Origin of the sequence: Caldanaerobacter subterraneus subsp. tengcongensis MB4, assembly GCF_000007085.1 — a bacterium.
Lineage (GTDB): Bacteria > Bacillota > Thermoanaerobacteria > Thermoanaerobacterales > Thermoanaerobacteraceae > Thermoanaerobacter > Thermoanaerobacter subterraneus.
The window spans coordinates 1,836,030-2,066,715 of sequence record NC_003869.1 but is presented as its reverse complement, the minus strand read 5'-3'; the positions used below and the strand labels follow the sequence as shown (position 1 = coordinate 2,066,715).

At 37.1% G+C, this 230,686-nt stretch carries 234 protein-coding genes, 1 tRNA gene, 2 pseudogenes and 4 riboswitches (2 of these 241 only partly in view); of the genes and pseudogenes, 216 read left to right on the top strand and 21 right to left on the bottom strand.

Going from position 1 to position 230,686, the window contains the following annotated elements; translation table 11 throughout:
- The 5 genes from TTE_RS10250 to TTE_RS10230 all read left to right on the top strand — a co-directional run.
- On the top strand, positions 1-5,254 hold the 3' portion of the coding sequence (locus tag TTE_RS10250; protein WP_011026241.1) for a GH36-type glycosyl hydrolase domain-containing protein. The gene continues 3,335 nt to the left of window position 1, outside the view; the window shows 5,254 of its 8,589 coding nt (coding positions 3,336-8,589); its start codon lies off the left edge, out of view; its stop codon occupies positions 5,252-5,254.
- A gap of 153 nt (positions 5,255-5,407) precedes the next feature.
- A complete protein-coding gene (locus TTE_RS10245; RefSeq protein ID WP_011026240.1) occupies positions 5,408-6,385 on the top strand; it encodes an ABC transporter ATP-binding protein in 978 nt (325 codons plus the stop codon).
- Positions 6,351-7,058, top strand: coding sequence for an ABC transporter permease (locus tag TTE_RS10240; protein ID WP_011026239.1), 708 nt, complete (start codon positions 6,351-6,353; stop codon positions 7,056-7,058). Before TTE_RS10245 ends, TTE_RS10240 begins: the two co-directional genes overlap by 35 nt.
- Positions 7,059-7,069: 11 nt before the next feature.
- Positions 7,070-8,458, top strand: a complete 1,389-nt coding sequence (locus TTE_RS10235; RefSeq protein WP_011026238.1) for a GldG family protein — start codon at positions 7,070-7,072, stop codon at positions 8,456-8,458.
- Positions 8,455-9,360: a DUF4340 domain-containing protein gene (locus TTE_RS10230; protein ID WP_011026237.1), complete on the top strand. Its 906-nt coding sequence runs from the start codon at positions 8,455-8,457 to the stop codon at positions 9,358-9,360. Before TTE_RS10235 ends, TTE_RS10230 begins: the two co-directional genes overlap by 4 nt.
- On the opposite strand, the gene TTE_RS10225 is transcribed toward TTE_RS10230, so the two are convergent.
- Positions 9,353-9,619: a nucleotidyltransferase domain-containing protein gene (locus tag TTE_RS10225; protein WP_043883999.1), complete on the bottom strand. Its 267-nt coding sequence runs from the start codon at positions 9,617-9,619 to the stop codon at positions 9,353-9,355. The two genes, TTE_RS10230 and TTE_RS10225, sit on opposite strands and share 8 nt — an antisense overlap.
- A 166-nt stretch (positions 9,620-9,785) precedes the next feature.
- On the opposite strand from TTE_RS10225, the gene hisZ reads away from it, so the two are divergent.
- Genes hisZ through hisIE form a run of 9 tightly spaced genes read left to right on the top strand, consistent with a single transcriptional unit; the run spans position 9,786 to position 17,223 of the window.
- Entirely contained in the window at positions 9,786-10,925 is a 1,140-nt protein-coding gene (gene hisZ, locus TTE_RS10220; protein ID WP_009610404.1) for an ATP phosphoribosyltransferase regulatory subunit, read from the top strand.
- Between the two features lies 1 nt (position 10,926).
- Positions 10,927-11,559: an ATP phosphoribosyltransferase gene (hisG, locus tag TTE_RS10215; RefSeq protein WP_009610411.1), complete on the top strand. Its 633-nt coding sequence runs from the start codon at positions 10,927-10,929 to the stop codon at positions 11,557-11,559.
- 2 nt (positions 11,560-11,561) lie between these two features.
- Positions 11,562-12,854: a histidinol dehydrogenase gene (hisD, locus tag TTE_RS10210; RefSeq protein WP_009610407.1), complete on the top strand. Its 1,293-nt coding sequence runs from the start codon at positions 11,562-11,564 to the stop codon at positions 12,852-12,854.
- Positions 12,847-13,902, top strand: a complete 1,056-nt coding sequence (hisC, locus tag TTE_RS10205) for a histidinol-phosphate transaminase (RefSeq protein WP_009610408.1) — start codon at positions 12,847-12,849, stop codon at positions 13,900-13,902. The genes hisD and hisC overlap by 8 nt, the downstream gene beginning before the upstream one ends.
- Positions 13,899-14,483: an imidazoleglycerol-phosphate dehydratase HisB gene (hisB, locus tag TTE_RS10200; RefSeq protein WP_009610409.1), complete on the top strand. Its 585-nt coding sequence runs from the start codon at positions 13,899-13,901 to the stop codon at positions 14,481-14,483. The genes hisC and hisB overlap by 4 nt, the downstream gene beginning before the upstream one ends.
- A gap of 18 nt (positions 14,484-14,501) precedes the next feature.
- Positions 14,502-15,113, top strand: a complete 612-nt coding sequence (gene hisH, locus TTE_RS10195) for an imidazole glycerol phosphate synthase subunit HisH (protein WP_009610410.1) — start codon at positions 14,502-14,504, stop codon at positions 15,111-15,113.
- Positions 15,104-15,826, top strand: coding sequence for a 1-(5-phosphoribosyl)-5-[(5-phosphoribosylamino)methylideneamino]imidazole-4-carboxamide isomerase (hisA, locus tag TTE_RS10190; RefSeq protein ID WP_011026235.1), 723 nt, complete (start codon positions 15,104-15,106; stop codon positions 15,824-15,826). The genes hisH and hisA overlap by 10 nt, the downstream gene beginning before the upstream one ends.
- Positions 15,827-16,588, top strand: a complete 762-nt coding sequence (gene hisF / locus TTE_RS10185) for an imidazole glycerol phosphate synthase subunit HisF (protein WP_011026234.1) — start codon at positions 15,827-15,829, stop codon at positions 16,586-16,588.
- A gap of 17 nt (positions 16,589-16,605) precedes the next feature.
- Positions 16,606-17,223 (top strand): bifunctional phosphoribosyl-AMP cyclohydrolase/phosphoribosyl-ATP diphosphatase HisIE, encoded by a 618-nt coding sequence (hisIE, locus tag TTE_RS10180; RefSeq protein WP_011026233.1) that lies wholly within the window; start codon positions 16,606-16,608, stop codon positions 17,221-17,223.
- A gap of 197 nt (positions 17,224-17,420) precedes the next feature.
- Here hisIE and TTE_RS10175 read toward each other — a convergent pair whose 3' ends face one another.
- From TTE_RS10175 to TTE_RS10165, 3 genes are all read right to left on the bottom strand, one after another.
- Positions 17,421-19,364 carry an FAD-dependent oxidoreductase gene (locus TTE_RS10175; RefSeq protein WP_011026232.1) on the bottom strand — a complete coding sequence of 648 codons (1,944 nt, stop codon included), beginning with the start codon at positions 19,362-19,364 and terminating at the stop codon, positions 17,421-17,423.
- 289 nt (positions 19,365-19,653) lie between these two features.
- Positions 19,654-20,895 carry a serine hydroxymethyltransferase gene (gene glyA / locus TTE_RS10170; protein ID WP_009610753.1) on the bottom strand — a complete coding sequence of 414 codons (1,242 nt, stop codon included), beginning with the start codon at positions 20,893-20,895 and terminating at the stop codon, positions 19,654-19,656.
- A gap of 273 nt (positions 20,896-21,168) precedes the next feature.
- Positions 21,169-22,101 carry a dipeptidase gene (locus TTE_RS10165; RefSeq protein WP_009610763.1) on the bottom strand — a complete coding sequence of 311 codons (933 nt, stop codon included), beginning with the start codon at positions 22,099-22,101 and terminating at the stop codon, positions 21,169-21,171.
- Positions 22,102-22,253: 152 nt separating this feature from the next.
- On the opposite strand from TTE_RS10165, the gene TTE_RS10160 reads away from it, so the two are divergent.
- A complete protein-coding gene (locus tag TTE_RS10160) occupies positions 22,254-23,663 on the top strand; it encodes a PIG-L deacetylase family protein (protein ID WP_011026231.1) in 1,410 nt (469 codons plus the stop codon).
- A 140-nt stretch (positions 23,664-23,803) separates the two neighbouring features.
- Here TTE_RS10160 and TTE_RS10155 read toward each other — a convergent pair whose 3' ends face one another.
- The 3 genes from TTE_RS10155 to TTE_RS10145 are packed head-to-tail and all read right to left on the bottom strand — an operon-like array spanning position 23,804 to position 25,909.
- Positions 23,804-24,979, bottom strand: coding sequence for a tyrosine-type recombinase/integrase (locus TTE_RS10155; RefSeq protein ID WP_011026230.1), 1,176 nt, complete (start codon positions 24,977-24,979; stop codon positions 23,804-23,806).
- Between the two features lie 26 nt (positions 24,980-25,005).
- Positions 25,006-25,461 carry an ImmA/IrrE family metallo-endopeptidase gene (locus TTE_RS10150; RefSeq protein WP_011026229.1) on the bottom strand — a complete coding sequence of 152 codons (456 nt, stop codon included), beginning with the start codon at positions 25,459-25,461 and terminating at the stop codon, positions 25,006-25,008.
- Between the two features lie 13 nt (positions 25,462-25,474).
- Positions 25,475-25,909, bottom strand: coding sequence for a helix-turn-helix domain-containing protein (locus tag TTE_RS10145; RefSeq protein WP_011026228.1), 435 nt, complete (start codon positions 25,907-25,909; stop codon positions 25,475-25,477).
- Positions 25,910-26,098: 189 nt separating this feature from the next.
- On the opposite strand from TTE_RS10145, the gene TTE_RS10140 reads away from it, so the two are divergent.
- From TTE_RS10140 to TTE_RS10115, 5 genes are all read left to right on the top strand, one after another.
- Positions 26,099-26,332: a helix-turn-helix transcriptional regulator gene (locus TTE_RS10140; RefSeq protein ID WP_011026227.1), complete on the top strand. Its 234-nt coding sequence runs from the start codon at positions 26,099-26,101 to the stop codon at positions 26,330-26,332.
- A gap of 28 nt (positions 26,333-26,360) precedes the next feature.
- Positions 26,361-26,648: an excisionase gene (locus TTE_RS10135; protein WP_011026226.1), complete on the top strand. Its 288-nt coding sequence runs from the start codon at positions 26,361-26,363 to the stop codon at positions 26,646-26,648.
- A gap of 101 nt (positions 26,649-26,749) precedes the next feature.
- Positions 26,750-27,265: a hypothetical protein gene (locus TTE_RS10130; protein ID WP_011026225.1), complete on the top strand. Its 516-nt coding sequence runs from the start codon at positions 26,750-26,752 to the stop codon at positions 27,263-27,265.
- Between the two features lie 284 nt (positions 27,266-27,549).
- Positions 27,550-27,843, top strand: coding sequence for a hypothetical protein (locus TTE_RS10125; RefSeq protein WP_011026224.1), 294 nt, complete (start codon positions 27,550-27,552; stop codon positions 27,841-27,843).
- Positions 27,844-28,814: 971 nt separating this feature from the next.
- On the top strand, positions 28,815-29,228 hold the full coding sequence (locus tag TTE_RS10115; RefSeq protein WP_011026222.1) for a hypothetical protein: 414 nt from the start codon (positions 28,815-28,817) through the stop codon (positions 29,226-29,228).
- A gap of 29 nt (positions 29,229-29,257) precedes the next feature.
- On the opposite strand, the gene TTE_RS10110 is transcribed toward TTE_RS10115, so the two are convergent.
- A complete protein-coding gene (locus TTE_RS10110) occupies positions 29,258-29,836 on the bottom strand; it encodes a hypothetical protein (protein WP_011026221.1) in 579 nt (192 codons plus the stop codon).
- A gap of 70 nt (positions 29,837-29,906) precedes the next feature.
- Here TTE_RS10110 and TTE_RS13350 point away from each other — a divergent pair, with 70 nt between their 5' ends.
- The 18 genes from TTE_RS13350 (at position 29,907) to TTE_RS10025 (ending at position 44,920) form a co-directional block, all read left to right on the top strand.
- A complete protein-coding gene (locus tag TTE_RS13350; protein ID WP_011026220.1) occupies positions 29,907-30,461 on the top strand; it encodes a metal-dependent hydrolase in 555 nt (184 codons plus the stop codon).
- A 304-nt stretch (positions 30,462-30,765) separates the two neighbouring features.
- Positions 30,766-33,036, top strand: coding sequence for a hypothetical protein (locus TTE_RS13345; protein WP_011026219.1), 2,271 nt, complete (start codon positions 30,766-30,768; stop codon positions 33,034-33,036).
- A 52-nt stretch (positions 33,037-33,088) separates the two neighbouring features.
- Entirely contained in the window at positions 33,089-33,307 is a 219-nt protein-coding gene (locus TTE_RS10090; RefSeq protein ID WP_011026218.1) for a hypothetical protein, read from the top strand.
- Positions 33,308-33,385: 78 nt separating this feature from the next.
- Positions 33,386-33,925 carry a transcription termination/antitermination protein NusG gene (locus tag TTE_RS10085; RefSeq protein ID WP_011026217.1) on the top strand — a complete coding sequence of 180 codons (540 nt, stop codon included), beginning with the start codon at positions 33,386-33,388 and terminating at the stop codon, positions 33,923-33,925.
- Between the two features lie 19 nt (positions 33,926-33,944).
- Positions 33,945-36,116, top strand: a complete 2,172-nt coding sequence (locus tag TTE_RS10080; protein WP_011026216.1) for an SF1B family DNA helicase RecD2 — start codon at positions 33,945-33,947, stop codon at positions 36,114-36,116.
- A complete protein-coding gene (locus TTE_RS10075; RefSeq protein ID WP_011026215.1) occupies positions 36,100-37,575 on the top strand; it encodes a single-stranded-DNA-specific exonuclease RecJ in 1,476 nt (491 codons plus the stop codon). The genes TTE_RS10080 and TTE_RS10075 overlap by 17 nt, the downstream gene beginning before the upstream one ends.
- A gap of 97 nt (positions 37,576-37,672) precedes the next feature.
- Positions 37,673-38,149 (top strand): hypothetical protein, encoded by a 477-nt coding sequence (locus tag TTE_RS10070; RefSeq protein ID WP_041587205.1) that lies wholly within the window; start codon positions 37,673-37,675, stop codon positions 38,147-38,149.
- 44 nt (positions 38,150-38,193) lie between these two features.
- Positions 38,194-38,307 carry an RDD family protein gene (locus tag TTE_RS14100; RefSeq protein ID WP_193328909.1) on the top strand — a complete coding sequence of 38 codons (114 nt, stop codon included), beginning with the start codon at positions 38,194-38,196 and terminating at the stop codon, positions 38,305-38,307.
- Positions 38,271-38,609 (top strand): RDD family protein, encoded by a 339-nt coding sequence (locus TTE_RS13580; protein ID WP_081427426.1) that lies wholly within the window; start codon positions 38,271-38,273, stop codon positions 38,607-38,609. Before TTE_RS14100 ends, TTE_RS13580 begins: the two co-directional genes overlap by 37 nt.
- Before the next feature lie 81 nt (positions 38,610-38,690).
- Entirely contained in the window at positions 38,691-39,143 is a 453-nt protein-coding gene (locus TTE_RS10060) for a Holliday junction resolvase RecU (RefSeq protein ID WP_011026213.1), read from the top strand.
- Between the two features lie 52 nt (positions 39,144-39,195).
- Positions 39,196-39,993: a sigma-70 family RNA polymerase sigma factor gene (locus tag TTE_RS10055; protein WP_011026212.1), complete on the top strand. Its 798-nt coding sequence runs from the start codon at positions 39,196-39,198 to the stop codon at positions 39,991-39,993.
- 151 nt (positions 39,994-40,144) lie between these two features.
- A complete protein-coding gene (locus TTE_RS13955) occupies positions 40,145-40,312 on the top strand; it encodes a hypothetical protein (RefSeq protein WP_011026211.1) in 168 nt (55 codons plus the stop codon).
- A 65-nt stretch (positions 40,313-40,377) separates the two neighbouring features.
- The gene (locus tag TTE_RS10050) at positions 40,378-40,680 is read left to right on the top strand and encodes a hypothetical protein (protein ID WP_011026210.1); all 303 of its coding nucleotides are present in this window, start codon (positions 40,378-40,380) and stop codon (positions 40,678-40,680) included.
- A 27-nt stretch (positions 40,681-40,707) separates the two neighbouring features.
- The gene (locus tag TTE_RS10045; RefSeq protein WP_011026209.1) at positions 40,708-41,046 is read left to right on the top strand and encodes a pilin; all 339 of its coding nucleotides are present in this window, start codon (positions 40,708-40,710) and stop codon (positions 41,044-41,046) included.
- A 160-nt stretch (positions 41,047-41,206) separates the two neighbouring features.
- Positions 41,207-41,524, top strand: a complete 318-nt coding sequence (locus tag TTE_RS10040) for a PrgI family protein (protein WP_011026208.1) — start codon at positions 41,207-41,209, stop codon at positions 41,522-41,524.
- Positions 41,508-42,107 carry a hypothetical protein gene (locus TTE_RS10035; protein ID WP_050724081.1) on the top strand — a complete coding sequence of 200 codons (600 nt, stop codon included), beginning with the start codon at positions 41,508-41,510 and terminating at the stop codon, positions 42,105-42,107. Before TTE_RS10040 ends, TTE_RS10035 begins: the two co-directional genes overlap by 17 nt.
- Positions 42,088-44,010: a VirB4 family type IV secretion system protein gene (locus tag TTE_RS10030; protein WP_011026206.1), complete on the top strand. Its 1,923-nt coding sequence runs from the start codon at positions 42,088-42,090 to the stop codon at positions 44,008-44,010. The genes TTE_RS10035 and TTE_RS10030 overlap by 20 nt, the downstream gene beginning before the upstream one ends.
- A complete protein-coding gene (locus tag TTE_RS10025) occupies positions 43,967-44,920 on the top strand; it encodes a hypothetical protein (RefSeq protein WP_011026205.1) in 954 nt (317 codons plus the stop codon). The genes TTE_RS10030 and TTE_RS10025 overlap by 44 nt, the downstream gene beginning before the upstream one ends.
- A 14-nt stretch (positions 44,921-44,934) precedes the next feature.
- Here TTE_RS10025 and TTE_RS10020 read toward each other — a convergent pair whose 3' ends face one another.
- Complete coding sequence (locus TTE_RS10020) at positions 44,935-46,632, bottom strand: IS1634 family transposase (RefSeq protein ID WP_011026204.1); 1,698 nt, start codon at positions 46,630-46,632, stop codon at positions 44,935-44,937.
- 244 nt (positions 46,633-46,876) lie between these two features.
- Here TTE_RS10020 and TTE_RS10015 point away from each other — a divergent pair, with 244 nt between their 5' ends.
- The 10 genes from TTE_RS10015 (at position 46,877) to TTE_RS09970 (ending at position 56,332) form a co-directional block, all read left to right on the top strand.
- Entirely contained in the window at positions 46,877-47,947 is a 1,071-nt protein-coding gene (locus TTE_RS10015; RefSeq protein WP_011026203.1) for a sunset domain-containing protein, read from the top strand.
- Between the two features lie 42 nt (positions 47,948-47,989).
- Positions 47,990-49,696, top strand: a complete 1,707-nt coding sequence (locus TTE_RS10010; RefSeq protein WP_050724080.1) for a peptidoglycan DD-metalloendopeptidase family protein — start codon at positions 47,990-47,992, stop codon at positions 49,694-49,696.
- 56 nt (positions 49,697-49,752) lie between these two features.
- Complete coding sequence (locus TTE_RS10005) at positions 49,753-50,352, top strand: hypothetical protein (RefSeq protein WP_157858522.1); 600 nt, start codon at positions 49,753-49,755, stop codon at positions 50,350-50,352.
- A gap of 11 nt (positions 50,353-50,363) precedes the next feature.
- Positions 50,364-50,570, top strand: coding sequence for a hypothetical protein (locus tag TTE_RS10000; RefSeq protein ID WP_011026200.1), 207 nt, complete (start codon positions 50,364-50,366; stop codon positions 50,568-50,570).
- A 122-nt stretch (positions 50,571-50,692) separates the two neighbouring features.
- Entirely contained in the window at positions 50,693-51,274 is a 582-nt protein-coding gene (locus tag TTE_RS09995; RefSeq protein ID WP_011026199.1) for a hypothetical protein, read from the top strand.
- A gap of 40 nt (positions 51,275-51,314) precedes the next feature.
- Entirely contained in the window at positions 51,315-52,739 is a 1,425-nt protein-coding gene (locus TTE_RS09990; protein WP_011026198.1) for an S-layer homology domain-containing protein, read from the top strand.
- A gap of 62 nt (positions 52,740-52,801) precedes the next feature.
- Entirely contained in the window at positions 52,802-53,644 is an 843-nt protein-coding gene (locus TTE_RS09985) for an Rpn family recombination-promoting nuclease/putative transposase (protein ID WP_193328922.1), read from the top strand.
- Between the two features lie 13 nt (positions 53,645-53,657).
- Positions 53,658-53,837, top strand: coding sequence for a hypothetical protein (locus TTE_RS09980; RefSeq protein ID WP_102008947.1), 180 nt, complete (start codon positions 53,658-53,660; stop codon positions 53,835-53,837).
- Between the two features lie 142 nt (positions 53,838-53,979).
- Positions 53,980-55,707: a hypothetical protein gene (locus tag TTE_RS09975; RefSeq protein ID WP_157858521.1), complete on the top strand. Its 1,728-nt coding sequence runs from the start codon at positions 53,980-53,982 to the stop codon at positions 55,705-55,707.
- Between the two features lie 97 nt (positions 55,708-55,804).
- On the top strand, positions 55,805-56,332 hold the full coding sequence (locus TTE_RS09970) for a stalk domain-containing protein (RefSeq protein WP_011026194.1): 528 nt from the start codon (positions 55,805-55,807) through the stop codon (positions 56,330-56,332).
- 12 nt (positions 56,333-56,344) lie between these two features.
- Here TTE_RS09970 and TTE_RS09965 read toward each other — a convergent pair whose 3' ends face one another.
- The gene (locus TTE_RS09965) at positions 56,345-56,992 is read right to left on the bottom strand and encodes a hypothetical protein (protein WP_011026193.1); all 648 of its coding nucleotides are present in this window, start codon (positions 56,990-56,992) and stop codon (positions 56,345-56,347) included.
- A 154-nt stretch (positions 56,993-57,146) separates the two neighbouring features.
- Here TTE_RS09965 and TTE_RS13335 point away from each other — a divergent pair, with 154 nt between their 5' ends.
- The 60 genes from TTE_RS13335 to TTE_RS09675 all read left to right on the top strand — a co-directional run bounded on the left by TTE_RS13335 (position 57,147) and on the right by TTE_RS09675 (position 99,957).
- On the top strand, positions 57,147-58,424 hold the full coding sequence (locus TTE_RS13335; protein ID WP_011026192.1) for a ParB/RepB/Spo0J family partition protein: 1,278 nt from the start codon (positions 57,147-57,149) through the stop codon (positions 58,422-58,424).
- 2 nt (positions 58,425-58,426) lie between these two features.
- On the top strand, positions 58,427-58,984 hold the full coding sequence (locus TTE_RS09955; RefSeq protein ID WP_011026191.1) for a hypothetical protein: 558 nt from the start codon (positions 58,427-58,429) through the stop codon (positions 58,982-58,984).
- A 62-nt stretch (positions 58,985-59,046) separates the two neighbouring features.
- Positions 59,047-59,301, top strand: coding sequence for a hypothetical protein (locus TTE_RS09950; RefSeq protein ID WP_011026190.1), 255 nt, complete (start codon positions 59,047-59,049; stop codon positions 59,299-59,301).
- 5 nt (positions 59,302-59,306) lie between these two features.
- Entirely contained in the window at positions 59,307-60,101 is a 795-nt protein-coding gene (locus TTE_RS09945) for a SurA N-terminal domain-containing protein (protein ID WP_011026189.1), read from the top strand.
- Entirely contained in the window at positions 60,098-60,661 is a 564-nt protein-coding gene (locus TTE_RS09940) for an SAF domain-containing protein (RefSeq protein ID WP_011026188.1), read from the top strand. Before TTE_RS09945 ends, TTE_RS09940 begins: the two co-directional genes overlap by 4 nt.
- A gap of 7 nt (positions 60,662-60,668) precedes the next feature.
- Positions 60,669-62,153: an AAA family ATPase gene (locus TTE_RS13330; protein ID WP_011026187.1), complete on the top strand. Its 1,485-nt coding sequence runs from the start codon at positions 60,669-60,671 to the stop codon at positions 62,151-62,153.
- 15 nt (positions 62,154-62,168) lie between these two features.
- Positions 62,169-63,398, top strand: a complete 1,230-nt coding sequence (locus TTE_RS09930) for a CpaF family protein (RefSeq protein WP_011026186.1) — start codon at positions 62,169-62,171, stop codon at positions 63,396-63,398.
- Between the two features lie 65 nt (positions 63,399-63,463).
- Positions 63,464-63,697 (top strand): hypothetical protein, encoded by a 234-nt coding sequence (locus tag TTE_RS09925; protein WP_011026185.1) that lies wholly within the window; start codon positions 63,464-63,466, stop codon positions 63,695-63,697.
- 471 nt (positions 63,698-64,168) lie between these two features.
- On the top strand, positions 64,169-64,816 hold the full coding sequence (locus TTE_RS13950; RefSeq protein WP_074665258.1) for a hypothetical protein: 648 nt from the start codon (positions 64,169-64,171) through the stop codon (positions 64,814-64,816).
- Positions 64,817-64,912: 96 nt separating this feature from the next.
- Positions 64,913-65,086: a hypothetical protein gene (locus TTE_RS13945; protein WP_011026182.1), complete on the top strand. Its 174-nt coding sequence runs from the start codon at positions 64,913-64,915 to the stop codon at positions 65,084-65,086.
- 29 nt (positions 65,087-65,115) lie between these two features.
- The gene (locus TTE_RS09915; RefSeq protein WP_011026181.1) at positions 65,116-66,414 is read left to right on the top strand and encodes a ParB N-terminal domain-containing protein; all 1,299 of its coding nucleotides are present in this window, start codon (positions 65,116-65,118) and stop codon (positions 66,412-66,414) included.
- On the top strand, positions 66,380-67,231 hold the full coding sequence (locus TTE_RS09910; RefSeq protein WP_011026180.1) for a hypothetical protein: 852 nt from the start codon (positions 66,380-66,382) through the stop codon (positions 67,229-67,231). The genes TTE_RS09915 and TTE_RS09910 overlap by 35 nt, the downstream gene beginning before the upstream one ends.
- Complete coding sequence (locus tag TTE_RS09905; protein WP_157858520.1) at positions 67,228-68,148, top strand: type II secretion system F family protein; 921 nt, start codon at positions 67,228-67,230, stop codon at positions 68,146-68,148. Before TTE_RS09910 ends, TTE_RS09905 begins: the two co-directional genes overlap by 4 nt.
- A gap of 15 nt (positions 68,149-68,163) precedes the next feature.
- The gene (locus tag TTE_RS09900; RefSeq protein ID WP_011026178.1) at positions 68,164-68,910 is read left to right on the top strand and encodes a type II secretion system F family protein; all 747 of its coding nucleotides are present in this window, start codon (positions 68,164-68,166) and stop codon (positions 68,908-68,910) included.
- Between the two features lie 66 nt (positions 68,911-68,976).
- Positions 68,977-69,210 (top strand): hypothetical protein, encoded by a 234-nt coding sequence (locus TTE_RS09895; RefSeq protein WP_041587197.1) that lies wholly within the window; start codon positions 68,977-68,979, stop codon positions 69,208-69,210.
- 60 nt (positions 69,211-69,270) lie between these two features.
- Positions 69,271-69,678, top strand: coding sequence for a hypothetical protein (locus TTE_RS09890; protein ID WP_011026176.1), 408 nt, complete (start codon positions 69,271-69,273; stop codon positions 69,676-69,678).
- Positions 69,675-70,721 carry a hypothetical protein gene (locus TTE_RS09885; protein ID WP_041587196.1) on the top strand — a complete coding sequence of 349 codons (1,047 nt, stop codon included), beginning with the start codon at positions 69,675-69,677 and terminating at the stop codon, positions 70,719-70,721. The genes TTE_RS09890 and TTE_RS09885 overlap by 4 nt, the downstream gene beginning before the upstream one ends.
- 20 nt (positions 70,722-70,741) lie before the next feature.
- Complete coding sequence (locus TTE_RS09880; RefSeq protein WP_011026174.1) at positions 70,742-71,236, top strand: hypothetical protein; 495 nt, start codon at positions 70,742-70,744, stop codon at positions 71,234-71,236.
- Between the two features lie 42 nt (positions 71,237-71,278).
- Positions 71,279-72,103 (top strand): YXWGXW repeat-containing protein, encoded by an 825-nt coding sequence (locus TTE_RS09875; protein ID WP_011026173.1) that lies wholly within the window; start codon positions 71,279-71,281, stop codon positions 72,101-72,103.
- A gap of 136 nt (positions 72,104-72,239) precedes the next feature.
- Positions 72,240-73,046 carry an AAA family ATPase gene (locus TTE_RS09870; RefSeq protein ID WP_041587348.1) on the top strand — a complete coding sequence of 269 codons (807 nt, stop codon included), beginning with the start codon at positions 72,240-72,242 and terminating at the stop codon, positions 73,044-73,046.
- 10 nt (positions 73,047-73,056) lie between these two features.
- Entirely contained in the window at positions 73,057-73,488 is a 432-nt protein-coding gene (locus TTE_RS13325) for a prepilin peptidase (RefSeq protein WP_011026171.1), read from the top strand.
- Between the two features lie 25 nt (positions 73,489-73,513).
- Entirely contained in the window at positions 73,514-73,762 is a 249-nt protein-coding gene (locus TTE_RS09860; RefSeq protein ID WP_011026170.1) for a SpoVG family protein, read from the top strand.
- 43 nt (positions 73,763-73,805) lie between these two features.
- On the top strand, positions 73,806-73,991 hold the full coding sequence (locus TTE_RS09855) for a hypothetical protein (RefSeq protein WP_011026169.1): 186 nt from the start codon (positions 73,806-73,808) through the stop codon (positions 73,989-73,991).
- 188 nt (positions 73,992-74,179) lie between these two features.
- On the top strand, positions 74,180-74,620 hold the full coding sequence (locus TTE_RS09850; RefSeq protein WP_011026168.1) for a hypothetical protein: 441 nt from the start codon (positions 74,180-74,182) through the stop codon (positions 74,618-74,620).
- 90 nt (positions 74,621-74,710) lie between these two features.
- Positions 74,711-75,262 (top strand): HD-GYP domain-containing protein, encoded by a 552-nt coding sequence (locus TTE_RS09845; RefSeq protein ID WP_011026167.1) that lies wholly within the window; start codon positions 74,711-74,713, stop codon positions 75,260-75,262.
- A 39-nt stretch (positions 75,263-75,301) separates the two neighbouring features.
- The gene (locus TTE_RS09840) at positions 75,302-76,072 is read left to right on the top strand and encodes a helix-turn-helix domain-containing protein (RefSeq protein WP_011026166.1); all 771 of its coding nucleotides are present in this window, start codon (positions 75,302-75,304) and stop codon (positions 76,070-76,072) included.
- Between the two features lie 81 nt (positions 76,073-76,153).
- Positions 76,154-76,615 carry a single-stranded DNA-binding protein gene (locus tag TTE_RS09835; RefSeq protein ID WP_011026165.1) on the top strand — a complete coding sequence of 154 codons (462 nt, stop codon included), beginning with the start codon at positions 76,154-76,156 and terminating at the stop codon, positions 76,613-76,615.
- A gap of 29 nt (positions 76,616-76,644) precedes the next feature.
- The gene (locus TTE_RS09830) at positions 76,645-77,649 is read left to right on the top strand and encodes a ParM/StbA family protein (RefSeq protein ID WP_011026164.1); all 1,005 of its coding nucleotides are present in this window, start codon (positions 76,645-76,647) and stop codon (positions 77,647-77,649) included.
- Between the two features lie 22 nt (positions 77,650-77,671).
- Positions 77,672-78,067, top strand: coding sequence for a hypothetical protein (locus tag TTE_RS09825; RefSeq protein ID WP_011026163.1), 396 nt, complete (start codon positions 77,672-77,674; stop codon positions 78,065-78,067).
- A 297-nt stretch (positions 78,068-78,364) separates the two neighbouring features.
- Positions 78,365-78,709: a hypothetical protein gene (locus TTE_RS09820; protein ID WP_011026162.1), complete on the top strand. Its 345-nt coding sequence runs from the start codon at positions 78,365-78,367 to the stop codon at positions 78,707-78,709.
- A gap of 89 nt (positions 78,710-78,798) precedes the next feature.
- Complete coding sequence (locus tag TTE_RS09815) at positions 78,799-79,023, top strand: hypothetical protein (protein ID WP_011026161.1); 225 nt, start codon at positions 78,799-78,801, stop codon at positions 79,021-79,023.
- A complete protein-coding gene (locus TTE_RS09810) occupies positions 79,001-79,549 on the top strand; it encodes a hypothetical protein (protein ID WP_011026160.1) in 549 nt (182 codons plus the stop codon). Before TTE_RS09815 ends, TTE_RS09810 begins: the two co-directional genes overlap by 23 nt.
- 879 nt (positions 79,550-80,428) lie before the next feature.
- The gene (locus tag TTE_RS09805) at positions 80,429-80,812 is read left to right on the top strand and encodes a helix-turn-helix domain-containing protein (protein ID WP_011026159.1); all 384 of its coding nucleotides are present in this window, start codon (positions 80,429-80,431) and stop codon (positions 80,810-80,812) included.
- A 148-nt stretch (positions 80,813-80,960) separates the two neighbouring features.
- On the top strand, positions 80,961-81,866 hold the full coding sequence (locus TTE_RS13320) for a hypothetical protein (protein WP_011026158.1): 906 nt from the start codon (positions 80,961-80,963) through the stop codon (positions 81,864-81,866).
- Positions 81,867-81,921: 55 nt separating this feature from the next.
- Positions 81,922-82,242 carry a hypothetical protein gene (locus tag TTE_RS09795; protein WP_011026157.1) on the top strand — a complete coding sequence of 107 codons (321 nt, stop codon included), beginning with the start codon at positions 81,922-81,924 and terminating at the stop codon, positions 82,240-82,242.
- Positions 82,239-84,317: a VirD4-like conjugal transfer protein, CD1115 family gene (locus TTE_RS09790; protein ID WP_081427421.1), complete on the top strand. Its 2,079-nt coding sequence runs from the start codon at positions 82,239-82,241 to the stop codon at positions 84,315-84,317. Before TTE_RS09795 ends, TTE_RS09790 begins: the two co-directional genes overlap by 4 nt.
- Before the next feature lie 23 nt (positions 84,318-84,340).
- Positions 84,341-85,534, top strand: coding sequence for a ParB/RepB/Spo0J family partition protein (locus tag TTE_RS09785; RefSeq protein WP_226990201.1), 1,194 nt, complete (start codon positions 84,341-84,343; stop codon positions 85,532-85,534).
- Positions 85,535-85,570: 36 nt separating this feature from the next.
- Entirely contained in the window at positions 85,571-86,344 is a 774-nt protein-coding gene (locus TTE_RS09780) for a S1 RNA-binding domain-containing protein (protein WP_011026154.1), read from the top strand.
- 455 nt (positions 86,345-86,799) lie between these two features.
- A complete protein-coding gene (locus TTE_RS09775; protein ID WP_081427420.1) occupies positions 86,800-87,039 on the top strand; it encodes a DUF2281 domain-containing protein in 240 nt (79 codons plus the stop codon).
- A complete protein-coding gene (locus TTE_RS09770) occupies positions 87,032-87,442 on the top strand; it encodes a putative toxin-antitoxin system toxin component, PIN family (RefSeq protein WP_011026152.1) in 411 nt (136 codons plus the stop codon). The genes TTE_RS09775 and TTE_RS09770 overlap by 8 nt, the downstream gene beginning before the upstream one ends.
- Before the next feature lie 366 nt (positions 87,443-87,808).
- A complete protein-coding gene (locus tag TTE_RS09765; RefSeq protein WP_011026150.1) occupies positions 87,809-88,822 on the top strand; it encodes a hypothetical protein in 1,014 nt (337 codons plus the stop codon).
- A 54-nt stretch (positions 88,823-88,876) separates the two neighbouring features.
- Entirely contained in the window at positions 88,877-89,269 is a 393-nt protein-coding gene (locus tag TTE_RS09760; protein ID WP_011026149.1) for a hypothetical protein, read from the top strand.
- A 4-nt stretch (positions 89,270-89,273) separates the two neighbouring features.
- Positions 89,274-89,735: a hypothetical protein gene (locus TTE_RS09755; protein WP_011026148.1), complete on the top strand. Its 462-nt coding sequence runs from the start codon at positions 89,274-89,276 to the stop codon at positions 89,733-89,735.
- 73 nt (positions 89,736-89,808) lie between these two features.
- Positions 89,809-90,033 (top strand): hypothetical protein, encoded by a 225-nt coding sequence (locus tag TTE_RS09750; protein ID WP_011026147.1) that lies wholly within the window; start codon positions 89,809-89,811, stop codon positions 90,031-90,033.
- Positions 90,030-91,679 (top strand): AAA family ATPase, encoded by a 1,650-nt coding sequence (locus tag TTE_RS09745; RefSeq protein ID WP_011026146.1) that lies wholly within the window; start codon positions 90,030-90,032, stop codon positions 91,677-91,679. Before TTE_RS09750 ends, TTE_RS09745 begins: the two co-directional genes overlap by 4 nt.
- Positions 91,680-91,758: 79 nt before the next feature.
- On the top strand, positions 91,759-91,998 hold the full coding sequence (locus tag TTE_RS09740; RefSeq protein WP_011026145.1) for a hypothetical protein: 240 nt from the start codon (positions 91,759-91,761) through the stop codon (positions 91,996-91,998).
- The gene (locus TTE_RS09735; RefSeq protein WP_041587195.1) at positions 91,991-92,251 is read left to right on the top strand and encodes a type II toxin-antitoxin system RelE family toxin; all 261 of its coding nucleotides are present in this window, start codon (positions 91,991-91,993) and stop codon (positions 92,249-92,251) included. Before TTE_RS09740 ends, TTE_RS09735 begins: the two co-directional genes overlap by 8 nt.
- Before the next feature lie 284 nt (positions 92,252-92,535).
- The gene (locus tag TTE_RS09730) at positions 92,536-92,763 is read left to right on the top strand and encodes a hypothetical protein (RefSeq protein WP_041587194.1); all 228 of its coding nucleotides are present in this window, start codon (positions 92,536-92,538) and stop codon (positions 92,761-92,763) included.
- Positions 92,760-93,611: an ArdC family protein gene (locus tag TTE_RS09725; protein WP_011026142.1), complete on the top strand. Its 852-nt coding sequence runs from the start codon at positions 92,760-92,762 to the stop codon at positions 93,609-93,611. Before TTE_RS09730 ends, TTE_RS09725 begins: the two co-directional genes overlap by 4 nt.
- Before the next feature lie 355 nt (positions 93,612-93,966).
- Entirely contained in the window at positions 93,967-94,194 is a 228-nt protein-coding gene (locus TTE_RS09720; RefSeq protein ID WP_011026140.1) for a hypothetical protein, read from the top strand.
- A 19-nt stretch (positions 94,195-94,213) separates the two neighbouring features.
- Positions 94,214-94,354 carry a hypothetical protein gene (locus TTE_RS14045; protein ID WP_162828798.1) on the top strand — a complete coding sequence of 47 codons (141 nt, stop codon included), beginning with the start codon at positions 94,214-94,216 and terminating at the stop codon, positions 94,352-94,354.
- Positions 94,355-94,388: 34 nt separating this feature from the next.
- Positions 94,389-94,733, top strand: coding sequence for a hypothetical protein (locus TTE_RS09715; RefSeq protein WP_011026138.1), 345 nt, complete (start codon positions 94,389-94,391; stop codon positions 94,731-94,733).
- Entirely contained in the window at positions 94,717-94,950 is a 234-nt protein-coding gene (locus tag TTE_RS09710) for a hypothetical protein (RefSeq protein ID WP_011026137.1), read from the top strand. Before TTE_RS09715 ends, TTE_RS09710 begins: the two co-directional genes overlap by 17 nt.
- Positions 94,951-94,987: 37 nt before the next feature.
- The gene (locus TTE_RS09705) at positions 94,988-95,170 is read left to right on the top strand and encodes a hypothetical protein (protein ID WP_041587193.1); all 183 of its coding nucleotides are present in this window, start codon (positions 94,988-94,990) and stop codon (positions 95,168-95,170) included.
- A 58-nt stretch (positions 95,171-95,228) separates the two neighbouring features.
- A complete protein-coding gene (locus TTE_RS09700; RefSeq protein WP_041587192.1) occupies positions 95,229-95,576 on the top strand; it encodes a hypothetical protein in 348 nt (115 codons plus the stop codon).
- A 35-nt stretch (positions 95,577-95,611) separates the two neighbouring features.
- Positions 95,612-96,148 carry a 5' nucleotidase, NT5C type gene (locus TTE_RS09695; protein ID WP_011026135.1) on the top strand — a complete coding sequence of 179 codons (537 nt, stop codon included), beginning with the start codon at positions 95,612-95,614 and terminating at the stop codon, positions 96,146-96,148.
- 17 nt (positions 96,149-96,165) lie between these two features.
- Positions 96,166-97,242 carry a DUF3854 domain-containing protein gene (locus tag TTE_RS09690; protein ID WP_011026134.1) on the top strand — a complete coding sequence of 359 codons (1,077 nt, stop codon included), beginning with the start codon at positions 96,166-96,168 and terminating at the stop codon, positions 97,240-97,242.
- Positions 97,243-97,292: 50 nt separating this feature from the next.
- Positions 97,293-97,601, top strand: coding sequence for a hypothetical protein (locus tag TTE_RS09685; RefSeq protein WP_011026133.1), 309 nt, complete (start codon positions 97,293-97,295; stop codon positions 97,599-97,601).
- A 255-nt stretch (positions 97,602-97,856) separates the two neighbouring features.
- Positions 97,857-99,140: an IS110 family transposase gene (locus tag TTE_RS09680; RefSeq protein WP_011024548.1), complete on the top strand. Its 1,284-nt coding sequence runs from the start codon at positions 97,857-97,859 to the stop codon at positions 99,138-99,140.
- A 523-nt stretch (positions 99,141-99,663) separates the two neighbouring features.
- Positions 99,664-99,957 carry a hypothetical protein gene (locus TTE_RS09675; RefSeq protein ID WP_011026132.1) on the top strand — a complete coding sequence of 98 codons (294 nt, stop codon included), beginning with the start codon at positions 99,664-99,666 and terminating at the stop codon, positions 99,955-99,957.
- 182 nt (positions 99,958-100,139) lie between these two features.
- On the opposite strand, the gene TTE_RS09670 is transcribed toward TTE_RS09675, so the two are convergent.
- Complete coding sequence (locus tag TTE_RS09670) at positions 100,140-101,081, bottom strand: Na/Pi cotransporter family protein (RefSeq protein ID WP_031314080.1); 942 nt, start codon at positions 101,079-101,081, stop codon at positions 100,140-100,142.
- Between the two features lie 128 nt (positions 101,082-101,209).
- Here TTE_RS09670 and TTE_RS09665 point away from each other — a divergent pair, with 128 nt between their 5' ends.
- From TTE_RS09665 to TTE_RS09565, 22 genes are all read left to right on the top strand, one after another.
- Positions 101,210-103,546 (top strand): sugar phosphate nucleotidyltransferase, encoded by a 2,337-nt coding sequence (locus TTE_RS09665; RefSeq protein WP_011026131.1) that lies wholly within the window; start codon positions 101,210-101,212, stop codon positions 103,544-103,546.
- Positions 103,547-103,934: 388 nt separating this feature from the next.
- On the top strand, positions 103,935-104,033 hold the full coding sequence (gene kdpF / locus TTE_RS14655) for a K(+)-transporting ATPase subunit F (RefSeq protein ID WP_081427419.1): 99 nt from the start codon (positions 103,935-103,937) through the stop codon (positions 104,031-104,033).
- Positions 104,034-104,046: 13 nt separating this feature from the next.
- On the top strand, positions 104,047-105,732 hold the full coding sequence (kdpA, locus tag TTE_RS09660; protein ID WP_011026130.1) for a potassium-transporting ATPase subunit KdpA: 1,686 nt from the start codon (positions 104,047-104,049) through the stop codon (positions 105,730-105,732).
- A 15-nt stretch (positions 105,733-105,747) separates the two neighbouring features.
- Positions 105,748-107,793 carry a potassium-transporting ATPase subunit KdpB gene (gene kdpB, locus TTE_RS09655; protein ID WP_009610761.1) on the top strand — a complete coding sequence of 682 codons (2,046 nt, stop codon included), beginning with the start codon at positions 105,748-105,750 and terminating at the stop codon, positions 107,791-107,793.
- Between the two features lie 11 nt (positions 107,794-107,804).
- A complete protein-coding gene (kdpC, locus tag TTE_RS09650; RefSeq protein WP_009610759.1) occupies positions 107,805-108,386 on the top strand; it encodes a potassium-transporting ATPase subunit KdpC in 582 nt (193 codons plus the stop codon).
- Positions 108,387-108,391: 5 nt separating this feature from the next.
- On the top strand, positions 108,392-109,519 hold the full coding sequence (kdpDN, locus tag TTE_RS09645; RefSeq protein ID WP_009610762.1) for a KdpD-like non-kinase potassium sensor: 1,128 nt from the start codon (positions 108,392-108,394) through the stop codon (positions 109,517-109,519).
- A gap of 38 nt (positions 109,520-109,557) precedes the next feature.
- Positions 109,558-109,845, top strand: a complete 288-nt coding sequence (locus TTE_RS09640; RefSeq protein WP_011026128.1) for a hypothetical protein — start codon at positions 109,558-109,560, stop codon at positions 109,843-109,845.
- Positions 109,842-110,402: a CRISPR-associated protein Cas4 gene (gene cas4, locus TTE_RS09635; RefSeq protein WP_009610751.1), complete on the top strand. Its 561-nt coding sequence runs from the start codon at positions 109,842-109,844 to the stop codon at positions 110,400-110,402. The genes TTE_RS09640 and cas4 overlap by 4 nt, the downstream gene beginning before the upstream one ends.
- Positions 110,403-110,473: 71 nt before the next feature.
- Positions 110,474-111,355 carry a delta-lactam-biosynthetic de-N-acetylase gene (pdaA, locus tag TTE_RS09630; RefSeq protein WP_009610765.1) on the top strand — a complete coding sequence of 294 codons (882 nt, stop codon included), beginning with the start codon at positions 110,474-110,476 and terminating at the stop codon, positions 111,353-111,355.
- 15 nt (positions 111,356-111,370) lie between these two features.
- Positions 111,371-112,411 carry a lysylphosphatidylglycerol synthase transmembrane domain-containing protein gene (locus TTE_RS09625; RefSeq protein ID WP_009610754.1) on the top strand — a complete coding sequence of 347 codons (1,041 nt, stop codon included), beginning with the start codon at positions 111,371-111,373 and terminating at the stop codon, positions 112,409-112,411.
- Positions 112,412-112,542: 131 nt separating this feature from the next.
- A complete protein-coding gene (locus tag TTE_RS09620; RefSeq protein ID WP_009610755.1) occupies positions 112,543-113,112 on the top strand; it encodes a glycerol-3-phosphate responsive antiterminator in 570 nt (189 codons plus the stop codon).
- A 70-nt stretch (positions 113,113-113,182) separates the two neighbouring features.
- Entirely contained in the window at positions 113,183-113,911 is a 729-nt protein-coding gene (locus TTE_RS09615; protein ID WP_009610760.1) for an MIP/aquaporin family protein, read from the top strand.
- Between the two features lie 75 nt (positions 113,912-113,986).
- Positions 113,987-115,480, top strand: coding sequence for a glycerol kinase GlpK (gene glpK, locus TTE_RS09610; protein WP_009610750.1), 1,494 nt, complete (start codon positions 113,987-113,989; stop codon positions 115,478-115,480).
- Positions 115,481-115,644: 164 nt separating this feature from the next.
- On the top strand, positions 115,645-117,141 hold the full coding sequence (locus tag TTE_RS09605) for an NAD(P)/FAD-dependent oxidoreductase (protein WP_011026127.1): 1,497 nt from the start codon (positions 115,645-115,647) through the stop codon (positions 117,139-117,141).
- Positions 117,134-118,393 (top strand): NAD(P)/FAD-dependent oxidoreductase, encoded by a 1,260-nt coding sequence (locus tag TTE_RS09600; protein WP_011026126.1) that lies wholly within the window; start codon positions 117,134-117,136, stop codon positions 118,391-118,393. Before TTE_RS09605 ends, TTE_RS09600 begins: the two co-directional genes overlap by 8 nt.
- Before the next feature lies 1 nt (position 118,394).
- On the top strand, positions 118,395-118,769 hold the full coding sequence (locus TTE_RS09595; RefSeq protein ID WP_011026125.1) for a DUF1667 domain-containing protein: 375 nt from the start codon (positions 118,395-118,397) through the stop codon (positions 118,767-118,769).
- 14 nt (positions 118,770-118,783) lie between these two features.
- A complete protein-coding gene (locus tag TTE_RS09590) occupies positions 118,784-120,418 on the top strand; it encodes a sigma 54-interacting transcriptional regulator (RefSeq protein ID WP_041587339.1) in 1,635 nt (544 codons plus the stop codon).
- Between the two features lie 154 nt (positions 120,419-120,572).
- Positions 120,573-121,571, top strand: a complete 999-nt coding sequence (dhaK, locus tag TTE_RS09585) for a dihydroxyacetone kinase subunit DhaK (RefSeq protein ID WP_009610950.1) — start codon at positions 120,573-120,575, stop codon at positions 121,569-121,571.
- Positions 121,572-121,594: 23 nt separating this feature from the next.
- On the top strand, positions 121,595-122,233 hold the full coding sequence (gene dhaL, locus TTE_RS09580; protein WP_009610955.1) for a dihydroxyacetone kinase subunit DhaL: 639 nt from the start codon (positions 121,595-121,597) through the stop codon (positions 122,231-122,233).
- A 14-nt stretch (positions 122,234-122,247) separates the two neighbouring features.
- A complete protein-coding gene (gene dhaM, locus TTE_RS09575) occupies positions 122,248-122,640 on the top strand; it encodes a dihydroxyacetone kinase phosphoryl donor subunit DhaM (protein ID WP_031314078.1) in 393 nt (130 codons plus the stop codon).
- A 93-nt stretch (positions 122,641-122,733) separates the two neighbouring features.
- Entirely contained in the window at positions 122,734-124,233 is a 1,500-nt protein-coding gene (locus TTE_RS09570; protein ID WP_009610944.1) for a hypothetical protein, read from the top strand.
- A gap of 2 nt (positions 124,234-124,235) precedes the next feature.
- Positions 124,236-124,928 (top strand): TIGR01906 family membrane protein, encoded by a 693-nt coding sequence (locus TTE_RS09565; RefSeq protein WP_009610945.1) that lies wholly within the window; start codon positions 124,236-124,238, stop codon positions 124,926-124,928.
- A gap of 9 nt (positions 124,929-124,937) precedes the next feature.
- On the opposite strand, the gene TTE_RS09560 is transcribed toward TTE_RS09565, so the two are convergent.
- The gene (locus TTE_RS09560; RefSeq protein ID WP_009610946.1) at positions 124,938-126,470 is read right to left on the bottom strand and encodes an ATP-dependent metallopeptidase FtsH/Yme1/Tma family protein; all 1,533 of its coding nucleotides are present in this window, start codon (positions 126,468-126,470) and stop codon (positions 124,938-124,940) included.
- A gap of 133 nt (positions 126,471-126,603) precedes the next feature.
- Here TTE_RS09560 and TTE_RS09555 point away from each other — a divergent pair, with 133 nt between their 5' ends.
- Positions 126,604-127,587, top strand: coding sequence for an acyl-CoA dehydratase activase (locus TTE_RS09555; RefSeq protein ID WP_009610948.1), 984 nt, complete (start codon positions 126,604-126,606; stop codon positions 127,585-127,587).
- Between the two features lie 29 nt (positions 127,588-127,616).
- On the opposite strand, the gene TTE_RS09550 is transcribed toward TTE_RS09555, so the two are convergent.
- Positions 127,617-129,368, bottom strand: a complete 1,752-nt coding sequence (locus tag TTE_RS09550) for a cell division protein FtsA (RefSeq protein ID WP_041587191.1) — start codon at positions 129,366-129,368, stop codon at positions 127,617-127,619.
- A 143-nt stretch (positions 129,369-129,511) separates the two neighbouring features.
- Between TTE_RS09550 and TTE_RS09545 the strand changes: the two genes are divergently transcribed.
- From TTE_RS09545 to TTE_RS09515, 7 genes and pseudogenes are all read left to right on the top strand, one after another.
- On the top strand, positions 129,512-130,018 hold the full coding sequence (locus tag TTE_RS09545) for a hypothetical protein (protein ID WP_011026121.1): 507 nt from the start codon (positions 129,512-129,514) through the stop codon (positions 130,016-130,018).
- Between the two features lie 19 nt (positions 130,019-130,037).
- Positions 130,038-130,394 carry a nucleotidyltransferase domain-containing protein gene (locus TTE_RS09540; protein ID WP_011026120.1) on the top strand — a complete coding sequence of 119 codons (357 nt, stop codon included), beginning with the start codon at positions 130,038-130,040 and terminating at the stop codon, positions 130,392-130,394.
- Positions 130,363-130,770, top strand: coding sequence for a nucleotidyltransferase substrate binding protein (locus TTE_RS09535; protein ID WP_011026119.1), 408 nt, complete (start codon positions 130,363-130,365; stop codon positions 130,768-130,770). Before TTE_RS09540 ends, TTE_RS09535 begins: the two co-directional genes overlap by 32 nt.
- Positions 130,771-130,791: 21 nt before the next feature.
- A complete protein-coding gene (locus TTE_RS09530; RefSeq protein ID WP_022587908.1) occupies positions 130,792-131,097 on the top strand; it encodes a hypothetical protein in 306 nt (101 codons plus the stop codon).
- A gap of 58 nt (positions 131,098-131,155) precedes the next feature.
- Positions 131,156-131,428, top strand: a pseudogene (locus tag TTE_RS09525) (MerR family DNA-binding transcriptional regulator); the annotation flags it as partial.
- Positions 131,429-131,553: 125 nt separating this feature from the next.
- On the top strand, positions 131,554-132,990 hold the full coding sequence (locus tag TTE_RS09520; RefSeq protein WP_011026117.1) for an IS200/IS605 family accessory protein TnpB-related protein: 1,437 nt from the start codon (positions 131,554-131,556) through the stop codon (positions 132,988-132,990).
- A gap of 147 nt (positions 132,991-133,137) precedes the next feature.
- Complete coding sequence (locus tag TTE_RS09515; protein WP_009610953.1) at positions 133,138-133,812, top strand: HAD family hydrolase; 675 nt, start codon at positions 133,138-133,140, stop codon at positions 133,810-133,812.
- A gap of 5 nt (positions 133,813-133,817) precedes the next feature.
- Here TTE_RS09515 and TTE_RS09510 read toward each other — a convergent pair.
- Positions 133,818-133,893 (bottom strand) — tRNA-Arg (locus TTE_RS09510).
- A gap of 114 nt (positions 133,894-134,007) precedes the next feature.
- Here TTE_RS09510 and TTE_RS09505 point away from each other — a divergent pair.
- A complete protein-coding gene (locus tag TTE_RS09505) occupies positions 134,008-134,607 on the top strand; it encodes a 50S ribosomal protein L25/general stress protein Ctc (RefSeq protein WP_011026116.1) in 600 nt (199 codons plus the stop codon).
- A gap of 31 nt (positions 134,608-134,638) precedes the next feature.
- Here TTE_RS09505 and lysA read toward each other — a convergent pair whose 3' ends face one another.
- Complete coding sequence (gene lysA, locus TTE_RS09500) at positions 134,639-135,976, bottom strand: diaminopimelate decarboxylase (RefSeq protein WP_011026115.1); 1,338 nt, start codon at positions 135,974-135,976, stop codon at positions 134,639-134,641.
- Between the two features lie 123 nt (positions 135,977-136,099).
- A riboswitch (Lysine riboswitch) is annotated at positions 136,100-136,289 on the bottom strand.
- A 114-nt stretch (positions 136,290-136,403) separates the two neighbouring features.
- Here lysA and TTE_RS09495 point away from each other — a divergent pair.
- The 15 genes from TTE_RS09495 to uvrC all read left to right on the top strand — a co-directional run bounded on the left by TTE_RS09495 (position 136,404) and on the right by uvrC (position 155,179).
- On the top strand, positions 136,404-136,868 hold the full coding sequence (locus TTE_RS09495; protein ID WP_011026114.1) for a CBO0543 family protein: 465 nt from the start codon (positions 136,404-136,406) through the stop codon (positions 136,866-136,868).
- Positions 136,869-137,068: 200 nt separating this feature from the next.
- Entirely contained in the window at positions 137,069-138,232 is a 1,164-nt protein-coding gene (locus TTE_RS09490) for an ABC transporter ATP-binding protein (protein WP_011026113.1), read from the top strand.
- A 131-nt stretch (positions 138,233-138,363) separates the two neighbouring features.
- Complete coding sequence (locus TTE_RS09485) at positions 138,364-139,422, top strand: PucR family transcriptional regulator (RefSeq protein ID WP_226990133.1); 1,059 nt, start codon at positions 138,364-138,366, stop codon at positions 139,420-139,422.
- A 6-nt stretch (positions 139,423-139,428) separates the two neighbouring features.
- Positions 139,429-140,115: a cell division ATP-binding protein FtsE gene (ftsE, locus tag TTE_RS09480; protein ID WP_009611204.1), complete on the top strand. Its 687-nt coding sequence runs from the start codon at positions 139,429-139,431 to the stop codon at positions 140,113-140,115.
- Positions 140,105-140,992, top strand: coding sequence for a permease-like cell division protein FtsX (gene ftsX / locus TTE_RS09475; RefSeq protein WP_011026111.1), 888 nt, complete (start codon positions 140,105-140,107; stop codon positions 140,990-140,992). Before ftsE ends, ftsX begins: the two co-directional genes overlap by 11 nt.
- Positions 140,985-142,154: a murein hydrolase activator EnvC family protein gene (locus TTE_RS09470; RefSeq protein ID WP_011026110.1), complete on the top strand. Its 1,170-nt coding sequence runs from the start codon at positions 140,985-140,987 to the stop codon at positions 142,152-142,154. Before ftsX ends, TTE_RS09470 begins: the two co-directional genes overlap by 8 nt.
- Before the next feature lie 67 nt (positions 142,155-142,221).
- Positions 142,222-143,418 (top strand): S41 family peptidase, encoded by a 1,197-nt coding sequence (locus TTE_RS09465; RefSeq protein WP_011026109.1) that lies wholly within the window; start codon positions 142,222-142,224, stop codon positions 143,416-143,418.
- Positions 143,419-143,427: 9 nt separating this feature from the next.
- The gene (locus TTE_RS09460; RefSeq protein WP_011026108.1) at positions 143,428-144,672 is read left to right on the top strand and encodes a PDZ domain-containing protein; all 1,245 of its coding nucleotides are present in this window, start codon (positions 143,428-143,430) and stop codon (positions 144,670-144,672) included.
- Positions 144,673-144,685: 13 nt separating this feature from the next.
- Positions 144,686-145,411, top strand: coding sequence for a 2-phosphosulfolactate phosphatase family protein (locus tag TTE_RS09455; RefSeq protein ID WP_011026107.1), 726 nt, complete (start codon positions 144,686-144,688; stop codon positions 145,409-145,411).
- Between the two features lie 67 nt (positions 145,412-145,478).
- The gene (uvrB, locus tag TTE_RS09450) at positions 145,479-147,467 is read left to right on the top strand and encodes an excinuclease ABC subunit UvrB (RefSeq protein ID WP_011026106.1); all 1,989 of its coding nucleotides are present in this window, start codon (positions 145,479-145,481) and stop codon (positions 147,465-147,467) included.
- Positions 147,468-147,473: 6 nt separating this feature from the next.
- Positions 147,474-150,257, top strand: a complete 2,784-nt coding sequence (uvrA, locus tag TTE_RS09445; RefSeq protein ID WP_011026105.1) for an excinuclease ABC subunit UvrA — start codon at positions 147,474-147,476, stop codon at positions 150,255-150,257.
- Positions 150,258-150,266: 9 nt separating this feature from the next.
- Positions 150,267-150,665: an FHA domain-containing protein gene (locus TTE_RS09440; RefSeq protein WP_011026104.1), complete on the top strand. Its 399-nt coding sequence runs from the start codon at positions 150,267-150,269 to the stop codon at positions 150,663-150,665.
- 11 nt (positions 150,666-150,676) lie between these two features.
- Positions 150,677-151,921 carry an FtsW/RodA/SpoVE family cell cycle protein gene (locus tag TTE_RS09435; RefSeq protein WP_011026103.1) on the top strand — a complete coding sequence of 415 codons (1,245 nt, stop codon included), beginning with the start codon at positions 150,677-150,679 and terminating at the stop codon, positions 151,919-151,921.
- On the top strand, positions 151,896-153,320 hold the full coding sequence (locus TTE_RS09430) for a peptidoglycan D,D-transpeptidase FtsI family protein (RefSeq protein WP_011026102.1): 1,425 nt from the start codon (positions 151,896-151,898) through the stop codon (positions 153,318-153,320). Before TTE_RS09435 ends, TTE_RS09430 begins: the two co-directional genes overlap by 26 nt.
- A gap of 5 nt (positions 153,321-153,325) precedes the next feature.
- Positions 153,326-155,179 carry an excinuclease ABC subunit UvrC gene (gene uvrC, locus TTE_RS09425; RefSeq protein ID WP_011026101.1) on the top strand — a complete coding sequence of 618 codons (1,854 nt, stop codon included), beginning with the start codon at positions 153,326-153,328 and terminating at the stop codon, positions 155,177-155,179.
- On the opposite strand, the gene TTE_RS09420 is transcribed toward uvrC, so the two are convergent.
- The gene (locus tag TTE_RS09420) at positions 155,176-156,156 is read right to left on the bottom strand and encodes a biotin--[acetyl-CoA-carboxylase] ligase (protein ID WP_011026100.1); all 981 of its coding nucleotides are present in this window, start codon (positions 156,154-156,156) and stop codon (positions 155,176-155,178) included. The genes uvrC and TTE_RS09420 overlap by 4 nt on opposite strands.
- Positions 156,157-156,266: 110 nt before the next feature.
- Between TTE_RS09420 and hprK the strand changes: the two genes are divergently transcribed.
- From hprK to TTE_RS09220, 41 genes and pseudogenes are all read left to right on the top strand, one after another.
- Entirely contained in the window at positions 156,267-157,184 is a 918-nt protein-coding gene (gene hprK / locus TTE_RS09415; protein ID WP_009609945.1) for an HPr(Ser) kinase/phosphatase, read from the top strand.
- Between the two features lie 14 nt (positions 157,185-157,198).
- Positions 157,199-157,945, top strand: coding sequence for a phosphatase (locus tag TTE_RS09410; RefSeq protein WP_041587190.1), 747 nt, complete (start codon positions 157,199-157,201; stop codon positions 157,943-157,945).
- Between the two features lie 31 nt (positions 157,946-157,976).
- Positions 157,977-158,098 (top strand): annotated as a pseudogene (locus tag TTE_RS14315) (IS607 family transposase); the annotation flags it as partial.
- A gap of 62 nt (positions 158,099-158,160) precedes the next feature.
- A complete protein-coding gene (locus TTE_RS09405; protein ID WP_009609976.1) occupies positions 158,161-159,612 on the top strand; it encodes an IS200/IS605 family accessory protein TnpB-related protein in 1,452 nt (483 codons plus the stop codon).
- A 146-nt stretch (positions 159,613-159,758) separates the two neighbouring features.
- Positions 159,759-160,697 carry an ROK family protein gene (locus tag TTE_RS09400; RefSeq protein WP_009609975.1) on the top strand — a complete coding sequence of 313 codons (939 nt, stop codon included), beginning with the start codon at positions 159,759-159,761 and terminating at the stop codon, positions 160,695-160,697.
- A 16-nt stretch (positions 160,698-160,713) separates the two neighbouring features.
- The gene (locus tag TTE_RS09395) at positions 160,714-162,201 is read left to right on the top strand and encodes a long-chain-fatty-acid--CoA ligase (protein ID WP_009609962.1); all 1,488 of its coding nucleotides are present in this window, start codon (positions 160,714-160,716) and stop codon (positions 162,199-162,201) included.
- An 11-nt stretch (positions 162,202-162,212) separates the two neighbouring features.
- Complete coding sequence (locus TTE_RS09390) at positions 162,213-162,806, top strand: YesL family protein (protein ID WP_009609963.1); 594 nt, start codon at positions 162,213-162,215, stop codon at positions 162,804-162,806.
- 124 nt (positions 162,807-162,930) lie between these two features.
- Positions 162,931-163,332: a HEPN domain-containing protein gene (locus TTE_RS09385; protein ID WP_011026098.1), complete on the top strand. Its 402-nt coding sequence runs from the start codon at positions 162,931-162,933 to the stop codon at positions 163,330-163,332.
- Positions 163,305-163,625, top strand: a complete 321-nt coding sequence (locus tag TTE_RS09380; RefSeq protein ID WP_011026097.1) for a nucleotidyltransferase domain-containing protein — start codon at positions 163,305-163,307, stop codon at positions 163,623-163,625. The genes TTE_RS09385 and TTE_RS09380 overlap by 28 nt, the downstream gene beginning before the upstream one ends.
- Before the next feature lie 87 nt (positions 163,626-163,712).
- Positions 163,713-165,101: an AmmeMemoRadiSam system protein A gene (gene amrA / locus TTE_RS09375; RefSeq protein WP_009609940.1), complete on the top strand. Its 1,389-nt coding sequence runs from the start codon at positions 163,713-163,715 to the stop codon at positions 165,099-165,101.
- Positions 165,102-166,088, top strand: a complete 987-nt coding sequence (gene amrS, locus TTE_RS09370; RefSeq protein ID WP_011026095.1) for an AmmeMemoRadiSam system radical SAM enzyme — start codon at positions 165,102-165,104, stop codon at positions 166,086-166,088.
- 103 nt (positions 166,089-166,191) lie between these two features.
- Positions 166,192-166,419, top strand: coding sequence for a hypothetical protein (locus TTE_RS09365; RefSeq protein ID WP_011026094.1), 228 nt, complete (start codon positions 166,192-166,194; stop codon positions 166,417-166,419).
- 67 nt (positions 166,420-166,486) lie between these two features.
- A complete protein-coding gene (locus TTE_RS09360; protein ID WP_011026093.1) occupies positions 166,487-166,822 on the top strand; it encodes a hypothetical protein in 336 nt (111 codons plus the stop codon).
- Positions 166,823-166,973: 151 nt separating this feature from the next.
- Positions 166,974-167,969 carry a LacI family DNA-binding transcriptional regulator gene (locus TTE_RS09355; protein WP_011026092.1) on the top strand — a complete coding sequence of 332 codons (996 nt, stop codon included), beginning with the start codon at positions 166,974-166,976 and terminating at the stop codon, positions 167,967-167,969.
- Between the two features lie 52 nt (positions 167,970-168,021).
- The gene (locus TTE_RS09350) at positions 168,022-169,110 is read left to right on the top strand and encodes a Gfo/Idh/MocA family protein (protein ID WP_011026091.1); all 1,089 of its coding nucleotides are present in this window, start codon (positions 168,022-168,024) and stop codon (positions 169,108-169,110) included.
- A 13-nt stretch (positions 169,111-169,123) separates the two neighbouring features.
- Entirely contained in the window at positions 169,124-170,170 is a 1,047-nt protein-coding gene (locus tag TTE_RS09345) for a Gfo/Idh/MocA family protein (RefSeq protein ID WP_011026090.1), read from the top strand.
- A gap of 13 nt (positions 170,171-170,183) precedes the next feature.
- Positions 170,184-170,930 (top strand): sugar phosphate isomerase/epimerase family protein, encoded by a 747-nt coding sequence (locus TTE_RS09340; RefSeq protein ID WP_009609947.1) that lies wholly within the window; start codon positions 170,184-170,186, stop codon positions 170,928-170,930.
- Positions 170,931-170,932: 2 nt separating this feature from the next.
- Positions 170,933-171,847: a sugar phosphate isomerase/epimerase family protein gene (locus TTE_RS09335; protein WP_011026089.1), complete on the top strand. Its 915-nt coding sequence runs from the start codon at positions 170,933-170,935 to the stop codon at positions 171,845-171,847.
- Between the two features lie 80 nt (positions 171,848-171,927).
- Positions 171,928-172,848, top strand: coding sequence for an AEC family transporter (locus TTE_RS09330; protein WP_011026088.1), 921 nt, complete (start codon positions 171,928-171,930; stop codon positions 172,846-172,848).
- Positions 172,849-172,868: 20 nt separating this feature from the next.
- Entirely contained in the window at positions 172,869-173,843 is a 975-nt protein-coding gene (gene gyaR / locus TTE_RS09325) for a glyoxylate reductase (protein WP_011026087.1), read from the top strand.
- Positions 173,844-174,022: 179 nt separating this feature from the next.
- Positions 174,023-174,778, top strand: a complete 756-nt coding sequence (locus TTE_RS09320; protein ID WP_009609941.1) for a DeoR/GlpR family DNA-binding transcription regulator — start codon at positions 174,023-174,025, stop codon at positions 174,776-174,778.
- A gap of 23 nt (positions 174,779-174,801) precedes the next feature.
- Positions 174,802-176,253, top strand: coding sequence for a tagaturonate epimerase family protein (locus tag TTE_RS09315; protein ID WP_011026086.1), 1,452 nt, complete (start codon positions 174,802-174,804; stop codon positions 176,251-176,253).
- A 16-nt stretch (positions 176,254-176,269) separates the two neighbouring features.
- Positions 176,270-177,280, top strand: a complete 1,011-nt coding sequence (locus tag TTE_RS09310; protein WP_041587337.1) for a D-isomer specific 2-hydroxyacid dehydrogenase family protein — start codon at positions 176,270-176,272, stop codon at positions 177,278-177,280.
- Positions 177,265-178,749: a gluconokinase gene (locus tag TTE_RS09305; protein ID WP_011026084.1), complete on the top strand. Its 1,485-nt coding sequence runs from the start codon at positions 177,265-177,267 to the stop codon at positions 178,747-178,749. The genes TTE_RS09310 and TTE_RS09305 overlap by 16 nt, the downstream gene beginning before the upstream one ends.
- 17 nt (positions 178,750-178,766) lie before the next feature.
- Complete coding sequence (gene gndA, locus TTE_RS09300; RefSeq protein ID WP_011026083.1) at positions 178,767-180,176, top strand: NADP-dependent phosphogluconate dehydrogenase; 1,410 nt, start codon at positions 178,767-178,769, stop codon at positions 180,174-180,176.
- A gap of 196 nt (positions 180,177-180,372) precedes the next feature.
- Complete coding sequence (locus TTE_RS09295) at positions 180,373-181,992, top strand: mannitol dehydrogenase family protein (protein ID WP_009609968.1); 1,620 nt, start codon at positions 180,373-180,375, stop codon at positions 181,990-181,992.
- A gap of 5 nt (positions 181,993-181,997) precedes the next feature.
- Positions 181,998-183,398 carry a glucuronate isomerase gene (gene uxaC / locus TTE_RS09290; protein ID WP_011026082.1) on the top strand — a complete coding sequence of 467 codons (1,401 nt, stop codon included), beginning with the start codon at positions 181,998-182,000 and terminating at the stop codon, positions 183,396-183,398.
- Positions 183,399-183,529: 131 nt separating this feature from the next.
- A complete protein-coding gene (locus TTE_RS09285) occupies positions 183,530-184,846 on the top strand; it encodes an ABC transporter substrate-binding protein (RefSeq protein ID WP_009609950.1) in 1,317 nt (438 codons plus the stop codon).
- An 87-nt stretch (positions 184,847-184,933) separates the two neighbouring features.
- Complete coding sequence (locus TTE_RS09280) at positions 184,934-185,818, top strand: carbohydrate ABC transporter permease (RefSeq protein WP_009609967.1); 885 nt, start codon at positions 184,934-184,936, stop codon at positions 185,816-185,818.
- Complete coding sequence (locus tag TTE_RS09275) at positions 185,819-186,646, top strand: carbohydrate ABC transporter permease (protein WP_011026081.1); 828 nt, start codon at positions 185,819-185,821, stop codon at positions 186,644-186,646. It begins immediately after the preceding gene.
- A 28-nt stretch (positions 186,647-186,674) separates the two neighbouring features.
- On the top strand, positions 186,675-188,744 hold the full coding sequence (locus TTE_RS09270) for an amylo-alpha-1,6-glucosidase (protein WP_009609977.1): 2,070 nt from the start codon (positions 186,675-186,677) through the stop codon (positions 188,742-188,744).
- On the top strand, positions 188,737-191,154 hold the full coding sequence (locus TTE_RS09265) for a TIM-barrel domain-containing protein (protein ID WP_011026080.1): 2,418 nt from the start codon (positions 188,737-188,739) through the stop codon (positions 191,152-191,154). The genes TTE_RS09270 and TTE_RS09265 overlap by 8 nt, the downstream gene beginning before the upstream one ends.
- Before the next feature lie 11 nt (positions 191,155-191,165).
- Entirely contained in the window at positions 191,166-191,948 is a 783-nt protein-coding gene (locus TTE_RS09260; protein ID WP_009609969.1) for a PIG-L deacetylase family protein, read from the top strand.
- Positions 191,949-191,970: 22 nt separating this feature from the next.
- Entirely contained in the window at positions 191,971-193,236 is a 1,266-nt protein-coding gene (locus TTE_RS09255) for an MFS transporter (RefSeq protein ID WP_157858519.1), read from the top strand.
- Between the two features lie 14 nt (positions 193,237-193,250).
- Positions 193,251-195,878, top strand: coding sequence for a glycosyl hydrolase family 57 (locus TTE_RS09250; RefSeq protein ID WP_009609955.1), 2,628 nt, complete (start codon positions 193,251-193,253; stop codon positions 195,876-195,878).
- 107 nt (positions 195,879-195,985) lie between these two features.
- Entirely contained in the window at positions 195,986-197,710 is a 1,725-nt protein-coding gene (locus tag TTE_RS09245) for a beta-N-acetylhexosaminidase (protein WP_011026078.1), read from the top strand.
- Positions 197,711-197,937: 227 nt separating this feature from the next.
- Complete coding sequence (gene galT / locus TTE_RS09240; protein WP_009609960.1) at positions 197,938-199,497, top strand: UDP-glucose--hexose-1-phosphate uridylyltransferase; 1,560 nt, start codon at positions 197,938-197,940, stop codon at positions 199,495-199,497.
- Between the two features lie 13 nt (positions 199,498-199,510).
- Positions 199,511-200,683, top strand: a complete 1,173-nt coding sequence (locus tag TTE_RS09235; protein WP_011026077.1) for a galactokinase — start codon at positions 199,511-199,513, stop codon at positions 200,681-200,683.
- Between the two features lie 4 nt (positions 200,684-200,687).
- Complete coding sequence (gene galE / locus TTE_RS09230) at positions 200,688-201,677, top strand: UDP-glucose 4-epimerase GalE (protein WP_011026076.1); 990 nt, start codon at positions 200,688-200,690, stop codon at positions 201,675-201,677.
- A 14-nt stretch (positions 201,678-201,691) separates the two neighbouring features.
- Positions 201,692-202,882 carry an ROK family transcriptional regulator gene (locus TTE_RS09225; RefSeq protein ID WP_011026075.1) on the top strand — a complete coding sequence of 397 codons (1,191 nt, stop codon included), beginning with the start codon at positions 201,692-201,694 and terminating at the stop codon, positions 202,880-202,882.
- Positions 202,883-202,910: 28 nt separating this feature from the next.
- Positions 202,911-203,816 (top strand): hypothetical protein, encoded by a 906-nt coding sequence (locus tag TTE_RS09220; RefSeq protein WP_011026074.1) that lies wholly within the window; start codon positions 202,911-202,913, stop codon positions 203,814-203,816.
- A 77-nt stretch (positions 203,817-203,893) separates the two neighbouring features.
- On the opposite strand, the gene TTE_RS09215 is transcribed toward TTE_RS09220, so the two are convergent.
- Complete coding sequence (locus TTE_RS09215) at positions 203,894-205,207, bottom strand: APC family permease (RefSeq protein WP_011026073.1); 1,314 nt, start codon at positions 205,205-205,207, stop codon at positions 203,894-203,896.
- Between the two features lie 380 nt (positions 205,208-205,587).
- On the opposite strand from TTE_RS09215, the gene TTE_RS09210 reads away from it, so the two are divergent.
- Entirely contained in the window at positions 205,588-207,027 is a 1,440-nt protein-coding gene (locus tag TTE_RS09210; RefSeq protein WP_011026072.1) for an amino acid permease, read from the top strand.
- A gap of 36 nt (positions 207,028-207,063) precedes the next feature.
- Here the strand turns inward: TTE_RS09210 and TTE_RS09205 are convergent, their stop codons facing one another.
- From TTE_RS09205 to TTE_RS09195, 3 genes are read right to left on the bottom strand one after another with little or no spacing between them, the layout of a single operon-like run.
- Entirely contained in the window at positions 207,064-207,729 is a 666-nt protein-coding gene (locus TTE_RS09205; RefSeq protein ID WP_041587188.1) for a hypothetical protein, read from the bottom strand.
- Positions 207,730-207,748: 19 nt separating this feature from the next.
- Complete coding sequence (locus TTE_RS09200) at positions 207,749-208,441, bottom strand: ATP-binding cassette domain-containing protein (RefSeq protein ID WP_011026070.1); 693 nt, start codon at positions 208,439-208,441, stop codon at positions 207,749-207,751.
- A gap of 13 nt (positions 208,442-208,454) precedes the next feature.
- Complete coding sequence (locus tag TTE_RS09195; RefSeq protein WP_011026069.1) at positions 208,455-209,354, bottom strand: acetamidase/formamidase family protein; 900 nt, start codon at positions 209,352-209,354, stop codon at positions 208,455-208,457.
- 156 nt (positions 209,355-209,510) lie between these two features.
- Between TTE_RS09195 and fsa the strand changes: the two genes are divergently transcribed.
- Together fsa and TTE_RS09185 are read left to right on the top strand one after the other, a co-directional pair.
- Positions 209,511-210,161, top strand: a complete 651-nt coding sequence (fsa, locus tag TTE_RS09190) for a fructose-6-phosphate aldolase (protein WP_009610592.1) — start codon at positions 209,511-209,513, stop codon at positions 210,159-210,161.
- Between the two features lie 85 nt (positions 210,162-210,246).
- Positions 210,247-211,533, top strand: coding sequence for an ABC transporter substrate-binding protein (locus TTE_RS09185; RefSeq protein WP_009610590.1), 1,287 nt, complete (start codon positions 210,247-210,249; stop codon positions 211,531-211,533).
- Position 211,534: 1 nt separating this feature from the next.
- Here TTE_RS09185 and TTE_RS09180 read toward each other — a convergent pair whose 3' ends face one another.
- Positions 211,535-213,196, bottom strand: coding sequence for a peptidoglycan D,D-transpeptidase FtsI family protein (locus tag TTE_RS09180; protein ID WP_009610584.1), 1,662 nt, complete (start codon positions 213,194-213,196; stop codon positions 211,535-211,537).
- Between the two features lie 115 nt (positions 213,197-213,311).
- A riboswitch (cyclic di-AMP (ydaO/yuaA leader) is annotated at positions 213,312-213,446 on the top strand.
- A gap of 83 nt (positions 213,447-213,529) precedes the next feature.
- On the opposite strand from TTE_RS09180, the gene TTE_RS09175 reads away from it, so the two are divergent.
- The 18 genes from TTE_RS09175 to TTE_RS09100 form a co-directional block, all read left to right on the top strand.
- On the top strand, positions 213,530-215,086 hold the full coding sequence (locus tag TTE_RS09175) for an ABC transporter substrate-binding protein (RefSeq protein ID WP_009610594.1): 1,557 nt from the start codon (positions 213,530-213,532) through the stop codon (positions 215,084-215,086).
- A 48-nt stretch (positions 215,087-215,134) separates the two neighbouring features.
- Complete coding sequence (locus tag TTE_RS09170; protein ID WP_009610585.1) at positions 215,135-216,145, top strand: ABC transporter permease; 1,011 nt, start codon at positions 215,135-215,137, stop codon at positions 216,143-216,145.
- Between the two features lie 11 nt (positions 216,146-216,156).
- Positions 216,157-217,089, top strand: coding sequence for an ABC transporter permease (locus tag TTE_RS09165; protein WP_011026067.1), 933 nt, complete (start codon positions 216,157-216,159; stop codon positions 217,087-217,089).
- A complete protein-coding gene (locus TTE_RS09160) occupies positions 217,090-218,091 on the top strand; it encodes an ABC transporter ATP-binding protein (RefSeq protein WP_011026066.1) in 1,002 nt (333 codons plus the stop codon). It abuts the gene before it with no gap.
- A 17-nt stretch (positions 218,092-218,108) separates the two neighbouring features.
- The gene (locus tag TTE_RS09155) at positions 218,109-219,095 is read left to right on the top strand and encodes an ABC transporter ATP-binding protein (RefSeq protein ID WP_011026065.1); all 987 of its coding nucleotides are present in this window, start codon (positions 218,109-218,111) and stop codon (positions 219,093-219,095) included.
- Between the two features lie 63 nt (positions 219,096-219,158).
- Positions 219,159-219,219: riboswitch (Fluoride riboswitch) on the top strand.
- A 62-nt stretch (positions 219,220-219,281) separates the two neighbouring features.
- On the top strand, positions 219,282-219,941 hold the full coding sequence (locus TTE_RS09150) for a DUF6062 family protein (RefSeq protein WP_011026064.1): 660 nt from the start codon (positions 219,282-219,284) through the stop codon (positions 219,939-219,941).
- Complete coding sequence (locus TTE_RS09145; RefSeq protein ID WP_011026063.1) at positions 219,934-220,266, top strand: hypothetical protein; 333 nt, start codon at positions 219,934-219,936, stop codon at positions 220,264-220,266. The genes TTE_RS09150 and TTE_RS09145 overlap by 8 nt, the downstream gene beginning before the upstream one ends.
- Complete coding sequence (locus TTE_RS09140; RefSeq protein ID WP_011026062.1) at positions 220,263-220,688, top strand: HEAT repeat domain-containing protein; 426 nt, start codon at positions 220,263-220,265, stop codon at positions 220,686-220,688. The genes TTE_RS09145 and TTE_RS09140 overlap by 4 nt, the downstream gene beginning before the upstream one ends.
- Entirely contained in the window at positions 220,678-221,865 is a 1,188-nt protein-coding gene (locus TTE_RS09135) for an MFS transporter (RefSeq protein WP_011026061.1), read from the top strand. Before TTE_RS09140 ends, TTE_RS09135 begins: the two co-directional genes overlap by 11 nt.
- A gap of 180 nt (positions 221,866-222,045) precedes the next feature.
- Positions 222,046-223,428, top strand: a complete 1,383-nt coding sequence (locus TTE_RS09130) for a MutS-related protein (protein ID WP_157858518.1) — start codon at positions 222,046-222,048, stop codon at positions 223,426-223,428.
- On the top strand, positions 223,425-223,583 hold the full coding sequence (locus tag TTE_RS14310; protein ID WP_162009307.1) for a hypothetical protein: 159 nt from the start codon (positions 223,425-223,427) through the stop codon (positions 223,581-223,583). Before TTE_RS09130 ends, TTE_RS14310 begins: the two co-directional genes overlap by 4 nt.
- Positions 223,537-224,298 (top strand): hypothetical protein, encoded by a 762-nt coding sequence (locus TTE_RS14305; RefSeq protein WP_226990131.1) that lies wholly within the window; start codon positions 223,537-223,539, stop codon positions 224,296-224,298. The genes TTE_RS14310 and TTE_RS14305 overlap by 47 nt, the downstream gene beginning before the upstream one ends.
- Positions 224,299-224,338: 40 nt before the next feature.
- Positions 224,339-224,977: a MutS-related protein gene (locus tag TTE_RS14300; RefSeq protein WP_226990130.1), complete on the top strand. Its 639-nt coding sequence runs from the start codon at positions 224,339-224,341 to the stop codon at positions 224,975-224,977.
- Positions 224,978-225,001: 24 nt separating this feature from the next.
- The gene (locus TTE_RS09120; protein WP_011026059.1) at positions 225,002-225,874 is read left to right on the top strand and encodes a hypothetical protein; all 873 of its coding nucleotides are present in this window, start codon (positions 225,002-225,004) and stop codon (positions 225,872-225,874) included.
- A gap of 80 nt (positions 225,875-225,954) precedes the next feature.
- Positions 225,955-226,014: riboswitch (Fluoride riboswitch) on the top strand.
- 166 nt (positions 226,015-226,180) lie between these two features.
- Entirely contained in the window at positions 226,181-227,293 is a 1,113-nt protein-coding gene (locus TTE_RS09115; RefSeq protein ID WP_011026058.1) for a cation:proton antiporter, read from the top strand.
- 24 nt (positions 227,294-227,317) lie between these two features.
- Positions 227,318-227,737, top strand: a complete 420-nt coding sequence (locus tag TTE_RS09110; RefSeq protein WP_011026057.1) for a universal stress protein — start codon at positions 227,318-227,320, stop codon at positions 227,735-227,737.
- Positions 227,738-227,818: 81 nt separating this feature from the next.
- Positions 227,819-229,576, top strand: a complete 1,758-nt coding sequence (locus TTE_RS09105) for a dynamin family protein (RefSeq protein WP_011026056.1) — start codon at positions 227,819-227,821, stop codon at positions 229,574-229,576.
- Positions 229,577-229,728: 152 nt separating this feature from the next.
- Positions 229,729-230,686: the 5' portion of a bis-aminopropyl spermidine synthase family protein gene (locus tag TTE_RS09100; RefSeq protein ID WP_011026055.1), read on the top strand. Its footprint extends 119 nt past the window's final position; the window shows 958 of its 1,077 coding nt (coding positions 1-958); its start codon is at positions 229,729-229,731; its stop codon lies off the right edge, out of view.

Here is a 230,686-nt window from a genome sequence, read left to right as displayed (position 1 = left end):
TAAACCCTTAAGACCTTATTATGTGTCTACGGTGGACAGCGGTAATTTGGTTGGATATTTGATTACCGTTAAAGAGGCTTTGGAAGAGTTTTTAGATAAGCCTGTTATTGACTTGGAGTTTTTAAGAGGTTTAAAAGATACTGTCAGAATGCTGAAGATTGAAAGAATTGATAAGAGTCTCTTTGAGGAGTTTCTCAAAAAAGGGGATATAGACCCTCTTGCATGGAAAAAAATTCTAGATGATTTAGAAGAGGTAGAGGAGGAAAGACTAAGAGATATTGTAAAAAAATTTAAAAATGAGATTAGAGAATTTATGCCGTGGCTGGAATTTGAAGATGCTGAGGGAGGTTATGGAGAAATTTTTAATGAATGCAATTCTTTTGAAGAGCTGAAAAAAGTGTATGAGAAATATCTGGAGGAAACTTTTAGAGCAAAGAAGGAAGGACTGCCTGAATTTAAGATAAAACAGATACAGAGAGCTGTTGAAAAAATTGAGGAGTTAAAAGAGAGGATATTGAAATTAAAACAGGAAATTGAAGATATAATTGAAAAGACAGAGTTCAAGCATTTGTACGATGAAAAGAGGCAACTTTTCTCTATTGGATACAATGTAGAGGAAGAAAAGCTTACTAAGTCCTATTATGACTTGCTTGCTTCTGAAGCAAGACAGGCAAGCTTTATTGCCATTGCCAAAAGAGAAGTTGACAAGAAACACTGGTTTAAATTAGGAAGGATGCTTACAAGGGCGAATAGGTCTAAAGGACTGGTTTCATGGTCAGGGACGATGTTTGAGTATTTTATGCCCCTTTTGATAATGAAAAATTATGAAAATACTTTATTGGATGAGACTTATTCTTTTGCGGCAAAAGTGCAAAAAGAGTATGGAGTTAAATTGGGTATTCCATGGGGTATTTCTGAGTCAGGATTTTATGCCTTTGATATGAGCCTTAACTATCAATACAAGGCTTTTGGTGTTCCAATTTTGGGACTGAAAAGAGGACTTTCCCATGACAAGGTAGTAGCTCCTTACGGGTCTATTTTGGCAATTTCTGTTGACCCAGAAGGAGTTATGAAAAATATAGAGTTTTTAAAAAAGGAAGGAGCAGAAGGAGAGTACGGATTGTATGAGGCAATTGATTACACTCCGGAGAGGGTGCCTTTTGGGAAAAAGAATGCCATTGTCAAAAGTTTTATGGCCCATCATCAAGGCATGATTTTTGTGGCGATAGATAATTTTATACATGAAAATATAATGCAAAAAAGATTTCACAGAGATCCGAGAGTGAAAGCTACACAAATTTTGTTGCAAGAAAAAGCTCCTATCTATCTGGATATGACTAGAGAAGAAAGAGAAGAACCAAGGAAAATTCAAAAAATACGAAAAGAAGATTTAGACTTTGTGAGAGTTCTGGGAGAATCGAGAAGCTGGATTCCAGAGGTGCACATTGTTTCTAGCGGCAAATATTTTGTGATGCTTACAGAGAAAGGTACAGGATACAGCAAGAATATTAAAGGTATTTTCCTAAACAGGTGGAGAAAAGACATTGCTCAAGATTACGGCACATTTATCTTTATACGCAACGTGGATTCAAACGAGGTGTGGTCAGCCACTTTTGCGCCTTTTTATCAAAAAGGGCAGCATTACAGGGTGGTTTTCTCTGCCGACAAAGCTGAGTACTTTAAGAGAGTAGGCGGCATAGATAGTTATTTGGAGATTACTGTGTCGCCTGAAGATGATGTGGAGATAAGAAGGCTTACTTTGAAAAACCACAGCAAATACCCCCAGATACTTGAGATTACCAGTTTTTCTGAGATAAGTTTGATGGATTTGCCTTCAGATGTAGCACACCCTGCTTTTAACAAGCTATTTGTAAAGACGGAGTTTTTGAAGGATGAGGATGCGATTATAGTGTGCAGAAGGCCAAGAGATCCAGAAAAGTCTAGATTGTGGGCTTTACATAAAGTCGTGGTTTTAAGTGGGGAGGCGATGGGAGACACCCAGTTTGAGACGGATAGGCTTAAGTTTATAGGTAGAGGGAGAAGCGTGAGAAAACCTTTGGCTCTTGAGCCAGATCAGCCTCTTTCTAACACAGAAGGAGCTGTTTTAGACCCAATTGTAAGTCTGAGAAAGAGAATAAGAATAATGCCGGGGGGCGTTGCGAAAATAGCGTATATTTCGGCCATCACAGAGACAAAAGAAGAAGCAGTAAAAATCGTTTCAAAGTATAAAGAGGAAAATGCTATAGAAAGAGCTTTTGAGATGTCATGGACTAGAAGCAGAGTAGAACTGGAGTATATAAACTTAAAGCCAAGAGAATTGGGATTATTTCAAAGAATGCTCCCCTATCTCATTTTTGCAAGCCCTCAAAGAAAAATGAGAGAAGAAATGATACTGAAAAACACAAAAGGGCAATCGGGATTGTGGGCTCATGGAATTTCGGGAGATTTGCCAATTGTGCTTTTAGAAGTGGAAAAGATGGAAGAGATAGAGTTGGTAAAATGGTTTTTGAAAGCTTATGAATACTGGAGGATGAAGGGCATAAACATTGACCTTGTGATAGTGAACAAGGACAAAAGCGGATACTTGCAACCTTTAAACGACAAAATAAAAGAGGTTATAAATACCACCTTTGCTTACGATGTATTTGGAAAATATGGAGGAGTATATTTGCTTCAAGAAAATAACTTAAAAGAAGATGATTTCTACCTTTTAAACGCTGTAGCAGCTCTCAAATTTGACGGCAAAAATGAATCTATTTATGACCAAATAATGGTTAAAGTTCACAAAAAGGCATTAAAACCTAGAAGCTTCCAAGAAAAAGTTTCAAGCTGTAGGGATGATGGGCTGGAAGAAATAGAACTTCAGTATTACAATGGGTTTGGAGGTTTTACCCCTGATGGAAAAGAATATGTAATAAAATGGGAAGGGAAAAGCAGTCCGGCGCCATGGATAAACATAATTTCCAACCCCAATTTTGGTTTTCAGGTTTCTGAGGTGGGGGCAGGTTATACATGGGCAGAAAATAGCAGGGAATACAAGCTTACTCCCTGGTACAATGACCCTGTTTTAGACCCTCATGGAGAAGTGATATATCTAATAGACGAAATTACAGGAGAGAAATGGACAATTACTCCGCATCCAGCAGGAAATTCAGGTATTTACTATATAAGACATGGTTTTGGATATTCTACTTTTGAAAGTGCAAGTTGCGAATTAAAAAGCAGGCTCACAATGTTTGTTCCTAAGGAAGATTCTGTAAAGATAAATTTGATTAAATTAAAAAACACATCTAAAAATAGCAGAAAAATCCAGATAGTTTATTACATTAGGCCAGTTCTAGGGGTCACGGATGAGGCTACGTCGCAGTATATTGCTTCTGAATTTGATAAGGAAGAAAGGATTTTGTATATAAGAAATGTGTACAATGAAGATTTTGTTAATAGAATAGCATTTCTAGCCACATCAGAGGGGATAAACTCTTATGAAAGCGAAAGAGGGGAGTTTATAGGGGTAGGTTTTGACTTAAGTAGCCCTCAAGCTCTTTCCTATGAAACTCTTTCTAATTCAGAAGGACTGGCGGTTGATCCTTGCAGTGCAATTGAGTTTTCTGTAGAAATAGGACCTGGTGAAGAGAAAGAGATATCAATCCTGTTAGGACATGCTAAAGAGAAGAAAGAGGCAAAAGATTTGGTTTTGAAATATTTAAAAGTAGAAAACTGTAAAAAAGAACTAGAAAAGGTAAAGGGATTTTGGGGGGAAATTTTGGGTAAACTCACGGTAAATACGCCTGATAAATCTCTTGATTTGCTTGTAAATGGGTGGTTACCCTATCAGACGATAGCCTGTAGATTGTGGGCGCGCTCAGCATTTTATCAGTCAGGGGGTGCATATGGATTTAGGGACCAATTGCAGGATGCCATGAATATGGTACTTTTGAATCCAGAGTTTACAAAAAGGCAAATAATAAATGCTTGTGAGCATCAATTTATAGAAGGAGATGTGCAGCATTGGTGGCATCCTGTTTTAAACAAGGGAATAAGAACGAAATTTTCAGATGACCTTCTATGGCTTCCTTATGTAGTAGCTGACTATTTAGAGAAGACAGAAGATTGGGCAATATTAGAAGAAAAAGCGGGATATTTAGAAGACCTTCCTCTCAAGGAAGAGGAAGAGGAGAGATATTCTGTTCCCTCTATCTCTTCACATAAAGGAACAGTGTACGAGCACTGTGTCAAAGCCATAGATTATGCTTTGAAATTTGGGGAACACGGTCTTCCTCTAATTGGAACAGGTGACTGGAACGATGGAATGAACAAGGTGGGGCATAGAGGGAAGGGTGAGAGTGTATGGCTGGGATGGTTTTTATACACTGTCCTAAAGAAGTTTGCTTCTATCTCTGAAAAAATGGGAGATATTGAAAGAAAAGAAAAATACATTAAGGAAGCAGAGAGGCTTTTAAAGTCAATAGAGGAAAATGCTTGGGATGGCAGTTGGTACAAAAGAGCATATTTTGACGACGGCACTCCACTCGGGTCCATTAACAACTTGGAGTGCAAGATCGACTCTATATCACAGTCGTGGGCTTTAATTTCTAAAGGCGGAAGAATAGAAAGAGCAAAAGAAGCCATGAAAGCGGTCGTGAATTATCTGGTGAATGAAGAAGAAGGGATAATCAAGCTTTTGACGCCGCCTTTTGATTCTGGGGATTTAAATCCGGGGTATATAAAAGGTTATGTGCCCGGAGTGAGGGAAAACGGCGGGCAGTATACCCATGCAGCTGCCTGGGTAATACTTGCCTTTACAGAGCTAGGAGATGGAGATACAGCCTGGAAGCTTTACAACATGATAAACCCAATAAACCACACCAGGACCCCTATAGAATGCATGAAATACAAAGTAGAACCATATGTGATGGCTGCAGATGTGTACGCAGTTGACCCTCATGCGGGAAGAGGAGGGTGGACTTGGTACACAGGGGCAGCAGGCTGGATGTACAGGGTGGCAGTTGAACATATTCTGGGGTTAAAAAAATATGGAGATAAATTTACAGTAGACCCCTGCGTTCCTCGAAACTGGGAAAGTTTTGTGATAGAATATGCCCATGGCCACAGCAAATACGTAATAAAGGTGATAAATCCAGATAGAGTGAACAAAGGCGTAAGAGAGATTTATTTAGATGGGGAACCTGTGGATAAATTTGTACCACTTAAAGATGAAAATAAAGTCTTTAGAGTGCTTGTCGTGATGGGTTAATTAAAGAGGCATTTTGTGTCTTCTTTTTGTCAGCACAAAATGCCTCTTTAATGACTTTTCGGTCTTAACTAAGTCTTAACAGTTTGTACACAGATTTTTAAAAATTTCATGATATAATTTCCATACTATGTAAAATGGAGGACTGAGACAAGGATGATGGTAGAACTAAAAAATGTGACAAAAGTATACGGCACGCGAAAAGCAGTGGATAATATAAGTTTTTCTGTTGATAAAGGTGAAATAGTAGGTTTTTTAGGGCCCAACGGTGCCGGCAAGACGACTACTATGAAGATGATAACGGGCTACATACCTCCTACAAGCGGTACCATAAAAATTGCAGGGTATGACATAGTTGAACAGCCAATTGAAGCGAAGAAGCATATAGGATATTTGCCTGAAACACCACCTCTGTATCTGGATATGACGGTGGAGGCGTACCTTCACTTTGTAGGGGGAATAAAAGGGGTTCCGCCTAAAAAGAGAAAAGAAGATGTAGAAAAAATAATGTATGAAATGGGATTGATGGAAGTTAGAAAAAGGCTTATCAAAAACTTATCTCGCGGTTACAAGCAGAGAGTGGGCCTTGCGCAAGCTATAATAGGTGACCCAGAAGTCCTCGTTTTAGATGAACCGACTGTTGGACTTGACCCCAAGCAGATTAAAGAAATAAGGGATATAATAAAAAAATTGGGGGGAAAGCACACTATTATTTTGAGTACCCATATACTGCCAGAGGTTAGCATGGTGTGCGACAGAGTGATAATAATAAACAAAGGGAAAATTGTGGCAATGGATAAGACAGAAAACCTGTCGATAGCTTTGCAAAATGTTCTAAGATATTTTATAAAAGCAGAAGGTCCCTATGATAAAGTGGTAAAGACTGTAGAAAACATTGACGGAGTTATCAATGTGGAAGCGGAAATTGAAGAAGATATGATGGTAAAACTTACAGTGGAGTCTTCTAATGATAGAGATATAAGAAAAGATGTATTTTTTGCCTTTGCCAAAGAAGGGCTCCCAATATTGGAACTAAGACCATTGGGATACAGCTTGGAAGAGGTCTTTCTTGAACTTACAACAGAGGAGGAAAGTTACGATGAAGATGTTAGAAATATTAAAGAAGGAGCTTAAGAGCTATTTCTTTTCTCCTGCCGCGTATGTGCTTATGGGCTTTTACCTGCTGATTTCAGGATACTTCTTTTCAACTTTTGTGCTAAGCACTCATTATGCTGAATTAGGCCCTGTTTTAGGAAGTATGGTGACAGTTTTTATGTTTGTTGCTCCTATTTTGACGATGAGGCTAATTTCTGAAGATATGAAAATGGGGACAGATCAGCTTTTGCTTACTTCTCCTGTTACAGTCTTTGACATTGTGGTTGGCAAATTTTTATCTGCAGTTTTTGTGTACTTGGCAACACTTGTAATAACATTTATTTATCCTCTCTATCTTAAAATGTACTCTTCGCCTGACATGGGGCCCATAATTTCTGGGTATATTGGGCTTTTTCTAGCAGGTATTGCTTTTATTTCAATAGGGATTTTCGCCTCTTCTCTTACAGAGAATCAAATGGTGGCAGGGGTAATCGGATTTGCCTTGATACTTGTATTTTGGGTAATAAGCTGGCTGGGAGATGTTTTTACCGGCAGCGCAAAAAGTATTTTGAAAAGTCTTTCATTTTTTGATAAAGTAGCTAATTTCCAGAGCGGAATTATCAATTTGAGCGATGTAGTATTTTTCTTGAGCGTGGTTATTTTCTTTGTATTTGCCACCATAAGAGTTATAGATAGAAAACGCTGGAGTTAGGAGGTATTAAGGTGAACAGTACTAGGCTGAAGTATGGGACAAATGCATTTTTAATGACAGCTATTCTATTGGCTATTTTGATACTTGCAAATGTGATAGTGGCACAAAAACCTGTAAAATGGGATTTAACCAAAAATAAGCAGTACACCCTTTCGGATCAGACAAAACAAGTGCTTAGAAATCTTAAAACCGATGTCACGGTTTACGCTTTTTTCAAAGATGGAACCGATTCAAAGGAGATGGTCAAAAATTTGCTCGACCAGTATAGAAGCGTGTCTAAGGAGATAAGTGTTCACTTCGTAGACCCTGACAAAGAACCAGCAATTGCGCAAAAATACGGCATCACCGATTACGATACAGTCCTTTTTATCTCTGGGAGTGGACCTTCTGAAAAAAGGCAGGTAGTGAATTCCTATGATATTTTCGGATTTGGAAATGAACCTAATACTGCCACATTTAATGGAGAGCAGCAGTTTACTCAGGCTATTATTGATGTGACTCAGACAAAAAAGCTAAAAGCTTATATTCTTCAAGGGCACGATGAATTAAATAGTATTGACTACTTGGTCACCTTTAAAAATGCTTTAAAGGGAGAAGGATACAATGTGGAAGACCTCAATATAGGACAGGCAGGAGGTATACCGGAGGATACAGCTTTGCTTGTCATTGTAAACCCGCGCAGAGATTTTTCCGATAAAGAAATGCAGGCTCTAAAAGCTTATTTTGAAAAAGGTGGCAAAGCAATCATTGCAATGGGAGCAGAATACGGTCCTTTAACAGAAAAATCTGTAAATGAACTTTTATCTACCTGGGGTGTGAAATTTGACAATGACGCAGTTGTAGACCCTGCTAGAAATTATTTTATGGATCCATTGTCACCAGTTCCGCAGTATAAATTTCACACAATTACGAACAAACTAGACCTTTCAAATTTATATGTAGTAATGCCAATGGCAAGGAGTATATCTTATGCGGAAAAGCCAGCTGAGAATATTAAAATTGAACAATTGCTGTCAACTAGTGACAAAGCCTGGGGCAAGACGAATTTTAGTTCAAAGACAATGAAGTTTGAAAATGGAGACATTAAAGGGCCTTTAAGTTTGGCTGTTGCGGTATCTGATTCAAAGACAGGTATGAAAATGGTACTTGTTGGCAGCAGCATGATGTTTACGGACAAAATAATAACATTGGAGGCTGACAGGGATTTTCTTATGAATACCGCTAACTGGCTGGCTAATAAGACTACTCAGATTTCCATAAGACCTAAATCTTTGGAGTTCAATCAGATTTTTTTGACAGGAAAACAGGCAGTTATGCTCTTTTATACTACAGTTGTCATCATCCCATTGGCAGTGTGGATAGTGGGAGGATACATGTGGTATAGGAGGAAAACAGCATGAAAATTTTTAAAACTACTGTCATATTGTTGCTCATATTAGTCCTTCTTGGAGGGTACTATTTTTACGAGTTAAAAACAAGCAAGCCTGTCAAGGAAGATAATAAAATTTTTACTTTTAAAAAAGAAGATGTAGCTTCTTTGAAGATAGAAAAACAGGGTAAGGCTTTAATTTCCTTTCAAAAAGAAGGAAATGACTGGTATATAACAAGTCCTGTCAGTTACAAGGCTGACAGTATTTATGTAGATGAGCTTTTAGACAATTTGACTTCTCTCACTTTTGACAGAAAATTGGAAGGTGATTTGTTTACCTATGGACTTGAAAAACCTTCCTATGTTGTAGAAGGAAGATTAAAGAATGGATACACTTATTCCCTTATGATAGGGAATAAGTCCCCAGTCAAAGAGAACTATATGGAAGGGTATTACATTAGGACAGATAAGAGCAATGAAATATACAGGGTAAATGCTTCTTCTATAGAAAATTTCTTTCTAACCAATAACTATTTGTACAAGTACATGGAGAAATTTGTTGTAACTGTGCCTAAAAATGAAATAAAAAAATTAGTTTTTTATGAAAACGGTAAGGAATTTCAATTTAAAAAAGATGAGAAGGGCAATTGGCAGCTTGATGGGAAAACTCTTAAACAAGAAGAAATGGACAATCTTTTAGATAGCATAGTGTTACTGCAAATCAATGGACTGGACGAGGGGAAAAACGTCGTTTCTGCTGATCGGCCTTTTGCCTTTGATGTATATGGGAAAGATAAAGTAGAGAGGATAAGTTTTGCAAAAAAAGATGAAAATAACGAGTATGTATTAATTGATGGAAAAAGTATTGGACAGTATGTAAGTTTGAAGGATATAAACAGCATAAAAAACAATTTGGATAAACTTATTAAATAAAAAATAAGAGGCGGGGAGATAACTCCCTGCCACCAGGCAAATAACCGACAAAAGCACTATACAAAGCTCTATCCACAAATCTCAAATCTGTTTCCATTATTACAACTAGGTCAATATCACTCCACTCTTTGGCAGTTCCACTGGCCATTGAGCCAAAAAGTATTATTTTTTCTGGGTTGCACTTCTCAATGATTATATTTACTATTCTCTTTAATTCATCTTCTAATGAATATCTCAAAAGTTCTGTAGCTTCCCTCATAAGAAACGCCTCTTTGCATTGTGTAAATACATTATACCACAATATGAAGTACTTTTCTCCCATTCTTTGTCTCTTCTTGACATACATATAAAATTAATATACAATAAAAGAGATACAATTCATTACTTTATCACGTTACAAAGACATAGCGATGTGAGGGATTTAAATGATATATTTGCCGGATGGAGTGCAGGACTTCCTTCCTGAAGAATATGAATTCAAGAGAAATATAGAGGACAAATTTAGAGAGGTTTTCAAAAGTTTTGGCTATAAAGAGATAATGCCTCCCACTTTTGAGTACAGCGAAAATTTTTCTCATTTATTTGATGAAAACAGCATGTACAGGTTTTTTGATAAAAAGGGGAATATTTTAGCTTTAAGGCCTGATGTAACTGCTCAAATAGCCAGAATTGTTTCTACAAAGTTGGAAGGCAGATACCCACTTAAGTTATGCTATGTAGCTAATGTGTATAGGTATGAGGACACACAAGTAGGTAAAATGAGAGAATTTACACAGGCAGGAGTAGAGCTTATAGGTACAAATCACGAAGAATCAGATGCGGAGGTTATAGCTCTTTCTATAGAGGCATTAAAAAGTACAGGCTTAAAGGATTTTAAAATTGATATAGGACATGCTGAAGTATTTGGAAGTATTGTAAGAAATTTAAATCTAGGAAATGAAGATGTAAATCTATTGAGAGAACTTTTAGAGCAAAAAAACCAATCTGCTATAGAAGATTTCATAAAACAAAAAGAAATAAAAAGAGAAGAGGCTAAACTTCTAAGGGAACTTCCTCTTTTATTCGGTGGGGAGGAGATTTTAGAAAAGTTAAAAAAAGAAAATTTTAAAGAGACGGAGGGAGTGCTTGAGTATCTTGATAGAGTGTATAAGATACTTGAGGACTTTGGTATGAAGGAATATATAAGTTTTGATTTGGGGATGGTGCAAAATCTAAATTATTACACAGGAATTATATTTAGAGGTTTTGTAAAAGGGCTTGGCTATGCTATATGCACTGGAGGAAGGTATGACAAGCTCCTTAAGATTTACGGTAAAGACTTGCCTGCTACAGGCTTTGCAATAAGTGTAGAAAGAGTTATGCTTGCTTTGCAAAGGCAAAGCAAGGGAGAATGGGTAAAACCCCGCAGAGTGCTAGTAAGGTATAAAGAAGAAGAGAGAAGAAGAGCTTATGAAAAGGCTAATGTACTCAGAAAAGAAGGCAATGTCGTAGAGATGTACACTTTTAAGAGGTGTGAAAATATTGATTTAAAAAGTTTTGATGAAGTCGTAGATGTGGGGGAATGACATGGATATTGTTTCAATAGCTTTGCCAAAGGGCAGGATGACAGAGGATGCAGTAGTTTTATTTAAAAAAGCAGGTATTTCTAATGATGTGTTAAAAGATATATCGAGGAAGTTAATTTTAGAAGATAATAAAAATGCTATAAAGTTTATGCTTGTAAAACCTATGGATGTTCCAACTTATGTGGAGCACGGTGCAGCAGATTTAGGGGTTTGTGGAAAGGATATTTTGTTGGAGCAAAAAAAGGATTTATACGAAGTTTTAGATTTAAAATTTGGATTTTGCAGAATGGTAGTAGCTGGTCCTCCCAATGTTAAAGACAGCTTTCTCACAAATAAAAGAGTTGCTACTAAATTTCCAAACGTTGCAGAGGAATTTTTTAAGAAAAAAGGTGAAAATGTTGAGATAATCAAATTAAATGGCTCTGTGGAGCTTGCTCCAATTGTAGGATTATCAGAAGTGATTGTTGATATTGTGGAGACTGGAAGGACTTTAAGAGAGAATGGCCTTGTTGTTATAGAGGAGATTTTTCCTTCAACAGCGAGACTTATAGTTAACAAGGCAAGCATGAAGACAAAAAGCGAGAGAATAAAGGATATAATTTTAAAGCTGAGAGAAGTTATAAATGGGGGATAGAGATGATAGAAATGTTTGATTTTACTAAGGAAGTCGATATAGGGATTTTTAATAAAATACAGAATAGAAGTAAATTGGAGAATAAAGAGATTGCAAAAAGGGTTGAAGACATAATAGAAAATGTGAGAGAGAGGAAGGATAAAGCGTTATTTGAATACACCTATATGTATGATGGAATAAATCTCAATAGCGAGACAGTGAAGGTAAAAGAGGAAGAAATAAAAAGAGCTTATGAGGAAGTGAAAGAGGATTTTTTAAAAGCGTTAGATAAGGCCATAAAAAATATTACGGAGTTTCATGAGAAGCAAAAGGAAAAGACATGGATGGATTTTAAAGAAGGAATAGTTTACGGGCAAGTATTAAGGCCTCTTTCCTCTGTAGGCATTTATGTTCCTGGAGGAACTGCCTCATATCCTTCTTCAGTTTTGATGAATGGTATTCCTGCAAAGGTGGCAGGCGTTGAAAGAATAGTAATGGTATCTCCTGCTGGAAAAAAGGGGATAAGCCCTTATGTGCTTGTGGCGGCAGATAAAATTGGAATAAAAGAAATATATAAAATTGGCGGAGCACAGGCTGTTGCAGCACTGGCTTTTGGCACAGAATCAATACCTAAGGTGGACAAAATAGTTGGTCCAGGAAATATTTATGTAGCAATGGCAAAAAGAGCCCTATATGGCTATGTAGACATAGACATGGTGGCAGGACCTAGTGAAATTTTGGTAATTGCAGATGAGTCAGCAAGTCCAAAATATGTAGCAGCAGACCTTCTTTCACAGGCAGAACACGATGTAATGGCTTCTTCAATATTAGTGACAACCTCAAAAGAGTTAGCGGAAAAAGTAAAAAAAGAAATTGAAAGACAAATGGAATATCTTGAGCGAAAAGAAATAATTGCAGAGTCTTTAAAAAATTTTGGCGCGATAATTGTTATAGATAATTTAAAAGAAGCAATTGGTATTGCAAATGAAATAGCTCCAGAGCATTTAGAGCTTGTCATTGAAAATCCTTTTGAAATTTTAGGCGAAATTAAAAATGCAGGAGCAGTATTTTTAGGAGAATTTTCTCCAGAACCTTTGGGAGACTACCTTGCAGGTCCAAATCATGTTCTTCCTACAAGTGGTACAGCGAGATTTTTCTCTCCTCTTTCAGTTAGGGATTTTGTCAAAAAGATGAATGTACTTTATTACTCTAAGGAAGCTTTGAGCAGTGTAAAAGATGATGTCATAACCTTGGCAGAAGCTGAAGAGCTTACAGCCCATGCCAATTCTGTAAAAGTGAGGTTTTACAATGATTGAGAATTTGTTGAGGGAAGAAATTAAAGGATTTAAAAATTATGAAGTGGAAAATGTGCCTTATAAATATAAGATGGATGCAAACGAGACCCCTTTTGAACTTCCTGAAGAGGTAATGAAAAATATAGGGGATATTGTAAAGTCTATCCATGTAAATATATATCCAGACCCTACGGCAGAAAAATTGAGAGAAGAGTTAGCGAGATATTGCAGTGTCACTCCTAAAAATATTTTTGTAGGAAATGGTTCTGATGAAATAATACACCTTATAATGCTTGCCTTTGTAGATAAAGGGGATACAGTTTTGTACCCTCACCCATCTTTTGCAATGTACAGCATATACAGTAAAATTGCAGGAGCGAATGAAATAGCTGTGAATTTAAATGAGGACTATACTTATAATGTTGAAAGATTTGCAGAAGCAGTTGAAAGATATAAGCCTAAATTGGTGTTTTTGTGCAATCCAAACAATCCCACTGGAAGCGTAATAGATGAAGAGGATATAATCAGAATAATTGAAAAAGCAAGAGGGATTGTAATAGTTGATGAAGCTTATTTTGAATTTTATGGAAAAACTCTTGTGCCATATATAGATAGATTTGAAAATTTGATTGTGCTGCGAACATTGTCAAAAGCTTTTGGGATTGCAGGATTAAGAGTGGGATATGCTCTCTCAAATGGAGAAATAGTGAAATATTTAAATCTTGTAAAATCTCCTTATAATCTCAACTCTTTATCACAGAGAATAGCATTAGAAGTTTTAAAAAGTGGTGTTTTAAAGGAGAGGGTAAATTACATTATAAACGAAAGAGAAAAGCTGGTAAAGGAGTTAAATAAAATTAATGGGATAAAAGTGTATCCTTCTCATGCAAATTTTGTTCTTTGTAAATTTGAAAATGCCAATGATGTGCACAAAAGACTTGTTGAAAGGGGAATTTTGGTGAGAAATTTTTCTAATGTGAAGGGGTTGGAAGGGACTTTAAGGATAACTGTGAGTTCTTCTGATGCCAATGATTATTTAATAAACGCTTTAAGGGAGATATTGTCATGAGGAAAGCGGAAGTTAAAAGAAAAACGGCAGAGACTGACATATATGTCGAACTTAATATAGATGGCAAAGGCTCATATGATATAAAGACGGGAATAGGCTTTTTTGACCACATGCTTTCTCTTTTTGCAAAGCACGGCCTTTTTGATTTAAAAGTAATAGCAAAAGGAGATCTGGAAGTAGACACTCATCACACTGTAGAGGATGTAGGAATAGTCTTAGGTACTGCCTTTTTAAAAGCTTCAGGGGATAAAAAGTCAATAAAAAGATTTAGTACTTTTTATGTGCCTATGGATGAAGCTTTAGTTAGAGTTTCTCTTGATATAAGTGGAAGGCCTTATCTTTATTATGATTTGCCTTTGAAAGCTGAAAGAGTTGGGAATTTTGAAACAGAGACTGTGGAGGAGTTTTTTAGGGCTTTTGCTTATAATTTTGGTATAACACTCCACGTAGAACTTTTACATGGTGTAAACACTCATCACATTATAGAAGCATCTTTTAAAGCTTTGGGTAAAGCGTTGGATGAGGCACTTAAATTGGATGAGAGAATAGATGGCATACCTTCTACTAAAGGGATTTTGTAAACATAAAGGGGTGGAATTTTGATAGGCATTATAGATTATGGAATGGGAAATTTGAGAAGCGTTGAAAAAGCTTTAAAATACGTGGGATACGATGCGAAGATTACAAGTGATGCAAAAGAAATAAAAAATTTTGAGGCCTTGATACTTCCCGGAGTTGGAGCCTTTCCAGATGCCATCAGGGTTTTAATCAAAACAGGTATGGCTGAAGAGATAAAAATACACATTGAAAAGGGAAAGCCTTTTTTGGGAATATGCTTGGGAATGCAGCTTTTATTTGAGAAAAGTTTTGAGGGAGGCAAGACAGAGGGGCTTAAAATATTTAAAGGCAATGTTGTAGGACTTCCTAAAGGAAATAAAATCCCCCATGTAGGGTGGAACAGTTTGACCATAAAAAAAGACACACCATTTCTTAAAGGAATAAAAAATGGAGATTATGTGTATTTTGTCCATTCTTATTATGTAAATGGCAATGAAAAAGATTTTGAATACGCAGTTACTGAATATGGGATAGAAATTCCAGCTGTCATTATTAAAGACAATGTTTTTTCCTGTCAGTTTCATCCAGAAAAAAGCGGAGAGACAGGGCTTAAAATTTTAAAAAATTTTGGAGAGATGATAAAATGCTTGTAATACCTGCAATTGACATATTGGATGGGAAATGTGTAAGACTCACAAAAGGGAATTTTGATTCAAAAGAAGTATATTATGACAATCCTGCAGATATGGCTAAGATGTGGCAAGAGTGTGGTGCAAAGAGAATTCATGTAGTGGATCTGGATGGGGCAAGGCAAGGACATTTAGTAAATAGAAAAGTTATTGAGAAAATTGTAAATAGCTGTAGTGTTGATATTGAAGTAGGTGGAGGAATAAGGAATAAAGAGGCTTTAGATTATCTTTTTTCAATTGGAGTATCGTACATTATTTTAGGTTCTGCTGCAATATATGATAAAGACCTTCTTCTTTATTCTGTCTCACATTATGGAGAAAAGACTATAGTGGGAATTGATTCAAAAAAAAGAGAAGTTGCTGTAAGTGGATGGCTTGAAAGGACTAAAATAAAGGATACTGAGTTGGCTGAGAAGATAAAAGAGATAGGGATAAAGACAATAATTTTTACTGATATTTCAAAAGATGGCACACTTCATGGGCCAAATTTTGAAGCTTTAAAGGATATGCTAAAGGTAGGAGTAGAAATAATAGCTTCAGGAGGCATATCTTCAATTGAAGATTTAAAAAGGCTTAAAGATATGGGAGTTACTGGTGCTATTATTGGGAAGGCCTTGTACACTGGTATGATAGACTTAAAAGCTGCATTGCTGGAATTAGAAAGAGAGGGAATTTAAATGCTTGCAAAGAGAATAATACCATGTCTGGATGTTAAAGATGGAAGAGTAGTAAAAGGAATAAATTTTGTAAATTTAAAGGATGCTGGAGACCCTGTTGAAATAGCTGAAAGGTACAATGAATTAGGAGCCGATGAGCTTGTATTTCTGGATATTACAGCTTCCTATGAAAAAAGAAAAATTATGATAGATGTTGTAAAGAGAACATCAGAAAAGGTGTTTATCCCTTTGACTGTAGGGGGAGGAATTTCTGATATTGATGACATAAGAGAAGTTTTAAAAGCAGGAGCTGATAAGGTTTCTATAAATACACAGGCGGTAAAACAGCCAACACTTATTCGTCAGGCGGCTTTGAGGTTTGGGAGCCAGTGTGTTGTTGTGGCAATTGACGCTAAAAAGAGACCAGATGGCACAGGCTACAATGTGTATATAAATGGAGGGAGAATAAACACAGGACTTGATGCTGTTGAGTGGGCTAAAAAGGTGAAAGATTTGGGTGCAGGAGAAATACTTTTAACAAGTATGGATAAAGACGGGACAAAGGATGGATATGATATTGAACTTACAAGGCTTATAAGTGAAGCTGTGAGTATTCCAGTTATAGCATCAGGAGGAGCAGGGAAACCCGAGCATTTTAAAGAGGTGTTTACACAAGGAAAAGCTGATGCAGCTTTGGCTGCTTCTGTATTTCACTATGGAGAGCTTGATATAAAAGAGTTGAAAAGATATTTAAAGGATGAGGGTATACCGGTAAGATTGTAGGAGAAAGGATGTAGAGGATGATTGACATAAAAGAGCTTAAGTTTGACGAAAAGGGTCTTATACCGGCAATTGTGCAAGATTATTACACAAAGCAGGTTTTAATGCTTGCATATATGAATGAGGAGAGTTTGAAGCTTACATTAGAAAAAGGAGAGACATATTTTTTTAGTAGAAGCAGAGGCAAGATATGGCACAAGGGGGAAACCTCAGGGAATACGCAGAAGGTAAAAAAGATATTTTATGACTGCGATGAAGATGCTCTTTTAATTCAAGTAGAAGCAAAAGGCCCTGCCTGTCATACAGGCAATATAAGCTGTTTTTATAGAAGTTTCGATGAAGAAACTGAAGATGGCATAGAGATTCTAAATAAGCTTTATGAAAGGATAAAAGGCAGAAAAATAAACCCTGTAGAAGGATCCTATACAAACTATCTCTTTGAAAAAGGCATAGACAAAATATTAAAAAAAGTTGGAGAGGAAGCTACAGAAGTGGTTATCGCTTCGAAAAATGATTCAAAAGATGAGATAGTGTATGAAGTATCTGACCTAATTTATCATTTGATGGTGCTTTTGGTTGAGAAAAATATTACATTAAATGACATATACAATGAACTTGAAAGGCGATATAAAAAATAATCAGACAAAAGGAACCGTCCCTTTTGTCTGTCACCATGTACGGAGTGGAGAGTAACTATTTGAAAAAGGTCTACGCGTTTATTGGCAATGAAGAAGTGGTTATTATAATGAGCTATAAGCACAATTAAATTTGGAGTAATAATAAAAGGGGTATCCATCTATATTTTGGGATACCCCTTTTTTGTAAAGACTTAAAATTACAAGCTGTAAGCATAACGGAAACCTTCATGAATAGCGTCCATAAACTTTCTAGCTTTGACGCAATCCCCAATAGCATAAACAGGTATACCTTCTTTTTCAATTAACTTCAATAAATCGTTCTTGGGTTTAGACCCAACTGCTATTACGATAGTGTCTATACCACTTAATTCTTGGTTTCCATTTACTGTTTCTATAGTTACTTTATCTCCTGATATTTCTTTAACTTTGCTCTTTGTCAATACTTTAATCTTCTTCTCAGCCATACGATTTAGTAATAGAGCTCTTACCAAACTTCCAACATCTATTGCTATATCATCCAACATCTCTATTACTGTTACTTCTTTACCTTGATCAGCCAAGAATTCTGCAGTTTCACAACCTACTAACCCACCACCAATGACAGCTACTTTTTTACCAACAGTAACTGTCCCTTTTAAAACATCATGGGCCGTAACAACATTTTTTTGATTGATTCCAGGAATTTCAGGAATTATTGGTTCAGACCCTGTTGCTAATATAACCACATCGGGTTTAATTTCATGAATTGTGTTTAAATCTGCTTCTTTGCCTTTTACAATCGTAATACCAGATTTTTCTACTTGATTGATGAGGTAATCAGCCAGATCATTTATTTCCCCTTTATGAGGCGGTACAGCAGCAATTCGCATTTGTCCACCTAATTCTGGTTGCTTTTCATAAAGAATTACTTCATGGCCACGCAAAGCTGCTACTCTAGCTGCTTCTAACCCGCCAGGGCCACCACCGATTATAAATACTTTCTTTCTTGTCTTTGCTAGGCTTTCCATGTCAAATTCTGTTTCATGTCCAGTTAATGCATTGGCTATGCAACCAATATCAATATCTTGGAACAGACGATCAATACAACCCTGATTACACCCAATGCATTTTCTTATTTCTTCAATCTTGCCCTCAGAAACTTTCCTGGGCAATTCTGGGTCTGCTAGTAGGGCTCTTCCCATTGATACTAGATCAGCTTTGCCCTCACGGATGATTTGCTCTGCCATAATAGGATCTTTGATTCGACCAACAACAATTACAGGTACTTTGCTATTAATTGCTTTCTTTATAGCAGCTGCGTTTTCTACAAAACAACCCTGAGGTATAGCTGCAGGCTGGATAATCATTGCTGAAGATTCATATACTCCACCCGAAATATGCAAAGCATCGATTCCTTCTTCTACTAACTTTTGAGCAAATATCTTAGTATCTTCAATCGTAAGTCCTCCAGGAACATACTCTTCAGCACTCATGCGATATATAATAGGAAAATCTGGCCCAACTTCTTCTCTTACTCTCCTGACAACTTCCAATGGGAATCTCATTCTGTTTTCAAAACTTCCACCGTATTCATCGGTTCGCTTATTGCTATATGGTGATAAGAATTGATTAATTAAATAACCGTGAGCACCATGGATTTCGACAGCATCAAACCCTGCTTCTTTAGCACGTCTCGCAGCTTGTCCAAATGCTTCTATTAACTCTTTTATTTCGTCTACTGATAATTCTTTGGGCTTTTCTTGCTTAACTGGGCAAGGAATAGGTGACGGAGCAACTACTTGCATTCCAGTAACTTTCAAAGTTGTTTGCCTACCGGCATGATAAAGTTGCACAGCAATTTTCGCTCCATACTTATGAACTGCCTCTGTTAATTCTTTCAAACCAGATATTAATTCATCTTTGTAAATACCAAGTTGGTTTTGAAAGCCTTTACCACCTGGATGAATGTATGTTGCTTCAACAATAATTAAGCCTACTCCACCTTTTGCTCTGGTTTGGTGATAAGCTTTAAAACGTTCGGTGACGGCACCATCCTCAGCAGCGTAATTTGTAACCATAGGAGGCATAATAATCCTATTTCTTAGTTTCATTGACCCAATTTGAATTGGTTCTAGAAGCTTTTCAAACTTGAATTCACTCATCTTAAATCCTCCTCATATTGTTAATTTATTAACAGTTATCAAGTAATATGCTAACTTTATTTTTTCATTATGTCAAGAGCAATTATGCATATTGAGGGTGTAAAATTTTTATAGAATGTCTCTATTAAAAGCTTTAGTGAGTGGTTGGTTTATTTTGAAACACAAAAAGCAAAGAGCCTCACACTGATTCTTACCAAGAAGGAGGCTCTTTTAACCGGACAAGGGGACGGTTTCTTTGTCCGATTTTTTTGTGAGAAACCGGACGGAAGAACCGTCCCCTTGTCTGGGGTTATAAGAGGTCTGGGTAGAGAGGGTATTTTTCAAGTAGTTTTGCTACCCTTTCTTTCGCTTTTTCTTTGTAATTTTCATCTTTTATCATATTAGCTATTATATCTGCTATTTCTACCATGTCTTCCGGTTTCATTCCTCTGGTGGTAACTGCAGGTGTACCTAATCTTACGCCAGAGGTTACATTTGGTCCTAATGGATCAAAAGGTATAGCGTTTTTATTGCAAGTTATGTTTACTTCATCTAATCTAGTTTCCAATTCCTTTCCTGTTATTCCTGTGTTTCGCAAATCTAATAGCATTAAGTGGTTGTCAGTACCGCCGGATACCAAATTTATTCCTCTTTCCATTAATGCATTTGCTAAAGCTTTTGCGTTTTCTACAATCCTTTTTTGATATTCTTTAAACTCATCTGAAAGGGCTTCTTTAAAACATACAGCTTTTGCTGCTATAATATGCATTAAGGGTCCACCTTGTGTTCCAGGGAAAAGGGCTTTGTCGATGGCTTTTGCGTGTTCTTGTTTACAGAGTATAGCTCCTCCTCTAGGTCCTCTTAAAGTCTTATGAGTAGTAGTTGTCACTACGTCTGCATAAGGAACAGGATTTGGGTGTAAACCTGCTGCGACAAGCCCGGCAATGTGAGCCATGTCTACCATCAGATATGCTCCTACCTTGTCTGCAATTTCTCTAAATTTCTTAAAGTCAATTATTCTTGGATAAGCACTAGCGCCAGCTACAATTAGTTTTGGTTTATGCTTTTTTGCTAGGTCTTCTACTTGGTCATAGTCTATGTATCCTGTATCTTCTCTTACGCCATAGGATACAAAGTTATATATTTGCCCAGAAAAATTGACTTTGCTTCCATGGGTTAAATGTCCGCCGTGAGCTAAATCCATTCCTAGTACAGTATCTCCAGGTTTTAGAAGTGCAAAATAAGCTGCCATATTTGCCTGAGCTCCCGAGTGAGGCTGCACATTTGCGTGTTCCGCTCCGAAAAGCTTTTTAAGCCTTTCCCTTGCAAGTTCCTCTGCCATATCTACATATTCACAGCCACCGTAATAACGCCTTCCGGGATACCCTTCTGCGTATTTATTTGTGAGAGGGGTACCCATTGCTTCCATTACGGCCCTGCTCACAAAGTTTTCAGAGGCTATAAGCTCTATTTTGTTTCTCTGTCTGTTGAGTTCTTTTAATATGACTTCTGCGATTTCTGGGTCTGTTTTTCTTATTATTTCAATATCCATTGTTTTACCCCCTCATTTTTGTGTTTCTACCTCTATTATACAACAATTTATTTTTTACACAAAGTTAATAAAAATTTAACACTCTTTTAATTTAAAATCAGTGAAAACTGGGTATAATATATCTAGACGAGCTCCCTAAAACCCCCTATCCCTCTTAAAATATTTTGATAAGGTCTTGCTTTTTTTAAAAAACCTATGTATAATGTATACTTGGTTAAACCAATGACTCCCCCTTTAACATATAAAGCCCCGGTGATCGGGGCACTTTTTGTTTTATAAAATCTTTTTTATGAGGTTTTCAAAATTTTTGTGAGTGATTTTATCAATTTGTTCCTGTGTATATCCTCTTTTTATAAGCCCTTCTACAATTTTCGGGAATTTTGATATATCTTCTAACCCCTCTGGTGTGGAACTTATGCCATCAAAGTCAGATCCAAATCCTACGTAGTCTTCTCCAACTAAGTCCACCATGTAATCTATGTGATTTAATACATCTTCTATCGTTGCTCTTTTGTCATCTTTTAAAAATTGAGGAGCGAAATTTATACCAATTACTCCTCCCTTTTGAGCGATTGCTTTTATCTGCTCATCTGTCAGATTTCTCCTGTGGGAGCACAAAGCTTTAGCGTTTGAATGGGAAGCTATTACTGGTTTTTCGCTTATTTCTATAACATCCCAAAAGCCTTTTTCATTGAGATGGGATACGTCTACTATCATACCAAGCCGGTTCATTTCTTTTACTACTTGCTTTCCAAAAGATGTGAGCCCAGCATCAGGAACTCCCTCGACTCCATCCCCTAAGTCATTTCTTAAACTCCAGGTCAAAGTGATAGCTCTTACTCCCAATTTGTAAAATATTCTTAGTAAAGCGATTTCTCCTTCTAAGGCTTCTCCCCCTTCAATTGAGAGCAAAGCTCCAATTTTTCCTTCGCTTTTTATTCTGTCAATATCCTCTCCTCTTAGTACCAATTCAATTTCGCTGCTTTTATCTATTATTTCATGCATTTTATCAATTAGTTTTAAAGCCATTGTAGCTGCATTCTTTCTCATAAATTTAGGGTCTACAAACACTGCAAAAACTTGAAGATGCACTTTTCCCTCCTTCATTCTGGGGAAATCTACATGCCTCTCTTCTGTCCTTTCAAAGAAATCAGTTCCTTTATCTACCAGCCTGTACAGGGTATCGCAGTGAAAATCTACAAACATTTTTATCCCCTCCTCAAATTCTTCTCAATATGATTGTATCACACTGAGAAAGATTTTCAGAATTTGAGTTCATTAATTAAAAATTAATTATCCTGTAATAATTTGTTCATAAATCTATGGTAAAATAATAAGCAAGAATGGAGGCAAAGAGTATGATTACAAGGCGAACTATATATTTTTCTTTATTTACTGCTTTGCTTATCGGAGTTTCCTATATAATGAACTGGGGAATGGCTATTGCAAATTTCACAGAAAAAGCTACCGTGCCTACTTTTGACGACCCAGGGCAGAGAATACTTATTATAGTTCCTCATCCGGACGATGAAACTCTGGGTATGGCAGGTGTTATCCAAAGAGCGGTTGAATTAAAAAGGCCTGTAAAAGTGGTGGTTGTCACAAGTGGTGAAAGCTATAAAAAAGCTGCAATGGTTTTTTGCGGAAAAAAGAATCCTACTCCTAGAGATTTTTACAAACTGGGATTGGCTCGCCAGCAGGAAAGCATTGCTGCAATGAGAATTCTCGGGCTTCCCAGAAAAGATTTAATTTTTTTGGGATTTGCGGATGGAAGCACGAGGTTTTTGTGGAGCCAATATTGGGATAATAACAGGCCCCGCGTAAGTGGCGGTACTCGTGTGGCCTATGCTCCTTACGATACGGTTTATAAGCCAAGAGCTCCTTATACCGGTCAGACATTGGTAGATGAGCTTACCGAGATAATAAAAGATTTTAAGCCTACTGATATATACTACCCTCTTGCGGATGACATTCATCCTGACCACTGGGCAGTGAGCAATTTTGTAAGATATACAATTACTGCTATGAATTTAAATGTCAGAGAACACATGTTTTTAGTTCACCACCCTCAATGGCCTGTTCCTTGGATGGCAGAAAAAAATAGGCCTATGTTGCCTCCAGTAGACATGAAAAACAGCAACACAGAATGGCAGGCTTTTGAGCTTACTCCTAAAGAAGTGAATATGAAACAGGCTGCAATAAAACAGTATAGAACCCAGACAGAAGTTATGGAGCCATTTTTGATGGGATTTGTCAGAAAGACTGAGTTGTTTGCTACCAAGCCTGTGATAAGTATACCAGTTGTGTCTTCAAAGCCTGATTTGAGAGATGCTGATCTGCCTCATACCCTTCTTAAAGTGTATACGGGGGGTATGTTAAACGAAGAAATTTACAGGAGTGCTGCTTTGACTAAACTTGCAGCTTTTTACCATGACAACAAGCTGTACGTTGGTTTAGAATCGGCAAAGCCAATTTCTAAAAAAGTGATATACCATATTGAAATGAGGCTGTTTTACAAGGACCCAGGTGACATAAAGAGGATAGATTTAGGGGTAGTAAATGGGGAACTGTACGAGTACAAGAGAGCAGAGAATTCCCTGACAAACGTGATAGCGTCAAAACCTTTTATAGAGAGAAATAGAATATGGATTGAAGTGAACATTCCTCATGTTGACAATTTGAGGTATATATTTATGGGAGCAGATTCTATTTACAGGAATCGCCTTATAGATAAGATACCTTGGAATATGTATGTCATTTCCAAGTAATTTATAATTCCCTATATTGCCCCGTAACTCGCATAAATACTGCTTTTTTGTACTTTAACGTACTAAAACATTCTATAACTTTCTAAAACTTTTGTGGGAAAAGTGTGGGAATAAAACAAAGCCTTTAAAAAGCTGTTTTTCTAAATAAAAAGGTCATTTAGTGTTTCTACTGCGTTAGTTTTTTGTTTAGGTATTACATGAGTATAAATATTTGCTGTGATAGAGATGTTGGAGTGCCCTAATAATTCTGATACTGTTTTGAGTGGTACGCCCCTTTCAAATAGTTTTGTTGCATACGTGTGTCGTATGGCATGAAATTTTCTATAAGGTACTCCTGCTCTATTTAAAATTTTTTTATATGTCTTTAAAAGGTTACTTGCATCTATAGTATTGCCCAATTCTGTTGTAAACACATATCCTTTTTCAACATCATTGAGGTAGACTGAGCCTGCCTTTAATTTTTCTTCCCTTTGCCTATTTCTGTGCTCCTTTAGCATTGGTATAAGTGATGATGGAATTGGAACTGTCCTTATGCTGTTTTTTGTTTTTGGTATTTGTTCAATAGTTTTATATTTTCTATTTCCTTTTTCATCAATAATAGTAACTTGTTTAATCATACGCTGAACCCTTAATTCCTTTTTTTCAAAGTCAATATCTGTCCATTTCAATCCCAACAATTCTCCCTGCCTTAGACCTGTTCCAAAAGCCAGCAAAAACAGTGCCTTCAGACGATGCCCTTTTAATGCTTCTTTAATTTTCTTTATTTCCTCATCAGAAAAAGTTTCAATTTCTGTTTCAATTTTTTCTTCTGGAGTACCGGGTATAACTATTTTCTTCCCTGTGCATGGATTTTTAGCTAAATATCCTTCATCTACTGCATAATTAAAAAACGTCTTCAAAAAATTGTTCAAAGCTTTTATTGTTTTACTGCTTTTCCCTTGCTGATATAGCTTGTTGTAATACCTCTGTATTTGTATCGACTTTATGATACTGATTTTCATTCCATATAGTTCACTATTTTTTATGTAATTTCTATAATGTCCTTCATATTTCACAAACGTAGCAGGCTTTCTTGACATTCTCACTACTTCAAAAAGCCATGTATGCATTAAATCTCCCAAAGTAACATCTTGAAAATCAACATTCAATCCGTTTCTTATTCCGTTTAAATATTCTTCTTTCTTTGCTTCAGCTTCCTTTTTTGTTTTTCCATAAAATTCTTTACGTATTAGCTTTCCATTTTCATCTCTCCCAATAGTAACTGTTACACGGTAATACTCTTTTCCGTTTTTAACATAATTCGTCTTCTTAGCCATAACATCTCCTCCTGCGTAAAATTTTTTTATAAAAACTTTAAAAGTTTATATTTTACAAGTCCTTCACTAACACCCAGAACAGCAGCAATGTGGGATACTGAAAGATACTTTAACTCTTCTATATCACTATCATCAATCAATAATTCCGCAGCAAATATATTTGCTTCTTCTTCATACGTTCCAACTGGGAAAAGTGTATACTCTCTGATGAAAGAAATAGGCTTAGCAGAATGAAGCACGGCATGTCCCAGCTCATGTGCCAGGACGATTTTCTTTTCGTTTTCATCCAGCTCATCATTAACAATAATAAATTTATTGCGCAGGGTTTTTATAAAATAACCTTTTGTATATAGAGAATAACTTTTGTATACTACATGAATTCCTAAATATTCTGCAATTTTCTGAGGATCTCTTGTTTCATGTTCTTTTACAAGGTGCTTCACTTTTTTGTAAATCTTTCTAATGTACCTCTCCTCCTGCATGTGAAGCACCTCTCTAATCAGTTTTTTCTTTCTTCTTTTTTCTTCCATATTTTTCTTTATTTATTTCTTTGGCTTTCCAGAAAAGTTCAGATATATCTCTAAAAAGTTTTTCCTTGTCTTCCTCTGCAACTTTGTCATCCATAAAAAAAGCGTTGACATGCTGAATAAAATTTTCGTATTGAAGCATATCTCTTTTTGTAATTTTATACTTTTCTTTGTAGTTTTCAGGGATAAATGGTTTGCGTACATCAGTTAGTCCCATTAACCAATCCATGGAGACATTAAAGTATTCGGCAATCTTTTTTTTTATTTCATCACTGGGTGATGTTTTATTGCTTTCGTATAAAGAGATAGAATATTTTGTTACACCAAATAATTTACCAAATTCCTCTTGTGTCATCCCATGTTCTAACCTTAATTGTTTTATTCTTTCTCCTAATGTACTCACGTTTATTCCTCCTCAATTAATATGTTGAATATATTTCAACTATTTTTAATTATAACCCTCCATTCGAAATATGTAAATATCGTTTAATAAAAATCAACTTTTTAACGTAAAAAAATATTGACAGTTTAATATTTCTCTATTATAATAAAGATGTAGTAGAGATATATTCAACCAAAGAGGTGAACATACATGGGGGTTGAAAAATTAAAAATTCTCAGAAAAGCGAGGGGTTTAACCCAAGAGCAAATGGCAAAAGCTCTTGGATATAAGGATAGAAGTGGATATTGGTATTTAGAGAATGGGCGTGTATCAATCACTATTGATAAAGCAATGGAAATAAGCAAAATATTAGGTGTAAATGTAAATGAAATTTTTTTTGAAAATAATATTGAGCAAAACTCAACTAAAAAAGTCAATAATTAAAAATAGTAATACCAAGGGGGTATTTCATGTGCCTTCAGAAAAATTAAAAGAAAAGAATGTTAAAGAAAATATACTTGAGCAACTTAAAGAGATTATTAGAGATGCAATCAGAGAAGCAACTTATGAATATAAACTTACCCTCACAATCGAAGAAGCAGCTAGATACACTGGAATTGGCAGAGATAAAATACTGGAACTGGCACATAACAATGAATCAGGCTTCCCTGCTTTTAGAGTTGGAACAAAATTTCTAATCAACAGAGAACTTCTCAAAGAATGGCTCAAAAAAGTTGCAGAAGAAAGAAAAGTTTTATAACAAACCTTTTGAAAAAGGGCATATACCCTTATATAGGATACGTGTGTCCAAAAATCCGTACCCAAAAAGTCAACCAAGCATAACAAAGGGGAAGGTATAGAATGTGTGATAAAAATAAAATTTATCACATGTATATAATAGAAAAGAAAACTATCATAGAAATAGCAAAAGAAGAAAATGTTAGTAAACAAATGATCTCAAAAATTTTAAAAGAATTTCCTGAATACGAAATAGAAAAAGAAAGGCGCAAAGCGGAAAATGACTTAAAACGTAAAGAAAAAAAACGTGAATATATCAAACACAAAAGAGAACTAGAAAGAAAAGAGCAAGAAGAGGAAGAAAGGCTCTGGTGGGGCATGATAGAGCAGCAAAGGATACATGCTCAGATGATTTCAAAAAAACGAAGAATATCTACTGCACAATTAGTAGAGCTTTCACTGAGTCAATATATAGAAGTAGACGAAAAACTTAAATACATTGACCCTTCACATAAGCCAGCAGACTTGCCTAGAACTTACAATGTACATAACATTATTCTTCCTCAATTTAGAGATTATGCAAATGAAATAGAATCCGAAAAATGGAATTCTAAAGTAGAAGAAGAAGCACTGAAATAAACAGTGCAGTTTTTTTTATCGAGCAGCAGCATGGTGGGAACAGCCAGATACTGCGTGTCAGATAAGAGGCGTTACCTAGGGGCTGTCTAGGGTGAACCCAGCCGGCAGGCACGCAGTTGCGCAGCAAAGCAGGTTCAAATCCTGCCTGCCCGTGTAAAGAATTAAGCTCACCTACCGTAGGTAGAAGGAGCAGAGGGGCGGTGACTTCGCCTCTCTAGGCATTGATAGGCGTTAGGGCGCCTTTTATTTTTTTTTAAAATAAATTGAAATTGGAGTGAGTAAATATGAATAACGGGAAGAAGATGAGTGGGGTATTTTTTGTAGTGACGTTTGCTATTTATTGGCTTAACACTATTTCAATTTTATCTTTGGCAAATGTAAAAAATGAACTAATAAATTATCACATATATATTGCACCAGAAAATAATTTGCAAAGCTATATAGGATGGTCAGCGTTTCTTCTTTTTACAAATATTTTATTAACAGCCTATGCAATAAGCAAAGAAAGCGAAAATGTGTTAACTAAAATTTTTTGGTATATATTACCTACTATTGTCATACTAAGTATTGCTATTTGAACAATTTAAAAACTTTTAATATAACGCCGAAAATAGATGCCAAATTAATTATAACAATAGATAACCAAAAAACAACTTTATGTATGGAAATTTCTTTATTGGTTAAGTATGTAAAGGTTATGCAGATATTAATAAACCAGGATATGATTAGTAAAATAACGGAAAATATATAATTTATACTCTGAGGTAGATTAGTTAGAAAGGTACTGTTATATTTTTCAGTTGTGAAAAAATAGAAGCTTTGCGGTAGATATATTTGGTTATAATGTTTAAGTAATATAATAAATAAAACAAACCATATAAAAGATACAAAAAAAATCACTAAATCCAACTATCTGCTTTAAGAAGAATTTTTTAGTAGTATTTAACAGTACCACCATTATAACCACTAAAGACGATATTGCTATTAAATTAAAAATATAAAAATATGCTTTTAGTAAAGAAAAATATACTGCGTAAATAATAGCAATCATTATTATAATAAAAGCAATGGGATTGTTAGATAGGTCTACAAAAAACGAATCTATTGCTTTTAAAACTTCTTCAGCTATACTTGTGAATATATTATTTTTAGATAATTTGCTAGTTTGTGTAATATTGTGAACGACATTAGTTGATGTGTGTTTTTTACTTTTTTGAGATAAAAAACTTATGATTGTAATTAGCGAAGAAATTATCGATAATAAATTGCCTAAAAGAGTAACAATATACATTGTATATTCACCTGCACTTGAATAAGATTTTCTAACATAATAATCGTTAATTTTTAATATTTATTTTAGTTAACATAGACGCTACTACTAACCTGGTCCCTGCAATTCTATTTTTTCAATAATTTCACTTAGGTAGAGATAACTTATCTACAGTATTACCTGCCTGCATCAAAGCAGACACTGATAGGCGTTAGGACGCTTTTTATTTTTCTTAGCAAACCTGTTGTAAAGTCTAAGAATAAAAAGGATGTGAGCATAATGACAAATAATATTTCTATAACAACAGCAAGCATATTTAACAATCTGATACATGCCATAACATATTTTTCAATTCTTTTTGCTGAGTTTATTATAATAGCAGGGAGTTTTGTTATAGTTATAATTATTATCTTAGGTCTTCCGTCCATAACAGACAAAGAAAAAGAACTTGAAAATTTATCTGAAAAAGAAAAAGAAGTTGTAATTGAAAAAGTTAAGACTAGATGGGCTTTTTCAGTTTTTTTTGGAGCAATACTATCTAATGCCTTATTCTTATACACAAAAAACCTATTATGCTGCACGCTGACTAGCATAGCAATAAGCGCCTTGACTTTTTTGTGCTGGTTATACATGAACTTTAAGGATTATAAAAAAATACATTTTTTATTAAGTAGAGTTTTTATTAAGGAATAATTGTAAATAAAAATATTTTGTTACTCATGTTAAGGCAAGAAAAAAGATTTTATAAAGTAAGGTATATACCCTACCAAAAACATAACAACAGAAATAGGTATAAAAACCCATGTAAAAAGAAAAGACATTTTAAATGTAATTATGTTGAAAAATTCTTTTATCAAGTCAACATAATTATTGTTTAATAACAAAATATATCCAAAACCAATCCAAGCACAACTGTATGCAAAAGTAAGCTTATCTACTGCAATTGTGATATATGAATCTTTTATAAGGTCATCCCAACATTCTTTGTATGTATTATAATGGTTAAATCTGTTAACATAATAAAATAGGGCTTTTAAAGATACTACCAAAACATAAAAAAGCAGAAAAACAGTTTCAATATTACCATATGTAAAAAACGCTAATGTAAGAAATTTTATGAACAATACTATCGTTTTTTTGTACTCCTTAAATTGATTTAAAAATAGAAAAAATATATTAGGATAAAAATACTTAAAAGTAAATGATATTATCAGAATTGTGAAAAACCTATATGTTGTTTTGTAAGAATTTCTTGAAATATTTTTGAATAAGGAAAAAATGGCAGATAATAACGTATCCATAATTCACTCTCCTTTACAAAAAAGTTACAAAATATTTCTCTATAAATACTATCGGATGGAGTTGATTAAAATGTTAGGGCGCACACACATGGCAGTAGCACTTGCAGCAACAGCTCTCCTCACAAAAGATCCTTCACAGCTGCCGATTAATTTAGCTGTTGCTGCTGCAAGCTCACTTTTACCTGACATAGATACACCGGGTAGCATGTTGAGACACAAGTTAAACAAATATACAGGAGCATTAACTTTCCCTGCACTGATAGCTGCAGGGTATTTTTTATTTAAATACAAATACTTTTTACTGCTAAGTCTAATATTGTACTTAACCTATATAGGGCTTGCTTTTATAGGCCCTCACAGAGGTTTTACACACTCTCTTGCAGGCTTTTTATTTTTTACATTTATTTTATTTATGTCAGATAGGACTATTCTACCGCCTGCACTAATAGGTTATACTACACACCTTGCAACAGATCTGTTCACTCCATCAGGTATTCCTGTGCTTTATCCCTATAACAAAAGTTTTAAAATACCTCTGGTACGTACAGGTTCAATACTAGACATTTTAATTGGACTTGCGTTCGGCCTTATGTTTATAGCTGTACTTTTTCAAAAGTTCATATAAGACTTTTCAGGGGCGTAACAAAACGTCCCTTTTTTATTGAGGGAGGGCGCACTGCACGGGCTGTTCGTCCCCCTTGGGCCTGTGTATTCGTCCTCCTGCGGATTAAGGCATTCCCCCTTTAAAAATTTTCTCCTCTCCTGTTTTTTTATTTTTGCAGCCGGCTGGCTGCCTTTTTTTGTTTTTCAGGGGCCTTCCTTGCGCACTACATAACTCTCCCCTCCGAGCAGGGCAGCTTTTCGGCTGCCCTGCCCTATTTTTTAGAAGCTGCCTCTGTAAAAAATAAGCCAAAAAGGAGTGAAATTTTATGTCAGACAGAGAGGTTATTAACCCTGAAGTTCTGAAAATGGCAAAGATAAACCTTGAGGGGAATATTATACCCCAGCAGTGGTACAGGCATATAACATATCCATCCGGGAAACCCAACCCGATTGCTGTCACTTTGTTAGCGGAAATTGTGTACTGGTACAGACCGGTAATCGAAAGAGATCCCATCACGGGTGAAGTAATTGGATACAGAAAAAAGTTTAAAGGTGACAAACTTCAAAGGTCATACCAGAGTTTTGCAGACCAGTTTGGATTTTCTAAAAGACAGGTTCAGGATGCAATGAAGCGCCTTGTTGAATTAGGACTCATCAGAATAGAGTTCAGAAACATAAAAACTGAGACGGGATTAACTTTAACAAACGTGATGTATGTGGAACCAGTAACTGAAGAAATAGAAAGAATCACATATGATGGAATTAACAAAATTTATGAAAAAGAAGCTGATGAGGAGACAGAAGAAAGTGAACACCATGAAGAGATAACTGCCAATGATATTGACACCAATTCCTGCAGCGCCTCCCACGATAAAATGAAAGAGATACCACACTCTAACGTAATACCTATCACTTTTGAACGTAGGACCTCCCACGATAAAACGGAGGAGGTATCACGTTCTAACGTAATACCTCCCTCGGCCCACCGTGGGACATATACGGAGAATACTACACAGACTACAACGGAGAATACTACGGAAAAGCAAAAAAAACACCTGCAAGGAACAACTGCAGGAATAACTCTCTCTAGAGAAAGAAAATCTTCTAGAGAGAGTATATACCTACTTAGCAAGAAAGTAAATACTAAATTAGCAAAATTAATAAAAGCCAGTAAGCTTATGCATTATTACTGCCTAGTAAATAAAATCACTATAAAACCAAGTAAATACAAAATACTAAGATATAGGGATGATAACGTTTACTCTAGAATAAAAAATAATAAAAATCTTAGTTTAGAGACGTACACTAACTCTAAAGATCTACACTCTGTACCAGGGCAGTATCCTAACACCGAAAGAAATACTGCTACCTGCAGCAGTAATAAAAACATTTCTCCTGGTAGAGATAGTATCTCTCATGTAAGAGATTACACTAACAGGAAAGATACAAAACCAGTTAGTGACAGTTATGAAGAAGGCAGTATATACGCACTTACTAGAATTAATACCGGGGTTAATAATTTAAATTTAGGCACTGGTGAAAAAATTTTAGAATCCGACCACGACAGCCAAAATAAAGAACTAAGCTGCAGTGAAGATATTAGCCTTTCTGAAAACAAAGACGCAGCTCTATGCAAAGTTACTTCCGTTTTTGCTGAAAAAGGCATAACTACAGCACAGCAGGCAGAAGAAGAGTCTGACAGCTGGGAGAAAGTTAGCAGCGATGAAGGAATCAGGTACAGCTACGGAGACTGGGATGATTACAGCATTGAGGAGTTTGACGACGGCATAATACACACTTCACCGAAAGCTCCGCAGGAAATCTTTAATGCCGGTACGGCTTTTGTTATCTGCAGCAATGAGGCTGAAGTCAGCAGCAGTGCAGAAACAGCTGTTTTTGAAGAAGGCAGAGATTCAGCGGTTGAAAGTGAAGCCTTTCACAGCAGCGAAAGAGTTATTACAAAGCTGCTGGCAGCAAACTGCCCTGCAGTAACAGGACGACAGGTTTCAGAGGCAGTTAAGTCTAAGGCAGTAAAGCATAACAGCAGAGTTCAGCCTCCGGTCTGCCTGTTAAACCGGCAGCAAAGAAATTCACAGCTGGCTTTTAACACTGGCACATCCAAAAAGGCCTCTGCAGAAAACTCAGCAGGAGCTTGTTTTGAAATAATAGAACAGCAGATTCCGGAGATAGAATTTCGCAAAGACGAAACAGTAAAGCCCGAAAGCAGGGTTTTGTACGTGGTTTACCTGATAAACCTGCAGCAAAGCACATTAACACCTGAAGCAAGTGCTGAACATGCTTTCTACGGAGCTGACAGCAGCAGTGAACATGCAGTCAGTTGCAGTACAGAAAACACTGCTGGTTGCAGGAAAAAGACAGTTTTCTGTCTGGGGAAAAAGTTTAAAGCAGGCAGCAGGAGACTCAATACAAAACCTGCAGCAGGAACCTGCTTTGAAGTGATAAACCGACAGACTCCAGAATTGGTCAGAACCAGAACAGCTGTGCGTGGATGTCAACTGCTGAACCGATATCAAAGCATATTAATTCCTTCAGCAGCGAGTGATAAACACGTTTTTCCCAGAGATGGGCCTTTTTGAAACGAAATTCACATGGCCTGTCAAATTTAAGTGAGAAGGGAGTGCTTTTAAAATGCGGGAAGTTCACAAAATAGCCCTTTCAAGAACTCCAAAGGAGTGGGAGAGGCTTGCAAAAAGCACATCGGACTTAGACAGAGCATTTTACTACAACGCCTTAAAAAGGCTTGCAGAAGCTCTGCAGAAGGGAAATAAGAGTGAAATAGAGACGTGGACTTTCAATGCAGAGGAGTTGAAGAAACACCTCGAAGCAAAGGGACTGTTCAAAATTTGAGTGCATCAAAAAGCTGTTACACTCAAATATTGACAAAACTAACTAATAGGTGTATAATTAAGCTGAGGGGTGATAAAGATGAGTGAAGTACAAGAGTTAACAAAAACGAAAGAAAAACCATTATGGTATGTGGTTTTCACATACCATAATGCCGAAAAAAGAGTCGAAGAACATATAAACAGCCTGGCGAAGACAGAAAAATACGACGGGCTGATTATAAAAGCAGAGGTGCCAGTACAAAAGAGAACAGTATCCAGGAGAGGAAAAATAAAGGAGATTGAAGAGAAGATTTTTCCAGGATACGTTTTTGTAAAAGCTGTCATGACTCCAGAGGTCATGGCAGCAATTAGAAGAATAAACGGTGTTGCACACTTTGTAGGAGGCGGGAATGAGCCTGTTCCCATAACACCGGAAGAGGTAAAAAGAGCAAGAATACAGGACGACTTAAGTGAAGAATTCAAAGCCGGTGATACTGTCATGATAACAGATGGTCCATTTGAGAACTTCATTGGAAAAATTATCAAAATTGAGGGCAGAAAGATAAACATTGCTCTCAGTTTATTTGATAGAGAGATGGGGATAGATTTTTCACCTGAACAGATCATGAAAATACAATAACTGCAAGGAAGTGGTTAACATGATAGAAAACCTGCAGGAAATCAAAAACTGCACAATTGAAAAAATTATTTTCACATCAAACGACGGTTATACAGTTGCAGCTGTCCGAACAGAAGACAATAACTTTGTTGCAACCTTTCAGGGCAGTTACAAACAGGGACAGAAGCTGGATTTGATAGGAGAATGGTACGTCCATTCGAAATACGGCAGACAGTTCAGAGTTGTATTCGCAGAAATATCAAAAGACGCAGATGAGGACGATATAGAAATTTTTCTCCAAAGCATAAAAGGCATAGGCCCGGTAAGGGCAAGGAAAATAGTCGCAGCATTTAAAAAACATACCATACAGGTTATTGAAAAAAACCCCGAAAAGCTCAGAGAAATTGGGATACCACAGAAGGTAGTTGATTCAGTAAATGCTGAAATTACGCAGAACAAAGAGTTCAACGAAATAAAGCTTGAGCTTCTGCTTTTAGGATTTTCGCTGAACATGATAAAAAAGCTTTATGACCGCTACGGCAGTAATACACTCCTGCAGGTAAAAGCGAATCCCTACAAAATTGCAGAAGAAGTTGACGGAATAGGCTTTATTAAAGCCGATGAAATAGCCAGAAAATTTGGCATAGAGCAGGATAATGCCTACAGGATTCAGTCAGGCTTAAAATATACGCTGTACCTTGCCGAAACAGAAGGACACTTATACCTGCCGATTACAACACTGTGCAAAGCAGCATCGGAGAAGATTTTAAAAGTAGGGTACACAAAAGTTTTAGATCAGGCTCTGTATTTAACAGCTGCACAGGAGCTTTATGACGATGAAGGGAAAGTGTACCTGCCTAAAAATTTTTACAACGAAAAGTACATTGCTGAGAAAATTGCTAAGATGCTCAATGAAAAGCCCTGGAGAATAAACAACATTGATGAGCTTATCAAAGAAGCAGAGGCTGCAAAAAACATCAGATACAGTCCAAAACAGAAAGAAGCCATAAAAAAGGCGGTTGAAAACAACATATCCATCATAACTGGAGGGCCGGGCACAGGAAAAACGACGATTGTCAGCGCTCTTCTATATATTTTCCAAAAACAAGATAAGCTTGTGGCTTTAGCATCTCCAACAGGCAAAGCAGCAAAAAGGCTTGAAGAAGTAACAATCTACCCGGCAAAAACGATCCACAGACTGCTGGAGGCAAGGTTTGATAAAGAATTTAGGAGTGTAAGATTTTTTAGAAACGAAAATAATCCTCTTGATGAGGATGTTGTTATTATTGATGAATTCTCAATGGTTGACAATGAACTTGCTGCAAGTTTATTTAAAGCCTTGAGGAAAGATACAAAGCTTGTCATAATAGGAGACATGGATCAGCTTCCATCAGTAGGCGCAGGAAACGTCTTAAGAGACTTAATTGAGTCGGGTATAATACCTGTAACAAAACTTGACGTTATTTTCAGGCAGGGAGAAACGTCAGGGATAATCCTCAACTCGAAACTCATAAGAGAAGGGAAAATGGTGCGATTTAATAACAAAGATTTTATCTTTCATGAACTTGTAAAGCCTGAGCAGGTTGTAGATGAGTTTATAAAAGAACTTGAAAAAGGCAAAACACTTGATGATGTGCAGATTTTAACACCAATGAAAAAGACAGACATAGGGACGCTGGAGTTGAACAGGCTGATACAGGAACGAATAAATCCACCACATCCCCAGAAAGAGGAAATAGCATACGGCAGCAAAATATTCAGAGTTGGAGATAAAGTCATGCAGACTCAAAACAACTACGAAAAAGAAATCTTCAATGGCGACACGGGCTATGTAAAAAGAGCTTACAGAGACGAAGAAGGTCTAAGGCATGTTGTGATAGATTTTGATGGGCGAATAGTCGATCTGGTAGAGGAAGAGTTAAAAGAAATAATTCCTGCCTATGCAATCACAATCCATAAGTCGCAGGGCAGTGAGTACGATACTGTAATCGTGGTACTTGCAATGAACCACTACATCATGCTTAAAAGAAACCTTCTGTACACTGCTGTCACAAGAGCTAAAAACGTTGTTAAAATCTTTGGAGACATGCAGGCTATAAAAATAGCTATAAACACAATTGACAGCTCAAAGAGGTATACGGCTCTAAAGGAGAGATTGAAAAACGTGAAGGAGTATGCTGAAAGGGGAATTTTATATGCTCTGGAGATATAATCCAAATACAAAAATTGAACTGCGGAGGAAGTATCCTGTAACTCCCAGCGACTTCCCCCTTTCTGACATTGTAAAAACTATTTTTGAAAGCAAAAGCATTGCCATTTTTGGAGATTATGACGTTGATGGAATTTCATCTTCACTTATACTCAAAAATGCTTTAGATGTTCTGGGAATCCAGAACAAAATATTTTTACCGGAAAGAGAAGAGGGATACGGAATAAAACCTGAACACGTACAACAAATAAAAGCTGAAGGTTTTGATGCGGTTATTACTGTTGACAACGGTATAACAGCTTTTGAAGCAGCAAAAGCAGCCAGAGAAGCAGGGATTAAGCTGATTATAACAGATCACCACGAACCTCTAGCACATCTTCCTGATGCATATAAAATTTTTAATCCCAAGCTTTATAAAGACAAATATCAGGACTATGCAGGAGCAGGAGTGGCTTATCTAATTGCAAGGGAACTTTTGAGACAGAGAAATTTTTCAGTAACTCCTGCTATGATACAGCTTGCAGGTCTTGCTACTGTTGCCGATGTTGTACCTCTTGATGGCAACAACTGGTACATTGCAAGAAAAGGCCTTGAACTTATGAGGAAACAGCCCATAAAAGGCATAAAAGAAATATTAAGGACTGCAGGAAGAAATCACGAAAATCTTACAGGCTTTGATATAGGATGGATAATAGCTCCTCGAATTAATGCCACAGGGCGCTTAAAAAGCCCTAAAATGGGTTTGGAGCTTCTTCTTTACGGTACAAATGCTGAAGAAGTTGAACAATTGAACAGAAAGCGTTTAGAGCTTGTAAACCAGTATTTAAGTCGTATTGAAGACAGCGAAAACAAATTTTTAATATATGCCTTTAAAAACTGCCCCAGAGGTATAACAGGACTTATCGCAGGGCGTGCTGCTGAGAAATTTCAGAAGCCTGTAATGGTGAGCAGTATAGACAGCAGTGGTAAAGCAGTATCTTCAGCAAGAACTTACGGAGATTTTGATTTAATGGAGGCTTTTAAGTACGTATCTGAACATGTAGATATAACTTTTGGAGGACATAAATCAGCAGCAGGTGTTTCATACAGCATTAGAGATTTAAAAAGGATCCAAAACTTATTGAACAAATACACGGAAGAAAATCCGCCTAAAGAAGAGATAAGAGACCTGGATGGTGTTTTAACGAAAGTACCAGATTTAGAAGAGGTTATGGCTTTTGACAGCTTTGAGCCCTTTGGTTACAAAAATCCAGAGCCTGCTTTTTTACTGGAAGGCACAGTTACCGATGTGAGAGCAGATCAGGACTGGCAGCTGGTGATTGTAAACGGAGAATTTGGATTCTTTCTGGATAATACTTATAGAAAGGGCGATAAAATAAAATTCATTGTAAGTCCGTATATAAAAAACGGTTATGTTAAGCTTTGGGTGCTGGATGAGAAGCCTACAATTATAGATGAATAAAAACGAGAAAATCATCTTTGCTTTTACATTTATCAGAAACTATCAGTTACTGTCGTTGATGAAGAAAGGAGTATTTAATATAAAAGGAGCGTTCAATATGTATATTTTTAGAAAACTCATAAAAGATGAAAGAGGAGTAGCAGAAGCAGCAATGGCAATGGCAACTCTTATAATAGTACTTCTTATAATAATGCTATACAGTTCATATATGGACAATAAAATGTTTGGAAATGATAGATATTACACGATAAAAAGATATATAATTTCTTTGGAAGACAATTTAGCTCTTTCAGATTCAACGTTTGTATTAGGAATAGGTAACATAGATCAAAATATGTACTACTTTGTCAGAGTAATTAAGTCTGAAAATCCATTAACAACCGTTGTTTATAAACTTGATGCTTCAGAATGGGACTTGATTGAAAAAGACAATCTTGATAGACCTTATTTATACCAAAAAATAGAGAAACATTACGATCTGCTTGCCGGAGGAATAGTAGAAAAACCAATAGAACAGTATATTGTGGTTCCTAAAGGAACAATCAAAAAGACTTTTAACAGCGATTTAAATTAGCAAGAAGAAAATATTTTTAAAAAATTTAAGAAGGGGAGATTTTTATGGAATATGCAGGATTCTGGAGAAGAGCAGCTGCTTTTCTACTTGATAATGTGGTGTTGTTTCTTCTAGGTATAGTATTAGGCGCTACTGCATATCTTTTTTTGACGGTGTAGATGAAAATATTTTAGATATCTTTTTAAGTATTCTTGGTATAGTTATATCATGGCTTTACTTTACAATTTTGGAATCATCTGAACTCCAGGCAACAATAGGGAAAAGAATTATGAAGACAAAAGTTGTAGATATGAATGGTAACAGAATTTCTTTTGGTAAAGCAAATATAAGGTACTGGAGTAAATTAATATCTGCTGTTGTATTATTGATTGGCTACATTATGATTGCTTTCACACCCAAAAAACAAGGTCTTCATGACATGATTGCCGGCACTCTAGTTATAAAAGACACACAAATTTGAGAGAAGAATAAAAAAGGTATAATATAGTTTTTAATTTGTTTGTAGTAAAACAAGACAAAAATACAAAAGGAGCGTGAGCATGTGCAGAAGGGCGGGGCACTGGAAGAACTTGTAGAAAATCTTGCAGTACAGTTAAGATTGTCTGGGCAGGGAATTCTCTTAAAGCAGAACGTTCTTTGGGTCAATCATGGAGGCAGAGTCTTCCCCAAGAAAGGTGCTCCCGTAGATTTTTTAGGGGTCATAAAAGGCATCCCTATTGCAATAGAATGCAAAGAAACAGCTTCAGACAGGATACAATTTACAGAATCTCACTTCTCTGAAAAAGAGAAAGCTTTTCTTTCGGACTTTGAAAAAGCCGGCGGAAGGGCTTTTTTAATTTTTGCTTTTTGGAAGCATAACTCTATTTATATTATTCCATACAGAAAGTTTATTCAGTACGATAAAAAAACTATAACTAATGAAACAGCTAGAAAACTGGGAAAGAAGGTTGGTATGGGAACTATGGAATTTGTCAAAATAGTTGTAGGGCAATAGATAGGAACAGGCGTTAAGCCTGTTTTTTTTATTTCAAGCGGGGTGATGATATGTGAACAGCGTACTAACCAAAGAAAAAACCGATGAATTTGAACTTTTTGAACGGCTCAGAAATGGAGACAAAAAGGCCAGAGATGAAATAGTTGAAAAAAACATAGGACTTGTTGTAAGTATTGCTGCTAATTTTTCAAAGGCTTATGGAGTAGAGCTGGATGATTTAATACAGGAAGGATTTATAGGCCTGCTTGCAGCGATAGAAGGTTTCGACCATACAAAGGGTTATAGATTTTCTACTTATGCAGTTTTTTACATAAAGCAGAAAATCCAGCGCTATATATGGGGACGTTCCAGAACAATACATTTGCCTGTAAAAACCTATCAAAAGCTTAATCAGGTGTTGTCGGCTCAGCTAAAGCTTGAGCAGGTTAAAGGAGAAGCTTTTCCGGAAGAAATTGCTGAAGAAACAGGGATAAAAACAGAAGAAGTCGTAAATCTATTAAGCTTAAAAAATCCTACAGTAAGTTTAAATCAGCAGCTGTATGAAAATGATAATACGGAACTGATAGATGTTATTCTGGATGAGCAAAGCGAAAATGAAATTGATAGAAATTATTCGTTAGAAGAGTTAAGAAAAATCTTAAAGGAATGTTTGGAGGTCCTACCTGAAAAAGAGCGCAGCGTTCTGGAAATGCGTTACGGCTTAAACGGAACACCTATGACACTAAAACAAATAGCAGAAATTCTCAACATTTCCAAACAGCGTGCAGGACAGATCGAAAAAAGAGCTCTGCAGAGGTTGAGAAATAGCAGAAAAATTAGAAATGCCTTACTGGATTTTTTATATAACTAAAATTCAAAAAGGGAGATGATAGATATGTATCAGTTTGCAGCAGGACTTGGAACAGGCCTTTTCATCGGTCTAATGTTCGGGATAGGTTTTATGTGGTATCTTAACTATTACAGTAATCTCAAAGAAAAATAAAATTAAATGGAGGATTTTTATGGAAAAAGCTGCGCTTTATATTGCTGTTCTGTTAACATTTTTCGCTGTTCGTTTTGGAACTGATGTATTTTATTCCCCGTATATTCCCCACAAATTGATTCTTATTTCACTTTATATTTGGATAATAGTTGTCGGATGGCTTTTTTATTTTATGATAAGGAAATAAGCTTAAAAAATATTTTTGAAACAGGCCAAAAGCCTGCATTTTTATTTTTAAGGAGGTGATGGAAAATGCCACAACCCCCCATTCAACCTGCAAACATTCGTCCGGTAACACCTCAGGAATTTGCTGTAAAAGTTGCACATGCGCTTTCTGTACTGACACAGGTAATCGGCAGTATTATTATGCCTCTTGCAGGATTTATATTTACAGTGTCAATCATAATGTTCATACTTGGTAGCATATTTCATGCATCCACTTTAAGACGTGCAGGTGCAGGAGGCATGATAGGCACTGCTGTGGGAGTGCTTTTGTATTATGCAATTCCAACAATATTTGGCGTGCTTCAGGTTGTAAGTCAGTCATTTAAATAATACTTTCAGGAAGGAGTGAGAATATCTATGCATAAAAAAATAAAAGCATTTTTTGCTTCTGTTACTGCTTTTATGTACTCTCTGATGGCTGCTGCATATGCAGGTTCTGGTAATAATATTACAGCTGTGGATACAAGCGGAATAAAAAACTTCATCTGGAACATTGTTAATGCACTTATGGATGTTGCAGTAGTTGTCGCAGTAGGGTTTATTGCATGGAACGGTTACAAGATAATGGCAAGCTCCACAAACCCTGCAAGGCGGTCTGAGGCCATGACAGGACTTCTCTGGTCTATTCTTGGAGCTATTGTTGCGCTTGGGGCAAAGTGGTTTGTAGGAGTTGCTTTAGGATTTAAACCGCAGTAATATAGTAACAAAAACGCAAAACCTGAAACAAATACAAGATAATAGCAAATTCCACCAAAAAACAAGGGCTGTTGCAGAAGCAGCCCTTATTTTTTTATAGAAAGGGAAGAAAAGAAAATAACAAATTAATTAAACTACATTTGATAGAGGAGTGATGCAAATGAGAATGTACCCGGTACCTTTAGACTTAATGAAGGAAGATAAAATTTTTGGCGGAAAGCTCTCATTAAGGCAGTTTATTATTCTCATAATAGGCATAGGTTTAGGAATAGCTGTATTTATAGAGATGTACAGATACTTCAATATAAGAATTGCAGCAATTCCGGGAGTTTTATTTGCACTTTTAGGCTTTTTTGGAGCAAACTTTGATAAAGACGGCATGACGCTTGATAAGTACATTTCTTACAGTATTCAATTTTACCTTCAGGAAAAAAAGTATGCATGGAAAGGAAGTGCAGAAATTGAAGAGAACCAGTGAATTTCTGGACATAGAAGACATAAAAGATGACCTTATCATTTTAAAAGGCCACAGGTACAGAGCAGTAATTACATCCGATCCGGTAAACTTTGCTCTGCTTACTCCTGCAGAGCAGAACGCTTTAGAAGACGCTTTTGGTTCAATGCTTCTTTCTATAACCTTTCCTATACAGATACTTTCTTTAACACAAAGAGTTAACTTAAAAGACTCAATCCAGGCCTTTAGAGCCAACAGGCACAGAATGCCTGAATCAATGCTGAGGTACGAATATGAGCTTGAAAGGTTTTTATCCTACTATGCAGAAAACACAATGATAAACCAGAATTATCTCATAATAACCTACGATGACAAAGAAAATAACTATGCAAAAGCGAGAGGGGAAATGTCAAGAAGAATACAGATAGTTATGGACGGCTTAATGAAGTGTGGTTTAAATCCAAGGCTTTTAAACACAAATGAGCTTATAGACTTAATACATGAAGTTTTAAATCCCGGAACAAAAATTACTGCTTCTACTCTTATTGAAAACGGCGCACTAAGCTTTATGAAAGAGGGTGTTGAGCTTGAAATTCAGCCTGTTTAAGAAAAGAGATACTGAAAAAGCTGATGAACAAGCTTTACAAAAAGATAATAATCTAAAAAAGAAAAAACAAAAAACTGAAAAGCAAAAAGAAAATAATTTCCATGATCCTTTCAATCATGTTTCAGATATAAAGCAGATAATAGCTTCAGACGGAATATATGTAGATAGAAACTACATGCAAATTAACGACAAATACGTTAGAATTTACTATTTTACGGACTATCCTGCATCGGTAAATATCGGCTGGCTTGAGGACTTAAAACTGTTTTCAAATGCAAACATTTCAATACATGTTTACCCCGAAACCAACGCAAATGCAGTGAAAAGGCTGACAACCAAAATAACCCAGCTTCAATCACAGCTCATGCTTGACGAAGAGGAAGGGAATATTGCAGAGCTGGGAATACTCCAGAGAGCATCAGAAAGCCTTGAGGCACTGCGTGAAAATATCCAGATGAATCGGGATAAGCTTTTTTATGTAACAATTGTCATAGCAGTATACGGAGACAGTCTGGCAGAGCTTGAGCACAATTCAAAAACTCTTGAAGAAGTTCTGGCAAGCAAATCCATAAAAGCACGTTCAGCAATATTCAGGCAGGAACAGGGCTTTAAAAGCCTTGTACCGACAGCCGAAAACTACCTAGCAGACTCATCAAGGAACTTCAATGTAGGAGCAGCTATTTCCCTATTTCCATTTGCATCACCGGAATATTCGCACAGGCAGGGTATACCTGTTGGGATAAATCTTTTTACAGGATCTCCAGTTATATTTGATCCATTTATAGGGCCTCCTGTACTGCCCAATGCAAACATAGCCGTATTCGCACAGGCAGGTGCAGGCAAATCCTTTATGATGAAACTGCTGGCTTTAAGAAGCGCTCTTTTAGGAGTCAGAACGGTTTTTATAGATCCGGAGGGAGAGTATAAACCTGTTGTAGACAGAGTTGGGGGTGTTCATATAAAACTTGAACCTAACTGCAAGCACATTATAAATCCTTTTGATATAGAAGTAGATGTTGACGATGAAGGCATAGAATTTATAGATCTTCTGCAGAAGGCAAACGAAATAAAAGGGCTTGTAAGCATGATAATAGAGAAAATCAGCAAAACCCCGCTTACTGCCTATGAGCTTTCACTAATAGAAGAAACAATACTTGAAGAGTACAGAGCACGTGGAATAACAAGGAATCCAGAGAGCCTGTACGAACAGAGCACTCAAGAAATAGATGGGAAATACTATATAGGTACACGTCAAAAGCAGATGCCGACTCTTTCATCCTTTACAAAGAGGCTCAGCGAAAAGCCGGGTGGTGAAAAACTTGCACAGATTCTAAAACCTTACCTAAAAGGCGGTACAATGGGGCTTTTTGACGGGCAGTCCAATGTTGACTTAAAGGATGCTTTATTAATCTCTTTTGACGTATCGGGAATTATGGATGAATTTTTAAAGACGTATGCATTGTATGTAGTAACCAACTGGGTATGGGAGAAATTTGTAAAAAAGAACATAAAGCAGAAAAAATTTGTCATAGTTGATGAAGCCTGGATGTTCATGAAGTATGAGCATACTGCAAATTTCCTTGAGAACCTTGCAAGGAGAGCAAGAAAAAGAAATACGTCTCTTACAATTGCCTCACAAAGCTTTATGGAGTTTGCAAACTCACAGCAGGGACGTGCTGTTTTAACAAACGCAGCAACAGTTTTTCTCTTAAGACAGTCTCCAACAGATATAGACGCAGTGCAGGAAGTATTTCACCTCTCAAAAGGAGAAAGAGAATTTCTTTTATCTTCGGGCATAGGTGAAGCTCTATTGAAGGCAGGAAGAAACAGTACTGTTATAAAGGTGGTGGCATCTGATTATGAAAAAGAATTTATATCAACGAATCCGAACGAACAAACCTAAAATATTCTGGATTCTGCTTTTTGCTTTTTTAATTATTCCTGCTTTTGCTTTTGCCAATACTTTTATTGAGCGCATACTGGCAGCACCTTTTAACGGTCTTGTGGGTGCAGCAAAAATGTTGGGCTTCAAAACTATAGATGAGCTGGTTTTTTACCTGCCAAACACCACAACAGCGCCTTTCACTCAGAACGAATGGGACATTGCCATGAAATGGTATCATGTAGTTGAAATTGCAACAGGCGGGCTTGCAGTAGTGTCAATGATCGTAGCAGGAATGAGGCTTATGGCAGCAGGAGCTAATCCTTCAAAGAGAGCCGATGCAATGCAGAAAATGGGCTTAACTGTTTTGGCATATGCTGTCATATGGTTTCTGCCTCTGCTCTCTCAGCTTGTCTTTATGGGTAATGCCTATCTGACAGAGCTTTTTAAGAACCTCCTATCAGCATACGGCGGAGGGAAATTTGCTCAAACCGGATGGGATTTTATTGAAAGCATACAGACAAACAGCATACTGACAACGGCACTTGTAAAAGCTGCTTTTGTAGGGCTTATGATATACTTTAACATCCTGTACACAATAAGAAAATTCGTATTAATTTCCATGTTTGTTGTTGTTCCCATAGCTGTGTGGGGCTGGGGCATATCAGGCTACAGCGGTGGTTTAAGTTTGGTTGTCAGTGAAATAGTTTCAAATGCCTTCATGCAGTCTTCTCACGCTTTGGTTTTGTCTCTTTACGCTGTTTTAGTTTCACCCGGCATATCTTCAGATTTTTCTACCTGGTGGGCACAGCTTTTTGGCTTAATTGCACTTATACCAACAGCAGCAGTTTTGAGACAGCTTTTTCTTGACTTTGTCAGTTTGAAACCCAAAAGGCTTGGGAATACAGGTATTGACAAAAAATGGGCCTGAAATTTGTCACTACATTACTTTCTCATGCTAATTAATTCCATGCCTTCCTCATATGTAATGAAATTTTTTGGTGCTTTTATTTTCATCACCTTCAATATGTCTTCAGCTTCCTCCTCTATCTTTTGTTTAATTAAATATTTCTTCCCATTTATCTCTATCTCCACAAAATTCATTGAACCTATCGCTTCTTTTATTCTATCACTGCTTAATTCTTTCCACTTAGCCCTCAAGCTGTATTCTAAAGTTCTTTCCAGTAAAAATGCTAAATAGCACACAACAAAATGCCCTCTTATCCTTTTTTCCGTCCAGTGAAATATTGGTCTTACCTTAAGACAACTTTTCATTACTCTGAAAGACTGCTCTATCTTCCATAAATCATGATATGCATTCAAAACTTCTGTCACACTCATTTCTTTCTTGCTGGTCTGAATTGCATAAAAACCGTCAAATTTCTCATCTCTCTTTATTGCTTCTTCATCCAGTACATATTCTTCTGATTCGGAAATGCGTCTTAAATATTTCCTTCCTCCTCTCTTTTCTGCTGCCCTTACATTGCCGGGCCTTTCTAAAAGTTCTTTCGCTTTTTCTACTAGCCTTTGCCTGTCTTCTTTATCTTTTTTGGCCCTCTTGCTTGAATAGGTTATTATTAGATTCTCAGGTATCTTGAATATTTCCCCTTCTCCCGTTTTGATAATATTCTCTCTTTCTATGACCTTGAATCTAAACTCTTCACCAAATATTTCTCTGTCAAATCTCCACTTTTTCTCCTCAAGAACTTGATACCCCTCTTCATCAAATACTCTATCTAAAATCTCTTTACTCATGTTTTTCAGTCTGCTTGCCACAATGTAGTCGTATCCCGCTTCTTTTATCAGCTTTAAATTAAGTTTACTGTTAAGACCTTTGTCCGCTACTATTATTACCTGGTCTATGCAAAATTTATCTTTCAGTTTCCTTAAAACCTCTATCATGGTCTTGCTGTCAACAGTGTCTCCAGGAAATAGTTCATATCCAACTGGTCTTCCTTCTTTATCTACAAGCATGCCCATTACCACTTGTACCTCATTTACCTTGTTATCCTTGCTAAATCCAAAATCCCTTAAATCATCTTGCTTAATACTTTCAAAGTAAAATGTTGTCACATCATAAAAAACAACATCAACTACCATGTTAAATAAATCTCTATTCTTGTGATAAAGGTATAGCTCTAAATCCTCTTTTATCTGGGCCAGAATATCTAATCCCCTGTACAGCTGATTTAAATCAATATCTTCTTCAAATCCAAAGTATCTGTTTTTGCGGTAGTACGTCTGAAGTTTGCTTACTGGCTGAATTAATCTTTGTACTGTCATCAAAAATGCTACTTTATCAATGTCAAACTTTATCCTGGAATTTTGAGAAATATACTGTTTGAGAAATCTATCTATTTCAAGCTCTTCCCAAAGTTTTCTATACACAATATATCCCCAGTTTTTAATAATCCCTTCTGAAACATCTTCTGGAAAAAGCTTGATGGAACCTGTTTCTTCACTGGAGCTTAAAAATATTTTTTGCAATTTATCTACAAGATTAATGAAAGAGGGATCATTTTTGAGTTCATCAATTCTACCGAGATTAAACAAGACTTTTTGCTTTATTTTACCATTTTCGCGATAATTATGGACAATTTTGGCATACTCATAGCCACCAGCTTTAGTTATTTTGAGAAACATACGGCATCACCTTTATGTTAGTTTATTACATTATACTACAAAAAGTGAATATAGTCAAGTATTATGGCAATAATTAGGAGTAAAATTGTCCCTACAGTTTTGAAAAATTTTTTAACCCTAAAAACAAAAAACCCTTGAAAATCAAGGGTCTGATATTTTTTACCAGCCTAAAAATGACCTCCAACTGACAAAGTCAAGGGCACAGCTTTTTGGCTTAATTGCACTTATACCAACAGCAGCAGTTTTGAGACAGCTTTTTATGGGCTTTTTGAGATGGCTTGGTGTCAATGAAGAGTTTTACGCCGGACTTGCTATGAGCGGACTGGCAGGCATGGCGTCCATTGTTTCCCTTGCAGGGAAAGGATTCGCAAGGAGAAGAAGTGCAGGTTTTCAAAGCACTGCAAGAGAAAGAAGAAGTGACAGCACAGGGACCGGTGGAAGTGGAGGAAGCAGCGGAGGTGGCAGCAGCCCGTTTGGAGGTCAGGAGGCAGAAGCTGAAAATTCCGCACTTTTCAGCTTAAGAAGAAGTTCAGAGAGCACTGTTCCTCCTCCTGCAGAAGGAGATGTGTCAAACACAGGTGTGTATCCTACATCTCAGACAACAGTACCGCAGTATTCTTCTTATAGAAAGAGTGCCCCAATCATTAGAAAACTGGCCCAAAGAGATGTTCCAGGTGAAAGGTATCAAAAAGTGCTTTCTGCTGCACAAAAGACAGGGGGTGTCTTTGGTGGAATTGGATATGCAGCAGGCTCAATAGTAGGAGGGGCTATGGGTCTTGCACTGGGCGGAAGTGCAGTCAGGGACTTTGGGACAATAGGAGGAGGAATAGCAGGAGCTTTAGGCAGAGCAGGTGGAAGCTTTTTGGGCACAGTAGGAGGACTGGGATATCAAACTGCAAGCTACAGATATGCAACGGATGATCCCAATAAGCTGTATGTTGATGAAAAAGGCAATGGACTAATAAAAGGAGTGAAACTTGAAGATGGAACTTTAAAGTACTACATGCCTGATGATGAAGGATATGACAGTATTGAACCTGTTCAAACCTTTAGAACAGAAGTTGAAGCACAGGAGCACGGATATACTCCGTACAGAAGGGCAGGCTTTGGAGACAGAATAAAAAACATAACAGGGAGTGAGCATAAAGCGGATGCGGTAGGGAAAATAGCCGGTACGGTTGTGCTTTCTCCTTTTGGAGCAAAAGCAGCAGAAGCAGGAGGAAAAGCCGGAGAAGTGACTGTAAAAGGTATAAGAAAAGGTTATGAATGGATTAAAAATGTGTCAAAAAACCCTGATGAATTCAGATGGAAGTAGCAGGGGAATATTTCCTCTGCTATTTTTGTTGGGGTGATTGTGTTGGGTGAGTATTTAAAGAATTATCTAAAAAGAGCTGCAAAAAGACGTATACTTCATTTTCTTGTAAGAAACCCTTATTTTTGGATGGTAGCAGGCTTTTTAATTCTTATTTCTTTCGGCGTAATTATCACTTTGGGGATTTTTGGTGCTGCATATGGAGATGATACTATTTCAGCCAATACCCAAACAGCCAAAAATATAGTATCTTCTTTAAATCCCCCTGTTATATCTTCTGATAAAATGGAAGAGCAGTTTTTTCTTCCATGGGCAGTACCTTATGCTCTTCAGCTTTATGCAAGGGACTGGGATGACACTCTTGATAAGGACATGGTAGCGAACATAACCAAAGACCTTAATCCTGTTTTTACGTACTTTGATTATGATGAAGTAACTCAGGTTTGGGAAAGTGTTAAGGATAAAGATGGGAACTGGCAGACAAAGTATTACGAAATAAGAACACCAAGAAAGTATATCTCTCAAGTGAATACCTATGCAGGAATATATGTAATACATTACAAAGAATTTACCAGTGAAAACTTTACAAAAGGAACAGATTACAGTAAACACACAATAACTCATTATATAGCAAAAACAGGAATAGATTTCTACCCCGACTGGACAAGGCTGGATGCTGCAATTACAAAATATGCTTATGTTAACACCACAACAAACAACTTCAATGTACAGGAATTTCCTGTTAAGGGCGGAAAGATAATAAAGCCTTTTGATGGGAACTATCCTGTAACATCACCTTTTGGCATGAGAGAGAATCCTGAAAATCCTGGCAGCAGGGAATTTCATCCGGGAATAGACTTTGGACTTCCTTCCGGAACACCTGTAAAAGCAGCAGCTGATGGTGTTGTCGTTCTTGCCGGAGAATACGGAGGATACGGAAAAGCAGTTATCATAAAGCATACAGACGGCCTGTCAACGGTTTATGGGCATCTTTCCGAAATAAAAGTGGGAGAAGGGAAAGAAGTGAAGCAGGGAGAAGTTATAGGCTTGTCTGGAAATACGGGACGCTCAACAGGTTCACACCTTCATTTTGAAATAAGGAAAGACAGCCAGCCTGTTGATCCACTACAGTACCTTTCCGGTACTCTGGTGCTGTCAGATGGAACAGTTTACTATGTTTCAGAAATTGACAGAAAAATGCTTTTAGAAACTGCAGCTTCGTTTATGGAAAACAAAGAAAGCATTGATTGGCTGCTTGATAGTTCAGACTACTCAATGGGGGAAGGGGTACCTCCATGGCAGAAATATGATGTAAAGCCGGGTGAAATACCAAACGAACTGATTCCTGTGTTTAAAACAGCCGGAGAAAAATACGGAATACCATGGACTGTACTTGCAGCAGTAGCTTACAGAGAATCAAGCTTTAATCCAAACGCTGTTGGACCTTATCTGCCTGACTACAATACATCTGCTGTTGGAATGATGCAGTTTTTACCCGAAACGTTCAGTGAGTATGGTGTTGACGGCAATGGTGACGGCATAATAAGCCCTTTTGATCCTTCCGATGCAGTTTACACCGCTGCACACTACTTAAGTGCAAATTACAACCTGTACAAGAAAAAAGGCTACAGTGATATAGACGCATTAAGAAAGGCTGTATGGCACTACAACCACGCATGGTGGTACGTGGATCAGGTAATGTCAATTGCTGAAAAGTACAAAGAAAGATATATTGACAATATTAATAAATAGGTGTATAATCTATGTAAGAAGTTAGAAAAAATTTTGCAAGAAAGCCGGTGTTTTGTATGAGGAGAACCAATTTGTTTGATAATTTGATGTTTATAGTAACCATTTTATCTTTTCCTTTTTTGTTCGTATATGTTGCAGGGAAAGAGCTTTTTAAAAAAGCTGCTTATGTTATAGCAGGTTTTTTCGGTGCTTTACTTGGTATACTCCTCTTAACTACAAGTTTCATAGCTTTGTTTGGAGACACAAAAGAAGCTTTAAAACTGATGACTGATTTTGTAGTAAACCTAAAAGGATTTATCCTTATTGAGCTGCCTCAGGACATACCGGTGTGGGCAAATAAGTTCATAAACTACCTGCACATGCATCCTTTTGCAAAGAGTTTGCTGATAATGTGGCTGATAGGCTTTTTAATTCAGACCTTTTTCAACCTGTTAGGCCGGTATGGACAGTCCTTTTACGTAAGAAAAGCAAGGGATATAAGTGCAAATCAGCAGCAGAACAATGTACCACCTCAGGAATACGATCCAACAGGAGGTTTTACAAAGGCTCATTTTGATGCATACTTTCCTGAAGGCTGGCAGGAAAGGCGCCAGAGCTTTTTCAATCAGGTAAGAGAAGCAAAAGAAGCCGTGCAAAAAAGAGTAAAAAAGAAGTAGAGGTGGTTAAAATGGATGACATAGAAGCTGCTTTTTTCTATAAACTGCTTGAAAGAATAAAACAGCTTGAACCCTCCGGTAAGAAGGAAAAGCTCCTGATAAAAGCTCTTGTTATATCCGAAATGGCAGGACTGGGGTACTCTAAAGAAATAGTAGATAAACTTGTAGAAAACAGAAAAGAAATGGAGAAAAGATTCACATACAACAGAGCTGTATAAAAACCACAAGCCTTTAAAAGCCCTACAATCAAAGTTATTTCCTCAAAGCATAATTTAATATGTTATTACACTCTAAAAAAGCTTTAAAAGCCTTTTAAAGCCGTCTGCGGGAGTGTTCAAAAATGGTGTTCATATGCACAGGTATAGAAAAACTTGATGAACTGCTAAAACACAAATTAAAAGAAAACGGAATAGAATCAGAGATAGTCTTTTATGCAGACTACCTTTTGGAAGAAAAGAGCAGGAATTTGTACGATACGGTTATTCTGGCGCCTCATGAAGACATAAAACTTCCTTTCAAGGACTTCCTCTTTGCTTTGAGGCAGAAAGATAAAAGAGTAATACTTCTTGCAGGAGAGAAAGAAAACAACAAACATCTTGGTTATGCGCTGGCCCTCGGCATATACGATATTGTATTTGATCCGGTAACCCCTGAAAAAGTTGTAAATGCCGTAAAAAATCCTGCAAAATTTTCAGATGTGCAGCAGTATTTTCTCGGCTTAAAAGAAAAGGTAAGCTTTTCTGGAGAAGCTGTAAAAGAACCTGCTGTAACTTCAGCAGCAGAATCTGACAGAACAAAAGAAGAGGCTGCCTTAAATCAAATAAAGGGCATAATGAAACTTCTGGGGCAGAAAGTAACAAAAGATGACATAAATGAAGCTCTTGTTGAGCTTGAAGATGCTGTAATAAGGTTACTTTTTTGAGAAAAATGTGATAAAATTTCTAGTGGAGGTGTTATTTTAAATGAAAAAATTTTTATCTTTTATGCTGGTTTTAGCTCTTATACTAGGAGCTTCAGTGCCTGCACTTGCAGCAGACTTTTACGGGGTGCTTGATTTTTACAAGTACACAGAGCCTGACGGGCCTTTTTACTGGGCAATGCCCGATTTAGAGCTAGCCGTAGCAGCAGAAATAGTGAGAGGCTATCCTGCAGATCCTCCAACTGCAATAAGAGATTACCAAATGACAGGTAAAGTTGTTTGTAAAGTATTAGGTCCGTTAATGCCTGAAAATACATTAACAAGAGCAGAATTTGCAGCAATGCTTTCAAGGGCACTGGGACTTGATCAAACAGCGCCTCAGAATCCGTTTAAAGATGTAAAAAGTGATGCATGGTACTATAAACCCATAATGCAGCTTGTAAATAAAAATATAATCCCTCTGGATTATTACAATGGTACTTTTAATCCGAACGGAAACATAACAAGGAAAGAAATAGCAATATGGCTTTCAAATGCAGCAGTATCATATCAAATACCTTTAGCAAACGTGCCGTTGAATTTCAAAGATTATTCAAATAATGATCCGTATTCAGCAGCAATTTCCAACGCAGTAGGATTGAAAATACTGAGAGGTTATGATGACGGCACGTTCAGGCCAAACGCATATGCAAACAGAGCAGAAGCGGTTGTAATGCTTATGAGGCTTATGAGGCTTTTACCAAGCGACCTGACAGAGCAGGAAGCAATAAATGTAATATCACATGCGGAGCAGGCTTTTGCAAAGCTTTCACAGGCATGGATACCAACAAATTTTTATAAACTGCCTGATGGGACGTATGCCGATGTAGGACCTAAACCAAATCCAATTTTTGCACAGGCACTGCAGGAGTACCAGCAGGAAGCCCAAGATTACGTAACAGAATATAATTTATATCCATGGACAGAGCCAACGGTTATAAAAGACGGTATACATTATAACGAATATGGTGGGCTTGTTACAAAAGACGGCTTTTTACCGAACATGGATAAGTACTTCTACAAAGGAACCAAAATGGGCGTATGGGACACAGACGGACATAAAGGACCCACTATTGGCGGAGCTTTTGGAAATAGAAACGAATACGGCGTAGTAGACAGTATTTTGTTAAGAGGCGGTAATCTCTCAGATGGAACTTATGTATATCCTTTAGGTGCCATCTGGATAAAACCTGATTCATATAAAGTCATAAAAATATCAACAATGGGTAATATTGCAAGTGTATATTATTCTGTAACTCAAAAAACTGACAGACCTAATGATCCCGGAACATGGGGAACAGTTTATGCTCATGCATTACTTGTCAAACAGGGTGGAAAATGGAAACTCGCAGCATACGATGGTGTATACAACCCTGTAACGCAGAAATGGGATTTAGAGTGGATAGACACAATAAGGGACAGGCTTTAAAAATGTCTGTCCCTTTCTTTTTAAGTGTGGTATAATTGTGGTAAGAGATAATGGAGGGAGAAATTGTGGGAAAATACGATATAACGTTAAAAGATATGTTTTCTGATTTAACAGACGATATATTAAGCTATTTTTTGGGGATACAGCACACTAAAATAGAGGAACTTAACGTGGAGTTTCCAAGGGTTGAAATGAGAGAAAGCGATATGATCTTTAAGTGTATTACAAAAGAGGGAAACACCATTGCCGTACATATAGAATTCCAGTCAGATAATGACAGAGAAATGCCTTACAGAATGTTAAGGTACGCTGTTGAAATAATGGAGAAACATGAATTAGTTCCCTATCAGGTTGTTGTGTACATAGGTGAAAACAACTTAAATATGGCCGATGGAGTGAATTTTGACTTTGGAGAGGAAAATTTTTTGAAGTACAGGTACAAGATAATAGATGTGGGGGAAATAAAATTTAATGAGATAACACAAACTAACTATTATGAACTGTTCACGCTGCTTCCTTTGATGGACAAAGAAAGGAGAAAAAAAGAAAAAGAACTTTATCTGAAAGAATGCGTAGAGATGATAAAAAAGATTCCTCTGGAACAGGAAAGAAAGAGAGAAGTGGCTGCAAGAGCCAGAATACTTGCAGAGCTGGTGTATGAAGAGGAAATTATTGATAAGACGTTTGCGGAGGTGATAAAAATGCTAAATTTAGAGAAGTCAGCAACTTTTAGAAGGTTGATAGAAGAAGGAAGAAAAGAAGGGATAGAAGAAGGGAGAAAAGAAGGGGAAAAAGAAGCTAAAATAACAATAGCGAAAGAGCTTTTAAAAGAAGGTATGGACATTGCTAAAGTAGCTAAAGTTACAGGGCTTTCTATTGATGAGATAAAGAAGCTGTTAAATTAAAGTGGTGATAAAGATGTTAAATTTAGAGAAGTCAGCAACTTTTAGAAGGTTGATAGAAGAAGGGAGAAAAGAAGGAGAGAAAGAAGCAAAACTAGCTATAGCTAAGAATTTATTAAAAGAAGGAATGGATATCGACGAAATTGCAGAAATAACTAAACTTCCCAAAGAAGAAATAGAAAAATTGTTAAATTAAATAAAAATTGGCAAGAAGGGGATAGGTAACAAAAACCTATCCTTTTTTTATTTAATAAAAAGTTTTTTATGGGAGGTGAGCTTTTTTGAAGAAAATTGCAGCAGCAGTTTTAATTATTTTCCTGCTTTCCTGTGTTGTGCCGGTGTACGCTGACTATGTAATGGATGACGGTACAAAAGTGCACTGGCTGGGAGGCAATCAGATAGAGGTTACCAATCCGGATGGAACAAAATATGTAACAACAGGAATAATGACAGATAACGGTCATCTTATACCACCGGAGAAGGTAGCTTCAAGCGGTGGAAAACTAAGTGCATCAATTACAACCGATACCGGGCAGAGAGATACAATTTCAGTATCTCCGGGCTATTCGGTGAACGGTACCAACTACTACTATAACGGCACTTCCAACTCTCTGATAGCAGTATCAAACGGTCAGGTATCTACAGTTGATGCTGTGCGCATGGGTGACAGAGTTGTTGCAACATCTCTCTTAAATGACAGCAACACGAAGCAGGCTCTTTTAGATGCAATAAATGCAACAGGCGGATTTTTTAACTACAGCGGAAGCACCTACAGCGGATATAACAGCAGTGGAAGCGGCGGACAAAATGGAGGTAGTCGAACTAATGCGGACAACTCCACAATGTTAGGCAATGCAGCCATAATAGGTGACATGCGCACAGTAAGAATAGTAAAACCGGATGGTTCAGAAATGCTTGTAAACGGGGTAGAATTTCAGGGAGGCTGGGCAGGCGATGGAGCGTATGTAGTGCCGTACAAAAGTTTAACTCAAGATCAGATTGACTACTTAAAGCAGGCAGGTTTCATGTATGATGAAAAGACAGGGGTATTTATTTTGCAGTTTACCAAAAAGACAGCTCAGTACGCAAACAACTGGGACTGGAAGCCCAGAACAGGGAAGGTTATAACAGGGGATCCGGCAATAGATGAAGCAATAGCTGCAATTTTAGAAGAACATGGTATCAATGTGCCGGATAAGGTAGTAGGAACTTTAGACAAAAACGCTCCTGTAATGGTAACATTAAAAAAATACTATGAGCAGTTGGCTAATTACTTTGGTTCAGACGCTTTTAAAAGTCCAGGAGATGCAGCTATTTTCCTTGATCAATTCACTAACTACCAAGATTTTGTAAATGAAGTTTTAAACTACGCAACACATTCAGGTATAGCAACATTCAGAATACCTGGTGACAATCCTGATGGAACATCTCCAACACCTCCGGCACAAAACAACAATCCGCCTGCAGTAAGCACACAGCCTTCCGGCAGCAGTACAGCAGCTTCCAATAATACACCTCCGGTAAGGCAGGCTACTGCTGATTGTGTACATGCAACCATAACAATAAACAAGACACCCAATTTTGTATTTACAAAATGGCATACAGATGAAAAAGGTTATCCTGCGTACATGGATATAACAATTAAGTGGAAGAACGTAGAAATAGGTTCAATTATAGACACCCCGACAGGGCCAAGGGAGTTCAGGACGCCAGCATATGTAACAAAAGTTGTGGCTTTTCACAACATACACAGATACACAAACTACCTTTTGGAAGACGACAACTGGGAAACAGAGTATCCGGTTATGCAGAACATAGACTTAGCAAATCAGGAAGCAACGTTCAGGTTCATGTACAGGAAAGCAGGGCAGGAAGACTCAACATTGTATTTTAAACTGTACCTCAATGGAACTGATAAGTACTTCTGTGTATATGTTCACATACCTGTAAACGGCTTTAATGCAACGTTCTTCCAGGACAATCAAGACCACAGTAATCCAGGCTTTAAGACGTCTAATCCAAACTGGCAGCAGACGAATATACAAACAGAGACAATTACGTTTTAAGAGAAGAGCAGGGATGCTTATATAAGCGTTCCTGCTCTTTTTGTAAAAAACTGTTTTGCTTATTTTAGGAAAAATTAAAAAACAGAGGGTGTTTTTCATGTTTAAACTCAAAATTTTAATCAAAAACATAAAAAATATTTTTAAAGACGCTCCTGAATTAAGAACGATACTGTTTTTTACTTTTATTTTTGCTCTTACAGCATATCCTTTTCTATATCAACCTCCAAGTTATGCCTGGATAGGCTTAACCAGAGCTGAACTAGGAGAACTTCCTGTTAAAGGGTCACAACATGTTACGGTAGAGCTCAAAACTGCACCCGTCATCATTTATAACAAACTTTATCTTCCTGCAGATTTTGTGGCAATGGCATCGGGTATATCTCAAGACAAAATTTACAGCGATCCTGAGAATTTTCTTCTGGTTATTTATGATATTCAACACAGCAGAATAATCGCAATAGATGCTAAAAACAAAAAAGTTCTAATAAATAAGAGAGAGTATAACCTGCTGGATGAGATAGTTATAAAAAATGACACAATATTGGTATCTAATATATGGCTTAGTAAGTTGTTTTATGTAGATATTTCTGTAAATGGCAGAAAAATTACAATAAGTCCTCGTTAATTTGATAGTTTATTACAGAAAAGTTAATAAATATTCTATATATGAAATTTTGTACTCATGCATTTCAATTTCATATGTAATTGAATATAGGAATATTTCTATGTAAAAATATATTACCGTAATAATTGCAAAGAAGAAGATTATTAGAAAAAGTGTAAAATTTGTATCGTTAGATTTTAAAAATAATCCTCCTAAAAAACCTAAGAGCAAGTTTATGTAATTGACATAAGAATAATCATGGAGCTTAAGTTCCAATGATTTTTTGTAGATTTTACTTTTGAACATCATTTCGGAAAGTTTTTTATATTTTTTATGTTTATTTTTTATGCTGAAAGCTACTTTATCGACTTGATTTTTTATTATTTTTTTATCATTTTCTTTGGAATAAATATTGAACTTTTTGAACCAACGATAAAACGCAAGTAAAGAAACATTTAGTATAAGCAACACTATAAGAGGAATACTGCTTTCGCATTTAACGGCCGCAAGCTCAAGGATAAAAATTAGCAAAGAAAATATAAACAGCAAATACATAGTTTTGATGTAAAACTTTTGGTGTAAAGAAGTAAAAGATGAAGCACTAAAGTTGTAATTTTTCTTCCATAGTTTGTAATCACGTAAAATTGTAAAGGTATTTACTTTTGAACATTGTTGGTTCATAATCTCACCTTCTTTTGATTTTCTATGTATATATTAATCGGAAACACTTCTAAAAAAATTAAACTATTGGAAATATTTTGTGTTAGATGAGTTACAACAGGATTCTTTCCTGTTTATTTTATTTTAGAAGAATACTGTGTAAGGAGGAATTTATATGCAAATGGTAGACATCAACCTTTTAAAAGAACATCCTCGAAATAAAGAGTTTTTTGACGACATACAAGGTGAGCGCTGGCAGGAATTTGTTGAAAGCATAAAAACGAGCGGGATAATAGTACCTCTTATAATAACACAGGACTATATAGTTATTTCAGGAAACCAGAGATTAAAGGCAGCAAAAGAAATCGGCTTAAAAGAAGTACCATGTGAAGTAAGAACTTATGAAGATAAAGATGGACTATCAAAAGAAGACTGGATGCTGAAAGATTTAATTGAGACAAATTTAAGGCAGAGAGGTATAGGAAACTTGAATCCTATGAAGCTGGCAAGATGTATTTTGGAGCTGGAAAGAATATACGGTATCAAAAAAGGAAATAACCAATATTTAGGAAGTGGATCGGCAACGGTTGCCGAAGCATCTCCTAGAATTTCCCAAAAAGATCTTGCCGAAGTAGTAGGATTAAAAGAAAGACAGTTGCGTGGAATTAAAAAACTAAACGATTTAATTCCGGAACTTCAATCTTTAGTCGAACAGGGCAAACTATCATCATCAGCTGGAGAGCAGCTTGCCTATCTTGAACCTGAGCAGCAAAAAGAACTTTTTAACATTCTTGGAGAAACTATAGCTGAACTTAAAAGAAGTGAAATAGAGAGCTTAAGAAAGCAAATGGAAGAGTACAGAAAGCAGTATATAGACATGCAGAACAAAATCACAGCACTTGAGAAGCAGAAAAAAGAAGCAGAAGAAATAAAAAAAGAGCTTGAAAAGAAAATTGCTGAAATAAAGCCTGAAATAATTGAAAAAGAACCTGATGACTATCAAGAATTAAAAAGCACCTTAAAAACAATTAAGGAGCAGTCAGAGCAGTTAACAAAGCGTCTTAATGAACTTGAGCAGGAAAAAAACAGACTTGATGAACTGCGCAGAAAAGCTCTTGAAGAAAAAAGACAGGCATTAGAAGAAAAAGCAAGAGCAGAAGCAGAAATTAAAAACATAAAATATGAACTGGAGCAGCTTAAGCAGCAGTACGGAATTGAGGCAAAAAAGCAGTGTGAGCTTGCTGATAAGCTTATTGAAGAAATCAAAAAAGTTATTGCAACTGCAACAGGCATATTGGAGCTTATGGACATAGAGAAACTACCTGACTACAAATACAACGACTTTTCGACTACTTTAATAATCTTTATTGATAAACTTGAAAAACTTTATCAAAGCGCAGAGCAAAAAGCCAAAAGCGGTAAAGTAGTATTTTTTAAAAGAAAGGAGGATTAAAATTGTTTTCTTTACAAGCTGTAAAAAAACAGGTAACAGAACTCAGCAGCCTGCTTGAAAAAGAAGCAAATTTGGAGTACCAGGCAGCCTTAAGATTTGCCGAATACCGGTACAGAAATTATGTCCCTCTGCCACCAAATCTCATACCGGCATTGTCTAAAATTGTAAAAAATGTACTGGCAGAGAGCGACGACATAATCTTTCTTAACAAATTTGAATTTGCAAACAGTGTTATTGAAAATATTAACAGCATGAGCAAAAATTCCAAATTAAAGCAGGAATTAAAAAACAATCCGGACAGCATCATGCAGAGCATAGATTTGCTGCTGGAAAGGCAGATTGCAGTAATTAAAGTAAAACAGGGTCAGGCAGAAACAAAAGAACTCCAGAAGGCAGTAGCGCTGTTTTTAATAACCACCTATTCGGAAAAGGCGGTGTACGTACTTGGACGTGAAAATAACCTTGAGCTCACACCAAAAGAAATAGCAGAAAAAGTGTTAGAACTTCTCAAATGTGAAGAAAACATTCCTGATGATGAACTGAAAAAGATAGCATTGTAGAATTGAACAGGTTTAACACCTGTTTTTTTTACATGATTTTTAAAAAGTGAGGTGAAAATACAATGACTCTAAAAGAAGAGCTGGCATTTCTGAGAGGTTTTACAGCTGCCTCTCAGCTTTCCGGTGAGGAAAGAGAGATTTTTAAAAAATTTTTTGACTTTTTAGAGGCAGTTGCAGACAGCATAGAAAAGCTGAATGAAAGAGTAGATGATCTTGATGTAACATGTGACTATCTTGAAGACAGAATGGAAACTATTCAAGATGAACTCTACAGCGGGCCGGAATATCAAGACTGTAACGAAGAAGAGGAGGTGTAAAACAGTTGAAGAAAATAGTTTTACTGCTCATACTGCCTGTATTTGCACTTTCAATCCTGTCAGGGTGCGGTTCAAAGCAGATAGCAAGTGTTCATGGAATACCAATAACACAGGCTGAACTAGAAAGAGAAAAAGCGTTTTTAAAAAATGATTTTGCAAAAATGAGTGATGAAGAACTGACAAAAACAGCTTTAGAAAACCTAAAAGCCAAAAAAGCAGTTGAATATGAGGCACAGAAAGAAGGAATAGCGGTAACTGACGAAGAGCTGAACAAAGCATGGCAGAACATTAAGGACAAAACAAAGCTTACAAAAGAGGACCTGAAAGATATTCTTTTATCAGATAAGCTCTTCAACAAATACACAAAAGACATTACAGTAAATCCCGAAGAAGTAGAACAATTTTATGAAACACACAAAGACTACTATACCACAGTAAAAGTGTATGAAATATCAGTTAGAGACAAAGATACGGCAGACATGGTATATCAAAAGCTTAAAAGTGGAGAAGACTTCAGCAAGCTTTTTGAGCAGTATTCAATAGACAGAATAAGCGGAAACGGAGGCTTTATGGGAGAGATCCCTGTAAGCCAGAAATTTTTTGGAGTATCTTTAAAGCCAGATACAATTTATGAACCAATACCCGTAAACAATGAAGGGTATATAATTTTAAAAACTACAGAGCAGATAATTAAACCTTTTGATGAAGTAAAAGACGGGATTGAGCTTTATCTTTTAAACCAAAAGAAGCTTGATTTTTATCACAAAAAAATAAAGGAATGGGAAGGTGAAGGAAATTGAGCAAGATAATCAAAATAGGCATTATTACTGCTGTGTTTGTATTTCTTGCAGCTTTTTTAATACTTAACAGTGTTCAGGGGACAGTAAATGTTGTTGCAGCAGCAAAACCGATAAACGCAGGCACAGTAATAACTCAGGACATGCTTACCACAAAAAGCATTCCTGCAAGCCTTGCAGCAGATCTAGTGAAGAATCCTCAGGAGATTGTAGGCAAAAGCCTTAATACTTCACGTGTGAAAGGCGATTTCATACCGCACAGCATAGTTATGCAGAAGGGACTTGAAGTAGCTCCAGGCGATGTTTTAATAAGCATAAACGTTCCTTATGAAGACGCAAAGCTTATTTCCGTCGGAGACACAATAAGTCTTGTACTTTTATCAAATATTGCTGGAGGTGCAAATCAGACAGTAAGCGGGCTGAAGGTTTACTCAATAGAGCAAACAACGTCAGCGGTTAACGGTACTGTAAGCACAATTGCGGTACTTGAAACAACTCCCGACAAAGCTTCACTGATAGCCCCTTATGTCAAGTCAAACAGTTTCAAAATTTTCAAGGAGTGATGTAAAAATGATAATTTCAATCTTCTCCCCTAAAGGGGGTGTCGGCAAAACAACCATAGCTCTTGCCCTTTCAAAAACAGCAAGTAAAAAATTAAAAACATGCACAATTGAATTTGACTTTTCACCCGGTGATTTTGTCTCAATACTGGATTTAGACCGCAAGAAAAATATTCTTGAAGCTGTCAATGGAAATATTGACTGGGCAGTGCAGAGGCCATTAAAGCAGAATTTTGACGTAATAGTCGGAGGGTATCCTGATGCCTATGAAATGATAAAGCCTGACAAATTAAGAAAAATGATGGAGGAACTGAATAGTCGGTACGAGCTTGTCATAGTAGACATACAGCCTGCATTTGTGGAAGGCTGTATCGATATTTTTGACATGTCAAAAGACATACTTTTTATCGTAGAAGATGATGTTTCTGTCAGCAGCCGTGCAGTAGGGAATATCGACTGGGCAAGAGCAAACGGCTTTATCGACTTAAGCAAGGTAAAGATGATAGTAAACAAACTAAAAACAAAGGAGTTAAAATATGTAAACATAACAGAGCTTAAACTTCCGGTTATTTACAGAATTCCATACATTAAGAATTTGGGCAGTTTTGAAAATCCCAAAATGCTGAAACATGCTGAAAATATTTTAAATGTTTTGTATCCAAATATCTTTCATGAAGAAAAAAGAGGCTTTTTATTTTTCAGGAAAAAGCAGGCAGAGCAAATTCCTGCTGAACTTTCAAATACCGGAGAGATTCCGGAAGAAGCCGAATTATCACCTGCTGTTGGAAATGTGCCCGTAACAGTTTTTACAGAAGAAAATCATGAACCGGAAACTGCTGAAGAAGTAAAGAAAGGGCAAGAAAGAATACTTGAAGGGAGAGGTGAGCTTTATCATATGAAAGTTTATGTCAACACCGGTTATAAAGAGCTTGATGACATTTTTAAAACAAAATTTGAAACAGCGGACAGCCTTGCAGGATGCGATGCAGCGATAATTTCATATATTTCAAACAAAGATTACATCAGAAGCTTAATTTCTGCAGGGAAAAAGATAATCCTTCTTGCAGGAGATTCAGACTACAGCCTTGTGGAAACTGCTAAAGAAATCGGGATTAAGGACATATATAGAAGTCCTATAGATCCCGGAGAGATAATTGATAGTTTAATTAATGCTGAAGGAGGCAGAGATATGTTTGAAGAAGAAAAAGCGGAATTAGAAAGAGAATCTGCAGTACCGGAACAAAATCAGCCGGAAGTTTTTGAAATTTCGCAGAAGCAGGAATCAGAAAGTGAAATTGATGCAATTCTTAATGAAATTAAAAATATACTTGCCAGAAACAAAGAAATATATGAAAGAAGAATTTCAATGCAGGAAGAGATAATAAGACAGAAAGAAGAAGAAATAAAAGAACTTCAAAAGACGATTGAAGAATACAAAGAAAAAGAAGAAAAGAGGAAGAAAGTACTTATGGAACTTCAAAATCTTTTGCAGTAAAGGCGGTGATGATTTATGAGCCTTTCAGAGCGCTCCAAGCTGATAAACACTGCACGAAAAATAGATATAGACTTAATAGTGAATGCAGTAAGGCCTCAGATGTTAAACTATCAGATACAGAATGCAGGCGATTTAAAAGGACTGCTGAGGCTGGAAGTAAAGAAATATCTTGAGCAGAACTTTCCACACTACCTTGATAATCTCTATACTGTTACCGAAGAAGTATACAATAAAATGTACATGCTTGGGCCTTTTGAAAAGTACCTTAAAATGGACGGAGTAACGGATATAATAAGCTTTGGGACAAGACTTATGTATGTAAAAAACGGAGTAAAGTACGATGACGAAAGAGGCTTTGCAAGCATGGAAGAAGTCAGAGTAATATACGAAAGAATAATAGCAAACTCCGGGCAGAACATTTCCTATGCAGAGCCGTCAAAAGACGCTGAGCTTTATGACGGCTCCCGTGTAAAAGTAATAATTCCGCCAGAAGCTCTGGAACCCTATATAATCATACGAAAACACACAAGCTTGAATAAAAATCTTGATGAGCTTATATATGGACTGCGGGGATTGAATGACAGCATAGGTACAATAGAAATGGTAAAAAAGCGCACAAAAGAAGAAGAAAACTTTAATGGCACTCTATCAGAGTATTTCAAGATGTGTGTCAGGAACAGAAGAAACATTGTGGTTATAGGCGAAACGGGAGCGGGCAAAACAACATTTGTAAATGCTCTTACGTATTACATCCAGCCCAAACACATAGTAGCAGTGCTTGAAGACACAAGAGAAATGGAACTGCCTCTTCCTTACGTTTTTTACCTGAAAACAAGGGAAGAAAAAGAAGGAGCAAAAGCAATAACATATGAAGACATACTTTATGACTGTTTAAGGGCAAATCCGGACAGAATCATACTGACAGAGATAAGAACACCAATATCAGCATATACCTTTATAAATGTCCTTAACTCAGGACACAAAGGCTCTTTTACAACCATACATGCTGACAATGTTGAAATGGCTCTGGATAAACTCGAAATGCTCATAAAGGAATTTAAAAATATAGATGACAGAACAATAAGAAGGCTTATTGCAAAAGCAATTGATGTGCTCGTGTTTATAGGTCTTGAAGAAGATGAAAAAGGTGATGTAATAGGACGTGCAGTAAAAGAGGTTGCAGAGCTCAGAGGTATTGATGAAAAAGGAAATTACATTCTCGATTATAAATACATTAAGTGGTGAAGGGGCATACTTCAAAGGTATGTCCCTTTTTTATTGAAGTCAAATTTTACAGGAGGTGTTTTTACATGTACAATGCACTCACATTTAACATTTACAAAAAAGTAATGGCAGCGCTGGCAGGATTAAAGAAAGACAAGAGGGGATTAAATGAGTACGTCGCAGTAGCATCACTCTTAGCACTTGTAGCAGGGATAGCAGTGCTTGCAATACCTAATGCAAGAACCACAATATCCAACTTGTGGAATAACACGCTCAGCGCTATGTCATCCATGTTTTCAAACATTGCAGCAGGTAAATAAAGACTTTCTTTTTTCTTTTGAGGCAGGCAACTGCCTCTTTTTTTTATGCAAACTATGAATAAACATCAAAATTTTAATAAGGCAAAAATATTCTTCTTACTGTTTAATCCATGTAAGACAGTACCATTTATGACAAACAATTTTTCTAATAGAACTTTTTATACGTATTTTATAATAATTACTTCGGACTAAGTTACTTATGAAAGCTGCAAAAATAACTGTACACAAAATAATAAAAGATGGGTTATAAGAATCTATTTTATCCGGCCTGGGAATATGTTCTGGCCACCTCTTCAGCATATTCTCAGTAAAAAGATGAGTTTTTACAATTATTTTGTCACCTGGGTTTACCTTTTTTAATGCATTTGTCAAAGCTATAAAAAAGTCGTCAGAAAGTATTTTAAGGGCATCAGTAGGAGTATTTTGGGAAAACAATATTATAGATTTGGTTGTTTTTTGAAGGTGGTATGTATGGTTTCCTTTATTAACAAGGATAAAATAAGAGCTTTTTTTGTTAATTTTAATAAAAACGTAAGTGGGAATAGTAGCAATCAAAGAAAACAGAATAATATTAGCAATTACATTTTGCGAGAAAATTACAAGAAGAAAGATGCAAAGAATAATACCAATTGCGTAAAAAGTTATAAAATTTTTAAAAGGCATTTTAAAAATCCCCTTTCTTTATTAGAAAATTGTAGAGCTGATATATTTTTGACGCTTTATGGCTTGGGATTTTTGATTCCTGTATTCATTATTTGTCATTTTATTTTTTCTATGAAAATTGCCGAAATCCTTCTTTTGTTTTTGTATCCCTTAAAAGTCAGTTACATAAGTCTGAGTGTTAAATATCTTGCGATATTATCTTTATGCTTTTGGGTTGGTTTCCCCTCATTTATATCAGGAATCGGTTATTTTTTACTTTTTAACAGAAATATTCCGTTTTTTAATGTTGTTATCAATACAGTACAGATATTTATCACTGTGCTTGTACTATATATGCCTGTAGTATGGACTATAAAATTTTGGAATTATTCCGGATATAATAAAATGTATTTGATAATACAAAGCATATTCTATATTTTTTGGTATTTTATTTTCTTTTTGCAGCTTGTTATATAACAGAAATCTTTCTTTTTCTTTGAGGCAGGTTAACTGCCTCTTTTTTTATGCAAATTAACATTTTCACCAGTTTGCAGGAAAGGGGAATGCAAAGATATGTCTGAGATTACTTTTCAAAAAGTACTGGATGCCCTTGACAGAGAAATTAAGTGGGCATTTGAAACAAGAGCGCAGGCGGAATTGCAGTCAGCAGTCAACTACTGGTCCGGCTACTATTCGGGTCTTAAAAGGGCTTTAGAGCTTTTATTAAAACTTCAGCATTTAAAATAAAAGAAAATTTTTAAAGGAGCGTGCATTTTATGGGAATGATAAAAATTGAACTATTAAAAGAGCATCCCCGCAACAAAGAATTTTTTGATGACATAGAAGGAGATCGCTGGCAGGAATTTGTAGAAAGCATAAGGACTAGTGGGATAATAGTGCCTCTCATAGTGACACAGGACTATGTAGTTATTTCAGGGAATCAGAGACTAAAAGCTGCAAAAGAACTAGGTTTAAAAGAAGTGCCATGCGAAGTGCGAACCTATGAGGACAGAGATGGACTTACAAAAGAAGACTGGATGTTAAAAGATTTGATTGAAACAAACCTGAGGCAGAGAGGTATAGGGAATCTAAATCCTATGAAACTGGCAAGATGTATTCTAGAACTTGAAAGAATATATGGAATAAAAGTAGGTAAGCCACAAAACCAATTACAAATTATGGATGATAATTCGGCAACAGTTGCCGAATTACAAACCATTATTTCCCAAAAAGAGCTTGCTGAAATAGTAGGATTAAAAGAAAGGCAGCTGCGTGGTATTAAAAAACTAAACGATTTAATTCCTGAACTTCAAATTTTAGTAGAACAGGGCAAACTGTCGTCATCTGCTGGAGAACAGCTTGCATACCTTGAACCTGAACAGCAGAAAGAACTTTTCGACGTGCTGGGAGAGTCAATAGCAGAGCTCAAAAGAAATGAAGTACATGAGGTAAAAAAGCAGCTGGAAGAGTATAAAAGAACATCTTACAGCCTGCAGGAAACTGTAGAATGGCTTAAAAAAGAAAAAGAGAAATTAGAACACTCCAAAAGAGAGCTTGAAGAAAAGCTTAAAAACATAAAACCCAAAATTATAGAGAAAGAGCCGGATGACTACAGACAGCTGAAAGAGGCCTTAAAAGCAATAACAGAGCAGTCAAATCACATTACTGAAAAACTTAATCAGGTATTAAAAGAAAAAGAAGAACTAGAAAAGAAAAATCAAGAGTATTTGGAAGGCTTGAAAAAGCTTGAAGAAATGAATAAAACACTGAAAAAAGAAAGAGACAAATTTATAGAGCTCTCACGTGAATATGAAAGATCATTTGAAGAAGAAAAATGGGGCTTTGAGCTCACACATGCTCTCTCAAATCTTTCTCAGGAAGTAGCAGGTAGGATTGCAGCCGTAGAAGTGCTTTTAGAAAAGAGAAATCCCGTTAATGAGAAGAATACACAAATGCTTTTAGAAAGAGCAATAAGAACTCTAGAAGAAGGCATAAGAAAGCTTTCAAAATGGAGAGTAAGAAAAGATGAGGTGATAGAAGTTGAGTACACAACATACTCCGGCAGTGATTTATAAAGAACCGGAGTTATTTTATGAGGCAAAAATAAGGGAAGAAATACTTAAAAGATACAACATTGCATTTGAAGTTTTTATGGCAGAGCAGTATTCGAGAATACACTACTCAGAACTCATGGATGACAGTACAGATGAATCCTTTGCCTCCAAACAGAGGTTGATAAGCTGGATAAACGACAATACTAAGGGGAAAGAAGTAAGAGCAGGGATACTCACGAGGTATAAGATTGAACATCCTGAACACTTTGAGAATGGCATCTGGCAGGCAAGATATTTCAGCTACTTTGTTCACTATGCAAAAGGCCTTCTGACAGATGAAACATTTGTGAAGAAAAAAGAAATAGCTGATGAATTTGCTAAATCCTTTAAAAATGAGCAGTGGTACTGGCAGGCAGTTGCAGTATTAGGAGCAAAACTTTTAGAGTACCTCTATGACATGAATGCCCTTCAAACAGACATAGCAAAAGCTTACGTAAGGCAGATAAAACTTTCAAGACAGCTTCTTAAAAGTATTGGCAGAATAATGGGAAGAGTCGCAAAAAATTATGGAGAAAACTATGGATATGACAACATAGAAGAAGTTAAAGAGGCAATTCTAGAAATTAGACAAAATATAGAAGAAGCTTTTAAACAGCAGATGAGAATGTCCTATGAAATTTTTAAATCTCAAAAAGAGTACCAGATCTATCTTGCGTACAGAAAAATAATAAAAAATGATATTTTGGAAATTTACAGAGAAAATTTAAAACTACCTAAACCTTCTTTTTCTGTTCAGGAAAATAAATTAAATCAGCTGGAAGCGGGGTGCTTAAATTGATACTGCTGTTTTCACTGATAACTGCTTTGAGTGCTTTTTCCATCATAATGTTTTTGTACCTGCTGAAAGAGTATAAAAAACAGGAAATAATAAGAAGAATGGAGAGGCAGCTCATAGCACCAAAGGAAAGAAAATTTAACACTTTAGAAGTCTTAGGTTTTGGGAAAGTGCTGAAAAACTTTGACATTCTTCTTAAAAGAACAGGAATAAAAAAAGTTGATGCTGAAAATCTCATTTTGTTTTTGTCTGTTCTAAACACATTTATATTTGCTCTCTTCATTATCAAAAATGAAGTTTTCTGGGCATTTTTAGCTCCTGCCTTGATTTTTGTATCCGTACCGCTTGTCCTTGAAAAAATTGCCCAGAAAAGATACGTTAAATTTAATCTGCAATTTGCTGAAGCAGTTCAGGACATAGCAGACTACCTAAAAATATCCGGAAACATCGTAAACGCTCTGGAAAAGGTGATAGACACTACAGAAAATCCCCTGAAAGACGAGATCAAAAAGATTGTAGCTAAGGTTGATGCAGGGATAAGCCTTTATGAAGCACTGAAAGATTTTGCAAAAGAATCTGGAAGCCCTCTTGTGGAGGCATGGGTGGACTCAATGGTATTTGCAGGGCAGATGAAGGCAAATACGGCAGATATATGTCAGAAAATGTCTGCCAAGATAAAAGAAAGAATAAGGCAGAATAATAAAATAAGCTCATTTATGAAAAGCACAAAAAGCACTGTAATAATGATAATTGCAATTACAATTCTTTTAATGCTTTCAACCTACACATCGGGTCCAATGTACGCAGAAGCATTTACTACTACAGCAGGAAAACTGGTACTGCTTTATATAATCATAAGCTATGTAGTAACTACAGTTTTTGTGTTTAGAGCAATTGATAAACAAATAAGTTCCATTTAAAGGAAGGTGCGGAAAATGAAAATTTTTAAGGAAAACACAATCAAAAAAATAACCGGAGAAGACGTGTTTACAAGAATAGACAGAGAAATAAAAGCCGTAGGACAGATTAATGTGCTTTTTATGAAAGTTACTTCTGCTGCTGAGCTGCTTTCTACTTTTTCGCTTGTTCTCGGCTTTTCATTAATTCTTCTTTTGTTCTCTTTTATTTTTGTTCCTGTTTTGATGAAGCCTTTTTTAGTTCTTGCGCTTGGCATTCCTGTTATAATGTACTTAAGCTATAAGGACACTGTAAGCAAGTATAAAAAAAGGCTTATGGCAGACAATGAACTTCCTGCCATTCTTGAAACGTTTATATCAGGCCTTTCTGTAGGAATGCCTGTGGAGAACATAATGAGGTACATTGTAGAGAATAAAAAGGGGTACATGAAAGAAATAATACAGGAAGCACTGCACAAAGCCGATGCCGGCATACCTCTTTCTTTAAGCCTTGAAGAAGCAGCAGAAAAAAGCCTGAATAAGTATTTTCAGCGTGCCGTAAAAATACTCATAAAGACTTCAGAAACGTCTCAGGGGCTTGCAGAGCAGCTTGATGAACTTTTGAGAGACATTGAAGAAGACAGAATAAACGAAAAGACAGCAAAAGCATCCGTGCTTGACAATGTAATAGCAATTCCGGTGCTTATAGGTTTTTTCATTCCTCTTATTGTATTTGTAATTTTCCCGTTTATAGTAAGCTTTTCAAATATATTTGGAACTCATTAAAGGTATACCTTTCAAAAAGGTATGCCTTTTTTTTATTGAACGCCATTTTTAAGGAGGTGTTTTTATATGTACAATGAACCCACATTCAACATTTATAGGAAAGTGATGACAGTATTAACAAATTTAAAGAAAGACAGAAAGGGATTAAACGAGTACGTCGCAGTTGCATCACTCTTAGCACTCGTAGCAGGAATAGCAGTGCTTGTAATACCTAATGCAAGAACCACAATATCCAACCTCTGGAACAACACATTAAGCAGCATGTCGTCCTTGTTCCAGAGCGTTGCATCCGGGAAGTAAAACAAAGGATAGGGTGGGGGTATTCTTTCCCACTCTATTTTTATCAGGAGGTGATAAATTTTGCTTGTGCAGGCTAAAAGGCTTTTAAAAGACAGAAGAGGAATTTCTGAATACGTTGCAGCTGCCTCTTTAATACCAGTTCTTATGCTTTTATTTGCAATGGCCATCCAGCTCGTTGTCCTTGGAGTTTTGCAGCTTGCTGTAAATGAGGCAGCATTTGAAGCAGCCAGGTCAGCAGCAAGAAGTCCTACTCCCTATGCAACAGCAGTGCAGGCTGCCCAAAACTTTGCAAACGGGTTTATTCTGGGATGGAAAAGCAAGGTTCAGGTTACCATGGTGCAGACACCTAACAATCCCGGAGATCCGGTAACAGTTCAGGTTTCATTCCCTGTACCGCAGTTTTTCTCTGCACTTCAGGCCAAAACAGTTTATGGTTCAAGCACTCAAATATGGGAGGAAAGACCATGAAGAGTTTTTTAAAAGATAAAAGAGGCAATGGAATGCTTGTATTTTTCTTCCTTGTTTTCGTAATAGCATTGATGCTTTATATGTACCAGACCAATACTACCCGCCTTATTTTAGAACGAAGCTATTTGTACACAATTGCAGACGAGGCAGCAAATAAAGCAGCCTGGGAAATATATCAGTACCAGTCTCAAAATTTAAATACAACAGGACAAATAGATGTTAACCTGCTTCAGGCAGCAGCAAACAAAGCTGTAGAATTTTTTAAATCAAAAGGCTACACACTTCAGAATGCCTCTGCACATCTTGAAGGTAAATATTTAGTAATTACAGGAGACGTGGTAACAAAGTACAAAGAGCCTGTTTTGCCGGGAAAAAGGCAGGTTTTAGTAAGGTCAGGGTACTACACAAACAACTATTTACCTCAAACAGGCTACAATCAGTCGGTTAATGTATACGGAACGGGTCCCTGGGGAGTAATACAAAACTGGAAAGACAGTAACGCAAAATGGATCTGGGGTGTTGAAAATGTTGGTGCTTACTGGTTTAAGCAGAGCTTTACCCTTTCTAAACCTCAAACAGTAACTATAACTGCCACTGCGGATGACGTTTTTACCTTGTACGTTGATGGTAAACAGGTTCTAAGTGGTAACAACTGGCGAACAGGTTATTCTACAAGTATTTTTCTGCCAGCAGGTACTCATGAAGTGAAAGCATACGTGCAAAATCTATATCAGGGACAACCTGCTGCCAGTTTTTCTTTTACAACAAGCAGTAGAAAAGACAATCCCGGTGCATTTATAGCTTCAATAGCAGATTCAAACGGGAACGTGATTCTTCACACTGATGAAACGTGGCAGCTTTCTCAAGATGGGCAGGACTGGCAGGATGTCGGGATGATTGCTCCAAAGAATATGCCTCTTAACTATTCTTCTCTTCAGTGGGTTGACACGTCGCATTATGAACTGCGGGATGCCCAGCCGGGAAATAACTATGTAGTGTTTTCTATAGAAGGAAGAGCAGCGCTTAGAAAAATAAATAAATAGAAAGGAAGGGTGATGATAAAATGAAAAAATACGTAATTTATGCTTTAATAACAGTTCTGGCTTTGAGTCTAATAGGCTGCGGACAGACAAAAAAGATTGAGACACAAAAGTTGCAGGAAATAAAAGAGGTAAAAGGCAGTGAAGTAACAGTAGGCAGCCAAAAAGTAAATCTTAGTGATGTAGTTGTTGCAGTAGGTAATTCTTCAGATATTAAAAAAGGAAATAAAGCGTACGTTATCTCAGCAGGCGATAAAAAATATCTTGTAGTTTATACGGGCCACAAAGAAACAAAAGAAAAAGAAGGAACTGAAATAATAGATACTGTAAAAGAAGCAGGCAATGACGGAATTACATTGAGCAACGGTAAATTTTATTCTGCAACACCAAACACAACGGAGCAAACCATTGAAGACTTGAAAAGTATTAAAAAATACAATCCTGATGATTTTAAAGCAGGTGATGTTGTAAGAATGCTTGTAAAAGATGACAAAATAATCGCTGTTGTAAGATATTAACATCCTGCAGAGTGCTACCTTTTTGTAAGGAGGTGAGCTTTTTTGAAAAGGACAACTGCAGTAGCAATGATTGTTTTCCTGCTTTTATTCCCTGCAGCAGCTTTTGCAGATGCAAATCCTCCACCTGTACCTGACTCAAGCATTCAGAGTCCGAACTGGGCTAATTATATTCCTGCGAAAGGCAGTGGAATATCAGGTGCAGCGATTTTGCAGGACAATCCGACAAATCAAAGCCTAACAAGAGAATGGGTGCATGAAGGTGGATATGTTCCAGTAACAAAGCAGGTAGCGGTACCAAAAACAGTGTGGGTTCAGTCTCAGGAGTGGGTTCCGCCAAAGACACATCAGGAGTGGGTACCACCTGTAACCCGTCAGGTATGGGTGCCGGAAAAAGGGCACTGGGAGACACGTCAGGTGTGGCATGATGGGTATTGGAGCACAGAATCGGTTTGGGTGCCAGGACACTGGGAATATGAGACCTGGTGGGTACCCGGCATGTGGTACCATCCAGGTGGCTGGTATTATACTGACACTCCAGAAGGAGACCCCAGCGCTTATTACGTACCGGGCCATTGGCAGACTACAGGATACTGGATAGAAGGACACTGGGAAACACAGCAAGTATGGCATCCCGGATATTACACAACAGAGCAGGTATGGGTTGTAGATCAGCCGGGGCACTGGGAAACAGTTGTGGTACAGCCGGGTTACTGGAAAACAGTTGTAGACCAACCGGGATACTGGAAAGATACTTCACACTGGGAAACAACAGTAACGTATGAAACAGTTCAGGATGTACAATATACGGATTCACCACACTGGACAGATTATGAAAAGATAATACAGCAGTATCAGTTAAAAGATTAAGACTATGTTAATAACTTTATACTTATCCACAGGTTTATTAACAGCTTATTCACATGCAGCTAAAAGGAGTATAACGTTGGAACACGTTATACTCCTTTTTTGTATGCCTTTTACAAAAGAGAAAAGAAAGGAGATGATGCCTTTGAACCTTCTTATATCAAACAATCCAAAAACAATTGAGGCAGTAAAAAATAAGGAGTCCTGCGATGTTGCTTTATCTTTAGAATCTGCCTTAATAAGAGTAAAGCAGAAAAAATATGACGTAATAATAAATGACGGATTTAATGTTTCAGGAATTTTTGATAATGCAGTTAATGTTAAAGATTATTTAAAAAACACAACAAACGACAAAAAAATAAAAGTATTCAGGCAGGAAATAATTTCTGTCTGGAGCGTAAAAGGTGGAGTAGGCAGGACTACTACTGTTAAAAGGCTGATGGAAATGTTTGATAAAAACATAAAAATTCTTGTAATAGATTTCAATTTTCAGGATGGAGGCTCTGATTTAAGCTTTTTATTGGATTTGCCTGTTATTCCTCATATAGGAATGTATTTAAAAGAAAGGACAAAAGAAAGCTTTTTTAAGAATCTCATTGAATACAGCCCAAATATTTCAATCCTGCAGGCTCCTCCCGGATTGAGTTTTATAAAAGATATGACTCCTGAGGATGTAGAAAACATTATAAGATTTGCAAGAACTGCTTTTGACGTTATAATCTTCGACTTACCTAATAAAGTTGACGAAATTGTTAATACTGTTTTAGAAAACTCGACCAAGAAGATTATAGTATCATCCGGGCTTGTAAGTGAAGCAAGGCGAATAAAAGAACTGGATGAAGACTTTCTTGTCGTAATAAACTCTCCAAACAGGCAGTGGAAGCTTTACTACAAAGACTTTAACTGCATTACCATAAAAGAGCTTGAAAAAATCTTGGAAAGGTAGGCGAAGCAAAATGCATTCAATTACTCTAAGCCTTCCAGTAGTTGTACTGACAGCCTATGCAGCATGGACGGACTGCAAAAGAAAAGAAATAGACAACTGGGTTCCAGCTGCAATATTAACTTACGGAATAATTCTAAATGCTTTTTTAAATCCAGTAGGGTTTATAGAAAGTATTGTGTACATGCTTACTGCGTTTGCAATACTTTTTACAATATATATCATCACAAATGGGCAATTGGGAGGAGGTGATGTGAAGCTACTCACTGCACTAGCCTTCTTTTTTGGAAGCGATATTATGGTTTTACTTCTTATTGCTGGAATAACGGCAACTGCATATGGAGTATTTAAAGGAATTAAGGACAAAACCTATTTTAGGACAGAGGTAATTTTTGCGCCTTCAATTTTTGTTGCTGCTGTTTTAACTTCAATTTTAGCATCTTAAAAAAGTGAAAGGAGCTGATATTTGAATGAAGGTAACAAAAACTACGTTCAAAAAGTATGAAAGTGGCAGGTTAAAGGGCTTTGCGAGAGTAGTGTTTGATGATTCTTTCGCAATAGTTACTCGTGTGATACAGAGTAAAAACGGGTTAATTGTGGCACTTCCGGATCATGTTAACAAAGAGGGCAGGCGCTCTCTTGTGGCTTTCCCTTTAACTAGAGAGTTAAGACAGGAAATAGTAGAGAGTGTTATAAAAGCGTACAAAGAGGCGGAATAACCCGCCTCTTTATTATTGGAACAGATTTAAAGAGGGTGAGAAAATGTTAAAGAAATACAAAAACGGGGATAAAATGTACGTTCAGGGTATCCGTACATGGAAAGAGCTTGTCGCTGTTGTTATGAAAGCTAAGGAACAGGGGTACAGCTATATGGGCTATGACAATGTCAAAGGAATTGGGTTTGCTGCAGTGTTTAAGAAACAGACAAAAAGACAAATCAAAAACTAATACAACCTTCGGTTACTTCATGCGGAGTAATTTCCTCTCTTTTTTATCAATAAAAACTAGAAAGGAGAATGAACATGACAGATGCTATAAAACGTGAAAAGGATGCCAGACAGTTAATGTACATGTGTGAGGGTTAAAATCAAAAAATCACCGTAATACGGGTTATTTTTTTAAGGAAGGGGTTTTACATGGCAGATATGTATATTTGGATATACTTTTTGACACTAGCAGGATACATTACTGCAGGCTTTGTAAAAGGATGGGACACAGCTTATCTTACTGCAGGAATTATGTTTTTTGGGCTGCCATTGGTACTGCTGGCAGTTTTAATTATTTTTTTCTATCTTGGAAAGGCCATTGCAAAGAAAAGAGCAAAAAAGCTTTTAAAAAATCTCCAAATCAATATTGAGAAAATATACACACCAGAAAAGAGCTGGTACAGAGTTTATCACTGCAGGGTGATAAGTGAAAAAATTAATACAAGATGTTCAATAACATGCTGTACAGACTCAGATGAAGTTCATTCTGTTCGGCTATCGCCTGAATGGAGAAAGAAAAATGAAGATATTTACCAAAAATACGGCTGGGCAGTAGAAGAAATAATTGCTGATGCATTTAAGAAAGTCTAAGCAAGGGAAAGCGCAGTAAATAAGCTGAGAGGCAGGATAATACCTGCCTCTTTTTCATATAAAAACCCTTTAAAAGAAAGGAGGAGCTGTTTGAAGCTGTATACCGCAGTAACAAACACAACAAGTATCGAAGAACAACTAAGACAGCATCAAATGCGTGTTTCAAAAATATGTGAAAAAATTGCAAGAGTCCTAAACATGCCGTACAGCAGTCTACTGGAACTGCTGCTGGCAGCGCAGCTGCATGACATAGGAAAGCTGTGGATTCCCCAACAAATTCTTGATAAACCTGAAAAACTGAATGGAGAAGAAATGAAAATCGTCAAAAAACATGTCTTTTACGGGTATGAGTATATCAAAAGCAAAAAAATGAGCAGCAGCATTGCTGAAGCAGTCCTTTATCATCATGAACGTTTTGACGGGCAGGGTTACATAGGTTTAAGTGGCGAAAAAATCCCCTTATTTTCACGCATCATAACAGTGGCAGATGCTTTTGATGCAATGACAAATGACAGGCCTTATAGAAAGGCTTTGAGCTTTGAAGAAGCTTTGGAAGAAATAAAGAAAAATTCCGGAACACAATTTGATCCAGAAATTACAGACATTTTCATAGAATTGGAGGTATACAAAATCAACAAATGAGTATATAATCTTTATAGAACCGGAAAGAAGGTGCAAAAAATGACTCGTCCAACTAAATGTCCAAAATGCGGAGGAGAACTTGTAACTATATACAAAACATTTGAAGTAGACGGGCACAGAGCTGAAAATGTACCCGTCCTTACGTGCCCAAGATGCAGCATTTTTCTTCTGGATACACAGCTTTTTATAGACATAACAGAAAGGGCAGAAGACTTCAAAGACAAGGATCAGCTTCTGGAAGAGCTGAGAGAAATAAAAGAAGATGAAGAAATAAGGGACATACTAAAACAGTACACATTTCAGAACCATATAAAAGAGGTTTTAAATGAAAGAGGTATATCTTTGAGGCGCCTTGCAAACATGCTTGATGTATCCCCAAACTACATCCATATACTTACAAAAAATCAGTCAACAAGCATAAGAACAGCTTTAAAGATGGCCTACGCACTGGGAGTAGATGTAAACAGGCTTTATACTTTAAGAAGAATTGATGAGGAGTATAAAGAGCCCAGCAAAACTCTTTACACCAGAATTTCCAAAGAGGAAAGAGAACAGGATGAAAAAATAAAAGAAGAACTAAAGAAAATGAATGTAAAGCTGTATGTAGATGAGGTTTTGAAGAAAAAAGGTTTAAGAAGAACTCAGCTTGCTGCAAGGCTTGATATTAGCCCACAGGAAATGTACAACATAGTAAAAATAAGAAAAGGGAGTACAGGCATAGAAACTGCACTAAAAATGGCTTACGCTATTGGCGTTGATGTAAATGAACTATTTAGGTTGGAAGAGGTAGAAAAAGAGGTAGGAGAGTAAATCCTGCCTCTTTTAATTTTATTTATTGACGGTAGCAATAAATAAATGTATAATATTAAGTGAAGAAAGGGGATGTATAAAATGAGCCTTAACAAAGTCATGCTGGTAGGAAGGACAACAAAAGACTTGAAAAAACTTATAACTCCTTCCGGGCATCCTGTCGTTCATTTTTCACTTGCAGTAGACAGAAACTATACCAATAAGGAAGGTAATCGTGAAACAGACTTTATACCAGTTGTCGCATGGAACAGGCTTGCAGAAATACTGGAGCAGTATGCAGTAAAGGGTACTTTAGTCGCAGTTGTGGGCAGGTTGCAGACAAGAAGATATACAGATGGTAGTGGGAAAAATGTACGTATACTGGAGGTTGTTGCGGAGGAAATATCTTTGCTTGCAAGACCTAGAAATACAAGGCAGGAAGAACCTGCACCAGAACTGGAAGCTGCTGAAGAAAAAGCTGAGCCTGCAGAAGAAACAAACTTTGTTGATGAAGACTTTGAAGAAATCACAATAGAAGATCTGGAAAATCTTTTTACTGTTTAAAATTTTTTCATTTGAGGAGGGTTTTACACATGAACATTGGACTTGACTTGGGCTTTGGGTACGTAAAAGGAGTAAACAGCCAGAATAAAAGAATTATATTCCCTTCAATAGTGTCCATAGGCTTTGACAGACCGCTGGCAGGAATTTTTAACACAAATGACATAATAGAAAACCTGCACGTAAAAATAGTTGATAAAGACGGTGAAAATTCCTATTACGTAGGCAATCTTGCCAGGAGAGAAGGTTTTTCCAACTCGTTTGCGCTGGACATAGATAAATACACTGAACCGGAAGCTAAAGCACTGCTCTCAACAGCGATATTTCTTTTAACAATGAATGAAAATGAACCAATAAACCTTGTAACCGGTTTGCCTTTAAAGCAGTTTCAGGCATACAAAAAAGCTTTTGAAGAAGAGCTCAAAAACTACAAAGCACTGGTATCACTGCCGGAATACAGGCTGATGAAAACAGTAGAATTTGAGAAGGTTACTGTTTTCCCGCAGGCAGCGGGTGCAGTATATTACGCTCTGCTGGAGGATTTAGACAAATATCTTTTAAGCGATTCCTATATAGTGCTGATTGACATAGGTTTTAAAACTACAGATTATATTGTCTTTTTTGTAGAAGACAGGCCTTACTTCCTTGCAGACTTGTCAGGAACCATTGATGCAGGAATTTCAAAAATATTTACTGCAATGGAGCAAATATATACCGCAAAAACCGGATCCAACCTTGATACAGGAGATTTTATAACAATTTTAAACAAAGGAAGCATCTATTTTAAAGGTAAATACATTGATTTTACTGAAGAAATAACTGCATTAAAAAAAGAACTTGCAAAGCTGATAGAAAAGAGAATATATACAAGCTTAAAAGGAATACTTGACAAGGTAATGGTTATATTTGTTGCAGGTGGAGGAGGCGCTGATTTGTATCCCTACTTAAAAGATGTTCATACAAGTGTAGAATTAGTAAAAGATGCTCAATTTGCAAATGCGCTGGGCTTTTTAAAGGTAGCGGAGATACAAAAATAAAATCATAGGAAGGTGATAAAAAATGAATAAGTGGTTAGTGGATGATTGGGTAAACGAATGTGCTTTAAAACCAATAAAATATTTTACACCAACTGCAATAGAGAAAGATACAGGAATAAGCCTTGAAGAGGTATTCGAAAGATTGATGGAATTAGTTAATGATAATAAATTAGAATTGTATTGGCGCATTGTTTGTCCTGTTTGTTTTAGACAACTATATATATACAAAAGTACGGATCGAATTCCTCGTTATATAGATTGTGTGGAATGTGGAAAACAGCAAGTAACAGAGGATATGATTTTCCCTTTGTTTTCAATAAGCAATGAATATAGAGAACATATAAAATCTCTAAAAAAAACTTTCAATACGCTTGTTTATGCTCGTCTTCTTCAATGTTCAAAAACTAACCAATCATAATCTTTTAAATATATAATATTTCTGACGTCACCTGTAAGCCACATGTAATAAGGGTTTAAGCATATTTTTTTTAAAACTGACGTCAGTCCACTCACAAAAATGACGTCAGCCTTAAATACTTGCAATATCTATGTTTTAAATGAGCATTTTTAAAAAGTGACGTCAGTTTAATATTTTGCTACATCTGTACTGACGTCACTTTTGATGTTTTTATCCTTCAAAGCCTTTAATACTGCTGCTTGCGGGCGACGTCACTTGTTAAAAATTCTATGCCATACTGCAAGGGGTTGAAATTTTATGAACAAATATACCTTCCGTGTCAAAAACAGTGATTCAGAAATTCTTGCAGCACTCTCATCCCTGCAGGGAAAAGAGAGAGGAGATTTTATAAGAGAAGCTCTGCGGTTTTATATAAACAATAAAGATATGGTACAGCAGATACTGAACAGCATAAAAGAAATTCAAGAAGCAGTAAAGAGGCAGTCAGCAGACATTGCAGAAATAAAAGAAATGATTAAGACCCAGCCGGTAGTCGCAGGTTTGAATAAAAATACCGTACTGTTAGAATCTGATAAAAACAATAAAAAGAAAAACAATGAAGAAATCCTGAGAGGACTGGTGAATGACTTCCTCAATATGTGAGCATTCATCAGTCTTTTTTTATTGGGTATTGCAACTTTTAACAGAACAAAGCCAATACATTATGTGAAATAAAAGAGAGGTGTAATACGATGGTAAAAAGAAAGGAACAGAAAAGAAGACTGAACGTTCGTGTAGACGTTGACTCACCTATCTGGAATGAAAGAAACATGAGCGAAACCACAAGAAAAGCACTGGATTTTTACTACACATTCTGGGGCAGAACTGTTTTTGCTTTAAACAAAATAGAATTTTTGTTAGATAAAATTGAAAAGATGGAAAGGAGTGGTTTTTATGGAGAAAGAGATGGCAGGTAAAGTAGAAGTCGAAGCAAAACATCTTCTAAACGCATACGGTGCCATTGAAAAAGCAAGAAGAGAGCTTTACTGGGCACTGAACTACCAGATAAGAGCAGGAGAAAAACCCAACAATCTTCTGTCTTCAGACAACGTAGAAGTGGAAATTCTGGATAATGGTAAAGTCGTGAAGTTAACTGTGATGGACTACCCTGCAAGACTGCAATCAACAAAAAATGAAGAAAAAGAAAGATGGATAAACAATGTGATGTTTGCTTTGAAAAACGTAAAGGACAAAATCTCATTTGACCGCATTTTTGTTTTTGTCAAATTTTATTTCCCTGTTTCAAATGTGGATGTAGATAACCGTGATATAAAACCCATAATAGACGGAATAAAATACAGCAGAATAGTTGCAGATGATAATTACAGATATGTTTCTTATGGGTTTAACGCTAACTTCAGTGACAGCCCAAGAACAGAAATCTATATCATTGATTATAAAGTTTTTCCAAAAAAATTGCATGAAATTCTCAATGAGACGTAAGTTTTACCTGTCCTTTTTTGAACCCAAAAATACCCTTAAAAACTCCTATTTTTATATCTCAAAAATAACTATAAAAAGACAGGTATGCCAAAAGACAGGTATTAAAACATGTAAATTTACTGTAAAATTAGCGCTTTAAAAAAACAGTATGAGGGCAGAAAATAATCAATGGAACTTTTTAAAATCGTTTTTCATCCAACCCCCTAATACTTCAATTATTTTTTTTATTAAGATTAGCATTAGGTAGCCGTCCGAAGGACGGCTACCAAAGTTTAGTGCAGTAAAAGGACAGCACTAAATAGAAAGAACTGTACTAACAGGATAGAACAGCACAATCTAAAAGGCTCTGCAGGTTTAGTGCAGTAGGAAAAAGTTATAATGTAAAGGGGCAGTTTATAAAAGGTTATCTGCACCGCCATGGTTAGAACCGCAGGGCAGGAGAAAGCAGTATCAATGTTGCAGTGGCAAAAGCTCTGGTTACGCAAGACGGCATTGCAGGAAGGTTTTGCAGGTTTAAGGCAGTAAGAGAGAAAGGCAAAATGGAGAGCACTTTTCCATCCCACAGTTAAAGCAAAGGAGAAGGCACATAAATGTTTTTGGCAGAGGGAAAGAGACACAATCATAGAAGTTTTTGCTAACACGGCAGAAAGAACACAAACAGGAAGGTTCAGCAGGTTTTAGGCAGTGGCAGGAAGTTTTCACCGAAGGAGAAGGTGCAAAAACACAGCACATGAATATTCAGTAAAGTACAGCAGAAGAAAGACAGGCTTTTCAAAGGCCTTATAAGGCTTTGATTCAGCTTTTTGGCTTTTTGCTTTCTTTTTTTAGACGTGCCTGGAATGTATTTGCAATAGTTCATAAAACCTTGAGGTGATGTTTATGAAGGAAGAAGTGTACAGGGAAATAGGCAGGCGGTTGTGGGAATTACGCAGACAGAGAGGTTTTACTCGAGAACAGGCTGCAAGGTATCTGGGAATCAGTCAAAAGCAGCTCGCACGTTATGAAAAAGGCAGAGAAAAAATCAGTACGGACGTTTTAGAACGACTGGCCGGATTATATGGTTGTGATTATAAGTATTTGCTGGATGATAATGAAAGTTCAAGTGAACAGATTGCAGTAAACTTTGGAACATATAAAATCTCTGATGAGGATTTAGAAGTTATTGCATTTGCCAATCAATTTGTCATGAATTTAAATACAATGTATAACATGGATGAAGAGCTTAAAATGAACCACAATTTAACAAATATATCAAGCATTTAACACAAGTTTTATAGAACTTTTTCAAAAAAAATAAGCAAAATTACACAACTCACAAAAAAGTTGTTTGCATTTTAAAAAAAAAGTACCGTCACAAGACTTTGTTAAAAATTTAACGAAACTTATTTAAAACCGGAAAGGAGAGTGCCAAATGCCTGTAAATGTAGAATTAACAGAACGTGACAAAAAGCTTTTAGAGATGCTTGCGGAATTGAGCATGATAAAGGTAGAAAACCTGTCGCACATATACGAAACAAAGGCATACTACTTAAAAAGGATAGCCCTATTAAGAAAAGCCCACTACGTAAGGAGACTGAAAGGGTACGTAATGCTGGGCTCAAAAGGAATAGAGTACGTGAGAAGCATAGGCTTAAAGAGGAAAGGGATTCCTACAGCACATGGGCAGAAAGAACGTGTACAGAGAATAAGCGACCTTTACTTTGACTTTTTAGGAACGGACTGGACTTTTGTGGACAGCCGTAAAATAAAAGAGCAGAAGCCTTCAATATACAGGAGCAGCATTTTTCTAGGCTTTTTAATAGGACGTACAGAGTACGCAGTGTACAGCATAGGGAAAGAACCCAGTAAAGAGAAAATAGACGCTGTAAAAAGCGAACAGGAAAAACTGCACAAGTTGGGCATATACAGGAGCATAGTGTTTTACGAAAGTCCAGAAGCAAGGAAAAGATACGGCGTAGAAGGACTGGGATTAAAGGAGCAGCTGTTACTGCCGTATCCGTACGGAGTAGAGCTTTTAAAAGAGCATGGACGCAGGAACTTGATAGAAGAAGCAGCCGTAAAGGTTTACGGAAGCAGCCTAAAAGAGCCGAACTGGAAAGAAGCAGACTTTAGTATAGGGGATAAAGAGGTTGTGGTATTAATCTTAAACGACATAGAAAAAGCAGCAAAAATAAAGAACTATCTAATACTTGCACAGTACAGATATACAAAAATGACAGAAATAGAAATATTATGCCTGGAGGGACAGGAAGAAATGTTCAAAGAAATGTTCCCGGAGTGCAGTATAAGGACAATAAAAGCAGAAGAGATATTATAATGTTAAGTAAATTTTCAGAAAAGTCGTACAGTATTATAAAAAAGGAGTGATAGGAATGACAAAACTGAACTTTTTAAATAAAGAAAGTGAAGCGTTTAAGGCCGTAAGAAAAATAGTAAATAAATATGATCCTTTAGGCATATTAAGCGCAAATGCTGATATAGAAGAAGACGACGAATATGACAGCGAAGTAGTAGAAATAATAAACCGGTGCTGGTATCTGGATGAAGATAAAACAGAGCTGGCGTATAAAGCAATAAAAAGTGTTTTTGAATACTGGTTCTGGGACGGCTGCTGCAAAGGAGCAGAATTGATGGACGTGGCGGTAGAAATAGTAGACGTGCTAAAAAGGCTCAGAAGGGAGCTGATAAAATGAACTTTAAAGACTTTTCTTTTTCCAATGAAGGCCCACAAAGTACCACAGCCAAGATTTTACTGGGCACAGCAGTGTTCCTTTTATACGCTTTTCTTACAGCATGGCTTTTTGTACCTCTAATCAAAACGTTCCAGCTTTTATCACAGCTAAACCCACAAACCAGCTCAAAAATAGACTTCACTCCCATAAAACAGATGTACACAAACCCACTGCTGAGCTTAAAAGAGCTCACAAACCCGGCAACATTAAAGGCCTATCTTATCTTCCTGTTAATCTCCATACCAGCAATAGCAGTATTAGTAATACTTGCCAGAGCAACAGACTACAGAACACAGGGTGTAAAATACCTGAGAGATGACGGAACACACGGAACAGCAAACTGGATGACAGTGCAAGAAGCGAAAAAAATACTGGGCATAGGCACAAACAAAGGATTAATACTGGGCAGGATAGGCAGTAAAGTAGTTACACTTCCACCTGACAGCTTTTTAAACAGAAATGTGGCAATATTCGGATCCCCTGGCTCAATGAAATCAAGAGCATATATAAGAACAAACATACTGCAGCTGGCAAAGGAAGGACAGAGCATGGTAATAACGGATCCCAAAGGAGAAATATTCAGAGACATGGCAGAGTTTCTAAAAAACAGAGGATATACTATAAAAGTCTTCAACCTTGTAAACATGAAGCACTCTGACAGATGGAACCCAATTGAAACCATACAGGACGACATAGACGCACAGCTCTTTGTAGAAGTAATCATAAGCAACACAAAAGTAGCGACAACAAAATCGGGCGATCCCTTCTGGGACAGGGCAGAGCAGAACCTGTTAAAAGCACTTGCCTTATACGTAGCAATGGAATATCCGGAGCATGAAAGAAACCTTGCAAGCGTATACTCACTTCTGGCAAGTGCAGAGCCAAGGGCAGTGGACTCCGTCTTTAAAACTTTACCTAACAGCCACCCGGCAAAAATGCCTTACAACATTTATGCGCAGGCAAACGAAACAGTCAGAACAGGTATTATAATAGGTCTGGGTACAAGACTCCAGGTATTCCAGAACAAGATGGTACAGAAAATCACAGAAACAAGCGACATAGATTTAGAACTTCCAGGCAGAGAAAAATGCGCATACTTCTGCATATCAAGCGACACAGACTCAACATTTGACTTTTTGGCAGGCCTGTTTTTCTCATTCCTCTTCATAAAGCTCACAAGATACGCAGATATGAACGGAGGAACACTGAACCCAAACGTATACTTCCTGCTGGACGAATTCCCCAACATAGGCGCTGTACCTGACTTCACCAAAAAGATAAGCACAATGCGCTCAAGAGGGATACACTCAAGCGTAGTATTTCAAAACATATCGCAGCTCAAAAACAGGTATCCGAATGATGCCTGGCAGGAAATCATAGGCAACTGCGACACGAGGCTGTTTTTAGGCTGCACGGACGTTGCAACAGCTCAGTTTGTATCAGATTTACTTGGACAGGCTACAGTCGAAGCAAGAACGTTCAGAAAACACGCAGGCTTAGAAGGCCTTTTTGATTTTGGGGACATATCACTGAACACGCAGAAAAGGCCTCTTCTTACTCCGGACGAAATACTGAGGCTCGACCACAGAAACGCAATAGTGATATTGAGAGGCCAGAAACCTCTAATGGTAGAAAAGATGGATTATATAAAGCATCCGCTGTCAAAAGAAATCAGGCCTGTACCAATTACTGAATATATACCTGAATGGGCAAAAGAAGAAACAAGAGAACCTGAACCCAAACCTGTAGATGAACTTAAAAATGAGCTTAAAAAAGAACACAAAAATGAATCTGCAAGCAAACCTATAAGTGAGCCTGCAGAAACAGTTGAAAATAACAGGAAACCTGCTGGCAGTATAAAAGACAGAGAAGAGCCTTCTGAAAATATTGCTGCGGAAGAAGTATTCTTCATATCAAGCACATTCAGTACATCAGAGAACGGGCAGTTAAAAATAAATGAGACAGACAATATCAAAGAGCCCAGTGCTGAAAAAGAAAAAACAAAAGGCGAAAAGAATAAAAAACAATTCTGGTAAAAGGAGGTTTTTTAACATTGAAAATGATAAGTACCAATCTTTTAAGAGAGCACCCAAGGAACAAAGAATTCTTTGACGACATACAGGGACAGGCATGGCAGGATTTTTTAGAAAGCATAAAGACAAGCGGAATAATAACCCCTCTAATTGTAACCAGAAATGAAGACGAGACCTATACAGTAATATCAGGCTCACAAAGGCTAAGAGCTGCAAAAGAGCTGGGAATCGAAGAAGTGCCGTGTGAAGTAAGAACGTACAAAGACAGAGACGGGATAACAAAAGAAGACTGGATATTGAAAGACTTGATAGAAACAAACTTGAGGCAGAGGGGTAAGGGCAATCTGAATGATTTAAAACTTGCAAGGTGTCTCGTAGAACTTATGAGAATATACGGTATCAGAAGAGGTGGGGATAGGAAAAGTGAATTGGTAAATTCTTCATATCAAACGGACAAAATGTCCGATTCGACTGTAGAATTTTCTCAATCATACCTAGCCGAATTAATAGGTATTTCTGAAAGGCAGTTAAGACGTATTACCAGGCTAAATAATTTAATCCCCGAAATACAGCAGCTGATAGATGAAGGAAAGCTTTCAACAACAGAAGGTGTGCAGCTTGCAGCACTTGACGAAGAGGTGCAAAGAAAGCTCTATTACGCTTTAGGTGAAGACATAAACAAAATGACAGCACAGCAGATAAGAAAAATCAAAGAAGAATCAGAAGAAAGCATAAAAGAGCTTGTAGACGAAATAAACAGCCTGCGCAGAGAACTTCAATCCAGAGAGTATACGCTGAAGCTGAAAGAAGAAGAAATTTCAAAGAAAGAAAGCTTAATAAAGCAGTACGAAACAGCAATAAAGTTCAATGACGAAAAAATAAAAAGACTGGAAAACGGAGTGATAAAGACGGTAGAAGTAATCCCTGATAACATAAAAAAGGAGTTAGAGAAGCTGAAAAAAGAGCAGGTAGAAGCTGAAGAAAAGCTAAACCTATTGCAGCAGGAGCTTGAAAGAACAAAAAGAGAATACGAAGAGCTGAAACTGCAAGCCACATCTGATGAAAAAGCAAAAAAAATTATAGACGAAATCAACAGGCTGAATGACAGAATATCCACTTTCAGAGAAATAGCATCCTGCAGCAGTGAAGTAAGGGAACAGCTTAAAAATTCCATATTAAGCCTTAAAAAGAGCCTGGAAAATGCACTGGGCTCTTTTTAAAATAAAAAAAAACTAAAATGAAAGGAGAAGGTAAAAATGACAGAAGCATGGCAGGACATTTATGCCTCAAGGCAGTCAAACAAAATTCTAACAGGTACCTTAAGCGCAATAGAAAGCCAGGAAGATAAAAACTTTGCAGTCATATTCTACGACGGAGTAAAAGTAATAATACCTTTTGAAGAAATGGGAATCGAAAACATAAACAAAACAATTGTACGCTCAATGATAGGCGCTGAAATAGACTTTGTAGTACGTGGAATAGACACAGAAAAAGAAATAGCAATTGCCTCAAGAAAATTCGCAATGAACTTAAGGAAAAAATACGAACTTCCAAAGCATGAAGAAGGAGACGTAATACTTGCCCGCATCGTTGCAATAGGCAAAAACCATGCCATTGCAGAAGTATATGGAATAGAAACCAAGGTACCAAAAGAAGAGATAGGATACGGCTATATAGACAGAATAAACGACCTTCTGCAGGTTGGAGACAGAGTACCGGCCAAAATAACAAAACTGGACATAGAAAACAGCGTAGTAGAAATCTCAATAAAGCAGACAAAGCCAAATCCATTTGAGCAGGTAGATACAAAATACAAAAAAGGAGGAGAATATTTAGGCACTGTAACAGGCTCACAGCCCTATGGATACTTCGTCAACCTTGAACCCGGAATAGATGTATTATGTCCCAATCCTTACTGGAAAACAAAAATAGAAAAAGGCGACAAAGTTACAGTGCGCATAACAAGAATAGACCACAAAAAGCAAAGAATAACAGGCGTTTTAAAAAGGCTTGTCAGAAAAGCGCAGTAGACAGGGCAGGAAGGGTTTATCCTGCCCCTGTTATTCGGCTGTTTGTGGTAAACGTTTAAAGGAATATCAAAAGAGCTGTTTACAGAACAATATTTTTGAACTTGTTTAAAAAAGAGTTTACTTTTTTAAAAAAGAAGATATACTATATACCGAACAGGCAGTACCTCAGCATAAAATATTTCTAATAAGAGCCGTTCTTCTCCCCTTTTGCGGGTAAAGGAGAAGTTGCTGAAAGATCTGCCCGGCATGGCGCTCAAGGCCGTAAAAAGCAGCGCCAAAAATTACAAAACACCTGCAGCGATTTTTGGCTATAAAAAATGATATTAAAAAGCACAAAAAATGTGAATAAAAGATTTGTCAATATTTTTGAAAGTATGTATACATCTTTTTATATTTCCGTAACAATGTTATAATTAAAAGAAAAGAAGGAATAATAAAAATTGGTGGTGATAGAAATGTCAAAAGCGCTTAATGACAGGCTGGATGATATTATATATGAAAAAGTAAAAATGATGCCAAAAGATGAACAAAAAGAAGTCCTGGATTTTGTAGAATATTTGATACAAAAAAGGCTAAAGATTGTAAAAGATATGTTTGAAATAACAAAAGAAACTAAGCGGGTATTAGAATCACACGGCTACTCAGAAGATAATATTTCTGAACTTGTAAAAGAAATAAGGGAAACTAATGATTAGGGCTGTAATTGATACAAATGTATTTGTATCAATTTTGTTTGGCAGTCCTATCATGAAAGAACTTCTTGAGTACTGTGCAATGTATAAATTTACATGGGTTATATCCGAAGATATATATTCTGAATATAAAAGAGTTATAGAGTATAAAAAGTTCAATTTCCGCAAAGAAATTAAACAAAAACTGCTTTATTTTATCGAAGAACTTGCAGAATTTGTTCATGTTTCAAGTAATGTAACAGTATCAAGAGACAAGGATGATAATAAATTCATTAATTGTGCAATAGATGGAAATTGTAATTTTATAGTATCTGGTGACAAAGATTTGTTAGAAATCAAAGAATACGGTGGAATACGTATTGTAACAGTAAAAGAATTTTTGGAAATTATTAAAAATAAAAATTGAAAAACAATTAAAATGTGGAATTAAGGTATATTCAAAGCTTTTAAAAAGCCTTTGAATATACCTTTTTTATTTTTACAAAGCAGAACAAACGGAACAAAAATACAGGCAGACAGAAGAATCCTGAGCAGGAGCTTTTCCCTTCTGTTTTTTGTACATAGGGTTTCATCTCAGCGTAAAACACCTCTCCTGCAGAATCCGTACCCCTTCCGTCTGCGGTGCAGGAGAGAGTAAAGAAGGGGTTGCTGGGAGAGACTCACGGCACAATACCCTCTGCCGTAAAAAGCGGTATTAAAAAATGTCTGAAACGTACAGAGCCTTTCTCTGTACGTTTTTTTAATATAAAAATCAAAAAAAGGAGGAATATGTATGCCAATTAAAGGATTAACAGAAAAAAGAAGCCTGGCCCGGATAGGGAAAATTCATCTGGGCATAAAGCAGAAAGGGAAAGGAGGGAATCTCTATCCTACAGCAACAGACTATTTTGTGGTCTATGAGGATGGGAATACGGCTCCGGAGATTGTAGCAAAATTCAAAGCGCTTTATGGAGAAAAACCGAAAGAGATTGACATCATATTCCCTGTAAACGACCCGGAAGTATTTTTCCCGCAGTGGCTTAAAAGATATGGAAACAACAGGCTTTTATGCAAAGGCGACGGAGAAACAGCTCTCGAAACCAACACACAAACAGGGGAAATAAGGCAGATTGAGTGCAAATACAGAAACTGCCCGTACTACCAGAAAGGGCAGTGCAGGGAAGTAGGGAATTTACTATTCTACGTACAGGGAATACCAGAGGGAGTTTTCCAGATTGATACTAGCTCCATAAACAGCATTAAAAAGATAAACACAGCTATAGACATAATAAAATCTGCAAACGGAGGCAAAATAGCCGGAATACCACTTAAGCTGGCACTTGTCCCTATGAAAGTGCTGGCAGACGGCAAATATAACAAAACAGTATATATATTACATCTCTACCAGCCAAACGCAGCGGTAAACCCGCCAGCAGCCGATGAAGAAAAAGACATAGAAGACATAATAAATGAAGCAATGGACGAAGTAGAAAACGAGGATTTTACATTCCCTCCAGAAGAGGAAATAGACGACGTACCGGAAGACCTATTCCCTGAGGAAGTGCAAAACGACAACAGCAAGTATGGACCTCTGGAAGTTACTGCTGTCAAAGGCTTTTTCGACAAGACAGGCAAGACTATATACGTTGCATCTTTGAGTGATACAAAAGGTAACCAGCATACAATGGTTGTTCCAGAGGAGTTCAAAGAGATGAAAAACGCAATAATAAAGAACTACACACTTAAAGAAACAAAAGTAGGAAATAAACAGCTGGAAGAAGTTATAGACTACGAAATGGTAATGTAAAAAAGAGGGGAGCAGTTCCCCTCTTTTAATTAAAAAAATGAAGGAGGAAGTCTTATGAGTCTAAAAGAAATAGAAAGCAAGCTCAGACGTGCCTATTCACTTCCCATAGAAGAACAACGGAAGTATCATGAACAGATCTGGAATCTTGAGAAGGAGAAATTTTACTCATTGGTTCCAGACTGGGATGACGAGGCTGTAATGCAGTACCTACAAAACTTTAGAGACAAATTAACCCGAATTTTTAAAGGAGAGAAAGTAGGCCTGCTCTGGGCCGTAGAAAACGCTCCAGAGCTTGATAAAAAATATCAGGACTGCATGATAGACATAGATGAAGCCATTAAGATACGCAGCAGAGGTGCGCTCTTCATGGCACTAAAAAATTATGAAGCAGTCCTGAAAGACATTTATTTAGCCTATAAAGAAAGCCAAAAAGTAAAGGAGGGATAAATTTATGCATGGGACAATTATCCAGTTAGAAGAGAAACCTTTGAGATTTGAAGAAGACTTTATCTGCGAAGAAGATTTTTATGACGATTTTGTAGGGGTTATAGCAGATTACGTGAGCGATGACGTAGACAGAGCCGAAGAAATTCAATATTTTGTCGAAGAATTAAAGGAATTTGGGATAGTATACAACGAAAAAGAACAGTCTATTACTTTCCTTGAAGGCTTTAAGGATAAGTATTTTGCAGCAAAATTTTTTAAATTAAAAGAAGCTGTAGAAAATCTTAGTTTTGAAGACTTTGTAAAAGACACTTACAAGGTATGGGAAATACAAAACCTGATCAATAAGAAATATGGAACATATATTCACATTAAAGGAGAATGGATGACGTTAGACACATTTGTCCGCTATGTTTTAAAGGAAGGAATAAAATACTACATTGGTTCTGTCCTGGATTACCATTTTTAAGGAGAAAGCACGCCTTTGAGGTATCAGGGGCGTGCTTTTAACTTCCAAAAAATAAAGGAGGAGGAAGGACAAAATGATTAAAAGGAAAATCACGTTAACTTTAGAAGTAAATTTTGACAAAAGGGACATTAAAGATTTTGGTTATAATCCTGAAAATGAAGAAAATATTGATCGTTTTTGTAAAGACAGCATAAGGGCTATCTACTTTGACAGAGATCTAATACTTTTTGACTTATTCATGTCAAAAGCAAATTTAGAAGATATAAAAATCGAAAAAAGAAGGGGGAAAACAAGATGATAATAAAATCGATAACCTTAAAAAACTTCAAGAGTCATAAAAATACAATTATTAATTTCAATGATAAAAACACCGTAATCTATGGAGACAACGGAACTGGGAAAACTTCAATAGGAGAAGCAATAGCATGGTGCCTGACAGGGGCAAACCTGTTTGGTACAGAAAATGTAACAAACAAATTAGTAACTATAGGGAAAAATGAAATGTCCGTAACCTTAGTTATAGAAAAAGATGGAAAAGAATACGAAATAACCCGTTCAAAAAAGAAGAACGAAATAGAAATAACCATAAACGGTGTTAAGTCTACACAAATTGATCTGTATACTCAGTTCGTACAGGACAAGGACATATTCTTCACTGTATTCAACCCTCTATACTTTACAACTCTTGCTCCAAGAGATGCCAAGGCCATTCTCTACAAAGTTTTGCCGGAGGTTTCCAACGAAGAAGTTTTCGAAAAACTTTCTCCAGAAGTAGCAGAAACTTTAAAGAAAAACGGATTTAATAATGCAAACACCTTCATTGAAAAGCAGCGGGAAATTCTAAAAGACTGGGAAGACGGGCTTTTAAAATCTGAAGGGAATATAGAGATATTGAGACAGATAATAAATGCAAAGATTCCCGAAATGAAAAGCTTTGATGAAACACAGTTAAAAGAGCTGGAAAAGAAACTAATGGAGTTCCAGAAAAATCAAAACATAGAAATAGAAAAGGAGCTTGCAATACTGAAAGAACAATACAAAAACCCACCGATAGAGAAACCTCAGTTAAAAGACACAAGCATCCTGCAGAAAACCAGAGAAGAACTGCTGCAGGAATACAAACAAATTCAAGAGCAAATCAAAAACCTTAAACCACAGTACATCACCTGTAATAAATGTGGCAATAAAATAGATGTTACTGCAAAAGAAAAGCAGCTTTTACTGGCAAAGCTGCAGGAGATAAAAGAAAAAGGCACAAAAACTGCTGCAGAGTTGAAGGCTGTTATCGAAGAAAACGAAAAGGCAGAAAAAGAGTTTAAAGAAAAAGTAAACAAATACAGAAAAGCCCTTGAGATAAAAATCAAGAGACTAGAAAATGCACTAAATACAAATGCAAACAAAGAACAAATACAGCAAATAATGCAGCAAATAGAAAGGCTCAGATTTGAAGAAAGAGAAGTAATAAGCCACAACGAAAGTGTCAAAGCATTGCTCAGACAGAAAGAAGAAGCAAAAAAGAAGCTGAAAGAAGTAGAAGAAGATATAAAACTGGCCGAACAGCAAATAAACGAAGTAAAAACTTTGATAGAATATGCAAAAGCATTCAATGCCAAAAAATTAGAACTAGAAGCAACAGAGATAAATAAATACCTGAACAAAGTATCACTTCAGCTCTGGAAAATTGTTCAGAGCACAGGAGAAATTAAAGACGACTTCAAAATTCTCTACGATGGAAAAGAATTTAACATACTTTCCTACTCTGAACGAATTAAGGCAGGCCTTGAAATTGCAAACCTGATAATGGGTCTAACAAAAATAAAATTCCCAATTTTTATAGACAATGCAGAAAGCATTACAGAATATACTGCACCAAACACACAAATACTTGAGTCCATAGTAAAAAAAGGAACAAAAAAACTAGAAATAAAAACTGGCAGGAGTTAATCTCCTGCTGGTTTATTTTTAAAATATAGATGTTGTTTTGCAAAAAAAAAGAGTTATAATAAAAGGAGGAGAACAAAAAATGGTGGTGAGAATCATGGATAACTTACTCAAAAATAAAGTAAAAGAAATTATTGAGAACCTTCAAGAAGAAGAACTTGCAGAGGTTATTGATTTTATAGAATATTTAAGGTTTAAAGAAGAAAAAGAAGAAAATGAAATCCTTAATGATGTAGAATTAATAGAATCGATAAAAAGAGGTCTTAAAGACATAGAAAATGGCGATGTATACGACTTTGAGGACGTGTTCAAAAATGTATAAGGTTAAACTTGCAAAAGAAGCTGTTAAGTTTACAGAAAAGTGTAACAGCAATACAAAAGAGAAAATTAAAGAGGCAATTGAAAAAATTGCCCAATCTCCTTATGTTGGTAAAAATATCAAAAAACTTAAAGATAAGTTTCCACCTCTGTATAGATATAGGGTTGGAAATATAAGGATTATCTATCAAATTCAAAAAGGAGAAAAGATCATTTTTATTGTTACTATCGGATATCGTGGAGATGTATATAAATAGAAACAGGGCTTAAGGCGGGAAGTTAAAAACTCCCGCCTTTTTATTTTTTAAATTAAAAACGATAAAAGATAAAAAAACATTTTACCTTTTCCTTTTGTACATAGAGCCCAGCCTAACATAAAAGCACAATAAACTGTTCCCTCTCCGTTATGCGTTAAGAGAGGGTTGTTAGGCAGGCTCACGACATGGCGTCCTCTGTCGATAAAAACGGCGCTAAAAAAATACGAACAGGGACAATTAAAAGCTCCTGTTTTTTTAATTTTAAAAATTTAAGGAGGGATCTTATGAGACTTTACGAGAACAGTAAAGCAGAAAAAATTTTCTTAGTGCTTCTAAAATGGGGTCCTTTTAGAGAAACATTCCAGATAATGTATGATTTTAGAAAAACACTTACAGTACTTACAGACCAAGATGAAAGCAGTAAACCTAAGGAGGATTTTTTAGAAGACTTCTGGGACTTTGTTGCTGAAAACTTAAAAACCTATAAAAGTAAAGGAGGAACAGGAGCATGAGCAAAGTCCACGAAATCGTACTTGAAAAAATTCTTCAACAGTTAGAAAGAGGAGAAATACCATGGAAAAAGGGTTGGACAGAAAATCCTCCCATAAATTATATCACCAGGAAACCTTACACAGGAATAAACGTACTGCTGTTAAAAGGTGGAGAATATCTCACCTTCAAGCAGATACAGCAGCTTGGGGGCAAAATAAAGAAAGGAGCAAAATCCGAAATAGTAGTATTTTTTAAGCCTTACACCAAAATAGTCGAAGAAGTAGATTCAGAAACAGGCGAAGTTGTAGAGAAAGAAAAAGAATTGCTCGTTTTAAGGTATTATCACGTATTTCACATAAACGATACAGAAGGAATTCCTTCCAAACTAAAAAAGGTAGAACATAATCCACTGCAGGAAGCTGAAAAAATTATAGCAGGATACAAAAATGCCCCCAAAATAACCCATGATAACCCAAATGAAGCATACTACAACGCAGCAAAAGATCTAATCAACATACCAGATAAAGGTTTTTTTTACAGCATACACGAATACTATTCTACGTTGTTCCATGAACTTATTCACTCCACCGGCCATCCAAAGCGCTTAAACAGGTTCAAAGAAAATGAAAAAAGTGCTTTTGATGCAAATTCTTACTCCTTAGAGGAACTGGTTGCAGAAATAGGCGCAGCAATGCTCTCTCAATATGCAGGGATTATGGAAAAAACAGTGGAAAACAATGCAGCATACATTCAGTCATGGTTAAAGCAGCTGCAGAACAATAAAATGATGATCTTTAAAGCAGCTGCGAAAGCACAGCAGGCAGTAGACTACATCACTTTAAAAAAAGAGGAGTTATTATGCTATTAAATTTTCCCCAAGACAAATATAAATTTTACAAAGACAAAAGTTAAAAAGATTACGTGGAGAAGGCTAGTTGCGCCTTCTCTTTTTGTACATAGAGCTTTATCCTGACGTAAAAGAGCTCCTGCAGACACCGTACCTCTCCCACTATGCGGGGCAGGAGAAAAATAAAGGAGAGGTTGTCAGGAAAAGCTCACGGCACTGTACCCTCTGCCGTAAAAAGCGGTACAAAAAGGACTTAAAAGTGTACCTTCGACTCAACCACAGGTACACGAAAACAAAAAAGCTGAAAAGCATATGTCTGTCATAAAAACAGATATATGCTTTTTAATAAAAATTTTAAAGGGAAGGGGAAATGGAAATGAGCAAAATTAATTTCCAGAAAGAAATCTGGGAAGGGTGGACGGTGGGAGATTTCGTCAGGGAACTGGAGCCTCAGCTGGACGCAATTCAATCAGGTACAAGCTGGCATCCACCCATAACCACCAAGAAAGAATTAAAAGAGTGGTGCAGACAGAATCAGCCTTACTACAAAAGGGCAATACCGGAAGTTGTACAATATTTTTCACAAAAATATAACCTCAAATAAAAAGAAAAGGGGGATTTTTATGAAAGAAAAAGAGGAAAAGAAAAGCATTAAGCTTGCACAGGCAGTTCAGGAACTCTACTGTCCTGACTGCGGAGCGAAATTAATTCCTGCAGAAGGATGCCTTTACTGTCCGTTCTGTGGGTGGAGCAAATGCAGGTAAAAACAAAAACAAAATTTAGAAGGAGGGACCTTTTGTGGAAAAGGTAAGACTAGAGAGTGTTTTAAGAAAACTTGATAACGCCCTTGACCCCTATCAGAAACTTACTAAATTTTATGAACTCCTCGGCTGGAACAGAGAAAACAACATAGACCCCACAAAAATAAGACTCAACGAAGAAGACCTTGAAGCACTAATAAAAAACGAAATGGAAAATGCTAAAAGGTTCGGGCTCACAGCCATAGATGTAGGGTTTTTATGGCTGAACAAGGGGCCGGGGGGAGACAAAGACATAGAAAAGGGCACAATACTTCTCCAAAGACGGCTGGCAAATTTAAAAATAAAAATGAAAGGAGAGAATGGGGATGCTGTATCTAATTAATTTCACTGACCCTAACGATAAGGACATTCAAATGGACCTAATAATTGAGACTCCTCTCAGTAAAAAAGTTGTAGAACAAACCATAGAAAGAATTTTAGAAAAATCAAAAGAAATCTGGAATAAAGATGCTTATGCAACTCTGGATGAAATACTTGCAGAAGAAATAGCTAAAGAATTTAAAATGCTAGACTACGAGTTTATAACCTTTCCCTGGTAAATTCAAAAAAAGACAAAAAAGAAGGAGGAAAAACGAAATGGAATTTAAAGAATATAAACCCAAAGGTTTTACTATAAAAGCAGGAAATTGGTGTAAGAAATACGAAGACTTCATTAAAGACCATGTTATTAAAAAGTGTAAGGAAGAGGGCAACGTGCATCCAAAAGGATGCACTCATTGCATCTACTACAGTTACAAAGTTATTAGTGAAGAAATATAAAGTAAAGGAGCAGCCTAAAAAAGGTTGCTCCCTATCTCGTAAAGGGAGGACTAGAAAAATGAGCAAAAGGAGGGAGTACACAGTTTTCTTGTGGGGCAGTTATATAAGAATTATTTTTTCTCCACATGCACTAAAACGGTTAAAAGGTAGGACATCACTTACTCCAGAAAACATCATACAATCCATAAAAGCATCTGAAGCAAAAATAGAGAAACTGCGAAATCATCCTAAAACAAGGTTTGTAGTACTTGACCACGTACTAAAAACAGCCTACATGGCCGTATTCGACAACCCAAACAGCATAGGAATTATAACAGTTTATAAAAACACTGATACGTGGATTGAAGGCGGGCCGGACATAATAATGCGAACGAAAAAGGAGCTGCGGAGATACGTCTCCGTATAGCTCCTTTTTAAATTTATCAAAAGGAGGAATTAAGGATGAAGCAGGTGGTGTACTTTTCAGGGAAGGCTAAAGATCTTCCCAAATTTTTGAACCTTTTATACAACGTGGAAGGCAAAATAGTCGCATTTGATATTGATAACACACTTATCAACGTTAATAAAAGATTGGAGGAAATTGGGTATAGTACAGTTTTATACCCCAATCCGGAGCTAACAGACGACTTCTGGACGACAGTAGAAGGAACCAGCATTTTACTTGGTGCAGAGCCAATTTCCAGTTCATTAAAACTTCTAACAACCTTTTTAAATCTTAACGCAGAAGTTGTTTTTGTAACAAGTCGCAGCAGGGAATTAAAGTCTTTAACTGAAAGGTGGGCAGAAAAATATTTCCCCGGAATTGAAGTTTACTTCACAAAAGAAAAACACCAGCTGGATGCAGACGTTTATGTGGAAGACGATCCGGTACAGATAAAACAAATACTTACCACAAACAAACTGGTACTAATTCCAAGATGGCCTTACAATCTAGACTTATTTGAAACCTTTGAAAATGCTGTCTATTACAACATTTAAAAGGAGGAGGACTTAAAATGCACAGAGATTTGGACATTTTGGACGTTGCAAAAAGGTTGGGGATAAGAATTCTAAGAAGAGCATCAAATGAAGAATACATTGCGAGGTGTCCGTTCTGCGGAGATTCAAAAAAGGACCCTGAACACGGACACCTTTATTTAAATGTATCAAAAAATGTCTACTACTGTGTACGCTGCGGGGAAGGCGGGGATGCAGTAGACCTGTATGCGAAACTTGAAAATATAAGTAGAAAAGAGGCATACAAAAGAATAAAAGAAGAAAATTACCCTACAAATCCTGCTGCCAAGGAAAGAGCTGACAAAAGGATAAAATATAACTCAGTCGCACCTATAGAAACCAGAGATAAAGTATACAGGGCCTTTTTAGATAAACTTGTCTTGGAACCAGAACACCGAAAAAAACTTCTTAAAAGGGGCCTATCCTGGGAAGAAACAGTCAAAAACCTTTATAAGTCCCTACCGGAAGAACCGCAGCAACGGTGGGAAATATGTAAGGAACTTATCAAAGAAGGGTATAACCTAAAAGGCATTCCGGGCTTTTACCAGAGAGAAAAGGATGGGGAAAGGTACTGGGACTTTGTAGATTATAAAGGATTTTTAATCCCTGTAAAAGACGTACAGGGACGAATACAGGGCTTTCAAATAAGACTGGACGAAGAAGAGTTCGGAAAATATGTCTGGTTCTCGTCCAGAAATAAATTAAACGGCACACCTGCTCATGCGTGGCAGGGCGTACATGGAGAGCCTTCTAAAGTTGTTATTGTTACTGAAGGCCCTTTAAAAGCTGATGTGGCGCATTATCTGTCACGTTTTACGTTTGTGTCCGTACCCGGAGTTACAGCGATAAAAGGTATAGAGGTTGTGCTAAAGCAGTTGGGAGCAGAAAAAATCTACATTGCATTTGACATGGACAGTTTAACAAACAAAGCAGTGCAAAAGGCAAAAGAAAAGCTGGAAAAGAAGCTTACTGAAGCAGGCTTTGTAGTTAAAACAAAAACATGGGACAGCAGGTATAAAGGTATTGATGACTACCTTCTAGCGCAGAGAAAGCAAAAACAAAAGGAAGTTGTGTGAGAGAGGCTTTTGGCCTCTCTCTTTTTAAATTTTGAAGGAGGGGAATTAAGTTGGACAAAAACATAAAATTAATAGAGTTATGGGGAAATGAAATCTGGATTATTTTTTCTCCACATTCATTAGATCGAATTAAGGATAGAAACATTATCAAGGGATTAGTAATTGATACAATAAAAAGTGCCCAGGAAGAACTTGGAGAAATAAAAGTTAATCAAGATTTCGTTATTATAAATACTTTTGCTGATATTACTGTAGCAGGTATATTTACAAGTCCAAATGAAATTCTTATAAAAACTGTTGTTAACAAAGGAGAAAATTTCCATCCTAGAAAAACTGACATAATCATAAAATTATCTTGACAAAATAAACAAAAACAATTATAATAAAAATGAAAATGTAAGAAAAGGGCTACACTGGGTCAAAGAGAGTGTATGCCCTTTTTATATTTTTATTAAAACACTCTCTTTGACGAAATTCAAGTAAAGGAGCATTCCTGTAATGAATAAAAAATAAGGGAGAATGGACTTTGAAAAAATAAGTACCTCCTGATAAAATACAGAGTGTAAGTTTAAGAACTTACCTCGAATTATCAAAATAAACAGGAGGTACCTAAAATGAAGTATAAACAAAATGAAAAGATTTTGCAAGTAACGGGAGACACATTAATTGCGGGAGTAGACATAGCAAAAGAAAGCCATTATGCCAGAGCATTTGACTACAGAGGAGTAGAATATGGGAAATACCTGAGATTTGAAAACAATAGAGAAGGTATGACAAAATTTCTTAACTGGGCAAAAGACTTGATGGAGAGACATAAGAAAAACAAACTAATAGTAGGGATAGAACCGACAGGGCAATATTGGCTGTGTTTTGCCCAATACCTTAAAGACAATAACATAAAGGTAGTATTGGTTAATCCATTTCATGTAAAGATGAGCAAAGAATTAGATGACAATTCTCCCACAAAAAGCGATAAGAAAGACCCAAAAACAATAGCAATGCTAGTAAAAGACGGGAGATATGTAGAGCCGATAATACCTGAAGGAGTATATGCAGAATTAAGGGTAGCGATGGGCATAAAAGACAGGTTGAACAAACAAATAGGGATGACAAAAAATCAAATAACAAGATGGTTGGACATATACTTTCCAGAGTTTAACACCGTATTTTCAGACTGGGAAGGGAAAGCAGCACTTATCACATTAAGAGAATTTCCAACGCCTGAGAAGATAGCAAAAAAGAGTGCTGAAGAAATAATATCGATATGGAAGAAAGAAGTACAAAGAGGGGTAGGAGAAAAAAGGGCTATAAAGCTGATAGAAACTGCTAAGGAGAGCATAGGGAAGAAGCAGGGCATAAAGATGGCGGAATACGAGATAAAGACTCTCATTGAACAATACGAATTTTTAAAAAAACAAATTGAAGAAATAGAGAAGAAGATGGAAGAATTAATAGTTGAGATACCAGGGGTTAAAGAACTACTAGAAATCAAAGGGATAGGAGTAAACACAGTAGCAGGTTTTATTGCAGAAGTAGGAGATATTGAAAAATATGAACATCCAAAACAGATACAAAAACTAGGGGGATTAAACCTAATAGAAAATAGCTCTGGTAAGCATAAAGGAGAAACGACAATAAGTAAAAGAGGGAGGAAGCGATTGAGGAGTGTGCTATTTAATGCAGTAATGGCCTTGGTCGCAAAAAACGAAGAATTTCGTGAACTACACAAATATTACACCACCAGAGCGCAAAACCCGCTAAAAAAGAAGCAATCACTAATAGTATTGTGCAACAAACTGATAAGGATATTTTATGTCATATTAAAGAAAGGAGTAAAATATGACCCAATCAAGATGATGAAGGACATAAAGAGGCCAGGCTTACAGGAAGCTGCATAAAAAGTGCCAACATACTATCAAATCAATTAAGGGTTAATCATCTTCTCTTCAGCTTTAACTTAGTCACATCTAAAGAGCTGACCCTTAAGAAGAAATTGATTTTTATGAAAAGCGAAAGTGTGAACGATGTGACATAAAAGGTAAAAGAAGGAATAAGACAAAAACAACCAATCAAGAGATGGGATATTGACAACAAGAGCGGGAATTGTCATAAAAATAATCACCATACGGGCAAAGACCCTGCAATGGAGCAGAAATGACATCCACCTCATGGCAGGTAGAACGAAGGAATTAAGGACTAAGATCCAGTGAGACATGGGAGGGTAAACCCCATGAGATAAGTGGAGCTATCCCGCCATAATATGGAAATAGGATATGAGGTTTATTAAGCTTACCCATTTAATGGTTAGATAAGTAAGAAATGGTAATATAAGCCATGAGATGCTCTTGTTGTGATGAGAAAATTAAAGAAAAACTAAGATATTAAGAGAAAATAAAAGATAATAGAGGGAGAGTGTTTTTTATGAAATTAATACTTAGCAATGACGTAAAAAACTTTTTAAAAAATAGCATTTTAACTGAACAAGACTTAATAAACAAAATGAATGAATTATTTACTGAATATCCCAAAGTTTACACATTTATAAGCGCTGAAATTGTTAAAGATAACAAAGTTTTTGGTATAGACTATGCAACAAGCGATAACATGAAAGACATAGAATGTATATATGTGCACGAAATAAACACAGATCCAAATGCCATGACTATAAGAGAATATATTGAAAAAATGAAAAAAGAAAAAGCAGAAACAAGATAAGTGCAGCGTGTTTTTGCTGCACCTTTTGTATTTTTTTAGGTAAAATTTTACTGTGGGAAAAGTGTGGGAATAAGGAAAGAATAAAAATTATATATTGCCTAAAATTCAGTATTTTTAAGCATTACAAGCATCAAATAAAACTTAAACCTTGGAATATGTATAAAATTGGTGATTAAAAGCCCTCAGGGCTTTTTTCTTTTACTTATGTTTACTATTTTATCCAGTAAGTTAAATATGATTTTAAGGAAAGGGATTATTGCGATGGCAGAAAAAATGTTAAAAAACGTGTGAGCATTGGCCACCTGCCTTAAGGGATTGCTAGGAGAGGTGTGTCGTAATAATTCTGCAAAAAAGTTTGTGAAAGGCAAAAACACTAAAGTGCCCCATAGGTTGAGGAAAATATTGAATAAAGCTATTTTTTTTCCTTCTCTGCTGGAGGCAAAGCTTAAAATGAATGCTTCAGAGCAGGTTCCTATGTTTAGACCGTAGATTATGGGCAAGGCCTGTTCTAAACTCAAAATGTGGGAAGTGACTAAGACTTGAAGGGTTGCTATTCCTATGTTGCTCGACTGAAGTATGAGAGCTGATACTACCCCAATAAATATTCCGATTAAGGGGTTGGACAAATTTGAATTGGTAAGGTTGACACCTGAGTTTTTGAAAGGGGCTGTAGCTAATTCCATTATTTTTAGGCCGTAAAATACAAGTCCAAATCCTAGTGACACATCTCCCAAAAGTTTTAATTTGCTGTGCCAATTTTGAAAGTGAAGCAAGGATCCGATAAACACTAAAAAAGGTGCCAGTTTAAAAAGGTTAAAAGCGTAAAGCTGCACTGCAATAGTTGTTCCGATATTAGAACCCATTATTATACCTGCTGCGCTTTTAAGCGTTAAAAGTCGAGCGTTTGCCATAGTTACAGCGATTACTGTCACCATGCTGCTACTTTGTAAAATTAAAGTCACGATAAAACCTATTGTTATAGATTTAAAAAGGCTGTTTGCGAAATGGTTTATAAAATATGAAAGCTTTTCTTTGGATATAGATTTTAACCCGCTGGTTATGGTAAAAATTCCCCATATAAATATTCCAATTCCTACAGAAAAGTACAGCAAAGATAAAAAAATTAGCATTCTATCCTCCACCTGCTTAACTTTTCATTTCAATTTTATGTAGCTTCAAGTTTGAAATGAATAATTTTTGCACAAATAAAGAAAATAAAAATTAGGGTCAATAAATTTTTTGGGGTGGTTGGATGAAAGGGATAATAATGGCAGGTGGAGAGGGAAGCAGATTAAGGCCTTTAACTTTTGATATTCCAAAGCCTTTGGTGCCTGTGGCAAATAAACCTGCGATAAAGCATATTGTAGAGCATTTGCACAAGTACGGAGTGGGGGAATTAGCAGTCACTCTTTTTTATTTACCTCACAAGATAAAAGATTACTTGCTTGAAGAGTATGGAAATGAAATAAAGTTTTACACAGAAGAAAAGCCTCTGGGGACTGCAGGAAGTGTGAAAAACGCGAAAGATTTCCTGAAGGAAACTTTTATTGTCATGAGCGGAGATGTAATTACAGATGTAAACATAAAGGAAGTATATGACTTTCACAGGAAAAAGGGTTCGAAAGTGACTTTAGTTTTAAAAAAAGTAGAAATTCCTTTAGAGTATGGAGTTGTAATAGTCGATGAAACAGGGAAAATAGTAAAGTTTTTAGAGAAACCGTCGTGGGGAGAGGTTTTTAGCGATACTGTCAACACAGGGATTTACATAATTGAACCGGAAATACTTGAATTTATACCTGAAGATAGACCTTTTGATTTTAGTAAAGACTTGTTTCCGCTTCTTTTGAAGGAAAACATTCCTATGTATGGGTACATTACAGAAGGCTACTGGTGTGACATAGGAAATACAGCGCAGTACCTTTCAAGCCATTTTGATGTGTTGGAAGGTAAGCTGGATTTGGGTTACAGAAAAATCCTCCTTGAAGAAGGAAAAGTTATTGGCAAGAAGGTTTTAATGTCTTCGGGAGCAAAGTTGATTCTTCCTTTGATTATAGGAAATGAGGTGGTTATTGAGGAAAATGCTGTAGTAGGGCCTAATGTGGTCATAGGAAGAGGTACGATTATAAAGAAAGGAAGTCATGTAAAAAATTCTGTACTGTGGGAAGATGTATATGTAGGGGAAAACAGCGAATTGAATGGAGCAGTGGTGTGCAATAAGGTCAGAATAGATTCTAACGCAAGGATATTGGAAAATGCTGTAATAGGAGAAGGGGTTAGAATAAAGGCTTTTGCAGAGATAAGACCGGATGTAAAAGTTTGGCCTTTTAAGGTTATAGAGGAAGAGGCAGTAGTCTCAAAGGATGTAGTTTGGGGAAATGGCAGGAAAAACCTATCTTTTGGTTACAGAGGGATAAGGGGCATTTTTAATGAAGAGATAGGTCCTTATCAGGCTGTAGAAATTGGGGAGGCCTTTGGGGATTTAATGAAAGGGAAAGTCATTGTGGGAAGTGATGAGGAACTAGCTTCCTCTCTCATTGCCGATTTGATTGCTTACGGGCTTGCTTTTTCCGGGTGTGAAGTGTTAAAAAGCAATAGCTTTCTGCTGCCGGCTTTAAGAGTGGGAATCAGGTTAAGAAGTGCAAAAGGAGGGGTGTATGTAGAAAGGATAGGGGAGGAAATTAGAATTTTATTTTTGGATGGAGAGGGAATGGATATAGATAGAAATTTGGAGAAGAAGATAGAGAATAAATTAAAAATTCACGACATATCAAGAAGAAAAATAGAAGACATAAAGCCAATAAAAGAGGTGGATGTAGAGGGAGATTATAAGGATTATCTTGTCAAAAATAGAGCAGATTCTTTCAAGATAAAGGTTAAGCCTCATGATGAATGGACTAAAAAAGTGCTTCTGCAGATAAAAGGAGAGCAAATTTTAGATGACCAAAACTATCACTTGAAAGTGAAATTGAAAAAGAATGGGGAAGAGATAGAACTTTATGACGAAAAAGATAGGAAATTTGATGAAGATGAAGTGAATTATCTAAAGATGTTGATTGCCAGGGAAAAAGGTCTAAAGAAAGTTGTACTGCCTTTTAACAGTTCCAAGTATTTGGCAGAGTTTGCAGAAGAACTTGCAGTAGAGACAGTTGTAGGAAAGATTTCACCAAGGGACCTTATGAGGTCGATGACTAATTTAGAAGAGGGAAGGCAGGTGTATTTTGACCTTTCTTTTGACGGGATAAACTTTTTGTTAGAAGTGATTGAATACGTAAGGTTAAAGAATAAAAGGCTTTCGGAGATAAAAGATAGTTTTCCTCTTAGGTATAAAACAGTCAAGAGAATAAGATGTGATTGGAAGGATAAGGGGAGAATAATAAGAGAACTGTTTGAAACCCGTAAAAATAATGTTACATTTTTGGATGGGCTAAGGTTTGAAGAGGATGAAGGATGGGTTCTAGTGGTTCCCGATAGCGAACTTCCTTTTTGCAATGTGTATGTGGAGGCATTGACACCGGAGAAAGCTGAAAGGCTTTTTACAATTTATGAAAAAAAGATACAGGATATTTTATTGAAAAATGATGGAAAGTGATGTAAAGTGATAAATTAAAGAGGATGAGTAAGTTGTAACGCTTTACATCCTCTTTTTTTGTTTTAAAGGGCATTTAAGAAGGCGGGATTTCTTTTGATGTTTATAGGCTTGAATAATATAATATTTATGGTACAATAATTAGTAAATAAATTAACAAAAATGTCTGGAAGACATGGCAATATGTAAACATGTTGCCATGTAGTCCGCCTCCTGTAACAAGTGAGGAGGCTTTTATGTTTTTGAATTTATAATATTCTGTCACAAAAACGATAATAATAAGAGGTGAAGGAGAAAATGGATTTTATAATTCTAGCAGGTTTTGCCACATTGTACTCCATTGTAAAGGGAATAGTTAAATGGTGCCGCAATTTGCTAGAAGCCAATACCTATGAAACAGAGGTGTATTAAAGTGGTTCTTTTGTACGTGGTCTTTTTTCTTTTGCTGATCTATCTGTTTTACGCTTTGATACATCCTGAAGAATTTTAAGGGAGGAGACCCTATGTACTCAAATATAGAGCTTTTTACCATGATAGCCATCATAGTCTTACTGACCAAGCCTTTAGGAACTTACATGTACAATATTTTTGAATATAAGCCCATGAGGTCAGATAAGATTTTTTTGCCTGTGGAAAATTTTATATACAAAATTACGGGAATCAATCCAGAAGAGGAAATGGATTGGAAAAAGTATGCGCTAACTTTTCTGCTGGTGAATATGGTGATGATGATAATCACCTATTTTATTTTAAGGGTTCAACAGTTCCTGCCTCTAAATCCTACCGGTGCAAAAAATATGGAATCTTCTCTGGCTTTTAACACTGTTATAAGCTTTATGACAAATACCAATCTTCAGCACTATGCTGGAGAAGATGGTATTACATTTTTAAGTCAGATGATTGTAATTGTATTTTTGATGTTTACTTCTGCGGCATCAGGACTTGTCACTGCAGCTGCTATAATGAGAGGGTTGAGCAAAAAGACCACTAATTTAGGCAATTTTTATGCTGATTTTGTGAGAATAACTGTAAGGCTTTTACTGCCAATCTCTATGTTGGCAACCCTCATATTGGTGTGGCAGGGAGTACCTCAAACTTTTGCTGGAAAAGTGGTTGTGGATACGCTGGAGGGTGGGAAGCAAACTATTATAACAGGTCCCGTAGCTGTATTAGAGTCAATTAAACACTTAGGAACAAATGGCGGTGGATTTTTTGGGGCGAATTCTTCTCACCCCTTTGAAAATCCTACTTGGCTTACCAATATGATTGAGATGCTTCTTATGATGCTTTTGCCTACATCTTTAATTTACACTTATGGATTAATGATAAACAATAAAAAACACGCTTTGGTATTATACATTTCCTTGTTTGTGATTTTTATTCTTTTGGCTGTTGGAGCAGTTTATGCGGAAAATCATCCAGGAGTGGCTTATTCGAAATTACATATTTATGGTAAGCCTTATGGAAATTATGAAGGAAAAGAAGTTCGCTTTGGAGTCTCCCAATCTCCACTATTTGCGACTGTGACTACTGCTTTTACAACAGGTTCTGTTGACAGCATGCACGATTCTTATACACCTTTAGGAGGAGCAGTGCCGCTTATCCTCATGATGCTAAATACCATTTTTGGAGGAGATGGAGCAGGACTTCAGAATATAATAATGTATACAATATTGACGGTATTTTTGACGGGGCTTATGGTAGGAAGAACTCCAGAATATTTAGGAAGAAAAATTGAAACTAAAGAAATAAAACTTATAGCCCTTGCAATATTGGTTCACCCTTTTTTGATACTTTTTTCATCTGCTTTGACAGTGATGCTAAAAGTGGGAGCTTCTTCTGTAACAAATCCACTATATCATGGACTTACACAAGTTTTGTATGAGTTTTCTTCTGCAGCGGCAAATAATGGTTCTGAATTTGCAGGATTTATAGGAAATACTGTGTTTATGAATATAATGACAGGCTTGGTTATGTTTTTTGGAAGATATATAACCATTATTCTTATGTTAGCTGTTGCAGGTTCTATGGCGGAGAAAATTCCTGCGCCCCCATCGCCTGGAACTTTTAGAACGGATAATGCGATTTTTGGCGCCATATTTATAGCTGTGGTGCTAATTGTTGGAGCACTTACCTTCTTCCCTGCGGTGATACTAGGGCCTATTTCTGAGTTTTTGAGCATGACGTAATGGAGGTAAAAGGATATGAAGAGAAAGAGAGAAATAAAGACCTGGAGCAGAGAGATAGTAGTAGGGGCTATTAAGAATTCTTTCATAAAATTAAATCCTTTGTACATGTACAAAAACCCTGTGATGTTTGTGGTGGAAGTGGGAACCTTTATCACCCTTTTGGCTACTATATTTCCTACCTATTTTGGCAGTACTCCTGATGAGGTAGGATATAACGCTTTAGTGACTTTCATACTTTTTGTCACAGTTTTATTTGCTAACTTTGCAGAATCCTTGGCAGAGGGGCGAGGTAAAGCTCAGGCAGAGACTCTGAGAAAGACTAAAAAAGAGACAATGGCTAAACTTGTACAGAGCGATGGGAGCATTAAGATAGTCAAGTCTTCTGAGCTTAAAAAAGGGGACATAGTTATCTGTGAGGCAGGGGATATAATTCCAGCAGATGGTGAGATAATTGAAGGGCTTGCTGCGATTGACGAATCTGCCATAACTGGAGAATCTGCTCCTGTCATAAAAGAGGCAGGAGGAGACTTTAGTTCTGTCACGGGAGGAACTAAAGTAATAAGCGATCGCATCAAAATTCGGGTAACAGTTGATGAAGGAGAGTCTTTCCTAGATAGAATGATCAAACTAGTAGAAGGAGCAAAGAGGCAAAAGTCTCCAAATGAGATTGCTCTTACTACGGTACTGGTCAGTTTGACAATAATTTTTATAGTCGTAGTTATGACGCTTTATCCGATGGCCAAGTTTGTACACGTCAGGATAAGCGCTGCTACCATGATAGCATTGCTCGTATGTCTGATACCGACTACCATTGGAGGACTTTTGTCTGCAATAGGTATTGCAGGAATGGACAGGGTCACTCGCTTTAATGTGATTGCGATGTCTGGAAAAGCGGTGGAAGCTGCGGGAGATATAGATACAATACTTTTGGATAAGACAGGCACCATAACTTTTGGAAATAGATTAGCTGCTGATTTTATACCGGTGGGAGGCCACTCAAAGGAAGAAGTCACTTATTATGCACTTATTTCTTCTTTAAAGGACCTCACTCCAGAGGGAAGGTCAATAGTGGATTTAGCTAGAAAAATGGGTGCAAAGGCTCCTGATGATATTTTAGAAGGAGCAGAAGTTGTTGAATTCAGCGCGGAGACAAGAATGAGTGGCCTTAACTTAAAAGATGGCACTATTGTGAGAAAAGGGTCCTATGATAAAGTGAAGGAATACATAGGGGAAAAAGGCGGAAGTATTCCAGATGACTTAGATAAAGAAGTGGAGAAAATATCCCTATTAGGCGGTACCCCTCTTGTGGTGGTAAAGGATAATGAGGTACTGGGAGTAATATATCTAAAGGATACAATAAAGCCTGGAATGAAGGAAAGATTTAAACAATTGAGAGCTATGGGAATTAAGACCATCATGATAACTGGAGACAATCCATTAACTGCCAAAACGATAGCGGAAGAAGCCGGTGTCGATGAGTTTATTGCGGAAAGCAAGCCTGAAGATAAGATAAACGTCATAAAGAGAGAACAAGCTCAGGGAAGGCTTGTCGCAATGACAGGGGATGGCACAAATGATGCTCCAGCTTTGGCACAGGCAGATGTGGGACTTGCAATGAACAGCGGTACTATGGCGGCTAAAGAAGCTGCCAATATGGTAGACTTGGATTCTGACCCGACAAAAATTATAGAGGTTGTAGGAATAGGGAAACAGCTTCTCATGACAAGAGGAGCTCTTACTACTTTTAGCATTGCAAATGACGTGGCAAAATATTTTGCCATTCTCCCTGCCATTATTTCTGAAACTTTGCCGGCAATAAAAGTTTTAGACGTGATGAAACTTTCATCTCCAACAAATGCTATACTGTCAGCCTTGATATATAATGCGATTATAATACCTATACTCATTCCTATAGCTATGAGAGGAGTAAAGTATAGACCCATGAGCGCCAATGCCTTGCTTATGAGGAACTTGCTCATTTATGGATTAGGTGGTTTGATTGCTCCATTTGTGGGTATAAAGCTTATTGACATGATAATATCTTCTATTTTTGGGATGTGAGGGATTTTAATATGGGCGAAGAGATTAAAAGGACGATAAAATTTACACTGGTTTTTATGGTTTTGCTGGGATTGGTGTATCCTTTTGTAATGACTGGGATTGCAAATTTATTATTTCCTTATCAGGCAAAAGGTAGTATAATTAAAGTAGATGGTAAACCTGTTGGTTCAGAACTTATAGGGCAGAAGTTTACTGACCCTCGCTGGTTCATGGGAAGGCCTTCTGCTGTGGACTACGATGCTACTTCCTCGGGTGGCACAAACTACGCTCTGTCTAATCCCAAATTTCACGAAGAGCTAGAGAAAAACATTGAAGAATTTTTAAAGAAGAATCCGGGAGTTAAAAGGAGTGAAATTCCTGCAGATATCGTGACCTCTTCTGGTTCCGGTTTGGATCCTCATATTTCTCCTAAAGCTGCTTACCTTCAGGTCAAAAGAGTTGCCAAGGTTAATGGTTTGCCTGAAGAGGTTGTAAAAAAATTAGTAGATAAAAACATAGAAGGGAGATTCTTAGGCCTTTTTGGTGAACCGAGGGTTAATGTATTGAAACTGAATTTGAGCTTATTGGAAGAAATTAAAAAGCATAAAAAGTGAGGTAAATGGCAGTGAAGAGGTCCCCAGACTACTTCATGAGAGAAATTGAAAGGGCAAATAAAGGAAGGCTCAAGATTTACCTTGGTGCTGCTCCTGGTGTCGGAAAGACCTACCACATGTTACAGGATGCCAATGAGATGAAGAAAAGAGGCATAGACGTAGTTATTGGTTTTGTAGAAACCTATGGGAGAAAAGACACAGAGGAGCAGATAGGGGACCTTGAGATTATTCCTTTGAAGGAAATAAATTACAAAGGTGTAATTCTTAAGGAGATGGATTTGGAGGCAATTATTAAGAGAAAACCTCAGGTAGTCGTTGTAGATGAATTGGCTCACACAAATGCTCCTGGTTCAAAAAATGAGAAAAGGTATCAGGACGTGTTAGAACTCATAGACAACGGCATAAGCGTTATGACGGCTGTAAACATACAGCATTTTGAAAGCTTGAATGACTATGTAAACAGGATGACGAATGTGAAAGTTAGAGAGACCATCCCCGATAAAATTCTTGAACTGGCTGATGAGATTGAAGTGGTGGACGTATCTCCAGAGACCTTAATTGAGAGGTTGAAAAACGGCAAAATTTATAGTCCTGATAAGATTGAGACAGCTCTTAATAATTTCTTCAGAGTAGGGAATTTAGCGGCTTTAAGAGAGCTGACATTGAGGGAAGTGGCCAATGAGGTTGACGATAGGCTTTTAGAGTACAGGAATAAGAAGAAAGTCGTGGGATTAAAGGGAGCGCAGGAAAAGATACTGGTGTGTGTAAATTTGAGGTTTAATGCGGAATATTTGATAAGGCGTGGATATAGGCTAGCTAAAATGCTTAAGGCTGACCTGTTTGTGCTTCATGTCTACAACGACGATGAGCTCAAAGACCATAAAAATTTGAAAAAGTTAGATGAGATTACTATGCTGTGCAATAAATTAGAAGCCAAGTTTTACATGGTGAAATCAAATGACCCGGCAAAGGCTATAATAAAATTTGCTGAGGAGAATGCCATTACTCAGATTGTGGTAGGACAGTCTGTAAGAAGAAGGATAGACGAAATAATAAGAGGCTCAATTGTGAGAAGGATAATGAAGGGGACCAAATTTATAGATGTGCTTGTAGTTGCTGATCCGAGGGGTTAATCCCCCTTTTTTTATAAAGTTTTAAGAAGGGTTGCGATATGAAAAAAGAGGAGAAAAAGGGGTATATATCGGCTACTGAAGTAAATCAGTTTCTTTACTGTCCTTATCAGTGGTATTACATAAAAAAGTACGGACTCGAATATATCAACAATTTGAGAGAGCCTTCAGAGAGGGAAGAGCAGTTTGTAAATTTTAAGAGGGGAATAGACTATCATGAAAAGTACTATAAAGACATCGTAAAACTTAGATACAAAAGGTATGCTATCGCTTTTGGAATTGTATTTTTGATTTTACTGATTTTATTTGTGATGAGGTATGTGAGATGATTCTAAATATAGTTTTTCTCCTTATTGTGCTTTATCTTTTGATTTATTCGATAATTGAACAAAGGCCTTTTTACAGAAGGATGAGAAGGAGTATAGGCTTTAGGGGAGGCAAATTGATATACGTAGATAAGCCGCAGCAAGTCAAAGGAAAAGGGGTAGTTTACGGGAAGCTGCTAAAGTCAGAGAAATATGGTTTGACCGGAAAACCTGATTACATCTATCAGGTTGGAGACGAGCTTGTCCCAATAGAGCTAAAAAGCAGTGATGCAGAAGATTCGCCCTATTTTAAAGATGTGATGCAGCTTGTAGCATATTTTGTGATAATAGAAGAGGAGTATCAAAAGAGAGTAAAAAGAGGACGGATAGTTTATAGAAATGCCATGTTTGAAGTTTATAACAGGAAATATTTAAGAAAAGAACTTTTAAAAATTTTAGAACAAATGAGGAAGATGGAAAAAGGGGTGTACATGCCTTCTGTGACTCCTTCTTTTTCTCTTTGCCGCTTCTGCCCTTGTCGAGGGACAGTGTGCGAGATATACGAGGGCAATTCCAGATAAATACAGAATATTGAAGGGCTTAAAAGAAAAAAATAAAGATGTAAATTAGGAAGAGAAATGGGGTAGAAAAAATGGCAAAGAAAATTATCTCTTTGGCAATAGGAGTTGCCCTCTGTTTTTCACTTGTGTCCTGTGGTATAATCAAAAAAAACAGCAATGAAAATGATAAGGCAAAAATTCAAGAGGAAGCTCTACATGAGCCGTTTAACTCGCCTAAAGAAGAGATTTCAAACGTTGTAAATCATGTGGTTCAAAAGACAGAAAATCTTGACAACACTCCTTATGGATGGGGCTTAAGAGTTTTGCCCAATCACCAAACGCCGGAGATTACGCCTTATGCCATGGAACTTGTCAAAAAGTACAATGCGATTTTTGTTGGAGATACGACGAAAAAAGTGGTGTACTTGACTTTTGATGAAGGATATGAAGCAGGATATACTCCTCGGATATTGGATGTACTCAAAGAAAACGGAGTAAAGGCAGCTTTTTTTGTTACAGGACCTTATGTTAAACAGCAGGCGGACCTTGTGAAGAGAATGGTAGAGGAAGGACACATTGTTGGAAATCACACAGTCAACCATCCCAGTCTTCCTACCTTGCCTGATGAAAAAGTGAAAGAGGAGATACTTGGATTGGAAAAGATGTTTGAAGATTTAACGGGGCAAAAGATGAAATACTTCAGACCTCCAAGAGGAGAATACAGTGAAAGAACGCTCTATATTACTAAATCTTTGGGATACAGAACGGTTTTCTGGAGTTTGGCTATGGCTGACTGGCAGCCTCTTCCTGGAGGACCTGAAGAAAGCTATAGTACTGTTATGAAAAGGCTTCACCCTGGAGCTGTTATACTTCTGCACGCTGTTTCAAAAGATAATGCACAGGCACTTGACAGGATAATTAAAAGCATCAAAGAGGAAGGATATGAATTTAAGACATTAGATGATATTCCGTAAAAGAGGGGAATTGCTTTGGATGCGATTTTAGAAAAAAAGAACTTGTACATTTTGGGATTGGCTATTGGAATCAGCTTGATATCAATTGTATTGGTTTTGAAATTTACAGGGATAACTAATATAGAAAAAGCCTTTGATATTCCGCTTTTTTACATTATAACGATTTTTGCTGTGATAATAGCAAGCCTTGTGGTGGATACTTTGCGAGTAAAAGATTTGTTGAAGAAGTTAGGAGAAGACCTCTGTTTTAGTTACCTTTTTAAGTTTAATCTTGCTACTTTTTTCATAAGCTATGTAACTCCTTTTGGGTCAGGAGTACTACCTTTAATGATCTATTTGCTTAACAAAAAGGGAGTGTCAGCTAATAAGGCTTTAATCGTATTTACGGCAAAACTTTTGTTTTCGGGGATATTTTTTGTTACTATCCCTCCCTTTCTTCTAATTTTTTTTGGAAGGTATTTAGAATTAGGAAGTTTTTTGATGAGATTAGCTATTTTTGTAACTTTCTTTTTAATAGGGCTTTTGATTTTGCTCCTTTACATCATTTTAAGACCTCATTTTCTTATTGAAATTGTTGAAAGATTGGAAAGAATCTCTTTTGCCAAAAGATACATAAAGGAAGATTACTTTAAAAAGACTAAGGAAGAAATTTTGCTTTATCACAAGAACTTTCGCAATTTATTTGCTTCTTTTTCAGGGTACAGGGTATTTATTTGGCAGTTTTTATATGCTGTTATATACTGGATGCTTTTTTACAGCATTGCTCCTCTTTTGCTTATGGCCATGAAAATTCCATTTGACTTTTTGGCGGTTGTAGGAAGGCAAATCATCTTTTATGATGTACTGGCTTATAGCTTTATTCCAAGCGGTTCTGGCACAGTAGAGTTGGGATTTGCAGCGATTTTTTCAAATATCTTGCCGACTTCATATGTGGGTGTTTTTATTGGCATGTGGAGATTTTTTACCTATTACGTATATCTGGGCCTTTCTGCTTTAGGATTTTTTGCAGCAGTGAGGGATGCCAAAAAGGAGATTGTCAATCAAATAACAAATTGATATTAATTATCATGTGAATAGACAACCCTTGGTATTTTTTATCAAGGGTTTATTTTTTTATGGGCTTTTTCCTTGATTTCTTTTTGGCACAGTTTTTGCAATATATACTAAAGTGAGCGGAGGTATAAAGGATGAAAGATAAAATTTTAGAGACAATGACAGAATTTCCGATAATTGCGGCTGTCCGGGAGATAAAGGATGTAAAAGAAGCTGTCTCTTCCAATACACAAGTGATTTTTTTGCTGTCAGGAGATATAATGAATATTTGCGATTTAGTCGATTTTATCAAAAAAAACGGTAAAATTGCCTTTGTCCACTTTGACCTTATAGAAGGTTTGGGTAAGGACACAAAGGCTGTTGAGTACATAGCTGAAAGGATAAAGCCTCACGGTATAATTTCTACCCGGAATAATATTTTAGACCATGCCAAAGATTTTGGGCTCTTCTCTATACAGAGGCTTTTCATGTTGGATTCCCAGGCTTTAAAGACAGGGCTTTCTTCTGCAAAACAGATAAGGCCAGATGCTGTGGAGATTCTCCCCGGAATAATGCCTTCAATAATCAAGGAAGTGGCGAATGATGTCTTAATGCCCGTTATTGCAGGAGGCCTTGTGAGGACAAAGGAAGAAGTTATAAATGCGATAAAAGCAGGGGCGATCGCTGTTTCAACCAGCGAAAAAAGCCTCTGGTTTATAGAGTGAAAGGGGGGATATATGAAAAACAAAAAATTTTATTAAAAGTTAAATTTTGGAATTATGGAGGGGATATTTTATGAGTGACTTTGCAAAGTATTTGGCTGAATTTTTTGGTACTATGATACTTATTTGGCTAGGTGACGGTGTAGTTGCAAACGTTGTCTTAAATAAATCTAAAGGTCAAAATAGCGGCTGGATTGTAATCACCGCAGGATGGGGATTTGCAGTTATGGTAGGAGCGTATACAGTTGGCTGGCTAAGTGGTGCTCACTTAAATCCAGCTGTGACAATTGGCTTAGCAACGATAGGCAAGTTTTCGTGGAGTTTAGTGCCAGGCTACATTATAGCACAAGTTTTAGGAGCTTTTGTGGGAGCTATAATTGTTTATTTGATGTATATAGATCATTTTGCAGCAACTGAAGATCCCACAGCTAAGCTTGGTACTTTTGCAACTATTCCAGCTATAAGAAATTTAGGTAAGAATTTTATAACTGAGGCTTTTGGTACTGCCATGCTTTTAATAGGTATACTTGGCATTACAAATAGTAATAACCCTATAGGGGGAATGGGACCCCTTTTAGTAGGACTTCTCGTATGGGCAATAGGTTTAAGCTTGGGTGGTCCTACAGGGTATGCTATTAATCCAGCCAGAGACTTCGGACCGAGACTTGCCCACGCTATACTCCCAATTCCGGGCAAGAGAGATTCTGACTGGGGGTATGGTTTGATAGTTCCGATATTTGGACCAATAGTTGGAGGAATAATTGGAGCCTGGATTTATCAGCTTATCATGAGCGTACATTAAAGAGAATTATATCGGCGAGAAGTTCCTCTCGCCGATATGGCATTATAATAAAAACTCAAGTGAGGAGGAAGGGAAATGGCGAAATATGTAATGGCTTTGGACCAGGGGACGACGAGTTCCCGCGCTATAATTTTTGACCACAGCGGTAAAATGATTGCTTCTTTAAACAAAGAGTTTAGGCAGATTTATCCTAAACCCGGTTGGGTTGAGCATGACCCAATGGAAATATGGGAATCCCAGATAGAAGTTGCAAAAGGAGTAATAGAGAAGGCAGGGATTAAACCAGAGGATATTGCGGCAATAGGAATTACAAACCAGAGGGAGACAACAGTCGTATGGGACAAAAACACAGGGAAACCTATTTACAATGCAATAGTGTGGCAGTGCAGGAGGACAGCTCCTATATGCGATGACCTTAAGAACAAAGGCTTTGATAAGAAAATAAGAGAAAAGACTGGCCTTGTTGTAGATGCTTATTTCTCGGGTACCAAAGTGAAGTGGATTTTGGACAATGTTGAAGGAGCTCGTGAAAAAGCAGAAAGAGGAGAATTGCTTTTTGGAAATATTGACACATGGCTTATCTGGAATTTGACAAGGGGCAAAGTGCATGTGACTGACTATTCAAATGCTTCAAGGACAATGCTTTTCAACATACACGAATTGAAGTGGGATAAGGAGATATTAGAAGAGCTCAATGTGCCAGAGAACATGCTTCCAGAAGTAAAGCCATCAAGCCATGTCTATGGCTATACGGATAAATCGATCTTTGGAGTAGAAATACCTATTGCAGGAGATGCAGGAGACCAGCAGGCTGCTTTATTTGGCCAGGCTTGCTTTAAACCCGGAATGGCAAAGAACACTTACGGTACAGGGTGCTTTATGCTGATGAACACAGGCGAAAAAGCTGTTCCCTCCAAGACCGGGCTTTTGACCACAATAGCTTGGGGTATTGATGGAAAAGTAGAGTATGCCTTAGAAGGAAGTATTTTCATAACAGGTGCAGCTATTCAGTGGTTGAGGGATGAGCTCAGAATAATTGACAATGCACCTCAAAGTGAGGAATACGCCTTAAAGGTTGAAGATACAAATGGAGTGTACGTAGTTCCTGCTTTTGTGGGTCTAGGTGCTCCTTACTGGGATATGTACGCTAGAGGTGTTATAGTTGGCCTTACAAGGGGAGCAAAGAGAGAGCACATAATAAGGGCAACATTGGAGTCTATTGCTTACCAGACGAGAGACGTTCTAGAAGCAATGCAGGAGGATTCCGGAATAAAGCTTCAGGCTTTGAAGGTTGATGGAGGAGCAAGTGCAAATAACTTCTTAATGCAGTTCCAGGCAGACATTTTAGGCGTTCCGGTAGATAGGCCTCAGGTGATAGAGACTACTGCATTAGGTGCTGCATACCTTGCAGGGCTGGCGGTGGGCTTCTGGAACAGCAGAGAAGAAATAGAGAAAAATTGGAATATAGACAGGCGCTTTGAACCTGCCATGGAGGAAGAAAAGAGGGAGAAACTTTACAGAGGCTGGAAAAAAGCGGTTGAAAGAGCTATGAAGTGGGCTGAAGAATAAAAAAATTGATAAAAAGTAGCAGGAATTTAAAAAGTTTTGTAGAATATATCCTAATAATATAGGAAAAAATAAATAATAGGTATGGTGGAGATTGGGAGAACCATATATAGCCGAGATGCCTCGGTTATATATGGTTTTTTATCTTCTTAAGGAGGTTTTAAAAGATGGTGTACGATGTTTTAATAGTAGGTGCCGGTGTGGTAGGATGCTCTATTGCAAGAGAGCTTTCTAAATATAAATTAAAAGTGATTGTGGTGGAAAAAGGAGAAGACGCAGCTTCAGAAGGGGCATCAAAAGCTAACAGCGCAATACTTCACGCAGGGTATGACCCGGTTCCAGGGACTTTGAAAGCAAAGCTCAATGTCCGTGGGAATGAAATGTTTGAAGAACTGTGCAAAGACCTGGACGTTCCTATGAAAAGGACTGGTTCTTTAGTGGTGGCTTTTTCAGAAGAGGAAATTAAAGAGCTTTACAAGCTATTTGACAGAGGCATAAAGAATGGAGTAAAAGAGCTCTCCATAATTACAAAGGACATGGTAAAGGAAATTGAACCGTATATAAATGACAATGTCATAGCTGCTCTATACGCCAAAAAGGCTGGAATTATTTCTCCTTATGTTTTCACTATTGCTCTGGCGGAAAATGCTGCCCAAAACGGGGTAGAGTTTTCTTTTAATTCGGAGGTAGTAGATATTAAGAGAAAGGAGGATGTATTTGTCGTAAAGACGCCTTCAAAGGAGTTTTATGCAAGGTATGTGGTCAATGCAGCTGGAGTTTATTCTGATGTGATAAACAATATGGTGGGAGCAAAACCTTTCTCTGTGCATCCAAGAAAAGGTGAGTATCTGATACTTGACAAAGATCAAGGCTATATTGCCAGGACTGTGATATTCCAGGTGCCGACAAAGATGGGAAAAGGTATTCTGGTATCACCCACCATTGACGGCAATTTGCTTATAGGACCTACTTCAGAAGACATACAGGATAAGGAATTTAAAGCGACTACGAGGGAAGGACTTAATAAAGCCATTACTGTTGCTAAAAGAAGTGTGGATAAATTTGACGTTCGAAAGACAATAACGCAGTTTACAGGTTTAAGAGCTACTCCTGACACGGAGGAGAAGGATTTTATCATAGGAGAATCGGATGTGAAAGGATTTATAAATGTGGCTGGAATAGAATCCCCTGGTTTTACAGCAGCACCTGCAATTGCGGAAATGGTGAGAGATATATTAAAAGACGCAGGTCTTGAGCTTGTTGAAAAGGACGATTTTAACCCAAAGAGGAAACCTGTTATAAGGTTTGTAGAGCTTTCTGATGAAGAGAAAAATAGGCTCATTAAAGAAAATCCTGCCTATGGAAGGATAGTATGCAGGTGTGAGACGGTGACAGAAGGAGAAGTTATAGATGCAATAAGAAGACCTGTTGGAGCGAAATCGGTGGACGGGGTAAAAAGGCGCGTAAGAGCAGGCATGGGCAGGTGTCAGGGAAGTTTCTGTGGTCCCAGGATAGTAGAGATACTTGCAAGAGAGCTTAACATTTCTCCTCTTGAAGTTACAAAGCATGGCAGGAATTCTTACATTCTTGCCGGTGAGACAAAGAAGTTTTTATTAGACAAGGCTTCAGAGCTTTTGAAGAAAGAGGTGTATGGCAATGCTTAACTATGATATAGTCATAATAGGAGGAGGACCTGCAGGCTTAGGTGCTGCTGTAGAAGCCTATGAAAAGGGAGTAAAAAATGTCGTGATATTGGAAAGAGATAAATACTTGGGCGGCATTTTGCAACAGTGCATACACAATGGATTCGGGCTGCAAGAATTCAAAGAGGAGTTGACAGGTCCCGAATACGCCCAGAGGTTTATAGACAAAGTAGAAGAATATGGAATAGATGTCATGTTGGACACGATGGTTTTAGAGATTACTCCTGACAGAATTGTAAAAGCTGTCAACTCAGAAAAAGGAGTATTCCAAATAAAAGCAAAAGCTATAATTCTGGCAATGGGGTGCAGAGAAAGGCCTAGAGGGGCGATAATGATTCCTGGAACCAGACCGGCAGGAATAATGACAGCAGGAACAGCTCAGAGGTATGTGAATATGGAAGGTTACATGCCAGGGAAAGAGATAGTAATTTTAGGGTCAGGGGATGTAGGGCTTATCATGGCAAGGAGGCTTACTTTAGAGGGAGCAAAAGTAAAAGCTGTGGTAGAGATAATGCCTTATTCAAGCGGCCTTACTAGAAATATAGTGCAATGTCTTGAAGATTTTGATATTCCACTTTTATTGAGCCACACTGTAGTAGAGATACATGGAAAGGATAGAGTGGAAGGGGTTACTATCGCAAAAGTCGATGAAAACAGAGAACCTATAATGGAAACTGCCCAGTATATAAGCTGCGATACTTTGATACTCTCTGTAGGATTGATTCCTGAGAACGAATTGTCCAAACAGGCAGGGATAGAACTTGATCCAGTGACTGGAGGACCTGTTGTGAATGAGATGCTGGAGACAAGTGTTCCAGGGATTTTTGCTTGTGGCAATGTCCTTCAGGTTCACGATTTGGTAGACAATGTGACAGCAGAAGCCAGAATGGCAGCTAATTCGGCTATAAGGTTTATAAGAGAAGGAGGGTTTAAAAAGAGCAATATCTCTGTTAAAGCGGGGAAAGGAATACGTTATGTAGTGCCACAGAGAATAAACGTGGATAATATAGATAAAAGGATAAAATTTAGGATGAGACCGACAGATGTGTACAATAATGCCATATTGGCAGTAAAGTCGGGTGATAGGTACCTTTTAAGGCAGAAGAGGATAAGGCTTACTCCTGGTGAAATGATAGATGTAAATTTAAGTAAGGAAATACTAAAAAATGCAGATGAAAAAGAGGGTATTGTCTTTTTGGTGGAGGAGGGATAAAATGGAAGTAAAGGAGATTACCTGCATAGTATGTCCTCTGGGCTGCAGGATAAAAGTTGAAATGGAAGGAGGGGAGATAAAGAGCATAAAAGGCTATTCTTGTCCTAAAGGGCTTGAGTACGCAAAAAATGAAGTTACAATGCCAAAGAGAATGGTGACCACAAGCGTGAGGGCAAAGGGCGGACATTTGCCTCTTCTTTCTGTGAGAACAAAAGAGCCTGTTCCAAAAGAGAAAATCCATGAGATAATGCTGGAACTGGCAAAAATTGAAGTAAAAGCTCCTGTTAAAATTGGAGATGTGATAGTTAAAAACATATTGGGAACGGGGGTTGACGTGATTGCCACTAGAAATCTTTATAAAAAAGAAGTAAGTTAATGCGTGGTGATAAAATGGTGGAAAAGAGGGAAAGGTTGAGACTACCTGTGAGCATCCATTCTCAAATTGCTGCCCACATAGTTCAAGAAGTAAGCCGCATAAGCAAAAGGAACGATGTCAGCATATTTTTTAGAAAAATCAATGAGAGTAGGTTGGTTCCTGCTGGTAGCATGCTTTCCATGGTGACCTTTTTTGCCTCTCGTGGGGAAGAAATAGAAGTGATAATAGAAGGGTTAAAGGCTGAAAAGGCTTTTGACGAATTTATGCAGTTTTTCAATTCTGAACTGGGCAAGGAAAAAGAAGAAAAAGACACGTATGAGCTTTTGAGGAATACTTCTATAGCCTATGAGAAAATTTTTAATTCCATCGGGTCAGGACTTGTGGTTACTGACGAAAATGGAGTTATAACAATATTTAACAAACTGGCAGAAGGCATTACAGGGATAAGCATGGATGAAGCTATAGGCAAGAAAATTCAAGAGGTCATCCCGGGAATAAAAATTGAGAATGTACTAAAAACGGGGAAAGAGGAAATGAACAAAAAGATTAAGGTTGGCAATAATGTTGTGTTTACCAATATAACGCCTATTTATACTGGCAATAAAATAGAAGGGTCTGTAATAGTCTTTTATGATTTTCCTCAGATAGAGTATCTGGAAAACGAGTTAAAAAGGAACAGGAAGCTGGATAAAGCTTTTGACATAATAATAGGGAATAGTGGAAAGTTAAGGGATGCCCTCACTATTGCTTCAAAGGCCGCAGAAACGGATTCCACTGTTTTGATAAGAGGAGAGAGTGGCACGGGAAAGGAGCTGGTAGCACAGGCAATCCACTACGCCAGCAGAAGAAGGGATAAGCCCTTCATAAGGGTGAACTGTGCCGCTATTCCTGTTACATTGCTGGAAAGCGAGCTTTTCGGCCATGAAAGAGGAGCTTTTACGGGGGCTGTAACGCAGAAGATAGGGAAATTTGAACTGGCGGACGGTGGCACCGTATTTTTGGATGAGATTGGGGAAATACCTCCGGAGATTCAGGTAAAGCTTTTGAGAGTTATACAGGAAAAAGAGTTTGAAAGGGTTGGGGGAATAAAGACTATAAAGGTAGATGTGAGGATAATTGCAGCCACAAATAAAGACCTTGAAAAGGCAATAAAAGAAGGTACTTTTAGAGAAGATTTGTATTACCGTCTGAATGTTATACCAATAATGCTGCCGCCATTGAGGGAGAGACGCGGCGATATACCATTGCTTGTGGAGCATTTTATAGAAAAACTCAATAAGAAGCTCAATAAAAATATAAAAGGTATTACGAAGAAAGCCATGCAAGCTTTAATTCACTATGACTGGCCTGGAAACATAAGGGAATTAGAGAACATAATAGAAAGATGTATCACTTTAAGCGAAGGTGAATATATAGACTATGAAGACTTACCTCAATACATACGGAATGAAGATACAATCGTTTCAGAAAACAATGTGATTTATTTGGATGAGCACAGCGAATTACTTACAATGGAAGAATATGAATACAAGATAATAAAAGCGGCCTTAGATAGATACAAGAGTTTTAACAAAGCGGCTAAAGTTTTAGGCCTTACTCATAAGACAGTCGCTTCCAAGGCCCGGAAATTCGGACTTGTTGATAGATAATACCAACTTACCCTGTCGCTTGATACTTTTTCCCAATATAGCCTGCATGGGCTTTTTTATTTTTGGGGAAAATAAGCAAAAAAAAACTGGCATGGTTTTTGCATAATAATAAAGCAAAAGAATTAAAGTAATTTACTGTGGGGAGGTACTTTTCATGAAAAAGTTAATTAACAACCCTGAGAGCGTTGTAAAGGAGATGATTGAGGGGCTTTTGGCAGCTCATCCCAATTATCTCAGAAAGCTTGAGAATATCAATGTGATTGTGAGAAAAGATGCGCCAGTTGAAGGTAAAGTAGGACTTGTCAGTGGTGGAGGAAGTGGACACGAACCTGCCCACGCAGGATACGTGGGTTACGGAATGCTTGACGCTGCTTGCCCTGGAGAAGTCTTTACTTCACCGACACCTGACCAGATGTATGAGGCTATTAAGGCTGTAAACTCTGGGAAGGGCGTGCTGCTTATCATTAAAAATTACACGGGAGACGTAATGAATTTTGAAATGGCAAGAGAAATGGCGCAAGCAGAGGGAATAGAGGTGGACCAGGTTATAGTAAACGATGATGTGGCAGTGGAAAACAGCACTTGGACGCAAGGCAGACGCGGTATAGCAGGAACTGTTTTTGTCCATAAGATTGCCGGAGCAAAAGCTCAAGAGGGAGCTAGCCTTAAGGAGGTAAAGAGGGTAGCTGAAAAAGTCATAGCGAATGTCCGTTCGATGGGAATGGCGTTAACACCTTGTACTGTGCCTGCAGCGGGTAAGCCAAGTTTTACTCTTCAAGAAGATGAGATGGAGATTGGAATAGGCATACACGGAGAGCCTGGTACGCACAGAGAGAAGATAAAACACGTTGATGAAATAGTGGAGCATTTAATGGACAAAATAATAAATGACCTTCCTTATAAATCAGGCGATGAAGTGGCTGTAATGATAAATGGAATGGGTGGAACTCCTCTGATGGAGCTTTATATCGCTAACAGAAAAGTCGCAGAAATTCTAAAAGAAAAGGATATAAAAGTTTACAAGACTTATGTGGGAGAATTTATGACTTCTCTTGAGATGAGCGGCTTTTCTATAACTTTGTTAAAGCTGGATGAGGAGTTAAAGGCATTGTTGGATGCAAAGGCTGATACGCCAGCATTTAAACAACTATAATTTTCAGGAGGTAGGAAGTATAAATGGTTATTACAAAGGAAGATGTGCTAAAAGTTATAGATAAAATTGTGGAAGTGATAAGGGAAAATAAAGAATATCTCACGGAACTGGACTCTGCGATAGGGGACGCTGACCATGGAATAAACATGGACAGAGGTTTTGAAGCTGTGAAACAGAAATTGGCGACAATTCCTGAAAACTCTGATATAGGGACGATATTGAAGACTGTGGGAATGACTCTTGTGTCGACAGTAGGTGGGGCTTCAGGGCCTTTGTACGGTACTGCTTTTATGAGGGCAGGTCAGGCAGTTCAAGGGAAAACTGAACTTACAGAGGAAGACGTGGTAAAGATTTTCGAAGCGGCTCTTCAGGGTATAAAGGACAGAGGTAAAGCCCAGGCAGGAGATAAGACCATGATAGACTCTATTGAGCCTGCCTACAAGGCTTTGAAAGAGAGTTTGGAGAACAACATAGCTCTTCCTGAAGCTTTAAAAAGAGCAGTTAACGCTGCTAAAGAGGGGATGGAATACACAAAAAATATATCTGCTAGAAAAGGTAGAGCCAGTTATCTAGGGGAGAGAAGCATTGGGCACATAGACCCTGGTGCTACTTCCTCCTATCTAATGATAAAGGCCCTGGCAGATGTTATTAATTTACTGTAATGGTGGAGGGTAAAATGGTTGGAATAGTGTTAGTGTCTCACTCAAGAAAAATTGTTGAAGGCGTGTTTGAGCTGGTAAACCAAATGACGAGGGGGAAAGTACCTATAGGCATAGCTGGAGGCACGCCTGATGGGAGATTGGGCACGGATGCTGCAGAAATAGTGGAGCAGGTAAAAAAAGTAGACAGAGGAGAAGGAGTAGTGGTGCTAGTTGATATCGGCAGCGCTGTTATGAGCGCTCAGACAGCGGTAGAGCTCTTAGGAGAAGAATATGAGGGAAAGGTCAAAATTGCGGACGCGCCTTTGGTAGAAGGGGCTGTAGCAGCTGCAGTAGAGGCTTCTATAGGGAGCGATTTTGAAAAAGTGCTTACTGTGGCTGAAGAAGCCAAGAAGATGAATAAGCTTTAAAGGCCTGGCCTGTGCCGGGCTTTTTTTAATTGATTTAAAATGAAAAAAAGAATATAATCAAATTATAGAAAAGTATTGCAAAGAGGTGTAAAAATGTCTCAGGATGAAATAAAGAAATTGAGAGAAAAACTTCACGAGTCTTTGAAAAGCCCTGAGAAATTTTCTCAATTTCTGAAGGAGATAATAAAAAAGCAGAAAGAGATAGTGCAAATTATAAGTTTATTGGAAGCTTACAACGAAGCTACTTATTTAAACTACGTGCTTTTTAGAAAAAGGGAGGTTGTTAAGGCTTTAGAATACATGGATGATAAAAATAGGGGTATTTTAGAGGTAGTGAAAAACGTAGTAAACGACGTATATCATTACCAGGTTGCAGAAAAAAAGATAAGGGATAACGTAGAAAAGGCGATGAGGGAATACAAAGACTATTTGGAAGACGCAATTGAGGTGTTATACGGCTATTACGTTGAGGCAAAATATGTGAATGAAGTTTTTAGTGATAAGCTGAGGGATTCGTTTGCTGCAGAGGCTATAGACGAGGAGAGTTTTTATGAAAGCGTTTTTAATTTTGTGAATGAGGTAGAGGAAGAAAAGGAAGAAAGGATAAAAGAAATTTTGAGTTCTCTTCCATTTGCTATGTCTAGAAGGCGTTTTTATGATTATTTGCAAAAGGCTTTAGAAAGAGAATATTCTACCTATGAATCCTTTTTAGCCAGCGTGATAAACATTGAAGAAAATTTCTATGGCAAACTGGTAGAAGGATATGGAGATATTTTCCCTTCTATAGCAAGTAAGATTGAAAGCCTTCAATCTCTGGATTTAAAGCTTCTTTCAAAAGAAGAGATAGAAATGTATTTAGAAGAGAGCTCAGAGCTTGTAAAAGCGATTCACTCATTAAGAGAAATAATTTTTTCTGTACGTCGTGTAATCAACAGGCTTTTAATAGTTTTTTTAGGAGAAGAGGATATTCAATCTCTGATAAAAAAAGAACCTTTTATAAAGCAGTATATAGAGTTTTACAAGCGGCTTATGAGAAATGAGATAAAAAGCAGTAAAGAAATTGAAAAAAGTGTTAAAAAGTGCGACAGTATCATTTCAAGCTGGTATTTTGAGCTTTACAGGTATAATTTGCTTTTAGGAGAGATAGAGTCTTCTGACCACAATTTGATAGAGATCGTGGATGAAAGCATAATTGGGGAAGTAGAAATTCTAGCCGAATATGAGAACTTGCTCAATGACGCTACTGAGATAGTGATTGAAAGCGATAAGTTTGGAGAGGACCCTGTAGATGAGATGATAATAAAAAACGAGATAAAAAATGTGATCTATTTAATCGAGGAATTGTCTAAAAAGATGACAAATGAGTACAGGAAAGCTAGGTTAAAGAGGCTAATGGGCATAATTCCTGTCCCAGTGGATTTTGACAAGGAGCTTCTTCACTATGTGAGAAACGCTTTGGAACTTGATAATTCTTACAGCAGGAAGCTTTCTTACATGCACACCATTAAGAAAAAAATGGATCTTTACAGAGAACTTAGAAAGCAGAAGAATTTTTATGAGAGTTTAATAAAAAATTCAAAGGATGTAATTTGACTATGAGGAAAGTGAAAAAAATCTTTATATGGGTTGTCACTTTTGTAATGGCTTTTTCATTAATTTTGTGGTTATTTTTATTTAATTTGGAACATGTAGCTTTCAATTTGGATTTTTACAAGAATGAATATTTAAAAAACGACGTTCCCTCTGTTACAAAGATGGAGATTGGAGAGCTTTTGAAAGTGACAGAGAAAATGCATGAATACCTAAAGGGAAAAGCAGATGACATGGATGTACTTGCAAACATTGGAGGAGACCTTGTAAGAGTGTTCAATGATAAAGAACTTGCTCATATGAAAGACGTGAAAAATTTATTTAAGTTGGGCTTTTGGCTTAAGGATATATCTATTGCAGTTTTTCTTGCTTTTTTTGCGCTTCTAGTGTGGCAGACCTCTTTTGTGAAAACCCTTTCTCTTTTACAAAAAGGTGTAGGTTTTAGTTTACTTGCTTTATTGATATTAGGCGTACTAATAGTTTTAGATTTTGAAAATTGGTTTACACTTTTTCATTTGGCTTTTTTTAATAACGACCTGTGGCTTTTGGACGTAGAAAAGGACAGGCTCATTCAGATGTTTCCTCTAAATTTTTTTGAAGATGCTGTCTCTTTGATTTTCAAAAATACGCTCATAGAAATTCTGGCGATAACAGGTGGAGTTTTTGCAATTTCAAAACTTTTAAAGGAGCCCTCATAGGGGCTCCTTTTACACGCACATAGAGGTCTTTTCTTCAATTATTTCCTCTAGCTCCTCTTTTGTTATTGTCTCTTTTTCAAGCAGTTTTTCTGCAATTGCTATTACTTTATCTTTATGCTCAAGGAGTATCTTTCTTGCGAAGGTGTAACAGCTATTTATAATCTTGTCTACTTCTTTATCGATCATTTCTGTAGATTTTACTAAATGCAAATCAAAAACTCTATTGCCTAATTCGCTCATCCCGAAATTACACACCATTTGGTAGGCGATTTTTGTAGCCTCTTTCAAGTCGTTTTCTGCTCCAGTAGAAATTTCGTTAAATATGATTTCTTCTGAAGCTCTTCCTCCCAATAGCATTGTGATTTTGTTTTTTAGCTCCGTCTTTGTGAGGAGGAAGGAGTCATCTTTAGGGAAATTAAGCACGTAGCCTAATGCTTCTCCTCGGGGTACTATAGAAATTTTTTCTATGACATTGACATTCAAAATTTTCCCTATGAGGGCATGGCCTGCTTCATGATACGCTGCTATAGTCCTTTCTTTTTCTAGCCCAGAGGGATTTTTCTTTTTGAGCCCTGCGATTACGCGCTCTAGTGCCTCTTCAAATTCCTCTTTTCCAATTTTCGTTTTATTTCTCATTACGGCTAATATTGCAGCTTCATTGCACATGGTGGCTAGATGAGCCCCAGTCATTCCGTGGGTTTTTCTGGCGAGGTCTACTAAAGACACGCTTTCATCTAGGGGTTTATTCCTCGTGTGAACTTTCAGAATTTCCAGGCGGCCTTTTAAGTTTGGCGGGCCAATATGTATGGTTCTGTCAAAGCGGCCAGGCCTTAAAAGGGCTTCATCCAGCATATCTATTCTGTTAGTAGCTCCTATTACTATGATCCCTTCATTGCTGTTGAAGCCATCCATTTCTACTAAGAGCTGGTTTAAAGTTTGGTCTTTTTCGGAATTGTTGTCAGTGTTTCTTTTGGTTCCAACCGCGTCAATTTCGTCTATGAAAATGATGCTGGGAGCATTTTTCTTTGCTTTTGCAAAAAGGGCTCTTATTCTACTTGCTCCAACGCCCACGTATTTTTCTACAAATTCTGACCCGGAAGCGCTTATAAAAGTGGAATTTGTCTCTCCTGCTAGAGCAGTAGCCAATAGCGTTTTTCCTGTTCCTGGAGGGCCGTAGAAGAGTATCCCTTTGGGTATTTTTGCTCCCATTTTGTTATATTTTTCTGTATTTGTCATAAAGTCAATTATCACTTTTAATTCTTCTATTACTTCATCCAATCCTGCCACGTCTTTAAAAGTTATGTTTCCTTTCTTTTTGGTAACTTCTTCATTTATCTCGGAAAGGGAGTTGTATTTAACTGGCATGAGCTCAGAAAATTTATTCTTTAGGAGAATATAAGCTATTGCGGTTGCCGCTGCAATCAAAAGAAAAGTGAGGTTCAAGCTCAAATTAGGATTTACTTCTGTGATAAAAAGATACAGGAGAAGAATATTTACAAAAATTGACATGACAAGGATTATTGTGTGCAAATTCTTCTTCATGTTTTCCGCCCCCACTTTTATTCTGAATGTAGTTTTTGCTTATTGATGGGATTTATTCGCAAAACTTCAAAAGTATAAAAAATGATTTTGAAGGCAAAAATGTAAAATAAATGAACTGTTTAGGAGGTTTAATATGGAAGGTTACATGGGAATAGACGTGGGGTCAGTCAGCACAAATATTGCTGTCATTGATGAGGAGAACAATGTCATAGATTATGTCTACATAAGGACCAGAGGGCAGCCGATAAAAGCTGTTCAAGAAGCTTTGAGGGAAATAAAAGAAAAAATAGGCGATGTAGAGATTAAAGGAGTCGGCACTACTGGAAGTGCCAGGCAGTTAACAGGGCTTATGGTAGGAGCGGATATTGTAAAAAATGAGATTACTGCTCATGCGGTGGCTGCTTCCAGCATAGTAAAGGATGTAAGGACAGTGATTGAGATTGGCGGGCAGGACTCAAAGATAATAATTTTGCGAAATGGCGTTGTAGTGGATTTTGCAATGAATACAGTATGTGCGGCTGGAACCGGGTCATTTTTAGACCAACAGGCTTACAGATTAAATATACCAATTGAGGAATTTGGAGATTTGGCACTAAAATCCAAAAACCCTGTAAGGATTGCAGGAAGGTGTAGCGTATTTGCAGAGTCCGACATGATTCACAAACAGCAGATGGGATATGCCCTTCCTGACATAATAAGCGGCTTGTGTGACGCCTTAGTGAGGAATTATCTGAACAATGTGGGAAAAGGAAAGGATATTAAGGAGCCCATTGTATTTCAGGGAGGTGTCGCTGCCAACAAAGGAATAAAAGCTGCATTTGAAAAGGCTTTGGGAATGAAGGTATATGTTCCCAAATACTACGGTGTTATGGGGGCGATTGGCGCAGCGATATTGGCAAAAGATGCAGTCAAAGAAAAAGGTTACACTTCATTTAAAGGCTTTGAAGTAAGCGATTTGGAGTACAAAGCGTTAGGGTTCGAGTGCACCGCTTGTCCCAATCACTGTGAGGTAGTAGAATTTATACAGGGAGATGAAGTTATTTCCAGATGGGGAGATAAGTGCGGAAGGTGGTCTAATAGTCCAAGCAAAAAAATTCACGCAGGTTCTATAGTTTAGCCCGACGCCTTTGTAAATTAGGTGTCGGGCTATATGATTTCTATCACATCTCCGGGATGAAGCAAATCAGTGTAGGAGGCTTTCTTGCCATTTATTTTCATTTCGGGTACTCTGTTGTTGTCCAATTTTATGTCTATAAAATTGAATAAGTCTATGAACATGTACTCTCTCTTACCTTTTAAAAGGACCTCTTTTCCATTTACCGTTATAGAAAAACTCTTTATGCTGTCTTCTACTCTTATTTCATCTCCTTCTTTTATTGAGTAATCGGGATCAGCCAGCTTTCCGTTTACATAAATTTCTTTATTTTCTGCACCTTTCACGAGATCTCTTACGGTAATAAAAGCGTCTTTTCCCTTTTTCCCGCCGATGATGCTTATTCTATCGCCTTCTTTTATTGAAGTTTTTAAATTAGCTAAAGTTCCGTTTACATATATTTTTGGAGGAATACCTTCTTCTCCTTTAATGGTCATTTTTTCACCGTTTAGCGTGAAGGTCAGGTCTTTTCCGCTTTGTGGAATTAGATTTTGAGAGCTGTAATCTATAGCTAAAAGAGCATCCATTACAGTAGGGCTCTTTATGTTAAAGATTTTAACTAATTTATCTTCTACATATACCTTTACAAAATCTTTCCTTTTATTTATCATCGCAGAATAAGCTATCCCTATAGGGGTAATACTTTCAGGACCTTTGAGCTTTTTTGGACGAGAGTGCAAAATTTCGACAGACTTTATATCTCTTACAGAAACCCTATTGGGAGGAAGCTTTAAAAAAGAGGCTATCTCTTCTGGCAGCATTGGAAGGTTGCTGCTTCCCCCTACTAAAAATACCGCGGAAGGGCTTTTGCCGTTATATTTTACAATTTCTTCGCATATTTTTTGGGCAAGGGTTTTGACAGAAGGCTTTATAACTTCTAATACCTCTTCTCTTGAAATAGTGTGTTCAATACCTAGAACGTCTTTAAATTTTATTTCTTTTTTAGTGGATTTTTTAATTTTTTCTGCGGTAGCGAAATCTGTGAGAAAATGCCGTGCTATTTCCTCGGAAATTTCATCGCCTGCGTAAGGCACCATCGAATAAGCGATTATATTTCCTTCCTTCGATATTGCGATGTCAGAAGTGCCTGCTCCTATATCCACTAGTGCTATGTTTAGCATCCTTATGTCTGGCTTGAGAGAGACATTTATAGCGGCGATGGGTTCCAGTGTTATGTAAGATACTTCGAGCCCGGATTTTTTCACTGAAGCGTAAAGGCCCTCTACTACATCGAAGGGAAGAAAAGTGGCCAAAATTTCTACTGCCATTTCTTTTCCTCTGTGCCCTTTTAAATTGGCTATTGGAAGGCCATTTAAATAGTAATTGGATACGGTGTAGCCAACAGTGTGATAGTCTGTTATCCCAGATTTAGATACAATAGATTTGTGGGCAATTTCCAGAGCTTCTAGCTCTAAGCTGTGTATATCCTCAAGGGTTATTTCATGGTCTTCTGCTAGACTTTTTTCTGCTCTGGCGAATTGCGTCTTAAGTGACCTTCCTGCTGCAGCGATAGCCACTTCTCTAAGCTTTATTTTCAGGGTGTTTTCTAATTTTTCTTTGATTGACAAGATCACATGAGCTACTTTATCTATATCGTGAACTTGGCCGTCAAACATCGCTCTTTCCTGGTGTTCCATTTGTTCACTTGCCAAGATTTCTAGTTTCCCATTGTTTTCAGTTGCGACTATCCCCACAACTACTCTTGTCCCAATGTCAAGGGCAAATACAATATCATTGGTATTCATCATTTACCCCCGAATTTTTTAAGTTTTTATTTTATTATACACTACCAAAGTATTATTTCGGAAGGGCAGAAAATAAATTTAACGCTTTTTATTTACTTGTATGGATTTGACATTATTGATATAATTAATGAGAGGTGACGGGGATGGATATATTTATTGAAAAGCTTGTTAAAAAGCAAAAAACTTCTCAAGATGTCTTTTTTACAATAGGAATAATAGTTGGAACGTTGATATTAGTGTTTGGGATTATACCATTAATCCCTTTTCTTAGAAGCTTTTGGCTTTTCTTTGCAGTGCTGTTTGGGTACTTGGCCTATTACTTGATTCGGTCTCGCAATATTGAATTTGAATACGCCCTTACAAATAGCGAATTGGACGTAGATAAGATAATAGATCAGAAGAGAAGAAAGCATCTTTTGACTGTAGATTGCAAAAATTTTGAGGTCATGGCGAGAGTTAATAGCGATAAATTTACTGAAGATATAAAAAGCATTAAAAATAGAATTGAAGCAGTAAGCTCTATGTCTTCTCCAGATGTTTATTTCGCAGTGTTTGAAAATGGCGGTGTCAAGACTTTGCTGTTTTTTGAGCCCAATGAAAAAATGTTAGAGGCGATAGGAAGGTATATACCTAGAAGGCTTTTTAAATAGAGAGCTGAGAGGTTTTAAGATGAATAAAAAATATGTCTTGTCAAAAGTAAGTGAAAAAACAGGGCTATCTGTATCTCTTCTTGGTGAGATAATAAAAGTGTTGAGCAAGTATGAGAGCGTTGAAAAGGCAGTAATTTTTGGGTCTAGAGGCAGAGGGGATTTTAAGAGGACTTCCGATATTGACATATGTGTGTTCGGGGAAAAAATAACGCATACAGAATTAAATCTTTTGCAGTTTGATTTAGAAGGATTGAATACCCCCTTGAGTTTTGATGTGGTGCATTTTGATACTCTTTGCAGGAAAGAATTTAGAGAAAGTATTTTAAAAGATGGAGTAGAGATATATGACAGAAGAAAGATTGTTACAGAGATTTAAAGATTTTGAAAATGCTTTAATGCGATTAAAAGAAGCTCTGGCAATAGAAGTGACAAACGAAATAATTATAGATGGGGTAATACAGAGGTTTGAGTTTACTTTTGAACTGGCATGGAAGATTATGAAAGATTATCTTGCTTATGAAGGGATTGAAGTAAATAGCCCAAGAAGTGCAATTAAAGCCGCTTATAGTGCAGGTTTAATACAGGATGGAGAAATGTGGATAGATATGCTTATGGACAGGAATAGGACTACACATATTTACAATAGCAAAATGGCTTTGGAAATTTATGAAAACATAAAGAGAAGATATGTCAGCTGTTTTGAAGAGTTAAGTGAAAAGATAAGAGTAAATATAGAAAACATTAAGGAATAATTAAAAAGAGAGGAATGAGTGGTGAAAGAGGGTAAAGAGGAATTTGAGAAGGAATTAAAAGAGTTAGAAGAATGGCAAGAAAATCAGTATAATCCAGGTTATTATATAGGCAGTGGTCGTGTACCGAGGCCTTTAAAAGGATTAAAAAAGAGGCCAATCTTTTTGATGGTAATTGCTCTTTCTATGATTCTGCCTTTAATTGGTATTTTATTTTCAAAAATTTCTGCTGAAGACCTTATAGCTTTTGTATTCCCGGCTTTTATAGGTGTTATTTTGTTTTACGCTGCAATAAGAGAAATGCTTGAAAAGAGGAAATTCAGAAAATGAGGAGGTCAAAACAGTTGGAATTGTTAGTAAAAAATGATATAATTTCAATTGAATGTTAATGAACGTTAATAACTATAAAAAAGCTAAAGAACTGTATGATATAAGCAGAATTACCTTAATAAACTGGGAAAAGAAAGGATTAATAACCTCAGTCAGAACATCAAAAGGGAGAAGAAGGTACAAAAAAGAAGATATAGAAAAGTTATTAGGTATGCTGGAAGAAAAGCCAAAACCTAAAGTGGTGTTGTATGCAAGAGTGTCTACAAAAAAACAGGAAGAATATCTCAAGAATCAAATTAAAAAGCTTGAAGAATACACTAATTTCCAAGAATAGCAGTATGAAGTTATATCTGAAATAGCAAGTGGAGTAAATGAAATAAAGAACTAGCAGAAGAGTTAATAGCAATAGTAACATCCTTCGCAGCAAGAATTTACGGGTAGAAGGGTGGTAAAAACGTGATAGTAATACAAGCTAAGCTTATTTTCCTGAATCAAGAAGACAAGCAAATAGTATTAGACTTAATGAGAAGATGGTCTTCTTGCATGAGATTTGCATACAAAAGGCTTTTAGAAGGTTATGATAGAAAAACATTAAAAAGAGACCTTCAGAAACCTTTTGATTTAAACTCAAGATATGTACACGATGCAATAATGAAAGCAAAAGGTGTATTAGAGTCATCTAGACAATTAGACAACAATCCAAAGAAAGTCATTTTTGGAGGAAGAGACTTGTTTGTAAAACTTCAAAAGCGCCATATAAACGGGAAGGCATATGAAAAATTAAAAATTAGGTGGCAGGAGAAAAGAAAAGGAAATCTATATTCAAGAGGAGATAAAAGCAAAAAAGGAAATCTCAACACAAGAATAGAAGTAGAAAAAAATGGCACTTTCTTAAGGATAAATGTAGGGGAAAGAAAATATGTATATGCCAAAATAGAAGCAGGCTATAAAAAGAATAAGAGAAGAGAAGAATTTCTGCAGGAAATTGGAGAATCAAACATACCCTACTCTGTAGAATTAAAACTTAAAAACGGTAGTATATACGCCTATTTTGCTATTGAAGAAGAATATCCAGAAATAAAAATAACAAAAGAAAAAGGAGTCATAGGAATAGACATAAACGCATATCCGGACAACATATCATGGACAGAAGTAGATGAAAAAGGGAATCTAATAAGCTATGGGAATATGCCAATGCCAGAGCTTGCAAGTGGCAGTAAAGACAAAAAAGAATATTTCAGATGGCAATATGCTCATGAGATAGTAAAAATAGCAAAAGAAAAAGGAAAAGCAATTGTAATTGAGGGATTAGAAATAAAAGAAAAAGGCAAAAGAGGAGACTTTTCAGGGAGAAAATCAAGGAGAATAAGACATAGGTTTAGCTATAAATCACTTCTTTCAAAAATAAAAACACTAGCAAAAAGAGAAGGGATAGAAGTAATAGAGGTAGACCCTTCTTATACGTCAATAATAGGCATGTTAAAATATTCACCGCAGTATATGATAACAAAAGATATAGCAGCAGCCTATGTAATAGCAAGAAGAGGGTTGGGACTGCAGGAAGAGATACCAGATAATTATATGAAGTTTCTCAACGCATTGACTGTAGAAGAATTAGAAGAATTAAAAGAGCATGTAAAGAAAACAGTTAGAAACAAGCATATAAAGAAAAAGCATTTAAGGGAAATAAATAAAGCAATAGAAATTTTACAAAGCCTTGAGAGTAAGCCAGGAAGGGTGCTAGAACCTCTGGATGGAACAAGTTTTAGTACCTATGATTTCTGGCGAGTTCTCAAGGTAGCGGTGGTGACTCCACTCTCTCCTGAGAAGGTACCAAGAGACTTCTCTACCCTGAAAGGATTACTAATTCAGGGTAAGTGGAGAGACCCGTAAGGGCGCGAGTTCCTGCTTCTTGGGGCAGGGGCTATGGCTTTCCCAAAAACCGCCTGCTGGGGCTGGGAAAGCCTGAAGGGCGGACTACAAATACCCCAGCTATCTAAACTGTGCATTTTTGTACAGTTTGGGTGACCAGGTGATGAAATGATTAAAGCAGTTATTTTTGACATGGATGGAGTAATGATTGACAGTGAACCTGTGCATCTTAAGCTTGAGAGAGAGTTATTTAGAGAACTGGGAGTTGAGATAACTGAAGAAGAACACATGACATTTGTAGGAAGTTCTTCTTATTACATGTGGGAAAAAATTAAAGAACGGTTTAATTTAAAAGAAAGTGTAGAAGAGCTGGTAAGAAGAGACAGAAAAAGGTATTTAGACCACGTCTTGAGCACTGGAGAAATTATTCCTGTGCCAGGAATACAGGAATTGGTTAAGAAGCTTTTTGAAAGGGAATACAAACTGGCAGTGGCTTCTTCCTCTCCAATAGATGTGATAGAATTGGTGGTTCAAAAATTAAACTTAAAGAACTTTTTTGATATGTTAGTTTCTGGAGATTATGTAAAAAAAAGCAAGCCGTATCCAGACATATTTTTATATACGGCTGAAAAGTTAAGAGTCAAGCCTGAAGAATGTGTCGTAATAGAGGATTCTTACAATGGTGTTCATGCAGCTAAAAGCGCTGGAATGAAAGTTATAGGATTTGTAAACCCCAATTCTGGAAATCAGGACTTATCAGAAGCAGATTTTATAGTAAAGAATTTAGGGGACGAAGTAGTAGAAATAATATCAGGGCTTGAAGAGGAGAAGGCTTTAAAATAAAAAAATGGTGCGCCTGACAGGAGTCGAACCTGCGACCTTTCGGTCCGGAGCCGAACGCTCTATCCACTGAGCTACAGGCGCACGCTTTCCAAATTAAAGTTTACTATGAAAAAGTGAAACTGTCAAACAGATTTGATATTATTAAAACAGGGTGGTAAAATAGTATGTGAAAACCAAAAAAAGAGGAGGGAGAAGATGCAGGCAATTACACTTGAGGCTGTAAAAAGGGAGACAGGTAAAAGCGCTGCTCGCCGATTGAAAAATCAAGGGTATGTTCCTGCTATTATGTACGGGAAAGACATGACAGAGAATATTCCTCTGGCTGTTGAGTATACTAAGCTACAAAAACTTCTGCAGAAATATGGGAGAAACGTATTGCTCAATGTAGTAGTAAACGGCACTACGCATACTGCGCTCATAAAAGAAATACAGGAGGACACTTTAAAAGGCAAAATAATACATGTGGATTTTCAGAGGGTATCTATGTATGAAGAGATTGAGGCTACTGTGCCTTTGAGATTTGAGGGAATTGGCCTCATTGAAAGCAAGGGCGGAATTGTACAGCATCAGCTCTGGGAGTTGACAGTGGAGAGCTTGCCGGACAAAATACCTCAGGAGATTGTAGTGGATTTGAGCCACTTGGAGATAGGAGATACGCTTTTTGTGAAAGATATACCTGTGCCTGAGGGCGTGAAAGTGCTGGATGACCCTGAAGAAATAGTGGTTTCTATACTTGTTCCTAAAGAGGCTGGTGAAGAGGAAGAAGAGGAAGGCGAGGGTACAGCTGAAGGGTAAAATAAAAAAGAGAGGGCATCCCCTCTCTTTTTTAATAATTTACTATTTTTCTTTTTACGCTTAATAACCTTTCAGGAATGACGTCCTTTCTTACAAGGTCCTCATAAGTCTCTCTTTCAACTATTACATCAGCTTGCCCGTTAGAAACTAATACTGCTGCGGGTCTTGGGAGCCTGTTGTAATTGCTGGCCATAGAGTAGTTGTAAGCTCCAGTTGACAGGACTGCTAGAATATCCCCTTCTTCGATTTCAGGAAGTAGTATGTCCCATATGAGCATGTCTCCCGATTCACATAGTTTTCCTGCTATAGATACCTTTTCTACCCTTGGGAGTCTGGCTTTGTTTGCCACAATAGCCTCGTATTTTGCTCCATATAAGGCTGTGCGGATATTATCAGACATGCCTCCGTCCACTGCTACATATTTTCTGATTCCGGGTATTTCTTTTATAGCTCCAACAGTGTAAAGAGTTGTTCCTGCATTGCCTATTATGGACCTGCCTGGCTCTACTATTATTTTGGGCATTTTTACATTTAAGGAAACAGAGTATTCTTTGACGGATTGCATCATCTCATGAGCTATTTTTTCAATAGGCTGGGGGTCGTCTTCCTCCGTATACGCTATTCCAAATCCTCCTCCTAGGTCTAATTCTTCTACTTCCCATCCGAGGAACTCTTTAATGAGTTTTATAAAATTCATCATTATTTCTATCTCAGCTTTGTAAGAATAGGAATCGAAAATTTGAGAGCCAATGTGGGAATGAAGACCTACCAGATTCACATTTTTAAGGGTAAGAGCGTATTCAATGGCTCTCATTGCATCTCCGTTGAACAAAGGGAATCCAAATTTTGAATCTATCTGTCCGGTTTTTACGTACTGATGAGTGTGAGCCTCTATCCCTGGTGATACTCTTATATAAATATTGGGTACCTTGTTCATTTTCCTTGCCAGTTCATTTAGCATGTTGAGTTCATGCCAGTTATCTACGATTATCTTTCCTATGTCATTTTCTAAAGCCATTATGAGTTCTTCTCGGGACTTATTGTTGCCGTGAAAATAGATTTTTTCTGGAGGAAATCCTGCCTTTAGCGCTGTATAAAGTTCTCCACCTGATACTACGTCAAGGCCTAAGTTTTCTTCTTCAATTATCTTGCATATGGCCATTGTCATAAAAGCCTTGCTGGCATAGATTACTTCGTTTCCCGGATAATCTCTTTTAAAGCCATTGTAAAAGGCTCTGCAATTTTGTCTTAGAAGTTCCTCATCTATTACATAAAGAGGAGTTCCAAACTTTTTAGCTAAGGCAACTGTGTCACATCCGCCTATTTCAAGATGTCCTTTTGAATTTATTCTCATTGTTCCGTGTAGCATACTCTCAACCTCATTTACTTTAATAATTTAAATTATAAAATTGCAAGACAAAATAAAATACAGCCAAGTATTACCTTAGCTGTCTATTTTCATCATAGACATAGGCAATACCTCCTTCCCCCGTAGCGAGATAGCTCTCCACTGAAGGCCTGGGGAGCCTTCAGTGACAGTCCTATACCTGTTCGGCATAGGCCCAGCTGCGTAAACCTTAAGGAAGTTTACGCGCTTCGGCGGGCACCCCTTTCACACACCTTCATCGGCCCTTAACACCTCTGGCATGTTACTCTTGATGACCCGCGCCTCTACCTCACCTTCAAAGAAGATGAGGTATTTTTATTCGATTTTTTTACTATCATATCATTTGTGAAAATTGCTGTCAAGATATTTTCAAAAAAAACGGGAAGAATAAATTAAGAGGTGAAAGAAAATGTACTGGGTAGCCACATTTGTAATTTCATGGGTTATTTTTTTATCTTTGATTGATTTAAGATATATTAAATACACTATATGGGGAGGGATACTGGCAGCTATTTTTCAGCTTACAGTGGACGAGATAGCTATTACTTTGAATTTGTACTCTTTTTCTGACCCTGTTTTTACAGTTTTTAAATCGAGCTTTTTCTTTACTTTTGGAGCGCCTTTCTGCATAGGTGTTTTATATGCACAGACTTATCCGCGTAAGAAAAACTTGCAACTTGCCAATGTATTTATACTCACTCTTTTGTTTTTCATTATGGAGTATTCTCTTCATAATGCAGGAGCACTTGAGTATATAAAGTGGAGTTACATATACAGCCTTATTGTGGATGTAGGAGCTCTTCTTGCAGTTGGAAATCTCATAAATTTATTCAGTTTATCTCCATGGATGCGGAGGAAGGAAAATGAAAGATAAAGTGTTCTGGACTTTAATGATAATAGATGGGATTTTGGTTTACCTTTGGTTCAAGTTTTTGGATAAAATTCAAAAATATTAATTTTCATGTATGTATATTGTACAAAAATTTGATTGAAATATCATATTTACTGCCAATAGAAAATTGAAAAAAACAGTATTATAATAGTATCAAACGTTTTCGAATAGGGGGAAAAGGAATGGCTGAAGTAGTGCTCAAACATGTGTACAAAGTGTATCCTGGCGGTGTAACCGCAGTTAAGGATTTTAACTTGGAGATCGCCGACAAAGAATTTATAGTTTTGGTTGGCCCTTCCGGTTGTGGGAAGACCACCACTTTGAGAATGATAGCAGGGCTTGAGGAAATCACAAGCGGAGAATTGTACATTGACGGAAAATTGGTAAACGACGTGCCGCCCAAAGACAGGGACATTGCGATGGTTTTTCAGAACTATGCCCTTTATCCTCACATGACAGTGTACGACAATATGGCTTTTGGATTAAAACTTAGAAAAGTGCCAAGAGCAGAAATTGACAGGAAGGTAAAAGAGGCAGCCAGAATTTTGGGCCTTGAGGAGCTTCTCAACAGAAAGCCAAAAGCTTTGTCTGGCGGTCAGAGGCAGAGGGTGGCTTTGGGTCGCGCTATTGTGAGAAATCCTAAGGTGTTCTTGATGGATGAGCCACTTTCAAACTTGGACGCAAAGTTAAGAGTTCAGATGAGGACAGAGCTCAAGAAGTTGCATGAGAGATTGCAGACAACTTTCATTTATGTCACCCACGACCAGACAGAGGCTATGACGATGGGGACGAGAATAGTTGTTATGAAAGACGGGGTTATACAGCAGGTAGATGAGCCACAGGTGATTTACGATTATCCGAACAACTTGTTTGTTGCTGGTTTTATTGGAAGCCCGCAGATGAATTTCATAGATGCTAGACTGGAAAATAGAGATGGAAAGGTTTATGCTACTTTCAAAGGATATAGCATACTGGTTCCCGAGGGAATCTTGAAGAGGTTAAAAGACCCGAGCTATATAGGAAAAGAAATAGTGCTTGGCATAAGGCCCGAAGATTTGCACGATGAAGAGGTGTTCTTAGAAGCCTATCCAGAGGCTGTTGTTGAGGCGAAAGTTGAAGTCACAGAGCTTATGGGTGCGGAGACGTACCTCTATCTTGATGTAAACGGCGTTTCTCTCACTGCAAGGGTAGACCCAAGGACCAGAGCGAAATCTGGCGATGTGATTAAGATAGGGTTTGATGTGAATAAGCTTCACATGTTTGATAAGGAAACGGAAATGACAATATTGAATAGAACAGTGAAAGAGTCTCCCGTTATAATTGCAGATAAAACTGCAAGTTCATAAAATCTGAAGAGGCCGATGAGGCCTCTTTAATTTTTTTGACAAAATGCCACATAAATTTACTTTTGCCTCTTATTTCTTCTAGAAAATAGTGTATAATTATTGTATACTAAGAACTAGGAAAATGGGTGAGGATGATGGTCGATTACAATCTGTTGAGAAAAATTGGTGAAGATATTAAGAAACATTTGGATGTTCCTCTTTGCATATTTGACACAGAAGGAAATTTAATATACGGAAAAGAAGATTTTTTTGAAAAAAAAGCAGGATTTTTAGACCTGATGGTAGAATATATTGAAGAAAGAGATGTCTATTACATAGGAGAATTTACATGTTACAACATTTTCTATGATAATAATCCAGTTTTTGTAATCGCTTTAAAGGGGAAGACCGAAGAGGAGAAAAAGCTTATACTTGCGATAAGCCTTATTTTCAGATATTTCGATGAGAATCTGTCAAAAGAAGATTACCTTATAAACGTGCTTGAAAATAGATTGCCTTCCAGCCTGCTTTCCTACTATGCGCACAGGTATAAGATTGATAATACTGTAAGCTATAATGTGGCAATTGTAGAGGTTGAAAATGAAATAGAGGACGCTGTAAAAATTGTGCTAAACATTTTTGAAAGAAAGGCTGTTCATGTCATAAAAATTGGTAAAAAACGATTTGCAGTTATATTTCCTTCTAGATATCGCGAAAATTTAGTACAGCTTTTCAAGACGATGAAGGATATGATAGAATCCGAAGGATACTTGAAAAATGTTAAAATAGCCGGTTCTTTTTCTTCTTTTCCTCTTGAGAAGCTCCATGTAGCCTATAAAGAGGCTGAAAAGGCTCTCTTCTTTGGCGAGAAACTGGAAGGGGAAAGAGGGATATATCTGTATCAGGATTATATCTACTCAGAAATTCTATGGGGGATGGATAAGGAAAAAGCAGAAGAGTTTTTAGAGAGAGTTAACATTGGGGAAGACCTTTTAAAAGACGAAGAACTCATGCAGACTTTAAATGCTTTTTTCAGAAATAATTTGAATTTGAGTGAGACTTCAAGAGACCTTTACATACATAGGAATACTTTGGTTTACAGGCTGGACAAGATTTTGAAGATGTCGGGCTTGGATGCCCGCAAGTTTGATGAGGCTTTACTTCTCAAATTGGCGATTACTTTGGCAAAATTATACGATATTTCGAGGTGAAAAGAGTTGATAAAGTTTATAAATGTTTCTAAAAAATATGACAAAGGGATAATTGCCCTTTCAAATATCAATTTTGAAATTGAAAGCGGCGAATTTGTCTTTATTGTGGGTCCCAGTGGCGCAGGCAAGTCTACTTTGATAAAGCTTCTGTTAAAAGAGGAAGAGCCCACTTCTGGAACGATTATTGTTAACAAAAAGGACATAACAAAGATGAAGAGGAAAGAGATTCCCTATCTGAGAAGGAGCATGGGGGTCGTTTTTCAGGACTTTAGGCTCCTTCCCAACAAAACCGTTTTTGAAAACGTGGCTTTTGCAATGGAGGTAGTAGGGGCACACCCAAAGGAAATACGGAGAAAAGTGCCAATGGTTCTCTCCCTCGTTGGCTTGAGCGATAAGGCGGACCAGTACCCTCAGCAGCTTTCTGGCGGAGAGCAGCAAAGGGTTGCTCTGGCCAGAGCAATTGTAAATGAGCCTTCCATTTTAATTGCAGACGAGCCTACAGGAAATTTGGACCCAGATACTTCCTGGGAGATTGTAAAACTTATGGCTGAGATTAACAAAAGAGGTACAACGGTAGTGATGGCTACCCATGCTAAAGACATAGTTGATGCGATGAAGAAAAGAGTTATAGCTCTTGAAAAAGGGAACATAGTTAGGGACGAAGCAAGGGGTGTATACGGATATGCTCTTTAGAAATTTTAGATACTTCATAAAAGAAGGTTTTAGCAATCTGGCTAGAAACAGATTGATGACTGTAGCTTCTGTCACCTCTGTGATGGCTGCTCTTGTCATACTCGGAATGTTTTTGCTGATAATCTTAAATGTAAACCATATGGCATATCAAGTTGAATCTCAGCTGGAACTTAAGGCTTTTCTAAAAGATGACCTTTCGGGAGAGCAGATACAAAGAATAGGAGAAGAGATCAAGGGAATAGATGGAGTTTCTTCTGTGGTTTTCGAATCAAAAGAGCAGGCTTTGCAGAAATTTAAAAAGCAGCTGGGGGAAAAAAGCTATCTTTTAGAAGGTCTTGAGAAGGACAACCCCCTCCCACAGTCCTATATAGTTAAAGTAAAAGACGCTAATCTCATAAAAGATATTGCCGATGAAATAAAAGGGATAAATGGTGTTGACAAAGTAAGCTATGGACAGGATGTGGTGGAAAAGCTTCTCGGCATAATCAGGATTATAAGAATTGTAGGACTTGCAATAATTAGCATTTTGTTTGTCATCTCAATTGTCATAATTTCTAACACAATTAAATTAGGCGTTTTTGCAAGGAGAAGAGAAATAAACATAATGAAGTACATCGGAGCGACAGACTGGTTCATAAGGTGGCCCTTTTTAATAGAAGGGATAGTTTTGGGTTTGCTGGGGGCACTGCTTTCAGTAGGTGTTCTGGCTTTGATGTACGGGTATACTTTGGACTATGTCAACAGCCGTTTGATAGTTTTTAACTTACTGCCTTTGTCCGATGTCATCAAGGACATGGCTTTGTATTTTGCGCTTTTAGGGTCTTTGATTGGCGCTATTGGCAGCGGCCTTTCTATAAAGAGGTTCTTAAATGTCTAAAATTTACAAGGGGGAAGTGACATTGCAAAAGTACAAGTTAAAATGGCTTATATTTGCTCTTGTCTTCTTAGTGACGGCTCTTTTTGCATCTTACCCGAGGGCTGACCAGTTACAGGATGCTAAAAATAAGCTAAACCAGATACAGAAAACTTTGGTGGAAACTCAAAAGAGAAAGCAAGAAATAATTAATCAGAAAAATGACATTGCTGCGCAGCTTAAGGAGCTGGATAAAAAACTCAACCTGACTTCCCAGCAACTGGCAGAAGCTCAAAAGAGGCTTCGGGAGGTCACAGCAAAGCTTGAAAAGACCAGGAAGGACTTAGAAGAGGCTAAAAAGAAGGAAAAAGAGCAGTACGACACCATGAAAGAGCGGATAAAAGCCATGTACATAAGCGGCGAATGGGGCTATTTAGATGTGCTTTTGAATGCCACAAGCTTTGCGGATTTTATAAGCAGATTAGATATTGTAAAGTGTATAATAGACTTTGATGCGAATTTATTTGATACGTACAAGAAACAGAGGGAGATAATTGCGGAGAAGGAAAAGCAGCTGGCTCAAATGCAGAAAGAAGCTCAGGATTACAAGAACCAGATAGCTGCAAGGCAGAGAGAACTTCAGGTGGCGATGGCATCTAGAGAGGGCTTAATGCGGGACCTTGAGAGGCAGCAAAAGTATTATGAAGAGCAGGAAGACCAATTGTTAAGGGAGTCAAAACAATTGGAAAAGGTCATACAGGAGCTTCAAAGGAAGTCAAAGCTCAAATACAGTGGTGGAAAACTTCTCTGGCCTGTTCCTTCAAGTGGTGTTATTACTTCTCCCTTTGGCATGCGCCTGCATCCCATTCTTGGAACCTCCAGGATGCATACGGGGATTGACATAGCGGCAGAAATGGGAGCAGATATTGTTGCGGCTGCAAACGGACAAGTTATATTTTCAGGTTACTACGGGGGTTACGGATACGCAGTTATAATTGACCACGGAGACGGCATCTCTACCCTTTATGCGCACTGTTCTGCCCTTTTAGTTAAAGAAGGTGATACGGTAAAAAGGGGACAAGTTATAGCGAAAATAGGGAGTACAGGCCTTTCTACAGGACCCCACCTCCACTTTGAAGTGAGAAAAAATGGTGTTCCAGTGAATCCAATGGACTGGCTTAAATAGCCTGTCTGTTTTTTTTATTAGCAGAATGTTGTATAATAAAGAGGAGACTAAAAAAGGTGGGGGAAAGATGTCAAAGAAAAGATTTTATGTCTTGCTGGCAGTTTTATTGATAGTAACGAACGTTTTTACTTTTTTCATAGCTAATACGGTGTCAGTGGCTCTGCCAGGAGGAAAGGTTATCGTTTCAAGGGAAGATTACCGGCTTTTGAACCAGTATAAAAAGCTCTTTGAAGTAGGTAAAATACTGGAGAGCAGGTATGTGGATAAAGTAAATCCGTCGACGCTCTTAGAAGGAGCCTTAAAAGGCATGGCTGGTTCTCTGCAGGACCCATATACAGTGTACATGAATAAAAAAGAGTTTGCGGAGTTTATGACGCAGACCACAGGAACTTATGGTGGCATAGGCATAATAGTGGCTGTAGACCAGGAAGACCACATCGTAGTAGTTTCTCCAATAAAGAATACCCCTGGGGAAAGGGCAGGAATTAAATCTGGAGACATAATATTAGAGGTGAACGGCAAAAAAGTGAGTGGTAAGAATCTGGATGAAGCAGTGTCTATGATGAGAGGGCCTAAGGGGACGCAGGTTACTCTAACTATAATGAGGGATGGAAAGACTTTTACAAAGACCATAACTAGGGAAATAATAAAACTGGAAACAGTTTTTGACTACATGTTGCCTGACAAGATTGGATACATTAAGATAACCCTTTTTGACCAGAGCACTTCTTCTGATTTCAAAAAGGCTCTGGAGCGGCTTAAAAAAGATGGAATGAAAGGACTCATAATTGATTTAAGGGATAATCCTGGCGGGCTTTTAGAAGAGTGCGTAAATATAGCTGATATGCTTTTGCCGAAAGGAGTAATAGTCACTACAAAAGGTAGGGCAGAAAGTCAGGAATTTTATTCAAAAGGTACGGGGCTTGGCATGCCTTTAGTCGTCCTTGTAAACAAGGGAAGTGCTAGTGCTTCCGAGATTCTGGCAGGCGCCATTAAGGATAGAAAAGCAGGAGTGTTAGTAGGGACAACTACTTTTGGAAAAGGCCTTGTGCAGACTGTTGTCAACTTTGGAGATGGAACAGGGCTTAAATACACTATAGCAAGGTACTACACTCCAAATGGGACAGATATACAAGGAAAAGGCATTGAGCCAAACTATGTGGTAGAACTGCCTAAAGACTACACTTTAAAGGACACTCCTGACCTAAAAGGAGATACTCAGCTTATAAAAGCTTATGAGATAATAAAGTCTGAGATAAAGTAGGGTGTTAAGATGAATACACTTTTTCAGGTCGCTTGGATTGTTATAGAGACAATTGCTCTTTCTGTTTTTTCTCCTTTTTTCTGGATTGTTATAATACTTGTAATAATGCAGTACAGAAACAAAATAGCCATAGAGAGAGAAATAATGGGGATAGAGCAGGAACCGATAAAAGAGCTTGTGCTCGATTCCGTCTTCTACGGAGTGATAGCTGCGACTATAGGAAGCTTCATAATGGTGTTTTTAGGGATAACAATTGAGAACATAGGCCTTCAATACGTTTGGCCTTTAGCTATACTTCTCATGTTTATAAGCCCGAGATACATTTGCTTTTCCTACTCTGGAGGAATTGTGTCCCTTATAAGCCTCATTTTTGGAGTCCCTAAGATAAGCGTTCCTGCTCTAATGGCTATTGTGGGGATTCTCCATCTCATGGAAAGCCTTCTAATATACATAGATGGGTGGAGGACTCCCACCCCCATTTTTATAAGGCTCAAGGATGGAAGGATTGCTGGCGGTTTTACAATGCAGAAGTTTTGGCCCATACCTTTTGCGGCCTTAACAGTAGTGACGGCTACTAATATGACAGGAGAGTTAATCCACATGCCAGACTGGTGGCCCGTGTTAAAGCCGGAAGGCATAGACCCTGCTACGGCAGTTTTTTTGATAATACCTGCTGTGGCGGCGCTGGGGTATGGGGATTTAGCGCTTGCACAGCTTCCTGAAGAAAAGACAAAACTGTCCTCTAAGCGGTTGTTTCTCTTTAGTGGGACGCTCATACTTTTTGCTGTTCTTGGAATTTATGAGAAGGTTTTTCAATATATAGCTGCGCTGTTTGCACCTATTGCCCATGAACTTTTGATAATAATAGGGCAGAGGGAAGAGAGAGAAAAACCTCCTATATTCGTGGCTCCTGATACTGGGCTTATGGTTTTGACCACTGCAAAGGGCTCTCCAGCAAGACAAATGGGTATAAGGCCAGGAGACGTTATTTTAAGTGTAAATGGTGCTCCTGTGAATGAGCCTGAAGACATAATAAGGGTTATAGAGGATAGGCCGACAATGCTATGGATTACTGTGAAAGACCTGAAGGGCCATTACACCAGTTACGAGTATAGAGATCCAGAAGGGGTATACAGTTTAGGGGTTTTGGTGGTGCCTAAAACAGTGGGAATTGTGTACGACATAAATGAAGATGGGATCATTCTAAAAAAGCTTAAAAGCATCTTTAGAAATATCTTCAAAAAGGGAGAATAAGGGGGTCTTTAGAGTGTTTTTGCAAACTTATGAGACGTACAATTCTATAAACGACAGAGATTTAAAAGAAAAAAATGTCGTCGTTATAGATACGTTGAGAGCGACAAGTGTCATAACTACTGCTTTATTCAACGGGGCAAAGGAAGTCATACCTGTTTCAGAGGTGGAAGAGGCGATAGAGCTTTCCAAAAACTTTGACAGGGATACGTTTTTGCTGGCAGGAGAGAGGAATTCTCAGAAGATAGAAGGGTTTGACCTCTCAAATTCTCCTCTAGAATATGTGCCAGAAAAAGTTAAGGGGAAGACCATAATCTTTACTACTACAAACGGAACGAGGGCTTTAAAGAAAGTCGCTTCTGCTGAAGAAGTGATTTTAGGCTGTCTTCTGAATGTCTCGGCGGTTGCAAGGTATATATCTAAGAGCAACAAGGATACAGTGATTGTGTGTGCCGGAACTGAAGGAAAATTTTCTTTTGACGACATTCTCACTGCCGGTGCTATATACGAAAAGCTAAAAAGCCTTACAGATTTTGAGAGTGATGACCTGTCAAAAGCCAGTTATTTCCTTTACAAGCCCTATGAAAACAACCTTTACGACATAATGAAGTACGGATATCATTTGAGGAGATTGGAAGAGCTGGGTTACACTGAAGATATTAAATTTTGCTTGACAGTAGACAAATTTGATATAGTGCCGAAGCTCAAAAACGGGATAGTGAGGACCTCACAGGACTTTTAAAATTTGTGCTGAGAGGTCCTTTGTGTTATAATATTACAATAGACCAAATTGCAAAGAGGGTATTGGTATGGGAGGTTTTAAGCTGGTTTCAAATTTCAAGCCTACAGGAGACCAGCCTCAGGCGATTGAAAAACTGGTGGAAGGGGTAAGACGGGGATATAGGTACCAGACGTTGTTAGGAGTTACAGGTTCAGGCAAAACTTTTACTATGGCCAACATCATAGCCCGCTTGAATAGGCCTACCCTGGTGATCGCTCACAACAAAACTCTTGCGGCACAGCTTTACAGCGAGTTTAAGGAATTCTTTCCAGAAAATGCTGTAGAGTATTTTGTGAGCTATTACGACTATTACCAGCCAGAAGCTTATGTTCCTGAGACTGACACTTACATTGAAAAAGACGCTTCTATAAATGAAGAGATTGACAAGTTGAGGCACTCGGCGACAGCTGCGCTCTTTGAAAGAAGAGATGTGATAATTGTTGCCAGTGTCTCTTGTATATACGGCTTAGGCGATCCTATAGATTATGAGAATTTGATGCTTTCACTAAGGCCTGGAATGGTAAAAGACAGAGATGAGATAATAAGAAAACTGGTGGAGATTCAGTACGAAAGGAATGATATAAACTTCACAAGAGGGAAATTCAGAGTAAGAGGCGATGTGATAGAGGTATTTCCTGCTTCCTTCTCAAATAAAGCTATAAGGATAGAGCTTTTTGGGGATGAAATAGACAGGATAGCAGAAATAGACGTCCTAACAGGAGAAGTTTTAGGGTACAGAAAGCATGTGGCTATTTTTCCTGCTTCCCACTATGCCACATCAAGGGACAAGCTGGAAAGGGCTATAAAAAGCATAAGGGAAGAGCTTGAAGAGAGGTATAAAGAGTTAAAAGAAATGGGGAAAATTGTAGAAGCGGAGAGGCTATGGCAGAGGACTAATTACGACCTTGAGATGTTACAAGAGATGGGCTACTGTAAGGGGATAGAAAATTATTCGCGGCACATATCTGGGAGGCCTCCGGGAAGTCCTCCTTATACACTGCTTGATTACTTTCCTGAGGATTTCCTCATATTCATAGATGAGTCTCATGTTACTATTCCTCAGCTGAGGGGAATGTACAACGGAGACAGGTCCAGAAAAGAGGCATTGGTGGAATACGGCTTTAGACTTCCTTCTGCTTATGACAACAGGCCCCTTACATTTGAAGAGTTTGAACAAAGGGTAAATCAGGTCATCTTTGTATCAGCAACCCCTGGACCTTATGAGATGGAACATTCTGAACAGGTGGTAGAACAGCTCATAAGGCCGACAGGGCTTGTAGACCCAGAAGTGATTGTGAGGCCTGTGAAAGGGCAGGTGGACGATTTAATAGCGGAGATAAGGAAGACTGTTGCAAAAGGGTACAGGGTTTTGGTTACAACTTTGACTAAAAAGATGGCGGAGGATTTGTCAGACTACTTAAAAGAAATGGGAATAAGAGTGAGGTACTTGCATTCAGATATAGAGACAATTGAGAGGGTAGAAATTATAAGGGATTTGAGGCTGGGTAAATTTGACGTTTTAATAGGCATAAATCTCTTGAGGGAAGGGCTTGATATTCCGGAGGTTGCACTGGTGGCTATTTTGGATGCGGATAAAGAAGGATTCTTGAGGTCAGAGACTTCTCTGATACAGACGATAGGCCGTGCAGCGAGAAACGCTGAAGGAAGAGTTATAATGTACGCTGATACAATAACAAATTCTATGAGAAGAGCTATAGATGAAACAAATAGGAGAAGAAAAATTCAAATGGAGTACAATGAGAAGCACGGCATAGTGCCAAAGACAGTGGTCAAAGGAGTAAGGGATGTCATACAGGCAACACAGGTGGCTGAAAAGGAGGAAAAGTACGAAAAGACAGCCAATTTTTACGATCCCGATGTGATAAAGTCTACCATAGAACAGCTTGAAAAAGAGATGAGGCAGGCGGCAATAGAGCTTCAGTTTGAAAAAGCCGCAAAATTGAGAGACATGATACTTGAACTTAGGAAACAACTGGAGGAAGTCAGCTTGAGGTGAAAATATATGGCAAAAGATAAGATCGTGATAAAAGGAGCAAGGGTCCACAATTTGAAAAACATAGATGTAGAAATTCCAAGGGACAAACTCACAGTTATAACTGGATTATCAGGATCTGGCAAATCTTCTTTGGCTTTTGACACGATTTACGCAGAGGGACAGAGGAGATATGTGGAGTCCCTTTCTGCCTATGCAAGGCAATTTCTGGGGCAAATGGATAAGCCTGATGTGGATTATATAGAAGGGTTGTCTCCTGCGATTTCTATAGACCAAAAAACTACTACTAAAAATCCTCGATCTACAGTGGGCACCATAACAGAAATTTACGATTATCTCCGCCTTTTATATGCCAGAGTTGGAACTCCCCACTGCCCTATATGCGGCCGCGAGATAACAATGCAGACAATTGACCAGATGGTAGACAAAATAAAAGAGCTGCCGGAGGGAACGAGGATTCAAATCCTAGCTCCCGTGGTGAGAGGGAGAAAAGGGGAGTATTCAAAGCTTTTGGCAGACATAAAAAAGAGCGGTTATGTGAGAGTGAAGATTGATGGCATAATGTACGATGTAAATGAGGAGATAAAACTTGACAAAAATAAAAAGCATACAATAGAAGTCGTGGTAGACAGGATAATAATGAAGCCTGGAATTGACATGAGGCTTACAGATTCAATAGAGACCGCTTTGAAACTGGCAGATGGCCTTGTGACAATTGATGTCATAGACGGAGAGAGCTTTACTCTGTCTGAAAAATACGCTTGTCCCGCGTGCAATGTCAGCATTGAAGAGCTGTCTCCCAGGATGTTTTCATTTAACAGCCCTTATGGAGCTTGCCCTGTTTGCATGGGATTGGGAGAGTTCATGAAGGTGGACCCAGAGCTTTTAATACAGGACCCGAAGAAATCTCTTGCGACAGGAGTTTTTCCGGGAATTGTAGCGTCCCAGGGAAGTTATGCCTATTATAATATGTTGAGAGTGATAGAGTACTTTGGATATACCGAGTACACTCCCTATGAGGAGTTCAGTGAAGATTTAAAGAGCGTACTCCTATACGGAAAAGATACGAAAGGAAAATCTTACGGCTTTGAAGGGATAATTAACAATTTAGAGAGAAGGTATGAAAGCAGCACATCTGATTTCATAAAGGAAGAAATAGAAAAATACATGAGGCCTGTCACGTGTCCTGCTTGCAATGGTGCCAGGCTAAAGCCAGAAGCTCTTGCTGTTACAGTTGGAGGCCTTTCTATAAAAGAGATGACAGACCTCACTATAGGGGAACTCTTGAAATTCATAGACAACCTTAAATTTTCAGAAAAGCAGGAGATGATAGCTCGCCCTATTTTGAAGGAAATAAAGGCAAGGCTAAACTTTCTTGTGGACGTAGGGCTTGACTACCTCACACTTTCGAGGCCGGCATCTACACTCTCTGGTGGTGAAGCCCAGAGGATAAGGCTTGCAAGCCAGATAGGTTCAGGGCTTGTGGGGGTTACCTATATACTGGATGAGCCAAGCATTGGACTTCACCAGAGAGACAATCAAAGGCTTATAAATTCTCTCAAAAGGTTAAGGGACCAGGGCAATACGGTTATAGTGGTGGAGCACGACGAGGAGACCATATACGCTGCAGACTATATAATAGACATAGGTCCGGGAGCTGGAGAGCACGGCGGAGAAGTGGTGGTGGCGGGAACTATAGAAGATGTACTAAAGTGCGAGAGGTCTCTTACCGGCCAGTATTTGAGTGGTAAAATAAAGATAGAAGTGCCTGAGAAGAGGAGAAAGCCCAATGGAAAGGCTATTATAGTGAGAGGAGCTAAGGAAAACAATTTGAAAAACATAGATGTGGAATTTCCTTTGGGAGTTTTTATATGTGTGACAGGGGTATCAGGCTCAGGGAAGAGCACTCTTGTCAACGAAATACTTTATAAAGCCTTGGCACAGAAAATTTACAAATCAAAGGACAAACCCGGAAAGCACGACAGAATAGAAGGCATAGAGCACATAGACAAAGTGATAAATATCGACCAGTCTCCCATAGGGAGGACACCTCGCTCAAACCCGGCGACTTACACTGGAGTGTTTGACTATATAAGGGAAGTATTTGCCAATACTCCCGAAGCCAGGATGAGAGGCTACAAGCCGGGAAGATTTAGCTTTAACGTAAAAGGTGGGAGATGTGAGGCCTGTGGCGGAGACGGCATAATAAAAATTGAGATGAATTTTCTGCCAGACGTCTATGTGCCTTGTGAGGTGTGCAAGGGCAAAAGGTATAACAGGGAAACTTTAGAAGTAAAATACAAAGGAAAGAGCATAGCTGACGTGCTGGACATGACTGTTGAGGAGGCTTTGGAGCTCTTTGAAAATATCCCTCGAATAAAGAATAAACTCATGACGCTCTACGAGGTAGGACTGGGGTATATAAAGCTTGGCCAACCTTCCACTCAGCTGTCCGGCGGAGAGGCTCAGAGAGTAAAACTCGCTACAGAACTTTCAAAGAGGCCTACAGGAAGGACTTTGTATATTTTAGATGAGCCTACGACAGGGCTTCACTTTGCTGATATACACAGACTGCTCAATGTCCTAAACAAATTGACAGATGCAGGGAATACTGTGATAGTTATAGAGCACAATCTAGATGTGATAAAAAGCGCAGATTACATCATAGACTTAGGGCCAGAAGGTGGAGACAGAGGGGGAATGGTCATAGCTACGGGAACTCCTGAAGAGGTTGCAGCCAATGAGAATTCTTATACAGGATGGTTTTTAAGGAAAGTCCTTTCTCGAAATTGAGGTGAATTTATGTATTACATTTTATCCCAAATTTTAAAATATGTGCTCATTTTTTTGATTTACCTTTTTTTGTACAGGGTTTTTAAGATAATATACATGGACATAAAGGGGGTCAGAAGGGAAAGACAGCTGACCTCTGCCAAGCTTTCCTTTTTGACCGGAGAAAGGACTTTTACTCTTTTTGAGGTTACCTCTATTGGAAGGTCTGACGAGTGCGATATAGTTATAGAAAGTCCTTATGTCTCTGCCAGACATGCCTTGATCAAAAAAAGGGGAAAGAGGTTTTATATAGAGGATTTAAATAGCACAAATGGTACTTTTGTGAATGGCAAGAGGGTGAAGGTCGCTAGGATTAAAAATGGCGACATAATCACCCTTGGGGATGTTGATTTAAAGTTTATAGTTTAGGGTGAAATGAAATGGATGAATATGTAAAAACAGGATCTAAGGCTTTAAAAGACGTTTTCTGGATATTTGTCATAGCCTTTGCACTTTTATTTATGCACAGAAAACCGGAGGAGGCTAACACAATATACTATACACTTGCTTTTCCTGTCTTAATTTTTATTGTCTATTACTTGCATGTGAGGCTTTTCCCATTGGGAGAAATACAATTTGTAATCCTCACAGCCTTTTTAACTGAAATGGGGCTCATAATGATATATAGAGTTGCTCCAGAACTTCTTGTAAAGCAGATAATCTGGATCGCTATAGGTTTTGGCCTTTATTTCATAGCTTCATATCTTTTTAAACATTACGGATGGCTTTACAATTTAAAGTACGGAGAGTACATCTATATTTTTTTGGCAGTAGGGCTTATAATTTCTACTCTCTTTTTTGGAAAAGAAATAGGAGGAGCGAAGAACTGGCTTACTTTCGATGGGATATACGTGCAGCCTGCAGAAGCTGCAAAAGTCATATATATAATTTTCCTTGCCAGGTATTTGAAAGACAAAAGAGATTTGAAAAATATCCTTATACTGGGAGCTATAACGATAGGAATTGCTGGAATTTTCGCTTTAGAAAAAGACCTTGGAATGGCTTTTTTGTTTTACACTACCACAGTTCTCATGGTTTTTTTAGTGACTTCTAACCTTTTTTATGTAGCCTCAGGATTTGGACTTATGGCAATTGGCGGCATTTTGGCCTATTTTCTCTTCTGGCACGTAAGAGTGAGGATTGAAGCTTGGCTAAATCCCTGGATGGATGTTCCGGGGAAGACGTATCAAATCGTGCAGTCCCTTTTCGCAATTGCTGCGGGAGGCTTTTTTGGAACGGGGCTGGGAATGGGGCATCCTGAATATATACCCGTTGTTGCCAGCGACTTCATATTCTCTGCTATCTGTGAGGAATTTGGTATTTTAGGAGGAATTGCCATAATACTGGTGTATTTTGTTATAATGTACAGAGGAATTAAGGTGGCTTTGGAGGCAAGAGATGAGTTTGGCGCTTTGCTGGCGGCAGGTCTTATTTCCATGTTTAGCCTTCAAGTTTTTACTATCATAGGAGGGGTTATAAAGTTCATACCTCTTACAGGAGTTACTCTACCTTTTGTGAGCTACGGGGGAAGTTCAATGGTGATGAGCTTTTTTACACTGGGAATGCTAAACGGCATTTCCGTCGGGGAGGAGGAAGAAGATGTCCAATTTGAAGCGCAATATTAAAATACTCTTTGGAATCTTTGCCCTCCTCTTTTTTAGTTTGATTGCGTATTTGACATATTTTCAACTGTATGAAAGGGATAAATTGATTACCAGCTCTTACAGCGTGTACAATAGAAGGCTTATAGAACAGGAAAAGAAAATTTTAAGAGGTAGCATTCTTGATAGAAATGGCATTGTGCTTGCAAAAAGCGTGATAGAGGCTGATGGGACGCAAAAGAGAATTTACCTGGATGGACCTGCCTTTGCGCAGGTGATAGGATATAGCCGCAGGATATACCAGCAGGGCAGTACTGGAATTGAAAAGGCTTATGACAGGGAACTGCTTGGCATGGTAGGTTCTGACCCAATGGTGCTTTTGAGAAAACTTATTTTGGGGAAAGGGCAGATAGGGGATAATGTCTACCTTACTATAGACAAGGCTCTTCAGGACTTGGCTTACAGGGAAATGGAGGGGAAAAAGGGTGCTGTAGTCGCATTAAACCCTAAAACTGGGGAAATACTTGCTATGGTATCCACTCCTTCTTATGACCCTAACCTTCTCGATAGGGATTGGGAAAAAATAATGACAAGCCCTGAACATGTAGTTTTAAATAGAGCCACTCAAGGCCTCTATCCTCCGGGGTCTACTTTTAAAATAATAACAACTGCTGCAGTTTTAACCTACATGCCAGAGCTCTTTAAAGAAGTGTACGATTGTAAAGGTTACGTGGTAGTGGATGGCAACAAGATAAGCGATTTTGGAGGTATTGCTCACGGTAAAGAAAATTTTGAGAGAGCTTTTTATGTGTCCTGCAACTCTTTTTTCATAGAGATAGGGTTAAAGCTCGGTAGTGACAATTTGGAGAAGATGGCTTATGCTTTTGGCTTGAATCAGAGAGTTCCTTTAGAAATTGATACGGCGAAAAATTACTTTCCCTCAATTGATGGGAAAGTTGCTCTGGCAGAAACTTCAATAGGGCAGGGGAAGATTCTCGTAACTCCTCTGACAATGGCTTTGGCTGCTTCTGCTGTTGCCAATGATGGAGTCATAATGAAGCCCTATCTCATGAAATATGTGGTGGATCCTCTTTCAGGTGCTGTCATAGAGAGAAATACTCCCAGTAAGTATTTGACCCCCATAACAAAGGAAGTAGCTGATGCTATAAAAAGTCTCATGATAGGAGTTGTCAACAATCCTGAAGGGACTGGAAGATTAGCTCAGATACCGGGCATTACAGTGGCGGGGAAAACCGGCACTGCTGAAAATCCATTTGGTGCTCCTCATGCCTGGTTTGTGGCCTTTGCACCTGCGGAAAATCCAGAGATAGCTGTAGCTGTGGTTGTTGAAAATGGCGGGGAAGGTGGAAAAGTAGCAGCACCTATTGCAAGAGACATAATAAAGGCTTATCTTTCGAGGTGAGAGAGGTGGATTTGCAGGAAAAGTTAAAGCTTTTGCCTGAAAAGCCTGGGGTATACCTGATGAAGGATGAGGAAGGGAATATAATCTATGTGGGCAAAGCCTCTGTTTTGAAAAACAGGGTTAGGCAGTACTTCCAAAACACAGACAATCATCCTCCAAAAGTGAAAGTAATGCTTTCTCACGTGGAAGACTTTGAATACATCGTAACAGATACAGAGCTTGAGGCTTTGATGCTAGAGTGCAACCTCATTAAAAAATACAAGCCAAAGTACAACGTGCTTTTAAAAGACGACAAAAATTATCCCTATATAAAAATTACGGTGGCAGAAGATTATCCCAGAATAATGTTCACAAGAAAAATAGACATGGACGGGTCCAAATATTTTGGACCCTATGGCAGTGCTTTTGCTGTCAGAGAGACGATAAAACTTGTGAGGAAGATGTTTCCTATAAGGACCTGCAATGTAAATATAGAAAAAAGCCTGGGAAAAGTGAGAGAATGCCTTTATTACCACATAGGGCTTTGTTCTGCGCCCTGCACAGGGAGAATAGAGAAAGAGGAGTACAGAAAATTGGTAGATCAGGCAGTCATGTTTTTAGAAGGGAAAAGAGAATGGCTTGTTGAGAAATTAAAGGAAGAAATGCAGAAGGCTGCCGATGAGCTTAGGTTTGAAGAAGCAGCAAGGTTAAGAGACCAGATTTTTGCCATAGAGAAAATTTCAGAGAAGCAAAAGGTAACCTCTATCAATGAAGATGAACAGGATGTAATTTCAATGGCGAGAAGTGACGATATCGCGCACATAGAGGTGTTTTTTGTGAGGGAAGGGAAATTGAGCGGGAGAGAACATTACTACATGAAAAATACAGAGGGAATGGGAAGAGAAGAGATAATCTCTTCTTTTATAAAGCAGTTTTATGAAAGTTCTCCTTCTGTGCCAAAAGAAATAATAATCGATGTGGAGCTAGAGGAAAAGGACCTTCTAGAGGACTGGCTTTCACAGAAGAGGGGAAACAGGGTGAGCATTACAGTACCTTTAAGAGGAAAGAAGAAAGAGCTTGTAGACATGGTGTATCAAAATGCAGTAGAGGCTCTAAAAAACGAGATCTTGGCGAGAGAGAAGATTTTAAAAGACCCGGCTGTATTAGAGCTTTCAAACCTTTTAGGGATTGAATACCCTAAGAGGATAGAAGCCTATGATATATCCAATGTGAGAGGAGAAGACAATGTAGGTTCTATGGTGGTTTTTGTAGATGGAAAGCCTAAAAAGAGCGAGTACAGGAAGTTTACTATCAAGTACGTGGAAGGGCAGGATGACTATCAGAGCATGAGGGAGATGATTGAAAGAAGGTTCCTGCATGCACTGGAAGAGAAAAAACAAATAGAGGAAGGTACCCTTTCTAAAGAAAAAGCCAAGTTTATAGAAATGCCCGACCTCATACTGGTAGATGGAGGAATTGGCCATGTAAATGCGGCTTTGGAGGTAATAGAAAAGCTAGGAATTTCGGTACCCGTGTATGGAATGGTAAAGGATTCAAGGCACAGGACGAGAGGGCTTGTGGGGGTTTCTGGGGAAGTTCAGATGCCCGTGACTGGAAGAGCCTTTAGGCTGGTAGCACAGATACAGGAAGAAGCACACCGGTTTGCTATAACTTTTCACAGAGAAAGGCAGAGCAAAAGATTTAAGACAGATCTTTTAAACATCAAAGGGATTGGAGAAAAGAGGGCAAAAGTCCTCTATGAAGCTTTTGGCTCAATTGAGGAGATAAAAAAGGCCTCTTTAGAGGAACTTAAAAAAGTTAAGGGAATGAATGAGAGGTCAGCAAAAGCAGTTTATGAATATTTTCACGGCGAAGTTTAAATGTAGTCCAAAAGTCCTCTTACAGAGACTTCCCCTGATAGGAGGGCTATTTCTTCACCTTTTTCTGTCTTTATTACTAGTTTTCCCTCTTTATCTATTGCGATGGCCTGCCCTCTTATTTCTCTGTCAGTGTAAATTACTCTCACTTCTTTCCCTATTGTTATAGAATTTTCAAGTATTAGAGGCCTTAATGATTCAAACCCCTTTTCTTCATATTCTTTGTAATAAATTTCCAAATTGTTTAAGAGAGAAGCCAAAAGCTTTTTTCTGTCCACAGGCTTTTCTAATTCCAACTGCAAAGAGGTGGCTTTTTCTTTTAAGTCATCTGGGAATTCTGTACAGTTTACATTTATTCCTATACCTATCACTATGTAGTTTACGACATCTATTTCCGATGACATTTCTGTCAAAATCCCGCAAACTTTCTTGCTGTTTAGAATTATATCGTTTGGCCATTTGATTTTTGTTTTTACGCTGCAAACCTCTTCTATTGCCTTTACCACTGTTAAAGCTGCTACTTGAGTCAAAGCCACAGTCTTTTCAGGTCTTATTTGAGGCTTTAATATTACGGATGTAAGGATACAGGAGCTTTTTTCAGAGAACCAACTTCTGCCCATTCTCCCTCTGCCTTTTGTCTGTTCTTCTGCTACAATTACTGTTCCATCTGGCACTTTGTAAGCGAGCTCTTTTGCCATGTCATTTGTAGAGCTTAAGCTTTCTTTATGTATGTAATTTCTTCCTATGAATTTGGTATTGAGATAGGGTGCGATTTCCTCGTAAATTAAAAGGTCAGGCTCTGAAATCAAGCGATAGCCCAGTTTGCGATGAGCCTGTATTTTGTATCCCAGCTTTTCAAGCTCTTTTATTTGCTTCCAGATAGCCGTCCTTGAGACTTTCATAATCTCAGAAAGCTTTTGGCCTGAGATGAAGCCTTCTCTGTTTTTCTTTAGAATTTCTACAAGTTTTTGTCTGAGCATTTTTTCACCCCATTTTTTCCTCTAGAAAATATTATAAACCAGGTTTACTTACTTTCCAATAAATAATATAATTGAATTAAATGCGGGGCTTTTGGGGCGGAGGTGAAAATGTGGAAAAGGTCTCTGTAGAAACTCTGATAAAGGATTTGAACTTGGAAGTGATTGTAAAAGCAGAAAATAACAAGATAGACATAACTACAAGCGATGTCAACAGGCCAGGGCTCCAGTTTGCTGGCTTTTACGAGCACTTTGCCTACGAGAGAGTGCAGATAATGGGAAAAGTGGAAACTACTTTTGTAGAGCAACTTCCGGATGAGGTTTTAGCAGAAAGGGCAGATAAATTCTTCGCATACCCTATTCCCTGTCTGATTGTGACGAGGGATTTAAATATAAGGCAGGAGATAATAGAAGCTGCAAAAAAGCACGACAGATACCTTCTAAGGACAAAGGAGGCTTCCACCAAGTTTATAAACAGGCTTATAAACTATCTTGATGAGAAGCTAGCACCTCAAATCACCATTCACGGAAACCTGGTGGATGTCTACGGGATAGGAGTACTGCTTTTAGGGGAAAGTGGCATAGGTAAGAGCGAGACAGCTCTGGAGCTTGTGAAAAGAGGGCACAGGCTGGTGGCAGATGATGCCGTGGAGATACGTAAAATAGGTGAAGACAAGCTTCAGGGCAGTGCTCCTGAGATAATAAGGCATTTTATTGAAATAAGAGGGATAGGAATTTTGGACGTTAAAACTTTATACGGCGTAGGTTCTGTGAGAAACAGCATGAGCATAGACTTGGTAATTCAGCTGGAGGAGTGGGATGAGGACAAGTACTATGACAGGTTGGGGCTTGAGGACGAGTATATAAAATTCCTTGACGTGGAAGTTCCCAAGCTCACCATCCCTGTTCGACCTGGAAGAAACCTGGCAATTATTGTAGAGGTTGCTGCAATGAACCATAGGCAGAAACAGATGGGCTACAACGCAGCCCATGAGCTCAATAAAAAACTTCTAAAGCAAATAGGAAATTGAAGGGGAGGATGAAATTGAGGCTGGTGCTAGATACTCACACCCACACCATCGCCAGTGGGCACGCATTTAGCACAATTATAGAAAATGCCAGGGAAGCCTTTAGAAAGGGGCTTCAGCTTATATGCATTACTGACCACGGACCGGAAATGCCAGGAGGTCCGCATATATACTACTTTGGGAACTTAAAGGTGATACCTGAGAAAATAGAGGGGGTGGAGATACTAAAAGGAGTGGAAGCCAATATAATGGACGAGGAAGGGAGGATAGACCTTCCTGAGAGGATTTTAAAAAAGCTGGATATTGTCATTGCAAGCCTTCACGATGAGTGCTTTGAGCCAAGTGAGGATGTAGAGAGAAATACTAAAGCTTTAATAAATGCCATAAAAAATCCCTATGTGGACATAATAGGACATCCGGGCAATCCCATATATCCCATTGATATTGAGAGAGTGCTTGAAGCTGCTAAAGAATACGGCAAGTTTATAGAAATAAACAACAGCTCTTTTGTAACCTCTAGAAGAGGCAGTGAAAAAATATGCCCTATAATAGCCGGAAAAGCTAAGGAAATGGGTGTTAGAGTGGCTGTAGGAAGTGATGCCCACATATGCTTTGACGTAGGACGGTTTGACGAGGCGATAAGGCTTTTAGAAGACATCAATATGCCAGAAGAGCTCGTATTAAATACTTCTGTAGATAAAGTAAAGCAATACTTACAAGAAAAGAGGAAAAGAATTGGGGGAGGTCAAAACAGTTGGAATTAGTAGTAAAAAATGATATAATTTTAATTGAGTGATGATAAATGTTATTAACTATAAAAAAGTTAAAGAGCTATATGATATAAGCAGAATTATATTAATAACTGGGAAAAGGAAGGATTAATAACCCCAGTTAGAACACCAAAAGGAAGAAGGCAGAGGACCTAATAGCAATAGTGGCGTCTTTCGCAGCAAGAATTTACGGGAAAGGGGTAAAAAGCATGATAGTGATACAGGCTAAACTTATTTTTCTAAACCAAGAAGACAAACAAATAGTATTAGACTTAATGAGAAGATGGTCCTCCTGCATGAGATATGCATATAAAAGGCTTCTAGAAGGCCATGACAGAAAAACGCTAAAAAGAGACCTTCAGGAACCTTTTGAGTTAAACTCAAGATATGTAGATGACGCAATAATGAAAGCAGGAAGCGTATTAGAATCCTCCAAGGAATTAGGGAATAATCCAAAGAAAGTCATTTTTGGAGGAAGAGACTTATTTAAAAAACTTCAAAATCGCCATATAAATGGGAAAGAATATCAAAAGCTAAAAACAAAGTGGCAAGAAAGAAGAAAAGGAAATCTCTATTCAAGAGGAGATAAAAGCAAAAAAGGAAATCTCAACACAAGAATAGAAGTAAGAAAAAATGGCACTTTCTTAAGGATAAATGTATGGGAAAGAAAATATGTGTATGCCAGAATAGAAGCAGGCTACAAAAAGAATAAGAGCAGAAAGAATAAGAGCAGAGGAGAACTCCTGCAGGAAATTGCAGAATCAAACATACCTTACTCTGTAGAATTAAAACTCAAGAATGGCAATATATACGCCTATTTTGCTATTGAAGAAGAATATCCAGAAATAAAAATAACAAAAGAAAAAGGAGTCATAGGAATAGACATAAATGCATATCCAGACAACATATCATGGGCAGAAGTAGATGAAAAGGGCAATCTAATAAGTTATGGCAGTATACCAATGCCAGAGCTTACAAGTGGCAGTAAAGACAAAAAAGAATATTACAGATGGCAATATGCCCATGAAATAGTAAAGATAGCAAAAGAGAAAGGAAAAGCAATTGTAATTGAGGGATTAGAAATAAAAGACAAAGGCAAAAGAGGAGACTTTTCAGGGAGAAAATCAAGGAGAATAAGGCATAGCTTTAGCTATAAATCACTTCTTTCAAAAATAAAAACACTGGCAAAAAGAGAAGGGATAGAAGTAATAGAAGTCAATCCTTCTTACACCTCAATAATAGGGATGTTGAAATATGCACCGCAGTATATGATAACAAAAGATGTAGCAGCAGCCTATGTAATAGCAAGAAGAGGGTTGGGACTGCAGGAAGAGATACCAGATAATTATATGAAGTTTCTCAACGCATTGACTGTAGAAGAATTAGAAGAATTAAAAGACCATGTAAAGAAAACAGTCAAAAACATACATTTAAAGAAAAAGCACATGAAAGAGATAAACAAAGTAATAAAACTCATACAAAGCCTTGAGAGTGAGTCAGAAAGGGTACTAAAACCTCTGTACGGAACAAGTTTTAGTACCTATAATTTCTGGCGAGTTCTCAAGGTAGCGGTGGTAACACCACTCTCTCCTGAGAAGATATTAAGAGACTTCTCTACCCTGAAAGGATTACTAATTCAGGGTAAGTGGAGAGACCCTTAAGGGCGCGAGTTCCTGCTTCTTGGGGCAGGGGCTATGGCTTTCCCAAAAACCGCCTGCTGGGGCTGGGAAAGTCTGAAAGGCGGACTACAAATACCCCAGCTATCTAAACTGTACATTTTTGTACAGTTTGGGTAACCAGGAGATGTATGAGGATAGGTGTTGACCTTGGAGGAACAAACATAGCAGTTGGCTTGGTAGAAGAGGATGGCAAGATAATTGCTACAGGTAGCAGGCCTACCAAGCCTGAGAGAGGATATGAGGCAATTGCAAGAGACATAGCAGAACTGAGTTTTGAGCTTCTTCAAAGGATGGGAATAAGCGTAAAAGACGTAAAATCCATGGGAATTGGTGTTCCAGGAGTTGCGGACAATGAAAAGGGAATAGTGATAAGAGCAGTAAATTTGTTCTGGACAAAAGTGCCTCTGGCGAAGGAGATAAGAAAATACATTGATTTGCCGATATATATGGAAAATGATGCAAATGTGGCGGCACTAGCAGAGGCTACTTTTGGAGCAGGGAGGGGTTCAAAGTCTTCTGTGACAATCACTTTAGGGACAGGAGTTGGCTCCGGATTTATACTGGATGGGAAGATTTACAGCGGCGCTCATCACTTTGCTCCGGAGATAGGTCACATGGTCATAGGGGATAATGGCATAAGGTGTAACTGCGGCAAAATTGGCTGCTTTGAAACCTATGCCTCTGCTACTGCATTGATAAGGGAAGGGAAAAAAGCTGCTAAGAGAAATCCCAATACTCTGATTTTAAAATTTGCAAATGGCGATATTGAGGGCATTACTGCTAAAAATGTGATAGACGCTGCAAAACAATATGATGAGGAGGCTCTAAAGATTTTTGAGGAATATGTAAAATATTTGGCAGTTGGGATTGTAAACATAATAAACCTGTTTGACCCGGAAGTAATAATATTAGGTGGCGGGGTTGCAAATGCGGGAGATTTCCTCTTAAAGCCTCTCAAAAAAGAAGTGGCAGAAAATATACTCTTTAAAGAACTTCCCTATGCTGACATAAGAAAGGCTGAGCTTGGAAATGATGCCGGCATAATTGGTGCCGCTATATTAAGTTAAAGGAGGATTAATTTTTATGAGAATTTTTGAAGTGCATAAAAAGTCAGGCGTTTCGGACAGTCACATAGCCATAAAATTTAAAGGCAGAGTTTATACCTATGGAGAAGTAGATGCCTTAATTGACAAATATGCCTCTTACTTTCAATCAATAGGGGTTAAAAAAGGAGATAGAGTTGCCTTGAGCTTCCCAAATTGTCCCGAATACATATTTTCATTTATGGGAGCTTCAAAGGCAGGAGCGATTGTTGTGCCTCTTAACATGATGCTTACTTTAGAAGAAATAGGGTATATCATAATGGAGTCAGGGACTAGCGTCCTTGTAGTTCACCCTGCTATTGCTCAAAAAGTGGATAAGTCGCAGCTTGCAAGGCTTAATTTAAAAAATGTGGTGATTATGGATGAGAACACTGTTAATGAAATTTTAAAAATGAAGTCTCCTGCGCCAGTGGATATAGAATCAGGTGAAGTGTGCGCCTTTTTGTACACTTCTGGAACTACAGGCAAGCCAAAAGGTGCTATGCTTACACACGACAATTTTGTCTCTGATGTAAAAATGCTATATGATGTGTCGAGAGTGATTGACTTAGGACCCAATGATAATTTCCTTACAGTGCTTCCTCTTTTCCACAGTTTTTCCTGGACAGTCAATGTGCTTTTAGGGCTTTACCTGGGTTCTACCATAACTCTTAAAGAAACTTTTATGCCGAAAGATACGCTGGAGACCCTCATACAGGAAGACATAACTGTTTTTTGCGGTGTTCCCTCTATGTTTGCAGTATTGATGAGAATGGCAGAAAAAGGACAATTTAAAGCATTAAGGCTTGCAATATCTGGAGGAGCGCCGCTGGCAGCAGAAGTACAGAGGGGTTTTGAAGAAAAATTCAACTTTCCGCTTGTAGAAGGCTATGGATTAAGTGAAGCAGCCCCTGTTGCCCTTTTAAATCCTCTTGATCCAAAAGCCTTAAGAAAGCCGGGTTCCATAGGTTTTCCACTGCCAGGAGTTGAAGCAAAAATAGTTGATGAAAATGACAATGAGCTTCCAGTAGGAGAAATAGGAGAGCTTGTCCTTAAGGGGCCTAATGTAATGGTGGGTTATCACAATATGCCAGAAGAGACGGCTAAGACTTTGAGAAATGGGTGGCTACACACAGGAGACCTTGCCAAAAAAGATGAAGATGGGTATTTCTACATTGTGGATAGATTGAAGGACATGATAATAACAGGGGGGTTCAACGTATATCCAAGAGAGATTGAGGAGGTGCTTTTAACTCACCCTGCTGTTCTTGAAGCAGCTGTAGTAGGAGTTGGGGACCCTCTAAAGGGCGAAGAGATAAAAGCTTTTATAGTATTAAAAGAGGGTGCTGAAGCAGACAGAAGAGAGCTTCAATCTTTCTTAAAGGACAAAATTGCCTCCTATAAAATCCCAAAATATTTTGAATTTGTGAAAGAACTTCCTAAAACTCCTACAGGGAAGGTGAATAAAAAACTTTTAAAACAGATGTAAGGTGAAGTCAGATGAGAGATTCTAAATTCTGGGATTTTGCATATTTTGTAACAGACCTGATGATACTCAATGTCCTGTGGCTTTTAGCTTCACTGCCTGTTATCACTGTTTTTCACTCTACAGATGCCCTATTTTATTCTATACGCCTTTTGAGAAAGGATGAGGGAGGAAGCGCCTTAAGGGAGTTTTGGAGAGGATTTGTAAAGCACTTCTGGTGGATGACAGCAAATTTCTTTATCACGGCGTTGACTCTCTTTATACTCTATGTGGACATACAGTTTTTTACTCACCAGCGCTCCTCCTTTGGCTATATTTTAAGCGGGCTTCTTCTCTCAATGGGACTTATGTTTTTAATAACTTTAATTTACACTTTCTTAACAGTGCAGTATTACGAAGGCAATCTTTTAGGGCTTTGGAAGACATCTTTTGTACTGGGGTTAGGACATTTGCCCCAGACAATTCTTATAATAGGCATAATAGCACTTGCTTTCTTTGTGCTTCAGGTTGTACCAATAACTTTTTTCCTCATTTTAATAAGTGGAACGGCATATCTTATAGACATTGTCTTTGAAGGGATTGTAAAAAAGTACATAAAGAAAGATTAGTGATTTACATTTTAGCAAATCTCTACAAGAAGTTCTTATTCTCATATGAAAGCTTCATCTCAAATAAATGGGATGAGGCTTTTATTATTGTGGTATAATCAATTATAGAGAATATCAAAGAGGTGTGTCAAAATTGGAAAAAGATGAATTGGTAAAATTTTGGCTTGAAACAGCTGAGAAAGATTACAATACTATGCTTCATTTATATGAAAGTAAAGATTATCATTGGAGCCTTTTTATGGGGCATTTAGTAATTGAAAAATTGCTAAAAGCATTGTATGTTAAAAATATAGGTCCCGATGTACCAAGGACACATGATTTATTGAGAATAGCTGAAAAAATTGGGATTTCTTTAACTGAACAAACGAGAGATTATTTTGATTTACTTACTACCTTTAACATAACTGCTAGATATCCTGATTATAAGCAAACTTTTTATAAAAAATGTACTCCTGAATTTACAGCGTCAATTATTAATGTCGTAAAGGAGTTGAGAGAATGGATACTGATGTTGATAGAAAAATGATACAAAAATTAGTAAAAGAATACATTGACTTAGTGAAAAAAGAAATAAATGTCAAAAATGCTTATTTATTTGGTTCTTATGCAAGAGGGAAATATGATGAAAACAGTGATATAGATATTGCTATAGTTAGTGATGACTTTACAGGAGATATGATTGAAGATACGTTTAGACTAATGAGGCTGAGGAGAAAGATTGATATGCGTATTGAACCACACCCTTTTAGAACAGTGGATTTTGATGTTTCTAATCCTTATGTAAAAGAAATTGTAACTAAGGGGATTAAGGTTGTATAGCTATAAAGCTTCATCTCAAATAAATGGGATGAGGCTTTTATTATTGTGGTATAATCAATTATAGAGAATATCAAAGAGGTGTTAAATATGGGAGAACTGGTGGGTTGTTACCTGATGCCTCATCCTCCTATAATTGTGCACGAGGTAGGGCGCGGAGAAGAAAGAAAAATACAAAAGACAATTGACTCTCTTGAAAATATTTCCCAAGAAATAAAACAAAAGCGGCCGGACACGGTGATAGTGATAACACCCCATGGCTATGTATTTAAAGATGCTGTTTCAATAACTACATTACCTTCTCTAGAAGGAGATTTATCTCAATTTGGCGCAAGAGAAGTAAAATTTAAATTTGAAAATGATTTAGACCTGGCAAGAGAAATAATGGAAGAGACGAAGAAAAGGAACATACCAATAGCAGAAGTAAGTGAGGAACTGATAAAAAAATACGTACTTCCCAAAAAACTTGACCACGGGACAATTGTACCTTTATACTTTGTTACCAAACATTACCCTGATTTCAAATTAATCCACATGTCTTATGGCTTTTTGCCTTTTGAAAAGCTTTATGAGTTTGGCGTTGCAATCAAAGATGCAATAAATAAATCGGATAGAAGGGTAGTCTTCATAGCAAGTGGTGACTTATCCCATAAACTGACGCCAAACAGCCCAAATGGTTACACTCCAAAAGGAGAAGTTTTTGACAAGACCCTTTTACAATTGCTTTCAGAGATGAAAGTAGAAGAAGTAATAAGAATGGATAAGGATTTGATAGAAGAAGCTGCCGAATGTGGTTTTAGATCTGTCTGCGTAATGCTGGGAGTCTTGGATGGATATGAAGTCAATGCTAAAGTTCTTTCCCACGAAGGTCCTTTTGGAGTCGGGTATGGTGTTGCAAAATTTGATGTAACAGGCTATAAAAGCACAAGTTTACTTGAAAGATTTTCTACAATAGAAGAAGACCCTTATGTGAAACTTGCTAAGGAAAGCCTTGAATACTATGTGAAATACAGGCGTCCCATGCCTGTCCCCGAAGGGCTTCCTGAGGAAATGTACAGAAGAAAAGCGGGAGTTTTTGTGACCCTTCACAAAAAGGGAGAGCTTAGAGGCTGTATAGGAACAGTAGTTCCGCAGAAGAAAAACGTAGCTGAAGAGATAATAAGAAACGCTATAAGTGCAGGTTTTGAAGACCCCCGTTTTCCCCCGGTTAGAGAGGAAGAGCTTCCCGAAATCGAATATTCTGTCGATGTATTAATGCCTACGCAGCCTGTGAAATCAAAAGATGAGCTTGACCCCAAAAGATATGGAGTTATTGTGAGAAAAGGATTTAGGGCAGGACTTTTACTGCCTGATATAGAGGGAGTGGACACTGTGGAGGAGCAGCTTTCCATTGCTTTGAGAAAAGCTGGGATTAGGCCCGATGAAGACTACACAATTGAGAAGTTTGAAGTTGAAAGGCACGAACAAAGGGTGTTTTAAATGCTAAAAGAAGCCATGTTTTATGAAAAATTAGAAAATAATGCCATTAGGTGCCGGCTATGCCCTCACAACTGCTATATCACTGAAGGGCGATACGGTATATGCGGGGTCAGAAAAAACGTAGGTGGCAGACTTTTTTCAGAAAATTACGGAGTGATAACTTCTATTGCCTTGGACCCTATAGAGAAAAAGCCCCTTTATCATTTTTATCCTGGCACTTACATCTTTTCTGTAGGTACTTACGGCTGCAATTTAAAATGCAAGTTTTGTCAAAATTGGGAAATTGCTCATCAAAAGTGGGAGGGGGACTTTATCTCGCCTCAAGACCTCATACTCCACGCAAAGAGGCAGAGGCACAACATAGGTATAGCTTTTACTTATAATGAGCCTCTCATATGGTATGAATACGTATATGAAGGCTTGCAAGAGGCGAAAAAGCAAGGGCTGAAGACAGTTCTCGTGACAAATGGATATATAAACCCTGAACCTTTAAAAAATTTGCTTCCATATGTCGACGCGATGAATATAGATGTAAAAGCCTTTACAGAAGATTTTTACAAAAAAATAGTAGGTGGGAGATTAGATCCTGTACTAAAAACAGTGGAGGAAGCCTCAAAACACAGTCATGTAGAAATTACGAATTTGATTGTGACGGATTTAAATGACAGTGAAGAGGAGATAAGGAATTTGTCTAAATGGCTTTCCCAAATTGATAAAAATATTCCTTTACATTTTTCCAGATATTTTCCTCACTACAAGCTGACTAAGCCCCCTACTCCCATATCAACTCTGGAGAAAGCGAGGGATATTGCAAAGGAATATCTAAATTTTGTGTATGTGGGAAATGTTTTAGGAATTGACAGCAACACCTATTGCCCTTATTGTAGCAATCTTCTCATTGAAAGGCATGGATTTTATGCAAAAATAAAAGGGCTTGACGGCAATAGGTGCAGTAAATGCGGAAGTGTCATAAATGTAGTTGTATAGGTGAAAAGGCATGTTCTGCCTTTTTCTTTTTTTGTGACAATATTGAGCTTCTTTTCATATATTGTCTTTAGATTATACTTCTTTAAATTTTGGAGGGAGATTAATGGATGACATAAAAAAAGAATTTCAGAAGGCAGTCGATGCCTTAAAATACGCTATAGAGCTTTCTTTTAAAGAATACAAGAAAGACCCATCCAAAAAAGACCAGATAGTGGCCTTGTGGCAGAATACCATAGGAGAATTTTTGCAATATTTTTCTAAGATTAGTGAAAAATACAATGCAAAGGACTTGTATAAAGCTATAACAAAAGTTATGATTTTTGGCAAATAACACATTAAATTTTATCAAAAAACGGGGGCAAAATATTAATGAGCTAAAGAAAGGAGGAAAGATAAATATGGCTATTTTAAAATTTCTTTCCTCCAGAAAATTTTACTGGGGGGCTGTTGCAGCGGCTTTAGGCATGATGTTTTACCCCAAGGCTAAAGAGAATATAAAGCCCTCATTGGAGAAAAGCTTAAAAGAAATGCAGGATGCCATAAATAAAGCGGTCAAATTTTTTGATGAAAATAAACAAAAAATAACCGAAGCGATTAAGAAAAAAATAGAAGAATTAAATCAGACTGCGCAAAAAGGCAGTATAACCAAACAGAAAGAAGAGGCTTTGAACCAGTTAGAATATCTTAAAGCTAAAATTCAGGCTTTGGAGGAAGAAATAAAATCCTTAGAGTGAATTGCCTGACCTTTTAGGTTGGGCTTTTTTAATTATTGATTTTTTAAAATTTAGTGGTATAATAGTTAATGTAATGCGTTACAAAATTGCAGAAAAGATGGTTGAAATTTATTGAAAAATATTATGTAATCTGTTACATAGGAGGCTTGCGATGGCTAATATAAGAGAGGTTGCAAAGAGGGCAGGGGTTTCTGTTGCCACAGTCTCAAGAGTTTTAAATAACAGCGATTTGGTGTCAGAAGAAACACGTGAGAGGGTTTTGAAAGCCATAAAAGAGCTAAATTACCATCCCAATCTTCTTGGCAGAAATTTAAGGCGCTTAAAAACGAAAATGGTACTGGCACTTATGCCAAACGTGTCGAACCCCTTTTATGCAAGAGTTGTAAAGGGAATAGAAGATGTAGCTCATAAAAATGGGTACAATGTAATGCTTTGCAACACAGATTCAGACCCTGAGAGGGAAAAAGCGTATTTGGACCTTTTGAAAAATAAGCTGGCAGATGGAGTCATCCTCATGGCATCAGTTATGGGAAAAGACGAGTTAACTCTTCTGGCTAAAAATTACCCTGTAGTTCAATGCTGTGAATACATAGAAGGAGCGGGTGCATCTTACGTCTCTATAGACAATTTTTCTGCTGCCTATAAAGCTGTAAAGCACCTTATAAATTTGGGCCTCAGGAGGATAGCACTGATTACCTGTAAAAACGACTTTATTTCCACCAGGCAAAGAGAAACAGGATACAGAAAGGCCCTGGAGGATGCGAATATAGAATTTGATGAAAATTTGATAAAATATGGAGATTACAGTTTTAAAAGCGGGATGAGAGCGGCCAGACAGCTTTTATCTTTAGAAGAAAAGCCTACTGCCATATTTGCAATTTCTGACATAATGGCCATCGGAGCTATAAAGGCTTTAAAAGAAGAGGGATTTAAGGTTCCAGAAGATGTAGCAGTTGTAGGATTTGACGATATAAGCTTTGCCTCCATGTACGACCCGGCCCTTACCACGGTATCTCAGCCCAAATACGATTTGGGATGTATCGCGATGGAAGTCCTCTTAAAGCATATTGAAGGGGAACTGGAAGATCCGCAGAGAATTTTTCTGGAGCACGAGCTTGTTATAAGAGAGTCAACAGTCAAGTATTAAAAATTGCCCTTTGAGGCAATTTTCAAAATAAACAGCAAAGGGAGGAAGAAAAATGTCCAAGGAAAAAGTGAGAGTAGGAATAATTGGTTGCGGAGGGATAGCTTTTGGAAAGCACATGCCCTCTTTGGCAAAGCTTGATAACGTTGAAATGGTGGCCTTTTGCGACATCATAGAGGAGAGGGCTAGGAAGGCAGCAAAGGAATACGGAACAGACGATGCGAAAGTGTACACAGATTACAGAAAGCTTTTAGAAGACAAGACTATAGACGTAGTGCACGTCTGCACACCGAATAAGTCTCATGCAGGCATAACTGTGGATGCTCTTTACGCCGGAAAGCATGTAATGTGTGAAAAGCCAATGGCAAAGACTGCAGAAGGCGCAAGAAAGATGGTAGAAGCTTATAAGAAGACAGGCAAAAAGCTTACAATAGGGTATCAGAATCGCTTCAGGCCAGATTCGCAGTATTTACATAAGATTTGCCAGAATGGAGAGCTTGGCGAAGTTTATTTTGCAAAGGCATATGCAGTGAGGCGCCGTGCTGTTCCCACATGGGGGGTTTTCTTGGATGAAGAAGAGCAGGGAGGAGGTCCTCTAATCGATATAGGAACCCATTCTCTCGATTTAACCCTTTGGATGATGAACAATTACAAGCCTAGGATGGTGGTTGGCACAGTGTACCACAAACTTGGCAAGATGGCAAACGCGGCAAACGCATGGGGACCATGGGACCCTGAAAAATTCACAGTAGAAGATTCTGCCTTTGGGTTTATAGTCATGGAAAATGGCGCTACCATCATATTAGAATCCAGCTGGGCTTTGAACACACTGGATGTCGGGGAAGCGATGACGACTCTCTGCGGGACAGAAGGCGGAGCCGATATGAGAGATGGGCTTCGCATAAATGGCGAGAGGTTTGGACGCCTTTACACTACAAAAGTATCTTTTGACATAGGCGGTGTCGCGTATTACGAAGGGAAAGGAGAAGACCCCGGGTATCTGGAAGCCAAGTCCTGGATAGATGCCATTGTAAATGACAGAGAACCGGTTGTAAAGCCAGAAGAAGCTTTGGTGGTAAGCGAGATATTAGAGGCTATTTACACATCAGCTAAGACAGGAAAGCCTGTATACTTTAATAAGTAATGGAGGTTTATGTATGAAAAAACTCAGATACGCATGTGTCGGTGCAGGTGCAGTTGCTGATTACAAGCACCTACTCGGTTATTCAAGATTAAAAGATGTTGAAATTGTAGCCATATCTGACCCGGATGTTGGGGCGGCTAAGAGGCTGGCAGAGAAGTACAGTATTCCTCATGTTTACGAAAACTATGAAGAAATGTTTGAAAAAGAAAAACTTGATCTAATTAGCATATGTACTCCTAATTATTTGCATGCCCCTATTTCTATAAAAGCGATGGAGAAGGGAATTCACATCCACTGCGAAAAGCCCATGACTTTAAATGCCAAAGAGGCCCACAAAGTAATTGAAGCGAAGAATAAATACAAGACAAAATTTATGGTGGGATTAAATAACAGATTTACAAACGAATCTTACTTTGTAAAAAAGTACATAGAAGAAGGCTATCTTGGAGAAATATACCATGTAAAGACGGGATGGAGGAGGAGAAGAGGCATTCCGGGTAAAGGCGGATGGTTTACCACAAAAAAATTATCTGGAGGAGGGCCTTTGATAGATTTGGGCGTGCATTTTATTGACCTGGTCATGTATTTTATGGATTATCCGGAGGTTAAGTCCGTTTCAGCAGCTACCTACTCTAAATTTTCAAATAGTACTAGCTGGAATGGATGGAGTGAAGCAAAATCAGGCAATGGCATTTACAATGTAGAGGATATGGCAGTGGGATTTATAAGACTTAAAAATGGTACTACAATTGACTTTGAATTTAGCTGGGCCTCCAATATTGAGGGAGATTACAACTACTATGAAATTTTAGGAGATAAAGGCGGTATATGGTTCAAAAATGGTCAGATAAAGGTATTTTCAGAAGTTGTGAATACTTTAGTGGACATAATACCAAATACAAACTATCCCAAGAAGCCTTTAGACGAGTTTGAACACTTTGTAAACTGCATAAAAGAAGGTAAAGAACCTTTGGCTTCAGCGGAAGAGGGAGCAAAACTTATGGAAATAATAGATGCGGCGTATCTGTCCGCTGAAAAGGGAGTTGAAATAGTTCTTTAAGGGGGAAGTTAGGATGCTACCTATTGCGCTTCAGCTTTATACTGTTAGGGAAGAAGCACAGAAAGACTTTACAGGCACTCTTGAAAAAGTGGCAGAGATGGGATATGAAGGTGTAGAATTTGCAGGATATGGCGGATTAAAGGCAAGCGAACTTAAAAAGGTTTTAGATAGGACTGGTCTTAAGGCAGCCGGGTCGCATGTGGGTATAGAGTTACTGAAGAAGGATTTAAACGGAGTTTTAGAGTATAGCCTTGAAATAGGGAACAGGTATATAGTGTGTCCCGGCGTTCCCTATAAATCAAAAGAGGACTATATTGAGATGGCAAAGTTTTTCAATGAAGTAGGGGAAAGGTGCAAAGAAAAAGGGCTTATTTTCTGCTATCACAATCACGCCCATGAATTTGAAATTTATGATGGAGAATACGGCCTTGATATACTTTTTAAGAATACGGATAAAGAGTCAGTGAAAGCAGAAATTGATGTCTACTGGGTAAAATACGCTGGAGTAGACCCTCTCGAATATTTAAAGAAATTTTCTGGAAGGCTTCCTCTCATTCATTTAAAAGATATGGATGGAAAGGATAGGAGCAATACAGAGATAGGGAATGGAATAATTGACTTTAAAAAGATAGTAAAAGTTGCAGAAGAAAATGGTGTGGAGTGGCTGATTGTTGAGCAGGATGAGTGCAAAAGGTCTCCCCTTGAGAGTGCAAAAATAAGCCTTGAGAATTTAAGAAGGATTTTAAAGGAGGAATTGTAATTATGTATATAGGATTTTTAACAGTGGCTTTAAGAGACATGCCTTTAAAAGAAAAAGCCAAATGGGCGAGTGAAAATGGATTTAAATCCTTAGAAGTTGCCTGCTGGCCTAAAGATAACACTAGGGATTATTCAGGCACTGACATAGACGTGGAAACTTTGACAGAGGAAGAAGCAGAAGAGATAAAAAAATATTTTAAAGAGTACGGGCTCACAATTTCTTCTTTAGCATATTATGACAATAACCTGGATAAAGACCCTGAAAAGAGGAAATTTATAAACAACCATCTTAAAAAATGCATTGATGCGGCTAAAATGCTGGGCACTGATATGGTAGGAACCTTTGTTGGAAGAAACATTGAAAAGAGCATAAAAGACAATTTTGACGAATTTGAGAGGGTTTTTACGGATATAATAAAGTATGCTGAAGACAGAGGTGTGAAAATCATAATAGAAAACTGCCCTATGGAGGGCTGGCAGGTACACGGGCTTCCTGGGACAATATCCTTTACGCCGGAACTCTGGGAAGAAATGTTTAGAAGGATTCCATCCCCAAACTTTGGATTGAATTTGGACCCCTCTCACCTTGTGTGGCAGTTTATAGACTACATAGAAGTCATACCAGAATTCAAAGACAGAATATTCCACGTCCACGCAAAAGACACGGAAATTTTTGAGGATAAACTGAGAAGATACGGAATTTTTGGAAGGCAGCTCTCACCTGGAATGGGATATTGGAGGTACAGAATGCCAGGCATGGGAAAAGTCGATTGGGAAAGGTTTATAAAAACGTTGAAGGAAAGCGGATATGATGGAGTTATAAGCATAGAGCACGAAGACCCTGTGTATGAGGGTAGCGAAGAAAAAGTAAAAGAAGGACTTCTTTTAGGATTAAAATACCTAAAACAGTTTATATAAGGCTCAACTTTAAGTTGGGCCTTTTTTGTAAATATTTTAAAACTGTGGTATAATCGAAATTGACAGGATGAGGTGAAAAAATGGTCACATCTAAAATAGCTGAAATCCTCGTAGAAATCTTCATCGTTATGGCTGTCGGTTATTACGTAGCTTATATAAAGCTTGTAAAAGAAGAACATTTCAAGATGCTAGCAGATTTAACCATTTTGGTTGCAACTCCACTGCTTATATTCTACAGCATGTATGTAAATTACACTCCAGAGCTATTAAAAGCCTCTTACAAATTGCCTCTTGTGAGCTCTTTTACTGTGGTTTTAACTTTACTGATTTCTGCTTTTATTTTTAAACTACTTAAGGTTCCAGAAGAGAAGAAAAATGCTCTGTACGCTCTTTCTTCCTTTAGCAATACTATATTTTTGGGTCTCCCAATAAATATGGCACTATTTGGGGATATAAGCCTTCCATATGTCATCCTCTACGATTTGGGGCATACACCTTTATTCTGGACTTTAGGCATCTGGGTTTTATCTGATGATAAATCTTTTGATGTAAAAGGACTTAAACAGATTTTAAATCCCTCTTTTATTTCCATAGTTTTAAGCTTTATGGTAGCATCACTGCGAATACATGTACCAGAGGTCATAATGAAGAGCGCTTATATGATAGGGAGTATAGCAATTCCAATGGCCCTTTTATTTATAGGGATGAATATGTACGTCATAGAAAAAGGAGACTTAAACTATTTGCTCTTTATTCCTGCTTTGATAAAGCTAATTTTAACCCCCTTAATCGCTTTTTTATTGGTCTATTATCTGAACCTGCCTGTTATTGCCAAGAAAGTTGCTGTACTTGAAGCTGCAATGCCCACAATGATTACTGTGGCAATTGTCGCAAGGCAGATGAGTGAAAAGAACGGCTTTGCTTCTACAGTAGTCTTCATTGCAAACCTGCTTTCGTTTTTAACAATACCAATATTTTTGGTGTTGATAAATAAACTTTAAGTGGAGGAGTGATAGCAAGTATGTTTAAAGTTTTTGTGACAAGAGCTATTCCAGAGGAGGGACTGGAACTTTTAAGGAAGTATTGCGAAGTGGAGGTGAGCCCATATGACAGAATGCTTACCAAAGAGGAGCTTTTGGAAAAAATAAAAGACAAGGATGCAGTGATAACACAGCTTACTGACAAGGTGGATAAAGAGTTTTTTGAAGCTGCCAAAAATGTAAAGATTGTCGCAAATTATGCTGTGGGCTTTGACAATATAGATCTAGAAGAAGCTACAAAAAGGGGAGTTTACATAACAAATACGCCCGATGTCTTGACAAATGCTACTGCAGAACTAGCTTGGGCTCTTTTATTTGCTGCAGCGAGAAGAGTGGTAGAAGCGGATAAATTCATGAGGGCAGGTAAATTTCAGGGCTGGGCGCCAATGCTTTTCTTAGGAAAAGGTGTAACCGGGAAAACGTTAGGAGTTATAGGCGCAGGGAGAATAGGACAAGCTTTTGCTAAAATGGCAAAAGGCTTTGAGATGAAGATTTTATATAATGCCAGAACTCCAAAACCCGAATTTGAAAAAGAGACAGGAGCCAAGTACGTTGATTTGGACACTCTCTTGAAAGAATCCGATTTTGTCTCAATACACCTTCCTTTAACACCTGAGACAAGGCATTTAATTGGAGAAAGAGAGCTAAAACTTATGAAAAATTCTGCAATATTGATAAACACAGGTAGAGGGCCTGTGGTAGATGAAAAGGCACTGGTTAAGGCTTTAAAAGAAAAATGGATTTACGCTGCAGGCTTAGACGTCTATGAAAGAGAACCAGAATTTGAAAAAGAGCTGGCCGAACTTGACAATGTTGTAATGCTTCCTCACATAGGAAGTGCAACAGAAGAAGCTAGAAGAGACATGTCAGTGCTTGTCGCCCAGAACATAATTGATGTGATAGAAGGAAGAGTTCCTCGCACATTGGTTAACAAGGATATTCTGAATAAAAGATAATCTTTGGGGGTCCCTTTTGGGATTCCTTTTTTAACTCCAAAAATTCCATAAAGGCCAATAAAAAATTTAGAAATAAAGGAGGATTTTTTGGATTTGTGTAGAATTAATATAATGAAAGCAATAAAAATCCACAAATAATGTTAGGATTTTAACATCTTATAACATAGGAGAGGGTGTAGATGCTTGTTTCAACGAGGAGGGAAAAGATTAAGGAAATCATCTTAAAGAAAAAAGCTGTCAAGGTTTCAGAACTGTGTGAAATATTCAAAGTCTCAGACGAAACAATAAGAAGGGATTTAGAGGAACTTGAGAGACAGGGGCTTATTGAGAGAAATTACGGAGGAGCAGTATTGAAAGAAAATATAGTAGTTCCTCCCCTTGTCAAAAGGTTTAAAGAGCACATAGAGGAAAAGCAGAGAATTGCTGCAAAAGCTGTAACAGAGATTAAAGAGGGAAATGTCATATTCTTAGATGCAGGATCTACCACCTATCATATAGCTAAGGCCATAAAGAGTTTAAAAGGCATAACAGTTATCACAAATGCTTTAAATGTTGCTACAGAACTCTCTACCAATCCAGACATTAACCTTTTTATCACTGGTGGCAAATTAAAACATGACAATCAGTCTATGGTAGGTTTCGAAACTGTAAACTGCATAGGCAAGTACAACATAGATATATTGTTTTTAGGAACTGGCGGCATATCTGTAGAAAAAGGGCTTACCACTTCGGATATTTTTGAAGCCGAAGCTAAAAAGGCCATGATAAGGTCTGCCAGCAGAGTGATTGTGGTTGCCGATAGTAGTAAATTTGGAAAAGTTGCTATGGTGTCCTTTGCTACCTTTAACGATATTGAGAAGATAATAACTGCAGGGGAGGAAAACAGAGAAATAGTGAAGCAGCTAACAGAGTATGTGAAGATTGAAATAGTGTAATTATGTTTGAAAGGAAGATGGAGATGATTAACAAGGTAGCTGAGTATCTTTCACGAGAAGGTTTTTATTTTTACGAAAAATCATTTAGAAAGTTTTCAGAAGACATTTATATTTTTGTTGTAAAAAAGGCAAATGAAAAGAGCATTGGCCTTTTAACACAAGGGGATTTTACACTTTCTTCTCCCTATTTCACCGAAAGGAAATATTTAAAAGAAATAGGCTATTATTTAAATCTTTACCCACTGACTTATGAAAATTTTGTAATTTTAAAAGACAAGTTTAGTATTGCGCCATCTCCATGTAATAAAAAAGTCTCCTTTGGAATGGGCGATAGGTTAGGGCTTGTTACTGCTGCTCATATTAGAGCAGTAGAGAATTACGATGTCTTCCCTGTTTTAGCTCAGCAATCTCCCAGAGAGCTTATGAAAACCCATCGGAGTTTCAAAGAGGCTATTTTAAAAGCGATTTTGGGTGTGCTGGAAGAAGGATATACAGGGAAATTTGGTGCAGACGCTGACCACATAAAAGATGAAAATTATTTGATGGAGGCAATTGATGCAGGCTATACCATGTATACTCTTGATTTAAGTGATATGCTGGTGAAACTATCAGACTATACAGAATCCCAGTTAAAAGAAAAAGCGGAGAAGTTAAATATTACAAGCAAGAGGATAATTGAAAGATTTAAAGGCAAAAAATTTGTGATGCCAACAAAAGAAGCTTTTACAGTTTCAGAAGAGGAATTGTATAAATCTGCTCTCACTTATGAAAAAGCCATGGACTTCGTAGAAAAAGTGTATGGTATTCTGAAGGATAAAGTAAAAAATTTTGACCTAGAGATTTCAATTGACGAAGGAGACAAAGACACAACAGTAGAAGATCACATATTTGTCGCTGAATATCTGCATGAGAAAGGGATAGATTTCTGGAGTTTGGCCCCTAAATTTCCTGGGGAATTTCAAAAGGCCATAGATTATATAGGCGATGTGGATAAATTTGCTGTAGAATTGAAGAAACATCAATTTCTCTCCAGAGAATTTGGAGGATACAAATTGAGTCTTCATTCTGGAAGTGATAAATTTAGCATTTACAAAGTATTCAGCGAAATCACCGAAGGGGAATTTCACATAAAAACTTCTGGCACGAGCTGGCTTCAGGCAGTTAATTTGATTTTTGAAAAAGACAAAGAGCTTTTTAAAGAACTTTACCAGATTGCCCTTTATAACCTTGAAGAAAGTAAAAAAGCCTACAAAGTGCTGATTGATAAGAAGGACTTTCCTGAAAATATAAACTTGGAAGACTCTCAGATTGTTTCAAAGCCGGAAATTAAGCAGCTTTTCCACATCTCTTATGGAGTTTTACTGGAAGAAAGGAAAAAACAAATTTTTGAAGTTTTAAATAAGTACGAAGAGGAGCATTACGAATTTGTCAGAAAAAATATTGAAAATCACTTTAAAGAGATATTCAGTAAATAAAGAAAGGGCGGTTGAAATGGGTGTAAAAATTGCAATTGTGAATTCTAGCAGTTTCGGGAAGCACTTTCCTGAACACATTGAAAGATTAAAAGCATTAGGGCAGGTAGACAGGTTTGAGCTTCCTCATGACATGAGAGGGAAGGCTCTGGCAGAAAAATTAATGGGCTATTCTATAATAATTGCCAGTGTAAAGCCCTATTATGATAGGGAGTTTTTTGAGTACAAGGATGAAACTCTTTTAATTGCTCGCCATGGCATAGGTTACGATGCTATAGATATAGAAAGTGCGACAAAAAAAGGCACTATAGTCACCATAGTTGAAGGAATAGTTGAAAGAGAAGCTGTGGCAGAAAATGCAGTTGCACTCCTTTTAGATGTGATGAGAAAAGTAAGAGAAGCCTCAATTAAAGTAAAAGAAGGGAAATGGCATGAAAGAGCGAATTTCATAGGGTATGAGATAAAGGGCAAGACTGCGGGGATAATAGGTATTGGCAATATTGGAAGTAGAGTTGCTGAGATATTAAAATACGGCTTTGGGGCGGAAGTTATTGCCTATGATCCAAATCTTTCAAAAGAAGAAATAATAAAGAGAGAAGCTCGTCCTGTGTCTTTAGAGGAGTTATTAAGGTCATCAGACATAATTTCTCTTAATGCTTCATTAAATGAGAGAAATTATCACATGCTGTCTTATAAAGAATTTTCTATGATGAAAAATAATGTATTTATTGTTAACACTGCAAGAGGAGAACTTATAGATACAGAGGCTCTTATAAAAGCCTTAAGGGAAGGGAAAGTCGCCGGGGTTGGACTTGACGTGGTAGAAGGAGAACCTATTGATGAAAATCATCCACTCCTTAAATTTGACAATGTTGTGATAACCCCTCACACTTCTGCCTACACATACGAGTGTTTAAAAGGCATGGGAGATAAAGTTGTTTCAGATGCAGAAAAAGTCCTACGAGGCGAAATACCCGATGGGGTTGTAAATAAAGAGGTGCTGGAGGGGGAGAAATGGAAAAAGATTTGATTCTTTCTGTTGACATAGGGACGACAAACTTAAAAGCAGGTGTGGTGGACGAAAAAGGAAATATTTTAAGCTTGTACAGGAAGGAAACGCCTATTGAAAGAGACAACGAAGGAAAAGCAGAGCACGACCCAGATACCCTTTTTAACGCTTTTGTAGAAGCAGCAGGGGAGGCGGCAAAAGGCTTTGAAGATAGGATTTCCTTAATCGTTCCTTCTTCTTATATGTTTGGCTTAATTCCCATAGATGACAAATTAAATCCTTTAATGGGCATTATGACACTTCTGGATTTGAGGGCGAGAGAAACCTATGAGGAACTTTTAGAAAGAATTGATGTAAAGGAGGTTTACAGAAGGACAGGCTTTACTCCAACTTTTCATGCCCCTTTGTTTAAAATTTACTGGTTAAAAAAGAAAAGAAGTGATATATTTAATAAAACAAGGTTTTTCTTGAGCTCTAAAGATTTTATACTTTTAAAACTTTTAGGAGAACCTTTTACAGAGCCCAGCCTTTCTTCTGCAACTGCTTATATGAATGTAAATACACTTGAATGGGATGACTATGTGCTTGATATTTTAGGGGTTTCTAAAGAAAAACTTCCTCCCATCATGCCTTCAGATAAAATTTTGGCCGATTTGCCCGAACAATCTAAAAAGCTTTTGGGACTAACAAAAGATGTGAAAGTACTTACAGGAGTTTACGATGGAGGAGCGGTGGGAATAGGAATTGGGGCTTTTGAGGAAGAAGTTGGTGCGATAAACATAGGGACTACTGGAATGTTCAGAGTAGCCTATCCTGAACCTGTTTTTGACAAAGAAGAGGCTATGAGGCTTCAAACTTATTATTTATCTTCGGGTAAATGGTTCATTGGGGCTGCTATAAACAATGCAGGAGTTGTACTAAAATGGCTTAGAGACAATATTTTTAACATGCCCTATGAAGAATTAACTCATGAGGCTTCAAAAGAAGATTCTTCAAATCTCTTTTTCCTGCCCTACTTGACAGGTGAAAGGGACAAAGAAATAGGAAATATTGCATCAGGAGTGTTTTTTGGATTAAAGAATATTCACACAAAGGGTCATATGATAAGAGCGGCTATGGAAGGAGTAGCCTTTTCCCTGCGCATGATTTATGAGGCGTTGAAGGACAATAATATAAAGATAAGAGAAATTAGGGCAGGAGGAGGAGCGACAAATTCACCATTCTGGATGGAAATTTTTGCATCGACACTGGGGCTGCCTATTAAAGTCTCTAAAGTAGAAGAACCTGCTCTTGTTGGCTCCGCTATTCTAGGATACTATGTTCTTGGAAGATACAAAGATTTATCTGAAGCTACGAAGGAAATGGTTAGTGTAGAAAATGTTTATATGCCAGACGAAAAAGAGATCAATTATTATGAAAAGAAATTTCAATTTTTCAAAAAATTATCTCGAGAGCTCAAAAGCCTATTCGAAGCTCACAGCAAATTATAAAACAGGAGGTATTAAAAATGAATGAAATAGGGCTGATTGGCTTAGCAGTTATGGGTCAAAATTTAGCTTTAAACATTGCCAGGAAAGGTTATTCCGTATCTGTATTTAACAGAACTTCAGAAAAGACAAAAGAATTCTTAGAAGAAAGAGTAAAAAATGAAAAAATAGAGGGGTATCACGATATAAAATCTTTTGTTGAATCTTTAAAAAAACCTAGAAAAATTATACTTATGGTAAAGGCAGGGAAGCCTGTAGATGATGTTATACAGGAGCTTCTGCCCTATCTTGAAAAAGGTGACCTTATCATTGATGGGGGCAATTCCTATTTTAAAGATACTTCAAGGCGTATAAAAGAATTAAAAGAAAAAGGCATACTCTATTTAGGAATGGGAGTATCGGGAGGAGAGGCAGGAGCATTGCACGGTCCTTCATTAATGCCTGGAGGAAGTATTGAGGCTTATGAAATGGTAAAAGATGTTCTTTTAAAGATTGCAGCACAGACAGAATCAGGTCCTTGCTGTACATATGTAGGAAATGACTCAGCAGGACATTTTGTTAAAATGGTTCACAATGGAATAGAATATGCCATAATGCAGGCAATATCTGAAGTTTACGATATAATGAGAAAAATTTTAAAGTTTTCTCCTGAAGAGATAGGAGATGTATTTGAAAGATGGAATAATGGAGAATTGAACTCTTTCCTAATGGAGATATCCTTCAAGATTATGAGATATAAGGATGAAGAGACAGGAAAACATCTTGTAGATTTGATATTGGATGAAGCAGAACAAAAAGGTACAGGAAAATGGACTTCTCAGACTGCACTGGATTTAGGAATACCAACTCCCTCACTGAGCCTTGCTGTGGAGGCAAGGAGTTTGTCATTCTTTAAAGAAGATAGAGTAAAACTTTCAGGGAAAGTTAAAAAAACATATCCTGATGTAAAATTGGATAAAGAAAAAGTGATAAAAGACTTAGAAAATGCCCTTTTATTTAGCGTATTCACCTCCTTTTCTCAAGGGTTGTGGCTTATACATGAGGCCTCAAAAACTTTTGAGTACAATATTGACCTTCCAGAGGTATTGCGCATATGGAAGGGCGGCTGTATTATAAGGGCAAAGATTTTAGATTTTTTGAGAGAAATATTAAATGAAAACAAAGAAAATGTGAACTTGTTAGACAGCGATAAATCTATTTCATTCCTCATGGATAAGTTGGATTCAATAAGATATGTGACTAACTTAGCAAAAGAATTTTATATCCCAACTCTAGTACTTAGTTCTTCACTTGACTATTTCTTAAGCATGGTTGAAGGTAACCTACCTGCAAACCTGATACAGGCGCAAAGAGATTTCTTTGGAGCCCACACCTATAGAAGAATAGATAAAGAAGGAATTTTCCATACAGAATGGGAGCCAATTGATTAAATGTTGAATTAGTGGGAGTTTCTTGTCCTCCCATTTTCTTTCAACAAAAATTCAATAAAAAAATTTAAAAATCAAGAAGGATTTTTTGGATTTGTGTAGAATATATATTATTAAACACAAGATAATCCACAAAGTAAAGTGGATATATAATAAAAGAAGCAATATTACAAAGCAATTCTAGAAAGGGAGAAGGGATATGCTACTGACAAGGGAAGGTATAAAAGATGTTGAAAAATGGCGGAGTCGAGGCATAAAACTTCCCAACTACGATGTTGAGGAGATTTCAAAAAGAACCAAAGAAAGTCCAATTTGGCTACATTTTGGAGCAGGGAACATTTTTAGAGGATTTATAGCACTTCTACAACAGAATCTTTTAGATAAAGGACTTATTGATAAAGGAATTATAGCAGTGGAGTCATATGATTATGAAATAATTGAAAAAATATATGTTCCTTATGACAATTTAAGTATGCTAGTAGTCATGAACATAGATGGAACACTTGAAATAGAAGTCATAGGCAGTATAAGCGATAAAATAATAGCCGATCCATCACATAGTGATTGGGAAAGATTGAAAAACATCTTTTCGAATCCATCACTGCAGATAGCAAGTTTTACAATAACAGAAAAAGCTTATAACTTAAAAGACTTTTCAGGTGAATATATAAAAGATGTAAAAGAAGACATAGAGGAAGGTCTGGATAAACCTAAACACATCATTTCAAAAGTAACTTCCTTACTCTATGAAAGATACAAAGCAGGAAAATATCCTCTTGCTCTTTTGAGTTTAGACAATTTCTCTGGAAATGGAGAAAGACTTTTCAATTCGATAAAGACTATCGCAGAAGAATGGATAAAAAAAGGTTTTGTTGAAGAGGGATTTTTGAATTACTTAACAGATTCTACAAAAGTATCTTTCCCGCTTAGTATGATAGATAAAATAGTGCCAAGGCCTTCAGAAGAGGTGAAAAAGAAGTTAGAAGACCTTGGCATAGAGAGAATGGACATAATCAAAACCAGTAAAAACACTATAATAGCGCCTTTTGTAAATGCTGAAAAAATACACTACCTAGTGATAGAAGACAAGTTCCCTAATGGCAGGCCTCCATTAGAAGAGGCAGGAGTGATTTTTACAGATAAAGAAACAGTAGAAAAAGTAGAGAGGATGAAAGTGACAACCTGTTTAAATCCTTTGCATACAACATTAGCGATTTTTGGTTGTTTGTTAAATTATAGCACAATAGCAGATGAAATGAAAGATCCATGCCTTAAGAAACTTGTTGAAAAAGTGGGATATGACGAAGGGCTACCTGTAGTTGTTCATCCAGGTGTGTTAGACCCAGAAGAATTCTTAAGAGAAGTAATTGAGGTGAGATTTCCTAATCCGTACATGCCAGACACTCCGCAAAGGATTGCAACAGACACGTCACAAAAGATAGCAATAAGATTTGGAGAGACGATAAAATCCTATAAACAAAGGTCAGATTTAAAAGTGACAGACTTAAAATACATTCCTCTTGTGATAGCAGGATGGTTGAGGTATTTAATGGGTTTAGATGATGAAGGCAATCCAATGACATTAAGCCCAGACCCATTGCTTGAAGATTTAAGGTCTCACATTTCGAACATAAAATTAGGTGATGTAGATTCGGTAAAAGACAATTTAAAACCCATTCTTTCAAATGTAAACATTTTTGGCGTTGACCTTTATGAAGTAGGACTGGGAGAAAGGATAGAAAGTTATTTCAAAGAGTTTATAGAAGGACCAGGTGCAGTGAGAAGAGTATTAGAAAAATATCTTGGATGTAAGGAATGATGGCAATGAGAAAGTTTATGGATGAAGACTTTTTACTCACAAATGAAACAGCAGTGAAATTGTATCATCAATATGCAAAAGATATGTCAATTTATGACTTTCACTGCCATTTAAGTCCAAAAGAAATATATGAGGATAGGAGGTTTAAAAATATCACAGAGGTATGGCTATACGGCGACCATTACAAATGGAGGCTGATGAGAGCTAATGGTATAGATGAAAAATATATTACAGGGGATGCAGATGATTATGAAAAATTTGTTGCCTATGCTAAAACAATACCCATGGCAATAGGAAATCCCGTTTATCACTGGACTCATTTAGAATTGCAGAGATATTTTGGCATATATGACCTTTTAAATGAGAAGACAGCAAAGTCCATTTGGGAAAGAGCAAATGAAGTTATAAGTCAAGAAGATTTTAGTGCTAGAAATATATTGAAAAAATCAAATGTAAAAGTAGTGATAACTACAGATGACCCAGTGGATTCATTAGAATATCACATCAAATTGAAAGAAGAAAAAGATTTTGACATAAAAGTTTTACCTGCTTTCAGACCAGATAAGGGGCTAAATATAGAAAAAGATGATTTTCTCTCGTGGATTAAAAAATTAGAGAGTGCAAGTGGTATAAAAATAACCACATATGATGACTTTCTACAGGCTCTTGAGAAAAGGATAGAATTTTTCCACTCTGTAGGATGTAGAATTTCTGACCATGCCCTAGATTATGTATTTTATCAAAAGACATCAAAACAAGAAGCAGAAAAAGTATTTAAAAAGGTCCTGACGGAACAGCATTTAACAAAAGAAGAAATAGACAGTTTCAAAACATATACAATGATTTTCTTGGGTAAAAAATATGCTGAACTAAACTGGGTAATGCAACTTCACATTGGAGCAATGAGAAACAATAATACTAAGATGTACAGAATTCTTGGACCGGATACAGGATATGATTCCATAGGAGATTTTCCAATTGCTTATTCACTTTCAAGGCTTTTAGATTCTCTTGAAATAGAGGGTGCTCTGCCCAAAACAATTCTATATACACTGAATCCTGCTGCCAATTATGTGATTGCAACGATGATAGGGAATTTTCAAGACGGCAAGATAGCAGGAAAAATGCAATTTGGAGCTGCATGGTGGTTTAATGATAATAAAGATGGAATAAAGGAGCAGTTAAAGACTTTGGCAAATGTAGGATTGCTGGGGAGATTTGTAGGTATGGTGACAGACTCAAGAAGCTTCCTATCCTATGCAAGGCATGAATATTTTAGGAGAATACTTTGCGATTTAATAGGTGAATGGGTAGAAAATGGAGAAGTGCCAAATGATATAGAATTATTAGGCAAAATAGTTCAGGATATTTCATTTAATAATGCGAAAGAGTACATGGGGGTATAAATATCTTAAAACGAAAGAAGTAAAGAAGATGGTAGAAAATGATATAAAGGAGGTGATATACCAAAGAAACATATTCAATACCTAGTTTAAAATGTTTAAGTGATTCTAAGAAAAGAGGGGGAAGTAGGGTTATGAAAAAGTGGAGTAAGCTAATTTATATTGTTGTTTCTTTAATTCTAGTGTTTGCGCTATTTACAAGTGGTTGTTCTTCTAAACAACCAGAGACAAGCCAGGCACCGTCAACCGAACAAAAATCAGAACCTACTCAAAAAGTGACTTTGGATTTTGTATGGTTTACTGACGGAGTAGAAGGGCAAGTAATGAAAGAGATTATTAAAGATTATCAAAAAACACATCCTAATGTAGAGATTAACTTAGTCGAGGTGCCTTACGACGACTTAGAAGCAAAACTAAAAACAATGATTACAGGAGGCAAACCGCCAGCTTTAGCACGTGTTACGAACCCGGGAGCGTTTGCTTCAGCTGCATTAGATTTAACTCCTTATCTTGGAGATAAAGATCAGTTTATGAGTCAATTCCTTGATGGATTGAAATATTATTGCATTGTTGAAGGAAAGCTTATTGCAGCACCAATGGAGGTAACAGCAAATGGCTTGATATACAACAAAACATTATTTGATAAGGCAGGCGTGAAGGTACCCCAGTCTCCAGATGAAGTTTGGACTTGGGATGAATTTGCTAATGCTATTAAAGAAGTAAAAGCTAAAGCAGGAGCAAAATATGGGGTAGTATGGGATCCAACTCCTCACAGATGGACAACTCTGCTTTATGAGTTTGGCGGAAGCATATTTAATAGCGATGCTACAGATACAAACATAAATAAACCAGAAGCTGTAGAGACACTAAATTACTTCAAAAAATTAGTTGATGAAGATATAGTTTCTAAAGCTACATGGTTGGGTGGAGAAAATGCTAATAACATTTTTAGGTCTGGTACAGCTGCAGCTCACTTATCTGGAAGTTGGATGATTTCAAATTACAGAGATACAATTAAGAATTTTGAGTGGGGTGTAACTTATCTACCCAAAGCCAAAATAAGATCTTCAGTCTTGGGTGCGAAGTTTGTAATGGCATTTAAAAATTCAGGTGTAGAAAAGGAAGCAGGAGAGTTTATAAAATATTTGGCTTCTAAAGAAGTGGATGATAAATATGTAAGAGAATCTTTGTTCTTGAGCCCAAGGAAAAATCCAGATGTGACTTATGATTTTGGAACGGAATTCTTTAAGATTTTCAGCAACGAATTGGCTGTATCTCCTCCAGCTGCTTCATACGATTGGTCAAGACAAGATATAATACCTAAGTTTACAAGTGACTTAAAAGAAGCAATCGTTTCTGTATTGCAAGGTAAACAAACAGCTCAACAAGCTTTAGATCATGTTGCAGAGTTAGCAAGACAAGCCATAAAAGAGGCTCAGCAGGGTAAGTAATATACAATAAAATAGGCGGGTAGTGAAAATTAAATTTCATTACCCGCCTATTTTAGATAAATTAAAATAAACAGAGGTGTGAATTGTATGGAAAGAAGTTATACTATGTACAAACTGGAAAAAAAGTTAATTCCATATTTATTTTTATTGCCTAATTTACTTATTTTTGGGATTTTCGTAATTTTCCCAGCGTTTTTCGGGTTGTACTATTCTTTTACTAATTTTGACGGACTTTCAAGAATGGATTTTATAGGATTACAGAATTATATTAATATTTTTCATGACACTCTGTTTTGGCATTCTTTTCTAAGGACAACAATATATGCAGCTATAGTGGTGCCGTTGATATATGTAGGAGCATTAGGAACGGCTATTTTACTTACACAAAAAATTATTTTAAAGGGTATTTTTAGGGCTATTATTTACTGGCCTACAATGGTTTCGTTTATTGTAGTTGGTTTGATATGGAAATGGATTTTTGGAGATAGTTTTGGTATTTTAAATTATTTTTTAGAATTAATTGGTAAACAACCAATTCCGTGGCTATCCAATGGATTTTTTGCTAACATTACGGTAATAATAGCAACTTTGTGGTCAAGAATTGGATTTTATATGGTAATTTTCCTTGCAGCTTTGGAAAGTATACCTACAGTATATTACGAAGCTGCAGATATAGATGGTGCATCTCCAATACGGAAATTCTTTAATATTACACTACCATTATTGAAACCTACAAGTCTTTTAGTAATTATTCTTTCTCTAATAGATGCGTTTAAAGCTTTTCCGTTGATTTTAGCCTTAACAGGAGGAGGTCCTGGCAGAGATACCACATACGTTGTACAGCATATTTATCAATTTGCTTTTATCAAAACAAAAATGGGATATGCAAGTGCAATGTCTGTAATACTATTTCTGGTTATTGCTATACTAACGTGGTTGCAGTTTAGGGTAGGAAGAGGAGGAGAGATATAAATGAGTTTACAAAAAATTACTTCAAAAGCTATAACATATACTTTGCTAACCCTTGTTACTTTATTCTTTCTTATTCCAGTATTATGGGTAGTGTTTTCATCAGTCAAGTCTCCTGTAGAACTATATAAGTGGCCTCCATCATTACTTCCTAAGACAATAACATTCGTAAATTTCGAAACGGCTTTTAAGAAAGGAAACTTTGGATTATATTTTTACAATAGTGCTGTTGTTACAATTGTTTCTACTATAATTACTTTAGTGATTAATACTATGGCTGGATATGCCTTGGCTAAATATAAATTTTACGGTAGAGACTTTATACTTGTAGCTTTTCTTGCAACTCTTATGATACCCTTAGAAATTATTATGATACCTATTTTTGTCGTGATTAGAAGTTTAGGTATGATAAACAGTTTATGGGGGATAATAATTCCTCCAGCTGCTACACCAACGGGTGTTTTCTTAATAAGACAATACCTTTTGGGGGTCCCAGATGAACTTATAGAAGCAGCAAGAATTGATGGAGCTTCTGAATGGAGATTGTTTTGGACAATAATTGTGCCTTTAGCTAAACCTGTTATTTCGGTTTTAGCAATTTTTTCATTTATGTGGAGATGGAATGATTTTCTGTGGCCTTTAATCGTAATAAGTGACCCTCAAAAGTATACTATACAGCTTGCAATTTCTAATTTTATGGGAGAATATAATGTTGATTGGCCAAGTTTACTTGCTATGTCAGTTATTGCTATGATACCAGTTTTAATAGTGTTTTTGATTTTCCAGAGGCAACTAGTTAAAGGTATTGTAACTACGGGATTAAAAGAATAATAATACTTCTAAAGGGGTGATAATCGAAATGAACTACTGTAGAGATGGTGCCATTGTCAGTGAAGATTTTTGGTTTAAACCGATAAAATATGATATTTCTGATAAAAATATTACTGCACAATTTAATGGGAATGGAGGAATAAATTTCTTTAATGTGGCAGGTCTGTGGAGTGTTTTTGTAAAGGATAGCTGGTACAGTGGATGGTCTATTAATGGAGAGAGATTGCCTGGTAATTACAAGAAGAAAGTGATATCGATTGGCAATTATCAAGCTATCTATTATGAAGCATATAAAGGTACTGAAGTATCTATTGAGCAATTCTCAGGAAATGATGGGCAGCTATATATAATGTACAATATAAAAAATAACAATGAAACCGAAGTGAATTTTAACTTACATTTTGGAGCAGAAATTGATCTGGTAGAATTTTATAAATTTTCTCTTTTTGAGGATAAAAACAATTTAAACAAATTAAAATTTATGGTTAAAAATTTAAGATATGCGTTAAAATCGCAACTGCCGTTATCCATGAAACAAGAGGGGAAAGAAATTTTAATTGATTTTGTAGATAAATATATTTTAAAAATAAAAAGTAACTATATTCCTAAAGCTACACGATTTGAAAATATACGCTTTGGCATCTCTTACGAAGTTTCTGTTCGCAGGGATGATACTGTAATTATACCAATTACAATAGAGTTGATAACTAAAGAAAATAAAAATCAGAAAGATATAGAGGAAGATACATGGAAATTCAGTTTAGAAAAAACGAAAAGGCACACTGAATGGCTGGCAACAAGGTTTAAGTCTTCAAATGAATTATTAAACACCTTGTATTCATCTTGTCTTAATGTTTCTTATTCTATGTATAAAGACACGGTTAATGTAAGTAACAAAGGTTTTATAGCAGGAATTGATTATCAAAATCCTCCCCGCACTTATTATAGAGATGGATATTGGACAGTACAAGCTATTTTACCTTATAAACCGGAAATAGTTAAAGAAGAAATCTATACATTGGCTAAAGGTATAGACCAAATAGGACGGGCTCCAAGTGCTGTAATTTTAAAGGATGGGAGTGCTTTTTGGGATGACCATACAGATTCTCCTCTATATTTTGTTATGATGGTTTATGATTATTTAGCTTGGACAGCTGACTATAAAATACTAGAGGATAAAGTAAAAAATACGCGAATTTTAGAAATAATTGATAAGATTATTGAGAATTATCATATTGATTTAGACAATTTATATATAAAACCTTACAACAGAAATGATTGGGTGGATAACGTATATAGAACAGGTTTTGTTGCTTATGATATTTTGCTATACTTAAGAGCAATTGAAAATTACGAAGAAATACTCGAATTAAAAGGTTACACTGAAAAAGCGAAAGAATACGAAAGAAAAGCTGAACTTATTAAAGAAAAGCTTATAGAAATTGTAAATCACTATGGATTTGTAAATTATATGACTGGAGATAAAATTGAGAATAATTTTTCAATAGAGTGGAATCTAGCCATTTTATTCGATTTATTGCCTTTAGATTATCAAGAAAGAATTATAGTTCAAACAGAAGAATTGTTAGAAACTGTTAATAACAAGGAACAGCCTTTTGGCGATTGGGGTATAATGGTTTGTTATCCGTTTTATAAAGATATATACGATTTAGTAGAAAAAACAATGGACCCTTTTAGATATCACAATGGGAGTGACTGGCCATACTGGGATGGGATATATGCCTGGTGCAAACTAAAATTAGGGAAAAGAATTTGGGAATATCCACTTTTAAGGTGGTTTGAATATTCTTTAGAACGAGGATGGTTAACTCCTGTAGAGTATTATAATCCTGTGTTTGGGAAAGGCTCAAATTTACAAGGGTGGAGTTCAACTTCCGCAGCTGCAATGTTACAAGGGGGATTGGGATTTAAACCTTCTTTGAAAAATAAATTTAAATTAAAAATACCGCCGTGGGGAGATTGCGAATTTAGAGGAATAAAGTATAAAGGGAAATTTGTCGATGTGGTTGTGAAAAATAATTCTCTCAAAATATACTGTAATGGTATTGAATGTAAGGAGGAAGAATTGTATGAATAGACTTTCACACAATCTTCATTTATTATCTCACAATAACAATACTTTTATTTTCAAAGCTGAAAATGAGGATATACATGTGTATATATTCATACTTGAAGAGAACATAATTAGAATTTTAGTTCAAGATGGGGAGTTAAAAATACGAAAAACGTGGTGGGTAGCACCCGGCATGAAGGATATTCCTTTGGAGGGGCGAGACAGGTTTGATTTAACCCCTTTTACTTTGCCGCCTTATAAGTGGAATATAAAAGATAATAAATTTGAAGTATGTACTTCAGATTTATTACTTTTGGTAAATTTAAGAGATTTTAATTGCGAATGGTATGTGAAGAGAAATGACAGATGGTATAAAATTGCAGCGGATAGAAAAACACAAAGCTATAATTTTAAAAATTTACTTGGCGATGGTATTTATCATTATATGAGCATACTTGAAAACGAATCTTATTATGGGTTGGGGGAAAAAAGTGGAGATATTGAAAGAAATGGAAGAAGGTTTAGGATGTTCAATATAGATGCATTAGGTTATGACGCAGAAAAAACAGATCCTTTGTATAAGCATATTCCGTTTTATATTGTTCGAAATCACGATTATGGTGTTAGCTTTGGAATATTTTATGATGTTATGTCCCAAGCAATATTTGATTTTGGTGTAGAGAAAGATGGTTACTATGGCCGAGATTACCGTTATTTTAAGGCAGAAGATGGAGATTTAGATTATTACTTTATTTTAGGACCCACACTAGAAAAGGTCGTTACATCCTTTACTTGGTTGACTGGTAAACCTATGTTTCCCCCTAAATGGAGCATAGGGTATTCCGGTTCTTCAATGTCGTATACTGAAGTAGAGAACGCTCAAGAAGCACTTTTGGAATTTCTTAATAAATGTGAAAAGTATGATATTCCAACAAGTTCGTTTCATCTTTCTTCCGGGTATACAAGTAAAGAAGGGAAAAGATATGTATTTAATTGGAATAAAACAAAAATTCCATCTCCCCAGAAACTTACAAATGAGTTTCATGAAAAAGGTGTAAAATTAATAGCAAATGTTAAACCTTTTTTATTAATTGACCATCCTTCTTATGAAGAATTAAAAGATAAGAAGATGTTTATACTTAGTAGAGATAGCATGGTACCACAGATAACTCAGTTATGGGATGATATGGGTTCATATATAGATTTTACGAATTTAGAGGCTTTCAATTGGTGGAAAGAAAAAATAAAATATGCATTGTTAGATTACGGAATTGATGCAGTTTGGAATGATAATAATGAATTCGAAATTATGGATGGGAAAGCAATGGTTAATAATTTTGGCGAAAAAATAAATTTTGAAAAGGTAAGAGCTTTGTTACCACTTCTAATGGCTAAGGCTTCTTTTGAGGCGATGGAAGAGTATAAAAGTTCGAAAAGACCTTTTTTAGTATCACGTTCAGGTTGTCCTGGAATGCAAAGGTATTGCCAAACGTGGACAGGCGATAATTACACTGAATGGAAAACTTTAAGGTATAATCATTATATGGGTCTAGGATTAAGTTTATCAGGTGTATATAATTTTGGGCACGACGTGGGAGGATTTTATGGGCCTGCACCTGATCCAGAGTTATTTTTACGGTGGATTCAATACGGTATTTTTATGCCAAGATTTACTATTCACTCGTGGAATACTGATGGTACAGTTAATGAGCCATGGATGTATCCAGAGATTATAGAAGAGGTGAGGAATCTTATCAAATTTAGATACAAATTAATACCGTACTTTTATCATCTATTTTATGAAGCCCATGAATTTTATCGTCCAATAATTAGGCCTGTTTTCTACGAGTTTGAAGAAGATAAAGAAACTTTCAAATATAGTAAAGATGATTTAATGGTAGGACCTTTTATTCTGTTGACACCTGTGTTTGATAAAGGAGTAAAAGAAAGGAATGTATATCTGCCTTTTACAAAGGATGGATGGGTAGAATACTTAAATCAAAAGGTTTATGAAGGAGGACAATTTGTAAAAATAGAAGTTCCATTTTTACATACCAATTTTTTCATAAAAGGTGGTTCTATAATACCTATAAACGATAGTGAACACAAATTTGGAGAAATATCGGCGGAAAGGAGAGTACTTTGGATAGTTCCTCATATAAATGAGGGTAGAACATTTATAAGATTTTTTGAAGATGATGGTTTTTCTAAGAAGTATTTAGATGGAGAATATGCTTTTATAAATGTAGAACTGAATTCTTATAAAGAGAAAGTAGAAATAAAATTAGAAAAAGAAGGTAGATTTACATTGCCGTATAAGGATTTAAAATTACAATTGCCGCTTTTTGAAAAAAGAAATATAGCTGTATACTTTGCAAATGAAAAAATTTATGAAGGAAATGAAAAAGAAATTATTCTGAAAATTCAAGAGTGAGGTGAAGGAAGATGAATTTAAGAAATATTTTAAAGCTTCCTCCTATTCTTGAAGTAAAAAACGTTTTATGTGTACAACCTCATCCAGATGATAATGAGATTGGTGCTGGTGGGTTTTTATCTATATTAAAAGAAAAGGGAGCAAAAATTACATTTGTAACTGTTACAGATGGGAGGAAAGGATTGCCTACAAGAGAAATTACCCATGATGAAATTGTAAAAATAAGGGATGCAGAAAAGAGAAAGGCTGGAGAAATTCTGGGAGTAACAGAATTTATAGACTTAGGCTTTGAAGATGGTGGAAATTACACGATAGATAGTCTTATAGAAAAATTGGTCAGAACCTTCAGAACCGTAAAGCCTGAATTGGTGTTAACAGTAGATGGATGGGCCCCATATGAAGCTCATCCCGACCATGAAAAGACAGGAAAAGGTGTAACAGCGGCCATTTTGGCTGCAAGAAACCTGTCTTTGCCTCATTTAGGAGAACCTTTTTCTGTCCCGCAAATAGCTTTTTATGCAACGCCATACCCCAACACTTATATAGATATTACCAATTATTGGGAGAATAAAATAGAAGCAATAAAAGCACATACAAGTCAATTTGATAACCCAAACTGGCCATTTATTTATGAGTTTTTCTATGAACAAGCAAAAGAGTGGTATAAAGAAGGGCTAGTAAAAGGAAAGTTAAAATCAGAGAAAAATACTTTAAATGAAGAGGGACTTGCGGAAGCATTCAAAGTCTTATCTATATGGGAATTGCATATGTTTCCTAATGCTATTTTCAGTTAGATTTTTGAGAAAGGAGATTAATATGACAACTTTAAAGAAGGTAGCCTATAGTTTTGGGAATTTCCCTATAGGGATAATGTTAGAAGCTTTCGGCACTTACGTTATGTTTTTCTATATTGATGTTTTGAAAGTAGACCCCAGCTTTATAAGCCTTGCTTTTGTCATACACGGTATAATTTTTGCAATTTTTAATCCTCTGATAGGGTATGTATCTGACAAAACAGAGACGCGATGGGGGAGAAGAAGACCTTATATTGCTTTTGGAATTGTTCCTTTGGCTTTAGTTTTTTATGTTATATGGAGTCCTTTTGTTTCAAAAGAGTTCCTGCCTGCTTACTTTCTCACAGTAATTATTTTGTTTGATTTTCTCTACGTGCTGGTTGGATTAAATTTGGCGGCACTTTTCCCAGAGATGTTTCCAAGCTTGGAAGAAAGAGCTCAAGTTTCAGCTTACAGGCAGATGTTTGGCATACTCGGATCAATTATAGGAGTAGTACTTCCACCTATTATTTATTCGAGATATGGTTGGAACGTATTGGGTATAATTTTTGGAACATTAATAGCTATAGGTTTTTTTATAGCTTTTTATGGCTGTGAAGAAAAAAAGAATATAAAGATACCTTCCATTCCCGTTTTAACTGCTTTTAAATACGTATTTTTGAATAAGGCTTTTTTACCTTTTGTAGTGGGAGGATTTTTTGCAAAATTTCTACTTACTTCCGTCCCTGCTGCTATACCGTTTTTTACTAAATACGTATTGAGAATTCCTGAAAAAGAAGTTTCTCTTCTACTTGGCAGTATATTTGTAACTGCTATTCCTATGATGCTGGTTTGGAGCAAAATAACTAAAAAATTTGGTTCGAGAAAGGCGATGTTTTTGTCTATTGGATTTTTAATACTCGTTTTCCCTGCATACTTTTTTGTAAATACTTTTGTTGAAACATTAATTGTCTCTGTAATTTTCGGAGCTTTGTTAGCTGGCGTTGTAATGCTTTTGGATGTTATGCTAGCAGAAGTGATAGATGAAGATACAAAAAATACGGGGATGAAAAGAGAAGGGATGTATACAGGAGTTTTTGGATTCATAATAAGGTTTGGATATTCACTGCAGGGAATTGTAATCGGAGGTATTTTAAAGTTATCAGGTTATATTCCAAATGTTTTAGAACAGCCTTCCTCTGCAATATTAGGTATTAGATTTTTAATAAGCGGAGTGCCTGTTATTGCTCTGTTAATAGCATTTATAAGTTTTTGGTTTTATCCAATAGGTAGAAAAGAAAATGCATAAAGAGGGTGAAACTTGTGAGCAAAATACACTTGGGGTTTGGATTTCATGTGAATTTGTACCATTCATATAGAAGTGATACGCCTGATGAGGCAGGTTTTGGTGGAGATATAAGAGTTATAAGAAAAATAATTGAAGTGTTAAACGAATACAATAAAAATGGCATACCTGTAAGAGGTACATGGGATATCGAGAACGCTTTTTCTTTGGAAAAGATTTTGCCTCAATATGCTCCCGATATAATTGAAAGTATAAAGAAGAGAGTAAAAGAGTATGGTGACGAAGTAATCTTGATGTCATATAATAACGGACTTTTAAGCGCAATGGAGGATGAAGAATTCGAAAAGTCTATTCTCTGGGCTATTTCAAATGAAAAAGGTTCAGGGTTAAAAGATATTTTTGGCACTTTTTCACCTGTTGTAAGACCTCAGGAGGTTATGTTTACTCCTTCTCATGTGCAACTTTATAGAAAACTTGGCATTGAAGCGGTAATTTTGTATTACAGTGCAGTTAATTTTGATGCATTTCGCACTTTTATTCCTTTGCTTCCTGAAAAATATGCCTATAATCCAATGTGGTATGAGTATCAAGGGGAGAAAATAGCGATAATTCCGGCTATAAATCACGGAGATTTATTTGAATTTGGGTCTTTAAGAGAGCTTATAAAAAGACTTCGCAAAAAGCAGTTAAAAGGAGAAATAGATAGAGATGTATTTGTGTTTATAAATATGGATGCAGATTCAGAGTTTTGGTATGGTTATAAATTACCTTCTTTACTTAAAAAAGCTCCTTTAGTCAATGGTATTAAAGGTTTAATAGAAGAGGTTAAAGATTTGGATTTTGTGGTATTTGACACGCCCTATAACTACTTAAAACACCACACACCTGAATATGTTGTGAGATTCTACCAGGATACAGCGGATGGAAGTTTTGACGGCTATTCTTCATGGTCAGAAAAGGCTATAAACCATCTGGCATGGACAAGATTGGAAAAGGCAAGGTTGATGAATGATGCTTTTAAAACTTTGATTACAATGCTTTCTGATAGTGTCAAACACAAAGCAGAAAATATATTAAAAAGAGTATTAGAAGAAAGAGTAAAATTACTTTCTACAACACACTTTGGCTTATCATCACCTCTTCTAAATAGAATCAGAGAAAATAAGGTTTTAGAAATATCAGAAGGAATTATAAAAGATTTGAAAGATGTAGAAAATTTAATGTATCCATTGCTGATTAAAGAGAATGCAGAAATATGGGAAAATACTGTACCTATCTATATATTTGATAAAGGCCAGCCTTATGTCCATTTTAGTTTAACTTTTAAAAAAGAAACTTTACAAGATTTTTCTAATTTAAAGATTTGTGACATCAGAGGAAATATTTTAAATGCTGGCTTTATTGATGAAGAACGATTTGAAAGTGGATATGTAAAGAAATTGAGAGTATTTATAGATCTATCAAATTTTAAAAAAGGTAATGCCTCTACATTAAGAAAATTGTTAATTTGTTTTGATAAAAGGGATAGCGAAACTTTAGAGGGGAACTTCAAAGAATTATATGTTAGTGAAGATGAGTTAAGAGGAGAGGAATTTAATGTTAAATTAAAGGGAAAAAAGATTGTAGAAGTGTTTTTTAGAGGTGAAAAAATTGGAGGAGAAGATTTTGTTGAAAATTTTATTACTTATAAACACCAAAGAGAAGTCAAAAAGTATAGATTCAGTCCTAATAGTGTGGAAATTTTTAAGCCGAGTGATAACAATTTTCTTGCAGGGTACAGAATTAAAGGAAGTATTGAATTGCCATTGCAAATAGAAAAAGGCTTTTATACTCAGGATATTTTCATTGTAAAAGGGATTCCTGCCTTGATAATGAGATTTGATATAAAGTATCCCTATACTCCAGAAAATAGTGAAATTTACAATGAAATTGCTGTTTTACAAAGGTATTACGATGAACACTGGATAGAAGTTGCACCATCTCAAATAAAACCTATTTTAGATGGAGAGATAAAAGTTTTGAAGCATAACTACCAAAATGACCTTATGAAATACTTGGTAGAAGATTTTGAGAAAGCAGATAAGCGAAATTCAGAAATTGATTCACTGAACAATCACATCACCAATGGATTTGTGGGTATTGAAGATAGTGAAAAGGGGATAGTAATATGTGCAAATCGCTTTACATTGAGTTCTCTGGCATTTTCGCCATTAAGGGTCAGGAAAGAAGAAGGTAAAAAAATTGTCTATTTAAATCCATTTGGCACATATTGGGGCAGACAGAAGTTTCATCCTACTTATGGGAATGGAAATGGGTATCAATTGACACTGAAGACTGCTGCCCATCTAAAGTCATTGGCACCTTCGTATAATGGTGTGAGAACGAGATATATTTTAGGAATTTTTCCTTATTTTAAGGAAGTAGATGAAGAATTATATAAAAAGTTGAAGGCTTTTTCTGATTCGGGATATGTAATAATTCCAGAAAATGAATACTGTTTCTTGAATTTAGAAGATAATGTTACTTTAAAGGAATATGTTTTAAATGAAAAGAAAAGTAGTAAAAAACTCACGACGCAGGATGTACCTATAATGCTTCTTTTAAAGGTTTTAATAAGGGGTATGTATTCAAAGATTAAGTATTAAAGATTACCTCCCTTATTTTTTTATGAAAAACTTTTTTGCCAAAACAGGATTTTTTAAAAAGATAAAGAACTTATTAAGGAATGAAGATTATGAGGAGGTAAGCTGTTATGGATAAAGTATTTATTGTTCCAGAACCTAAAAGATTTGTTTTTAATGGCAATTGGTTTTCATTTGATGGTTTTAATAACTTACCTGAATTTTTTAGAAAAGAGTTTAACATACCTCAAGGTAGTTGGGTTATTAAGAAGATAGATAGAGAAGGTACTGGTGTAAAAATAAAAGAAAGAGAGGTAGAGATTTGGGGGGAGGAGAAAGTCTCCTATGCTACAATTATACAGATTGTGATGCAGACAAAAAAGCGCCTTCCAGAAGTAGAGATAGAAGAGGAGTTTCATTTTCCATTTAGAGGGTATCATTTGGATATTGCTAGAGGTGGAGTGCCCAATTTAGATACTTTTAAAAAGATTTTAAGATGGTTGTTTTTACTGAAATACAACTATTTTGGCATTTATTTCGAAGACCTTTTTCCATGGCAGAAATACCCTCAGATTGGAAAATTAAGAGGTAGATTGTCAAGAGAAGAATTGGAAGAAATAATATCTTATGGGGAGAATTTAGGCATAGAAGTTTTTCCTTCTCTTGAGCTTTGCGGCCATATGGAAAATATATTATCTCTTCCCGAATTTACAAGGTTTAGTGAATGGCACAGACCCCAGGAAGGTACCATTAACGTTTTTGATGAAGAGGCGAGGGAGTTTACATATGACCTTTTAAGAGAAGTTGTAGAATTTTTCCCATCAGAGCACATTCACATTGGAGGAGATGAGACATGGGCTTTAGGTAGGGGTAAAAGTCTTGACAAAACAAATACTTTCAAGGGGCCAGAGCTTTTTGAACTTCATCACAGAAATTTAATAAATATAGTAAGGGATAAAGGCAAAACCCCTATAGTTTGGGGAGATATGCTGACAGGGATGTATCTAAGACCTGATGAAAGAGAAAAGTGGAAAGTAGTGCTTGAAAGTGAAATATGGGATGATGTAATTATTGCTAACTGGGATTATACAAACCTTTCTGAGAAGCACTTCCGTGAAAAAATAAATCTTTTTGGGAAAAGGAAGGAAAAGCAAATAGTATGTCCCGGTTTTTCTAACTGGGGAAGATTTTATCCAAGTTTTGACATAGCCATAACTAATATAACTAACTTTTTGAAACCTGCGAAAGAAGAAGGGGTAAAAGGTTTTTTAGTAACCTCATGGGGAGACGATGGAGCAGAAGCACTTTACAGCTTTTTAGATCCTTTGATACTTGCAAATATGGAAATTGCAGAAGGGAATGGAAATTGGGAGGAAAAGTGGATTGCACTTTCTGGAGAAAGGCATGAAGTGCTAGAGGTAAGAAAATTATTTGGAAATGACCTCTTTTCAATGACAATTAAGCATGTATTTTTAGGAACACCTACCTTTAGATATTATTCAGAGATTTTGAAAGATAATGTGCACAGGAGAGAAAAAAGTACAGGAGATTTGTGGCTGGACTATTACATGGGATTCATAAAAAACCTTAAAGATACTGAAGCTCTTTTGAAGGAATATGAAAAAATGTTAGAAAAAGTTTACAATGTAACGCTACCAGAGGATTTAGAAATGATAAGGGATATGTTAAGAATTGGAATAAAAAGGCTAAGAGGCGAAGTCAATTTTTCTGATTTTGTTGAATTTGGAAATAGATATGCAAGGCTGTGGCTTTCTGAGAGGAAAAAAGAGAATTTAGAAGTTGTAATTGTAAAAATTTATGGGGCTGCTGGAAGAGCTGACTTGAGGATTTTCTAAAAATTTTTCACAAATTAGAAGGAATTTTTGAGTATGTGTCGAATATAATAAAAAAGATGTTAATTAAAATAATAAATAAACCTTTCACATAAAACAAAATTTGTTGAGGGTATATTGTAGTGCATTAGAAGTTACGTTTTTATTGTAACTGCTATTGTTGACATACCAGGCGCTTTTCTTTTGAAGACTTAATTAAAAAATATAATAAAGTCTGTGAGGGAAAGAAAATGACTCAAAAAGATGCAGCATTTCACATTGAAAGGCTTTTAAAATTTGCGCTAAAAAAAGGGCTAATAGAAGAGCTTGATGTAATTCCAAGTCGAAATGCTCTTATGGATTTGTTCAAAATAGAAAAACCTTATGAGGGTGAAGTTCCTGAGGAGGAATTAGACACCCCCTCTCCTATTTTAAATAAATTGCTCGATTATGGAGTAGAGATAGGACTTATTGAAGATACTGTCACCTATAGAGATTTAATGGATGCAAGGATTATGGGGCTTTTAATGCCAAGGGAATCAGAAGTTGTAAGAAAGTTCAATGAAATTGCATCAAAAGATGGGATTGAAAAAGCTACAGAATATTTTTATGAGCTTTCTAAAGCTTCTAATTATATACGTATGGACAGGACTTCACAGAATTTATACTGGCGCACTCCCACTGAATATGGGGCTTTAGAGATTACAATAAATCTTTCAAAGCCGGAAAAAGACCCAAAAGAGATAGAGAAAGCCAAGAAAATTCCCCAATCAGGATATCCAAAGTGCCTTCTGTGTATCGAAAATGTAGGTTTTGCTGGAAATTTAAATCATCCTGCAAGACAAAACTTAAGGATAATACCCGTAAAAGTTGCGGGAGAGCAATGGTATTTCCAGTATTCCCCCTATGTCTACTACAATGAGCACTGCATCCTCCTACACGAAGAGCATATACCTATGAAAATTTCAGAAAAAACTTTTGTGAGGCTTTTTGACTTTATTGACCAATTTCCCCATTATTTCATGGGATCCAATGCAGATTTGCCAATTGTAGGCGGGTCAATTTTAGTCCATGAGCATTTTCAAGGGGGAAGGCATACCTTTCCAATGGAGGAAGCGCCTATAGAGGAATATTTTATACATCCTAAATATAAAGAAGTGAAAGCAGGGATATTAAAATGGCCCATGTCAGTTATTCGCCTATCAAGTAAAGATAGAGAAAAACTGACAAAGCTCTCTTCCCATATATTGAATGTGTGGAAGGGCTACAGTGATGAATCTGTAGATGTATTGGCATACTCAGAAAAGGATGGGAAGATTGTCCCTCACAATACAATCACGCCAATTGCCAGATTCAATAAAGAAGGAGAATATGAAATTGACTTGGTCCTAAGAAATAACAGGACAACTGATAAATACCCTTACGGAATTTTTCACCCTCATGAGGAACTTCATCATATAAAGAAAGAAAATATTGGCCTCATAGAAGTCATGGGGCTGGCAGTTTTACCAGGAAGGTTGAAATTTGAATTGGAGGAAATTAGAAAAATTTTAACTGGGAAAGAGAAGTTTAATAAAGATATGTATGATGAAAATCATCCATTGTACAAACACCTTCATTGGATTGAAGAATTGATTGTCAAATATGGGACTCATTGCACTGAAGAGGAAGCCGAAAATTATATAAAACAGGAAGTTGGAAATAAATTTTTGCAGGTTCTTCTGGATGCAGGAGTTTTTAAGAGAGACGAAAAAGGCAAAAAAGCCTTTGAAAAATTTATGGAAACAGCAGGATTTAAAAAATTATCATGAAAGGAGACGAAAGATGGAAATAGCAGTGGTAGAAGCTTTAGAAAAATTTTATGGCAAGAGTGACAGAGAAATAAGGCTTTTTTACTCGCCAGGAAGAGTGAATCTAATTGGAGAGCACACGGATTATAACGGAGGCTATGTATTTCCATGTGCTCTTGATTTTGGAACTTATGCTGCTATAAGAAAAAGAGATGACAAAAAAGTATTTATGGCTTCATTAAATTTTGATTTAAAGGTAGAGGTGGATTTGGACTCGATTTTCTACGATAAAGAGCATGACTGGGCAAATTATCCTAAAGGGGTTTTAAAGATATTGCAGGAGGAAGGGTATGAATTTTCTGGGTTTGAAATTGTATTTGGGGGTAATATCCCGGTTGGTGCAGGCCTTTCCTCGTCAGCTTCAATAGAAATGGTTACAGCTGTTGCAGTCAATGAAGTTTTCAATTTAAACATTGACAGGATAAATCTTGTAAAGCTTTGTCAGAGGGCAGAAAATACGTTTGTGGGGGTAAACTGCGGTATAATGGACCAATTTGCCGTTGGAATGGGTAAAAAAGGCCATGCAATCCTCTTGAAAAGTGATACTTTGGAATACTCGTATGTGCCCTTAAATCTTGAAGGCTACAAAATTTTGATTACAAATACAAATAAAAAAAGAGGACTTTTAGACTCAAAATACAATGAAAGAAGAAGTGAATGTGAGAAAGCTCTTACTTATCTCAAGAAAGCTTTGCCTGTAAAAAATTTATCTGAAGTTACAGTTGAACGGTTTGAAGAGTATAAAGATTTGATACCTGATGAGGTCTTGAGAAAAAGGGCAAGGCATGTCATAACAGAGAATAAAAGAGTTTTAGATGCAGTAAAAGCCTTAAATGATAATGATATAGTCAAATTTGGTAAATTGATGATAGAGTCGCATAATTCGTTAAGAAATGACTTTGAAGTTACAGGGAAAGAACTGGACACACTGGTAGAAGAAGCGCTAAAATTAAAGGGAGTAGTGGGCTCTCGAATGACTGGAGCAGGATTTGGAGGGTGCACAGTAAGCATTGTAAAAGAAGACGCAGTGGAAGAATTCATAGAGGTAGTGACACGCAATTACACGCAGAAAATAGGATATGCTCCAACAGTCTATGTCACAGGAGTAGGTGAGGGAGCAGGAGAAGTTGAATATTTGAGGAGGTAATGAAATGGCGATTCTGGTTTGTGGTGGAGCAGGTTATATTGGAAGTCATGCAGTTTATGCTTTATTAAAAAGGAATGAGGAAGTAGTTGTGGTAGACAACCTCGCCACAGGGCACAGTGAATCTGTTTTAGGAGGAAAATTATACATAGGAGATTTAAGGGATGAAGATTTTTTAGACAAAGTTTTTTCAGAAAATGATATTGAGGCTGTAATGCACTTTGCAGCTTCTTCACTTGTTGGAGAAAGCGTTGAAAATCCCTTTAAGTACTATGAGAACAATGTATGCGGGACTTTATCTCTTCTAAAGGCTATGAAAAAACATGGTGTCAAAAAAATTGTATTTTCTTCAACTGCAGCAGTGTACGGTGAACCTGAGAGAATTCCAATAGAGGAAGAGGACAGGACCGAACCTACGAATCCTTATGGGGAGACAAAGCTCGCTATTGAAAAGATGTTAAAATGGGCGGATGCCGCTTATGGGATTAAGTACGTGGCGCTTCGTTATTTTAATGTCGCGGGAGCTCTTGAAACAGGTGAAATTGGAGAAGACCATTCTCCTGAGACACACCTTATTCCCATTATACTCCAGGTAGCTTTGGGGAAAAGAGATAAAGTAATGATTTATGGAGATGACTACCCTACAAAAGACGGCACACCTATAAGAGATTATATACATGTCATGGACTTAGTAGATGCACACATTTTGGCTTTGGAGAAGTTAAGAAAAGAAAATAAAAGCGAAGTTTACAATCTAGGTAATGGGGAAGGCTTTACTGTAAAAGAAGTCATAGAGGTTGCGAGGAAAGTGACAGGACATCCTATTCCAGCAGAAGTTACAGGAAGGCGCCCAGGAGACCCTGCAGTTTTAGTTGCATCTTCCGAAAAAGCGATGAAAGATCTGGGGTGGAGGCCTAAATATGCTTCTTTAGAAGAGATAATTAAAAGTGCCTGGATGTGGCATAAAAACCATCCAAATGGCTTTAAAAGGGATTGAAGGAAGGGATGGAAATGGAAAATTTAATACCAGTAAGTTACAAGCTACTAAAAGGAATGAATGAGTCTGTCATATTAAATATTATACGAAAAATGGGGCCGATTTCCCGAGCAGATATTGCAAAGGAGACTAATTTAACTCCTCCAACTGTTACAAATATTGTAAATAAACTTCTGGCAGATAATGTGGTGATAGAGTACAAGGTTGGGGAATCCAGTGGAGGGAGGCCTCCAATACTTATTAAATTAAACCCGGATTTCATGAATATTATTGTAATTCACATAAGCACTTACACTTTGCACCAGTATACTCTTGATGCAGAGCTTAACACAAAGAAGAGCGAAAAACACTCAATAAAAGGGCTAAAAAAAGAAGAAGTCTTAGATTTACTATTGTCTACATTAGAGAAAGCGATAAAAGAGGCGCCTCAAAATGTTTCAGGGATAGGGATTGTGGTAAGAGGTCCTGTAAAGATGAAAGAAGGTATATCAGTTTTTGCGCCCAATATAGGTTGGAGAAATATGCCATTAAAGTCAATTGTAGAAGAGAAATTTGGAATACCTACCTATATTGTAAATGACGTGAGAGCAATGGCTTTAGGGGAATTTCATATGGGGAAGGCAAAAGATGTGGTGAACATGATATTTTTAAAAGTCGGTTACGGAATAGGTTCTGCAATTCTCATAAACGGCAGGATATACACTGGCGCCAGTGACAGTGCAGGTGAAATAGGGCATACGACAATTGACGTAGCAGGACCTCAGTGCAGCTGCGGCAATTATGGCTGCTTTGAAGCTTTGGCGTCTGAAAAGGCGTTGGTCAATTTTGTTGTAAAAGCGATCAAAGAAGGAACGGATTCTATTGTGTACCAAATGGCAGAGGGAATGCTGGATAGTGTTACTCCTGAAATGATATATGAAGCTGCCAAATTAAACGATGACTTGGCTGTATCTACATTGAGGATAATAGGGAGATACTTAGGCATAGGCATAGCAAATATAATAAATACATTTAACCCTGAATTAATACTTATAGGAGGTGGAATTGTACAGGGACGCGAGTTCTTTGAAGACATAATGAGAGAAACAGCCAAAAAGAGGGCTTTTGAAAGTGCTTTTAATGCGTGTTCTATAGCTTTTTCTGAGCTTGGGCCCAACGCTACGCTAATAGGAGCTGCTAATCTTGTGATGGACGAAGTACTATGAAAGCACTGTAACAGGAAGGAGGAGGAATATGTCAGTAAAAATTGAAAAAATAAACTTTTCTGGATGGGAGAACAGCATAAGACTTTCAAATGGCATTATTGATGTTGTGGCGACTACAGATATAGGGCCCAGAATCGTGAGATTTGGATTTGAGGAAGATGCAAACGAGTTTAATCTGGATCCCAAAACTCTCGGATTAAAAGGAGGGGATGAATTCAGGTTTTACGGCGGCCACAGGCTATGGCACAGTCCTGAAGACAGAAAGAGGACTTATATACCAGATAATGACCCTGTTGATTGGCATGAAATAGAAAACGGGATAAGGCTTATTCAGAAGCCTGAAAAATGGGTAAACACACAGAAGGAAATTGACATAGTTTTAAATCCGAATGAGAACAAAGTAAGGCTTGTACACAGGATAACTAATCTTGGAGCATGGCCTATTGAGCTTTCAGCATGGACAATAACAGTACTTGCACCTGAGGGCATCGAAATAATTCCTCAACCAAATAAAGACACAGATTTACTTCCAAATAGGCAAATTGTACTTTGGCCTTATTCTAAAATGAATGATAAAAGGGTGTATTGGGGAGAAAAATATATTGCACTGAAACAAGATCCTAATAACAGAAAACCTTTTAAGTTAGGAATTAATAACCAAGAAGGTTGGGCTGCTTACGTAAGAGGGGGACACCTTTTCATAAAAAGATATTATCCGAAGGAGAATGCAACATATCCTGACTTTGGTGTGTCTTTTGAAACATACACAAACGACTGGATGCTTGAAATAGAGACATTAAGTCCTTTAACAAAACTACAGCCCGGTGAAACAGTTGAACACATTGAAGAATGGGAGCTTTACGATGGAGTATATGTAAAGGAAATAGATGAGAACATATTTGATGATATTGCGAAGAAGTATTGCAGAAGATAGGAATGTGTAAAACAAAATATTACAAAATAAACAAATAAGAAGAGGGAACAGCTCTTGTAGAATCTGTTCCCTCTTTTTCAATCAATGGGCAGAGTGGTCTTGACGCGAAAACCTCGGGTAATAATGGCTAAATAAATGAAACCTAATATGAGCCATGCAAATCCTAATTCTTTGGCAAGCTTATCTAATCCCCACCATACGGCAGCAGTAATAATAAAGCCAATAGCTGGCATAATTACGGCTAATGGTCTCTTTTCTTTTGCTAAAAAGATGTATCCTAAAGAGAGATGCATTGCGATGAAAGAAGTAAGAGCACCAAAGTTTACTAATGAAGTGATATCTTTTAAGGTCAAGAGATAGATTAAAGGCCCGGTTATAAGGGCGACAAATATTGTAGCTACATATGGAGTTTTATACTGGGGGTGAATGCGCGCAAAAATTTTTGGAAGATGGCCTTGACGCCCCATGGAGAAAAGGACTCTTGATATACCTGCTTGAGCAGCCATAGTATCTCCTATTCCCCAGGCTAGCACGGTACCCAACACGGCAAGCATCTGAAGCCAGTTTCCGCCTACCTCTTTTGTGATTTCAAAGAAGGCCACGTCTGGATCTGCAAATTTATACCCTGGGTGTACCACCGCGCCTAAATAGGTCTGCAACACAAACATTAATGCGACTAAAGGAATTACTATTCGAACGGCTCGAGATACGTTTTTTCTGGCTTCTACTGTTTCTTCTGCGAGGGTGGTCATGATGTCAAATCCTAAGAAGCTTAAAACGGCAATAGAAGTTCCTGCTAAGACTGCGTGAAGGCTGAAGTCACTAGGATTGTAAAATGGAGCTAAATTAAAACTTAAGCCAGGTGTAGAAGCGATTTTGTATATTGCTACTGCAATGAATACTATGAGGACAAAAAGTTCAAAAACAAATAGTATCCATGCGGCGCGGGAAGTAAGCTGAATACCCAAAACGTTCATAAAAGTGGCTAGCACTATAAAGAGCAAAGCCCACCATATCATGCTTATAGAAGTCAAAGCTTCTAGCCAAAGGGCTGAAACCATTATGACAAGTGCTGGAACTAAGATGTAATCTAGAAGAATTGACCATCCTGCTAGAAAACCTGCGTGGAATCCGACAGATTCGCGCACATAAGCATAAACAGAACCTGCTTCTGGGTACCTTAAGGCAAATTGAGCATATCCCCAAGCAGTGAAGTACATGGCTATAGCAGCAAGTGTATACGCCAATGGCACATGCCCGTGACTGACAACTGCTATTACACCGTAAATCCCCATGGGCGCAATAGGCACCATAGTCATAATTGCAAATGCTACTAGGTCCCATGTACCCAGTACTCGCTTTAATTCTTCTTTGTTTCTCTCTTCAACCATTTTCTTTCCCCTCCCTCGTGTTTTCAGGTTTATTTCATGCTTAGTTAAAGGAGAGTATAATATCTCAAAAGGCAATTTTCAAGTTTAAAACTTTGAATTATTAAAATTTTTTAGTCAGGCTATGTATGGTGGGGAGAATTATTATAAGAGAGTTTTTGACAAAAGTGTATCACATTCTATCAATTTATGTACAATTTTGAGCAAAAATATCGAGAAAAAATATAAAGCAGCAAGAAGGAGTTTTAAATTTTTCGGCGAAATATTATACTTAAAGGGATATTACTTTAAAGTTTAAAATTCTAAAGGGGGATTTTAGAAAAAATTTTGTGGGGGTTGTCAGCTTACTCTTAAAAAATTAGATAAAAATGGGGGGGAACCTTATGGTAGAGAGTTCAGGTGCAAAGGGTGTCTTGAGGAAAAAGCTGCCCGAGCATGCCATGGAACTTGCGCAGGAGGAAAAATACCGCCTCAAGAGAGAGCTTGGCTGGTTTGAGCTGATGCTCTTCGTTTTGGGAGCTACAATTGGGGCGGGAATTTTTGTACTGCCAGGTGTTGCTGCTGCTAAATTTGCAGGACCTGCTATAATGATTTCTTACGCTTTGGGTGGAATAGTGACTATTGCAGTGGCTCTGGCGTATACAGAGTTTGCTTCCATGGTGCCAGTGGCAGGAAGTGCTTACACTTATTCTTATGTTGCACTAGGGGAAATATTTGCCTGGATTGTCGGATGGGACTTGATATTTGAGTTTACTATGATTGCGTCTACGGTTGCAGTTGGATGGGGAGGATATTTTAATTCTTTCTTGGAGACGGTTTTTGGGATTACTTTACCTCAGGCGATTTCCCACGACATAACTCACGGTGGGATAGTGAACTTACCGGCAATTTTAGGACTTTTGATTGTTGCATGGATTGCTCTCACAGGAATTAGGGCTTCTGGTATAGCAAATGCCTTATTTACTACGGCAAAGGTATTTGCTATCTTGTTTGTGCTAACTGTTGGAGTATTCCACATCAAATTGGAGAACTGGACTACTCCGTTTGCTCCTTATGGTCTTGCAGGTATTATGACTGGAGCGGCACTGACCTTCTTTGCATATACTGGATTTGACGGAATAACATCTCTTCTTGAAGAGGTAAAAAGACCTGAGAGGGACATACCTATAGCTTTGATAGGTGGAATAAGCCTGTGCGCTCTCTTCTATGTGGCAATGTCTGCCGTTATCACTGGAATGGTACACTGGACAAAACTCGATGTTCCAAACCCGGCTGCATTTGTGCTAATGCAGGTAGGGATTCCATGGGGCGGAGCGCTCATATCAATAAGCGTGCTATTTGGACTCATCGCTACCATGCTGGGCAACTCTTTGAGTGCTAGCCGCATACTCTTTGCTATGGGGCGCGATGGATTGCTGCCTGAATGGTTTGCTTTTGTGCATCCTACTCGCAGAGTTCCAAGAAATGCTGCTTATGTGATTTATACAGCTGCCATAATATTTGCAGGTTTTCTCTCAATAAGCGAACTGGCAGAGCTTGCTAATATAGGGGGCCTCACTGCCTTTACACTAGTTACCATAAGCGTAATGGTGATGAGGTATACAGATCCAGAGAGGAAGAGGATATTCAAGGTTCCAGCTATATGGGTGATTGGACCTATTGGAATAATCGGTTCTCTTGCGTTAATTGCAAGCCTTCCTGTTGTGACGTTTATAAGATTCACTGTGTGGCTTATAATAGGCCTTATCATCTACTTTAGCTATGGATACAAGCATTCCAAGGAAGGTACAGGATACTATATTGGGAAAGAGAATCAAAAGTAAAAGCAAAGGGAAGCCCAACAAAGCGGGCTTCCCTTTTTAGTATATAAATGCCATTTTTTCTTTTTCAAATCTTTTCGCTACAAGAAAAGAGAAAAGAAAGAGCAGAAGGAAAAGTAAGAAGATCAGCAAAATGCTTTCTGACCTTTTGAAGCTTATGTAAAGCCCAAATAAAAGGCCAAAGAAAAGCGTATAGCTTATTGTAAAAGCCATTGATGTACCTGCCACAGAAAGTCCAACAGCGCACAGAAAAAGGGTGAGGGAAATTATTATAAAAAAACCTAAAAACAGTGGTGCCCAAGGTAGAGGAACTAATCCCCATGTAGGATTTAACTTGTATCCTGTTAGAAAGCTTATTAGTATTGCAATATAAGATATACTTCCAAGGAGCAAAGATGCAAAGCTTTTTCCTATCCACACCTCGTGAGGAGATACGCCAAAAGATAGCATAAGCCTAATCCAGCCGGATTGTCTTTCCCTTAAAGCTGCCCCTTCCCAGAAAAGAGTCGCCAGATAGAGAGCCATACCAGAAGAGAGCATTTTCCACAGAGTTTCAAAGTCAGGGTATATTTTTTCTCCCTTTGCTCCTGCATAAAACCCAATGAGTATCAGGAGAAAAACCTGAAAGATAGAAGAAAATCTTCTTATTTCAGAAGAGAGGGTGGTTGAAAAGACAAATTTTAATGCATCAGCCCTTATTTTCACCTCATACACTCCCTCATATTTAGTCTTCAGGCGCATACTGACTGTACAGACTTTTTAATTTTTCTAGCGATGAGTAGTCTTGTTTTGCGATAGATTTTTTAATCTTCCCTTCATGAAGTATGTATATTCTATCGGCTATATCATATACAGGTTCTGGAGTTTTAGAAGTAATTATAAAAGAGGTGTGAGGGAAGTTTTTTATTATATTTTCCAAATCGAAATTTAAGCTATTTGCCCATGGGTCATCTAGGATTATAAGTTTGGCTTTTTCAGTCAAGGCGAAAAAGAGATTAAGTTTTGCCCTTTCTTCTTCACTTAGTTTTCCTACAGTGGTATTTTTCATATTTGAAATATCCAGTGCGGCAAATATGTGTTGAGAATTTTCTTCACCCCAGAGTTGTTTTTTAAAATTTATTACCTGTTTGACTCTCCAGTGGAGGGGAAAAGAGTTTTTTTCATAATAAACGCTTGCTTGACCCAAAAGAGAAGAAGAATTAGTGTAAGGGTCAGTTCCTAAAACAGACACAGAGCCTGCATCCGGTTTTAAGATTCCCAGAATTATTTCTACAAGAGCTGTTTTTCCAGATTTTTTTGGTCCAAGTATACATACTTTTTCTCCTTCTTTTACTTCAAAATTTATATCCTCCAGTGTTAGCCTTCTTCCAAGCTTTTTAGTAACATTTTCTAGTTTTACTATTTCTTCTGCTATCATCTTCTTTCTCTCCTCAGAATCTTATGCCGTAGGATTCCAGTATCCAGTTGGGGAGGCTAAAACGAGCTGTTTTTAGTGGGTCAACCACCTGTGATATTTGTGCATTTCCTGTTATGCTAAAGAGAGTGGCTATTCCTTCGGTAGAAAGGTCTGTGTGCTTTTTAAAAAGTTCTGCCATATCGTGTACGGCTATTTCCACTGCTTTGTCTAAAGATTCGGCTGAAGCTATAGTAGCTGTTACTTCAGCAGTTTTCACAACAGGATTTTTGAGATTCAATCCCTTTATGACTTCCACTTCTAAAAGCACTTTTCCAGCAACTTCTACGCCTGAAACGCCTACTTCTCCATCTCCCATTAAAGCGTGTAAGTCCCCTAGAGCAAGCAAAGCTCCTTCTACAAATACAGGAAAGTAGACTTCTGCTCCTTCTGCTATTAAAGTGGTGTCCATGTTTCCACCGTGGGACCCTGGCGTTCCGCAGTTAATGCTTCCTTCCTTTGGGGCAACTCCTATTACTCCTATCATTGGCTTTACAGGAAGAGCTAGTTTTTCATTAAATATTACCTTTCCATCCTTTATATCTACTACTTTGGAATACAGGCCTTCCATTAAATTTCCCAATACGCCTAGACCTTTTCCTGTTGCCAGAACGCCTTTTTCTGCTACTTCAATTTTCTTGATTTTAACTTTAAGTACATCTCCTTCTTTTGCGCCTTCCACAAAAATTGGACCTGTGGCGGGGTTTACTCTGTTCCAGTCCATCTCATCGAGTTTGTCCTCATTAGATTGAATTTGATTGGAGAAGCAGTCCATTGTTTCAACTTCTAATTCATCTCCGCTCTTCACGGAAATGGCAGGCTTATTTTCCTTAGAAAAGGCAAATATGTGATGGTCTGCCGAAAGGCTGTACTTCATTTAAATCCCCCCTCAACAATTGTATTAACAATATTATACCCTGTAAAATAAAATTTTTCTACATTGTGCTTTTCCTTTTGACTTTAAGCTTTTAATTTTTGAAAGTTAGTTATATAATAAAGGTAAAGTTAAATTAAACTGCGGAGGGATGAAAATATGAAATTCTTTCTTGACACTGCAAATATAGAGGAGATAAAAGAGGCTTATTCTCTAGGAGTGATATCTGGGGTTACTACAAATCCGTCGCTTGTTGCCAAAGAGGGAAGGGATTTTAAAGAAGTAATAAGGGAGATAGCAGAGATTGTGGACGGGCCCATAAGCGCAGAGGTTATAAGCGATGACCATGAAGGGATGGTGAAAGAAGCAAGAGAGCTTGCAAAGATACATAAAAACATAGTCATAAAAATACCCATGACGGCAGAGGGCCTGAAAGCTGTTAACATCCTTTCTAAAGAAGGAATTAAGACAAATGTGACATTGATTTTTTCAGCAAATCAGGCGCTTCTCGCAGCTCGCGCTGGTGCTACCTATGTGAGTCCATTTGTAGGGAGACTGGACGACATAAATACGGATGGGATGCAGATAATTGAGGATATAGTAACTATATTCACAAACTATGATATACAGGCAGAAATAATAACTGCCAGCGTGAGACATCCTATACACGTTTTAGAGGCAGCAAAACTGGGAGCCCATATTGCTACAGTTCCTTACAAAGTGCTCATGCAGATGATTAAGCATCCTCTCACAGATATAGGAATTGAAAGATTCAAAGAGGACTGGAAAAAAGCAGGATTGAAGATATGAATAAAAGGGCAGGGGAAAATCTCCCTGCCTTTTTAGTTATTTATAAGGCGGTGAGAGAATATAGTTTATTATGAGGTGATATGATGTGAAAAAGGCCTTTACCTGGTTTTTATACCTTTTGATTTTTTTGTTTTTAGCCTACTGGCCTTTTTATATGAATTCTCAAAAAAAGGCGGAATTAGAAGAGAGAAAGATAGAAGAAAGTTTCAAAGGCATAATAACCTTTTGGGATTTTCCTCACCCTTTTGATGAGGATACATCAGGATTTGAATTTATAAAAAAGAAGATACAGGCTTTCCAGAATAAATATCCTGGTGTTGTGATAGATTTTGAGCCTATTTCAGAGGGGGATGGAATAGAAAGGTTAAAAGAGGCCTTTTCAAAAGGAGTTCTTCCGGATGTATTTCCAGTTAATCTGGAGCTTGTGCGGTTATACAAGGATTTTTTACAACCTATTACAAATTTTGTATCAAAAGAAGAGAAAAGTGAATACAATGAAGAGGTATTAAAAGCCCTGTCTTTAAAAGAAGACATATACGGACTGCCTTTGGGTATGTACACAAATGTGATTTTTATAAACAGAGAAATATTTGAAGATAAGGAGATAAGCCTGCCTGAAAAAGGATATTGGAATTATGAAGAATTTTTAAATGGTATGATAAAGGTCACAGAAAAGGATGATAAAAAACCTGTATTTGGATTGGGTATACCGCTTTTTAATGGCAGTTACAGCCTTTGGGGCTTTTTGATGCTAGACGGAGGAAAAGTTTATGACAAGGGCAAATACGCTTTTTTTGGACCACAGGCGATTTCCTCACTTCAAAAAGTGCTTGACATGGCTGGAAGATACAGTGTGATAAATCCAGTTTCACTGGAAGGAGATAGAAAAAAACTGTGGGATGAGTTTACTCTATATAAAAATACAGCTGCATTAGTGGAAGAAAGTTATAAAATTGCTGAGCTTAGCAATCTGTTTAAAAAGGGCAAATTATTTGAGTTTGATGTGGCTTTTTATCCTACGGGAGAAAGTGGCATACCTCTGACAATTTCTCCAAAAGTGTACGGGTATGGCATAAAAAAAGACAAAGATTTAAAGAAGTTAGAGATGGAATATAGGCTTATAAAATTTATTGTACAAGATCAAGAAGGAGTATTAAAATTAGGGTATGTACCTACAAAAAAGGGAATAGAGATTGGCGAGGAGAAGATGAAAAAAATTGAAGAGGCGGTGAAATACACAGAACTGCCTCCCCTATGGGATAAGTGGGAGAAGGTCAATAACCTCGTTATTGAAAGAGTAAAGGAAGGGATTAAGGAAGGAAAGAGCGCTTATGAGGTCATTGAGGGGATAAAAAAAGAAGTAGGCGAGTGAGCTATTTTCTCACTGCTTCATAATAAGTGAGTGTATCTTTCAGTATTTCCTGGGCTATTGGAGCAGCTACTTCTCCTCCCATATGTCCACCTTGCGTCGGATTTTTTACAATGACAAGAACCGCTATTTTTGGATTTTCCACAGGAGCAAAGCCTGCAAAAGAAGCAGTGTATTTCCCTTTCTGGTAATTTTCTGTAGTGCCAGTTTTGCCGCCAACCCTGTAACCGGGAACCTGAGCCAATTGTCCTGTTCCTTCTGTCACTGTTTTTTCTAATATGTACCTTAGGGTGTCAGAAGTCTCTTTGGATATTACCTGCCTCACTACTTGGGGTTTAAATTCTTTTACAATTTTGCCTTCACTTTTAATGTATTTTACAATATGTGGGTACATGAGGTCTCCGCCGTTTATAACTGCTGAGAAGGCTGTAATCATCTGAATGGGGGTTACTGCAATTCCCTGTCCAAAGGACATGGTGGCAAAGTCAACAGGATACACCTTATCCTTAGGCAAAATCATTCCGCTTGCCTCGCCAGGAAGTTCAATGCCTGTAGGGGCGCCAAAGCCAAAGGCCTGTATGTATTTATAAAAAGTGTCTAACCCTAACCTTTCGGCGACTTGTATAAAAACTGTATCGCTGGACTTTTCTATGGCCTGAGAAAAAGTGATGTTTCCAAGGACTGTCCAGCTTCTAATTTTTTTGCCGGACACTTCATAATACCCTGGGTCAAAGAATTGCTCTTCAGGGGTTACCACGGCGGAGTCCAGCGCCGCTGCTGCTGTTATTACTTTAAACACAGAACCAGGTTCGTAAATACTGGATACAGCTGGATTTGCCCAGTATTCCTGTGAAGGGACTTTTTGCGGGTCATTTGGGTCAAAGTCCGGAAGATTTGCCATTGCCAGGATTTCTCCTGTCTTTGGATTCATGACAATTGCAGTTATTCCATCTTCTGGTTTGTACTTCTCATAAGCTTTTTTAATAGCTCTCTCTGTATAAGCCTGAATGACGGAATCAACAGTCAAAACTACGTCTTCGCCTTCTTTTGGCTTGTAGTATTTGCTGGGTATTCCTACTTTGTGTCCTTCCCTGTCTACTAAAGATATCTCTCTTCCCGGAACTCCGCTTAAATACCTGTCAAGGGAGTATTCAAGGCCATATAGACCGTATCCATCTACTCCAGTAAACCCCAGGACCTGCGAAAGCATTGATCCATTTGGATAGTTTCTCATAGAAGTATCCTCTACATATATTCCAGGGATGTTGAGCTTTTTTATGGATAGAGCTTTTTCCATTGGAACAAATCTTTCAAGCACTGTCCATTCCAAATCTTTTTTAGATAAAACCTTGAAGAGGGCTTCTTTGCTGATAGATAAATATTTTGACAGTTCTTCTGAAGCCTTCTCGGGGTCTTTTATGTATTTTGGAGAGGCGTAAACATCCGCAGCAGGCACATTGCAGGCGAGTATATTGCCGTTTACATCGTAGATATTTCCTCTCTGGGGCCTTATTATTATGTCTGCTGTTGTCTGCCTTTCTACGGCAAGGGAGAGCTTTTCAGCGTTTACAACCTGTATCCACACAAGCCTTCCTATAAGTATGGAAAAAAGGATTAGAAAAAATACAAAAAGAAAAAAAGTGCGAAGTTTAAGGCTCTTTGTCACGACTTTCTACTCCTTTTATATTTGTTTTCAAGATAATTATATCACACAAAGGACGGGTTGGGATAGTCTGTATTTGACTAACTGGTAAAAGTATGGTACAATTTAATCAACAACTTAATCGTTATCGCTGAACCCGAAAAGGGGCGGGGGACCCACACTTTTGGGGCGAATCTCTTCCTACGGGAAGAGTAGGGTTACTCCTTCGACCCGAGCCCGTCAGCTAACCTCGCAAGCGTGGGAAGGAGAAATATCCGGGACCGCTGGATATTTCGGCGGCCTTTTTATACCCCCGTCCTTACCATAAATTTACATTTGAAGGGGGTATATTTTATTATGAAAAAAACTGCTATCCTTTTGGCACTTCTTTTATCACTTTTGCTCGTTTTAGGGGGATGTACATCTTCTAAGAAAGTAACTTCAGAAAAAGATGGAGGAACCATTGTAATAGCTTTAAATAAGGGCAGCATTGTGACATTGGATCCGGCTGATTACAGAGATAGAGAGACTGAGACAGTTTTGAGAAACATATTTGATGGGCTTGTGACGCGGACATACGATGGAAAAGTAGTCCCTGAAATAGCAGAGTCTTGGGAGATTATATCGCCTACAGAATGGGAATTTAAGATAAGGAAAGGCGTAACTTTTCAAAATGGAGACCCTCTTACAGCCGATGATGTCGTATTTACATTTAATAGAATAATAAAAGAGGGAGGACTTGAAGGGAAAACTTCTCCAAGAAAAGGCTTAATGGGACCCGTGGAGGATGTTCAAAAAATTGATGATTACACTGTTAGATTTATCTTAAAAGAGCCTTTCCCAGTTTTACTTCAGGCTTTAGTCCATCAGCAGATAATACCTAAAAAATATTATGAAGAAGTAGGGTACGAGGAATTTTTAAAGCATCCTATAGGAGCAGGACCTTTTAAATATGTATCTGGGAAATTGGATGAGCAGATAGTTTTAGAAAGGTATGATGGATATTACGGTGGTTCTCCAGACATTCCCCCTGTTGGTCCTCCAAGTCTAAAAAGAGTTGTATTTAGAATGATACCTGAGCCCTCTACTGCAATAGCTGCTTTGGAAAAAGGAGAAGTAAATATAGTTCAGTACATTCCACCTGATATGATAGAAAGGCTTAAGAAAAATCCAAACATACAGGTAAAGGAGAACGATGGAACAAGAGTCTACATCCTTGAGATAAACAATAAAATGCCACCTTTTGACAATAAAAAGGTAAGGCAGGCTTTAAATTACGCAATAGACATGGATTCTATTGTAAAAGAAATTTACAAAGGCTATGGGGTGAGACTTGCAGGGCCAATGCTTCCCTATGCCTTTGCTGCGAACACAGATTTAAAGCCCTATGAGTACAATCCTGACAAGGCAAAAGAGCTTTTAAAAGAGGCTGGAGTTCGCGATTTGAAAGTTGTAATAGATACTCAGCCTTTTAGAGAAGAGGAAGCTTTGGCTATAGTTAACATGCTTGAAAAAGTAGGTATAAAAGCTTCTGTAAGAACCTGGGAATGGGGAGTTTTGCAGTCAGAAATACAGAAAGGCACCAGGCAGTTGTACCTTACTGACTGGGGAAATGCATATCTTGACCCATTTGATTTCTTAAATCCAAAGCTCAAGACAGGTGAAAGAGGAAACTATTCTTTCTACAGCAATCCAGAGGTTGATAGGCTCCTAGACGAAGCGGCAAAAGAGACAGACAATGCTAAAAGAAAAGAGCTTTATTACAAGGCTCAGGAGATAATATATGACGATGCTCCATGGGTGTTTGGATATTCTCTGAAAACTGTAGAAGCTGCGACTAAAAATGTAGAAAACTGGCAGCCGAGTATGGACGGTAGAGAAAATATGCACAGAGTGAAGCTTTCTAATGAGTAAAAAGGGGTTAATGACCCTTTTTACTCTAAAGTGGATGGGGGAATTTTTATGAGGGAAGCGAAGGTTTTAAAGAGAGTTTTGTACACAATTCCTATAATGCTAGCAATAGCCATAACAGTATTTGTATTTATGAGATTTACTCCGGGAGACCCCGTTGACATAATGATGGGAAAAGAAAGCATGGTATCACAGCAGGACATAGAGCTTTTAAAAAAGGAGTTTAACCTTGATAAACCTATATACACACAGCTTTACATTTTCCTCACAAATCTTTTAAAGGGAGATTTGGGAAAGTCTATAACAAAAGGAGTTCCTGTAATTGAACTTATCAGAGAGACTCTACCTGCTACAATTGAACTTGCTCTGGCAGCCTTAACTCTTGGGATTTTAATAGGTATCCCCATAGGGATTATATCTGCTGTCAAACAGAATTCCTGGCTTGACAGAACTATGATGGCAATCTCTTTTACAGGAATATCAATGCCTTCTTTCTGGCTGGGATTAATACTTATTCTAATTTTTTCAGCCAAATTAAATTTACTTCCGAGTCAGGGCAGAATAAATTTTCTAATTTATATACCTAAGGTAACTGGTTTTTACACGATTGATTCGCTTCTTGCTGGAGACTGGGAAGCATTTGTGAGCAGTTTGAGGCATCTTTTCTTGCCTGCTCTAACTTTATCAGCTCCTTTAGCAGCTGTTTTGGCAAGAGTTATGAGGTCCAGTATGCTGGAGGTCTTAAGAAATGACTATGTGGTCTTCGCAAGGGCTAAGGGAGTGCCTGAGAAATTAGTAATACTTAAGCATGCTGTAAGAAACGCATTGATTCCAACAGTTACAGTTTTAGGCATGGAAGTAGGAGCACTTTTAGGGGGAAATATGATAGTTGAGAATGTCTTTGGATGGCCTGGAATAGGCAGGCTTGTTGTGACTGCGATATTTGACAGGGATTATCCTCTGGTCCAGGGAGTCGTAATGTTTTACGCCTTCACTTTTGTCATGGCAAATCTTTTGGTAGATATACTCTACACTTATCTGGACCCCAAGATTGAACTGTAGGGGGTGTTTGAATGACTATAAAAAATGGAATAGTGCCTGCAAAGTATTATGAAGTATCTTATAAAAAATCAAATTTAATAACTAACCTTTTAAGCCTTTTAGGGAAGATAAAAAAGCATCCAACTGCTTTAATTGGAATGCTTACAATCATAGCCTATATTTTAATGGCTGTATTCGCACCTTTTATTTCACCTTACAGCGTTAAATACTCAGACCTTTCAGCAAGACTATTGTCCCCTGTGTGGAGTGGAGGAACGTGGGCACATCCTCTGGGAACTGACCAGGTAGGAAGGGATTTGCTGACACAGATTATATACGGTTCTAGAATATCAATACTGGTTGGCTTTTTGACTGTTTTGATTTCTGCCTCTATTGGGACTTTCTTAGGAGCAATCGCAGGATACTACAGAGGAACAGTTGATACGGTGATTTCGCGCTTTGCTGATTTTTTGCTTTCTTTTCCTTTCTTAATATTTGCGGTGGGAGTAATGGCAGTTTTGGGGCCCGGATTCTGGAATTTGATTTTAGCTCTGACATTTAAAAGCTGGGTGGAATTTTTTAGGCTGGTAAGAGGTGAAGTTTTGGAGGAGAAAAATAAAGAATATGTAGAAGCTGCTCAGGCTTTGGGAAGAAGCGATGGTGCGATAATTGTATCAGAAATTCTGCCTAATATATTCCAGTCAATATTTGTCCTTGCCACATTGAGAATGGGATACATGATAATAATGGAAGCATCTTTGAGCTATTTAGGTTTAGGTGTGCCACCGGATATTCCTACATGGGGTTCTTTAATAAACTCTGGAAGGAACCACATATTTGACGCCTACTGGATATCTACTCTTCCAGGCATAGCTTTAGTGATACTTGTACTCAGTATTAACCTTTTTGGAGAAGGATTGAGAGATATATTAGACCCAAGGCTTAAAGTGGAAGGAAGTGAATAAATGCTTGAGATTAGGAACTTGAAAGTGGTTTTTGAGACAGACAGGGGAGTAGTAAAAGCGGTAAATGGGATTGACCTAACACTTGAAAGAGGAAAAATTTTAGGCCTGGTAGGAGAATCGGGCTCAGGAAAAAGCATGACTTTGCTTTCTATTTTAAGGCTTGTCCCTTACCCGGGCAAAATTGTAGAAGGGGAAATTCTCTTTGAAGGAGAGGACCTTCTCAAAAAATCGGCTTCTCAGATGAGGGAAATAAGGGGAAAGGACATAGCCATGATATTTCAAGACCCAATGACCACATTAAATCCGGTGTTTCCTGTAGGAGAGCAGATAAGGGAATCCTTGAGGGTTCACAATATAATAAAGCCTGAAAAAGAAGGTATATTAGGTTTTCTCAGGGAAAGGGACAGAAGAAAAAAAGAGTATGAAAAGGCAGTAGAACTTATGGAAAAAGTCGGGATATCATATCCTGAAAAGAGGTATTTCTCATATCCCCATCAGTTCAGTGGGGGTATGCAGCAAAGAGCTATAATTGCTATTGCTCTTTCATGCAATCCTAAACTACTTCTGGCTGACGAGCCTACAACTGCACTTGATGTGACAATTCAGGCGCAAATTTTGGATTTATTGAGGCAAATAAATGAAGTAAACGGCACCTCCATAATTTTTGTAACTCATGATTTGGCAGTGGCGGCAGAGTTTTGCGATGAAATAGCTGTCATGTACGCTGGGCAAATAGTGGAAAAAGGAGCTGTAGACAAGGTCATCGGAGAACCAAAGCATCCTTATACAAAAGGACTTTTGAAGTCTATACCTAAAATAACACGAAAAAAAGAAAAACTTTACGCCATACCGGGAAATGTCCCAGATTTGGCTTCTCTTTCACCTAAAGGCTGTCCTTTTTATGAGCGGTGTGAAGAAGCAGTGGAAGAATGCAAAGAAGTTGAACTTCCTTTAATTGAGGTTTCAGATGGAGAATTTGTGAGGTGTATAAAGTACCTCTAAAAGATGGGGTGTTAGATATGGAAAATGGCACTTTTATTCAAATAAAAAATCTCAAGAAATATTTCATAGAAGAGCCAGACTTGTTAATGAAGCTTGTAGCTAAGAAAAAGAAAAGGGTTGTGAAAGCTGTTGATGATATAAGCCTTGACATAAACAAGGGGGAGACTCTGGGGCTGGTTGGAGAAAGCGGCTGTGGGAAAACTACACTAGGACGTACAATTGTAAGGCTTTACGAACCTACAGAGGGAAAGATAATATTTGAAGGGGAAGACATAACAGAGGCAAGAGGAGAAAAGTTAAAAGAATACAGGGAAAAAGCTCAGATAATTTTTCAAAACCCTTATTCTTCTTTAAATCCCAGGAAGACAGTAAGGCAGATTTTGTCAGTACCTTTGATTGCCTCTGGCGTAAAAGACCCTCACGAGAGAGAAGAGAGAATTATGTATCTTTTGAATAGAGTTGGTTTAAATTACAGGCAGATGGATTCTTATCCCCATGAATTTTCAGGTGGACAGAGGCAGAGGATAGGCATAGCACGTGCTTTGGCAATGAGCCCTGAATTTATTGTGGCTGACGAGCCAGTTTCAGCCCTTGATGTGTCAATACAGGCGCAAATTATAAACCTTCTAGAGGAATTGAAGGAAGAGTTAAACCTTACTTATCTTTTTATAGCTCATGACCTAAGTGTTGTATATCATGTAAGCGATAGAGTTGCGGTGATGTATCTAGGAAAAATTGTAGAAATGGGAAAAACTGAGGATATTTTCTTCAACCCACTTCACCCCTATACAAAAGCTTTGCTTTCTGCCATTCCCTCTATTGATAAATCAAAAAGAAGGGAAAGAATAATATTAGAAGGCACTGTACCATCTCCTGTGAATCCGCCAAAAGGCTGTAGATTTAGTACCAGATGCTTTATGAAAAAGGGGAAAATGTGCGAAGAGGTAGAACCAGAACTAAAAGAAGTTGAAAAGGGACATTTTGTAGCTTGTCATCTGTATTAATGGATTTGATACTTGTATTTTCTCCAAAGAAATATTATAATAATATTGAAAATTGGAAAAAAGAATATTTAAGGTGATGAAGCCCACCTTAATTGCCGTAAAGGCTGATGGCTTCTACGAAGATTCGTAGAAGCCATCTTTTATTTTGGAAAAATTAACTACAAAACGTCAAGGGGTGGCATTTGGATGAAATTAGAATTCATTCCTTTATATGAAGCTTTTGAAAAATACGAAGACAGATGTCCTATATGTAAGATTATAGAACAGGAAGAAAAAGTTTATTGTGAACGCCTGTTAGAAGATGAAATTTTAAAAGACCCAGAGATGTATATTAAAATAGGTCAAACCAACTTTTGCCGTTACCATTTAGAACTGCTGAATAATTCGTATGACAAATTAGGGTTGGCAATTGCATTGAAAGCAAATATAAGCCATAAATTACAACAAATTGAAGAAATGAGCAAAACATTGAAGAAAAAAAGAAGAAGAAAAATAGAAAAAGAGAAATGTCTTGTTTGTAAGTATTTAAGAGAGAGGGACGCATACCATGTACACATTTTATTAGATATCTTGGAAAGTGATAAAGATTTTGTTGAAAAACATTCTAAAGGTTTCTCTAACTTGTGTTTTCATCATTTAGATGTGCTCATAGGTCTTGCTAAAAATATTGCGCCACAAATTGATAAGATAATAGAGCTAAATAAAAGCACAATTGAGAAAAATATAAACGACCTGGAATGGTTCATAACAAAATTTGATTATAGATTTCATGATGAGCCGTGGTATGACTCTAAAGATTCGATTGAAAGGGCTTTGAAATTGCTCGGAGGTGGCTATTATGATTAAAATTTCTTTTGAAATTACTGATGAGAGCTTTAGTGAAATTAAAGAATTGATTGACAATTTTAAAAAAGACGGTTTTACAGAAGAAGATGCATATAGAGTAATTTTTGAGATGGGAGTAAAAGCATATAAAATAGAACGGGACAATCCTGATGAAAGTGATTTGAGAAGACAACTTATTTCTATGGCGTCTCAATATGCTGCAATGAAGTTTAAAAATTTCCAGTTAATGCGGGATAATCAAACACTTGAGATAAGGTTACAAGGTTATAAAGCTGAAAATGCTCATCTTAAGAGGATGCTGGGTATAAGGGTTGATGAAGGATGAGGTATATATGTCCTGTGTGTTTTAAGATAGCTGAAGTTGGAGAAGAAAAATGCTCAAATTGTGGGTACGATTTTAAAAATATATCAGATGATGATTACAGTGAAAAGCTCATAAAAGCTTTAAATCATCCAGATTATAATGTGGCTTATATGGCTGCGAAGATAATCGGAGAACTTAAAATAAAAAAAGCAGAAGGGGAATTGATAAAGTATTTGCAAAACAGCGTAAAAACAAGAAAGGACCCGTATATTGAGCAGATGGTTGTGTGGGCTCTTGGAGAAATTGGCGGTGAAAAGTCCTACAAATTTCTTTTAAAAAACAGAGATAAATTCTCAATTTTAACAAAAAATATCATTGAAGATTCTCTAAAAAAAATTAAAACAAGAATGGCAAATAAGGAGGGTGAGGCAATTGGAAAATAGGGAAGAAAAAAATAATGAAAATAATAACATTAAAGTCTTGGGATGGGTAGCATTTTTTGGAGGATTAAGCCAGGATATGATTGTACCTATTTTGCCTACTTTTTATACTCAAATTCTTGGATTGAGCAAGGAAATGGTAGGCTTAATAGAGGGAAGTGTTACTACAGTTGTCAGTATCATGAGAATAATATCCGGAATAATTTCAGATAAGATTGGGAAAAGAAAATCGATTGTGTTTATTGGATATTTATTTTCCGCTGTTGGAAGAGTATTACTGCCATTGACGAATGGTGCTGCAATGGCTTTTGGGCTGAGACTGATTGACGGTATTGGAAAAGGTACAAAAGATGCGCCAAGAGACGCACTTATAGCGAAATCTTCTAAAATGAAAAGCATGGGTTTTTCCTTTGGGTTTCAAAGAATGCTTGATACATTAGGGTCTTTTCTTGGACCATTGATTACTGCCGGCTTGATGATACTATTTGCCAATTATATGGATTCTATAAGGTACAGGTTGATATTCTTAATTGCAGGGCTTGTGGCTTTTATCACAATAATACTCATAGGGTTATTTGTGGTGGAGCAAAAAGGAGAGAGAGTGAGTTCATCTTTTAAGCTTGATTTATCTGTTTTTAAAGGAAAATTTCTGACATTTTTCGTTGTGATGCTTGTGTTTACCCTTGGTAATAGCAGCGATGCGTTTTTAATTTTAAGAGCGCGAAGTGTGGGTGTAGAAGAGTCAACAATACCGATAATTATAGCTATGTTTAATCTGTCTTATGCTTTATTGTCAGTACCGAGTGGAGTATTATCCGACAGAATAGGAAGAGTTAATGTAATAAGATTAGGCTGGATTATTTATGCAGTCACATATTTAGGTTTTGCATTAGCGAAATTGCCATGGCATATTTGGGCTTTGTACTTAATATATGGAGTTTATTATTCAACAACTGAAGGTGTTGCAAAGTCTCTTGTTGCACATATAGTGGATGAGAGCAATAGAGGAACTGCCTTTGGATTGTATAATGCATCAATGGGGCTGCTTGCAATTCCTGCAAGTTTTATTGCTGGATATTTATGGGACAATGTATCTCCTGCTGCACCCTTTTACTTTGGAGCAATATGCTCTTTAGTTGCGGTTATTTTAATAACACTATTTAGAATTGAGGAAAATTAAAGGGGATTTCCTTCCCTTGGAGGTGATATTATTATAAGTATACTGTTTAAAGATTATGAAAGGAAAGATAAACTGAATTATGAAAGAAATCAAAATGTTTTTGAAGACCTTCATTTAGATCAAATTATTAATAACCTCGTGAATGAGACAAAGAATGAAGATTTAATCGATTATTTTTATATGCCTCTTAATGATGTGGAAGAAATCAAATACAGGCACGAAGTGTTTATTGAATTAGAAAATAATCAGTTGCTATTTGATGCTATTAAAACATTTGTTGATAAAATGAGCAATGTCAAGAGAGAATTATCATTTTCAGAAAAACTCGAATACCAGTATAACAAAAAAGGTTGGTGGCTGGAAGCTGTAGACAAATATGTGAAAGCAGTTAGTGAATTAGCTCTGTATTTTTTAAATGAAAAATTGTTTTCTAAAGGACTGCAAAACTTTTCAAAATATCTGATAAAATATGCTAACAGTGATTACTTTACTAAACTCAGGGAAATGGTTGAAAGGGTGAAGAAGTCTTTAGAGGAGGTAACTTATTGCCTTAACATCGATGGGTTAAGAGTGATGGTATATAAATGTGAAGAGGAAGAAGAATATGAAAATGATATTATAAAAACTTTTGAGAAATTTAAAACCTCAGATAATAAAGATTACAAATTAATAGTACCAACGATGATAGGAATGGATCATGTAGAAAATGAAATTATAAACGCTGTCGTAAAATTTTATCCTCAACCTTTTGAATTGTTAGATTCTTTCTATGAAGAATATTATCACTTTATGGATCCGGTAGTGGAGAGGTTTTCTGAAGAAATAAGGTTTTACATTATTTATCTTGATTTTACAAAAAAGTTTAAACAATTAGGATTAAGTTTTTGTTATCCTGAAATTACGACAAATAAAGAAGAAGTTTATTTGTACGAAGGATTTGACCTTGCTCTTGCGTATGACAAAGTTACAAAGGGAGAAACTGTTGTTGTAAATGATTTTTGGTTGGAAAATGGTGAAAGATTAGTGGTAGTTACAGGTCCGAATCAGGGAGGTAAGACTACTTTTGCTAGGATGTTTGGACAGGTGCATTACCTTGCAAAGCTTGGAGTTCCAATACCGGGTAAAAAAGCCAAGATCTTTTTGTGCGATAAGATATTTACCCATTTTGAAAGAGAAGAAAAAGTTCAAAATTTAAGAGGGAAATTAGAAGCTGACCTTTTAGAGATAAAACAGATTATTAATATGGCAACACCAATGAGCCTCATAATATTAAACGAAACTTTTTCTTCTGCAACTGTGGCAGATGCGATTTTTTTGGCTAAAAATGTTATTGCAAAAATTCTCGAAATAGACTGTTACGCTCTATACGTAACATTTCTTGATGAACTTACATCTATAGGAGAAAAAGTAGTAAGTATGGTAGCAACGGTTTCTGAACAGGACCCGTCGATAAAAACGTATAAGATTTTGAGAAAACCTGCTGATGGGAAAGCATATGCCATTTTATTGGCAGAGAAATACGGACTTAGTTACGAACAATTAAAAAGGAGGTTGAAAGGTTGAGAGTTTTTCTATTATATGAAGATCAGGATTATAATTTTAAGTCTCATGGAAAATACGATGAAGAGCATAATGAAAATTTAATAAAGGACCTTGGTCTTGACGTGATATTTGAGGCGATGGCAAAAAAAAGATGCTTTTATTTACGATATTGTTAAAAAAGTCCTACTTTCTTACGAAAATGACTTATCTACCATTTTGTATAGACAAGATATTCTCAAAGATTGTATAAATAATAAGCCAATAGTAGAAAGAATTTATAATCTTGCAATTGATGCTATAGAGACGAAGAAAAAGTCCTGGCTTGGTATATTTTCGACAAACGTATTTTCACTTCTTAGCAGTTCTGTCAGTCTATTAAGAATGTTTTTGAAATTTTTGAGAGAGTTGAGAAGTATATCTGATGAGCATTATGAAAAATTTGATTCCATTGGATTTAAAAAATTTTTTTCAGCGATAAAGGAAGAACTTACAGAAGAATTTTTTTCTACTGCAGAAAGGCAATTAAAAGACCTCATGTTTGAAAATGGAGTTTTTATTAGAGCAAGATTAGGGCAAGGGCTTGAGGGCAGTGACTATAAGCTATTAAAACCTAACAAAAAGGTGTTAATTAAAAAAAGGCTTTCAAAACTAACTTTTCTAAAACCTCAATCTTATACTTTCAGCCTCCATCCACGTGATGATGCTGGAATAGAAACTCTAGCAAATATTAGAGGTCGTTCAATAAATCAGGTAGCAAAGATTTTAGCAAATGCTGGAGACCATATTTTGGAATTTTTTGCACAGTTAAGGGCAGAGTTAGCATTTTACATGGGAGCAATGAATTTATACGAAGAACTTTCTAATTTAAATGTACCAGTTCTGTTTTCCTGAACCTTACCACTTAGATAGAAGAGTCCGCAAGTTTATTGGATTGTATGATGTAAGTTTGGCTTTAATTACAGGGAAAAATGTTGTAGGAAACGAATTAAACACCATTGGCAAAGACCTTTTCATAATCACTGGGGCTAATCGAGGTGGGAAAACGACATTTTTGAGGAGTATCGGCCAAGCCCAAATATTGATGCAATCTGGGATATTTGTTCCTGCGATTTATTTCTCTGCTAATATAAACAAAAAAATATTTACCCATTTTTATAGAAAAGAAGATCCGCAATTAGAAAGTGGAAAGCTTGATGAGGAGCTTAAAAGATTTGACAGGATAGTGAGTGATATACGACCAAATTCGCTTTTATTGTTAAATGAAAGTTTTTCATCGACAAATGAAAAAGAAGGTTCTGAAATTGCTAAACAAATAGTGGAAGCGTTGATTGAGAATAATATAGAAGTATTTTATGTTACACACCTGTATGAATTTGCAAAGTATTTTTATGACCAAAATCTTGATAACGTCCATTTCCTCCGCGCCGAAAGAAAAGAGGATGGAAGAAGGACTTTCAAAATTTTAGAAGGGAAACCTCTTCCAACAGGCTATGCCAAAGACCTTTATGAAGGGTTTTTTGGCAATCAAGAGACATTTGTAGAGAAATATGATTTGTCGAGTAGAGTGTAATAATAGTTAAAGGGGGGAGTAAAAATGCCTTCTGATATGGATTCTTGGGCAAGACCTGTAAGAGACTACAAGGATATTCCCGAAATATTCAGATCTTACTACGATAAAAATTTTGGGAAGTCAGTAGGTTTTTTAAATGCTGTACATGCTCCTGCGGATAGTTGGGGAAAAAGAAAAACAAACGAGAAGCTTGTACTTTTGTATGAAAATAGCATCGTTTTTCTTGAAAATGTGAAAAATAATATAACCAGTGTCTCCTATCCAATTCAAAATATTAATTACATAGAAAATGGTTCTATACTGTTGTACTCATGGATAAAAATAAATGGAGAAGTAAATGGTGAGACAAAGTCATCTCTTGTTGAATATAATACTGTTGTGGAAAGTATATTTAAGCCCATAATTAATAAACTGCGAATATTATTGTGTGATATAGATATATCGGAAATAAGTGAGGAGACTCGCGTCTTTGATTGTTTAATAGATATAGATTACAAATTTATGAATTATGCAAAAAATGCTATATTGAATGGAGAAAAAGTAATAGATTTTATATATCAACGGGAAATAAAAGTACCATACCTAAAACTTTTTACAAGAATAAAATCCACTTCACATATGGCTATACTCACAAATAAAGAATTAATAATATTAAAAGAAGAAAACGCAAAGTCGACAAAAGATGCAAGATATGGTGGGATATGGATTTATATTCCAGTGCATAAAATTCTAAGCGCGTACATTGAGAAAGATGAAATTGGTTTTTTGAATTTAGTTATCAATATATCTGGCTTCAATACTTTTAAATCTGTATTTGAAATTTCAATAAGAGAAAGAGTCGAACAGTTAGTAGAAAAAATTAACAGAATAGCGAGGTTTAATAGTATGATAAAATAGGATATTTGTAAGTATTTGGTAGATTTTTATTGCCTTGCAAAGTTTTGATAGTTTTGATATAATCTTAATGACAAGACAATTGCATAAAAAGTGATGGAACCCACTTTAACCGCCGAAAGGCTGATGGTTCCTACTTGTGAATAACACAAGTAGGAACCATTTTGCTTTTTAAGGGGGTGATAGAAAAAATAAAGATTTAAAAAGCGATGGGGCTCGCTTAATGCAGAAGAAATGCTGATGGCTCCTACCTTTTTGTCCTACAAAATGTTGTAATATTGAAAATAATCTACGTAGGAGGGTATGTCTATGTGGTTAACTTATAGTTGGTGGTTAGGCTTGGCTTTAATTGCAGGTATAATTGCCAATTGGACAGGTATATCGATCTCATTAATCGAGATTTTGGTAGGAGTGATTGCCGGTAATTATTTGGGATTTCAGACGAATGATTGGATAAATTTTCTGGGTGGCGTAGGGAGTATTTTGTTAACTTTTTTAGCAGGAGCAGAAGTAGACCCTATAGTGTTGAGAACAAAATTTAAAGAAAGTGTTACAATAGGAGTATTAGCTTTTGTTCTTCCTTTTGCGGGAGCTTTTGCTTATACTTACTTTGTAGCAGGCTGGACACTGCAAGCGGCAGAGATTGCAGGTATTGCCCTTTCAACTACTTCTGTTGCAGTAGTATATGCTGTAATGGTAGAAAGTGGTCTTAACGAGAGTGAACTTGGGAAAATTATTTTAGCTGCTTGTTTCATAAACGACCTGGGCACTGTCTTGATGCTTGGAATTTTATTTGCGAGTTATAATAAGTGGATGTTATTGTTTATAATTGTCACAACAATAGTAATTGTGCTTATGCCTTCTGTTACAAAGAAATTCTTTGAAATATATGGTAATAAAGTAGGGCAATTGGAAATAAAATATTTACTTTTCTTTGTGTTCTTAACAGGCGGCTTGGCATCAATGGCAAATAGCGAAGCTGTTCTTCCAGCATATATATTAGGGTTAGCGGTTTCTGGATTTTTTATGAAGGAAAAGAATTTGTTATTCCGCTTGAGAGCTGTCACTTTCGCTGTTTTCACACCCTTCTACTTTTTAAAGGCAGGGTTATTTGTTTCTATTCCGGGGGTAATATCAAATATTTATTTAATTGTGATATTACTTTTAATAAAGATGTTTACAAAATATATAGGTGTCAAACCTGCTACTATGCTTTTTAGATTTTCTAAAAAGGAAGGAATGTACACTACACTTTTAATGTCTACAGGTCTTACGTTTGGGACAATTTCTGCTATGTTTGGGTTGAACCACAAGATAATCACAGTGGAGCAGTACACTATTCTCGTTACTGTGGTTATTTTGAGTGCGATTGTGCCTACTTTGATTGCAGAAAAGTTTTATAGGCCAGAAAGAGAAGATTGATATTGGGCGAGGAGGAGGAAAACAATGTTTAAAAAGATTTTACTGGCGTATGATGGCTCTGAATATGCAAATAAAGCCTTTAACTATGTTTTAGAATTAGCAAAAATGGATGATTGTGAAGTGTACGTTGTTTCTGTGGCTACTATTCCGGAATTTGTAAATTCAAGAGATGAAGTGGATGAAGCTTTAAACGCAGCAAAATTACACTACGGAAAACTTCTTGGTAATGCCCGGAGATTAGCTAATGAAAAAGGGGTAAAAGTATTTACAGAAGTAATAGTGGGACATCCTGTCGATTCGGTGATCCGCTTTGCAGAAAACCATGGATGTGATTTGATTGTTGTAGGAGAAAAAGGTACTAGTGGATTAAAAAGGTACATTATCGGTAATGTGGCAGAGAACATAGCAAGGCATGCAAAATGTTCTGTGCTTATTGTGAAGTAAGTTTTCCAAGGGGGTTGGAATTCGGACATTGTTTTATGTCCGAATTCCTGTTTCACTATCAATAAATTTAGGGGTGAGGCTATGAGGGGACAATATAGCCTAACAAAGAAAAATTTGGATTTAATATTAGAAAGGATAGAAGAAATATCTAAAAATGCTGACATTAAAGCAATAAATGATACTGTTTTAGAGGTTAAAAATAAGTTTAGTAACAATATTTTCTATCTAGTAGTCTTGGGACAGTTTAAAAGAGGAAAATCCACGTTTATTAACTATATTTTAGGAGCTGATATTCTTCCAACAGGTGTCGTTCCTCTAACTTCTGTGATTACTAAAGTTCAGTATAGTACTAGTATATGGGCAAAGGTTATCCACAATGATGGGATGGAAAAGGATATTGATATTGATGAACTGGATTTATACTGTACTGAGCGGAATAATCCCAAGAATATAAAAGGGGTTAAGGAAATACATATAGGATATCCTTTTGACTTTGTAGCTAAGGATGTGGTGATAGTAGATACTCCAGGAATTGGTTCAGTTTATAAACATAATACAGATATTGCATATAACTATATAGATAAAGCTGATGCTGTAATCTTTTTGTTTTCAGTCGATCCTCCTATAAGTGAGGTAGAAAAAGAATTTTTATCTGAAATATCCAAAAGTGTTGACAAAATCTTTTTCGTTTTAAATAAGATTGACTATGTAACTGAAAAGGAATTAAAGGAAATAGTTACTTACAATAGAAATATTATCAGAGAGATTACAGGGAATAGTGATATTTTCCTTTATCCGATTTCTGCTAAATTAGCACTAGAGGGAAAACTGTTAAAGGATGAAGGTAGTCTTAAAAAAAGTGGAGTTCAAATGTTAGAGAACGATTTAAGAAATTTTTTGCTGGGAGAAAAAGAAAAAGTGTTACTTGAAAGGTATACAAAAAATATTAAGCGGATTATTTCAATGTGCAAAACTTTTTTTGAGAGTAATATAAGGCTTAAACTAATTCCTTTGGAACAGCTAGAAGCCAATATAAAAGCTTTTGAAAAGTACATTGAGGAAGTCGAGCGAGCAAAAAAAGAAATATCATTGTTATTGAGAAGCGATATGAAGAAAATTTTACAAAATTTTGATGAAAAATCAGAAGAATACAAGAAATTACTTAGCGTAAGAGTGTCTGAAAAAGTTAACAATTATTATTACACTATTCGTAATCTTGGGCGGGTTGATCAGAAAAGAGAATTAGAAAAGTATTTTGAAAGAGTTGTTATAGAGGAATTTGAAAAATTAAAGGAATATATTGAAAAGGAGGCAGAAGAACAGTATAGTAAGGCTTTATCCAATTATCTCTCAAGACTTAATACGTTAATTGAAAATATAAAGGCAGTTGTAGATAGATTGTTTGGGTTGAATATAGAGTATTTTAAGCACGAAACGGGAATTACAAGTGAAAGTAAATTTACGTATAGAATAGGATATGAAGTTGGGGCATTAGAGATAGATCCAGTTTATTTTACATACCTTTTACCTAAAAAACTTGCTGGGAAACTGATTTTGAACAGAGTTTTAAAAAGAATAGAAATTGATATTGACAGAAATTTGGGGCGTATCCGTTATGATTTGTTAAGGAGGATTGAGAAAAGTTCTAATGAGTTTGAAAAAGATATGAATTTTAAATTGCAAGTAATATACGATGTGCTAAAAGAACTTATTGACAAAGCATTAAAAGATTATAAACTTGACAAGGAAAGTTTTGAAAAAGAAAAGAGCCATTATCAGATGTTATTAGGAGAAATCAGCGAACTTGAGGAAAGATTGTCCCAGATTGGAGAAAAGTAAAAAGTCAAATCAATAAGGCGGTGTTGAAAATCTCCCCTTGACTTTTTCATTTGGCAGGATGTATAATTTTATTCGGTCCATTAAAAGGGCATTTGAAAGGAGTATACCCCTATAGGGTATCATGAAAATTAATTACTTCAGGGGGTGAGGTGATGAAAAAACTACAGGAGATAGCGGAGGAAATAAGCAGGAATACAGGTGTTGTAACCTCTGCTAAGGATGTAGAGAAAATCTTATCTGCTTCTGCATCTACCAATCACTTTTGGGAGATAATTACGCTATCTCAAAAGCCTTTTCCGGTAGTTGCAGAAGCAGTTGAGATTTTAAGGAAGGAAGGTTTTGTAGCTGTAACTGAAGAGAAGGAGATAAAATTTACAGAGAAGGGTATGGAGTATCTTAAGGAGCAAAACATCTTTCCAAAAAGGACCTATACTTGCCCCCATTGTGAAGGAAGGGGAATAAACCTCTCTCTGCTTTCAGACCTCATAAAGAAATTTGACGAGGTAACTGAAGACAGGCCAAAGGCTATTAGCGATTATGACCAAGGGTTTGTTACGACAAATACTACTATTGCCAGAATTGCTTTAATGGCTGAAAGAGGAGACTTGGAGGGGAAAAAGCTATTTGTTTTGGGTGATGATGACTTAGTTAGCATTGCGGCAGGGTTGTCACAAATGCCTAAAGAGATTGTGGTCCTGGAAATAGATGATAGATTGGTTGATTATATCAATAGGAAGGCAAAAGAATTAAATCTTCCCATAGAAGCGATGAAATATGACTTCAGAGATAAACTTCCAGAGAAGTATATAGGCTACTTTGACACCTTTATAACTGATCCGCCGGAGACAGTGGATGCTCTGGAGCTTACAATAGGAAGGGGGATTTCTACTCTAAAAGGTGAAGGCTGTGCGGGTTATTTTGGTGTGACTTTAATAGAGGCTTCTTTGGAGAAGTGGAATATTTTTCAGCAAATTCTAACGAGCAAATTTAAAGTAGCTATTACTGATATAATTTATGACTTCAGCCATTATGTGAATTGGGACTATCTTTTGACAACTGTGGGCAAACCCTATGACTTTGTGCAGGTGGAACCGAAGCTTAACTGGTACA

Bases quoted from the DNA above. Each gene is read 5' to 3' on its own strand.
- TTE_RS10245 (WP_011026240.1), top strand. From the start codon at position 5,408: ATGATGGTAGAACTAAAAAATGTGACAAAAGTATACGGCACGCGAAAA.
- TTE_RS10240 (WP_011026239.1), top strand. From the start codon at position 6,351: ATGAAGATGTTAGAAATATTAAAGAAGGAGCTTAAGAGCTATTTCTTT.
- TTE_RS10230 (WP_011026237.1), top strand. From the start codon at position 8,455: ATGAAAATTTTTAAAACTACTGTCATATTGTTGCTCATATTAGTCCTT.
- TTE_RS10225 (WP_043883999.1), bottom strand. From the start codon at position 9,619: ATGAGGGAAGCTACAGAACTTTTGAGATATTCATTAGAAGATGAATTA.
- hisZ (WP_009610404.1), top strand. From the start codon at position 9,786: ATGATATATTTGCCGGATGGAGTGCAGGACTTCCTTCCTGAAGAATAT.
- hisG (WP_009610411.1), top strand. From the start codon at position 10,927: ATGGATATTGTTTCAATAGCTTTGCCAAAGGGCAGGATGACAGAGGAT.
- hisD (WP_009610407.1), top strand. From the start codon at position 11,562: ATGATAGAAATGTTTGATTTTACTAAGGAAGTCGATATAGGGATTTTT.
- hisC (WP_009610408.1), top strand. From the start codon at position 12,847: ATGATTGAGAATTTGTTGAGGGAAGAAATTAAAGGATTTAAAAATTAT.
- hisB (WP_009610409.1), top strand. From the start codon at position 13,899: ATGAGGAAAGCGGAAGTTAAAAGAAAAACGGCAGAGACTGACATATAT.
- hisA (WP_011026235.1), top strand. From the start codon at position 15,104: ATGCTTGTAATACCTGCAATTGACATATTGGATGGGAAATGTGTAAGA.
- hisF (WP_011026234.1), top strand. From the start codon at position 15,827: ATGCTTGCAAAGAGAATAATACCATGTCTGGATGTTAAAGATGGAAGA.
- hisIE (WP_011026233.1), top strand. From the start codon at position 16,606: ATGATTGACATAAAAGAGCTTAAGTTTGACGAAAAGGGTCTTATACCG.
- TTE_RS10175 (WP_011026232.1), bottom strand. From the start codon at position 19,364: ATGAGTGAATTCAAGTTTGAAAAGCTTCTAGAACCAATTCAAATTGGG.
- glyA (WP_009610753.1), bottom strand. From the start codon at position 20,895: ATGGATATTGAAATAATAAGAAAAACAGACCCAGAAATCGCAGAAGTC.
- TTE_RS10165 (WP_009610763.1), bottom strand. From the start codon at position 22,101: ATGTTTGTAGATTTTCACTGCGATACCCTGTACAGGCTGGTAGATAAA.
- TTE_RS10160 (WP_011026231.1), top strand. From the start codon at position 22,254: ATGATTACAAGGCGAACTATATATTTTTCTTTATTTACTGCTTTGCTT.
- TTE_RS10155 (WP_011026230.1), bottom strand. From the start codon at position 24,979: ATGGCTAAGAAGACGAATTATGTTAAAAACGGAAAAGAGTATTACCGT.
- TTE_RS10150 (WP_011026229.1), bottom strand. From the start codon at position 25,461: ATGCAGGAGGAGAGGTACATTAGAAAGATTTACAAAAAAGTGAAGCAC.
- TTE_RS10140 (WP_011026227.1), top strand. From the start codon at position 26,099: ATGGGGGTTGAAAAATTAAAAATTCTCAGAAAAGCGAGGGGTTTAACC.
- TTE_RS10130 (WP_011026225.1), top strand. From the start codon at position 26,750: ATGTGTGATAAAAATAAAATTTATCACATGTATATAATAGAAAAGAAA.
- TTE_RS10125 (WP_011026224.1), top strand. From the start codon at position 27,550: ATGAATAACGGGAAGAAGATGAGTGGGGTATTTTTTGTAGTGACGTTT.
- TTE_RS10115 (WP_011026222.1), top strand. From the start codon at position 28,815: ATGACAAATAATATTTCTATAACAACAGCAAGCATATTTAACAATCTG.
- TTE_RS10110 (WP_011026221.1), bottom strand. From the start codon at position 29,836: ATGGATACGTTATTATCTGCCATTTTTTCCTTATTCAAAAATATTTCA.
- TTE_RS13350 (WP_011026220.1), top strand. From the start codon at position 29,907: ATGTTAGGGCGCACACACATGGCAGTAGCACTTGCAGCAACAGCTCTC.
- TTE_RS13345 (WP_011026219.1), top strand. From the start codon at position 30,766: ATGTCAGACAGAGAGGTTATTAACCCTGAAGTTCTGAAAATGGCAAAG.
- TTE_RS10090 (WP_011026218.1), top strand. From the start codon at position 33,089: ATGCGGGAAGTTCACAAAATAGCCCTTTCAAGAACTCCAAAGGAGTGG.
- TTE_RS10085 (WP_011026217.1), top strand. From the start codon at position 33,386: ATGAGTGAAGTACAAGAGTTAACAAAAACGAAAGAAAAACCATTATGG.
- TTE_RS10080 (WP_011026216.1), top strand. From the start codon at position 33,945: ATGATAGAAAACCTGCAGGAAATCAAAAACTGCACAATTGAAAAAATT.
- TTE_RS10075 (WP_011026215.1), top strand. From the start codon at position 36,100: ATGCTCTGGAGATATAATCCAAATACAAAAATTGAACTGCGGAGGAAG.
- TTE_RS10070 (WP_041587205.1), top strand. From the start codon at position 37,673: ATGTATATTTTTAGAAAACTCATAAAAGATGAAAGAGGAGTAGCAGAA.
- TTE_RS14100 (WP_193328909.1), top strand. From the start codon at position 38,194: ATGGAATATGCAGGATTCTGGAGAAGAGCAGCTGCTTTTCTACTTGAT.
- TTE_RS13955 (WP_011026211.1), top strand. From the start codon at position 40,145: ATGGAAAAAGCTGCGCTTTATATTGCTGTTCTGTTAACATTTTTCGCT.
- TTE_RS10050 (WP_011026210.1), top strand. From the start codon at position 40,378: ATGCCACAACCCCCCATTCAACCTGCAAACATTCGTCCGGTAACACCT.
- TTE_RS10045 (WP_011026209.1), top strand. From the start codon at position 40,708: ATGCATAAAAAAATAAAAGCATTTTTTGCTTCTGTTACTGCTTTTATG.
- TTE_RS10040 (WP_011026208.1), top strand. From the start codon at position 41,207: ATGAGAATGTACCCGGTACCTTTAGACTTAATGAAGGAAGATAAAATT.
- TTE_RS10025 (WP_011026205.1), top strand. From the start codon at position 43,967: ATGAAAAAGAATTTATATCAACGAATCCGAACGAACAAACCTAAAATA.
- TTE_RS10020 (WP_011026204.1), bottom strand. From the start codon at position 46,632: ATGTTTCTCAAAATAACTAAAGCTGGTGGCTATGAGTATGCCAAAATT.
- TTE_RS10005 (WP_157858522.1), top strand. From the start codon at position 49,753: ATGAGGAGAACCAATTTGTTTGATAATTTGATGTTTATAGTAACCATT.
- TTE_RS10000 (WP_011026200.1), top strand. From the start codon at position 50,364: ATGGATGACATAGAAGCTGCTTTTTTCTATAAACTGCTTGAAAGAATA.
- TTE_RS09995 (WP_011026199.1), top strand. From the start codon at position 50,693: ATGGTGTTCATATGCACAGGTATAGAAAAACTTGATGAACTGCTAAAA.
- TTE_RS09990 (WP_011026198.1), top strand. From the start codon at position 51,315: ATGAAAAAATTTTTATCTTTTATGCTGGTTTTAGCTCTTATACTAGGA.
- TTE_RS09980 (WP_102008947.1), top strand. From the start codon at position 53,658: ATGTTAAATTTAGAGAAGTCAGCAACTTTTAGAAGGTTGATAGAAGAA.
- TTE_RS09970 (WP_011026194.1), top strand. From the start codon at position 55,805: ATGTTTAAACTCAAAATTTTAATCAAAAACATAAAAAATATTTTTAAA.
- TTE_RS09965 (WP_011026193.1), bottom strand. From the start codon at position 56,992: ATGAACCAACAATGTTCAAAAGTAAATACCTTTACAATTTTACGTGAT.
- TTE_RS13335 (WP_011026192.1), top strand. From the start codon at position 57,147: ATGCAAATGGTAGACATCAACCTTTTAAAAGAACATCCTCGAAATAAA.
- TTE_RS09950 (WP_011026190.1), top strand. From the start codon at position 59,047: ATGACTCTAAAAGAAGAGCTGGCATTTCTGAGAGGTTTTACAGCTGCC.
- TTE_RS13330 (WP_011026187.1), top strand. From the start codon at position 60,669: ATGATAATTTCAATCTTCTCCCCTAAAGGGGGTGTCGGCAAAACAACC.
- TTE_RS09930 (WP_011026186.1), top strand. From the start codon at position 62,169: ATGAGCCTTTCAGAGCGCTCCAAGCTGATAAACACTGCACGAAAAATA.
- TTE_RS09925 (WP_011026185.1), top strand. From the start codon at position 63,464: ATGTACAATGCACTCACATTTAACATTTACAAAAAAGTAATGGCAGCG.
- TTE_RS13950 (WP_074665258.1), top strand. From the start codon at position 64,169: ATGGTTTCCTTTATTAACAAGGATAAAATAAGAGCTTTTTTTGTTAAT.
- TTE_RS13945 (WP_011026182.1), top strand. From the start codon at position 64,913: ATGTCTGAGATTACTTTTCAAAAAGTACTGGATGCCCTTGACAGAGAA.
- TTE_RS09915 (WP_011026181.1), top strand. From the start codon at position 65,116: ATGGGAATGATAAAAATTGAACTATTAAAAGAGCATCCCCGCAACAAA.
- TTE_RS09900 (WP_011026178.1), top strand. From the start codon at position 68,164: ATGAAAATTTTTAAGGAAAACACAATCAAAAAAATAACCGGAGAAGAC.
- TTE_RS09895 (WP_041587197.1), top strand. From the start codon at position 68,977: ATGTACAATGAACCCACATTCAACATTTATAGGAAAGTGATGACAGTA.
- TTE_RS09885 (WP_041587196.1), top strand. From the start codon at position 69,675: ATGAAGAGTTTTTTAAAAGATAAAAGAGGCAATGGAATGCTTGTATTT.
- TTE_RS09880 (WP_011026174.1), top strand. From the start codon at position 70,742: ATGAAAAAATACGTAATTTATGCTTTAATAACAGTTCTGGCTTTGAGT.
- TTE_RS09870 (WP_041587348.1), top strand. From the start codon at position 72,240: ATGCCTTTGAACCTTCTTATATCAAACAATCCAAAAACAATTGAGGCA.
- TTE_RS13325 (WP_011026171.1), top strand. From the start codon at position 73,057: ATGCATTCAATTACTCTAAGCCTTCCAGTAGTTGTACTGACAGCCTAT.
- TTE_RS09860 (WP_011026170.1), top strand. From the start codon at position 73,514: ATGAAGGTAACAAAAACTACGTTCAAAAAGTATGAAAGTGGCAGGTTA.
- TTE_RS09855 (WP_011026169.1), top strand. From the start codon at position 73,806: ATGTTAAAGAAATACAAAAACGGGGATAAAATGTACGTTCAGGGTATC.
- TTE_RS09850 (WP_011026168.1), top strand. From the start codon at position 74,180: ATGGCAGATATGTATATTTGGATATACTTTTTGACACTAGCAGGATAC.
- TTE_RS09840 (WP_011026166.1), top strand. From the start codon at position 75,302: ATGACTCGTCCAACTAAATGTCCAAAATGCGGAGGAGAACTTGTAACT.
- TTE_RS09835 (WP_011026165.1), top strand. From the start codon at position 76,154: ATGAGCCTTAACAAAGTCATGCTGGTAGGAAGGACAACAAAAGACTTG.
- TTE_RS09830 (WP_011026164.1), top strand. From the start codon at position 76,645: ATGAACATTGGACTTGACTTGGGCTTTGGGTACGTAAAAGGAGTAAAC.
- TTE_RS09825 (WP_011026163.1), top strand. From the start codon at position 77,672: ATGAATAAGTGGTTAGTGGATGATTGGGTAAACGAATGTGCTTTAAAA.
- TTE_RS09820 (WP_011026162.1), top strand. From the start codon at position 78,365: ATGAACAAATATACCTTCCGTGTCAAAAACAGTGATTCAGAAATTCTT.
- TTE_RS09815 (WP_011026161.1), top strand. From the start codon at position 78,799: ATGGTAAAAAGAAAGGAACAGAAAAGAAGACTGAACGTTCGTGTAGAC.
- TTE_RS09810 (WP_011026160.1), top strand. From the start codon at position 79,001: ATGGAGAAAGAGATGGCAGGTAAAGTAGAAGTCGAAGCAAAACATCTT.
- TTE_RS09805 (WP_011026159.1), top strand. From the start codon at position 80,429: ATGAAGGAAGAAGTGTACAGGGAAATAGGCAGGCGGTTGTGGGAATTA.
- TTE_RS13320 (WP_011026158.1), top strand. From the start codon at position 80,961: ATGCCTGTAAATGTAGAATTAACAGAACGTGACAAAAAGCTTTTAGAG.
- TTE_RS09795 (WP_011026157.1), top strand. From the start codon at position 81,922: ATGACAAAACTGAACTTTTTAAATAAAGAAAGTGAAGCGTTTAAGGCC.
- TTE_RS09790 (WP_081427421.1), top strand. From the start codon at position 82,239: ATGAACTTTAAAGACTTTTCTTTTTCCAATGAAGGCCCACAAAGTACC.
- TTE_RS09785 (WP_226990201.1), top strand. From the start codon at position 84,341: ATGATAAGTACCAATCTTTTAAGAGAGCACCCAAGGAACAAAGAATTC.
- TTE_RS09780 (WP_011026154.1), top strand. From the start codon at position 85,571: ATGACAGAAGCATGGCAGGACATTTATGCCTCAAGGCAGTCAAACAAA.
- TTE_RS09775 (WP_081427420.1), top strand. From the start codon at position 86,800: ATGTCAAAAGCGCTTAATGACAGGCTGGATGATATTATATATGAAAAA.
- TTE_RS09770 (WP_011026152.1), top strand. From the start codon at position 87,032: ATGATTAGGGCTGTAATTGATACAAATGTATTTGTATCAATTTTGTTT.
- TTE_RS09765 (WP_011026150.1), top strand. From the start codon at position 87,809: ATGCCAATTAAAGGATTAACAGAAAAAAGAAGCCTGGCCCGGATAGGG.
- TTE_RS09760 (WP_011026149.1), top strand. From the start codon at position 88,877: ATGAGTCTAAAAGAAATAGAAAGCAAGCTCAGACGTGCCTATTCACTT.
- TTE_RS09755 (WP_011026148.1), top strand. From the start codon at position 89,274: ATGCATGGGACAATTATCCAGTTAGAAGAGAAACCTTTGAGATTTGAA.
- TTE_RS09750 (WP_011026147.1), top strand. From the start codon at position 89,809: ATGATTAAAAGGAAAATCACGTTAACTTTAGAAGTAAATTTTGACAAA.
- TTE_RS09745 (WP_011026146.1), top strand. From the start codon at position 90,030: ATGATAATAAAATCGATAACCTTAAAAAACTTCAAGAGTCATAAAAAT.
- TTE_RS09740 (WP_011026145.1), top strand. From the start codon at position 91,759: ATGGTGGTGAGAATCATGGATAACTTACTCAAAAATAAAGTAAAAGAA.
- TTE_RS09735 (WP_041587195.1), top strand. From the start codon at position 91,991: ATGTATAAGGTTAAACTTGCAAAAGAAGCTGTTAAGTTTACAGAAAAG.
- TTE_RS09730 (WP_041587194.1), top strand. From the start codon at position 92,536: ATGAGACTTTACGAGAACAGTAAAGCAGAAAAAATTTTCTTAGTGCTT.
- TTE_RS09725 (WP_011026142.1), top strand. From the start codon at position 92,760: ATGAGCAAAGTCCACGAAATCGTACTTGAAAAAATTCTTCAACAGTTA.
- TTE_RS09720 (WP_011026140.1), top strand. From the start codon at position 93,967: ATGAGCAAAATTAATTTCCAGAAAGAAATCTGGGAAGGGTGGACGGTG.
- TTE_RS14045 (WP_162828798.1), top strand. From the start codon at position 94,214: ATGAAAGAAAAAGAGGAAAAGAAAAGCATTAAGCTTGCACAGGCAGTT.
- TTE_RS09710 (WP_011026137.1), top strand. From the start codon at position 94,717: ATGCTGTATCTAATTAATTTCACTGACCCTAACGATAAGGACATTCAA.
- TTE_RS09705 (WP_041587193.1), top strand. From the start codon at position 94,988: ATGGAATTTAAAGAATATAAACCCAAAGGTTTTACTATAAAAGCAGGA.
- TTE_RS09700 (WP_041587192.1), top strand. From the start codon at position 95,229: ATGAGCAAAAGGAGGGAGTACACAGTTTTCTTGTGGGGCAGTTATATA.
- TTE_RS09695 (WP_011026135.1), top strand. From the start codon at position 95,612: ATGAAGCAGGTGGTGTACTTTTCAGGGAAGGCTAAAGATCTTCCCAAA.
- TTE_RS09690 (WP_011026134.1), top strand. From the start codon at position 96,166: ATGCACAGAGATTTGGACATTTTGGACGTTGCAAAAAGGTTGGGGATA.
- TTE_RS09680 (WP_011024548.1), top strand. From the start codon at position 97,857: ATGAAGTATAAACAAAATGAAAAGATTTTGCAAGTAACGGGAGACACA.
- TTE_RS09675 (WP_011026132.1), top strand. From the start codon at position 99,664: ATGAAATTAATACTTAGCAATGACGTAAAAAACTTTTTAAAAAATAGC.
- TTE_RS09665 (WP_011026131.1), top strand. From the start codon at position 101,210: ATGAAAGGGATAATAATGGCAGGTGGAGAGGGAAGCAGATTAAGGCCT.
- kdpF (WP_081427419.1), top strand. From the start codon at position 103,935: ATGAAACAGAGGTGTATTAAAGTGGTTCTTTTGTACGTGGTCTTTTTT.
- kdpA (WP_011026130.1), top strand. From the start codon at position 104,047: ATGTACTCAAATATAGAGCTTTTTACCATGATAGCCATCATAGTCTTA.
- kdpB (WP_009610761.1), top strand. From the start codon at position 105,748: ATGAAGAGAAAGAGAGAAATAAAGACCTGGAGCAGAGAGATAGTAGTA.
- kdpC (WP_009610759.1), top strand. From the start codon at position 107,805: ATGGGCGAAGAGATTAAAAGGACGATAAAATTTACACTGGTTTTTATG.
- kdpDN (WP_009610762.1), top strand. From the start codon at position 108,392: ATGGCAGTGAAGAGGTCCCCAGACTACTTCATGAGAGAAATTGAAAGG.
- TTE_RS09640 (WP_011026128.1), top strand. From the start codon at position 109,558: ATGAAAAAAGAGGAGAAAAAGGGGTATATATCGGCTACTGAAGTAAAT.
- cas4 (WP_009610751.1), top strand. From the start codon at position 109,842: ATGATTCTAAATATAGTTTTTCTCCTTATTGTGCTTTATCTTTTGATT.
- pdaA (WP_009610765.1), top strand. From the start codon at position 110,474: ATGGCAAAGAAAATTATCTCTTTGGCAATAGGAGTTGCCCTCTGTTTT.
- TTE_RS09620 (WP_009610755.1), top strand. From the start codon at position 112,543: ATGAAAGATAAAATTTTAGAGACAATGACAGAATTTCCGATAATTGCG.
- TTE_RS09615 (WP_009610760.1), top strand. From the start codon at position 113,183: ATGAGTGACTTTGCAAAGTATTTGGCTGAATTTTTTGGTACTATGATA.
- glpK (WP_009610750.1), top strand. From the start codon at position 113,987: ATGGCGAAATATGTAATGGCTTTGGACCAGGGGACGACGAGTTCCCGC.
- TTE_RS09605 (WP_011026127.1), top strand. From the start codon at position 115,645: ATGGTGTACGATGTTTTAATAGTAGGTGCCGGTGTGGTAGGATGCTCT.
- TTE_RS09600 (WP_011026126.1), top strand. From the start codon at position 117,134: ATGCTTAACTATGATATAGTCATAATAGGAGGAGGACCTGCAGGCTTA.
- TTE_RS09595 (WP_011026125.1), top strand. From the start codon at position 118,395: ATGGAAGTAAAGGAGATTACCTGCATAGTATGTCCTCTGGGCTGCAGG.
- TTE_RS09590 (WP_041587339.1), top strand. From the start codon at position 118,784: ATGGTGGAAAAGAGGGAAAGGTTGAGACTACCTGTGAGCATCCATTCT.
- dhaK (WP_009610950.1), top strand. From the start codon at position 120,573: ATGAAAAAGTTAATTAACAACCCTGAGAGCGTTGTAAAGGAGATGATT.
- dhaL (WP_009610955.1), top strand. From the start codon at position 121,595: ATGGTTATTACAAAGGAAGATGTGCTAAAAGTTATAGATAAAATTGTG.
- dhaM (WP_031314078.1), top strand. From the start codon at position 122,248: ATGGTTGGAATAGTGTTAGTGTCTCACTCAAGAAAAATTGTTGAAGGC.
- TTE_RS09570 (WP_009610944.1), top strand. From the start codon at position 122,734: ATGTCTCAGGATGAAATAAAGAAATTGAGAGAAAAACTTCACGAGTCT.
- TTE_RS09565 (WP_009610945.1), top strand. From the start codon at position 124,236: ATGAGGAAAGTGAAAAAAATCTTTATATGGGTTGTCACTTTTGTAATG.
- TTE_RS09560 (WP_009610946.1), bottom strand. From the start codon at position 126,470: ATGAAGAAGAATTTGCACACAATAATCCTTGTCATGTCAATTTTTGTA.
- TTE_RS09555 (WP_009610948.1), top strand. From the start codon at position 126,604: ATGGAAGGTTACATGGGAATAGACGTGGGGTCAGTCAGCACAAATATT.
- TTE_RS09550 (WP_041587191.1), bottom strand. From the start codon at position 129,368: ATGAATACCAATGATATTGTATTTGCCCTTGACATTGGGACAAGAGTA.
- TTE_RS09545 (WP_011026121.1), top strand. From the start codon at position 129,512: ATGGATATATTTATTGAAAAGCTTGTTAAAAAGCAAAAAACTTCTCAA.
- TTE_RS09540 (WP_011026120.1), top strand. From the start codon at position 130,038: ATGAATAAAAAATATGTCTTGTCAAAAGTAAGTGAAAAAACAGGGCTA.
- TTE_RS09535 (WP_011026119.1), top strand. From the start codon at position 130,363: ATGACAGAAGAAAGATTGTTACAGAGATTTAAAGATTTTGAAAATGCT.
- TTE_RS09515 (WP_009610953.1), top strand. From the start codon at position 133,138: ATGATTAAAGCAGTTATTTTTGACATGGATGGAGTAATGATTGACAGT.
- TTE_RS09505 (WP_011026116.1), top strand. From the start codon at position 134,008: ATGCAGGCAATTACACTTGAGGCTGTAAAAAGGGAGACAGGTAAAAGC.
- lysA (WP_011026115.1), bottom strand. From the start codon at position 135,976: ATGCTACACGGAACAATGAGAATAAATTCAAAAGGACATCTTGAAATA.
- TTE_RS09495 (WP_011026114.1), top strand. From the start codon at position 136,404: ATGTACTGGGTAGCCACATTTGTAATTTCATGGGTTATTTTTTTATCT.
- TTE_RS09490 (WP_011026113.1), top strand. From the start codon at position 137,069: ATGGCTGAAGTAGTGCTCAAACATGTGTACAAAGTGTATCCTGGCGGT.
- TTE_RS09485 (WP_226990133.1), top strand. From the start codon at position 138,364: ATGATGGTCGATTACAATCTGTTGAGAAAAATTGGTGAAGATATTAAG.
- ftsX (WP_011026111.1), top strand. From the start codon at position 140,105: ATGCTCTTTAGAAATTTTAGATACTTCATAAAAGAAGGTTTTAGCAAT.
- TTE_RS09470 (WP_011026110.1), top strand. From the start codon at position 140,985: ATGTCTAAAATTTACAAGGGGGAAGTGACATTGCAAAAGTACAAGTTA.
- TTE_RS09465 (WP_011026109.1), top strand. From the start codon at position 142,222: ATGTCAAAGAAAAGATTTTATGTCTTGCTGGCAGTTTTATTGATAGTA.
- TTE_RS09460 (WP_011026108.1), top strand. From the start codon at position 143,428: ATGAATACACTTTTTCAGGTCGCTTGGATTGTTATAGAGACAATTGCT.
- uvrB (WP_011026106.1), top strand. From the start codon at position 145,479: ATGGGAGGTTTTAAGCTGGTTTCAAATTTCAAGCCTACAGGAGACCAG.
- uvrA (WP_011026105.1), top strand. From the start codon at position 147,474: ATGGCAAAAGATAAGATCGTGATAAAAGGAGCAAGGGTCCACAATTTG.
- TTE_RS09440 (WP_011026104.1), top strand. From the start codon at position 150,267: ATGTATTACATTTTATCCCAAATTTTAAAATATGTGCTCATTTTTTTG.
- TTE_RS09435 (WP_011026103.1), top strand. From the start codon at position 150,677: ATGGATGAATATGTAAAAACAGGATCTAAGGCTTTAAAAGACGTTTTC.
- TTE_RS09430 (WP_011026102.1), top strand. From the start codon at position 151,896: ATGTCCAATTTGAAGCGCAATATTAAAATACTCTTTGGAATCTTTGCC.
- TTE_RS09420 (WP_011026100.1), bottom strand. From the start codon at position 156,156: ATGCTCAGACAAAAACTTGTAGAAATTCTAAAGAAAAACAGAGAAGGC.
- TTE_RS09405 (WP_009609976.1), top strand. From the start codon at position 158,161: ATGATAGTGATACAGGCTAAACTTATTTTTCTAAACCAAGAAGACAAA.
- TTE_RS09400 (WP_009609975.1), top strand. From the start codon at position 159,759: ATGAGGATAGGTGTTGACCTTGGAGGAACAAACATAGCAGTTGGCTTG.
- TTE_RS09395 (WP_009609962.1), top strand. From the start codon at position 160,714: ATGAGAATTTTTGAAGTGCATAAAAAGTCAGGCGTTTCGGACAGTCAC.
- TTE_RS09390 (WP_009609963.1), top strand. From the start codon at position 162,213: ATGAGAGATTCTAAATTCTGGGATTTTGCATATTTTGTAACAGACCTG.
- TTE_RS09380 (WP_011026097.1), top strand. From the start codon at position 163,305: ATGGATACTGATGTTGATAGAAAAATGATACAAAAATTAGTAAAAGAA.
- amrA (WP_009609940.1), top strand. From the start codon at position 163,713: ATGGGAGAACTGGTGGGTTGTTACCTGATGCCTCATCCTCCTATAATT.
- amrS (WP_011026095.1), top strand. From the start codon at position 165,102: ATGCTAAAAGAAGCCATGTTTTATGAAAAATTAGAAAATAATGCCATT.
- TTE_RS09365 (WP_011026094.1), top strand. From the start codon at position 166,192: ATGGATGACATAAAAAAAGAATTTCAGAAGGCAGTCGATGCCTTAAAA.
- TTE_RS09360 (WP_011026093.1), top strand. From the start codon at position 166,487: ATGGCTATTTTAAAATTTCTTTCCTCCAGAAAATTTTACTGGGGGGCT.
- TTE_RS09355 (WP_011026092.1), top strand. From the start codon at position 166,974: ATGGCTAATATAAGAGAGGTTGCAAAGAGGGCAGGGGTTTCTGTTGCC.
- TTE_RS09350 (WP_011026091.1), top strand. From the start codon at position 168,022: ATGTCCAAGGAAAAAGTGAGAGTAGGAATAATTGGTTGCGGAGGGATA.
- TTE_RS09345 (WP_011026090.1), top strand. From the start codon at position 169,124: ATGAAAAAACTCAGATACGCATGTGTCGGTGCAGGTGCAGTTGCTGAT.
- TTE_RS09340 (WP_009609947.1), top strand. From the start codon at position 170,184: ATGCTACCTATTGCGCTTCAGCTTTATACTGTTAGGGAAGAAGCACAG.
- TTE_RS09335 (WP_011026089.1), top strand. From the start codon at position 170,933: ATGTATATAGGATTTTTAACAGTGGCTTTAAGAGACATGCCTTTAAAA.
- TTE_RS09330 (WP_011026088.1), top strand. From the start codon at position 171,928: ATGGTCACATCTAAAATAGCTGAAATCCTCGTAGAAATCTTCATCGTT.
- gyaR (WP_011026087.1), top strand. From the start codon at position 172,869: ATGTTTAAAGTTTTTGTGACAAGAGCTATTCCAGAGGAGGGACTGGAA.
- TTE_RS09320 (WP_009609941.1), top strand. From the start codon at position 174,023: ATGCTTGTTTCAACGAGGAGGGAAAAGATTAAGGAAATCATCTTAAAG.
- TTE_RS09315 (WP_011026086.1), top strand. From the start codon at position 174,802: ATGATTAACAAGGTAGCTGAGTATCTTTCACGAGAAGGTTTTTATTTT.
- TTE_RS09310 (WP_041587337.1), top strand. From the start codon at position 176,270: ATGGGTGTAAAAATTGCAATTGTGAATTCTAGCAGTTTCGGGAAGCAC.
- TTE_RS09305 (WP_011026084.1), top strand. From the start codon at position 177,265: ATGGAAAAAGATTTGATTCTTTCTGTTGACATAGGGACGACAAACTTA.
- gndA (WP_011026083.1), top strand. From the start codon at position 178,767: ATGAATGAAATAGGGCTGATTGGCTTAGCAGTTATGGGTCAAAATTTA.
- TTE_RS09295 (WP_009609968.1), top strand. From the start codon at position 180,373: ATGCTACTGACAAGGGAAGGTATAAAAGATGTTGAAAAATGGCGGAGT.
- uxaC (WP_011026082.1), top strand. From the start codon at position 181,998: ATGAGAAAGTTTATGGATGAAGACTTTTTACTCACAAATGAAACAGCA.
- TTE_RS09285 (WP_009609950.1), top strand. From the start codon at position 183,530: ATGAAAAAGTGGAGTAAGCTAATTTATATTGTTGTTTCTTTAATTCTA.
- TTE_RS09280 (WP_009609967.1), top strand. From the start codon at position 184,934: ATGGAAAGAAGTTATACTATGTACAAACTGGAAAAAAAGTTAATTCCA.
- TTE_RS09275 (WP_011026081.1), top strand. From the start codon at position 185,819: ATGAGTTTACAAAAAATTACTTCAAAAGCTATAACATATACTTTGCTA.
- TTE_RS09270 (WP_009609977.1), top strand. From the start codon at position 186,675: ATGAACTACTGTAGAGATGGTGCCATTGTCAGTGAAGATTTTTGGTTT.
- TTE_RS09265 (WP_011026080.1), top strand. From the start codon at position 188,737: ATGAATAGACTTTCACACAATCTTCATTTATTATCTCACAATAACAAT.
- TTE_RS09260 (WP_009609969.1), top strand. From the start codon at position 191,166: ATGAATTTAAGAAATATTTTAAAGCTTCCTCCTATTCTTGAAGTAAAA.
- TTE_RS09255 (WP_157858519.1), top strand. From the start codon at position 191,971: ATGACAACTTTAAAGAAGGTAGCCTATAGTTTTGGGAATTTCCCTATA.
- TTE_RS09245 (WP_011026078.1), top strand. From the start codon at position 195,986: ATGGATAAAGTATTTATTGTTCCAGAACCTAAAAGATTTGTTTTTAAT.
- galT (WP_009609960.1), top strand. From the start codon at position 197,938: ATGACTCAAAAAGATGCAGCATTTCACATTGAAAGGCTTTTAAAATTT.
- TTE_RS09235 (WP_011026077.1), top strand. From the start codon at position 199,511: ATGGAAATAGCAGTGGTAGAAGCTTTAGAAAAATTTTATGGCAAGAGT.
- galE (WP_011026076.1), top strand. From the start codon at position 200,688: ATGGCGATTCTGGTTTGTGGTGGAGCAGGTTATATTGGAAGTCATGCA.
- TTE_RS09225 (WP_011026075.1), top strand. From the start codon at position 201,692: ATGGAAAATTTAATACCAGTAAGTTACAAGCTACTAAAAGGAATGAAT.
- TTE_RS09220 (WP_011026074.1), top strand. From the start codon at position 202,911: ATGTCAGTAAAAATTGAAAAAATAAACTTTTCTGGATGGGAGAACAGC.
- TTE_RS09215 (WP_011026073.1), bottom strand. From the start codon at position 205,207: ATGGTTGAAGAGAGAAACAAAGAAGAATTAAAGCGAGTACTGGGTACA.
- TTE_RS09210 (WP_011026072.1), top strand. From the start codon at position 205,588: ATGGTAGAGAGTTCAGGTGCAAAGGGTGTCTTGAGGAAAAAGCTGCCC.
- TTE_RS09200 (WP_011026070.1), bottom strand. From the start codon at position 208,441: ATGATAGCAGAAGAAATAGTAAAACTAGAAAATGTTACTAAAAAGCTT.
- TTE_RS09195 (WP_011026069.1), bottom strand. From the start codon at position 209,354: ATGAAGTACAGCCTTTCGGCAGACCATCACATATTTGCCTTTTCTAAG.
- fsa (WP_009610592.1), top strand. From the start codon at position 209,511: ATGAAATTCTTTCTTGACACTGCAAATATAGAGGAGATAAAAGAGGCT.
- TTE_RS09175 (WP_009610594.1), top strand. From the start codon at position 213,530: ATGAAAAAAACTGCTATCCTTTTGGCACTTCTTTTATCACTTTTGCTC.
- TTE_RS09170 (WP_009610585.1), top strand. From the start codon at position 215,135: ATGAGGGAAGCGAAGGTTTTAAAGAGAGTTTTGTACACAATTCCTATA.
- TTE_RS09165 (WP_011026067.1), top strand. From the start codon at position 216,157: ATGACTATAAAAAATGGAATAGTGCCTGCAAAGTATTATGAAGTATCT.
- TTE_RS09160 (WP_011026066.1), top strand. From the start codon at position 217,090: ATGCTTGAGATTAGGAACTTGAAAGTGGTTTTTGAGACAGACAGGGGA.
- TTE_RS09155 (WP_011026065.1), top strand. From the start codon at position 218,109: ATGGAAAATGGCACTTTTATTCAAATAAAAAATCTCAAGAAATATTTC.
- TTE_RS09150 (WP_011026064.1), top strand. From the start codon at position 219,282: ATGAAATTAGAATTCATTCCTTTATATGAAGCTTTTGAAAAATACGAA.
- TTE_RS09145 (WP_011026063.1), top strand. From the start codon at position 219,934: ATGATTAAAATTTCTTTTGAAATTACTGATGAGAGCTTTAGTGAAATT.
- TTE_RS09140 (WP_011026062.1), top strand. From the start codon at position 220,263: ATGAGGTATATATGTCCTGTGTGTTTTAAGATAGCTGAAGTTGGAGAA.
- TTE_RS09130 (WP_157858518.1), top strand. From the start codon at position 222,046: ATGCCTCTTAATGATGTGGAAGAAATCAAATACAGGCACGAAGTGTTT.
- TTE_RS09120 (WP_011026059.1), top strand. From the start codon at position 225,002: ATGCCTTCTGATATGGATTCTTGGGCAAGACCTGTAAGAGACTACAAG.
- TTE_RS09115 (WP_011026058.1), top strand. From the start codon at position 226,181: ATGTGGTTAACTTATAGTTGGTGGTTAGGCTTGGCTTTAATTGCAGGT.
- TTE_RS09110 (WP_011026057.1), top strand. From the start codon at position 227,318: ATGTTTAAAAAGATTTTACTGGCGTATGATGGCTCTGAATATGCAAAT.
- TTE_RS09105 (WP_011026056.1), top strand. From the start codon at position 227,819: ATGAGGGGACAATATAGCCTAACAAAGAAAAATTTGGATTTAATATTA.